Raw genomic sequence first — 230686 nt, 5'->3', positions numbered from 1 at the left:
AACAAGAATTAAATAACATTGATGTAGATGGAATTACGATGGCGGATAAAACAGTAGAAGAATTTGTTGTAAAGCAAAGCTATAACCCATTCCCGCTTATTCGATATACAGAAAGGCCAGATGTAGCAGCAAATCATCTACTAGAAGGACATGTGTTAGTACTTGTTGACACATCGCCAAGTGCTATGATTACACCGACAACATATTTTCACCATTTACAGCATGCAGAAGAGTTTAGACAAAATCCAGCTGTCGGTACATTTTTACGCTGGGTGCGCTTTTTAGGTGTTATATTCTCGTTATTTTTATTACCATTTTGGTTAGTGTTTGTATTTGATCCAACTCTTTTACCAGCAAATCTTGCTTTTATTGGACCGACTAAGATGACGCATTTACCAATCCTATTACAGGTGTTAATGGCAGAGGTCGGACTTGAGTTTTTAAGGATGGCTGCTATTCATACTCCAACCCCATTATCGTCTGCAGCAGGGTTGATTTCCGCCATATTAATTGGTCAAATTGCAATTGATGTAGGTTTGTTTGTACCAGAAGTAATTTTGTATGTAGCGGTTTCGATGATTGGTGCATATGCAACACCGAGTTATGAATTAGGATTAGGGAATAAGGTTGGGAAATTGTTTGTTATTATTTTAACAGGTCTCTTCCATGAGATGGGATTTGTAATTGGTATGACGATATTAATTTTATTTTTAACGTCTATAAAAAGTTTACAAACACCTTATTTATGGCCGTTTTTACCATTTGATTGGGGCGCGTTAACAAAAATTTTACTCCGTCCAACGATGTCTAGTTTAAAAGTACGACCAAGTATTGTAAGACCTCAAAATGTAAAAAGACAAAAATAAACGGGATTATACACCCGTTTATTTTTTTTAGTAAAAATTTATTGTTTTTTAACAAAAATCAAACATTTTTTGTGTACACTTAGAGTAGATATTGTGTATGGAAGGGGAAGAGGACATGATTAAATTATTTGTAAGTGATTTAGATGACACGCTCGTTTACGATGTGAATCATATGCAAAAAGAAGATGAACGTGCGCTGTGTTGGTTAGCTGAGAAAGGGACAAATATTTGTTTTGCCTCTGGCCGCTTTACACACAGAATTGATGAAGTTGTAAAAAGGTTTTCATTCCCATATTACACAACTGGCTTAAATGGAGCGACAATGTTACTTCCAGATGGGAATTTATTTCATGAATCGAGTTTTGAAAATACGGTTGCCCAGGAAATATATCGATATATACATAAAAAAGGACTAGCGGATATTGTTTGTGCAAATGAGCAACGATATACAAAAAGGAAAAATGAACATCACCATAATTTTGAAGCGTATATGGGCGTGCATATCGCTGAAATTGAAGCGTTAGAAGAAGAGTTTGGTAAGACTGTACACCCTGCAAAATTGTTTGTTTTTGGAGAAGAAGAGAAAATTGTGACGTTAGATCAAGAGCTACGAGATATGTTTCAAGGCGAAGCGGAAGTTTTTATATCAGGTAAACGCTATGTTGATATTATGCCAAGAGGCGTGAGTAAGGGGAGTGCTCTAAAGCGACTAATGGACCATTTGCAAATTGAAGCAAATGAAGTTGCTTGTATTGGAGATTCCTTCAATGATATTTCTATGTTTGAAGTAACCCCGCATTCATTTACTCTTCATCATGCCCATCCATATGTAAAGGAGAAAGCAAATCATATAGTGCGTTCGGTTGAAGAGGCTGTTATGAAATTACCGTTACTTGTATAAAAAAGAAGCCCGTCACTGGCGGGCTTCTTTTTTACTTGAATAAAGATTTAACAAAATCAATGATACTTGAGAAGAAATCTTTCACTTTATCTAGAAAACTTTGTCCTTCTTCAGATCCTAAAAAGGCAGAAACGTGTTCTTTTGCTTTGTTTAATTGACTACCAACTTGATTCCAATCGATATTAAGATTCTTCATTTTATCAAATAACGCTACTAGGTTATCTAACTGTTCATCTGTTAATGTAATGCCGAGTTGATCAGCAATTTTTTTAATTAATGAGCGTAAATCTTCTGTTGTTTTTGGCTGTTCTTTTGCAATTTCTTCTTTAATTTTTGCAACAAGTTGAACTGCTTTTTCTTCACCAATTTTATCACCAAGCTGGGCTGTTTGTACCATTTCTTCATTCGCTACTTTTTTAACTTCTTCCGGAATTGGTTTATTGGACGCAGTTTCATATGCTTTCATTAATCCAGTTAAAGCTGCAGTTCCTGAAACTTTAAAAGGTGCAGTAATTTGAATTTCTGCATCTTTTACACCTGCTGTAATCAAAGCGTTAGTGTACATTGCATCTGTTACCCAGTTAATGTTCTTTGATCGTACAATAAGACCAGATCCTGGTTTTGTGTATGTAATCATAGAAGAAGAAATTGCTCTCGTACCAATTTGTGCTTTTGGAACAATGCCTTCTAGAAATTTATGTTCTTCCGCATTAGATACAGTGATAATTGTAGCATCTTTCGGTGCTTTCATTTCTTTTAACAGATCTTGTTTTTGTTGTTCGGATAAGTTCTCTCCTAGTGTAACAATTGATTCTCCCTCGATGATGTCTGCAAATGAAGCTGTTGGCATCATAAATACCGTTACAGCTAATAGCAGAGCTAATAATTTCGTTTTCACGAAAAACCGCTCCCTTTCTCTTTCTAAAATTTTCGGGCAACAAAGTTATTATAGTATATATTTCTTATTTGTCACCTAGCTTTTTCCACATTTCAAAAAAGAAGTATCTAGATTGTCGGATTCTTTTTGTTTCTAGTCATGAATGTGGTAATATAGTGCTGAGATAGTTGAAAGGAGACATATACATATGAAAACTTTAGGATACATATTAATGGAAAACGGTGAAAAAATCGAATTGGAATTTTTCCCAGAAGAAGCGCCAAAAACAGTAGAAAACTTTAAAAAATTAGCAGAGCAAGGATTTTATGACGGTGTTACATTCCACCGTGTTATTCCTGGCTTCGTAAGCCAAGGTGGAGACCCAACAGGTACAGGTGCTGGTGGTCCAGGTTACTCTATTCCATGTGAAACTGATGGAAACCCTCATAGACACCTTGTAGGATCACTTTCTATGGCTCACGCTGGCCGTAACACAGGCGGTAGCCAATTCTTTGTTGTTCATGAGCCACAGCCACATTTAGATGGCGTTCATACTGTATTTGGTAAAGCAACAAGCGGTATTGAAACAGTATTAAAAATGCGTCAAGGCGATGTAATGAAAGAAGTTAAAGTTTGGGAAGAATAAGGTAAGGGAAAAGAGAGCTTTTGCTCTCTTTTTTATTTTTAATGAGATTGAGTACTTCTTCTACAGCATCATACAAGTAGTATTGTTGCTAAAATATATTGCTTGTGAGAACAAACCTTTAACAAATTACATAGAATACATTACATTATATGTTTCCACAAATACTTTTTGTTATATTAATTTTGCTAGAATTGTGCTGCTTTAGGGTAACTATGAATGAAGTGATGTTGAATGATATGTTTCTTTTCATTCTATATAAAATTTTCTTTTTTTCACTCTATTTATTAAAGGAATAGTGCTGAAACATAGATTTGACTTTCTTCTTTTCGCTTTGTATGATTATCAAGTTGTTTTAGACTCTTCTCACTCTGTTGAAAATATTGTAAAATGAATGTGATATGAAAAGAGTGATTGAGGGGATTACTAGTTTGTAACTTTTGTGAGAAGGGATAAGGGTTATGTTAATTCGTTTTAAAAAAAGTTATGAAAAAATCGCAATGGGGCTTCTTTCGTTTATGCCAACTGAAAAAGATTTGAAAACATTACAATTGACAATGAAAGAATATGAAGCAAAAGATGATTGGCAATTGTATTTGTGGAAAGAAAATGAAGATTTTGTTGGAATAATGGGGATTGTAAAAAAAGAGAATCAAGTATTAGAAATTCAGCATTTAAGTGTAAATCCGTCTCACCGTCATGTGGGGATTGGAACGAAGATGGTTCAAGAGTTAAAGAGTAAATTTCTTGAGTTTACAATTTGCGGAAATGAGCAAACAGCAAGTTTTTGCGAAAAATGTAAAGGGCTAGAACAAAATATACATTCGTGAAAGCAGGGATAAGTAGTTTATTATCTCTGCTTTCTTTTTTGTAATTGTTCGTTTCGTTCAGTAATGACCTCTGTGCGATCACGCAAAGTGTGCTTGTGTATAATATATTCACTTGGAATAGCATTCAAGTCTTTCCAAGAGAGGTTTTGTTTTTTGCATAACTCTATGCACTGCTTCTCTAACAATGGATCTGATAAGGGTAAAAATAAAGGTACAAAACGTTCTTTTTTATGGATAGATTGCAATCTTTCATTGAGCAAGGAAAGAAGTTGTACTTGATTAATTCCTAAACGTTGTAAAGACACACCGCTTTTTTCTAAAATTGTGATTGCGCTTTTCATCATTTTTGTGGAACCATTCCAGTTAGCACGTCTTTGGTGGTATAAAGAAACTGCAATTTGAATGAGACCAACTAAGTAATGATCACGATTTCCTCTTGGTTTTGTCTTCCAGTACTCTTCTAGTATTTCGTGGCATTCAAAATAGTCGTAATCTCCTTGGAAATGAATTAAAAATTGTATGTATTCGGTAGGATACATGTTTTCTCGCCCCTATCTAACGGTTATACATATAAGTGTATCATAGAAATATGAACAATAAACGACTAGGAGATTTCCCCCTAGCCGTTATTGTTCATATTAGCAGAAGCAAGCTGCTCCTACAATAATTAGCAAAATAAACAGTACAACAAGTAATGCGAACCCACCGCTAAAACCACAATCAACGTGACCCATAGTTTTTTGACCTCCTACATTGTTCTTACTACACTGTTATCATATGAAGTGGTGGGCATGATGACATAGGCATCGGTCTATTTTTAATTAAATTTCTTAAAAAGGTTGGATAGAACATGAGTATGCTCTATACTTATGTTGTTATAGAAAAAATGTGGTGGGATGCTTTGTGCAATATAATTTTAAAGTAGAGGCTTTTGAAGGGCCTTTAGATCTATTGTTACATTTAATACATCGTTATGAAATTGATATATATAATATTCCTGTAGCAGATATTACAGAGCAATATTTATCTTATGTGCATACGATGAAAGAACTGCAATTAGATGTTGCAAGTGAGTATTTAGTAATGGCCGCAACGTTATTACAAATTAAAAGTAAAATGTTGTTGCCGAAACATGAAGAAGATGTACTTGATAACGGTGATGATTTTATAGATGATCCTCGTCAAGAATTGATGGAGAGGTTAATTGAATATAAGAAATATAAGCAAGTTGCTACTGAGTTAAAAGAAAGAGAACAAGAAAGAGCACAGCTATATACACGTCCACCAATTGACTTTACATCGTTGCAACAAGAAGAAGAGACAAGCTTGCCTCTTGATGTTACGTTATATGATATGCTAGCGGCATTTCAAAAATTAATGCGCCGTAAAAAGGCAAAAAAACCTGTAACAACACGTATTACTCGTCAAGAAATACCAATTGAACAGCGAATGACTGATATTTTAAAGCAGTTAAAAATAAAGGGTGGTCGCCAAAGTTTTCATGATTTGTTTGTTGATGATGAACGTGAAATAATGGTTGTAACATTTTTAGCAGTTCTGGAACTTATGAAAAATCAACAAATCATAATTGAGCAAGAACATAATTTTGATGAAATTTTCGTATCAAGCTCTAATAAATCTGCATAGAGCAAGTATATGAAATTGGGATAGAAACACTTTATCTCATGCTATGTTTTAATGTATCGTTTGGAACAAGAGAAGAAATATTGAACCGAACGCATTGATTGTGATTCGGTTTTTTGATGTGTATTTTTATGGGAAAATAGAAGGAAGGAGCTCGTGAAATGGATAGGAAAGAACAAAAGTCAATTATTGAAGGCCTTTTATTTGTTTCTGGTGATGAAGGGATTTATCCAGAACAAATAGCGAAAGTTCTTGAAATTGAAATGAATGAAGTAATTAATATTTTAGAAGAAATGCAACAAGAATGTGAAGGTGCAAACCGTGGTTTGCAAATTGTACAGTATGCAAAAGTATATCGTTTTGCTACAAAGAAAGAACATGCTTCATATTATCAAAAATTAATAGATACACCAACAGCTGCTTCACTCTCACAAGCTGCCCTTGAAACGTTAGCGATTGTTGCATATCGTCAACCAATCACAAGGACTGAAATGGAAGAGATTAGAGGAGTTAAAACCGATAAGGCGTTACAAACGTTGGTTTCACATTTACTTATAAAAGAAATGGGAAGAGCAGAAGGACCAGGGCGTCCTATTTTATACGGAACAACAAAAGAATTTTTGGACACATTTGGATTGAAAACATTAGATGATTTACCGCCGCTTTCTGAAGAGAATGAACAAATGAATGAAGCGGATTTATTCTTCGGTTCCCTACAAGAGATATCGAAATAAAAGCTTAGCATTTTGCTAAGCTTTTTTTTGTATATCAATTATTTACAGTGCCATACTAAATGAAAAAAGGAGACGAGTTATGAGAGGTATGCGGATTATTCTATTATTAGTTTCTGTTTTATTATGTTTTTCTTTAAATAGCGCATCAGCTAAAAGGTATATGATGTCTATTCATACTACGTCTCCTTTACATATGCATCGGCAACATCTTAGTAAAATGAAAGTGAGCTTTTTAAAAGTGGGGCAAGGTGATGCAACACTTATCATAATGCCAAACGGACAAACAATGTTAATTGATGGAGGACCTTATGAAGCAGGAGAGGTTATTATTCAGAAATTAATTGAGAAAGGGATTAATCATTTAGATGTAATTGTCAGTACCCATCCTGATATGGATCATATAGGGGGGCTAATTCCAATTGTAGAGCAAATGCCGGTATCGCTTATATTAGATAGCGGAAAAACATATAGTTCTCTTACTTATCATACATATCGCAATAATATTAAAAAAAGAGGGATACCTTTCGTTTCAGTAAAGGAAGGACAATATATACCGCTGGATCCACATGTTTCTATACAAGTATTAAACAATGGGAAATCAAAAGATGAAAATAATGAATCCTCAATTGTTTTAAAGGTGCGATATGGAAAAGCGGATTTTTTATTAATGGGTGACGCGGATGTACGGACAGAACATGAAATATTAAAACAATTTGATGTACATGCAGATGTTTTAAAAGTGGGGCATCACGGCTCGTATACTTCAACAAGTGAAACGTTTATAAAAAAAGTGGAACCGCAGTTTGCTATTCTGTCTTACGGGAGTAGTAATCCGTATGGACATCCTCATCAAAGTGTAGTAAAACGCTTAAAAAGGCACGGTATAATGGTATATAGAACGAATAAACGTACAGTAGAAATAGAAACAGATGGTGAACATGTTATGTTAGAGTCTAGCGGGTTAATGCCATTGTTGAAGTGATTTCTATATTAGGGGTGGATACTGTCCCTTTTTGGAAAAATGAATAATATATATTATAATTATAAGGGACGTAAGAAATTTCCTTTTTTGTTGAATAAAAAGGAAATTTCATTAGAATGTATAGACAACTACTCGTGCATATATTAAGATGGAACTAGGCGAATAAGGTAATAATAACAAGTAGGTATTTCATGGGAAAGGATCGATGAAAATGAAAACGCAAATTGTCATCAATGCCAAAATTTACACAGGTCAAGAAATAGTGGAAAACGGATTTATCCGTTACGCAGAAACCATTAAAGAAATTGGTTTGATGGCTCAATATGTACCACAAGAAAATGAAACTGTTTTTGATGCTACAGGGAAGATTGTAATTCCAGGTATGATCGATGTTCATATTCATGGTGGATACGATATTGATGCGATGGATGCAAATAGCGATGGGTTAGTAACTCTAGGTAAAGAAATGTTAAAAGAAGGGGTTACAACTTACTTCCCGACAACAATGACACAAGCTCCAGAGGCAATTGAAGCAGCGCTAACTGCTGCGAAAGAAGCAAAAGAAAAAGGAGCGCATTTCGAATATATTCACTTAGAAGGACCTTATGTTTCAAAGAAACGTGCAGGTGCACAACCACTTGAACATATCGTTCCTGCAAATATTGAGCAATTTAAACAATGGCAAGAAGCAAGTGGGAATTTAATTAAATTAGTAACATATGCACCAGAAGAAGAGGGAGCATTAGAGTTTGAACAATATCTTGCTGAAACTGGTGTAGTGGGCACAATGGGGCATACAGATGCAATTGATGCGCAACTAAAAAATAGAAAGATTACACATGCGACACATTTATACAATCAAATGCGTGGATTACATCACCGTGAACCAGGAGTTGTTGGTCATGTGTTATTAAATCCAGATGTAATGGTTGAAGTAATTACAGATGGTATTCATATTCACCCTGATATGGTGAAATTAGCATATAAGTTAAAAGGACCGAAAAAAGTAAGTGTTATTACTGACGCAATGCGCGCAAAAGGTCTTGAAGATGGATTATATGAGCTTGGCGGACAGCCGGTACATGTAAAAGATGGTAGTGCTCGATTAGAAGATGGAACGTTAGCTGGTAGTATTCTAAAAATGGATCAAGCTTTCCGAAATGTAATTGAATTTACAGGTTGTTCAATCGAAGATGCAGTACTGATGACATCAGTTAACCAAGCAGAAGAGTTTGGATTAAATAATAAAGGTGCATTAGCAGTAGGAAAAGATGCAGACTTTGTTGTGATGAATGAAGATTTACATGTATATGATACGGTTCGTTTAGGAATTCATATGAAGGAAGGGAAGTAATTAAATGAATATTCTTGTTGTAAAAACTCCAGAAGAACTAGCCGAAGCAGGTTATAAATTAATTGAAGAAGTTGTAAAAACAAAAGAAAATCCAACATTAGGAATGGCTACAGGAAGCTCTCCATTAGGTATTTATGCAGAAATGCGAAAAAATAAACTTGATACAAGCCGTGTAACCACTGTAAACTTAGATGAGTACGTAAATTTACCACATGAAGATAAAAACAGCTATCACTATTTCATGCAAGAACAGTTGTTTGATCATCTTCCATTTAAACAAACTTATGTACCAAACGGGATGGCAAGTGATTTAGAGGAAGAGTGCAAACGTTACGAGGGCATTCTAACTGCTAACCCAGTTGACCTACAGATTCTTGGAATCGGTGAAAACGGTCACATCGGATTTAATGAGCCAGGAACACCGTTTAATTCTCCAACGAACATTGTTGAATTAACAGAATCTACACGCCAAGCAAACCTTCGCTTCTTCGAAAAAGAAGAAGATGTGCCAACTCATGCGATTACAATGGGAATTGGAAGCATTATGAAAGCGAAACAAGTTCTACTTGTTGCTATGGGTTCTAAAAAGGCAGAAGCTGTTAAAGAATTATTGCAAGGTGAATATAGTGAAGAGTGTCCGGCTACAGTTTTACAACGTCATCCGAATGTAACCGTAATCGCAGATCAAGAAGCTCTATCTTTATGCAGTGAGGCGATTGCTGATGAACATCGACAAGTATTCACCATTTCCGATCTATTATCAGATTCAAGAGTGGGTGAAACAGCTAATTGAGGACGGCGAATGGAAGCCGGGAGATAAAATCCCATCTGAGAATGAACTTTGTGATAAGTTCGAAGTGAGTCGTATGACAATCAGACAGGCGATTAATAATTTAGTGGAACAAGGCTATTTATATCGGAAGCGTGGAATTGGAACATTTGTCCAACTTCCGAAAGTGGAACAAAAATTGCAAGGAATGACGGGATTCACAGAAGATATGATTTCTCGTGGAATGAATCCAAGTAGTCAATTACTTAGTTTCCGCCTAGTTCCAGCTACTGCTAAAATAGCAGACCGGTTGAGAATACAGGAGGGGGAATCGGTTTATGAAGTGAGGCGTATTCGCTTAGCTGATGATGAACCGATTGCTTTTGAGACGACATATTTGTCGCCAGCTCTTGTAAAAGATATTAACGAAGAGATATTGCAACAATCTTTATATGAACATTTAGAGAAAAAACTGGGCTTTAAACTTGTTAGCGCTACTCAGTCAATTGAAGCTTCTGTTGCGACGGAAAATGAAGCTGAACATCTGCATATTCCTAAAAAGGCGCCTGTACTTGTAATGCGTCAATGGTCATATTCAGAAGGTGAGATACCGCTAGAGTACGTGAAATGTATTTATCGTGGAGATCGTTATAAATTTATTACGAATATCGCACGTAACAAATAGTATATTTCAGTTTGTGAAGTACAGTCGAAATGAAAATGGATAACATGTAAAGAAATAAAAATACGACTCATCCTTATAAGGAATGAGTCGTATTTTTATTATGAGCAATTACGTGGTTAACAGCATCTTTGACGTGATTTACTACATAGTGAGCGTGTTTTTTTACTGCATCATCTGCTTGCGACATAGCAAAACTGTGAGGAGTTAAAGAAAACATAGGAATATCATTGTAAGAATCCCCTATACAAGCAATTTCCTCAGGTTTTATTTGAAACTCATTTAATAAAACAGAAATGGCAGAGCCTTTACTAACATTCGGTGGCATTACATCTAAACATTGTTCTGCTGAGATGAAAGTACTAACTTTCCCGTGGAATTTTTCATCAATTTTTTTTTGAAGGAGTTGTAAGCTCTCCTTTGTTCCACCGACAGAAATTTTATTTGGGAAAATTGTATCATCAATCTTCTGTAGTAAGTTTGGTTCTTCAACAGAAGTCATTGTTACTTGTTGTTCAAGTTCTTGAATAAAAGGTGTTTTCTCTTCAATGTAATAATTATGCTCATCACTTACATAACGGAAATAAGGATTTTCATTCGTCATAGCTAACAAATCGGGAAGTATGCTGGAATCAAAAGTTGCAGATAATAGTTGTTTATTTTCATGTGTATATACAAAAACACCATTTACACTAATACGATGAAAATTTGTATTTACAGCTTTCATTAAGTCTGCAATTTCATTATCAAGTCTTCCAGAAGCGAAGCAAAGAATAACATTTTGCTCGGCGAGGCTGCGTAGTGCCGCAACATCTTGTTCATCAATAAGACCTCCGTGTTGCATCATTGTACCATCGATATCACTTACAAACATTTTAATCATGCTGTTATCTCCTTTCTATGTACAGTTGCTCTTACATTATACGCATCATATATAAACATGTCTAAAAAATGAATTTTTATTAAATGGCAGATGTTTTACATTGACGACAAAGAAGAATATTCTGTAACATAAAAGTAGGCTATTTAAGTACGAGGGTGGTGTTATATGAATAATTATCTAGAAATTAAAAAAGTTTTAAATAATAATGTCATCATTGCTAGCCATCCTGAACACGAGGAAGTAGTAGTGATTGGTAAAGGAATTGGATTTGGGAAAAAAGCGAAAGATGTATTGGAGCAAGAACAAATCGAAAAAATGTTTGTCTTAAAAAATGAACGTGATCGTGAACAATATAAATTATTAGTGCCGCATGTTAGTGAAAAATTAATTGAATTGATGAACGATATTATGCTGTACATTCAAGAAAAAGCGAAATCTCCACTAAATGAACATATTCATATTGCGTTAACAGATCATATTTCATTTGCAATTAAAAGGTTAAAACAAGGACTTACAATTGATAATCCTTTTTTAGTTGAAACAAAAATGCTCTATCCAGAGGAATATGAAATTGCGGAAGGTGTTGTAGAACTTTTAAATTCTCGTTTGCAAATTACATTGCCAGAAGGAGAAATTGGTTTTATTGCACTTCACATTTACAGTTCGCTTACAAATTCTGATTTATCTTCAGTTAATCAAAACTCCCGTCTCATTGCACAACTTGTATCTTTAATTGAGACAAACTTAGAAATTACATTAGATCAAGAGAGCATTCATTATTTACGCCTTATTCGTCATCTTCAATATGCTATTGAGAGGGTGAAAAAAGGAGAAAAAGTAGAAGAATCGCAAAGTTTTGCTGATTTATTAAAGGCGGAGTATCCAGTTTGCTATAACGTAGCTTGGAAGCTAGTTAAGGTCATGCAAAAAGAGTTGCAACTACCTGTATATGAAGCTGAAAGTATTTATTTAACGATGCACTTGCAACGCTTAGTCAAGGCAGAGCATGTGTAATAAGTCATATATTTTTGTCTAAAATGAAAACGTTAAAAAAAATGATTGAATCGCTTACAATAGTTATGTATAATAACTATTGCAAAGTTATACAAATTTCGACAAACACATTAAGGTGAGTAACGAAAACGTTTGCCTTAATTATAGTGAACTTATACGTAAACCTATTTTTGACACGTGTTACTGATTCGATCAGGCATGAGTGGAGAAAAGTAAGGAATGTAAGCTAGAGAAAGGGATATACTACCCTTTGTATAGCTATCGTTCTATCTTTTTTTCCTCATGTCTTTTTGGCGTTTGTCGGAAGGTATCAATATAGATAAGAGAGGAAGGGTTTCCATGTTTAAGAAGATCTTTGGTGTTCTTCAAAAAGTCGGAAAAGCGTTAATGCTTCCAGTAGCGATTTTACCGGCAGCAGGTATTTTACTTGGATTTGGTAATGCATTTCAAAATCCACAGTTAACAAATGTTATTCCTGCTTTAAAAGCAGATTGGTTCGTAATGGTTGCAAAAATTATGGAACAATCTGGTGATATTATTTTCGCTAACCTTGCATTATTATTCGCAGTTGGGGTAGCAATTGGTTTAGCTGGTGGAGACGGAGTAGCTGGTTTAGCAGCATTCGTCGGATACTTAATTATGAACAAAACGATGAGTGTGTTCTTAGAAGTAGATAAGCTAGTGAAAGTAACAAGTTCTGGAGCAGACCCAGTAAAAATTGGATTTGCAGATCCAGCGTATGCAAACGTATTAGGTATTCCAACGCTACAAACAGGGGTATTTGGTGGTATTATCGTCGGTATAGTAGCGGCATATTGCTATAATAAATACTTCAACATTGAATTACCATCATACTTAGGTTTCTTTGCAGGTAAGCGTTTCGTACCGATCGCAACTGCAACATTCTCTTTAATAGTAGGTATTATCATGTGCTTCGTTTGGCCATACATTCAAGGTGGCTTAAACACGTTCTCACATCAAATGATTGATGCAAATAGAACAATCGCAGCATTTATATTCGGTTTAATTGAACGTTCATTAATTCCATTTGGACTACATCACATTTTCTATTCACCGTTCTGGTTCGAATTCGGACAGTATACAAATGCAGCTGGCGAATTAATCCGTGGTGACCAAAAAATCTTTATGGCACAGTTAAAAGACGGTGTAGAATTAACAGCAGGTACATTTACAACTGGTAAGTATCCGTTCATGATGTTCGGTCTTCCAGCAGCAGCATTAGCAATGTACCATGAAGCACGTCCAGAAAATAAAAAATTAGCAGCAGGTATTTTAGGTTCTGCAGCATTAACATCTTTCTTAACAGGTATTACAGAGCCACTTGAATTTTCATTCTTATTCGTAGCGCCAGTATTATTCGGAATTCACGCTGTATTTGCTGGTCTATCATTTATGACAATGCAAATTTTAGGTGTTAAAATTGGTATGACATTCTCTGGTGGTTTAATTGACTTCCTATTATTCGGTGTATTACCAGGCCGTACAGCATGGTGGTGGGTAATTATTGTTGGTCTTGTACTAGCAGTTATTTACTACTTCGGATTCCGCTTTGCAATCCGTAAATGGAATCTAAAAACACCTGGTCGTGAAGAGGCAAATGCGAATGACGGTGCAGGAAAAACAGAAGCAGGCGAACTTCCTCGTGAAGTATTAGTAGCACTTGGTGGTAAAGAAAACATTGCTTCTTTAGATGCTTGTATTACTCGTTTACGTGTTCAAGTTAACGAACAAAAGAATGTAAACAAAGACCGCTTAAAAGAACTTGGAGCAGCTGGTGTACTTGAAGTTGGAAATAACATTCAAGCTATTTTCGGACCGAAATCTGACACATTAAAATCACAAATTCATGATATAATGTCAGGTCGTACACCTCATGTTGAAAAAGAAGAACCTGTAAAAGTGGAAGAAACTCCTCAAAAAGTTGATGAAAATGAAACAATTGTATCACCAATTGAAGGGAAAATCTTACCAATTACAGAAGTGCCTGACCAAGTATTCTCAGGAAAAATGATGGGAGACGGATTTGCAATTGAGCCAACTGAAGGAACAGTAGTTTCTCCAGTTAACGGTGAAATTGTCAATGTATTCCCTACAAAACATGCGATTGGTATTCAATCTGAAGGTGGAAAAGAAATTTTAATCCACTTTGGTATTGATACTGTAAAATTAAATGGTGAAGGATTCGAGGCACTTGTAGCACAAGGTGATAAAGTGAAGCAAGGCCAACCGTTATTAAAAGTAGATCTTGCATTTGTAAAAGGAAATGCACCATCTATCATTACACCAATTGTATTTACAAACTTACAACAAGGGCAACAAGTCGAATTGAAAAAAGATGGAAATGTTAAGAAGGGCGAAACCGCTATTATTGACATTCAGTAGGAATTTGACGCAAAATGTTTATAATTATAATAGGCGATGTGGTTGACCGAACATCGCCTATTATATACAATAGATGATGTAGTACTCACGTCTATACAACTAAAAAAAACTGTAATTTAAAGGAGATAAATTATCATGGAAAAAATCTTTAAAGTAACTAGCGACTCAGGAATTCATGCTCGTCCAGCAACTCTACTTGTAAACACTGCAAGCAAATTTGGTTCTGACATTAACTTAGAGTATAACGGAAAGAACGTTAACTTAAAATCAATCATGGGCGTTATGTCTTTAGGCATTCAACAAAACGCAGAAATTAAAATCACTGCAAATGGTGATGATGCAGCTCAAGCACTAGCAGCTATCGAAGAAACTATGAAAAACGAAGGATTAGGAGAATAATGACTCTTAACATTCAAGGGATCGCTGCATCAAGTGGGATTGCTATTGCAAAGGCTTTCAGACTTGAAAATCCTGAATTTAACATCGAAAAGAAATCAATTACAAACGAAGCTGCAGAAATTGCACGCTTAGACGCTGCGCTTGAGAAAGCAAAAACTGAATTAGAAGCTATTAAGGACCACGCATTTGCTGAGCTAGGTGCTGACAAAGCTGCGATCTTTGAAGCACATTTATTAGTGTTAAATGATCCAGAACTAGTAAACCCAGTAAAAGATAAAGTAAATAGCGAAAAAGTAAATGCTGAATTTGCAATGGATGAAGTTGCATCAATGTTTATTTCTATGTTTGAAAACATGGATAATGAATATATGAAAGAACGTGCTGCGGACATTCGTGACGTAACAAAACGCGTTCTTGCACATTTACTAGGAATTAACTTCTCAAATCCTGGTACAATTTCTGAAGAGGTAATCATTATTGCTGAAGATTTAACACCATCTGATACAGCTCAGTTAAACCGTAAGTATGCAAAAGGTTTCACTACTGATATCGGTGGACGTACATCTCACTCTGCAATTATGGCTCGCTCTATGGAAATTCCAGCTGTTGTTGGTACGAAAGTTGTTATGGAGAAAATCCAAAACGGCGATATCGTTATCATTGACGGTTTAGATGGAGAAGTAATTGTAAACCCATCAGAAGAAACTCTTCGTTCGTTTGAAGAAAAGAAAGCGAAATTTGAAGAGCAAAAAACTGAATGGGCAAAATTAAAAGACCAAGCTACTGTAACAAGTGATGGACATCATGTTGAGCTTGTTGCAAATATCGGAACACCAAATGATGTACAAGGTATTATCGATAATGGCGGAGAAGGCGTTGGCTTATACCGTACAGAATTCTTATACATGGGTCGTGACAATCTTCCAACAGAAGAAGAGCAGTTCGAAGCGTATAAAGCAGTTCTTGAAGGTGTAAAAGAAGGTCAACCAGTCGTTGTTCGTACACTTGACATCGGTGGAGATAAAGAGCTTCCATACTTACATTTACCAAAAGAAATGAACCCATTCTTAGGATACCGTGCAATTCGCTTATGTCTTGATGAGCAAGATGTGTTCCGTACACAACTTCGTGCATTACTTCGTGCTAGCGTATACGGTAACTTAAAAATTATGTTCCCAATGATTGCAACTCTTGATGAGTTCCGTCAAGCAAAAGCAATTTTATTAGAAGAGAAAGCGAAACTTGTAGAAGCGGGTACAACTGTTTCTGATTCTATTGAAGTTGGTATGATGGTTGAAATCCCAGCTTCAGCAGTATTAGCAGATCAATTCGCGAAAGAAGTTGACTTCTTCTCTATCGGAACAAATGATTTAATCCAATACACAATGGCTGCAGACCGTATGAACGAACAAGTATCATACTTATACCAACCATATAACCCATCTATTTTACGTCTTGTAAAAATGGTTATCGATGCTGCTCATAAAGAAGGCAAATGGGCTGGTATGTGTGGTGAGATGGCAGGCGATTCACTTGCTATCCCATTATTATTAGGATTAGGTTTAGATGAGTTCAGTATGAGTGCAACATCTATTCTTCCTGCAAGAACACAACTAAGCAAGTTGTCAAAAGCAGAAATGGAAACATTAGCAGAAAAAGCATTAATGATGTCAACTGCTGAAGAAGTTGTTGAACTAGTTAAAAGCATATAACCAATAAAAAAACCTGAATCGATTTGAAATCGGTCTCAGGTTTTTTCTATGAGAAAAGTAAATCTTATTTTCTTACTATAGAGGATAAGGAACAGAATTAGATAGCGATTGCAACGATATCAGTTGGGCATACACGTAAAATACCAGTAAAAGTATTTCGGTTTTGATTGTTCTTATCGTCTTTATTGTTATCTTTGTTGTCTTTGTTATTACGAGCCAAAGCAGAGAAAAGAGCAACACCGTTAGCGAAACCTTCAAAAATTACATTGTTGAAAGTGCCATTACCTCTAATGCTTAAAAGAGAAAGTTCTGTTCCAACTGAAATGCTAGCAAGTACGTTACATACAGCTGGTTGTTGTGGTCTAACTACTTCTCTCTCTTTCTCTTTCTCATGATGTCTGCACTCTCTTTCATGATGATGACAGTCTCTAAAGTTATCACAGCATCCAAATGATCCAAACATAATCCTCATCACCCCCTTCACACTTATAATCTATGTAAGTTCGGTAGTGAGTGACTGGACAGAGAGTGGAATTTTTTCTAGGGGATTTTCTCATTTTAAATGACTAGCTGGGTGTTTAGTATGGAATGATGTTTAAAATAGGGGAAATATAACAAAAAAATGTAAAAACCACCGAAATAAATGAAATAGGTAGCCTTTACACTTTTTTACTTTTATATAAAACGATGATATATACAGGAAGAGCTAGGAGTAGTGGTACAATGGATCGTGCAGTATGTTTTTCTGATTCTAATTGGAATGCTTCTTCTTTTGGGAATTGTAAAATGGAGATGTTTGCGGCATCACCAATAAAATATAGAAGCAGTACAGTTACTATGTAACATAAAAGTGCGATAAAGCTTCCGTATGAACTCAATGAAAATCCCTCTCTTGTTATCTATTTGTTATCATTGTATCACAATTGTAACAAAAATACACGGGTATATTTCAACACCTAAACAAAATTCGACACAAAACGTCAAGTTTATTTATGATAAGGGAATAGAATATACTTTTCCATAAGTATAAATGTCGAATGATTTGTAGTAATATTACAAAAGTATGACAGGGAATAAAAAAACGAAGGCAATGTAGTTACCTTCGTTTTTTATTATTTTGCCCACTCACTCACTTGCTCTACGCTCATACGAGGTGCAGGGTGTCCTTTTAAAGTTGATTCACCAATTGTAATAAGCATAATTGGAACGTAACGAGATGAAACGTTAAATTCGTCTGTCAGTGCTTGTGGATTGAAGCCACCAATAGCACAAGTATCCCAACCAGTTGCTTTAGCTGCAAGCATAAGTTGCATTGCTGCTAAAGATGCATTTGAAAAGGCAGCATCTCTTGGGAATTGTTCACGAGCATATGCAGATTCAATATTTTTAGCTAAGCGTTCTTTTGCTTCTTCTTTCATAAATCCTTGTTCTACAATTGGACCATATACTGGCTCAACATTTTTATAAGCTTCTAAATCACCTAAAATAGCAACTACTGCAGAAGCATCAAGAATTTGTTGTTGGTTATAAGCTATTGGGTGTAATCGTTTTTGTACATCTTCACCTTGAAAAACGAGGAATTTCCAGTGTTGCAAGTTCCAAGCGGAAGGTGCTTGTGCTGCGGCTTTTAAAATCTCATGTAATTCTGTAGATGAGATTTCTTTATTTGGGTTGAATGCACGTGTAGATGTGCGTTCATATAGAACGTTAAAAAAGTTGTCGTTTGTCATTGTATATCCTCCAAATTGTATATCGAATTATTTTCAAAAAAATAATATACACTACTTACATTTTGTAAGTTATCGAATTTAAGAATATAATATCTTTATTTTAATTGTCAAGTTTTAAAAATAAGCTAGGGCATTCATACAAACGATACAATTCCTACAATCATACACTAAAAAAGGAATTTATAGAGTGAAAAGCGAAGATAACATTCTCAATTAGCTTGTTAATATGTATCTCTCACAAATTAAAGTTTATTGGAGAACAGTCTTTTAAAAAAGTTTGTGAGGAATTCAGTAGAACAAGATATATGAAGTGAGTGAAGACTAGTGATGAACATACTACATTTTTTATTAGAGAATACGGTTTTCCAAAATGTGTTACAAGATCTGCAGTTAAATGTCCTTTATATAGAAAATGGATGTAAGCATCAACAAACGGTAGAAAATATCCATCCAAAATGTATGTTTATAGCAAATAGTTTTGAAGAGGGCGAACTATTATTTCAAAGAACGAAACCACACATTATCATTACGTATGTAACAGATTATTCTCAAATAAAATATATAAAGAATATGTATACTCCGTACAGTACATTCATTGTCATTTGGGATCAACAAATAACAAAAGAATTCACAGATGTACTTGCATTAGGAATACGTAATATTGTAATAGCTCCTGTAACTCCGCAAGCAGTGTTAGAGGAAGTGAATAAGAGTTTGTATCAACTTTCTTTAGTAAGGCAAGTCGGTTTGCAGCAGGAATTGCTTCAAACGATGTTTGATTTTCAAAATGATCTATTATTTATAGTAGAAGATGATGAGATTGTTGATTGTAATACAAATTTTTTAGCTTTTTTTGGATATGAAAATCTGTTTGCCTATCGTGAGCAACATTTAGTATTTGCTGAACATTTTATTAGAGAAAGTGGATACTATTCGACGACGCATGATATAACATGGTTAGACGATACTTTATCAAGTGGTAGAAGAATTAAGATGCTAAATTATGAAGGGGTAGTATCCACTTTTTTATTACGTGCGACACCATTGCCAGAAGATTTATCAAGATTTATTGTAAAGTGCACGGAAATTACAGAATTAGATGAAATCTATCAAGAGCAAGAAAGACTTGCTATGGTAGATTCATTGACAGAGATTTATAATCGTTTAAAGTTTCAACAAATACTAGAGGTAGAGTGGGAAAAGGTAATACGTAGTGATGAGAAAATAGCTATCATTTTATTTGATATAGATAATTTTAAAACGGTTAATGACACATATGGTCATGATTTTGGTGATTTGGCATTAATACAACTTGCAGAGCTTATGAAATCTAAAGTGGAGCAACAACATGTATTTGCAAGATGGGGAGGAGAAGAATTCATTATATTAGTGACAAATACAGTAGAAAAGGAAGCATTTCAAGTTGCGGAGTCATTACGATTCTTCATTGAAACAAAGCAATTCACTGGAATTTCGAAGCTAACAGCTAGCTTTGGAGTTGCGTTATATGAACAAGGAACTACAAGAGAAGAATTAATGCAACGAGCGGACATTGCATTATATGAAGCGAAAAAAAATGGGAAGAATCAAGTATGTGTGTATAGAAAAGAAAAAATGTAATTTTTCGCAACAAATTGTTGCGATTTTTTTTTATTGTTTGATAATAGAATAGGGGGACAATTTTTAGCGAAGGAATTATGGAGGATCAATATGATAAAAAAAGTAATGGTGATGGTTTCACTGTCTGCTATAGTTGGCGGCGGAGTATACTATTTTCTTGTTAGCCCCAATATAAAGGAAAACACTGTATTAACAACTAAAGTGAATCCTACTATTGAATCAGAAGTACAAGGGAATATAGAAGAAAAAGAAGAGCAACAAATTGATTATGCTAGCATATCTCAAAAATTAGATCAATATTTAGTCGGAAAGCAATTTAATGGAACAGTTTTGGTAACAGATAAAGAGCGTGTTATATTGAATAAAGGATATGGGTATGCTGATGTTCAAAATAAAATAGAAAATACGCCTCAAACAAAATATCGTATTGGTTCTATTACGAAAACAGTTGTTGCCACATCTATTTTACAGTTGCAAGAACAAGGTAAATTGAATATTCAAGATAATGTAAATAAATATATTCCTTCATTTCCGGAGAATAAAAATATTACACTATATCATTTATTAACCCATACCTCTGGTTTACCTGAACATGCGAAAGGAAATGTGAATGCTGCTTCCCGTTTACAGTTAATTAATTGGATTGGACGTCAAAATTTAGAATTTCCTGCAGGAACAGGTTGGAGATATACAGATTATAATTATATGGTTCTTGCTTATATAATAGAACATATCTCGAAAAAACCTTTAGGAGATTACATAAAAGAAAACATATTTGTAAAAGCAGATATGCATGAATCCGGTATGGGAAATATGGTACCTGGAGATAAAAATTTTACAAAGGGTTATGTGAAAAAAAATCAAGAGCTTGTACCAGCGCAGAAGTTAGGCATGGATTGGCTATATGGTTGTGGTGAGATGTATACGACAGTTGGAGATATGAAGAAGTTAGACGAAGCAATTATAAATGGAAAACTTCTTTCTGAACAAAGTATACAAGCAATGTTTTCGCCTTCAGCAGAACGGAAATATGCATTTAGTTTTTATATATATCCAGATTATTTTCATAATCATGGTGTATTATCTGGTTGGAACACTTTCAATAATTTTAATAAAGAAAAAGGAATTTTTGTTATGTTATTTTCAAATGTAAAAAATAGTATGGATGATGACTTTAATAAAGAGTTCCGAAAGATGGTAAATGATTTATTAGAACAAAGGGGATGAGAAAATGGAACATAAAACTTTATCAATAGGTTTCATTGGTATTGGCGTAATGGGAAAAAGTATGGTTTATCACTTAATGCAAGATGGTCATAAAGTATATGTATATAATAGAACGAAAGCAAAAACAGATTCTTTAGTGCAAGATGGTGCACAATGGTGTGATACGCCAAAAGAGTTAGTGAAGCAAGTTGATATTGTAATGACAATGGTTGGATATCCACATGATGTAGAAGAAGTGTATTTTGGTATAGAAGGAATTATAGAACATGCAAAAGAAGGTACGATAGCAATTGACTTTACGACATCTACACCTACTTTAGCAAAACGTATTAATGAAGTTGCAAAAAGCAAAAATATATATACGTTAGATGCACCTGTCTCAGGAGGAGATGTTGGTGCGAAAGAAGCAAAACTCGCAATTATGGTAGGTGGAGAGAAAGAAATATATGATAGATGCTTACCTTTACTTGAAAAGTTAGGAACAAACATTCAATTACAAGGACCAGCTGGGAGTGGACAACATACAAAAATGTGCAATCAAATTGCGATTGCTTCCAATATGATTGGAGTATGTGAGGCTGTTGCTTACGCGAAGAAGGCTGGATTGAATCCAGATAAAGTGTTAGAGAGTATTTCAACAGGGGCAGCAGGTAGTTGGTCATTAAGTAATTTAGCTCCTCGAATGTTAAAAGGAGACTTTGAGCCAGGATTTTATGTAAAGCATTTTATGAAAGATATGAAAATTGCTTTAGAGGAAGCAGAAAAATTACAATTACCAGTCCCAGGCTTAAGTTTGGCGAAAGAATTGTATGAAGAGTTAATTAAGGATGGCGAAGAAAATAGTGGAACACAAGTATTATATAAAAAATATATAAGGGGGTAAACGAGGTGGACCTTCAAAAGTTTGATGAGATGATTGATACTGTACAGCGAGCTACTTGTATGCAAATTAATGAAAAACAAAAAGAAGCTTTTAAACAAAAATATGATTTTGAACCAGACTTTGAATATGGAAGAGATGAGAAGGGGCATTATGTAATTCGAACCTCTAAAAAGATGTTAGAAGAAATGGAGTTTTATTTGGCATTGAAATATGATCGTGATGGAGTGGATCTTTATATGCAAGCTGAGATTGACGGTATATTTCATGTATCTGTTAGCTATGGTGAAGATGCCCTACATCTACAAGAATTGTTTCAATTTCTAGAAGAAAATAAATAAAAGTCCTCATTTGAGGACTTTTATTTATTTAGTCATTATAAGTTAGAAGCGCGGCGACATCGTTCAACCGGGAATGGGATAATTTGTGCGATGTGATTAGGACCAAATTGTTTTGTACGAGCATGGCGTATTATATAAAAAGCACACAGAATTGAAACAGGAATAGCGCCGAATAAACCAAATAATAAAGCGCTTACACAAGATGCGACAAATCCTAAAACACCAATTTCTAACTCTTCCATAATAGCTCCTAAAATAACAGGAAATGCTCCACATGTAACTCCAAGTATAAGTGCGATAAGTAAGTTCATGATTATCCCCCTCTGTTTGCGATATTATTTTCCTTCTTAGTTAATTGTAGTATATCACATGTAAAACAGAATTTTCAGAAAAATTTCAATAAATGTTCAATAAATGTTCAATAAATGTTCAAAAAATACACTTGAAAAATCAAGACGTTAAATTTGTGATGAAATGGTACTTTTGAGTAAATAAAAAATCAGGCTTATTTCAAAAGTGAAATAAGCCTGTTCCATAGGAGGATGTATATATGTAGAGTGAATAAAAGTTTGGAAAAGGGGATCCAAGTCCTTTTATTCAACTAACTACCTTAATAGATTGGAACCCAGCCTTCAGTTGTCACAAAAATACGAATAGCTACAACTTGACGATCATCTTGCAAGGTAAAATAATGTCTTGCATTTTCTGGAACAGATATTAGATCGCCTGGCTCAAGTTCAACATCAAAGAATTTCCCATCTTTGCCTTCAATAGCGAAAATGCCATGACCACTGACGATAAAGCGGACTTCGTCGTCTGTATGATGATGTTCTTTTTGGAAATTAATTAATAATTCGTCAAGGTTAGGTGTGCTATTTGAAAGTGAAATTACATCATGTGCTTTATAACCTCGACGTGCTGAAACATCAGCGATTTCTTTTGAAAAAACAGCTAATATTTCAGCTTTGTTTTCATCTGTTAAAGAATAATTTTCATTTAAATGAGTAGGAAGTTTAGAAATATTCCATTTCTCATATAAAACGCCTTCCTCTTGTAGAAATTTAGATACTTCCACTTCATTTTCAATACGAGTATTTACTTCATGAATACGAATTTGCGCCATTAGAAACGCCTCCTTGAATTGATAATAGTTTTATATGAAATTGGAATAAAAACTCATAAGCTTCTAATCTCTTCTTTGCATCAAAGCTATCTCGGCCCCATACGGTAATACCGTGGTTACGAATTAATACCGCTCCCGAATCACCTTGTATATGCTTTCGGAAGTTTTCTCCAAGCGTTGGGATATGGGCATGGTTTTCGATAATAGGAATGTGAATTGTTGCACCTTCTTCCCAAATATCGAGAGCTTTAATAATTTCTTGATTTTGAAGGGTAACTGCATCACTATATAAATTTGTGATGACATTATTATCAGTTGTATGAACATGAAGTACGCACCCGGCATTCGTATTGTTATAAATATGTGTATGCAATATTGTTTCTGCTGAAGGGCGTAATTCAGTCTCTAAAACGGGAACTCCTACATGATCTACTAATAGAAAATCATCTGGAGTGGTTTTTGTTTTATCTTTACCGCTTGCTGTAATGAGAAAAGTAAGTGGCTCATGACTAACTTTTATAGAAATATTACCACTTGTTGCTGGGAACCAATTTCGAGTTGTTAATTCTTTTTTTATCTCGCTTAAGTCATACCATTGACGAAAAAGTTGTTTCATGATTTCACCTCCAACAAATGTTTTAATTCATTTTGAATATCATGGAATGTTTCAAACGGTGTATAAGCAATATAATTCTCTTCACACTTTGTAATAAGGAAGTCACGAGCAAATACTTTATCTGCTTGTTTCGCAGCTTGTAAATCAGTAATTGAATCTCCAATCACAATATGGAAGTCATTCGTATCACTTAATTTTCGGATGAGTGATGATTTACATAATCCGCAATGATTTTGACAATGATGATCACAAGGATGAGGCCAATTCACCGTAATGTATTCATTTGAAAAATCTGTTTCATTACAGTAAATTTGCTCTTTTGGAATGAGTCCTTGTAAGAGTGGATAGACGAAGAAATCCATTCCACCTGATATAACGTAAAAAGAAATGTTATTTTCATTTACAAATTGTATAAATTCATGAAAACCATTACGAATTTCAGCAGTTTCTATTAAAAATTGAATAATTTCATCGTGCAGATGAGTAGGTATTAATCGAAATAATTGAGAAACACCTTCTTGAATAGATAGCTCTTGTGATAAAATTCTATTCTTTACTTCTTCAGCTTCTGGTGGTGCGAATTTTTCCATAATGGACATAATGTTATCATTATTTGTAATCGTGCCATCGAAATCACAAAATACTTGAATACTCATAATTTCACCTCATGAGAGGGATTTCCCCATATTTGTAGTGCACTATGCAAATTTATGTCATCTACTTCATGGAGTGGTTTATTTTGCAAAGTAGCATCAATTGCAGTACGGAAAGCTTTACCACCGCCTTGCGCTCCATTTGGATGTCCATGTATCCCGCCGCCAGCATTAATAACAACATCTTTACCGAAATCTCGTACAATAAAGGGAACGAAACCAGGGTGAATACCAGCAGATGGAACAGAAAAGCTCTTCTTGAAAAATGCATCGTCTTCAGTTAAATATTTTGAGATAGCAAGAGCTTCCTCTTTTTCTAGCGCAACACTTCCGTATGGAGATGGGAATAATGAAAAGTCAGCCCCAGCATAGCGTAGTAGCTTTCCGAGTAATAATGGAGATGAAATTCCATATAACTTAGATGCTGAATAAGCACCACTTACAGCAGGGTGTGCCATAATAGGAACTGGGATTTCATCATCTTCTGCAAGTGATTGTAGTACATCTAGTCCGTAAGCAAATACGTTAAATAATAGAATATCAGCTCCAGCTTGCACTGCACGTTTCGCATTTTCTTTTAAATCAAAAGTTCGTCCTGTTAAATTTACGGCATATAACGTTTTATGTCCGTATGTTTCATATACGGATTGTAAAACTTCTTTTCCAGATACAATGCGTTTCGTAAGTGGTGTTAATGCATTTTCAAATAATATTTCATCATCTTTTACTATATCTACACCACCACTTGCTTGATCACGTAATTGCGTTTTTAAATACCCAATATTTCGTCCAATCATTCCTTTAAAAATACTCATTAAAAGGGGACGATCATGCACTTGTAAAAGGTTTCGAATACCATCTATCCCGAATTTTGGACCAGGAAAATGTTTTTTTAACTCGTCTGAAAAAGTTAAGTCAATTAATTTTACTTCGCCATCAAGGGATAGCTTTCCAAATGTAGTCGTTAAAATTGCTGGTAAATCTGGACTGAAGTTTAATAACGGATATTCGATTTTAATAATTCCGCGTTTTACTTTTTTACGTAAATACGAATTCGTATGTTCATGTTCAGCTAATTCCTCAACATGAATGACATTGCCTTTATGCTGTTTTAATTGTTCTTGTAATAAGTGTGGCAAATGAGTCCAAGAGCCAATTGTTAAACCAAGTGCAATTTGCTCAGCTTTTTTTTCTAAGTTATGTGAACCGTCATGGATCAAATACGTCGCTATTATTCCGCTCATTGTTATAACCTCCTAGTTAAATAAAAAAACCTCTCAGCTAAGGAGAGGTTTTTTTACAACCAGCTCCTTATCTGTCAGCATAATGCTGCGAGAATTAGCACCGTGTCTACGATTGTAGATCGGTTGCCGGGTTTCGTCGGGCTCGTCCCTCCACCTGCTCTTGATAAGAAGTATTTAGAAATGTTTAAATTTTTAAGATAACTGAATTTTGTCAGATATTTTTCATGTTGTCAATTACTTTTTGAAAAAATTTAATTTATCAATTCGATTAATGGCTTCTCGTAATCTATCTTCTGTATGCAAGAGACCAACACGGACATACCCTTCGCCATGTTCACCAAATCCAACACCAGGAGCAACTGCAACATGTGCTTTTTCTAGTAAAATATCAGCAAATTGCTCAGAGGTATATCCTTTTGGAACAGGAAGCCATGCAAAGAATGATCCGGTTGGAATGTCTACATTCCAACCAATTGAGTGACAAGCTGAAATAAGAGCGTTTCTCCGAGATTCGTAACTATTTACAAGATCTACTACACAAGACTGTGAACTTAATAGTGCTTCGCGAGCAGCATCTTGAATTGCACCAAAAATACTAACATACATATGATCTTGCAATAGGTTAATGGTTTCGATGACACTTTCATTTCCAACTGCAAAAGCAATACGCCAGCCAGCCATATTGAAAGTTTTTGATAACGTGTAAATTTCAATTCCTATATCTTTCGCACCATCTGCTTGCAAGAAACTAACAGGTTTTTGACCATCAAATCCGATAGCACCGTAAGCGAAATCGTGAACAACTAATATATTATGTTTATTAGCAAAATGAATGGTTGTATCAAAAAAATCTTTTGATGCAGTAGCACCTGTAGGGTTATTTGGATAGTTTAAAAACATTAACTTTGCCCGTTCAGCGATAGAGTCGTCAATTTTTTTATAATCCGGTAAAAAATGATTTTCTGCAATAAGCGGCATGGTTTCAAAGTGTGCCTTTGCTAAGGCAACCCCAGATAAATAATCTGGATAGCCTGGATCCGGAACGAGAATTGTATCACCAGGATTTGTAAAACAAATTGGTAATTCTACTAGTCCAGCCTTCCCACCAAACAAAATAGCAACTTCAGTTTTTGGGTTTAATTCGACGCCGTACTCACGTTTATAGAATGTAGTCACGGCTTCCTTTAAGCTTTCATGTCCGCGAAATGGCGGATATTTATGATGAATGGTCTTTTCGGCAGCATCTTGTAAAGCTTTTACGATATGCTGCGGTGTTGGTTGATCTGGATTACCTTGACCTAGATTAATAACATCGTGACCAGCTGCAACGACTTTGTTAACTTTTGCAACAAGTGAAGCGAAAAATTGTGTTGGCAATGATGTTACTATCTCAGAAGGTTGAAATAATTTCATACTTTCCACCTCTTTTGAAAGTTGTTACAATTCTAGTGACAAATGATATAATCTTTCCAGTATTTTGTAAAGAAAAAAATAAGAATGGGGCTGAAAAAATGAAAGTCGCATGTATTCAAATGGATATTGTTTTTGGAGATGTAGAAAAAAATATTGAGAATGCTAAAAATAAAATAAGCGAAGCTATGAAGGAAAGGCCAGATGTTATCGTCTTACCAGAACTATGGACAACAGGATATGATTTAACGAGACTTTCTGAAATTGCAGATAGGGATGGAGTGGAAACGAAAGAAAAGTTAATAGAATGGGCGAAGCAATATGATGTACATATTGTTGGTGGTTCTATAGCAAAGCAAACAGAGCAAGGCGTTACAAATACGATGTATGTTGTAAATAATGAAGGACAGCTAGTCAACGAATATAGTAAAGTACATTTATTTCAGCTTATGGATGAACATAAATATTTAATAGCCGGTAATGGTACGGGCGAATTTAAGCTGGATGATGTTGAATGCGCTGGAACAATTTGTTATGATATTCGTTTTCCAGAGTGGATGCGTGTCCATACTGCTAAAGGGGCAAAAGTATTATTTGTTGTAGCTGAATGGCCATTAGTTCGTTTAGCACATTGGCGTTTGCTATTGCAAGCAAGAGCAGTTGAAAATCAGTGTTATGTTGTTGCATGTAATAGAGCAGGAAAGGATCCAAATAATGTATTTGCGGGTCATTCTTTAATTGTGGACCCTTGGGGTGAAGTTGTAGTAGAGGCGAATGAAGAGGAATCAATTTTATTTGGAGAGCTTGAATTCGAGAAAATTAAAGAAGTACGTAAAGGAATTCCAGTTTTTGCGGATCGCCGTCCAGAATTATACAAATAAAATGTTGACAAGTGATTTTTATTCTTGGTATAGTCTTCAACATAAAGTTAAAAATTCAAAAAATTATACAACTCTTATCAAGAGCAGGTGGAGGGATTTGGCCCGATGAAGCCCAGCAACCGACCGTAATACCATTGTGAAATGGGGCGTTTATTACGCCAAAAGGCACGGTGCTAATTCCAGCAGAAAGTAAAACTTTCTGGCAGATAAGAGGGGAGAAGATAAACTTCAAACCTCTTTCTTAGTGGAAAGAGGTTTTTCTATGTTAGAAAAACCTCTGAATTTAAAAAGGGGGAGAAGACGATGGGATATTATTCATTAACAGAAATAACAGCTGTACAATATGCGAAAGATCATGGCTATTTTGAAGCGAAGGCAAATGTCGTTTGTCATGAAATTGGAGACGGAAACTTAAATTACGTGTTCAAATTAGATGATGGAGAGAAATCAATTATAATAAAACAAGCACTGCCTTATGCGAAAGTAGTTGGTGAAAGCTGGCCATTGTCTATAAAAAGAGCAACGATTGAAAGCAAGGCATTACAAATTTTTGCGCAGTATGTACCGGATTATGTTCCAGTAGTGTACAGTCATGATGAAGAGTTAGCGATAACGGTAATAGAAGACTTATCAAGACTAACAATTACAAGAAAAGGATTAATAGACGGAGAAGAATATCCGCTTTTATCCCAGCATATCGGCCGTTTTCTAGCACATGTTTTATTTTACACTTCAGATTTTGGTTTACAGTCAGAAGAGAAGAGGGTACTAGAAGGTACCTTTGTAAATCCGGACCTTTGTAAAATTACAGAGGAATTAGTGTTTACAGATCCGTTTGGACATTATGATACAAATGATTATGAGCCAGATTTACAGCTCGTGGTTGATGAACTTTGGAGTGATAAAACTTTAAAACTAAAAGTAGCACAATATAAATATAAGTTCTTAACAAGAAAAGAAACTCTTATTCATGGTGATTTACATACTGGTAGTATTTTTTCGTCACCTTCTGAAACGAAAGTGATTGATCCAGAATTTGCGACATATGGCCCATTTGGATTTGACATAGGTCAATTTATTGCAAATCTATTATTAAATGCTTTATCTAGAGAAGAAGAGAAAAGAAGTGTACTATTTTTCCATATAGAAAAGACGTGGAGTTATTTTGTAGAAACTTTTACAAAGTTATGGATTGGAGAAGGTGTAGAAGCATATACGAAAGAAAAACAATGGTTACCAATTATTTTGCAAAATATCTTTACTGATGCAGTTGGATTTGCCGGATGTGAACTGATTCGTAGAACAATTGGTTTAGCTCATGTAGCAGATTTAGATGAAATAGAAAATAAAGAAACAAGAATTCAAGCTAAGAAACAAGCGCTATCCTTAGGTAAAGAACTAATAAAATATGAATCTAAAAGTGCTGATATTCAACTGTTTCGAACATTATTTCAACAGACAGTTTCAGGGGGCGTAAAAGCGTGAGTACAATTGTTACTGTTCCGAGATCTGTAAGCTGGAAAGGTGATGCAATTGCGGTATTAAATCAAACGAAATTGCCGCATAGCACAGAATACAAAACATTGACGACTATTGAAGAGGTTTGGAAAAGCATCGTAATGTTAGAAGTACGAGGAGCGCCTGCAATTGGAATTGTAGCTGCATTTGGCTTGGCGCTTGCATCAAAAAAATATAGCACTGTACATATTGAAGAATTTCAAAAGAAGTTTAATAGAGATTGTAATTATTTAGGAACGTCACGCCCGACAGCAGTAAATTTATTTTGGGCAATTGATCGTATGAGAGAATCTATTCGAGAGATTACTACAATAAAAGAAGCACAAAAAACATTAGAAGAAGAAGCGCTTCGCATTCAGCAGGAAGATGAAGAGGTCTGCCGAAATATTGGGGAATATGCGTTAACATGTTTTAAAGATGGCGATAATATTTTAACAATCTGTAACGCTGGAAGTATCGCAACTGCCAGATATGGAACTGCATTAGCTCCCTTTTATATTGGAAAAGAGAAAGGTGTGCGTTTACATGTATATGCGTGTGAAACGAGACCAGTTTTACAAGGTGGTCGCTTAACGACCTGGGAATTGAAGCAAGCAAATATTGATGTGACCCTTATTACAGATAATACTGCAGCTCATGCTATTCAAACGAAAGAAATAAATGCAATTATTGTAGGGGCGGATCGAATTGTCGCAAATGGAGATACGGCAAATAAAATAGGGACAATGAATTTAGCTATTTTAGCAAAGTACTTTGATATCCCATTTTATGTTGCTGCGCCACTGTCAACATTTGATGTTACGAAAGAAACTGGAGCCGAAATAATTATTGAAGAAAGAGATGAAACAGAAGTTACGAAAATCTTTGGAAAACAAGTAGCACCAATTGGAACGAATGTTTATAACCCTGCATTTGACGTAACACCGAACGAATTAATTACAGGAATTATTACTGAGAAAGGTATTATAAGCGGGGATTATAAACGAGAAATTGCATCATTATTTGAAAAACAGGCTAATACATAATAGCTTGTTTTTTTATGCCTAAATGCATTGTTTTCTCTTACTTATATAATGAAAGGAGGAGAAGAGGATGGAAGAGTGGATCAAGATGATAGGTAATGTAGGGTTTCCAATTGTTGTAACATTATATTTACTCCACCGTATTGAAAGTAAATTAGAGGGGGGAATTGTTGCAATTGAGAAGCTCCCGCGGCAATTACTAAAGTACGAAGATCCTCGCAATAAAAAATAAAGTTTGCTCTTCTTGAGCAAACTTTATTTTTTATTGAGCAGTATAGCCACCATCGATAACGACAGCTTGACCAGTAATACCTTTAGCTTTTTCACTCGCTAAAAACATAGCATAATCAGCGATTTCTTGTACTTGTAATAAGCGCTTTTGTGGGACGAGTGGATAAATAACATCTTCTAAAACATTTTCAAGTGGTACATTTCGTGTAGTAGCTAAGTCTTGTAGTTGATTACGTACAAGAGGGGTATCGACATAACCAGGGCAAAGGGCATTAACAGTAATACCATGCGTAGCACCTTCTAAAGCGGCAACTTTTGTTAATCCAATTACGCCATGTTTTGCACTATTGTAGGCAGCTTTTTCAGCAAACCCGACAAGGCCGTTAATAGAAGCGACATTAATAATACGACCATATTTTTGTTGTTTCATAATCGGAAAGGCATGCTTAATTGCGATAAACGGAGCAATTTGCATAATTTGAATTAGTAGCTCAAACTTTTCCGTTGGAAAGTCTTCAATGGGTGAAACGTGTTGCATTCCTGCGTTGTTAATTAATATATCTAATGAACCGAAATGACTAACTGTTTGAGAAATTGATGCTGTAATTTCCTCTTCAGATGTAACGTCACATTTTAAACCGATAGCTTGAAAACCCTCACTTTGCAATTGCTCAGCAGCTTCTTTCGCACGTTCTTCAAGACGATCAGTAATCACAACTTTTGCACCTTCTTTTGCAAAAGTATTTCCCATTTCATATCCAATACCACTCGCAGCACCTGTTAAAAAGACAACTCGATTTGTAACCATGATGAAAAACATCCCTTCATAATAAAGTTTTCATAGTGCTCTATTTAGAGAGGTTATAATGAAAATCCTGCAAACATTTGGAAAAAATATCGTTAGCTATCTTGTTTTGCAAAATAGTCTTTGCTATACTATTTTGTAAAGCAAGATACTTACACTTATCTATCTTGTAAAACAAGATAGTAGGAGGATTTGAATTATGTCGACAAGTCAAATGCTGAAAGGGATCTTAGAAGGATGCTTACTTGCTATTATTTCTGAAGGCGAAATATACGGTTATGAAATGAGTGAGAAGCTAGCAAAGTATGGTTTTACAATGGCGAGTGAGGGAAGTATTTATCCGTTATTAATACGAATGCAAAAAGAAGGACTAATAACAAGCGTAATGAAGGAATCTCCATCTGGTCCAAAGAGAAAATATTACACATTAACAGAAAAAGGCGAGGAAGCACTTGATGAATTTATGGATCGCTGGGAAGCGATGCAAAGTAGTGTAGAACGTCTACTTGAAGGGAAGGGAAGGAGAAAATAATGTTATCAAGTGAAGCACGAAAGTTTTTGTTAGATATGAGATTATTTTTGACGGCAAAGAGTGTGAAAGAAAGTGATATTGAAAACTTTTTAGAAGACGCAGAACTTCATTTAATAGAAGGTGAGAGTGAGGGGAAGAGTGTAGAAGATATTTTCGGAAGCTCACCGAAAGAATATGCAAATGAACTTGTAAAAGTGATGGAAAGAGATAGACAGGAAACGTGGAAGCAAATTGGTTTTACAGTAATGAATATCGTATCTTTTTGGATTATTGCTTCTATCTTAATAGTGAATAATGGAATGTTACAGATTTCACTTATTCAGTGTATCGGTTACAGTTTTTCATTGATTTTAGTTGTTATAGGTCCTAATTTTCTACTTCGCAAAATGACCTTCGTCACAAGCTTTACAAAAACATGGTTTTCCATGTGGTCTTTAGTTATGATTGCTCCATTGTTTTTATTAGGAGCTGTTACGATATTAGATGTGATATATCCTACAAAAATGCTCACATTCACCGAAGTCCAAAGTTATATATTAGCTGGTGGGATTTTTATCATAACAGTAGCGATAAATATATATTTTGAAGGATGGTTTAAAAACTTATATTTAATCATTCCACTTTCTATTATGTTACTGTTTAAAACATTTACATCTGAAGATCTCATGCCAATGCTATTTCAAATTATATGTTTATACGGAAGTTTGTTTATTTTAATTTTCCTTGAAATTATGATGAAGACGAATAGAAGAGAAATGGTTAAATAAGGGAGGGGTTATAATGAATGTTTCTAAAGAAGGAGAAAAGTTTTTAATCGATACGAAAGTATATTTAATAACAAAAGGGATTAAAGAAGAAGAGGTGGACGCCTTTCTAGAAGATGCAGAGTTTCATTTAATAGAAGGTGAAAAAAAGGGGAAGACGGTAAGGGACATATTTGGTGACTCACCAAAAGAGTATGCGGAAGAATTAGCGAAAGAGATGGAGAAGGATAAAAGCGGGAGTATAAAGACTATTTTAGGAATGATAATTGGAATAGGAGGATATTGGTTACTTACAAATATTTTATTTGGAAATCCGAATCAACAATTTACGTTAACGAATGTACAGTTAATCGGTTATCCTATCGTTTTAATCATTACGATTATTGGAACGATTGTTGCGTTTAGAATGTCTTCTTTTAAAAGTAAATTAGTAGAGTTTGGAATTATTTATGTAGTAGTGATGATACCTATTTTATTATTAGTGTTATTAATATTTATGAATAAATGGTATGGGACGCCAATTTTACAATTGTCGACAATACAGACATATATATTAGCAGTAACTATATTTTTATTACTTCTTATTGGTGAAGTATATGTTCTTGGTTGGATGGGTGTTGTGGTACTAATTGTTCCTCTTGCGATTATGTTCTTATTTAAAGACTTAGAAGAAAGAAATGTATTTTGGGGAATTGCAAAGATCTTACTTATGTATGGAAGTATATATGGATTAATGAGATGGTCTTTAAAAATTGAAGAAAGAAAAATTGGGAACTAGAAATTCAATAAAAAGCGGCTGCTCTGGATATACCAAAAATTATTTCCAAAGAAATATTATATAGGGATTTTTAGAGGGATTACATTTATATTTAGTTGTCTATTTTTATTTCTAGCAGCCGGGATTTGGTTTGTTGATTGGAATAAGTTGTTTTAAACAGTAACATGAGGGTTACTGTTTTTTTCTTTGTAATAAAGAGCTTTGTAAAGAGAGCGCTTTTTGTTCTGCTGTTAATAAGGAATGAATATGAACGTTTTCTGGACGAGGGACTATTGGATACATAAGATTTGTTGGAGAAGGGTGGTGCTCCGAACCGGTTGGAGAATGAGGATCTGCATGAGTAAGTTTTCCATGAATACGTCTTGTAAATAAAATATGACCGATTTCGTGAGCGAGCGTATATATATTTTTCATAGGGGCAGCCGAATTTGTTAAAACGATATAGCCAGTAAGTTGCTGTTGTTTTGCTAAAGAATAAGCGCAGGCAATTACTGCTGTTTCTTTGAAATAATCACTGCCAATATAACAAATATAAAGGTCGCATTCAGGAGCTTCATTTACACATGTTTGGAAAAAGGATGCCAACTTTTCTTGACTTTGAATGGAATTTTTATAACTGATTTCACGGTCAAAAAAACGGAAAAGTTCATTTAATACAATTACTTCTTGAATTTGAAATGTAATGGGGTGCCAAATTGATTCTGCAACAGCTAAATCTTTTGCGATGCGGTCATCAGAAATATCGGCGCCGGGAGTAATGCAAATACATATATTGACGTATGGATCCATAAGGAACACCTCAAATGAAAAAAAGTTCTTCCTATAATATATGTGGGAAAAAGATGTCATGTATGGATAAACGCCTTCTTTATTGAATATATAGATGACAAGTCGAAAAAATTTCATAGTTCTATAACATGGTATGGTCGTCTTTTTGATATAGTAAAGGAAAGGGGGAGAATATATGTATACATTAAAAATCGTTTCAGACAGAGAAGCACTTTATCAATTTGCGAGTTATGTAAGAGTTGTACAAGGGGTTGAAGATGTATATGTAGAGGTGGGAGAACCTTTATATGAACATCCTTTAATGAAGTTTTATGTACATATTAAGCTGAAAGAAACATATGAGCAGCATAAAGCGTTACAGGAAATAGCAAGATTAGTAGAATTGGGTCGTTTTACATATGTCCATTATCGTAATGATGAAATTGAGGAAGCTTTTGAAGCTGTAAAATATGAAAGTTTTAAGAAATAAAGATGAAAAAACGGAGGCGAAAGCTTCCTTTTTTTCTTTAAAATTACATGAACAAAAAGAGAGAAATTTTGTTATGATAAGGGAGGTTAGGGAAAGGGGAATTTACATATGGGGTATATTGAAGAGTTACGAAAAGTCGTTGGTACAAGACCGCTTATTCTCGTAGGATCAGCAATCATTATATTAAATGATAATCAAGAAGTATTGCTTCAATATCGTTCAGATACATATGATTGGGGTGTACCTGGCGGGGCGATGGAACTGGGTGAAACGACAGAAGAAACGGCACGTAGAGAGTTATTTGAGGAAACGGGATTAACTGCAAAAATAATGCAATTTCTTGGTGTTCTATCAGGAAAAGAAGTATATTTCCGTTATCCGAATGGCGATGAAATTTTCAATGTCATTCATCTGTATCAGGCACATCATGTGAGCGGGGAATTAAAGCTCGATCATGAAGGGTTGAAACTTCAATATTTTCCAGTAGATAAGTTGCCAAAATTGAATGAAACGACAGAGAAAATTTTGCAAAAGTTTTTATATGCACTGACAGAATAGAAGGTTAATTCCTTCTATTTTTATTATATGAAATATTTTGATTTTTTAGTATGTTTATAGTATGATAGTTATAGATATACATCTTATGGAATTTCACCTAAAAACTTACTAGGGTACATAAGAGAGGGGCAAGTACAAAATGCATAATGTTGTTATTACAGCTGCAGTTCGTTCGCCAATTGGAACTTTTGGAGGAGCGCTAAAAAATGTAACGCCAGTAGAATTAGCTGTTCCTGTACTTCAGGAAGCTGTAAAACGAGGCGGGGTAGAACCACATGAAGTTGATGAAGTAATTTTAGGTCATTGTATTCAAAGAACTGATGAAGCAAATACGGCGAGAACAGCTGCATTAGCGGCAGGATTTCCTGACACAGTTACGGGATATACAATCCAACGTCAATGTTCTTCAGGTATGCAAGCAATTATGTCAGCTGCAATGCAAATCCAATTAGGTGTAAGTGATGTTGTTGTTGCAGGTGGAGTAGAAGCGATGAGTTCGAGCCCTTATGCATTGAAACAGCACCGCTGGGGACAACGTCTACAGCACGGAGAAATTCGTGATACGGTGTGGGAAGTGTTAGAAGATCCGATTCACCATATTATGATGGGTGAAACAGCGGAAAATTTAGTTGAACAATATGAAATTACAAGAGAGGAACAAGATGAAGTTGCTCTTCGCAGTCATACATTGGCACTGAAGGCAATCGAGTCTGGACACTTTGACGATCAAATTGTTCCTATTACAATAAAAGAACGTAGAAAAGAAGTAGTATTTTCGAAGGATGAGCATCCACGTGCAGATATTACAGCGGAAAAATTAGCAGGGTTAAAACCAGCATTCCGTAAAGATGGGTCTGTAACTGCAGGTAATGCATCTGGCCTGAATGACGGAAGTGCAGTTCTAGTATTAATGAGCGAAGAAAAAGCAAAAGAAAAAGGCTTACAACCGTTAGCTAGAATTGTTGGATATTCAGTAGCTGGAGTAGACCCGAAAATTATGGGTATTGGACCAGCACCAGCAATTCGTAAAGGTTTAGAAAAAGTGGATTGGTCATTAGAAGATGCAGATTTACTTGAAATTAATGAAGCTTTCGCGGCTCAATATTTAGCTGTAGAGAAAGAGTTAGGTTTAGACCGTGAAAAAGTGAACGTAAACGGTAGTGGCGTAGGACTTGGGCATCCAATTGGTTGTACAGGGGCTCGTATTACGGTAAGTTTAATTCACGAATTAAAAAGACGTGGGTTAGAAAAAGGAATTGCCTCTTTATGCGTCGGTGGCGGTATCGGGGTTGCCTTATTTATAGAAGCACTATAAAAAAGAAGCAGCTATTGCTGCTTCTTTTTTTATGACTCAAATAGATGATGAAATAATCGATCACGATTTTCAAAGAAAAGTTTCGTTGTTTGGTAATGCTCGGTTTCTTCTAATGTGGATTCGTGAATCCCCTCTTGTGTTAAAGAGTATATAGTAGATTCAGGGTAAGCCATTAAAATAGGAGAATGCGTCGCAATAACAAATTGTGAACCTTGTTCCGCTAGTTCATGCATTCGAATGAGCATGGAAAGTTGTCTCATTGGTGATAGAGCGGCCTCAGGCTCATCTAAAATGTATAAACCTTGTCCTGAAAAACGATTCATAAATAAGGAAAAGAATGATTCACCGTGTGATTGTTTGTGAAGTGAGACACCACCATATGAATCAATAACTGGATTTCCGCGTGCTTCTGGATCAGCATCCATTTCATCAATATAAGAAGCAACGTTATAAAAAGATTCAGCGCGAAGAAAGAAACCGTCGTTTGGTGTATTGAAACTTTTTGAAATTCGAAGGTATTCATGTAAAGGTGAATGGGAATCGTTTGTGCTAAAACGGAAGTTCTTCGTTCCACCTTCTGCATTAAAACCTAACGCAATTGCAATTCCTTCAAGTAATGTTGATTTACCTGTTCCGTTTTCTCCAATAATGAATGTTACATTTGGATGGAAAGCTAGTGATTGTAATGTTCGAATAGCGGGTAAGCAGTAAGGATATGCGGAAAAACTAGGGATATTTTCTTTTTTTAATGTGACATTTTGTAAAAAGGGTACGTCAATCAATATATAAACCTCAATTCATAACGGATTTTAATTCTAAAAAAGCAGCAAATACAAGTGTTAATGACACCTGAATCCCTTCCTTATTTTCTGAATATTTTATGTGGATTATATCATTTAAACTATCATATTCCAATGTGAAAATAAATATTGCATGAAGATCCATTCTCTCGTTATGATATATGGTATTCTACTGAAAATGTGAGAAGGAGTTAAAGTATGCCGTTTACATTTGCACATCCAGCAGCAGTTCTTCCTTTTGCGAAAAAGCATTCTAAATATATGTCAGTAACGGCTCTTATATTAGGTAGTATGGCGCCTGACTTTGAATATTTTTTACACTTTAGACCGTATGGTGTTATTGGGCATACGTGGCTTGGGTTCTTATATTTAAATTTACCACTTGTCTTCTTATTAGCATGTATATATCATTACATTTTAAAAAAGCCTTTTATAACACATTTACCTAAAACATTTGCTGGGTATTATACATATGTAGTAGATAAGGGGTGGAGGATTCATACATGGAAGGATCTTTTTATATTTTGTTATTCAGCATTATTCGGTATGTTAACGCATGTTGTTTGGGATGCATTCACTCATAAGACAGGCTATTTTGTTATGAAAATACCATTATTGCAAAGAGAATGGTACGGTATCCCTGTTTATAAATATATGCAACATGGAAGTACATGTATTGGTTTTCTATTATTAGTATACGTTTTATGGAAATATAGAAATGAAATGGGTAAAGACCTTATTTTAGCTTCGGAAAAAAGAAAGTATTGGATTTCAGTAATTGTTGTGGCAACTATTATATTTATCGTGCATGCGTTCCTAGATCCCTATTTTCATATTTTCCAAATTGGAGGTATAATAGTATCTGGACTGACAAGTTCATTTTGTGGACTTTTCATTGTTTCTATAGTTTACAAAGCAAGGGACTAATTTTATATTCATGAATGATAGTGTTAGGAGAAATGAAATGATGAAAGCATTGAAAAGTATTTTTGTTTTATGTAGTTTTCTTCTTATGTTAAGTGGTTGCTTCCATCAAGAAGAAAAGAAAGCTGAACCGAAGAAAAAAGAATCTATTCCTGAAACGAAAGAATATGGTGGGCGTGAGCTGAAAAAAGTAGGACAAAAAGTGAAAGAAACAGGATGGGGTACTTTCAAGTTAGAGCAGATGCACTCTGTGAATCAAACATTTGAAGTAGCGCCAATGAAAATTCACGTACAAGATGTGAAAGTAATCTCTTTATCACAGATGAGTGAAAAAGCAAAAAATACATTGAAAGTATACACGGCACTAACTCCTGAAGAAGTAAAACGTAGACTAGGGGATAAAGTAAGCCAAGAAGATGCAGAATTATATGCATCGCTAAGTGGAACAGAGATTAGTAATACAATTCGTTACGTTGAGATTACATATAAAGTGGAGAATAGCGGGAATAAAAATATGCAATTTTTCTCTATGAATGATGTTATGATTAATGGTAAGCAACATTTTAAAGTAGCGACTCAAAACTTTTTATATGATGAAGATACGTTAGTTGGTACAAAAAATGTGTCAAGAGAAGACTATAAGCCTGGTGAAACAAGAGATGGTATTATTGGTTTAATACTTGACGATGGAAAAGACAAAGTAAAGGATATTCAGTTTACAACTGATGATTTACTTGCAGGAGATTCAGAAACACAAGATGTTGTAAAAGAGTCACAAACGTTTAATATCTCACTTTCGGAGTAAGGTGTTTTTAAAATAATGTAAGAAAAACAGTCAGCACTCAAATATTATGCTGACTGTTTTTTTATTTCTTTTATGTATGAATCTACATTTTGAAAAGGCACCTTAATTTTAAACGCATCTTTTTGTTCGTTAAATTGCTTTTCATTGTAGGGACCGAAACGTTTATTGTGCTTTACGTCAATAATCCAATAATGTTCACTTTTTTTATTTGCAATTGCTGCGTCAGGGTTATTTGGATCTGATTTTTCCTCAGTTTGTTTTGCAATAATGTATTTATCATCCCAAGCAATGTCTGTAATTTTTGCAGGGATGTATTGTGTGGCATATACAGCATCTTGCGAGGGGAAAAGTTCAAATGCATTTCCAGAAGTACGTATGAGTTCGTATTCATCGTTAACCGTATAAGTTAAGTGACTTGTGTTTCCTGCACAACCAGTTAATAGGAAGGCGACGAATAGGATTATCCATTTTTTCAATATGGGAACCTCCTTTATAATGCTATTGTAACAAATTGTACAAGAAAAGTAAGAGAAACGCTAGTTTACAATGTTTTTTAGAAGTGGTACGATGAGACGGGTAAAGAAGGATATGAAGGAGTCGACATAAAATGAAGTTAAAGATGCATCGTCCAGCGCTTGTAATGAATCGCATAGGTGCTTCCCTAATTGACATGTTTTTAATCTCGGTTATGTATGGTGCAGTAGTAGCTATTATGACCGGAAACTATAGTGCTATGTTTAAGCGCTTTAATATAAGCTTAGGTGATTTTAGATATGATTTCGCAGTAGTTTTCATATTAATGGCGATATATTTTATTGTATTACCCTTTATTTGGAACGGTGTTACACTTGGCAAAAAGGTAACGAGAATAAAATTAATTTCATTGAAGAGTGAAAAGCTAACGTTGCAAACATTAATTATAAGATTTTTTGTAGTGTTATTACCGAACGTATTGCTATTAGGAATTCCATTAATATGTAACGTATATATGATGTTGTTCCGCAAAGACAATTGCGGTTTTCAGGACTTAATTACAAAGACGAAAATAATAAGTCTTGTATAATAAAATAAAAAAAGACCCTTTTATATATAAAAGGGTCTTTTTTTATTTTATAAGTATATTGTGAATATTTACAGTAAGGAAAAGCTAAAATGTGTCATTTCTATTTATAATAGATTGAAAATTAAGATAATGGTATAATAATTAAAAATAATATCTTTATCTCACCATTTGGGGCTGATTAAAGTTTTACTTTATATAATAAGGGGGAAGTTGAGATGACAGGAGGTAGCATAATTTTTTGGGGCATTCTCATTTTTATCGGTCTAGTTCTTGATCAGCGTAAGAGTAAGAAAAAAGAAGGATAAAAAGTAAACGTTTACAAATTGAATAGCAATTTTTCTTGCTTGCAGAATAATCTCATAAAGGAGTATACTGAATGACGGTAAGACTTATAGAAGGGGTAATGAAAATGAAGCTTGCAGGAAAAGTTGCTATCGTAACTGGCGGTGGCATCGGTATTGGACGTAATACAGCTCTTTTGTTGGCTAAACAAGGCGCAAAAGTAATTGTGACGGACATTGATCAAGAAAGTGGACAAGCAACAGTGGAGGAAATTATGAATCTAGGCGGAGAAGCCCTTTTTGTATTCTATGATATGGAAAAGCAAGGAGATTGGCAACGCGTTATTAGCATTACTTTGAATGCATTCAGTCGCATTGACATGCTTTTTCAAAATGCTGGTTTATATAAAATAGATTCTATTTTTTCTCGTCAACAAGAGAACGATTCCAATGTACTTTGTATTAATGACGTTTGGATAGAGATAAAACAATTAACGTCATCTTTTATGAAACAGCAAGAAGAAGTGGTGCTTAGTGATTTACCGATTTTCGGTATTATTGGCACGAAAGGACAATCATTTCATACAGTAGAAGCCCTAGTATAATAATGAAAACCGCCCTCAATATATGTGGACGGTTTTTTTGTATGTTATATAGAAGGAAATTTTTTTAGCGAATACGTTGTTCTGTTTGGCTGTCAAAGAAATTCGCTTTATTTAAATCAAATGCCAATTTAATTTGGTCTCCAGGTGAGAATATATGTCTTGCATCAACACGTGCTGCAAAATCTTGATTTCCAAGTTTCATATATAAAATAGATTCAGCACCTAACAATTCAGCAACTTCAATTTTTGTTGTGAAAGTAGTAGATTGTGAAGCTTCTAAAAATAGTAGTTCATCATGAATGTCCTCCGGGCGAATACCTAAAACAATTTCTTTATTTACATAGCCTTGTTCACGTAGCATCTTCATTTTTCCTTCAGATACTTTGATTTTTATAGTATTGTCTATAACGAAATCGGTTTCAGTCAATTTACCACGGAAGAAGTTCATCGCTGGTGACCCGATAAATCCACCCACGAAAATGTTTTCTGGTGTTTCATATACTTCTTTTGGTGTTCCAATTTGTTGAATCTTTCCATCCTTCATAACGACAAGACGCGAAGCCATAGTCATTGCTTCTGTTTGGTCATGTGTTACATAAATTGTTGTTGTTCCAAGGCGATGATGTAGCTTAGAAATTTCTGAGCGCATTGCAACACGGAGTTTAGCATCTAAGTTTGATAATGGCTCGTCCATTAAGAAAACTTTTGCATCTCGAACGATTGCTCTACCTAACGCAACACGTTGGCGCTGTCCACCTGATAATGCTTTCGGTTTTCTATCTAAATATTGTTCAAGTCCCAAAATTTTTGCTGCATCTTTTACACGACGATCGATTTCATCTTTTGGTATTTTTCGAAGTTTTAATCCAAATGCCATATTATCATATACACTCATATGTGGATAAAGAGCGTAGTTTTGGAATACCATTGCGATATCTCGATCTTTTGGAGGAACATCATTCATTAGTTTACCATCAATTGAAAACTCGCCTTTTGAAATATCTTCGAGTCCAGCTACCATTCGTAACGTTGTAGATTTTCCGCATCCAGAAGGACCGACAAATACGATAAATTCTTTATCTTGAATGTGTAAATTAAAATCAGTTACAGCTGTTACGTTATTATCATATATCTTATAAATGTTTTCTAATTTAAGTTCTGCCATGGTATTTCCCCCTAGAAATAATTATGCAAACGTTTTCTTTGAGTTCATTATAAACGAATAGATTCAAAAAATAAATAAAAAAATAAAACGTTTTCATATATTGGAGAATTATTAGTGATTTTCGCGTTTTTTCTTAGAAAAAGAACAATAAAAATTGTAAGCGCTATTTTAAATTGAGATAGAATCTGTTATCATTCATTAATGAAAACGTTTGCGCCTTAAAAAAGAGAAAAATGAATGATGAATGAAATGGGGTAGCATAATGGAAAAACAATGGTGGAAAGAAAGCGTAGTATATCAAATTTATCCTCGTAGCTTTATGGATAGTAATGGTGATGGTATAGGAGATCTTCAAGGGATTATTTCAAAGCTAGATTACTTAAAAGAGTTAGGGATTGATGTGATTTGGTTATCACCAGTCTATGAATCTCCAAATGATGATAATGGTTACGATATAAGTGATTATTGTAAAATTATGAACGAGTTCGGAACAATGGAAGATTGGGATGAACTATTACATGAAATGCATGAACGTAATATGAAATTGATGATGGATTTAGTTGTTAATCATACATCTGATGAACATAATTGGTTTATTGAATCACGTAAATCAAAAGATAATAAATATAGAGATTACTATATATGGCGTCCTGGAAAAGAAGGGAAAGAACCAAACAACTGGGGAGCTGCTTTTAGTGGATCTGCATGGAAGTATGATGAAATGACGGATGAATATTATTTACATCTGTTTTCTAAAAAACAACCAGATTTAAACTGGGATAATGAAAAGGTAAGACAAGATGTTTATGAGATGATGAAGTTTTGGTTAGAAAAAGGAATTGATGGATTCCGCATGGATGTTATCAATTTTATTTCTAAAGAAGAAGGGTTACCAACAGTTGAAACAGATGAAGATGGTTATGTTTCAGGTCATAAACATTTTATGAACGGTCCAAACATTCATAAATATTTGCATGAAATGAATGAGGAAGTATTATCGAATTATGATATTATGACGGTTGGTGAAATGCCAGGTGTAACGACAGAAGAAGCCAAATTGTATACTGGAGAAGAACGAAAAGAGTTGCAAATGGTATTCCAATTTGAACATATGGATTTAGATTCAGGAGAAGGTGGAAAGTGGGATGTAAAACCATGCTCACTTCTTACTTTAAAAGAGAATTTAACAAAGTGGCAAAAAGCATTAGAGCATACCGGATGGAATAGCCTTTATTGGAATAACCATGATCAGCCTCGCGTTGTATCTCGTTTTGGTAACGATGGAGTGTATCGCATTGAATCTGCAAAAATGTTAGCGACAGTTCTTCATATGATGAAGGGAACGCCATATATTTATCAAGGTGAAGAAATCGGAATGACGAACGTTCGATTCCAATCAATTGATGAATATCGAGATATTGAAACGTTAAATATGTATAAAGAAAAAGTGATAGACCATGGTGAAGATATAGAAAAAGTAATGGAATCTATTTATATAAAGGGTCGTGATAATGCTAGAACTCCGATGCAGTGGGATGATCAGAATCACGCTGGATTTACAACAGGTGAACCTTGGATTACTGTAAATCCTAACTATAAAGAGATTAATGTGAAACAAGCAATCCAAGATGAAGGTTCAATTTTTTATTACTATAAGAAATTAATTGAGCTACGCAAAAATAATGAAATAGTTGTATATGGATCATATGATTTAATATTAGAGAATAATCCTTCTATTTTTGCTTATGTAAGAACATATGGAGACGAAAAATTACTTGTTATTGCAAACTTTACTGCGGATGAAAGTGCATTTGAAATGCCTGAGGATATTAGTTATAGTGAATCAGAATTATTCATACACAATTACGATGTAGAAATCGGATTGATAGATAACATTACATTACGTCCGTATGAAGCGATGGTATTCAAATTGAAATAAGAAAAATCCTTATGCCACCTTGGCATAAGGATTTTTTGGGTTACCATTTTAATATGGAGAATCCATATGGAGGAAGTGTAACTTGTAATACACTTGCTTCTGCTGAAAATTCTTCATTTGTATAAATGTTAATTATTTTCTTACCAGTAACATGAAGAGGGAGTGAAACTGTAACTTCACTATTAGTAGGGTTTAAAACGAAAAAGATAGTTTCATCCTCATATGTTTTCGTATAAGAAATATAATTATGTTCATCATTTGCTTCGATGAATTGAAAAGTACCATGTCCTCCAAAAGCTGCATGTTGTTTTCGTAATGAAATCAATGTTTGTATATGTGTAAATAATGCATGATCTTGTTCTTTAGTATCCCAAATCATACATTTACGGCAATCGGGGTCCATACCACCATCCATGCCGATTTCATCTCCGTAATAAATACATGGAGAGCCGATGAAAGAAAGATGGAATACATAGAGCAATTTCAACTTATTTTTATCTCCATTGCATGTTGTTAAAATTCTTGGAGTATCATGGCTATCTAATAAATGAAAGGCTGCTTCATTTACATTCATAGAGTAGGAATGTAGAGATTCTGTAATTTGCTTCATAAATTCACTTGCTTTAATGGAATCGTTAGCAAAGTAAGAAAGTAGAGCGTTTGTAACAGGGTAGCTCATGACAGCATCAAATTGATCGCCTTGTAGCCACGGAAGGGCATCGTGCCAAATTTCTCCCAAAATATATACTTCAGGATTTAATGTCTTTATTTCAGTTCGGAATTCTCTCCAAAAGTTGTGATCGACTTCATTTGCGACATCAAGGCGCCAGCCATCTATATTGAATTCTCGTACCCAATAACGTCCTACTTCAAGTAAGTATTCTTTTACATCTGGATGAGCTGTATTTAATTTAGGCATATACGGTGTAAAGGCGAAAGTATCATAATTGGGAAGTGGATCGGTTATAATTGGAAATTCATGAATGTGGAACCACTCTTTATATGCAGACTTCTCACCGTTCTCTAGAACGTCTTGAAATTTCTCGAAAAAGTATCCACTATGATTAAACACAGCATCGAGCATGACTTTTATACCGTGTTTATGACATTCTTCAATGAGCTCTTTAAAAGTTTCTTTCGTCCCAAATTGTGGATCAATTTCCATATAGTCAATTGTGTCATATTTATGGTTTGAATGAGCTTTGAAAATAGGTGTGAAATATATTCCGGAAATGCCAAGCTTAACAAGGTAATCAAGGTTTTGAATAACACCAGCAAAATCCCCGCCGAAAAAATTAGTTGGAGTTGGATTCGTACTTCCCCAAGGAAGGGTGTTTTCTGGATTCAGCGTACTATCGCCATTAGCGAATCGTTCAGGGAAAATCTGATACCAAATGGTGTCTTTAATCCACGATGGTGCTTTGAATACATCATCTGCATGAATAAATGGAAAACAAAAAAAGTTACCAACATCATCATTTGGAATGTTAGAAAAGAATCCTCGCTCTGTATAAATAAGAGTGTCTGTTTCAGATTTTAATTCAAACCCATAACGTAAGCGCTTAAATTTTGGTTCGATTGCAATGGACCAATAATCAAATAATGCAGTAGAACCCGTTTTTTTCATTGGTGTACTTGCTGATATCCATTTCCCGTCTTTCCATTCGTAAGGATCACCGTAAATAAGATCGGCGCTTTGAACATCATCTCTCTTAGTACGTATTCGGATGTGAATTGTTTGTTCATCGTAAGCGTATGCATAATTATCTTTCGGCCTATGATAAATGGCTTCTTTAAACATATAGAAAATCCCCCTTCAATATCTCTATACATAGTATTCCCTTAAGTGTAATAATAAAGCCTGTATTGCAAACGATTGCCTTTCTTACAGCTTTAATATTGCTTATAAGAGTAGTATTCATTTCATATAAAGTCAATGTATAAAGAGTATAATGACATAATTTTTAAATTAATATTTGCAAAATGAATAAAAGAATGTATAATGATAGACAAATAGCGCAAACGTTTTCATAGACTTGGGATATTGTTTGCGCTTCAATTAAACTATTAAATGCAAACGTTTTCAGTTACTGAGGCACATAGACAATTTAGGGAGGTTTTTGGGATGAAGAAAGCATTATCATTATTAACGGTTTCAGCATTATCTATTGGTATGTTATCTGCATGTGGACCGAAAGATTCAGGGAAAAAAGAGGAAAGTAAAGCGAAAAAAGACTATGATCTTCTTGTTTGGGAAGATGAGAAAAAAGGTGTGGGTCTAGAGCCAGCGGTGAAAAGTTTTGAAAAGAAATATAATGTGAAAGTAAAAGTTGAAGAGGTTCAGATGACGAAACAAATAGAAAAACTTCGTCTCGATGGTCCAGCTGGCACAGGGCCAGATGTTGTAACATTGCCACATGATCATATTGGTAATGCGGTAACAGAAGGGCTACTTTCAGAAGTGAAAGTAGATGATACAGTAAAAAGTAAATTTACAGATTTATCAATAGAAGCACAAACATATAACGGAAAAATATATGGTTTACCAAAAGCGATTGAAACACCAATCTTTATTTATAATAAAAAAATGATGCAAAAAGCGCCGGAAACGATGGATGAACTGTTTAACTTCTCAAAAGACTTTACGAAAGATGGAAAATACGGATTTTTAGCACTAGGAGATAACTTCTACTTTGCTAATGCATTTATGGCAGGTATGGGTGGTTATGTATTTGGTGAAAAAGATGGAAAGCCAAATGCAAATGATATTGGATTAAATAATAGCGGTGCGGTACAAGGTGCTGAATATATTCAAAAATGGTATAAAGAAAAGTTATTCCCGAAAGGTATTATCGGTGAATCTGGTGGTTCAGCTGCAGATGGATTATTTAATGAAGGAAAAGCAGCATCTATTATGAATGGTCCATGGGCATTCCAAGCGATGGAAAAGGCTGGAATAGACTATGGTGTTGCTCCAATGCCGAAATTACCAAATGGTCAACCGATGAAAACGTTCGTTGGCGTAAAAGGATGGCATGTAACAAGCTTTTCTAAACAAAATGATTTAGCTACAAAATTTACTGAGTGGGTTACAAATGAAGAAAATGCTAAAATTCGCTTTGAGAAAACGAAAGAAATTCCACCAGTAAAATCAGTAATGGAAGATCCAATCATTAAAGAAAATGAGGCTGCAAAAGCGGTTGCGACACAATCTGAAAATGGAATTCCAATGCCAAATATTCCAGAAATGCAAGAAGTTTGGAAACCAGCTGGAGATGCGCTTCAATTAGTTGTATCAGATAAAGAAGCACCAAAATCCGCACTTGATAGTGCAGTGAAACAAATTAAAGGTAATATTGAGGCAAATCATAGTAAGAAAAAATAAGGTGAAATTCGTGCCTCTAATATGAGGGGCACGAATTCTCTCCCTTCCATGTAGGAAGAAAAAAGGGGGAAGGAACATGCAAACATCTATGGAACCTGCAAAGGGGTTAAATGATTCAAAGCATAGGAAAGTGGCAACCATGTTATCAATCATTCCAGGCGTGGGCCAAATGTATAATAAACAATTTGTAAAAGGTCTTATTTTTCTAGTATTAACAGGTTCATTTATTGTAGCCTTTGCTGATTTATTAAATATGGGATTATGGGGCATTGTAACGCTCGGTACAGAAGTTCCACGTGACCATTCCGTCTTTCTATTAGTAGAAGGGATCTTGGCACTTATCGTTATCGCTTTTGGGCTTGGCATATATGCATTTAACTTATATGATGCATATCAAAATGGGAAGAAACGTGATATTGGAACACCGTTAAATTCTGTAAAAGAGCAATACCGTAATTTGTTAGATCAAGGCTTTCCTTATTTAATGGTTTCACCAGGTTTTCTATTACTTATCTTTGTTGTCGTATTTCCAATCATCTTCGTAATTTTAATTGGATTTACAAACTATGATTTATATCATTCTCCTCCAGCTAAATTAGTAGATTGGGTGGGCTTTAAAAACTTTATTGATATTTTCACATTACCGATGTGGAGAGATACATTTTTAAGTGTATTTTCTTGGACTGTCATTTGGACATTCGTTGCAACAACATTACAAGTTGCACTTGGTATTTTTTTAGCGATTATCGTAAATCAGCCTGGTATTAAAGGTAAGGCAATTATTCGAACAATCTTTATTTTACCGTGGGCTGTTCCAGCATTCGTATCTATTCTTGTATTTGCTGGTATGTTTAATGAAACATTTGGAGCAATTAATAACCAAGTATTAGCTTTATTCGGGATTGAAAAGATTGCTTGGATGACAGACCCGTTTTGGTCAAAGATTGCTTTAATTATGATTCAAACGTGGCTTGGTTTCCCGTTCGTCTTTGCGATGACAACAGGTATACTGCAATCGATTCCAGGAGAATTATATGAAGCGGCTACAGTAGACGGAGCAACTGCTTGGCAACAGTTCCGCAAAATTACATTGCCACTTGTGTTATATGCAACAGCGCCAATATTAATTACGCAATATACGTTTAACTTTAATAATTTTAGTATTATTTATCTATTTAATAACGGGGGACCTGCTGTGTCTGGACAAAATGCAGGTGGAACGGATATTTTAATTTCATGGATCTATAAGTTAACGATGACTTCGGCTCAATACGGCAAAGCAGCAGCTCTTACAATGATTTTATCGTTAATCGTTATTACAGTTGCGTTATGGCAATTTAAGAGAACAAAATCATTCCAAGAAGAGGATATGATGTAAATGAATATTAAACGACAAAAGATGCTACGTCTTTCATTAAGTTATTTAGTTATCTTCATAATGTGTGCGATTGTTTTCTATCCATTACTATGGATAATTGGCTCATCGTTTAATCCAGGAGATAGTTTATCTGGGTCAAGTATTATTCCAAAAAATGCCACATTAGATCATTATCGCAAGCTACTTGATCTCGATTCAAGTAATTACTTACTTTGGTATAAAAATACTTTGAAAGTTAGCGTAATGACGATGATTTTCTCTGTACTAGCCATTAGTTTTACTGCTTATGCATTTTCGAGATATCGTTTTGTTGGAAGAAAGAATGGTTTATTAACATTTTTAATTCTGCAAATGATCCCGAATTTTGCAGCGTTAATCGCACTATATATATTAGCTCAGTTAACAGGATTACTTGATACACATCTTGCATTAATTTTAATTTATGTGGGCGGAGCAATTCCGATGAATACATGGCTTATGAAAGGGTATTTTGATACGATTCCGAAAGAGTTGGATGAATCAGCTCGAATGGATGGAGCAGGGCATTTCCGTATTTTTTGGCAAATCATTATGCCACTTGCAAAGCCAATCGTAGCGGTTGTAGCATTATTTACTTTCATTGGTCCATTTACAGATTTCATTTTAGCGAGTATCATTTTACGAACACCAGAAAATTATACTTTAGCAGTTGGATTATATGAAATGGTTGCGAAAAAATTCGGTAATGAATTTACAACGTTTGCAGCGGGTTCTGTGTTAATTGCGATTCCAATTTCAATTTTATTCCTATCACTACAAAAATACTTTATTTCTGGTTTAACAGCTGGAGGTACAAAAGGATGAAAAATGGGACATTATGTCCCATTTTTCTTTTCATCTCCCTATAAATAACTTTATAGGGAGATGAAAAGAGATTTGACATCACATGTGAAAAGAAGTGAAATAAATAGTATATTATAGTATAGGAAAAAATAGCTATATCCCTTACAATACATGAAGAGGGAGAATAGGATTAGTTTTGCAAGATATAAGAAATGAAAGTTTATGACTTGCAATGAGTGCGAGATAAAATATATGAAAAATGGCAGAGAAATGAGAGGAGGGGGATTTTTATGACAGTTACAATTAAAGATGTGGCGAAGCAAGCGAATGTTGCACCATCAACAGTTTCTCGTGTAATTGCTGATAATCCAAGTATAAGTGAAAAAACAAAGCGCCGTGTTAGGAAAGTGATGAGTGAATTAGGGTATCATCCCAATTTAAATGCGAGAAATCTTGCGAACCAAACGACGAAAACACTTGGTCTTGTTATGCCAAGTTCTGCAAGTAAAGCTTTTCAAAATCCATTTTTCCCAGAAGTTATAAGAGGGATTAGTTCATTTGCACACGTAGAAGGTTATGCGCTTTACATGTCGACAGGTGAAACGGAAGAAGAAATTTTTAATGGTGTCGTAAAGATGGTACAGGGACGTCAAATTGGTGGTATTATTCTTTTATATTCAAGGGAGAATGATCGGATTATTCAATATTTACATGAACAAAATTTCCCGTTTGTTTTAATAGGAAAACCATATGATCGAAAAGATGAAATTACATATGTAGATAATGACAATTATACAGCTGCAAGAGAAGTGGCAGAATATTTAATTTCATTAGGGCATAAGCAAATCGCGTTCATTGGTGGTGGATCAGATTTACTTGTAACGAGAGATCGTTTAGCTGGTATGAGTGATGCCTTGAAATTAGCAGACATTGTATTACCAAAAGAATATATTTTACATTTTGATTTTTCGAGGGAAAGTGGTCAACAAGCCGTTGAGGAATTAATGGGACTGCAGCAACCGCCGACGGCAATTATGGCAACGGATGACTTAATTGGACTTGGTGTGTTAAGTGCTCTTTCTAAAAAAGGATTCGTTGTACCGAAGGATGTTTCTATTGTAAGCTTTAATAATGCTTTATTATCAGAAATTGCGAGCCCTCCACTTTCGACAGTTGATGTTAATATTTATCAGCTAGGATATGAGGCAGCAAAAGCTTTAGTTGATAAAGTAGAGAATGCAGAATCCACTGCAAAGTGTATTATTATTCCTCATAAATTACTAAAACGTCAAACTTGTGATCATTATGCAGAAAAAAGCTAAGAGTTTAACTCTTAGCTTTTTTCTTTAGAAAGGCTTCTAATCGATCGCAGCCTTCTTTTAAAGTTTCGATACTATATGCATAGGACAAGCGAAGGTAGCCTTCACCGTATTCAGAGAATGCTGTTCCAGGAACTACAGCTAGTCCAGCTTCTTTGACAAGATCAAGTGCAAAATCAAATGATGAAGATGTCAAATGACCAACATATGGGAATAAGTAAAATGCACCTGTTGGCTTTTCAACTGCTAATCCCATTTGAGTGAGTCTATTATATACGTAATCACGGCGTTTTTTATATTGGTGGCGCATCATTTTGGGTGCGTCTTTAGCAGCTGTTAATGCTTCAATCGCAGCGTATTGAGCGATTGAAGTAGCACACGTTACATTGTATTGATGAACTTTTAATATATGTCCTGCTAAATAGCTTGGTGCGAATAAAAGTCCAACACGCCAGCCAGTCATAGAATGTGATTTAGATAAACCGTTAATGACAATTGTCTTTTCACGCATTTCTGGGAAATGAGCGATAGATGTATGCTTTTGTTCATACACAAGCTCGCTATAAATTTCATCTGAAAGGACGAAAATATTTTTATCTTTTAAAACATCTACAATATCTTTTAATTCTTCTGTGGATAAAGTTACACCAGTTGGGTTGGAAGGATATGGTAGTACGATACATCTTGTTTTTTCTGTAATAGCATTTTTTAGCGCGTCAGCTGTTAAACGGAATCCAGTTTCACGAACATCTACAAAAATGGGCGTTGCACCGCATAATCGAATAATAGGTTCGTAACCTGGATAAATAGGAGCAGGTAAAATTACTTCTGTTCCTGGCTCTAAAATCGTTCGGAATGCAACATCAATTGCTTCGCTAGCACCAATTGTAACGATGGTTTCGTTTTCAGGTGAGTAATGTAAATCGTAGTTATCTTTTACGAAGTTACAAGCTGCCTTACGTAATTCTAGTAAACCAGCGTTATGTGTATAGCTTGTATAGTTTTCTGTAATAGCCCGTTTTGCCGCTTCTTTTACGAGAGAAGGTGTAGGGAAATCGGGTTGTCCGATTGTTAAAGAAATCAAATTATCATAGTTTTGAATCATGTTAGAGAATTGACGGATTCCAGAAATTTGGATATCCTTCACTCTAGGGTTAATGAATTGTTCCATTGTATCTCCCTTTCTTCCGTTTGAAAATTAAGTTCATTTTATCATATTTTCTATGATTGCGCTTTGTATATGTAATTTAGAAAGAGAGAGAAAAGAAAAAAAAGCCGCTATAAGCGACTTTTTAATATCCGTATTCCCAATCTATTTCATCTTCATTCCAGAGTACAGAGGATACCTTGCCAAGGTGAACAACTGATTCGTTCACAGCACATGTGCAATCTTCATCTCCTGCTTTATGCTGTAACTCTTCATATACTGATTTTTCAACATTTTCTAGAACAACCAAATTTTCTTCTTTTAAAACAAGCGTAGTACCCGCCATATTTATCTTCCTCCTACTAAAGTAATGATCACTTATTTGTAAACATAGATAGTATGGATTATATGCTGTATTTTGCTATAGTTGTCCGTCTAAAAAAGTATTTTTACATTTTCTTTGTAATCCGTATTCATTGTATACTGCACGAAGGAAATTTGGTACAGGGTTTACAATCATTTCGAAAATCTGTAACAATTATTATGAGTTGTTAACAAAGAATTAACAAATATGTTAAGAAAAATCAAAATTTTAAAACAAATAAACCTATAAAATGATATAATCATATCAAAATACATATAGGGGATGAGAGGTTATGGAGCTTATCCGTGATTTGTTGATTCAAATTGCCATCATAATTTTACCACTATTTTTATATGAAGCGATTCGTTTAAATCGCTATCAAGAAATGCCTCCGAAGCCAAATCGTTACTTTATTATGTTTTTATCTAGCGTTACGCTCGTTCTCTCCATGACATACTCTATTTGTTTTGGCAATGTGTGTGGGTATAACTTTCACCCAATTCCAATTGTCAGTGGTTTTTTATATGGTGGGATTGTTGGTTTAATCCCAGCGGTTATTTTTGTTGCATATGAATGGTTACTAAAGGGAATGAGCTTTCTTCCAGTTTTAGAAGTAACATTTCTATTGATAGTTCCGCTATTTTTATCAAAGAAATGGTCTCTTTTTTCAAGAGATAAGAAATTAATTTTAGCATTTATGATTTCATCATTTTATGTGCTTGTTTCTTTAGTATTAGGCATGATTAATGTTCTTTTGGAAACAGGATTTACACCGTATATTTCGCAAATATATAGCGGATTTATATTTGCCTCGCTTATCATGGTCATGACAATGGTATTTCAGGTGTATTTAACTGAATATTTAAATGAAAATGCATTGCTACGTACAGAGATGCAAAAATCAGAAAAGCTTAATATTGTAAGTGAGTTAGCAGCAAGTGTGGCACATGAAGTTCGAAATCCACTTACTGTTGTTCGTGGATTTATCCAATTGCTAGAAAGTACGGAAGATGTGAAGAATAAGGATTATATGCGTCTCGTATTAGCTGAATTGGATCGGGCGGAACAAATTATTTCAGATTACTTGAATTTAGCAAGGCCGCAAATTGAGAAAAAAGAACACATTTGTTTATCAGCCCAATTAATAGAAATGACCACTCTTATGTCGTCATTTGCAGCGATGCAAGGTGTATATTTACAAGTTGAAATTTCAGAAAGTCTTTATACGATTGGTGATAAGACAAAATTGAAGCAAGCTATTATGAATGTTGTTAAAAATGGTATTGAAGCAATTCAAGGAAATAAAGGATATTTAAAAGTAACAGCTATTCAAAAAGACGAAACAATCATAATAAGAGTTAAAGATAGTGGTGTTGGTATGACGAAAGAACAGTTAGCAAGGCTGGGACAACCATATTATTCTTTAAAAGAAAAAGGGACAGGATTAGGGCTTATGGTAACATTTAGTATTTTACAAGCGCATAATGGTACATTGGAATATAAGAGTGAAAGTGGAAAAGGCACTGAAGCAATTATTATATTACCAGCTGTACAAAATAAGGAATAAAAGTTACCGATGGAAGGTAACTTTTTATTTTATATTGTTTATTCATTTGTTTTTTCTTGTTTTGCTCGGCTAAATAAACTTTTAAATGATTGAAAGAAGCTTTGCTCTTTTGAGGCAGCGACCATTCTTTTTGTTTCTTGAATTTCTCGAATAACTTGCATAAGCTGTGCATCACGATTATTGTCCTTGTTATAAATTTGACTAACAAGTTTATTCATTTTTTCTTCTTGTTTGGATTCTCGTTTATACATATGATTCATTAATAAGTCCATTTTTTCTTTTTGCAATGCATCTGTTTGAGCGGCGTGCTCGACTAACTCTTGAAGCATTTTTTCTTGAGAGCCTTCTTTTACATACACTTGTTGCATCAATTCATCTAGTTTCTCATCCTTTAAACGATTTTGTGTAATTAGAGTAGAATTTTGATGAATAATTGCTTCATTTAATTGAGCTAGCATTTCAAGTTTCAACATGAACTCCTCAAAGTTACGCCCATCTTCTTTTTCTTTCGGTTGTATCTCTTGCTTATCTTGTATAACTGGTACAGGTGGGGCCTCTTTTTCTTTTAAAATAATCGGTATCGTTTCTGAAATATCTTCTTGTAATGTGGCAGCTCTTTCATGTATAGATTTCAATAGTTTTAAATCATCAAGTTTATAAATACGAGCATCAGCTGTTTTAGAAATCATATAACCATGTTCCTCTAACAGTTGACTATATTTGCGGACTATATGTTTTGGGATGCCTGTTTTATTCGTGACATCTTTCGTTTTATAGGTAGCTTCCATGATATTTCCTCCCCAAAAAGTATCGTATATATCATTTCAATCTTTTATGAGGACTTCCTTTGAAAAAGAATGTCGGAAGGCTATTAGTTTTCTACAGCATTAGTGAAAAAATGAAATTTTTTGGCGGAATGGCAAGGAATAACTAAAATAATGTCTGAAAACATATACAGGAGAAGTTTGTTATAATAACTGAGGAAAAGAAACTGGTAGAAACATGGAGGTATACATGAAGCAATTAAAAGGTATTATCATTTCAATTATTGCAATTCTGTCTATTTTAGTAGCAGTTTATGAAGTACTTGTGCCAGAGGAAACAAGTGTAAAGAAAACGAATACGTATGATCAAGTGTTAGAATTTCCGAAAGAACGTTATCCAGAGACAGGAAAACATATTACGGATGCTATAAAAGAAGGGCATTCAGAAGTTTGTACAATCGATCGTGGTGGTGCTGTAGATAGAAGGAAATTGTCGTTAGCACCGTATCCATCAAAAAAAGGGTATGATCGTGATGAATGGCCAATGGCGATGTGCAAGGAAGGCGGAAAAGGAGCACATATTGAATATATAAGTCCGGCGGATAACCGGGGAGCAGGCTCTTGGGTAGGGAATAAGTTAGATAAATATCCAGATGGTACGCGTGTGAAATTTGAAGTGAAGTAGTATTTGTACATTTCATAATGAAGGAGAAGGGGAACTATGGAGTTAACAATTTCTTATTCGCAATTAATGTTGATGAACTATGACGGTGAGCAGCCTTATGTAGACTGGACGGATGAAGATTTTGAAAGAGGTTATGCTGAGGCAGAGGGAACTGTTATTTTTGAAGCACTTTCTGATTATACTTGTGAAGTGAAAGTGACCCCAGGGAAACATATTGAAAAAGAAGAAGTGGTTAGAACGATTACGGTTCCTTTTACGGTTGAAAATGAAAGTATCGTTATAACGAGTATTCTTTCAAACAAATTTCAAATATCTATTCCAAATGGTGAGTATACAGTTGTCTTACAAGCAATTCCTCTTGAAGAGCCAACGGATGATGAATTATATAAAATACAATACGAATTCTTCTTTGAAAGTAAAGAATAAAAAATGGGTTATCCTGAGAAAAGGATAACCCATTTTTGTTATGCGTTTGTTTTTAAAAGGGAACGAGCATCTTTCGCTGCTTGAACCATATGTTCTAAAGCTGGAATAACTTCTTCTGTTCTTCTCGTTTTTAAACCACAATCAGGATTAATCCAGAAATATTTAGGATCGCATACTTCTAAAGATTGTTCTACGATTTTATACATTTCATCTTTACTCGGTACACGTGGGCTATGAATATCATATACACCTAGACCGATGCCTTTTTCATATGTTGTATGTTTTAACGTATCAATAAATTCTCCGTGACTTCTTGATGTTTCGATAGAAATTACATCTGCATCTAATGCGCGAATCGCGTCAACAATATCTTCGAAGTTACTGTAACACATATGAGTATGAATTTGTGTTTCATTTGCTACAGAAGAAGTTGCTAAAAGGAAGGATTGTACTGCCCATGTAATATAAGCATCCCAATCTTTTTCTTTTAGTGGCATTCCTTCACGAAGTGCTGGCTCATCGACTTGGATTACTCTAATTCCGGAAGATTCAAGTAGTTCAATTTCGTGACGAAGAGCTAGTGCAATTTGATACGAAACTTCTTTTCTTGGAATGTCATTTCGAACGAAGGACCAATTTAAAATCGTAACAGGTCCAGTTAACATTCCTTTTACAACTTTCTCCGTTAAGCTTTGTGCATAAACTGTTTCCTTAATAGTCATGCCGTTAATAAAGGCTACATCACCATAAATAACAGGTGGTTTTACGCAGCGGGAACCGTATGATTGTACCCAACCGTTTTTAGTGAATGAGAAACCAGCAAGGCGCTCACCAAAATATTCGACCATGTCAGTTCTTTCAAATTCACCATGTACAAGGACATCAAGCCCAATTTCTTCTTGGTAACGAATCCATTTTTCTGTCTCTTTTTCAATAAATTGTTCATATTGTTCATTTGAAATAACACCGTTACGCCATTCTTTTCGCGTTTGACGAACTTCAGTTGTTTGCGGGAAGCTACCAATGGTTGTTGTTGGTAATAGCGGTAACTCCAGGGCAACTTGTTGTAATTCGTATCGTTTTTCAAATGGAAGAGGGCGTGAAAAATCTTCTTCTTTTAGTGCTGTTCGTGCTGCTTTGACATCTTCTCGGTTACGTGCAGCAGATGAGCGAATTGTATGATGTACGTTTCGATATGTTTCCAGCTCAGTACTAATGCTTTCTGTACCTTGAGTGAGAGCGGAATGAATAAGAACTAACTCTTCTAATTTTTGATTTGCAAATGCTAATGCATCAAATAGCTCAGTCGATAAGTGAGTTTCTTCTGTTTTATCGATCGGTGTATGCAATAAGCTACAAGAAGGCTGAACGATGAAATCTTTCGTTTGGACTTGTTTTTGTAACGTTGTAAATAACTCAAGAACTTCATCAAGGTCAGCTCTCCAAATGTTACGGCCATCTATACAACCGACAGCTAAAGTTTTATCAGCTGGGAATCCATATTTTGAAATAGCATTTAAATTACCTTCTTTACCATGAATGAAATCTAATCCAATACCGGATACCGGGAATGTAATAATTTCTTCATAGTTTTCTTCCACGCTATCAAAATACGTTTGTAAAAGAAGAGTCGCATTTGGAACTTCTTTACGAATAGCTTCATAAATTTCTTTTGCTTGTTGAACTTCTTCTTTCGTTAAAGAAGCGAAAATTGGTTCATCAACTTGAATGGCTTGTGCACCAGCTGCATGTAGTTCTGAAAGCAGTTGTACGTAAGGTGTAACTAACTGTTTTAAAATGGAAGGGAATTGTTCTTTTGTATAGCCTTTAGCTAATTTTAAGAAAGTATATGGACCTAAAATAACAGGCTTTCCATCTACTCCTAATTCTTGTTTTGCCTCTTCGTATAAGCGAAGTGGACGATTATCTTTTAAAGAGATTTGTAATCCCTCTTCATATTCAGGAACGATATAGTGATAGTTTGTGTTAAACCATTTTGTCATTTCGGAAGCTACGTGATTTTTAGAGCCACGCGCCATTGCGAAATATACATCAAGGTAAGATGTAAACTCAGAAAAACGTGATGGGATAAATCCTAGCATATAGGCAGTATCCAAAACGTGATCATAATATGTAAAGTCGCCAATTGGAATGAGTTCAATCCCTTTTTCTTGCTGTACTTTTACGTGTTGAAGGCGAATTTCTTTCATTGTTGTTAAAAATTGTTCTTCATCAATTTTATTGGACCAAAAAGCTTCCAATGTTTTTTTCCACTCTCGTTGTAGTCCGATACGTGGATAACCTAAGTTACTTGTTTGAATTGCCATTTTAAATTCCTCCCTAATTGAAAGTAAGCATTTCCGTTTACTAGGAAATACTTATAACAAAAAGTGCAAAGACATAGAAAATAAGCCTTCCTTTTTGTTTTAACACCTCATCATCATCCGTGAATCTATCAGTGTTGTTAAAACAGGCAGGTCTCCTGACTTATGCTTCATATAATTTCTTTCACCTTCCCGTTTTCACAGTGGCACCAAAAAGAAATCTCAGCATTTACAGTGGCGGGACCGTGTTGGAGTTTCACCAAGCTTCCCTTTTAAACACGAAACGAAATGTTCGTGTACCTATTTTCCTTTTGAAAGGAATTTAACAAGCGATATGATATTGAAACAAATTCTAACACAATTTTTGGAATTTTGTCTACTGTTTTAAAATAAGAAAATTCCAAAGTTTTTATTTCTTATTATTCTGACTTTTTATTCTGAAGTAACTAATAATATTACAGTATAAAAAGAGAAATTGAGCTATGAAAGAAGTAGGGATGTCTTCTTTCATAGCTCAATTTTCATCTATAGCAACTTCTGAAAGTCGGCCTGCTATAGCATCTTTAAGGAGGGTGTTTAGCCATTGTAATTCAACTGTAATATGCTCAATTACACTTTGCAAGATATATAGTTGTGCACGTGGAACCTTTCCTTTATTACAATCATATATCGTTTGCATAGTATGTAAATATTGAAGAGTATCATTTTTCTTTTTTTCTAAAATAGGAACTAATTCATGATCATTGCTAAAGTGAGCGAAAGATAGGGCTGAATAAATAGGTTTATATATTTGGTTTTTTGCTTCGAATTGTTTTAATAGTAAAGTGTGGAATAGTTTTTTGCCTTCTTCTGTTATATGAAAAATCGTTTTGTCAGGTCGGTTTGTGTCTCTAATTACATTTGTAATGTGAATTGCGCCTTGCTTTTCTAATTGCTCGAAAGCGTAATAAAGTGATCCTTTAGCATATTTAATATAACAATCCATTTGTCGTTCTTTCATAATATGCTGCACTTCATATGGATGTTTATCTCCTTCGAGTAGCAAGCCGAGAATGACTAATTTCATGCTCATGCTGTCTCAACTCCTGTATATAAAAACTTTATACATATTATAAACGGCATATCCTTTTTCATAAAGGGATATGCCGCTTCTTTTTTATATTAACTGACTTGCTTTTGTTTTTCTTTCTTTTTAGGGCCTGTAAAGAGGCGTTCATTTCCCATTAGTAAAATACAAATAACACTTAGTACAGCCGGGATGAGTGCCCAGAAGAATGTGTTCGCAATAGATGTAGCGAGAGCTTCTTTAATACCCGCTAATATTTCAGCAGGAATTTTTGCGGTAGCGCCTGGTGATAATAAGAAACTTGTGTCTCCGCCTTTTGGAGCTAATTTTGCTAGTTCAGGGGGGAACACAGAGTTTAGTTTATCTGTAAAAATATGATTTTGAATTGTACCGAAAATCGTTACACCAAGAGTCATACCGAGTGATCGGAAGAATGAGTTTGTTGATGTCGCCGAACCGCGGTCTCGCATTTCTAACTTGTGAATAGAAGACATACTTAATACTGAGAATGAGAAGCCAACACCAAGCCCAGCGAGAATCATAAATAGTGTTACGAGTAAACGAGGTGTGTCCATTGTTAAAGTACTTAATGAATAAATACCAAGAACGAAGAAGACACCAGATACCATCATAATGTTACGATAGCTTGTTCGAGAAGCTAATTGTCCTCCTGTTTGACTTCCAATTACAGAACCAACCATCATTGGTGTTAAAATTAATCCAGCATTAGAGGCCGAACCTCCAAGAACGCCTTGAATGAAGATTGGAATATAAACTGTACAGATAATAAAAGCAGCACCATAGAAAAAGGCAACTCCTTGACTAGCTGCGAATAAAGGTTTTTTAAATAGATGGAACGAAATAATAGGCTCGGTTGCTTTTCTTTCTACAAAGAAGAAAATAATAAGCGCAATAACTACTGTTGTAAATAAGCCAATAATTACAGTGGAATTCCAGGCATATTCCTTACCACCAAGTTCTAATGCGAACATTAAGCAAACGATACTTATGACAAGTGTAATAGCACCAGCCCAATCAATTTTTTGTTTTCTAAATTCTAGAGACTCACTGTAGTATTTAGTAATTAAGAAAAAGGAGATAAGTCCTAATGGAATATTGATATAGAAGACCCAATGCCAACTTATATAGTCTGTAATATAAGCACCTAATAAAGGACCGAATACACTAGATGTCCCGAAAACAGCACCGAATAGCCCTGTCATCTTCCCGCGTTTTTCTGGTGGGAAGATATCATACATAATTGTAAAGGCGATAGGCATAAGGGCACCACCACCGATACCTTGAATAGCTCTATAAATACTTAATTGCTCAATACTTGAAGCTGTTCCGCAAAGCGCAGAACCGAATAAGAAAAGAATGAGGCCCCCAATATAAAAACGTTTCCGCCCGTACATATCAGAAAGTTTCCCAAAGATAGGCATCCCTGCCATTGTTGCTACCATATAAGCTGATGTGACCCACACAAACTTATCAAAGCCTCCTAGGTCTCCAACGATTGTTGCCATTGCGGTTGCAACGATTGTATTATCCATTGCGGCCATTAATATACCAAGCAGCAAACCAGCAACAACAAATTTTGTCTTGTTGGTGTCTTTTTTTAATGGTTGAGTTTCCAAATATAACCCTCCTTTAGAAATAAGTAAACTATGTTAAGTTTTGAGTGCAGTGGATAAAAAATTTAAATGTATAGTTGATTTTAATTTCTTTTCCATAAGTGCACTAATATGCCATAAAGAATATTATAGTCAAATTTGACTATAAGGCAAATTTTTTCTTCCGTCAAAATATTCTTTCATATGAGTAGAGAACGAGTGAGCGATACGAATATTGCTATAAAGGAAATGAAGTAAATTGTAAAAAAATTTCATAAAGAACACCTTCTGTTAATAGATGAAAAATGGTTTTTTCTTCATATTGTCGAATAGGATAAAAGGAAGAGAAATATTAAACATTACTTGTAGCAAGCTTTAGTAAGTTGGGGAATTCATTGTGTGTATGGTACATCTGAAATGAGGTGAATATATATTATGAAAATATGGGGACGAATTTCGGATACAGGAAAGTATTCAATACCGCTACAACCAGTATTGTGGATTGACGGATCGAAAAAGGAAAATGAATTTCCTCAAGTAGTCGTTACATTGCAAATTGGTAGTATGTATACAGAACAATTTTCGTATGAATTGACCTACGATGTAAACGACATACTTATTATGCGAATTCAAGTGGAAAATAAAGGGATAGAAATGATTTCGAGAGTTGTTGTAAGTCATATGATTCGAGATTACTTTGCTTATATTCCTAATTCTTTAAAAGTTGATAAGGGGATAAGTGAGTTTTTATTCCAGCTTGTAAGGTGGCGAATTGATGATTTGTTACCAAATGAAAAGGTGGAACTACGTTGCAAAATAAAAGCTAATAAAGATAAAGCTCTTAAACAAGCATTCTTTCAGGCTACATATACATTTCAAGATAAAGAGATATCATATGGTCCACTGCAAACAAATGAAGTTGTTGTGCGGCAATGATAAAAAGGAACCTGTACAAAAGGTTCCTTTTTTAGTGAAGGTTGTGTTTTTTGAGTATTTTCTTTTGCTCTATTCCTTTTTTTCCTACATAGTTATTTTTGTAGCCAAAGTATAGAATAAATAAAAATGAAACAACATTTACAATTGCGTCGATTTGATCGTTTGTAATAAAGTGTATGCCGAAAGAGGTAAATAATAATTTTAATGATAATAGAAAACCAGCTAGTAAACGCATAGCATCTGATAGATTCTCTTTTTGTAGCATATAGATTACTCCTTTCTATAAAAGTTATATATTATATATATGAAATAGAGTAGGAAAGGTATACAAGCTTAAGCAGAAATGTACATTGCATATGTACATTTTTTATTTTGTAGAAAAACATTATTGATATAGAAACATATATTGGTATAAAAGGGGGAGAAGTATGAAACATAAAGGGAAAATTAGTGGATTATTACTTGGAAATACAGTGGCAGTTACAGAATGGATTGCACTTCAGGATGTAATTACAAAACTGGATTCACGATCATTTTATACCGTCTTTATTATTTATATATTGCAAATGATACTAAGTTATTATTTTGGACATTGGTACGATAAAAGAGCGAACAAGCGTATGAATGTGGAAGTAGGAGGAATGGCAAGCAACGATTTTGTTGTTGATTTTTTTGGGAAAGTAGCCGCTTTATCTGAAAGAGATTCCCGTAATATTACAGTTTACATTCTTTCTGTAAAAGAATGGGAAGGATTAAAAGACACGTTGCAAGAAAAAAAATTGGGAGTGTTAGTACAAAAATTAGAGAGTACCATTGTAAAGACAATTCGGAAGGGAGATGTTGTTACAAAGTGGGATGAAAATAAGTATGTTATTGTAGCAATTGATAATGGTCATGAAACATCAACAATAACAAACAGATTAATGAAAAATATTGAAAGTGAAATAGAAGGTGATTTACTCAGTGTCACTCTTTTATTTGGAGCAGCTAGCTATCCAGTAGAAGGAAAAACGTTTGAAGAACTGTTGAGAAAGTCGCAAAATCAATTGTATCAGTATAGAAATTTGCAAGAAAATGAGTGAAGCTTCGATTTGAAGATATATGATAGGAAGAAGTTTTATTTGTAACATTTTTTTGACTTTTATTACAAAAAACGTTTCGTTTGTAATAAAAGTCTTTAAAAATATATGAAATAAGCATATAATTATGATGGTAGTGCCAATGCAATTTGCACAATGTGTTTTATTTTAAAAGTGTAGAGGAAAGCAAGCTCTACACTTTTCCTTTTTAGGAAATGAAAAGAATATTTGTAAGTTGTTGCGAGATATCGATTGTACTGTGTAAAATGAACAAAGAGATTATTTGATAGAAAGCTGGAAAGGGAATGATAGACGTGAGAGCGGAACGATCACCTTTTATCAGATGAACTATTATAGTCTTATTAAGACTGAGGTGAAATTCTGTGGCCATTAAGGTAATACATAGTGTGAATAGGTTTTAAAAAACACGAAGAACTATACTTAAAGATGGATATGGAACTGCTAAATACTTCAAAAAGAATAATGTAATATTAAGTAATAATTCGTACAAACAATATTAATGATCTTCGTAAAAAAGATGCGAGTGTATAGAACAATTACATATTTTATAACTTTTTTATATTACACGATGGTCGTTTATAAATAGGAGGAAGAGATGTTGAAATATAGTAAATTAGCAATTATAACCGCATTATCAATGACTTTATTAGCCGGTTGTTTTGGACCGAAACCAGAAGAAGAATTATATGTAGCGTTTGAAAACGCTGCTAAACAAGAAAAAACAATGTTTGAAGATGCAAAAAAACTTGAGGCTTTAGAGAAAGAAGGACAAGAATTATATAACCAGATTGTGCAAGAAGGAAAAGATAATAATCAAACTGTTAAAGAAAAATTGAATCAAGCAGCAAAGAATACAACTGAACGAGAAAAAGTACTTACAAAAGAAAAAGAGGCTTTAAATAAAGCGCAAGAAGAAGTGAAGTCAGCTGATAAGTATGTGAAGAAAATTGAAGATAATAAGTTGAAAGATCAAGCTGATAAAGTGAAAAGCACCTATGAGAAACGACACGATTCATTTAATAAAATGTATGACAGCTATAATAAATCTTTAAAACAAGAAAAAGAGTTATACACAATGTTACAAGATAAAGGTACTAAATTAAAAGATATTAGTGAAAAAGTAAAAGTAGTAAATCAATCTTATAAGGATATTGAGTCAGAAAAAGATAAATTTAATGAATTCACAAAGTCTTATAATACAGAAAAAGTAGCTTTTTATAAACAAGCAAATATTAAAATTAAAGAAGAGAAAAAATAAAACAGTTTGGCCTACACTTGGCCAAACTGTTTTATTTTTTTGTATAAGTACGACTATACCATGGAACAGGTTCACTTAATTTTTTTTCTTGTTTCAATGCTTCAGGACCAATATAATCTTGAAGTGTTTTTTTTGCTACTGTTAAAGATAAGGTTGTTTTCGGATTTCGATAGGAGGATTCAAGATGACCAAGATGCGGTAGAATTCGAAAATCTTCTTTCGTAGGAGGGATGTGGAAAAAATAATCGCCTAAACGTATAAGGACATCAGATTGTTGTTGGCTAAAACGTGGGTTTCTAGAAAAATGTAATCCTTCTTTAATTGCTTTTTTTTCAGCAATCAAACGTTCTAAAGCTGTCTTTTTTAACCAGTATAAATATTTAGGATTAGTAGCTGCTTTAGCATGACGATTCACAACGAAAATAGATTGAGCTAGTCGATTAATAGAATGTTGGTTTTGTAATTGAGATTGTGGTTGTGAAGGTTTCATATTGAATCTCCTTTCAATTTTTCATTATTATACCATAAATAAAAGAGGTTTTTATTATATGCAAAAAGTGATTGTATATATTTTCAATATTAAAGCAATATTGTTACAAAAAACAACTATTTTGTATAATAGTAATAGAATATGTTTTTGAAATTTGATAATGAAAGAGTGAGAAGTTTGAAAGAAATATTAAAACAACAGTATGCCATTATAGATATTGGATCTAATACAATGCGTTTAGTTATTTATGAAAAGCAAAATGGAGGTTTTTATAAAGAGATTGAAAATACGAAAGTGGTTGCTAGGTTAAGGAATTACTTAATTGATGGTGTGTTGAATGAAGAGGGAATAGAAGTATTATTACAGACATTATTTCAATTTCAAGAAAGTACAAGGTTCCATCAGTTGCATCATGTACTTTGTGTTGCAACAGCAACAATTAGACAGTCTGAGAATCAAGAGGAAATTAAAAAGCTTATTGAAGGACAAACGGACTTTACTCTTAGAGTATTATCAGAATATGAGGAAGCGCGTTACGGATACTTGGCGGTGATGAATTCTACATCGTTTCCAGAAGGAATAACGGTAGATATTGGTGGGGGAAGTACGGAAGTTACATACTTTAGAAATAGAGAGATTTTAGAGTACCATAGTTTTCCTTTTGGGGCACTTTCTTTAAAGCAACAATTTATTAAAGGTGATATTCCTACTAAAGATGAGTTAGAGGGAATGCGAAAGTATTTAGAGTTTCAATTTCGAACGTTACCATGGTTAATCAATAAGAAATTGCCTCTTATTGCAATTGGTGGTAGTGCTAGGAACTTAGTAAAAATCCATCAAAATTTAATATGTTATCCTATAGCAGGATTACATTTATACAAGATGAAAGAAGAAGATATTGAAACTGTACAAGATGAATTGGAAAAATTGTCGTTCATAGAACTTCAGAAATTGGAAGGATTAGCAAAAGATCGAGCAGATACGATTATTCCAGCGGTTGAAGTATTTCATACACTTGTTAATGTTATAGAGGCACCGGCATTTGTATTAAGTAGAAAAGGGTTAAGAGAAGGTGTTTTCTATGAAGAGTTGACAAAAGATTTGGGGATTTCATATTATCCGAACGTAGTTGAAGAAAGTTTGCATTTACTATCACATGAATACGAAATGGACATGGAATTTGTTATTCAACTTATTAAACATGGAAGACTAATTTGCAAACAACTTGAGGAAATAGGGCTTATTTCTATGTCAGTAAAAGACTGGGAAGTGTTCCATCAAGCAGCGAAAGTATTTAATATAGGCAAATATATAGACGAAGAAGCGAGCCGTTTACATACGTTTTATTTATTAGCGAATAAGACAATTGATGGCATGATGCATAAAGATCGAGTAAGGCTAGCACTTATTGCATCGTATAAATCAAAAATGTTATTTAAACAACATTTATCACCATTTGAAGGTTGGTTTGATAAAAGCGAACAAAAAAAAATCCGCCTGTTAGGAGCTGTTTTACAATTTTCAGCTACTTTAAATGTAAGGCAACGATCGCTTGTTGATACCATATCTATAACAGAAAACGAAGAAGGGTTAACGTTTAAAGTTTTATGCGAACAATCAGCATTAGCGGAAAAAGTGCAAGCTGAAAAACAAAAAAAACAGTTAGAAAGAGTATTAAAAACGAATATTAACTTGTTATTTGAACTAAAACATTAGGTTGTACGGATGTCTTTACAAAAAATTTACACTTTATAATATTGTAATTTGCTAAAATAAAAGTAACTAAATTATAGTAAAAAAGTTTCAAGGGGAAGTGTGAAGAGAATGGAATTATTGAAGGGGAATGCAGTAAATTTAAATGATACAGCTTATTACAATAATCGAGAGTTAAGTTGGTTAGCATTTAATGAACGTGTCTTACAAGAAGCGCAAGATGCAAATAATCCACTTTTGGAAAGATTGAAATTTATTAGTATTTTTAGTTCGAATTTAGATGAATTTTTTATGGTACGTGTAGCGGGATTAAAGGATCAAGTGAGTGCTGGATTTAATCAACCAGAAAATAAAGCTGGCTTAACACCAAAAAAGCAATTAAATAAAATTGCGATAAAAGCCCATGCACTAATGACAGTACAATATGATACATTTAAAAATTATGTATTACCAGCGCTTGAGTTAGAGGGAATTGAACGTTTAACATTCAATGATTTGACGAAAGAGCAGCGAGAATTTATAGAAGAGTATTTTGATGAGCAAATTTTTCCGGTGTTAACTCCTGTAGCTATTGATGCATATCGCCCATTTCCAATGTTATTAAACAAAAGTTTGAATTTGGCTACTCTTTTATATGATGAGAAGCAAGCGGAAGAAGAAAACAGGACGAAGTTAGGAATTGTGCAAGTTCCTTCATTACTTGAGCGCTTCATAATTTTACCGAGCGAAGGGCAAAAGCATAAATTTATTTTATTAGAAGACGTAATTAGTAGCTTTACTCATAAATTATTTACGGGATATACAGTATCATCTGTTACTCGTTTCCGTATTACACGCAATGCAGATTTAACGATTCATGAAGAAGGTGCGAGAGATTTATTAAAGGTAATTGAAAAAGAATTAAAAAAGCGTAAGTGGGGGGCTGCTGTACGTTTAGAAGTTGGGAAAGAACACATTGATGAAAGAGTATTAGCGTTATTATATGAGGTTCTGGAAGTAAAAGATGAAGATGTATATATAATGGATGGTCCATTAGATTTAACATGTTTGTTTTCTTTATATAAAAAACTAGCTCCTTTATATGAACATCTTGTATATCCAGCTCTTATTCCGCAACCGCCTCAAGATTTAGGTGATGAAGAAGATGTATTTGAAAAAGCAATTGAGCATGATATTTTATTACATCATCCTTTTGAATCATTTCAGCCGGTAGTTGATTTTGTCCGTGATGCGGCAGACGATCCGAATGTACTTGCGATTAAACAAACGTTATATCGTGTAAGTGGTGATTCACCGATTATTCAGGCGTTAAAGATAGCGGCTGAAAAGGGAAAACAAGTGACGGTATTAGTTGAATTAAAGGCAAGGTTTGATGAAGAAAACAATGTTCATTGGGCTAAAGAATTGGAACAGGCAGGCTGTCATGTTATTTACGGTGTAAGTCACTTGAAAACACATAGTAAAATTACGTTAGTTGTAAGAAGAAAAAACGGAAAAATTGAAAGGTTCGTACATCTTGGAACTGGAAACTATAATGATGCAACAGCGAAGTTATATACTGATTTTGGATATATTACATCAAGAAAAGACTTTGGGGTTGATGCAACCAATTTCTTTAATTATTTAAGTGGTTATACAACAAAGCCACATTTTCATCATTTATCGGTTGCTCCATTTGATATAAGAGAGCAATTTATGGATTTAATAGATGAAGAAATCCGTTATCATAGGCAATATGGAAATGGATATATTATCGCTAAGATGAATTCATTAACAGATAAACCATTAATTAAAAAAATGTACGAAGCATCACAAGCTGGAGTAAAGGTAGAGCTCATTGTTCGAGGAACATGCTGCCTACGGCCTGGTATTCCAAATGTAAGTGAAAATATTCGTGTAGTTAGTGTTGTTGGAAGATATTTAGAACATAGCCGTATTTATTATTTCCATCATAATGGGGAGGAGAAAATATATTTATCTTCAGCTGATTGGATGACGCGAAATATGGAGAAGCGAGTGGAAATATCTTTCCCGATATTAGATATTGAAATGAAGGCACGAATTAAGGCGATTTTACAGCTTACATTAGCTGATAATGTGAAAACACGTGAACAAAATAAAGATGGTGATTACTATTATGTTATTAATGGTAGTACAGAAGAAATTGATAGCCAAGTGAAGTTGTTTAAGATGGCATATCAAAATACAGACGCTGAATAATGAAAAAAGTAAAAACCTCTTATGTCCATAAGAGGTTTTTACTTTTTTCTACTCATATGCTCCCAAAATGGAAGGATGAGTAGAAACAATAGTTTTATTATAAGCGTGTAATAAGGTGGTTCGTTGAGAGAATAACATTTGAAAGAATCGTTATTTTAACTTAGTAATAGTATGGTTGCTGACATGGTCCACCGTAACAAGGATAAGGTGCTGGCGGCGGGAAAGGTGGTGGATAAGGTGGATAAAACGGTCGAGGGCCGAAAGCTAATGCTCCGCCGAGCAATCCACCAGCAATTCCAGCTAGAAAGGGAACGCCAAAAAACGGAAAGAAGCGTGAGTCGCCTACTGGACCAATAGGTGCTGAACGGACTGGGATTGGTTGATAATATGGATACATGAACATACCTCCTTTATTGGACTCACTTTCATCATATGGTAAATGAAACATGGATGAGCGCGTACAAGAAAGGATATGCAAGAAAATAGGCGAATTATTACGAATGTTGAAGTATAAAAAGTGTAATTTCAGGTTTTGACATAAAACGGAATGGGACACGTGTTCTTCCGAGGCCTCGATTGACATAGAGAGTTAAATCCTGAATTGTATAGAAGCCTTCAATATAGTCTTTGGCGAGTACTGGTGTAATAATAGGTCCTAAAAAAGGAATTTGTACTTGTCCGCCGTGACTATGACCAGAAAGTTGCAAGTTGATTGGATATTTAGAAACTTTGGGCGCGATATCTGGTTCGTGAACAAGAACAATGTTATAAGTACTTTGCCGTGCATGCTCTAATGTTTTCTCTATTTTTGGTCTGCCTAGTAGTATATCATCGAGACCGAAAATAGAAATTTCACTATTATCCATTAAACGAATTCTTTTTTCACTATTTAGCAATAGTTCAAATCCAGATTCACGCATGATGTGCTCATAGTATTCAGTTCCATATCCACCGTGATCATGGTTACCATAAATAGCGAATTTACCGAAGGGGGCTTGTATATTTTTTAAAATGGATGCAACGAAAGGAGTGTCAGTATACGTTTGATAATTATCAATGAGATCTCCGGTAAAAAGGACAATATCTGGATTTACAGCATTAATTTTAGAAACAACTTTAGATAAATGTTGAAGCGAGAAATAGTATCCGAGATGTAAATCGCTGAATTGAAGAATTTTTATACCATGAAAACTTTTTGGGATGAGTTGTGATTTTAATGTGTGCTGTGTAAAAGAAATGAAATGGGGCTCTATATATTTAGCATAGTAGTATCCGATGCTACTGGTTATAAATGAATAGAGACAAGTACGCATACCAATTTTTAAAAAATTTCTTCTTGTAATGTGCTTCATAAAAATATGAGTATACCTCAATGTTTTTATTCCATTTATAGGCTACTCAAATCTCCTTTCAGTTTATTTAAAATATACTTTACATAATAAAAAAGTAGTATAGATTACGAAAAAAAATGAATAAAAAGAAAGTTCTTTACGTTAAAATATCAGAAAAGTTTAAAAATATAAAGATTTCTATTAAATAAAGTGATAAAATGAATGTGTATTCATTTTTTGGAGGGGATGTATGTGAAAGAAAAGGTAGTTATTATAACAGGTGGATCGAGTGGAATGGGAAAAGGAATGGCGACTCGTTTTGCAAAAGAAGGGGCACGAGTTGTTATTACCGGACGTACAAAGGAAAAACTAGAGGAAACAAAGTTGGAAATTGAACAATTTCCAGGGCAAGTATTACCTGTACAAATGGATGTAAGAAATACGGATGACATTCAGAAAATGATTGAACAGATTGATGAGAAGTTTGGTAGAATTGATGTTTTAATAAATAATGCAGCTGGAAACTTTATTTGTCCAGCAGAAGATTTATCTGTGAATGGCTGGAATTCAGTCATTAATATTGTGTTAAACGGTACGTTTTATTGTAGTCATGCTGTCGGAAAATATTGGATTGAAAAAGGTATAAAAGGGAATATCATTAACATGGTAGCAACGTATGCATGGGATGCAGGTCCAGGAGTGATTCATTCGGCTGCAGCGAAGGCAGGGGTATTAGCGATGACGAAGACGCTCGCTGTTGAGTGGGGGCGTAAATATGGAATACGAGTTAACGCTATCGCGCCAGGACCAATTGAACGTACAGGCGGTGCTGATAAATTATGGATTTCAGAAGAAATGGCTAAGCGTACGATACAAAGTGTTCCGCTTGGAAGGCTGGGTACGCCAGAAGAAATCGCTGGTCTAGCTTATTATTTATGCTCAGATGAAGCGGCGTACATAAATGGAACTTGCATGACAATGGATGGAGGACAACATTTACATCAATATCCATTTTAAAAGGGATAAAAAATGAATGTTTGATTCATTTTTTATGGTTAAATGTGACGGAATTGTGACATATGAAAGAAAAGTGTTTACAAGAGGTCATATATACGTTATATTTAAGACCTCTTTTTTCTTCATAGTAGAATTGCTAATTCCCCTTAGCATTTTACCCCTCTAATCCCTTCAGGAAAACTGAAGGGATTTTTTATTATTTTTCCGTAAATATCATGTTATAATTTTTGAAAAGTAAAGGGAGGGAAGCACGTTGATAGATGCATTAGATGTAATGAGTAACTTGGATAAAGTCCTTCCTTATTATCAAGCTATTTTTAGTGCTGATGAGCATACTGTAATTGGATATGAAGTAGTAGGACGTATTCAAACAGAAGAGGGCATACAAAGTTTAGCTTCGTTCTTTCACGATGATTCGATTCCAAGTGAATTTCAACTGGAAGCGGATAATATTATAGTAGAAAAAGCTTTAAATCGTTATTTAGAAAGCGATCAAAAATTATTATTATTTATACATCGGAATGCTAATGTATTAATGAATGATGATGATGAAAGCTTGCTTCAACTTTTATTGAGGTATGAAGAACAAGGTTTAAATTTAAAACAAATTGTTTTAGAGATTACAGAGCATGAATGTAAAGAAGATATAGAGCAATTTAATCATTTGCTTATGTATTATCGTACATATGGTATTCAAATTTCGATTAATAAGGTCGGAACGGGCACAAGTAATTTAGAGCGTATTAGCGTGTTAGCACCTGATATTTTAAAAGTAGATTTAACGAACTTAAGGCAAACAGCACTTTTACAATCTTATCAAGATATTTTATATTCTTTATCATTACTTGCTAGAAGAATTGGTGCAACTTTGTTATATGAAGAAATAGATGCTTTTTATCAACTGCAATATGCTTGGAAGAACGGCGGAAGATATTATCAAGGTAATTATTTGAAAGAATGTTTACCTGATTTTATTGAAACGAATGTTTTGAAAGAGCGACTTGGTAATGAATGTCATCAGTTTATTCAACATGAAAAGAAGAAGTTACAAAAAATTTATAATTTAACAGAGATGTTACGCGATCGCATTGGCGATGTTTTATCAAAACAAAAAAAGAATGAAGATATCAATGATTGGTTATTACAATTTAGTCAAAGTGTATCACAGTATAGTTTTCGCATATTTATTTGTAATGAAGATGGTTTCCAACAATCAGGAAATGTTATGAAAAAAGATGGAGAATGGATTGTGATGCCGGATTATTATATGAAGAACTGGAGTTGGCGCCCGTATTTTCTCGAGAATATCATGAAAATGCGTTTTGAGAATAAGGCAAGGCTTTCAGATTTATATGCAGATATCGAAACGGGCGAAATGGTACGAACATTTTCTTTCCCAATAGATGATGACAACTTTTTATTTATAGATTTATCATATGAATATTTATATGAAGAAGATGTTTTATTTTAATGCACGAAGAGATTCGTGCATTTTTTGTTTGTTTTTATCATAAATTGGTAATAGTGAAAATGGTGATGAAAATGCTGTCTATCGTTGTAAAGATTTTACGAACGAAACCTGTCCTTTCTTTGCATAATCATTGTTACAATGAATACTACAAAGACAAGTTCTTTTAAAAGGAAGGTGAAAAAATGAGGAAATATGGAATATGGCTTGTTCTATTTGTATGTGTTGCCTTTCTAGTTGGTTATAGTGTTACGACTGTTTTAGGGAAAGAGGAAGTGGAAGTGGATCGGAAAGAAGTATTTACAACGATACAAAAAGGCTATGAAACCCAGTTTTCAATTCGTGGGAAGCATTTGCCGATGAATAAGATGATAGAGACGTTATCACCGTATTTTACAGATAATTTCCTTCAAGTATTTACAGATGAAAATAGCAGAAGTGATAAACAAAGTGGTGAATATTTACTTCCGGCAAAAGAAGCACCGTTTTCTTTTAATTCAGAAACGAAAATGTCGTATGATCAAGAGCATAAAAATTTATATGTATATGAGCGGACAAAAAGTGGACAATATCAAATTGTAACATTGAAAAGGGATCAAGATAAATGGAAGTTAGCAGGATATCATGAAAGTCAGGAACTTTTAACTGAAATAAAAAGGTTGCAACAATTGTAAAGTGAAACTTTTAATTAGTGGGAGTTTTACTACCTACAAACAGCGGGATAAGAATAGGAATAGGTATTTACCTATTCCTATTCTATATTGAGTAGTTGTTGTAACTTTTCAATTTGAAAACCTGCAACTACTTCGCCATCAATTACGACTGTTGGAGTTGAATAGGAATCATAGTCGTTTAAAAGACGGTTGCGAGCAGCAGCGTCTTTTTTTACGTCAAATTCTTCATATGCAACGTTATTATGCTTCAAAAATTCTTTCACAATAACACATGGCGGACAATCAGGTTGTGTATAAACCTCAATTTTTTTCATTGTAATTCCTCCCTTTTTCTGTTTTTTATTATATTCTTCCAGTATAAAAACCGCAATAAAGAAGGGGAAATATGTTCTTTCTGTTTTTTCCTTCGCATTTCGACAAATTTTAGTTGAGTTTCTGGCTAATAACCTTTATCCTAGAGTGTGGAACATTTTTTCTGTTATGACGGATAGAATGAGTATAGCTGTAAAACCTATTGGTAGGAAGATCAGAGAAAGGAGAGATTTCATGTCTCTACTCCAAGGAATTTTAACTCGACTTGTTAGTCTACAAGAACAAGCTGAAAGCGGTGAAGTAGCACAACGCTATTTTGAAGTGAACGGTGAGCGCAAATGTAGCGTGAAATTTTTCGATAAAAGTGAAATGTATGAGTTAGAAGTGTATCAACAAGGTGAAAAACCTCAAGTGTACCAATTCGATAATATCGACATGGTTGCAATTGAGATTTACGATATCATTTCTTGATACATATAAAAAAGGTACTGCCATATGGCAGTACCTTTTTTAGTTCTATTACTTTCCAGCGCAATGTATAGAAGTTTTTTATTTTTCCTACAATGGTATTAAAATGAAAATTTAATCCGTGCAAGTTTGCTTATCCATGTGGATAAGTAGTCCCGTCAACCCGGTGAATATGTGAAGCTAAACTTCTCACAATTGCTGGGTTCTGCAAATAGCGGGAGAAATATAACTAGGAGGTTATCGTATGGAACGTTTACCAGTTGTGATTTGTCCTAATTGTCAAAGTTCTGCTGAGATTATTCATGTATTAACGGCTCAATCTAATCAAAATGTAATTTATACGTGTCAAGTTTGTCACTTTGTAATTCGAAATATTGAAACGAATAAAGGATAGGAAGTTATAATTTTAGTTTTTGTCCCATACAATGAGAATACGAAAAGTCTGTCTAATTGAAAGGACGTGACTCTGTGGACGGTGCACATAAATTTTACAATGTTTCAGAGAGACATTTAAATTTTGATATGGTCTTTAACCGTATTTGTAGTTTCATTGAAAAGGATCCGCGAAATTTGTATCGATTATCCATTGGGACAGACTCGCAAGCGCATCAAAAGGATACGAGGTTTATTACAGCAATCCATATTCATCGTGTTGGAAAAGGTGCCTGGGGTTGTTTACACCATAGATCAGTAAAAGATAAGCCAGCGACCTTACGTGAGAAAATATATTTAGAAACGCAGTTTAGTCAAGAAATCGCATGTCTATTTACGCCTACTCATATACAAACAATATGGGAGTTATTGCATCCTTATGCTCAAGTTGGGGCTGGATTCATAATGGAAATTCATTTAGACATTGGGAATGATGGTTTAACAAGAGAATTTATTTTAGATATGACAGAAAAAATTCGAGCGATGGGATTAACTGCAAAAATTAAGCCGGATGCTTATGCGGCGTTTAGTTATGCAAATCGATATACGAAATGATTTTTTGTATGTTTATAATTGCTACATATCTTTTGGTAAAAACTGAATATTACATCTATTAAATAGGTTAAATTTTTTATATAATAAGAGTGAGTAACGATGCGAGTGTAAGGAGAGGGGTATATGCAAAGGGAAGTTGTTTTAACGAAGGAAGAAGAAAGTTTACTACTAGATATTTTATTTCAGCAAAATTATGCAAGTGAAATTTTAGCTGTGGAACTTACGGACATTGAGAATGGTTTGAAACAGACAGATGTGATGCAATATAAAAAAATCACAAGGTTATTTTACAGATTAAAAAATAAAGGGTATTAAGCGCTACCGGAATGGTAGTCTTTTTTTTGTGCTGTATGCTAAAATAGCTGTGTGATTGTATTTTTATTGAAATAAATTTAGGACAAAATAATAATATGAAAACGCTGTCATAAAATGTGAATAGAGTTATGAACATAAGCAGGAAAAAGGGAAAATGGGGGATGTAATATGATTAGTATTCCGAAAGACGAATTTCAACAAATTCTTGTGAAGGATTTAATGATTTCATCGGAAAAAGTAGCTCATGTCCAAATTGGAAATGGTTTAGAACATGCTTTACTCGTTCTTGTGAAATCTGGATATTCGGCGATACCTGTCTTAGATCCAATGTATAAATTACATGGTTTGATTAGTACGGCCATGATATTAGATGGTATGTTAGGATTAGAGCGTATTGAGTTTGAAAGACTTGATGATATGAAAGTAGAGCAGGTGATGAAGCAAGATATACCTTTTCTTAAATTAGAAGATTCATTTGCAAAAGCTTTAGAAATGACAATTGATCATCCTTTTATTTGCGCTGTTAATGAAGAAGGCTATTTTGAGGGGATTTTAACACGTCGGGCTATTTTAAAATTGTTGAATAAGAAAGTAAGGCAACATAATCGATAACGTGAGAAAAGTGACTTCATAGAAACGAGGAAGTCACTTTTTTTTCGTGCATATCACTTGTGTATGTATTATATTAAAAAAGACATAAAACATAAGGGAAGTTTGCGCTGAAAAATTGTATTTTCTGAATGAAAGCTTAATGGAATAAGGTGTATGGAAGCTAAGGAAAGAGGGAGAAAGTTGCAAATTGATGATTTTCAAATGATGGTTGTGTTAGCTCAGGAATCAAATATGAGAAAAGCGGCGGAACGTTTATTTGTTTCACAACCTGCGCTGAGTCAACGATTACAATCTATGGAGAAACAATGGGGAATGAAGTTTTTTATTCGCTCACAAAAAGGATTGACAATTACACCTGAAGGGGAAAAAGTTGCAAATTATGCCAAAGAAATGTTGCAAAAGGAAGAGGATATAAAAAGTGAGCTAGCTGTTTTTAGAACGGAAACTCATGGAACTTTAAAAATAGCTGTTGCATCAGTTATTGGTCAATATTGGCTCCCTCCTGTTTTGAAAAAGTTTGTGCATAAATATCCTTCTGTAAAGATATCGCTGTTTACTGGATGGAGTAGTGAAGTGCAAAAGCAGTTTTATGAAGGAGACGTTCATGTTGCTATACTGAGGGGAACACAAGAATATAAAGGTCAAAAGCAACAATTATTTGAAGATGAACTGTATTTAGTTGATAAAGAAATAAAAGATATTTCGATGCTAAAAGAAACAAATAGACCGTTCATTCAATTTAAAAGTGACTCAACTTATTATGGACAAATACAAAATTGGTGGTATGGTTTATTTTCTAATCCGCCTAAGCGAACGATTGTAGTTGACCAAATTGAAACATGCAAACAACTTGTTTTAAATGGTATAGGTTACGCCCTTTTACCTTCTACTGTTTTAAAGGAAGTACAGGAAAATATGTATAAAACACCTGTTCAACTGACGAGAGAAACATGGTTGTTAACAAGTGACTCGGCAAGGCAGTTGAAGCAAGTACAAGCATTTTTAGAAATTATAGAAGAAATTCAAAGGGAAAAATAAGATTATTATCTTGCTACTCGCTCTTTCGTTTGGTAGAGTAACATTATAAATGGATTTAGGAGGCAACAAGAATGAAAATGATGGACGCTAACGAAATTATTTCGTTTATTCAAAAAAGTGAGAAGAAAACTCCTGTAAAGGTATACATAAAAGGGGATTTAAAAGAAGTAACATTCCCTGAAACAGTACAAGCATTTGTGAATAAAAAATCAGGTGTATTATTCGGAGAATGGTCTGAAATTAAGACAATTCTTGATGAGAATAATAAGCACATCGTTGACTACGTTGTAGAAAACGATCGTCGTAATTCTGCAATTCCAATGCTTGATTTAAAAGGTATTAAAGCTCGCATCGAGCCAGGTGCTATTATTCGTGACCATGTTGAAATTGGTGACAACGCTGTAATTATGATGAATGCAACAATTAACATTGGTGCTGTAATTGGTGAAGGTTCTATGATCGACATGAACGCAGTACTTGGTGGACGTGCAACAGTCGGTAAAAACTGTCACGTAGGTGCAGGTGCTGTACTTGCAGGTGTTATTGAGCCACCTTCTGCAAAACCAGTTATCGTTGAAGATGATGTAGTAATCGGTGCAAACGTAGTTGTTTTAGAGGGTGTTACAGTTGGTAAAGGTGCAGTTGTAGCAGCAGGAGCTGTTGTAACAGAAGATGTGCCTCCATACACAGTTGTTGCAGGTACTCCAGCACGTGTAATTAAAGAAATTGATGAGAAGACAAAAGTAAAAACAGAAATTAAACAAGAGCTTCGTCAATTAAACCCAGAGAAATAAAAAGTAAAAAAAGCGTAAGAGCGTAAATGGGCTCTTACGCTTTTTATAGATAGAGGTGCAAAAATGACAGTAAGCAAATTTGTCCAAATTCGTAGAGATCTACATAGGATTCCAGAAATTGGATTTAAGGAATGGAAAACACAACAGTATATTTTAGATTATATAGGAACACTTTCTCTTGAATTTGTGGAAGTGAAGACATGGAAAACGGGTGTAATCGTTAAAGTAAATGGAAAAAATCCAGAAAAAATAATAGGTTATCGTGCAGATATAGATGGTCTGCCAATTACAGAGGAAACTGGATATGAGTTTGCTTCTATTCATGAAGGAATGATGCATGCATGTGGCCACGATGTACATACAACAATCGGTTTAGGCCTTCTAACGAAAGCTGTGAGCGAAAGAATAGATGATGACCTTGTATTTCTATTCCAGCCAGCAGAAGAAGGACCAGGCGGTGCTCTTCCTATGTTAGAAAGTGAAGAGTTAAAAGAATGGAAACCAAATATAATTCTTGGTCTTCATATTGCACCAGAATACGCTGTAGGGACAATTGCAACGAAAGAAGGACTGTTATTTGCTAATACTTCAGAATTATATATTGATTTAAAAGGGAAAGGTGGCCATGCTGCCTATCCGCATACTGCAAATGATATGATTGTTGCAGCGAGTCATCTTGTTACACAGCTTCAATCCGTTATTAGTCGCAATGTAAATCCTCTTGATAGTGCAGTAATTACAATCGGGAAAATTACAGGTGGTACGGTTCAAAATATTATTGCAGAAAAATCTCGTTTAGAAGGAACGATTCGAACATTATCAGTGGAATCAATGAAGCGTGTGAAAAGCAGAATTGAGGCAATTGTTGCAGGTATCGAAGCTTCTTTCCAGTGTGAGGCGATTATAGATTACGGAGCAATGTATCATCAAGTATATAACCATGAAGAGTTAACAAGAGAGTTTATGCAATTTGTACATAAACAAACAGATATGAATGTTATTACATGTACTGAGGCAATGACAGGTGAAGATTTTGGTTATATGCTTCGAGAAATCCCTGGATTTATGTTTTGGCTTGGAGTAAATTCAGAATATGGTTTACATCATGCAAAATTAAAACCAGACGAAGAAGTGATTGAAAAGGCAATTACATTTTTAAGCCAATATGTAAAGTGGAAAGGGAATAGAAAATAAAACTTCCGCTTTATTGAAGGTTCCAAAAAACTTTTTGTTATGAGGTGTAAGTAACGCTCGTATAGAGTGATTTTAGACATTTACATACAAATGAAAGAATAAAGTTAATTGGACTGTTTTAATAATGAGCAGGGGGTTTTTAGCCACTGCTCATTATTAATTATTTGACTAACTTATATATGTTTACTTTTAGTATGAAAAGTGTGTAAAATCAATGTGAAACATAGAAAAAAGGGTGGGGAATTACGTGCAAATTAGCAGTGCGATTTTATGTTTCGTCTTATATGCGTATGTTATTATTGCGGCGGTTTATTTTGGGATAAGTTTTTATGCCTATCGTTTAGTAGATAATAATGAATATGACGAAACATACAAATGGGTGAAGAGATATTTATCACCTGTACTAGAAATTATGAATGGGTTTTTGCTCTTTTTATTTATTGGATTAATTGCTTTCTCAACGAGTTTAGTAGGGAATAAAACTACGTTATTTGTATTGGGTATCATTATTTTTATGTTGTTAGGAATAAGGATTGGTAATACGGTCTTTTGGAATGAAAGAAAAGTAGATGGTTGGACGGGAATGTTAATTCCATGCATGTTAGCTGCAATCGTGACAAATATAGAACATGAATATTATCAATTACATTTTTGGCTTATTATCGTTTTAACAATTCTTTCTGTTTTGTATATAAGCACAGTAGTACTAACATATATTGCACATGAAAAAGGTGATGTTAAAGGCACTCGTTTCTTTAGAGGACGGGCATTATTTTGGAGTGTGCCGACGATGGCAGTTATCGCGCTTATTGCGATATTAGTAAATGGATATCAATTTTCTAGTTGGCAACTATTTTTAGAAAATTGGTGGATCTTTATCTTTTCGTTTATTGCTTTTTTAGGTGCAACGCATTATTTATTCCATCAACATCATTACATATGGGCGTTGTTATTTGCATTCATACAGCTTCTATTTGCCTTTTTTGGTCAAGAAACATTATTATTCGTTTTTGAAACATTTAGTTCGTTTGGAAATATATTTGTATTTGCTATGTTACTTGTTGGTATCGCTTTTTACTTGCAACAATATTTTTATATACAAAAACAAAAATAAGAGCTAATTACAGTTTTTGTGACGCATATAAAGTGTGTTACACTGAAAATAAATAGTACTTGAAGTTATTGGAGGAATTCCTGTGGGTGAGAAAGAAAAAGAATTTGCTGTCATTGGACTTGGTCGCTTTGGTGGAAGTATTTGCCGAGAACTAGCTCAATTAGGTATGGAAGTAATGGCAATCGACTCAGATGAGGATAAAATTAATGAATTTGCAAATATAGCTTCGCATGCTGTAATTGCAGATTCAACAGATGAGATGGTATTAAAAAGCCTTGGTATTCGAAATTTTGATCACGTAGTCGTTGCTATTGGAGATAATTTAAATTCAAGTATTCTAACTACTTTGATTTTGAAAGAATTGGGTGTAAAAAATATTACTGTAAAAGCTCAAAATGATTATCATGAAAAAGTGTTAAGTAAAATAGGTGCAGATCATATTGTGCATCCAGAACGTGATATGGGAAAAAGGATTGCTAATAATATTGCATCAAGCAATGTGTTAGACTACCTTGAGCTTTCAGATGAGCATAGTATTGTAGAGATTATTGCGAATAAAAAAATTGATGGGCACTCTTTAATTGAATTAGATATTCGTGCGAAGTTTGGATTGAATATTGTAGCAATTAAACGAGGTAAAGAAGTTATCGTATCCCCTCGGGCTACGGAGAATATTCAAGCAGGAGATATATTAATTGTCATTGGTCATGACGATGAAGTGGATCGATTTAAACACTTTTTAAGATAAGAGAAAAGAAAAGGACAATGCCTTCATAGCATTGTCCTTTTTCTTATATTTCCATAATGATTGGTAAAATCATTGGACGGCGTTTCGTTTTCTCATATAGGAATGGAGCTAATGTGTCTGTAATTTCATTTTTAATTTCAGACCATTGTGTTGTTTTACGCTCCATTACTTTTTCTAAATGAGTTGTAATTAATGTTTGTGCATCATTGATTAAATCGCTGCTTTCACGCATGTAAACGAAACCGCGTGAGATGATATCAGGTCCTGCTGCAACTTTAAATTCTTTCATATCAATGCTTACAACTACAATTACAAGTCCTTCTTCAGAAAGGATACGACGATCTCGTAATACGATATTGCCGATATCTCCAATACCGTTTCCATCAATGTAGACCGAACCAGATGGGATTTTTCCAGCTACGCTAGCTTCATCCGAACGTAAAGCAAGAACATCGCCATTATCCATAATGAAGCAATTTTCTTCAGGGATACCACAATCATTTGCTATGTTCATGTGCATACGCTGCATACGATATTCACCATGAATTGGCATGAAGTACTTCGGTTTAATTAGACGTAACATTAACTTTTGTTCTTCTTGTCCACCGTGTCCACTTGTATGGATATTTGAAAGTTTCCCGTGAATTACATCAGCGCCAGCGCGGTACAACATGTTAATTGTACGACTTACGCTAATTGTATTTCCTGGAATTGGTGAAGAAGAGAAAACAACTGTATCTCCAGGAATAATTTGAATTTGGCGGTGTGTACCGTTTGCAATACGTGAAAGTGCTGCCATCGGTTCACCTTGACTACCTGTACATAAAATAACAACTTTATTAGCTGGTAAACGGTTTAGTTGAGATGCATCTATGAATGTATCTTTCGGGCAACGAATATAACCAAGGTTTTGTCCGATTTCAATCGCTGCTTCCATACTTCGACCAAACACAGCTACTTTACGGTTGTTTTCAACAGCAGCTTCAATAACTTGTTGTAAGCGGTGAATATTTGATGCAAAGGTTGCGAATATAATCCGTCCGTCTACTTTACGGAAAATGTCTTGAATGCTATCACCAACGCGACGCTCAGACATAGTAAAGTTTGGAACTTCACTGTTCGTACTATCAGATAATAGACATAGCACGCCATCTTTACCGATTTCAGCCATTTTTGTTAAATCAGCTGGTTCACCAACTGGCGTGAAATCAAATTTGAAATCACCTGTATGAACAACTTGACCTTGAGGTGTTTTCACAACAACGCCGTACGAATCTGGAATACTGTGAGTTGTACGGAAGAAGGATACAGACGTTTTTTTGAATTTAATAACGTCATCTTCTTGAATTTCGTAAAGTTTTGCTTTACGAAGTAAGCCGTGTTCTTCTAATTTGTTTTTGATGAGTGCAATTGCTAATTTTCCGCCGTAAATCGGGATGTTCACTTGACGTAATAGGTAAGGGATTCCGCCGATATGATCTTCGTGACCATGTGTAATGAATAACCCTTTAATTTTATCTTCGTTTCGCACAAAATAAGTGTAGTCTGGTATTACATAATCGATTCCGAGAAGTTCGTCCTCTGGAAATTTAATTCCAGCATCAATTATAATAATTTCATCTTGAAATTGAACAGCGTATGTATTTTTACCGATTTCACCAAGCCCACCGAGAGCAAACACAGCAACTTGGTCGTTTTTTAGAAATTTCATATCGCTATACGATTTCCGCTAATGTTAAATCAGCGTTTTCTTTTTCATATTCAAGATGAGCGCCAGTAACAGACTGAACAAACTCGATATTATATGCGAACTTATTTAATTTTGTACGAACATCCTTTTCAGACGTAGCCTCTAAATATAAAACTTTTGTATTTTCACGTACTGGAACCTCAGTTAATTTTTCTTGATAAAATACTTTAAAAATCATTTGGAAAACCTCTCCTTGTCTATGTTTTGCATTATCTGTTACTTATTATAAAGCAAACAGTCACGATTTTCATGTTTTTTCGAATGAGAATGAAGAAAAAGCCCGAAATGGGCACAATTTAAGCGATTGTCTTTTTACGGACTAGACCGTTTAAATAACGCTTGAGCTTTTTCTTCAGCTTCTTCAGCATGATTACTCCTTCCTTTCCTTATTTTAAACATGCATATTACTAGTGAAAATTCTATCTCTGATATAAGAGATAGGACAAAAGTGAATGGTGAGTCTTGTCCTTTCCCATACAGTGAAAGTTATTCTATAGTAACGATTAGTAGCCGTTAGTTATAGGTATAGTATGAGGAAGAATGGAAAAGAAAATTCATCCGAACAAGTATCCACATGTTTTACTAATATATATATGCAAAGTTTACAAATAAGGTCAGAAAGGGAACGCTTTCTTCACAGATGTTTAATATGTTATACTTTTTTTTAGAATTTGAAAAGTGATATTCAAAATAGGAATATAGAGTGCCAGAAAGGATTTTGACAAATGAATGATAAAATTGTCTTTTTTGATATTGATGGAACATTATTAGATCATGATAAAAAAATTCCACAATCTACACGAGATGCAGTAAAACAGTTACAAGAAAAAGGTGTACATGTAGCAATTGCGACAGGGCGCGCGCCATTTATGTTCGAAGATATTCGTAAGGAACTTGATATACATAATTATGTTAGTTTTAATGGACAATACGTTGTCTTTGAAGATGAGGTAATATTTAATAATCCGTTACATCCAGATGCTTTACATAAGTTTACTCAGTTTGCAAAACAAGAAGGATATCCACTTGTATATCTTGACCATCAAGATATGAGAGCATCAGTGGAATATCATGATTATGTGAAAGAAGGCTTTGGAAGCTTAAACTTTGAGCATCCACCATATGAGCCTAATTTTTATGAGGAACGTAATATTTATCAAACACTACTTTTTTGTGAAGTAAATGAAGAGGAAAAGTTTATTAATCATTATCCAGATTTTCATTTTATTCGTTGGCATGCATATTCAATGGATATCATTCCGAATGGTGGTTCTAAGGCAAAAGGAATTGAGAAATACATTGAAAAGTTAGGTTTTAATCGTGATCAAGTGTATGCATTTGGAGATGGTTTAAATGATTTAGAAATGATCGAAGCCGTTGGCACAGGTATTGTGATGGGAAATGGCCATGAAGACTTGAAAAAACTTGCAAATCATGTGACAAAGGATGTTAGTGAAGACGGTATATATCATGGACTAAAGTGGGCTGGATTGCTATAAGTGAATATGGAACCCATTTCATAATAAAGAGGCGGAAGATTAACTTCCGCCTCTTTATTATTATCGCTCTAGAGGTTTGGAATCATCAGGAGCGGCAAAAGGATTTTCTTTATTGATATGGTCATAGAACATAACGCCATTTAAATGGTCAATCTCGTGTTGGAATACGATTGCTGGTAAACCTTTTAAACGCAATTTTACTTCTTCGCCGTTAATAGAAGTTGCTTTTACTGTAATTCTTGTATAACGAGGAACATAACCAGGTACTTCGCGGTCTACAGATAGACAGCCTTCACCACCCTGTAAATATGTACGTTCAACAGAATGGCTAATGATTTTTGGATTGAATAATGCATGGCTATATAATGTACCATCCGCATCGGTTACATGAACTGCAATCATTTTTTTTGAAACACCGATTTGCGGAGCCGCTAATCCGATTCCAGGGCGTAAACTATATTTTTCAGCCATTTCAGGATCTTGGCTATTTATTACGAATTCAATCATTTCTTTTAAGGTAGTTGTATCTTCTTCGCTTGCCGGTAATGACACCTCTTCTGCAACGTTGCGCAAAATAGGATCTCCTTCGCGAATAACATCTTTCATTGTAAGCATATGTAATCTCTCCTTTCCTCTTTAGTCTACCAAAGGAGATGGAAAAAGTCATCGGCAAGAAAGGGTAGGCATTTTGGAAATCGTTCTATTATAGAGTAGTTATGTATGTGATAAACAGAAAAAGACGGCAAAGCCGTCTTTTTCTTTCCATAGTTGTTTCGTTTTACATTAGCGAATGCAAGCAGCACCAACGATAATTAAAAGAATAAACAACACAACGATTAAGGCGAAGCCGCGTCCAGACCCGCCACAAGAACCGCCATAACCGTAGGAAGGATATGAACAAGTTGGATAGCAATATGAGTATCCGTACATGAGATGACCTCCTTTATCATTTCCCGCTAATACTGCGGTTACTATAATGTATGGAAGAGAGGGTGGAAATGTATAGGTATTTACCTAAAAAAGGAAGAGTAGTTTGTATATTTTTGTTACGAAGAGAGAAAAACTAAAGAGAATTAAATCGTTTACATATTATTCTAAGAGAAAAAATAAGTGAAAAAGGGAATAATATAACAGTAGGTCAATGCTTACTAATACAGATGTAAAAAATAAAAACACGTTTGTGTAGTAGAAACCTGCATATTATTTATAAAAAAACGTATTCAAAGTAATTGACATCGTAATTAGAATAGTTGTAAACTAAAAAACGTGATCAAGATTGTATTAATATGTTTCTGAAAAAACATTAGTACAGATTGTTAGGTACACAAAATTATTCTCAACCGACAGACAAACATGTTGGTTTACATCGTTGCGCTTTTTAAACTGGAAAATAGCCAGTGAAAGCGTTTCAGAATATGGTTCAAGAGAGGAAGAGGTGAACGGAATGGGTACTAAAACAAAAAAGACCCTATTTAATGTTGATGAGCAAATGAAAGCTATCGCAGCTCAATTTGAAACATTACAAATTTTAAATGAAAACGGTGAAGTTGTGAATGAAGCAGCTATGCCTGAATTATCTGATGATCAATTAAAAGAATTAATGCGTCGTATGGTGTATACACGCGTATTAGATCAACGTTCTATTTCTTTAAACCGTCAAGGACGTTTAGGTTTCTACGCACCTACAGCTGGACAAGAAGCTTCTCAATTAGCGAGTCATTTCGCACTTGAAGCAGAAGACTTCATCTTACCAGGATACCGTGATGTACCACAATTAGTATGGCACGGATTACCATTATACCAAGCATTCTTATTCTCTCGTGGACACTTCATGGGTAACCAAATGCCTGAGAATGTAAATGCATTAGCTCCACAAATCATTATCGGTGCGCAAATCATCCAAACTGCTGGTGTTGCGTTAGGTATGAAACTACGTGGTAAAAAATCTGTTGCAATTACTTACACTGGTGACGGTGGTGCTTCACAAGGTGACTTCTACGAAGGTATGAACTTTGCAGGTGCATTCAAAGCTCCAGCAATCTTCGTTGTTCAAAACAACCGTTATGCAATTTCTACTCCAGTAGAAAAGCAATCTGCAGCTAAAACTGTAGCACAAAAAGCAGTAGCAGCAGGTATTTACGGAATTCAAGTAGACGGTATGGATCCATTAGCTGTATACGCAGCAACTGCTTTCGCTCGTGAGCGCGCAGTAAATGGCGAAGGCCCTACTTTAATCGAGACTTTAACATTCCGTTACGGTCCACATACAATGGCTGGTGATGACCCAACTCGTTACCGTACAAAAGATATCGAAAACGAATGGGAACAAAAAGACCCAATCGTACGCTTCCGTAAGTTCTTAGAAGCTAAAGGCCTATGGTCTCAAGAAGTTGAAGAGACAGTAATCGAAGAAGCAAAAGAAGATATCAAACAAGCAATTGCTAAGGCTGACCAAGCTCCAAAACAAAAAGTAACTGATTTAATGGAAATCATGTACGAAAAAATGCCTTACAACTTAGCTGAACAATATGAAATTTACAAAGAAAAGGAGTCGAAGTAAGCCATGGCTCAAATGACAATGATTCAAGCAATCACTGATGCTTTACGCGTTGAAATGAAAAATGATCCTAACGTACTTGTATTTGGTGAAGACGTTGGTGTAAACGGTGGTGTATTCCGTGCTACTGAAGGTTTACAAGCTGAATTTGGTGAAGATCGTGTAATGGATACTCCACTTGCAGAGTCTGGTATTGGTGGACTTGCAGTTGGTCTTGCACTTGAAGGATTCCGTCCAGTTCCAGAAATCCAATTCTTCGGTTTCGTTTTTGAAGTAATGGATTCAATTTCTGGTCAATTGGCTCGTATGCGTTACCGTTCTGGTGGACGTTGGACTGCTCCAGTAACAGTTCGTTCTCCATTCGGTGGTGGTGTTCATACTCCTGAACTACATGCTGATAGCTTAGAAGGATTAGTGGCTCAACAACCTGGTCTAAAAGTTGTTATTCCATCTACTCCATACGATGCTAAAGGTCTTTTAATCTCTGCGATTCGTGACAACGATCCAGTTATCTACTTAGAGCATATGAAATTGTACCGTTCATTCCGTCAAGATGTACCAGAAGGCGAATACACAATTGATTTAGGTAAAGCTGATATCAAACGTGAAGGTACAGATGTATCTGTTATCGCTTACGGTGCTATGGTTCACGCTGCATTAAAAGCTGCTGAAGAACTTGAAAAAGAAGGTATCTCTTTAGAGGTTGTTGACTTACGTACAGTTCAACCATTAGATATCGAAACAATCATCGCTTCTGTTGAAAAAACAGGTCGCGTAGTTGTAGTTCAAGAAGCTCAAAAACAAGCTGGTATTGCAGCTAACGTTGTAGCGGAAATTAACGACCGTGCAATCTTAAACTTAGAAGCTCCAGTTGTACGTGTTGCAGCTGCTGATACAGTATTCCCATTCTCTCAAGCAGAGAGCGTATGGTTACCAAACCACAAGGATATTGTTGAAGCTGTAAACAAAGTAATGAACTTCTAATTTTTAGTTTTTCATGTGCAAAAGAAATCAGCACATGCTGGTTTCTTTTGTACATATTCCATAATAATGAAATGAATCAGGGGGCTGAATTCCGTGGCATTTGAATTTAAACTACCAGATATCGGTGAAGGTATCCACGAAGGTGAAATCGTAAAATGGTTTATTAAACCAGGCGATGAAGTAAATGAAGACGATGTACTTCTTGAAGTGCAAAATGATAAAGCAGTAGTAGAAATCCCTTCTCCTGTTAAAGGTAAAGTACTTGAAGTACTTGTAGAAGAAGGAACAGTTGCAATCGTAGGAGATACATTAATTAAATTTGATGCTCCTGGATACGAAAACCTTAAATTTAAAGGTGACGATCATGATGAAGCTCCAAAAGCTGAAGAAGCAGCAGTAGAAGCTCCGGCAGCGGAAGCTACTCCAGCAGCAACTGCAGAAGTAGTAAATGAGCGCGTAATCGCTATGCCATCTGTTCGTAAATACGCTCGTGAAAAAGGTGTAGACATTCATAAAGTAGCTGGTACTGGTAAGAACGGCCGTATCGTAAAAGCTGACATCGATGCATTTGCAAATGGTGGACAAACTGTAGCAGCAACTGAGGCTCCAGCAGCAGTAGAAGCTACTCCAGCAGCAGCGAAAGAAGAAGCACCAAAAGCACAACCAATTCCAGCTGGTGAATATCCAGAAACTCGTGAGAAAATGAGTGGTATCCGTAAAGCGATTGCGAAAGCAATGGTTAACTCTAAGCATACAGCTCCTCACGTAACATTAATGGATGAAGTTGATGTAACTGAGCTTGTTGCTCACCGTAAGAAGTTCAAAGCAGTAGCAGCTGACAAAGGTATTAAATTAACTTACCTTCCATACGTTGTTAAAGCTTTAACATCTGCATTACGTGAATACCCAATGTTAAACACTTCTTTAGACGATGCATCTCAAGAAGTAGTTCATAAACATTACTTCAACATCGGTATCGCAGCTGATACAGACAAAGGTCTATTAGTACCAGTTGTTAAAGATACAGATCGTAAGTCTATCTTCACTATTTCTAACGAGATCAATGATCTTGCTGGTAAAGCACGTGAAGGTCGTCTAGCTCCAACTGAAATGAAAGGTGCTTCTTGCACAATTACAAACATTGGTTCTGCAGGTGGACAATGGTTCACTCCAGTTATCAATCACCCAGAAGTAGCAATCCTTGGTATCGGCCGTATCGCTGAAAAACCAGTTGTGAAAAATGGTGAGATCGTTGCAGCTCCAGTATTAGCATTATCTCTAAGCTTTGACCATCGTTTAATTGACGGCGCAACTGCTCAAAAAGCGTTAAACCAAATTAAACGTCTATTGAATGACCCACAATTATTAGTAATGGAGGCGTAATAACAATGGTAGTAGGAGATTTCCCAATTGAATTAGATACAGTCGTTGTTGGTGCAGGTCCTGGTGGATACGTTGCGGCAATTCGTGCAGCACAATTAGGTCAAAAGGTAGCAATCATTGAAAAAGCTAACCTTGGTGGCGTATGCTTAAACGTTGGATGTATTCCTTCAAAAGCGTTAATCAATGCAGGTCATCGTTATGAGAATGCAATGCATTCTGATGACATGGGTATCACTGCAGAGAACGTAAAAGTTGACTTTACAAAAGTTCAAGAATGGAAAAACGGCGTAGTTAAGAAATTAACTGGCGGTGTTGAAGGCCTTCTTAAAGGTAACAAAGTTGAAATCATTCGCGGTGAAGCTTACTTCGTAGATGCTAATACATTACGCGTTATGACTGAAGATGCAGCTCAAACTTATACGTTTAAAAATGCTGTTCTTGCAACTGGTTCTACACCAATCGAAATTCCAGGATTCAAATACTCTAAACGTGTTATCAACTCTACAGGTGCTTTAAGCTTACCTGAAATTCCTAAAAAACTTGTTGTAATCGGCGGCGGTTACATCGGTATGGAATTAGGTACTGCATATGCTAACTTCGGTACAGAAGTTACTGTAGTAGAAGCTGGCGACGAAATCTTAGCTGGTTTCGAAAAAGCTATGAGCTCTGTTGTTAAACGTGCTCTACAGAAAAAAGGTAACGTAAATATCCATACAAAAGCTATGGCTAAAGGCGTTGAAGAAACAGAAACTGGCGTAAAAGTTAGCTTTGAAGTTAAAGGTGAAATCCAAACTGTAGAAGCAGATTACGTATTAGTAACTGTAGGTCGTCGTCCAAACACTCAAGAAATCGGTCTTGAGCAAGTTGGAGTTAAAATGACTGACCGCGGCATCATCGAAATCGATGAGCAATGTCGTACAAATGTACCAAACATCTATGCAATCGGTGATATCGTTCCTGGACCACCATTAGCTCACAAAGCTTCTTACGAAGGTAAAGTAGCTGTAGAAGCAATTAGTGGCCATGCATCAGCTATCGATTACATCGGAATTCCTGCAGTATGCTTCACTGATCCAGAATTAGCATCTGTTGGTTACACTAAAAAACAAGCTGAAGAAGCTGGAATGACTGTAACTGTATCTAAGTTCCCATTCGCTGCTAACGGTCGTGCATTATCATTAAACAGCACTGACGGTTTCCTACAACTTGTAACACGTAAAGAAGATGGTCTTCTTGTAGGTGCTCAAGTTGCAGGTGCAGGTGCTTCTGATATTATCTCTGAGATTGGTTTAGCTATCGAAGCTGGAATGACAGCTGAAGATATCGCTCAAACAATCCATGCTCACCCAACATTAGGTGAAATCACAATGGAAGCAGCTGAAGTTGCTCTTGGAATGCCAATTCACATTGTAAAATAATTTAAGTAATGTAAATAGCCCCTCTCTTATTGTAAGAGAGGGGCTATTTTTATTTTCATCAAATGACTTGCAAGGTCTTTAAACGTACTTGTCGAATGAATATATAATACTTTAACAAATGATTTAGGCGTAACTTACTTCAAAGGTAATATATATCATCCTATAATATGTAATTGATTCAAACTTAACCCCATATATTAATAAAATAGAGCATGTCAAAGGAGAAGGTTCCATGAAAATATTACATGTTATATTTTATCATTTACTACTATGGAGTGGCTTTTCCACTGTATTAACATTATCGAATGGTGATAAGTTTCATTATAAAGTTATTCTTTTTTTCGTATTCCTGTATTTAGCCTATGTAATAGCGTATTTTGTATTACACGTAAGAAAGCAAGCGTTATTTCTTACATGTTCGAATTGTATACTATTTTTAATCGTATTATTTATTTTTTAAATTAACGTTTATAAAAATACATTGTTCTTCCATTAAATAATTGTAACTCTCCTTCTAATTTCTTCGCTAAAAAACGGCAAAATTCATTTGCTTTCCCTTTGTCACCATATGTTGCATTAGGTGGTAAAGAAACTTGGATGAAAAATTGTTCATTTTCTATACCAACACCAATATAAATTGAGTCATACCGGTCGTGATTGGATTGAAGTTTTAATGTTGTTGTAGATGTATCTAAAATTTCATAAGGAAAAGCGGTATTTGTATACGTGTAATTAATTTGGGCACCAGTTTTAGAAGTAACTGTTTTATAATAATGAAAAAGTTGTTTTATATCATCTATTGAAACAGATTGTTGTTTGGATTTTGGTACAAGCGTAATAAAGGCGTGTTGCATATAAGTTCCCCCTAACTTAGTAGAATACTATCATTCTACATCCTACTGAATTTTTTGACAATTAAAAGGAGTATTACATGTTTTGTTTAATATACTATTAATGAAACGTGATGTAGAAAGGTGGAAACCAATGTTTGAAAAATTGTATGATGAGCATGAAAGTGTGAAGGTACGATTTTTAGGGTTTATGACACATGATACACGTTATGATTTTGGTGTTATTTATACAAATATGTTTTTTGGAAAACCGCTCATTGTTTGTATGCAAACAGGAAGGTCTACTTTACTCGGAAGAGATGATGTAGAGAATGTTCAATATATACAGGAGATTTTTAAATTAGGATCAGAAGAGGAAGCGAAGGAGTTAGCTCAGTTTTTCAAATTTCTAGTTCCGTCAACTTCTTTACATGCGGAATATGAAGAATAATTAATGTGAAACAGTCGTACTTATAAATATGGCTGTTTTTTACTTTAATATCGCATACTAATTAAAATTTAAAATATTTAATGTGTTATACTAAAAACCTATTGACGTAAAAAGTATAACATATTAAAATAAAGACAGAAAGTTAAGCGGTTACAAAAAAGTTTTTGGGATTATAAACTTAGGGGGAAATGAAAAATGGGAACAATCGTATGTCAAGATTGTGAAGGTACAATTGCACACTTCGAAGATGAGAAAGTAACGGTACTTTACGGGAAATGTGGATCTTGCGGATGTGATCACACAGAGCATACAAAAGCCCAATAATTGATAGGAAATGGACAGCTAAAAGTTTTTAGGACCATAAACTTAGGGGGAAATGAAAAATGGGAACAATCGTATGCCAAGTATGTGAAGGAACAATCGGACATTTTGAAGATGAGAAAACGACAGTACTTTACGGAAAATGTGGAACAAATTGTGACTGTGCTAGAAAAGATAATGCGAAAGCTTAATGATAGATAAATAGATTACTATTAAAACTCAGGGGGAAATGAAAATGGGAACAATCGTATGCCAAGTATGTGAAGGAACAATTGGACATTTTGAAGATGAAAAATCAACAGTACTATACGGGAAATGTGGATCTCATTGCGAATGTGACCATAAAGAACATACAAAAGCTTAATAATAAGAAAAAGCGCCTACATGTGTAGGCGCTTTTTTAATAAATTGTAGTTGTATGGCCAACTGTTGCAACGATTGCATCATCTCTAATTGGAATAAAGCTTATGGATGTCTGTGGTGTACTAGAAGAAGCGTATTGGCTCATTATACGGCTATCTATACGGGTAATAGTATCGGTCAAGAAAGCTGAAATAAAAGCGTAAGGGACTCGTCGTTCATTTAATGAATAAATAATTTCTTCTTTTGTTTTTACACCTACGCCATGTCCGTAAAAAAAGAAATTTCCTAAATAGATTGTGTTTTCTCCTTGCCACTCAATCGTAGCTGGATTCACTTGTGGATTTTTAAAGTAAACGAGGTCACCTGGAACAAGATCGCCACCGTTTTTTGTTATGAGCCTTAGATCTTGATCGTAGTCCCATGTATAAAGTAAAAGGTTTGCAAATAGACGATTGAAAGTTTCTTCCTCATACAATGATAATAAAGCTTTATAAAAAATAATGATCATAGCGGTTGCGCATTCAGTTCCATATAGTTTTCCGTTTTTGAAAATATCTTGTATGGCAATAGAAGGTGGTATGTTTGGAAGAAGCTCGAATCCTCCAAGGGATGTTCTTTTCCAATACTGGGGGTTGCAAAAGGATTGTTGAAATGTGCGAAACTGAAATCCACTTTGAAAAAGTTCTAGTGCAGAGATAATAATATTAACTCGTAAATTGAGATCAAAGCTGAGTTCATCAGCTGTTCGGAAGGAATAAACTTCTTGATTTCCTGCCATTATTGATAAAATTTGTTGTTTCTCTGCTGCAAATGGCTCATATTCATTTGTAATATAAGGATGTACAATAGAACGGCCTATTACAATCATAATAGTATCCCCACCTATACGTTACATTCTTTAGTATCGTATGAAGAAAAGGAAAAAAGGTGAAAAAAAAGCCTATCAACTGATAGGCTTGTACTCTTTAATAACACGTAATGTTTGTAATGTCATATCTTCAGGACCTTGTACAGGTAAACCTGCTTCTAAGTTTTTACGAATATACTCTAAGTTTTCTTGTGTAATAATTTCCCCCGGAGTAAAGATTGGAATCCCTGGCGGATAAACCATAACAAAATCAGCTATAATACGACCCGCTGCATTTTCAAATGGAATGACTTCTGTTTCCGAATAAAAAGCATCTCGAGGAGAAAGTGCTAGCACTGGAATTTCTGGAATCTCTACTTGTACTTGAACACCTTTATCTGCCCTATTTCTAAATGTTGCTGCTAAATCTTGTAATGCTGCAATAAGTGTATTTGTATCACTTTCTGTGTCTCCTAAAGTGATAAGACATAGTATGTTGTATAGATCTGAGAGTTCTACTTCAATGTTATATTGCTCTCTAAGCCATACTTCAGCTTGGTGGCCGGTAATACCTAAATCTTTTACAGATACAATTATCTTTGTAGGATCATAGTTAAAGGTAGCATCTGTACCTAACATTTCTTTTCCAGGACAGTAAAGATGCTCAATAGAATTTATAGCATCACGAACATGTTCAGCTAATTGTATTGTTTGTTCTATGAGTGCTGTTCCTTCTGTAGCAAGACGTTTTCTCGCAACATCAAGTGATGCTAACAAGATGTAAGAAGTTGATGTAGTTGTAAGCATGCTAATAATAGATTGGACATGTTTTACATTCACCAAGCCTTCTTTCACATTAAGAATAGAACTTTGAGTTAAAGAGCCTCCTAATTTGTGAACACTTGTTGCTGCCATGTCTGCACCAGCTTGCATCGCTGACATCGGCAATTCATCGTGAAAATGAATATGAACACCATGAGCCTCGTCGACTAGTACAGGGATGTCATAAGAATGTGCTAATTGTACAATCTGTTCTAAGTCTGCAGCAAATCCAAAGTACGTTGGATTAATAACAAGTAAGCCCTTTGCATCTGAGTGCTCTTCAAGTGCTTTTTTGACAGATTGAATTGTGATTCCATGAGAAATACCGAGTTTCGGATCGATTTCAGGATGCATGAAAATCGGTTTTGCACCTGAGAAAATAATAGCTGACATTACTGATTTATGCACGTTTCGTGGTACTAGGATTTTGTCACCAGGACCGCAAACGCTCATCACCATTGTCATAATAGCGCCACTTGTACCTTGAATAGAAAAGAAAGTATGATCTGCACCGAATGCAGCGGCTGCTAAATCCTGTGCTTCTTTAATCATACCTTTTGGATGATGTAAATCATCGAGTGGCGCAATATTAATTAAATCAATTGCTAATGCATTATGCCCAATAAATTCGCGAAATGTAGGATCCATGCCTTGCCCTTTTTTATGACCAGGAATATGGAATTGAATTGGATTTCGCTTACTGTGCTCAACTAAAGCGGTAAACAATGGTGTTTCGTATTGGGACAATCTATACACCCCTTCTTCTTCATAATATTTAATTTGTTTTATATAATCCTGCTCTAAAAAAGGTAAGTCCTTTTTTTAGAATGAGGCTTGTTTTTCTGCCATTCAAAAAATCGGTTTTGAGATGGTAGCTTCACTTTATTTTCTATAAAACAAAAGCATTATATCACCAATAATTATAGATGTATAGAAAAAAATATTTTTAAGGTGAGTATGTTTAATAGTTAGCCTCAACTAATGAATGGAGGAAGACAATTCCATTAAAATGAATAAATAGTGTATAATGCAGAGTGGCTATAATGAAGAATAAAACATTCTCTTTAAGATAGCATAATGAAACAAGAAGAAATGATAAATGAGGTGCGAAATGGAATATCAATATCCGTTAGATTATGATTGGTCAAATGAGGAAATGGTTATAATTGTGAAGTTTTATGAAGCAATTGAGAAAGCTTATGAAAAAGGAATTATAAGAGAAGAATTAATGGGTTTATATCGTCGTTTTAAAGAGATTGTTCCATCGAAAGCAGAAGAAAAGAAAATTGATAAAGAGTTTCAAGAAGTAAGTGGATACTCTATATATCGTGCTATTCAAAGAGCAAAGGAAGTCGAAGAACAAAAGCTTGTAAAAATGTAAAAAATATTTTGAAAAATAAAAACTGAAGTGATATAATGTGATAACAACTAAAAACGGACAATATAAATTGTCCGTTTTCTACTATCGATTACAAAGTGCATATAAAGGAAGGAGTGATTGCATCGTAGATTCAATCTTAGCAAGGAATTGTTCGTTGGTCATTGCTGAAAACTCCTCTGGTGATATATGAATACCAACTAATAATTCTGCTTTTTTTACAGTAGCTAGTCGTTCAATCATCTTTTGTAAGTCTTCGGTTTCAAGTGTTTTATGTAATTTCACACTTGGTTTAGTATGGTCAATGGACCAAACGAAGTCATTTGGAATATTTGTTTTTAAATCATTTAAATGTTCTAAGAAGGCATGAGCCGTCTCAACTTTTTGTGGACACTCATAGATTAAACCAAAGTATATGAAGGCATGAGTACCCCATAAGCCGATTTGGAAATGCGGTAGCATTTTATATCCTCGTTTATTTGTTGAAAAAGCAACCCAAGTATCGTTTGGTGGATTGACTTTGCGACGTGCGTGTTTTGCAACATGATAAAAAAAGTTCTCATCAGTGTGTTGGGATAAGTATTCTGCAAATTGTTCCCCTAAAGCTTCTAGCTTAGGATGAATGTTCGTTTTAATTGCACTCATTCGTTCTTCGAGACCATCAACTGTAAAGACATCAAAATCAGTTGACTTGAATGTTTGTATTGTCATGATTGTTCCTCCAACTCCTATTTTGCTTTTATTTTAGCATAGCTTGTACTATTCATAAAAAAAACAGCACAAAAAAATTTAAATAAAAAAATATAATTTTGTTGCATAGATGATTTATCCAACATAGTATAGTATAAAACAAAAAATCAGAAAATTTAATTAATTCTAGTCCGAGGGCAGACGAATATTGGGAGGAGGCAAATAATATGAGACAGGTGATTAATGCGTTAAAGAGAACAGATGCCGAAAAGAGAATACCGGTGCTACGTTTGGAGCTAGATTATGAATTAGCAACTTTATATGATGCGATGATGGAAGATGATAAACAGAAAAAAGAAGAGTGTGTACAAAAGTTAGAAGTGTTAAGACTTGAAATGATTCGTTTAGAAGCGTAATAATAGTATATGTATAAAAAATTAGTTGGTGCGAACCTTATAAAGGGTTCGTTTTTTCTGTGAACAGTAAAGATCGGAGTGTTTAAACATGCAAGAAGTATGGAAAGACATCGATGCACACGCCAAACGGTGGATTCGGGATGCAGGAGAGCATTTAATGGCATCCATGAAAAAAGCACTTATTATAGAAACAAAATCCAATGCAGCTGACTTAGTTACAAATATGGACCGAGAGATAGAACAGTTTTTAATTGGGAAAATTAAAGAAACATTCCCGAATCATAATATTTTAGGAGAAGAAGGTTATGGAGACGAGATAACGTCTTCTGACGGGGTTGTTTGGTTAATTGATCCAATTGACGGCACGATGAACTTTGTTCATCAAAAAAGAAATTTTGCAATTTCAATTGGGATTTATGAGAACGGTATCGGAAAGATTGGACTTATTTATGATCCAGTACATGATGAACTATATCATGCAGTCAAGGGATCTGGAGCTTTTTGTAATGATATATCAATTCCTCCATTGGAAAAAGGAACTGTAGAGCAAGGTATTGTAGCTTTAAATGCGATATGGCTTACAGATAATCCATTGCTTAATATGGAAAGTATGATGGCACTTGTTAAGAAAGCAAGGGGCACGAGATCGTATGGCTGTGCAGCGTTAGAGATGGTGTACGTTGCAACAGGAAGAATAGATGCATATGTAACGCCGAGATTATCACCATGGGATTTTGGCGGAGGACAGATAATTGTAGAAGAAGTTGGAGGGAAGGTAACGACATTCTCTGGAGCGTCACTTTCTATCATAGAGAAGAGCAGTGTGCTAGTTGCAAAACCAGGAGTGTATGAAGAAGTGTTATCTTTTATATCAGAGCCACAAAAAAAGTAAGAGGCTATGTATAAGCTTCTTACTTTTTAGCGTTATTGTGATTTGCGCATTTTTCTTTTTGTTACAAAACCGTATCCAACTGCAACAAATGTACCGATAATGCAAATAATAATACCGATTGGACTATTTTCAGCAATCATAATGCCGATACCGATTAAGAAAATAACACCGATAATTGCGGTTAATAAAAAGCGATATTGAATGTGTTCCATTTCTTCACCCTCCAATCTCATTTTACTTTCACAAAAGTAAGAATACAACTATATTTTCATTCTTGCTTTTATTTTAATTGCTATTGTATCCCCTTCGCTCTTATAATAGAGAAGGATTAAAAAGACATTAGGAGTTGGACATGTTGAAAAAACGACAAGATTTACGTAATATAGCAATTATTGCCCACGTTGACCATGGTAAAACAACACTTGTTGACCAGTTATTACGTCAAGCGGGGACATTCCGTGCGAATGAACATATTGAAGAACGCGCAATGGATTCAAATGATCTAGAAAGAGAACGCGGTATTACAATTTTAGCGAAGAATACAGCGATTCACTATGAAGATAAAAGAATTAACATTTTAGATACACCAGGTCACGCTGACTTCGGTGGAGAAGTAGAACGTATCATGAAAATGGTTGATGGTGTTCTACTTGTTGTTGATGCATATGAAGGTTGTATGCCACAAACACGATTTGTTTTAAAGAAAGCTCTTGAGCAAAACTTAACTCCAATCGTTGTAGTAAACAAAATTGACCGTGACTTCGCTCGCCCTGATGAAGTAGTTGATGAAGTAGTTGACTTATTCATCGAACTTGGTGCAAACGAAGATCAATTAGAGTTCCCAGTTGTATTTGCATCAGCAATGAACGGAACAGCAAGCTTGGATTCAAATCCGGCAAATCAAGAAGAGAATATGAAATCATTATTCGATACAATTATCGAACATATTCCAGCACCAGTTGATAACAGCGAAGAGCCACTTCAATTCCAAGTAGCACTTCTTGATTACAACGACTACGTTGGACGTATTGGAGTTGGACGCGTATTCCGCGGTACAATGAAGGTTGGACAACAAGTTGCTTTAATGAAAGTTGACGGAAGTGTAAAACAATTCCGCGTAACGAAATTATTCGGTTACATTGGATTAAAACGTCAAGAAATTGAAGAAGCAAAAGCTGGAGATTTAGTAGCTGTTTCAGGTATGGAAGACATCAACGTAGGTGAAACGGTATGTCCGGTTGAGCATGAAGAGGCTTTACCATTATTACGTATTGATGAGCCAACGCTACAAATGACATTCCTTGTAAATAACAGCCCATTTGCAGGTCGTGAAGGTAAATTTATTACATCTCGTAAAATTGAAGAGCGTCTTCGTTCACAATTAGAAACAGATGTAAGTTTACGTGTAGATAATACAGATTCTCCTGATGCATGGATCGTATCTGGACGCGGGGAATTGCATTTATCTATCTTAATTGAAAACATGCGTCGTGAAGGTTATGAACTACAAGTATCTAAGCCTGAAGTAATTATTAAAGATATCGATGGCGTAAGATGTGAACCTGTAGAGCGCGTACAAATCGATGTTCCTGAAGAATACACTGGTTCTATTATGGAATCAATGGGTGCACGTAAAGGTGAAATGTTAGATATGGTGAATAACGGAAACGGTCAAGTTCGCCTTACTTTCATGGTTCCGGCACGTGGTTTAATTGGTTACACAACAGAATTCCTAACATTAACTCGTGGTTACGGTATTTTAAACCATACATTCGATTGCTACCAACCAGTACATGCTGGACAAGTGGGTGGACGTCGCCAAGGTGTTCTAGTTTCACTTGAAACAGGAAAAGCATCACAATACGGCATTATGCAAGTTGAAGACCGTGGTGTAATCTTCGTTGAACCAGGTACAGAAGTATATGCTGGTATGATCGTAGGAGAACATACTCGTGAGAACGACTTAACAGTTAACGTTGTGAAAATGAAACAACAAACTAACATTCGTTCTGCAACGAAAGATCAAACTTCAACAATGAAAAAACCACGCTTAATGACTCTAGAAGAGTCATTAGAGTACTTAAACGATGACGAGTTCTGTGAAGTAACTCCAGAATCAATTCGTTTACGTAAAAAGATTCTTGATAAGAGCGAACGTGAAAGAGCTGCTAAGAAAAAGAAATCTGTAGAAGCATAAAAAATAAAACAGCTACCTTTAAGGTAGCTGTTTTATTTTTTATGTTTATTTTTTAGAATATTTACTCTTTTTAGTGGACAGTATTTTTTTCGCAGGTTACTCTTGTATTAAGTACATAAAGAAATTTTGTTTTTTATGAGAAGGGGGGATAAATAGTGTTAGAAAGAATGTCTTTTTTTGCGAAATTATGTAAAGTTGATGAAAATCCAGAGTTAGGAATGTGGTTACTTTATGGGACGATTATTATATTAAGTGCTCTCGTCTATAATTTAGGATTTGCTAGAAAGTTGTCTGTACTAAAAAATATAGTAATATACATATCATTAGCAATTGGATGTACAGTATTAACCTTTTTTGCTGTATTTTTACCTGTTGGAGAAGGGCTTGTTGTAGCGGCAATTGTACTTGGAATTTATAGATTGCGTTTGCGTCAAGCGAAACAACAAAAAGCAGGGTGAGGGGGCGAAGTTTTATGCGTTCAGTACAAGATGCACTATATAATTGGTTAACAATTAAAACAGTTGCGGAAGCACGTCCGGATGATAGTGCTGCAAAAGAAACGTATTTGTTATTTCAAAATATGATATATGAAGAACATAAATTAAAAGATGTGGAAGTTAAAAAGAACGAGGAAATGTATTTAATTACATATGAAATGAATGGGGAAAGGAAATCTGCAAGGTTTCCGCTAGAAGCCATTGATTGTTTCTTGGATCAGATGAACCGCGAGCCAGAAAAATATAAATAAGTCCTTATCTATATGAGTAAGGACTTATTTACATTTTACCAATCGTCTTCGACTTTTTTATCACGATATAATCGAAAATTACCACTTGCATGACGTTCCATTGTACGCTCTGCAATTCGTTCCGAACATTCCATGCACATATATGTATGAATAGGGCGATTACGCAGTTTTTTTGCCGTAGGATTTTCATCATCTAACATATCTTTTTTATCACAAATCATACATTTGACTCTCATTTCGTCACCTCAATACGAATTCTATCAGTATAAGTATATCATGGAAGTATAATGTTTTTGAATAATAGTGGGAAAAAATAATATTTTCGCAATTCGAAAAATAAGTTATGATAAGGATATACCAAGTATGTTTGGAGGTGAAAATATGGCGAATGTAGTAGAGCCTACTTTAACAGAGGGTTTAGTACAAACGTTGCGTAAAGAGTGTATTGTGATGATAGCAACGACAGATTTCGAAAAACAAGTTCCTAACGTAAGTGCTATTTCTTGGGTGTATGCAGTGAGCAAAACTAGTATTCGATTTGCAGTAGATCAACGTTCACGTATTGTGGAAAATATAAGGCATAATACAGGTGTAGTATTGACTATAATGGCGAATGAATCCGTATTTTCTATAAGTGGTGCAGGTGAAATTTTGACAGATAGAATGGAAGGTATTTCTTTGAAATTAACTGTAATAGAAGTTAATGTGCAAGAAGTACGTGATGTTATGTTTTATGGAGCGAAACTTGCAATTGAACCAACATATGAAAAAACATACGATCTTCGGGCGGCCAAAAAGCTGGATAACGAAGTGCTAGTAGGAATAAGAGAATTATAAATGTGCTAAATAAGAAATTCGTTTATTCACTTTTGTAATCGGTTATTGTGATTTAACGTTAATAATTATAATAAAAAGTAATATATTGAATAGAAATGAATAAAGAATAAATAAAAGGTTTAATGACTATGATTTTCGATTCTACCTCGTTTACACGGTACATATAATTATAACAATGGTTCGTCCATATTTTATGGATGAAACCCTTGTTCTACAAATTTAAAAGTGGAGTCAGGGGGTAACAGGTTGGATAAAATTTATGTGTTAGATACGAATGTACTTTTGCAGGATCCTTTATCTATTTTTTCATTTGAAACCAATGAAGTAGTGATTCCAGCAGTTGTATTAGAAGAGGTTGATTCGAAAAAACGTTATATGGATGAAGTAGGACGAAATGCTCGTTATGTATCTAAGTTAATAGATAAATTTCGTGAAATAGGAAAGCTGCATGAAAGTATCCCGCTAGAAAATGGCGGAACATTTCGTATTGAATTAAACCATCGTTCATTTGTGCAACTACAAGATATTTTTGTAGAAAAAACAAATGATAATCGAATTTTAGCTGTAGCAAAAAATCTATCTTTAGAAGAACAGGAAAAAGAGGACGGGAAGTCTGTTATTTTAGTAAGTAAAGATGTACTCGTAAGGGTAAAAGCTGATGCAATTGGTTTGAAGGCTGAAGATTATTTAAGTGATCGCGTAATTGAAGTAGAAAATATATATTCTGGCTTTTTAGAAGGATATATATCAAAAGAACAATTGGATTATTTTTATGAGAAAGGTGAATTGCCTCTATCTGAAATTGCGAATCACCCTTTTTACCCAAATCAATTTGTAGTAATGAAAGATGCATTAGGGGGCTCTAGTTCTGCGCTTGGCATTGTGGATCACTTAGGTAAGAAGGTAAAGAAACTTATTTTTCACAATGAACAAGTGTGGGGGATACGACCACGAAACGTGCAGCAAATTATGGGATTAGAATTGTTGCTTCGTGAAGATATTCCGCTTGTAACATTAACGGGGAAAGCCGGCACAGGAAAAACGTTACTTGCGTTAGCTTCGGGACTTATGCAAACAGAAGATTTAGGGTTATATAAAAAATTACTCGTTGCAAGACCAATTGTCCCAGTCGGAAAAGATATCGGTTATTTACCAGGAGAAAAGGAAGAAAAGTTAAGACCATGGATGCAACCAATTTTTGATAACCTAGAGTATTTATTTAATACGAAAAAGCCAGGAGAGTTAGATGCTATTTTAGCTGGAATGGGTTCGATTGAAGTAGAAGCCCTTACTTATATACGCGGGAGAAGTATTCCAGATCAGTTCATTATCATTGACGAAGCACAAAATTTAACAAAGCATGAAGTGAAAACGATACTAACTAGGGTAGGGGAAAAGAGTAAGATTGTATTGATGGGAGATCCTCAGCAAATTGATCACCCATATTTAGATGAATATAATAATGGCTTAACGTATGTTGTAGAGAAGTTTAAAGAACAGCGCATTAGTGGTCATGTGAAGTTTGTTAAAGGGGAGCGATCTAATTTAGCTCAACTAGCAGCAGATTTATTGTAAAAAGGAGTGAGCTTAAGCTCACTCCTTTTCTTTAAATAATTGTAAATTTACGGATGTTCCGGATTGGATTTTGTTGATTAGATCCATCATTGAAATAGAGATGAACAGGCCCGTCTTCTTTTAATGGTTTTCCTTCTTTTGAAAAGCCTAGTATAGCATTTTTGACAGTTTCTAATGGAAGTGTCATTGTATGATCTACCGTTTCAATTTCAACTTGCGTAGCGTCCTCTAAAATTTCAGCGTTAGCAAGGAATGGATGAAAGGGTATACCAAATGTTCCAGTAATTAGCTGTTCTTTTTTATATTTCTTTACACTTTGTTGTATAGGTGGGAAGGCAGCACCATCACGAATTTCACGATCCCAATGTTCTGAAGTGTTTTTTAAATAAGTTTCTAGTTCAGACGTGTTTTCTCTAGTTTCATCAAAGTAAGTTGTCAAATCTACTTTTCGATCATCAAAGATCCAAACAGTTGGATCAATAGTGATTGGAAAACGTACTTTTCCGTTAATAAATAAAATTTCGCTCATTGTTGTTCCCCCATTTGTGTTATACTCCCACTTTTCAGTATAATAGCATTAGACACTGTTGTCACAAAAAATGTTTCTATTGCAATTTATTAAAACTATCGCTAATATTAATAGATAGGATAGAGGAGAGTAGGACGGAAACGGAGGGAATCAATTTGGCGTCTGAGACAGTAGCAAATCATCAGGAAAAGGCACTAGCCCTTCTACAAGCGGATGCAGAGAAGATTTTAAGACTTATTAAGGTGCAAATGGACCATCTTACAATGCCGCAATGTCCATTATATGAAGAAGTGTTAGACACACAAATGTTTGGACTATCCCGCGAGGTCGATTTTGCAGTTCGCCTTGGTCTTATTGCAGAAGAACAAGGGAAAGCAATGTTAGGTGAGCTCGAACGTGAGTTATCTGCACTTCATGAAGCGTTTACAAACAAACAACAATAACGGGTTCAAATAAGGGGGCTCAAACTAAATTAGTTTGAGCTTTTTATTTGTATAATAAAGCAGGAAGAATCAATGTACATATGGAATACAACAATAATTAAATTGAAACAGAAAGAGGAAATGAAATGAAAAAAGTATGGAAATCAATGGATTATTCATTATTACTTCCTCTTGTTATCTTATGTGTGCTGGGAGTAATAATGGTATATAGTTCTAGTTCCATTGTTGCGATTTCGAGGCATAACTGGCCGGCAAATTACTTTTTTAAAAAACAATTAATAACTTTAGCTATTGGAACGGTATTGTTAGTAATTGTAGCCTCGTTACCTTATAAGTTTTGGAGGAAACGAATAATTTTATCGGCGATGGGGCTAGGGAGTATTGCTTTACTAGCAGCAGCCTTGATTTTTGGTAAGGAAATAAATGGTGCAAAAGGTTGGATATTAGGTATACAGCCCGCTGAATTTGTTAAACTATCGATTATTATAATATTAGCTCGCTTTTTTGCAAGAAGACAAGAGACAAATACACCTGTTTTTAAAGGGTCGGGACTTACACTTGGTTTTGTTGGAATGGCAATGTTTTTAATTTTAAAGCAAAATGATTTAGGTACCGATTTGTTAATTGCAGGAACAGTAGGAATTATGTTTCTTTGTTCAGGAGTACGGATTAATTTATGGATTAAACGAATTGTTTTAACTTCTATAGTATGGATTCCAGCGCTATATTTTCTGGCTAATTATAAATTAAGTGGGTACCAAAAGGCCCGTTTTTCAGTTTTTCTTGATCCATTCAATGATCCTCAGAATGATGGATTCCAATTGGTAAATTCTTTTATTGGAATTGCTTCAGGAGGGCTAAACGGTCGAGGATTAGGAAATAGTGTGCAAAAATATGGATATTTACCAGAACCGCAAACAGATTTTATTATGGCTATTATATCTGAAGAGTTAGGTTTTATTGGTGTAGCTATTATTTTAATTTGCTTGCTACTTATTATTATTCGTTCATTCAGGATTGCTCAAAAATGTAAAGATCCGTTTGGAAGTTTAATTGCAATCGGAATTGCAAGTTTAATGGGAGTACAAACTTTTGTTAATGTTGGTGGTATGTCTGGATTAATACCGCTTACGGGAGTACCTTTACCGTTTATTAGTTATGGCGGGAGTTCCTTAATAGCTAATCTACTTGCGATGGGAATACTACTTAATATTGCTAGTCATGTAAAACGAGAAGAGAAACAGCAGAATGAGGGAATAAAAGAAAGAGAACAAAATGGACCACATCTTGTAGTTGTAAAATAAAAACACATTGTGCTTTAGAGCATGATGTGTTTTTTATTTTCAAGTAGTTTTAAATATGATGTATTAATTTCTATTTCAGTTAAAAGATATATCACATTTGTTTAAATGTGATATACAATTAAGTTGTTAGAAAAGGAAGAGGTATGCTATACTATTTTTGTGAAACAAATTGCACAGAAAACTTATCATTTGTTAAAAAATAAGGTATGATGGATAAAAATAAAGTGAAGCTTTCTAAGTATAATATAATGTGGAAAGTGAAGAACTTCACGCTTTTTAAGGTGTGTATATATTTTATCTCTAGAGTGGTAGGAAAGTAGAGGGGGAAAATCATGACAAAGCTGCAACGTATTCAAAAAGTATTGGTAGCTAACCGTGGAGAGATTGCAATTCGTGTGTTTCGAGCTTGTTCGGAACTTGGATTAAAAACAGTTGCAATCTATTCTAAAGAGGATAGTGGTTCTTATCATCGCTATAAAGCCGATGAGTCCTATTTAGTTGGGGAAGGAAAAAAACCAATTGATGCTTATCTAGATATTGAAGGCATTATTGAGATTGCAAAAAGTAATCATGTAGATGCAATCCACCCTGGATATGGTTTCTTGTCAGAAAATATTCAATTCGCTAAACGTTGTGAAGAAGAAGGAATTATCTTTATCGGTCCGAAAAGTAAGCATTTAGATATGTTTGGAGATAAAGTGAAAGCAAGAACACAAGCGCAGCTAGCACAAATTCCAGTTATACCTGGTAGTGATGGTCCAGTAAATTCATTAGAAGAAGTCGAAAAATTTGCTGAAAAGTATGATTACCCAATTATTATTAAAGCATCCCTTGGGGGTGGCGGTCGTGGTATGCGTATTGTGCGTACTAGTGAGGAATTAGGAGAATCATATAATCGAGCGAAATCAGAAGCGAAAGCAGCCTTTGGTAATGATGAAGTTTACGTCGAAAAATTCGTTGAAAAACCTAAACATATAGAAGTACAAATTTTAGCAGATGAAGAAGGCAATGTTGTTCATTTATACGAGCGTGACTGTTCTGTACAACGTCGTCATCAAAAAGTTGTAGAAATTGCACCGAGTGTATCACTTTCAGATGATCTGCGTCAGCGTATTTGTGATGCTGCTGTGAAGTTAACGAAAAATGTAAACTATTTAAATGCAGGAACAGTAGAATTCCTTGTAAAAGATGATGAGTTTTACTTTATTGAAGTAAATCCACGTGTTCAAGTAGAACATACGATTACAGAAATGATTACGGGAGTAGATATTGTTCAATCACAAATTTTAATAGCTGATGGACATTCATTACATAGCAAAATGGTAGGTGTTCCGAAGCAAGAGGAAGTAGTTGTACATGGATTTGCAATTCAATCTCGTGTAACAACTGAAGATCCGCTAAATAATTTTATGCCGGATACAGGAAAAATTATGGCGTATCGATCAGGCGGTGGTTTTGGTGTGCGTCTTGATACAGGAAATAGCTTCCAAGGTGCAGTTATTACACCATACTACGATTCTTTACTTGTAAAAGTTACAACTTGGGCACTTACTTTTGAGCAAGCTGCTGCAAAAATGGAACGTAACTTAAAAGAATTCCGTATTCGTGGTATTAAAACAAATATTCCATTCCTAGAGAATGTAGTAAAACATAAAAACTTCTTATCAGGAGAATATGATACTTCGTTTATTGATGTGTCACCTGAACTATTCTTGTTCCCGAAACGTAAAGACCGCGGAACGAAAATGTTAAATTATATTGGTTCAGTAACAGTAAATGGCTTCCCAGGAGTAGGGAAAAAAGAAAAGCCAATATTCCCAGATGCTCGTATTCCATGTTTAAAACATTCAGAGCCAATCCAAAATGGAACGAAACAAATTTTGGACGAGCGTGGAGCAGATGGATTAGTAAAATGGGTACAGGATCAAAACCGTGTACTTTTAACGGATACAACATTCCGTGATGCACATCAGTCATTACTTGCAACTCGTATTCGTACAAAAGATTTACATCAAATTGCAGAGCCAACAGCAAGAATGTTACCAAACCTATTCTCAGCTGAAATGTGGGGCGGTGCAACGTTTGATGTCGCGTATCGTTTCTTAAAAGAAGATCCATGGGAACGATTACTAGATCTTCGTGAAAAAATGCCGAACGTTTTATTCCAAATGTTACTACGTTCGTCAAACGCAGTTGGCTACAAAAACTATCCAGATAATTTAATTCAAAAATTTGTGGAGTGTTCTGCTCAAGCAGGCATTGATGTGTTCCGTATTTTTGATAGTTTAAACTGGGTAGAAGGTATGAGAGTTGCAATTGATGCTGTACGAGATACTGGTAAAATTGCAGAAGCAACAATGTGCTATACAGGAGATATTCATGATCCATTACGTAGTAAATATGATTTGAATTATTATAAAAACTTAGCAAAAGAGTTGGAAGCATCGGGAGCTCACATTTTAGGTATTAAAGATATGGCTGGCTTACTAAAACCAAACGCAGCATATGATTTAGTTTCAGCATTAAAAGAGACGGTATCGATTCCGATTCACCTGCATACGCACGATACGAGTGGAAATGGTATATTAACGTATACGAAGGCAATTGAAGCAGGTGTTGATATTGTCGATGTAGCAGTGAGTTCTATGGCTGGTCAAACGTCACAACCGAGTGCGAACACATTATTCTATGCACTAGGTGGAAATGAAAGACAACCAGATGTTAATATCGATTCTTTAGAAAAGCTATCTCATTATTGGGAAGATGTACGCAAATACTATGCACCGTTTGAAAGTGGTATGAATGCACCTCACACAGAGGTATATATGCATGAAATGCCAGGTGGACAGTATAGTAATCTTCAGCAACAAGCGAAGGCGGTTGGTTTAGGAGATCGCTTTGATGAAGTGAAAGTAATGTACCGTCGTGTGAATGACATGTTTGGAGATATTGTAAAAGTAACACCGTCATCAAAAGTTGTTGGCGATATGGCGTTATTTATGGTTCAAAACCACCTGACAGAACAAGATGTTTTAGAGCGTGGACATGCTTTGGACTTCCCTGGATCTGTTGTTGAAATGTTCTCTGGTGATTTAGGTCAACCGTACGGTGGTTTCCCGAAAGAATTGCAAAAGATTATTTTAAAAGGGAAAGAGCCGTTAACAGTAAGACCAGGTGAACTACTAGAGCCAGTAGATTTCGACGCGTTAAAAGAAGAATTATTCCATAAACTTGGACGCGAAGTAACAATTTTTGATGTAGTTGCATATGCATTATATCCAAAAGTATTTATGGACTATGAAAAAGTTGCTGAGCTTTATGGAAATGTATCTGTACTTGATACACCGACATTCTTCTATGGTATGAGACTAGGTGAAGAAATTGATGTGGAAATTGAACAAGGTAAGACATTGATGGTTAAACTTGTATCAATTGGAGAACCACAGCCGGATGGAAATCGTGTCCTTTACTTGGAATTTAATGGTCAACCACGTGAAATTGTCGTGAAAGACGAGAGTGTGAAAGCAACAGTTGCACAACGTGTGAAAGGAAACCGTGAAAATCCAAATCACATTAGTGCAACAATGCCAGGAACGGTAATTAAAGTAGTTGTAAAAGAAGGCGATGAAGTAAAAAAAGGCGATTCTATGGCAATTACAGAAGCGATGAAAATGGAAACGACAGTTCAAGCGCCGTTCAATGGTAAAGTGAAAAAAGTATATGTTAACGATGGTGATGCAATTCAAACGGGTGATTTACTTATTGAATTAGATCACTAAAATAAAAAAAGAGCTGTGTAAATACAGCTCTTTTCTTTATTGCAAAAAATCCCTTGCCGAATTGGCAAGGGATTTTAGTTTTAAATTATTTTGTTTGTTTAGAAGTTGATCCGGCTTCTTTTGCATTCACTTTACTTCTTGTTCCTAACATAACTAAATAGCATAGTACGGCAAACAAGCAAGAAATGAATAGAGAATGTAACAATGCCATTGCTAAACTAGCGTTTGTAAATACAACTAAAATTCCTACTACAGCTTGAAGTGTAACAAGGATAAATGAAATGATCCATCCCCAATATACTACAGGTTGCTGTTTGTAATGACGAATAGCGAGAATCATCGCGTAAAGTATCCAAGCGAAAATTAACATTGCTGCAACTCTATGGCCCATTTGAACCCATTCATGTAGTTGAGTTGGCATAGGTCTGTTTTTGCTACATAAAGGAAAGTCTGGACAGGCTAAGCTAGCTCGTTCGTGACGTACTAAAGCACCTGTGTAGACGACGATATAACTGTAAATTGTTACACCATAAATATGAAATTTCATTTTTTTGTCCATAATAAGAGAACGTGCATCAAATTTTTGGTCAATTTCAAAGATAAGACACGTTAATAAAATGACAGAAGCAAATGAAATTAAGGAAATACCGAAATGGATAGCAAGTACAGCTGGCATTTGTCCCCAAACGACTGCTGCTGCTCCCATTAATGCTTGTGCAACTAAAAATACGAAGGATAAAATTGCTAACGTTTTTGTTTCACGCACATGTTTATAATATTTCCAGGACAAAATACAAAGGAGAGTGACAAGAATTCCAGCTGATCCTGATGTTAATCGGTGGCTAAGTTCAATAATAGTTTCCATTGATAAATTAGATGGAACAAATTCACCGTTACAAAGTGGCCATGATTTACCACAACCTTGACCAGAACCTGTTTTTGTAACTAAAGCGCCTCCTAATAAAACTATTAATAAATCAAGGCTTGTAATGACTGCTAACCATTTAATAAAGCGTTGCAATCTCTTTCACCATCTTTCTGCTATGAAGTTATTGCGAAATATTTTCATTCCATTATGTATAGAATAAAACGCGCTAGTTCCTATGATATATAAAAAATAATAAAATAGCAAAGAAATGGAGGGGAAAGGAAAGGGGGAGAAAATAGGTGTAAAAACAGGGTTCCTAAGGAAAAATTTAGGTGAAAAACAGGCTATTTTGAAAAGAAATGGGGAGAATACGTGTTAAATAGGATAAAATAGTTTATTATAGAAGGTAACATCATGTTATGATAAGGACAAGTCAGAATGAAGTTTTTTATATTCGACACAAAAAGTTCATGTTTTCTTCACAAAATGTTCGGGAAATATGATTTAATATATTGGAGTATGGGCGTAGATTAGTAGTAGAATGGGTTAACAATGTTTCTACTGTAATAATATTGCTATATAGAAGCGAATTATTTCATTTGAAATAGGCGCAAAAAGAAAGATGAAAGTTTTAAGAGGGGGTTAGAGTGATGAACCATGCAACAAGTGAGCTGCATGATGAGTCCGCTGTTACAAGTGTACCGGAAACAACCCGGATACAAGATTTAAAAGCACTCGTTAAAATGGGGATTGTAAACTCAAATACACTTACTGTATTTACAGGATTTTGGTTGGCATTACACTTTAATGGATTAAGTGTAATGGATAATCTGGATAAGTTATTCTTTACAATCGTTGGTTCTGGATTAGTTATGGCAGGGGTATGTTGTTTAAACAACTACATTGATCGAGACATCGATCCATTAATGGAAAGAACAAAGACCCGTCCAACGGTTACTGGAAAGTATAAACCAGGATTTGCACTTACATTTGGACTAGTCATATTACTTCTTGGTTTTGTATTTTTATTATTAACAACACCAATGGCAGTCTTAATGGGATTTATTGGTGCTTTCACATATGTTGTTCTATATAGTTTATGGACAAAGAGAAAGTATACACTAAATACTGTTGTAGGTAGTATATCTGGTGCAGTTCCACCTTTAATTGGATGGGCAGCAATCGATCCATCTTTAGGTCATCCAATTGCTTGGATGTTATTTTTAATTATGTTTATTTGGCAAATCCCACATTTCCTTGCATTAGCGATGAAACGTGTTGATGAATATCGAAATGCAGGAATTCCAATGCTTCCTGTAGTTCATGGATTTGAAATTACGAAACGCCAAATTATGATTTGGACAGTATGTTTATTACCACTACCATTTTATATGAGTGGACTAGGGATAACATTTATGGTAATTGCAACACTGCTTAACATCGGATGGATCGCTTTAGGATTTTATGGATTCCGTAAGAAAGATGACATAAAATGGTCCGTGCAAATGTTTGTTTATTCCCTAAATTATTTAACAATCTTATTTGTATCAATGATTGTAGTTACATTCTTCTAAGACAACGACATAATTGGATTTCTTTACGTTGAGATTTACTTTACTTAACTATAAAGTACAATCTAATTCACAAGGAAAGTGGGGGTTGTTTGTATGAAGAAACAGTGGCGACTGCTTTCGTTCGTTTCACTGCTGGCTTTACTGTTAGGGGGATGCGGTAAAGCCTTTCAATCTACTTTAATTCCGCAAGGAGAAGTAGCAAAAATGCAATATGATTTACTTCTACTTGCGAGTGCAATCATGGTAGGAGTAGTACTAGTAGTTACTATTATTTTCTTGTATGTAATTGTGCGTTTCCGACAAAAGAAAGGTCAGGAAGATTATATTCCAGAGCAAGTTGAAGGAAATCACAAGCTAGAAATTATATGGACAGTTATTCCGATTATTCTTTTACTAATCTTAGCTGTTCCAACGGTTACATATACATTCAAACTTGCTGATGTAAGTGCGATGGAGAAAAAGAATATTGATAAAGATACTATCGTTGTTGATGTAACAGCGAATCTTTATTGGTGGGAATTTTCTTATAAATCAGAAAAGATAGTAACTTCGCAAGATTTAGTCATCCCCACAGGTAAGAAAGTGTATTTAAATTTGAAGGGTGCCGATATTAAACACTCATTTTGGGTTCCATCTTTAGCTGGGAAAATGGATACAAATACAGACAATGTGAACAAAATGTGGTTAAAGGCAGATAAATCGGGCACTTATAATGGTTTTTGTACAGAATTTTGCGGCCCATCACATTCTTTAATGCAATTTAAAGTGAAAGCTTTAGATGAAAGCGAGTACAAAAATTGGCTTGCTGATATGAAGAAGATTGATGGGAAGAAAGAAGTAGCTTCAACAAAGGCGCAAGAGGGCCAAGAAATATTTAATAAAAGCTGTATTGGTTGTCACGCAGTTGGATCTAATGATAGTAGACCACCTTCCGCTCGTATCGCACCAAACTTAGCAAACTTTGCGGATCGCGATATGGTTGCCGGTATTGCCGAAAACAATGAAGAAAACTTAAAAAAATGGCTGAAAGATCCTGAAAATATGAAGCCAGGAAACAAAATGACTGGCAAATATGGCAACTTAACGGATGATCAAATTGATGCATTAAATGCATACTTACAAACGTTAAAAGTTGAAAAGTAAAGAGGGATTATTCGCGAAGGGGAGGTTGAAAACGTGAGTTCTGTAGCAAAAAAACAGGGGATGGGTGCTGTCATATGGGATTATTTAACGACAGTAGACCATAAAAAGATTGCCATTCTCTATTTAATTGCAGGTGGATTGTTTTTTGTAATAGGCGGAATAGAAGCTCTATTTATTCGCCTTCAATTAGCGATTCCTAACAACGCTTTTCTTGTTGGGGATGCTTATAATCAAGTATTGACGATGCACGGTACAACAATGATTTTCCTCGCAGCTATGCCACTCGTGTTTGCATTTATGAACGCCGCTGTACCACTTCAAATTGGTGCACGTGATGTAGCGTTCCCGTTTTTGAATTCACTCGGATTTTGGTTATTTTTCTTTGGTGGAGTATTTTTAAATTTAAGTTGGTTTTTAGGTGGAGCACCTGATGCAGGATGGACATCTTATGCATCTTTAGCTTTAGCTTCTAAAGGTCATGGTGTTGATTTCTATGTACTCGGTTTGCAAATCTCAGGTATTGGTACATTAATTGGAGGTATTAACTTCCTTGTCACCATTATTAATATGCGTGCGCCAGGAATGACGTATATGCGTATGCCGATGTTTACATGGACGACATTTGTAACATCTTCGCTTATATTATTCGCTTTTCCACCGTTAACTGTAGGATTAGGACTTTTAATGTTAGATCGTTTATTTGGAACAAGTTTCTTTAATCCAGCATTGGGTGGGAATACAATTATATGGGAGCATTTATTCTGGATTTTCGGTCATCCAGAAGTATACATTCTTATACTCCCAGCTTTCGGAATATTCTCAGAAATCTTCGCGACATTTTCGAAAAAACGATTGTTTGGTTATTCATCGATGGTGTTTGCGACTGTATTAATTGGATTTTTAGGATTTATGGTATGGGCGCATCATATGTTTACTGTTGGACTTGGTCCAGTTGCTAATGCTATTTTCTCAGTTGCAACAATGGCGATTGCGGTTCCGACTGGTATCAAAATATTCAACTGGCTCTTTACAATGTGGGGCGGAAATATTCGTTTTACGACACCAATGATGTGGGCAGTAGCTTTCATTCCATCATTCGTCATGGGTGGAGTTACAGGGGTTATGCTAGCATCTGCACCAGCTGATTATCAATTTCATGATAACTATTTCGTAGTAGCACATTTTCATTATGTAATCGTTGGCGGTGTTGTATTTGGTCTACTTGCAGGAGCTCATTATTATTGGCCACTGATGTTTAATAAAGTATTAAATGAAACATTAGGAAAGATAACGTTTTGGCTATTCTTTATCGGTTTCCATTTAACGTTCTTTATTCAGCATTTCCTTGGCTTGATTGGTATGCCACGCCGTTACTACACATATCTTGAAGGGCAAGGGTTGGAAATGGGGAATATGATTAGTTCTATCGGAGCGGTGTTTATGGCCCTTGGGACGATTGTTCTTCTATTCAATGTAATTAAAACGACAGTATCAAAAGAAAAAGCTGGTCGTGATCCGTGGGATGCACGTACATTAGAATGGACGATGCCAGCACCGACACCAGAATATAACTTTAAACAACTACCATTTGTTCGCGGATTAGATCCGTTTTGGATTGAAAAACGTGAAGGTAATAAAGAGATGACAGCAGCGGAACCAGTTGGTGATATTCATATGCCAAATCCTTCGTTTTCACCATTTGTCATTTCTTTCGGATTGTTTATAGCGGCATTTGGTGCAATGTATATGCAGGGCGGAAAAGATAAGTTCTGGTTATTAGTAGCAATTATTGGTTTAATCATTACATTTGGCACAATGTTCCTACGTTCAGTAATCGATGATCATGGATATCATATTCATAAGGAAGATTTAGAGGATAAGGGGGGCAAGGCATAATGCATGTAGATGAAAAATTAACGAATGAAACATTTCCAGCAGAGCCTGAAAAAGCAACCCTTGAGGGGAAAAATAAGTTTGTCGGCTTTTGGTTATTTCTTGGAGGCGAAACAGTGTTGTTCGCTTCCTTGTTTGGCACATATTTAGCGCTAAAGAATTCTACAAATGGTGGACCAACATCTCAAGAGATGTTCCAAATGCCGCTCGTTTTCATTATGACGATGCTTTTATTAACGAGTAGCTTAACGAGTGTATATGCGATGTACCATATGAAAAACTTTAACTTTAAGAAAATGCAACTTTGGTTACTAGTAACTGTATTGCTAGGTTTAGGGTTTTTAGGGTTTGAGATATATGAGTTTTATCATTATACACATGAATTTAAGCATACTATGAGAAGTAGTGCGTTTGGCTCTGCGTTTTATGCTCTTGTTGGTACACATGGACTCCACGTATTGTTTGGATTGTGTTGGATTTTAACATTAATCTTTAGAAATGCGAAGAGAGGTCTAAATTTATACAATGCACCGAAGTTTTATGTTGCATCGATTTATTGGCATTTTATTGACGTAGTTTGGGTGTTTATTTTCACTGTAGTATATTTAATGGGAATGGTGGGATAAACAATGGCGATAAAGCAAACGAATAATCCTAAAGTTGATCTTGTTTATCGGAAGAGAAAAAGTGCGGAGGAAATGAAGCATCAAGTTATTACGTTTGCATTAATGATTTTTTTAACATTAGTTGCATTTGTAGCAGTGGCGTATCCAAAAACTTTTAGTCCGACTTTCTCTGTGCCATTTATTTTACTATTAGCAGTGGTACAAGTAATTTTTCAATTGTATTATTTTATGCATATGAGCCATAAAGGACATGAAGCAGCAAGTTTCTTTCTTTACTCTGGCCTGCTAATAGGGTTAATTACAATTTTAGCTTTTATGACAATTGTGTGGATTTGAAAAGTGAAAAATAAGGGAGCTTGTGTTGTCACAGCTCCCTCTTCATATTATGGAATAACCTTAAGAAGGTAGGTGTGACAATGAGTAACTTATGGATATTTGGTTTTCAGGCTTTATGGAGTCCAATTTTTTTATTATTTATGCTTTCGATTCTTATTGGGTACTTCTTAATTATTGGGCCTTATAGAATGAGATTTGAAAATGCGACGAAGGTAAGTAAGAAGCAAATTATTTATTTTACGACTGGTATTGTTCTTTTGTATTTTGTAAAGGGAGGGCCTATTGATTTAATTGGCCATATTATATTTAGTGCTCATATGTTTGAAATGGCAGTCATGTATATTGCAGTTCCACCGTTACTGTTGCTTGGTATACCAATTTGGTTATATCGTTACATTACTTCTTTTAAGTTCGTTCAAATTATATTAAAGGTATTTGCTAAACCACTTATTGCATTGTTTGTATTTAACGGCCTGTTTTCTTTTTATCATTTACCAGTTGTTTTTGATACGGTAAAACAAAGTCAAATTGCTCATCCTATTTGTCTCACTATATTGTTTTTTACAGCAATCATGATGTGGTGGCCGATGCTAAATCCGTTACCAGAATATCAAACGTTAAGTGATATAAAGAAACTTGGTTACATGTTTGCTAACGGTATATTATTAACGCCAGCTTGTGCGTTAATAATTTTTGCGACAGCTCCGTTATTCGCAACGTATACGGATCCAGCCGCTTGGATGAAAGCAATGGAACTATGTGTACCGGCGGGCACTTTATCAGATTTAAATATAACTGGACCAGAATTTTTACACTGGATGCCAGTAGTACAAGACCAACAAACTGGTGGTATCATAATGAAAATTGTCCAGGAAATAGTGTACGGTACAATTATAGGCTATGTATTCTTTAGATGGGCACGTAGAGAGCGTGAAAAGGATAAGGAGCAGTTGCAGCAATTACCACCTTATTTGCAGACTAAGTAGAAGAAGTGTATGGGATTCCATACGCTTTTTCTTTTTTAGTTTTAGATTTTCGTTAAAGATTGAATTTTCTAATTATTTATGTTAAGTTAGTGTAGGCGTGTACTAAAAGTGGATATAAAATTTACTACTAGCTTTCATGCGTAATAATTCCATATGTAGTGCAAGTTTTTTAGAGAGTTACAAATATATATTGTTATCTTTAATAAACACGAACTATTTTAAGGGGGAATTTAAATGGGTAGTAGTGGAAGTATGGTAAAGCCGATTAGTGGTTTTTTGACAGCGCTAATTCAATATCCAGTACCAGTAGTAGAGTCACGTGCAGACATTGATAAACAAATTCAACAAATCATAAAAACAATTCATTCGACCAAATCAGGTTACCCTGGATTAGAATTGATAGTATTTCCTGAATATAGTACACAAGGGCTCAATACAAAAAAATGGACTACAGAAGAATTTTTATGTACAGTGCCTGGGCCAGAAACAGACTTATTTGCTGAGGCATGTAAGGAATCTAAAGTATATGGTGTTTTTTCAATAATGGAAAAAAACCCTGATGGTGGAGAGCCATATAATACAGCAGTTATTATTGATCCACAAGGTGAAATGATTTTGAAGTATCGTAAGCTAAATCCTTGGGTGCCAGTCGAGCCTTGGAAAGCTGGAGATTTAGGCTTACCTGTTTGTGATGGACCTGGAGGAAGTAAATTAGCTGTTTGTATTTGTCATGATGGCATGTTCCCTGAAGTAGCTCGTGAAGCGGCCTATAAAGGTGCAAATGTCTTGATTCGTATTTCTGGGTATAGCACACAAGTTAGTGAACAATGGATGCTAACCAATCGTTCAAATGCATGGCAGAATTTAATGTATACATTGTCGGTAAACTTAGCGGGTTATGATGGTGTATTTTATTACTTTGGTGAAGGACAAGTATGTAATTTTGATGGGACTACTTTAGTACAGGGGCATCGAAATCCTTGGGAGATTGTTACTGCTGAAGTATATCCAGAACTAGCAGATCAGGCTAGATTAGGATGGGGATTAGAAAATAATATATATAATCTAGGTTCAAGAGGATATGTAGCAACTCCTGGTGGGGTGAAAGAAAATCCATATACGTTTGTAAAAGATTTATCTGAAGGTAAATATAAGGTTCCTTGGGAAGATGAGATTAAAGTAAAGGATGGATCTATTTATGGATATCCAGTAAAAAAAACGATTCATTCTTAGGGGAGGGAAAAAACAAGCGCATCATATTGATGCGCTTGTTTTTGTTAATCAATAATTTGAAGTTCCTTTAACTCTTTTTCGACATTTTGTAGGAGTTGTTCACTTTTTTGAAGTACATTCGTTGGGAAAGTCTCATCATCGCCATATTCAACGCCGTGAGGATAATAATGTTTTCCTAATAAGGGAGGGAGTAGTTTTACTTCAGCGTGTCTACTGCCAATGTCACCTTCAACAGCAACGCCTTGCACCCGCAAATAATAAACATCCTTTAATATTTCAAATTTATAATCGTATGTAACCCGTTCATAATCCCACTGTCCAGCAAGTACGAAGTGGTTGTTTTCCATGATTTCAGTTAAAAGAGTTAATTCAACGACGGCTCCATTAAATTTCGTATTTGTAAATTGCATATAATACCTCCTTTTTTAATGTTACACCATTATTTTTATAATAGTATGAATAATAAGAAAGTGCAATTCATATTGAGAGAAAAGGGATAATCCAGACTTTTTTCACAAAAATATGATATAGTGAAAAGAGTACGGTACACACAAAAAGAAAGAAAAGGATTTGTGTATATCTCAATTTTATGTTTTGTTCAGGAGGTATATCGTTTGAAGAAATTATTGCGTATCGTAATGATTACAATTTTAATTTTAGCTGTTGATTTATACGGGAAATTACTCGTTTCACAATATATATTAACCCCATCTCAATCAAAGCAAGAAAATAAAATTGTGAAAAAGAAAAAGCAAATTAAGGAAGACTCCTCAGACACTGTTTTAAATATGATTGGTGAAGACTCTGAAAATTTATTAGCGAAGTGGGGAGAACCCTCTCGAATAGAGCCATCTGCATACGGATATGAATGGTGGGTATACAATCAGGATTTAACTCAGTATGTTCAATTCGGAGTTTCTGAACGTAAAGTTATAACGGCGTACGCTGCTGGTGAACAAGTTAAGGTTCCACCTTATTATATAAATGAAAAATATGAAGAAGTATATAAAAAAAGTCCGCTTTCGCATGAAATTTCATTAAAAAGAGGGAAAAATAGTTATCAATTTGAACTATCTGATACCGAAGTCATGGAACAACCGTTAATACCTGTAGAAGATGGATGGGCGCAATTGTATTTTGATCAATTTACACATGAGCTTGTGGGTGTTCGTTATATGGATGATGAAACTTTATTACGCCAAAGACCATATCAGCTCGTTTATTCAGGTGAATTAATAGCAGAACAACCATTGACTCCAGAAAAGATAAAACAAGTAGAAAATGGGAATATGCAACAAATTTTTGATTTAACAAATATCATTCGAAGTCGTCATAAATTACCATTATTAACATGGGATCAGGAAACGGCAGATGTTGCTGTTGGTCACAGTAAAGATATGAAAGACAATAATTATTTTTCTCATGACTCACCTACATTAGGTACGCTAGGAGATCGTTTGCAGCGCGGGAAAGTAGGATTTCAACTTGCTGGTGAGAACATAGCGGCGCAACATAGTGATGGAATTGCGGCAGTGCAAGGTTGGTTAAATAGTGAGGGGCATAGAAAGAATTTATTAAATGAACAATTTACAGGATTAGGTGTTGGTGTATACGATAAATTTTATACACAAAACTTTATTCGAAAATAAAGCGAAACTGTAAGCGGTGGGGTGTTACATCACCTAATTAGTTACTTCGTATTCACTGAATTGTAGGTGGGAATCTGACCGTATGCAAATAGCAGAAAAAAAGGTGCATGAATCGTCTAAAAATAGGCGAACCATGCGCCTTTTTTTTCTTACTATATAGTAGATATACATGGAGAGGTGAGGATTATGCCAACAACAAAAGGGCCGTTACATCCATCGGTTCAACAGTTTAAAGAATTTGTAAACCATCACCCTAAAATGGTTCATGAGGTTAGAAGTGGTCACAAAACTTGGCAACAATTTTATGAAGAATGGTACTTACTTGGTGAAGAAGATCCAATATGGGCAACTTATAGACCGGATGGAGCGCCTGCGTTTTCTTCGGTAAAAGAAAATAAAAAAGAAAAAGATAATCGAACTGAAGAGGAAAAAACTGCTGATGTGATGGGGCAAATGCTTTCTTTTTTTAAAAAGTTGGACGTGGAACAAATGCAGAACCATTTAGCTAATGTGACGAGTGCTATTGGGAGCGTGCAACAAGTTATTCAGCAATTTCAAGGTAACCGTACGCAACAAGAACAAAGTACTTCAGAAAATAACCCGTTTTTCTTTCAAAAGGATTAGGGGGGAAAGATGATGAGAGCAGAAATTATGGAGTTTATAAAGGCTGATGAGGATTTATCTCGCTATATTAGAGAGCAACCGTACTGGTATAGAAAATTAACACGAAATCCTGAAGAAAAAGAGGCTTTTGAGTTAGCGGCGATGCAACATTTCAAAAAAACAATACCAGATAAAGTGGAAAAATTTCAAAATCAATTGGCTGTTGCTTCGATCATGATTGATATGTTTCAGTATATGAAGCAACAAAATGCAACCTAATTGCAAGTGAAAAATATGTCCGTCATGCAGAACTTTTGTTACAATAGAGATTGATTATTTAAAAAGGAGTTGCAGCATGACGGAAATTTGTTTAGTACGACATGGACAAACTGATTGGAATTTTCAAGAAATTATTCAGGGGCGAGAAGATATTCCGCTTAATGAAGTTGGTAAGAAGCAAGCGAGTCAAAGTGCAGCTGCTTTACAAGAAGAAACGTGGGATATCATTATAAGTAGCCCGTTAATTAGAGCGCAAGAAACGGCTAATGAAATCGCAAAGGCGGCTGGATTACAATCGATTTTATTAGATGATCGATTTGTTGAACGGAATTTTGGAGAAGCTTCAGGGAAGCCAGTTGCGACTGTTAGAGAGTTGATTGCTGAGGGTAAAGTAGAAGGTATGGAGCAAGATGAAGAGATTGTAGCTCGTTGCTTTGCTGCTTTAGAAGATGTTGCAACAACTCATTTTGGCAAACGTATTATTATTGTTGCTCACTCACACGCGATAAAAGCAATTTTACATGCCATTGAACCAGATGAAATTACATTTAAGACACCATTAAAAAATGCGTGTATTAGTTATGTGAAACAAAATAGTGGGAAATGGGATGTTCTTAAATATAATATAGCGGAACATATTACTGTATAAGTGTGTACGGATATAGTGTGAAAATAGTTTCATTATATCTTTCTTTTGAGTAAGTCACTTCAATTAGTAGTTCTAATCTAAATGTGGTATGATGGATACTCGGAGGTGTCTCTCATGATTGTAGCGACGCTAGAAAGCGTATTAATATTAGATAAGGCAGAGCAGCTTGCAAAAGCGATTATCTGTTCAGATATAGCAGAAGATTATCGTAAGTATTATAGAGAATTACATGAAGATATGGAACTTCAGACGTTAATTCAGCAATTTACAGCGATGAAAGAACGGTATGAGGAAGTACAGCGTTTTGGAAAATACCATCCTGACTACACTACCGTATCGATGAAAATGAGAGAATTAAAGCGTTCTGTGGACTTACATGATAAGGTTGCAGCTTTTAAAAGAGCAGAAACTGCTTTGCAGAAGTTATTAGATGAAGTTAGTGTAGCGATCGGTTCGGAAGTGTCTTCTTCCATTAAAGTGCCAACAGGGAATCCATTCTTTGATGCTGGTGGCTGTGGTGGAGGTTGTGGTACTGGCGGAGGTTGTGGTTGTAAAAAAACGGGGTGATGTACCCCGTTTTTTAGAAGTTGGAAGGAAACGTATACAGAGTTTGTCCTGTAATGTTATAAATTTCTGATTGGTTTTCATAGAATATAAAATATATGTTTTTAAAAGGAGAAGATGGAGAAGATTATGTTCGGGCAACGACAAAGTATGATTGTTTATTTACATTCATTGAAACATGCCAAGATTTTAAGGAAATATGGTAACATACATTACATATCAAAACGATTAAAATATGCTGTAGTATATTGTGACATGGAACAAATTGAGCATATGATGCATAAATTGAACAAACTTCCTTTTGTGAAAAAGATAGAACAGTCGTATCGCCCGTATTTAAAAACGGAATTTGAAAATTCCCGTCCTGATCGAGCAAAAGAATACGATTATAGCTAATAGAAAAAATCCCCTGCTAAATTTAGCGGGGGATTTTTTAATTGAAATAAAGTGTTATTTCATCGGAGGAATGAAATTGTTCATTCGTAAAATACCAATTAAATGATTAAAAAATAGTTCTTTTTCTGGGAAAGTTGTAGATGGCTTTACAGTAAAAGTAGCCACTTTTTTTCCGAGTTGCTCTGCCGTTTCTTCAAATAAAATGACACGTTTACTTTTTTTATTTTCAAATACAGGAATGCCTTCACGACATATGTATAATGGTTGGAAATCACCAGTAGTAGTTGGTTTTAATATTACAACAAGCGAACACACTTTTTTATCGTTTTTTATCGTTTCAAATTGTAACATATGTGCTATACGTTCTTGATTTGTTTTGGCAATTTCAAGTAATTCATATAAATCAGAGTAGCCTTCTCCGAGTTCTATAAAGCGTTGAATCATATTTTTTCCTCCTCTTTCTTTTACTGTAACATTTCACTTTTTAAATGAAAAGCACACAAAGAAAAAAAACCCTGCATAGCAGGGCCCTTCTTATACTAGCATGTACTAGTAAGAAGGCAAAGGGAGAGGAGAAACCGGAGGAAGAACTTATGGGGAAACGTAAGTCTTCTCCGCGGTTGGCAACAACATCGAAGGTGATGTTGTTATAATTATTTATGTCCAATCTAAATGAAGATATACATAATGAAATTAAATTTTATGTCAGGCTTTTTATTTTTCTTTTTTTTATTTTGTGATAGGATAAAAAAGATAAAGTGGAACTAATATACATATTGGATTCATATTAGTGAATGATGAGATGAATACATAAAAATAATGAGTGGTTATTTGATGCTGAGTTTTCTAATATTTTGGTGAATGTAATTTGTTAACGGTTACCGAAGTGGGAATGGCTTTCTATAATCGCTCGATAGATTGAAATAAAGGTAGTGACAACAGATGAGAGTAGTTTCAGGAAAATGTAAAGGACACCCACTTAAAGCGGTTCCTGGTAATACAACACGTCCAACGACAGATAAAGTAAAAGAATCTATTTTTAATATGATAGGTCCTTATTTTGATGGTGGTATCGCCCTTGATTTATTTGGTGGTAGTGGTGGCCTTGGAATTGAGGCTTTGAGCAGAGGGATCGATAAAGCGATTTTTGTTGATAGGGATAGTAAAGCGATAAAAGTAATTCATCAAAATTTAGAAAGTTGTAGAATACAGGAACAAGCTGAAGTATATCGAAATGATGCGGAACGTGCAGTAAAGGCGCTTATAAAACGTGAAATGTCATTCGATCTTATATTAATAGACCCACCATATAAAGAGCAAAAAATTGTATCTTTAATTAGTGTAATGGATCAACATGGATTGCTACATAGTGATGGATTAATTATGGCAGAGCATGGTAATGATGTGGTTTTACCTGATTCAATAGGAAAGCTTGTAAAAGTACGAGCTGAGAATTATGGGATTACTGCAATATCGATTTATAAGTATGAAGGTGAGGGGACAGAATGACAAGTATAGCTATTTCTTCAGGAAGTTTTGATCCAATTACCCTTGGGCATCTGGATATTATTAAAAGGGGAGCAAAAGTATTTGATGAGGTGTACGTAGTCGTTTTAAACAATTCATCTAAAAAACCATTCTTTTCAGTTGAAGAGCGATTAGAACTAATTCGAGAAGCGACAAAGGATATCCCGAATGTAAAAGTAGATTCGCATAGTGGGCTGTTAGTAGAGTATGCAAAAATGCGTAATGCAAATGCAATATTACGTGGTTTACGAGCAGTTTCTGATTTTGAATATGAGATGCAAATTACTTCTATGAATCGAAAATTAGATGAAAATATTGAAACATTTTTTATTATGACAAACAACCAATATTCATTTTTAAGCTCGAGTATTGTGAAAGAAGTTGCGAGGTATGGAGGAAGTGTAGTGGATCTTGTGCCTCCTATTGTAGAGCGTGCTTTAAAAGAAAAGTTTCAAACCCCGTTAAAGTGAACGGGGTTTTTCTTTATACGTGCGAAAAAATAATAAAATAACATATAAATATAGACAAAATAATGTAAAAATTGGTCCGTAATGTATAAAAGATGTCCAAATTTCATGTAGTATAGAAGGATGCTTGGATAAAAATACAGGAATATCTTTTTGCATAGGTGAGAAAGAACTTACTTTCTCATAAAATGGTGTCCAAAATATAAATGTAAAAATAGGGGCAAGAATACTTTGAATAATTCGTGCGAAAAAATAGGGTTTAAATCGGATGTCTGTTTCAGCTAATATGCTAGCAACTTGTGCCTGAATAGAAAGACCGCTAAATGCTAAAATGAAGCTTGTTACCATAGCTTGTTGTAAGAGGGGTGTTTCATTTATTTGACTAATCATTTGGCTTCCGAGTGTCATTTCGAAAACACCTGATAATATAGGTATACTAAAATCTGTACTTAGTTGGAAGAATGATAAAATATGTTGCATAATAAAAGAAAGAGCTGCTGTAATGTGGAATACAGTAATCATTTTATTTAACACAGAGAATAAAATAATAAATCCGCCAATCATAAGTAATGTTTGAATAGAAGAAACGATAGCATCCCCAAGTAATTTACCGATTGGTCTTTTTTCTTGTAAGCGTGTCTCGTGAAGAATTAAAAAAGGGTTTTGAAAGCGGCGTTTTTTTGTAGTGTGTGTATTATTTTTGTAAACGGTATTATGGCCGTAAAAACGCATAATTAATCCGACAGCAAAGTTACTTAAATAATGGGCAGCCGCTAATATAATCCCTAATTTCGGATTATTAAAAAAACCGATAGACACAGCACCGAAAATAAAAAGTGGATTAGAAGAATTTGTGAAAGAAACGAGGCGCTCCGCTTCAATCTGAGTTAAAAGGTTGCTTTTTCGTAGTCTAGCGCTTAGTTTGGCGCCTGCAGGGAAACCTGAAGCCATTCCCATTGCCCAAACGAATCCACCTATCCCTGGAACGCGAAAAAGTGGGCGCATGAGTGGTTCTAATATAACGCCAATAAATTTTACAACACCGATACTAATTAGAAGTTCCGCAATGATGAAAAACGGTAGTAGTGAAGGGAATACAACTTCCCACCATATATTTAACCCGCGAATAGAAGCTTGTAAAGCGGCTTGGGGGTGGAGTACAAGAGAAAAGGTTAAAAAAAGCGTTGATATGGTAAGGAAAGCGGTTTTCCATTTTTCATACATGTAAGTAAATCCCCCTTTGTCCCAAAAAACGTTCATTTCAGTATACGTGGATACGTAGTGAATTTAGACCATAAGTATGAAAAAGGAATGAAAAAAATTAAAGGGTGAGAAAAATGAAAGAACCAAAGATTGGTTTAGCACTTGGGTCTGGAGGAGCGAAAGGGTTTGCTCATATTGGTGTAATAAAGGTTTTAAGGGAAGCTGGTATCCCTATTCATATGATTGCAGGAAGTAGTATGGGGGCGCTAATAGGTACGTTTTATGCGGCAAGTAGTAACGTTGAAAGATTGTATAAATTGGCATCTGTTTTCAAGCGGAAGTATTATTTAGATTTCACGGTACCGAAAATGGGATTTATTGCTGGAAAACGTGTCAAAGATATGATTAAAATGTTTACATATAATAAAAATTTAGAAGAGTTAGATATCCCGACGGCTGTTGTGGCTACTGACATATTGAAGGGGGAAAAAGTGGTTTTTACAAGTGGACCAGTTGCAGATGCGGTGAGGGCTAGCATATCTGTTCCTGGAGTGTTTGTACCAGAAAAAATAGATGGACGATTATTAGTGGATGGTGGGGTTATTGATCGTATCCCAGTATCGGTTGTGAAAGAATTAGGGGCCGATATTGTTATCGCTGTGGATGTGTCTCCAATTAAGGTGAATGGCGATGTTACGTCCATTTATGACGTAATCATGCAAAGTATAGAAATTATGCAGCATGAGCTTGTAATGAATCGGCAAATTGCATCGGATTTAATGATGCGACCAGCTGTAGAGCAATTTAGTTCACGTGCTTTTACAAACATTGAAGACATTATTCGAGTTGGAGAAGTAGAAGCGGAAAAACATGTTTCAAATATTTATTTATTAATTGAGCAGTGGAAGGAGAAACATAATGTTTAAGCGTTTTCGGTTTATATATGCAATCTTAATAGGGGTTATATTGGCGATGTTACTTGTTTACGTGCGTTTACCGTATTATGTAACAAAACCAGGAATGGCTGCCAAATTAGAGCCTTACGTTCAAGTTGAGGGTGGAACGAAAGAATCTGGTGATTTTATGCTTGTTACGGTTTCAATGGGACCAGCAAATGTGGTGAATTTAATAGCGGCACAGTTTAATAAATATACACATATTTCAAAAGCGGAAGAAATATTGCAAAAAGGTGAGAGTAATGAAGAATATCAATTTCGCCAAAATTATGCGATGAAAGATTCACAAAATGCAGCAATTTATAATGCATATAAACGTGCAAATCGCTCCGTTTCTTTTGAAAATAAAGGTGTATTAGTTGCTGGTGTGGCAAAAGGAATGCCGTCAGAAGGAAAGCTTAAGCTTGGTGATGTTATTATAGCTGTTGATGGAAAAACATTTGAAAAGACGGAGCAATTTATTGAATATATGACTGGGAAAAAAGAAAGCGATGCTGTAAGTATTGAGTACATGAGAAATGGAAAACAATTGAAAGAAAATTTAAATGTAAAGACGATTCCTAATGGGAATGGACGTGTCGGTATAGGTGTTTCTATCGTTACGGAAAGAGAATTAGTGGTCGATCCGAAAGTGAAAATTAATTCTCATGAAATTGGTGGACCATCCGCAGGTTTAATGTTCACATTAGAAATATATAATCAACTTGTGGAAGAAGACTTAACAAAAGGACATGAAATAGCTGGAACAGGTACAATTAATGAAAAAGGAGAAGTTGGCCCGATTGGTGGTATAAATCAAAAAGTGGTGGCTGCTAGCGATGCTGGGGCTGAGGTGTTCTTTGCGCCAAATGAAAAAGGAGCGGAGAAATCGAACTATAAAGATGCACTTGAGACTGCAAAGGACATTAAAACAAAAATGAAAATTGTACCAGTGGATACGCTGGATGATGCGTTAACATATTTAGAAAAGATGGATAAGGAAAAAACCTCTCTGAAATAGAGAGGTTTTTTTATAGGAATTTTGTAGTTGTTTCATCATAGCGAATAGGATGGTGTGTTATATCCTGTTTTAATAGTTGCGTGCGTAACGGTTCGTGCATGATGGAGAAATATACAGAGTTTGCTTTTTTCTCTATATCTAAAGCAGCATGGTCAAATGTTTTTGTATGAGTAAGGATTGGAAGTTCGATTTTTTTCTTGTTTTTTGAAAGATAAGTTTGTCCTTTTTGTGACATGCCTAGCAGGCGGATATATGGTGCATGTTGTTCTATATTTGCGCTACGTATTTCCTCTTTTGTTGTGTTTGTTAAAATGTGTGTACAAGCTCTTTGTAGTCTAGTCCATGTATAACGTTTTGTTTTTAATGCTTCCATGAATGAATAGAAGGAGGAACTGTTTTGTATTTTTGATAAAATACGATGCTCTAAACCTTCTTCTATTTCATATATATGTCGTAAGTCTCCTGAAGACATTGTCATGAGTTTATATTTAAAAAATGAAAAGTATTGTTCCCAATTATGTAATATCCCGTAGTTTTGTTTGTAATTTGCTAAAAGCGAAGTGGTTGCCTGTGGGAGAAAAGGTTCAATTGTTGTAAATGATCCTTCTTCGCTAAAGAGTTGTTTCCGAATGCTTGTCGCGCTTGCAATATGTTGGTCATTAAATGTTTCATCATGATAATGAGAGGCGAATCTTTTTATAGTTTGAGCTTGTATAGAGCTATTTTGTGACAGAATTGCTTTCATATATTGGAAGCCTAAAATATTATTTGGTTGTGACATATCTATGTTTTTTTCGGATGTTAAAATGTGTGAAAAAGCATCCGATGTTGCTTTTGCATAACTATTGCCAGCGTCCATGAATTGTTTTACAAGGCAGTTAAAAGTCTCTTCTTCGTTTTTTTGTACGGAGATGGTATTATAAAAATTTTCGATTTGTCCATCCTCACTACCGAAACAAATTTCAGAAACACGTAGGGCATTTAAAATGGAAATAGCACCATTTGCGAAGGTTTCAGCCTTTTGTGTCGCAAAGACGTATGGAAGCTCTACAACAAGGTCTACGCCGTTTGCTAAGGCCATTTTAGTGCGATACCATTTGGAAATGAGTGCGGGCTCACCACGCTGTAAAAAAGGACCACTCATAACGGCAATTATTATATCGGATTGTGTTAACTTTTTTGTCTCTTGCACATGATAAAGATGACCGTTATGAAAAGGGTTATATTCAACAACAATACCACCAGCTTTTATGGTAATCTCTCCTTTCGATGTAGCATCTTTTTGAAAAACGTGATACTCTATATATTATTTACTATGATGACTTCATTATAGTGTAAAGAAAAAACATTGACAAATATAAAATGGCTAGCTATAATTTTGTTTGTTGCCTTGAGGTGATATGATATGAAATGGTCCATCCATCAATTGAATAAATTGAGAAATAAAGGATTGACATTGGATGAGATGGTAGATGTAAGTGAGCTAAAAGAGGTCGAGAAAGATATTTGTGAAATTAATCCTGTTCATGTAACGGGAAGAGTTGATTTTGGCTCCGGTAAGTTTACGTTTCATCTACATATAACTGGAAGCATGGTTTTACCATGTTCTCGTTCTTTAGTAGATGTGACATTACCATTTGACATTAAAACAACTGAGGTGTTCCAAACTTCACAAGAAGAATTTGAAACTGAAGCTGAAATTCATTGTTTAGAAGGAGAAGTACTTGACTTACTGCCCGTAATCAAGGAAAATATACTTTTGGAGATTCCAATGCAAATTTTCAGTGATGATGTTTCTGGTGGAGCACCGACGCAAGGTCAAGACTGGCAAGTGATTTCGGAAGAAGACAAAGAAAAGACTGTTGATCCAAGATTGGCAGGACTTGCAAAGTTTTTTGACAAATAATCGGAAGACTGGTTCAGGCCTTCATATGAAAATAACTATTTCTTTTAAGGAGGTGGGAAGAATGGCTGTACCTTTTAGAAGAACTTCTAAAACAGTAAAAAGAAAGCGTCGTACGCATTTCAAATTATCAGTACCTGGTATGGTAGAGTGCCCAAGCTGTGGTGAAGCGAAATTAGCTCACCGTGTATGTAAAGCATGCGGTACTTACAAAGGTAAAGAAGTAATCAGCAAGTAATTGCAGGAAAATAAACGCAGAAGATATCTTCTGCGTTTATTTTTTTTGTCTTAATCTTTAGTTGTTGTATTCTATCTTTTCTAGTAACTGCATATGCTTAATAAAAAATGCATAGGGAGGACTAGAGAAATGGCGACAACAAGACAAGATGCTTGGACTGATGATGAAGATTTGCTTCTGGCAGAAGTAGTACTCCGGCATATTCGAGAAGGTGGAACACAACTTTCTGCCTTTAAGGAAGTGGGGAAAAATTTATCTCGTACACCAGCAGCATGTGGATTTAGATGGAATTCTTACGTAAGAAAGCAATATAAAGAACGTATTGAGGAAGCGAAGCAACTTCGTAAAGTAGAAAATTATGAAGTGAAAGAGACAAAAGTGTTAGAACCTACGTCAATTACGTTGAATGATGTTATTGATTTCTTGCAAAATTATAAAGATGAAAACTCTTTAACGGTGTTGCAACAACAAGTTGAATCATTACAAACAGAAAGAGAGCGTCTTCTGGAGCGATTATCAGTATATGAGGAAGAGTATAGAACATTGCTTGATTATATCGATCAAAAAAGAAGTGTAATGGTAGCGGAAAGAAACAATGCTCGCTCGACTGAGAAGTTAGAGAAGCTTAAGAAATAAAAAAACAGCTGTTATACAGCTGTTTTTTTTATTTCTTAAGCCGATTCTTCATTTGTAACCGCATTCAAATTTGTTTCTGGATGCCAAATATAAAAATCTCCATTAGTTACTGATACGGGGCTGAAATTTAATTTATCCCAAAAACCAGCTGAATGAATACGCGCTATCGTTTTAATAGGAAATTGCAGTTGTTTCGCATGATTTACAAGCATTTGTCCGAATCCTTGTTTTTGAAAAGTTGGTAATACTTCAAGTTTATAAAGTTCTAGGTAAGGACCTGTAATTTCGAATGGTTCTCCGCCGTTTCTTTTCATATATAGACTCATACGTGCGATTAGTGATCCGCCATAATAAATACCGTAAAATGGAGATTCACTGTCGTTTTCAATAATGTTTGCTTGCAATTCTTCCAGCATAGATAGTTCCTGGGCTCCGCACCCTTTAAATTTTTTGAATTCATCTAACGTTTTATAATTGATGAGCAAGCGCTCAACTTTTGGGAATCCCATTACATCACATCCTTTTCTTATCTCGTTGAATGCAGAAAAGTAAAAATATTTATAATAATAGTATAACTCATTTTTTTATTTTTATGAAGAAGATAGTATATTTCTTTTATTATTTTTTTGAGGATTTGCTAAACTAAGAGTATAAGTGTATTAATAGGCAGTATATACATAGTGAAAAATGAGAGTGTATTTGTTTGGCAGAGGACAACGAAATTATAGGGCGTGCTCATGTACTTTAAAAAGATATGAAAAAGGGGGGAGGCAAGGGCACTTAATGTGAATCCCTTGTGTGAAAATGAAAATTGGAATTGTCGGACCAGGTGCTATTGGTCTATTGTATACATTTTATTTACAAAAAAGTAACCAAGATGTTACGTTGTTTACAAGAACAGCTAAGCAGGCTGAAGAATTAAATGAAACAGGTGTAACTTGTATTAGAGATGGAAGATGGGAAACAGTATATCCGCCTGTTTTACCGATAGAAAGTATGGTAGCGCAAAATTTAGATTATATATTTATTGCTGTGAAGCAATATCATATAGATGACATACTACCGTTTGTGGAAGGTGCATCATCATTAATCTTTTTGCAAAACGGAATGTCGCATCTCCCAAAGATGCTGCAAATAGGGAGTGAAAATATAGCTGTTGGTATTGTAGAACATGGTGCGAAAAAAGAGGGAGGGCACATCGTTCATCATACTGGAGTAGGTGTAACGAGATTTGGAGTGGTTTGTGGCCAATCTATACATTTTAAAAAAATATTTCATTCTTTTCCTGTTGCTTATTTTCCAGTTCAAATAGAAACAGATTGGGAAGAGATTATGCGCAAAAAATTAGTAGTAAATGTATGTATCAATCCGTTGACGGCGTTATTGGGAGTAAAGAATGGTGAATTAATCACGAATCGTTTTTTTTATCAAATGATGGAGCAAGTGTTTCAGGAGGTCGCATTTCTTATTAGAGGAGAAAAAGAAATGGTATGGCAAATGGTACGAAATGTGTGTGAAGGAACGTCTCGTAATACATCCTCTATGTTAGCGGATGTAAGAGCGAATAGACAGACGGAAATTAATGCGATTGTTGGGTATGTATTAGAAGAGGCTAAGAAACAGCAACGACCAGTTCCGACACTTCAATTTTTGTTCGATGCAATAAAGGGGTTAGAAACAAGAGTATAAGTGTTATTCTTTGCTTTTAAGTGAAACATTGACTACAATGTGGATTGGTGAGAGAACTGGATACGAAAGGAAGAATTATATGGAGATAAAAGAAATCTCTGTTCCGCAACAAGGTGTTGTAGCGGACTATATGAACGGTAAAAAAGAGATACAGTCATGTTTTGATTATATGTTAACAGAAGATGCTTTTAAACAACGTTTACATGATTTGCGTGAAAGGGAGTTTTTCCGCCAAGATTTAGTAGCGCATTTATTAGAATATAATACAAAATTACAAGCGGGAGAATCTACACTTCAAAATGTAAAAGCGCTTGGAGATGAAAATACATATGTTGTTATAGCTGGACAACAAGCGGGGTTATTAACTGGACCGCTTTATACAATTCATAAAGTTATTTCAATTTTACAGCTTGCAAAGGAAAAGGAAGAAAGTTTAGGAGTTAAAGTTGTCCCTGTCTTCTGGATTGCGGGTGAAGATCATGATATGGATGAGATTAACCATACTTTTGTAGCGAAAAATAAAAAGATGAAAAAAACTATTTTTTATGATCGTAATCCGAAAAAGGCGAGTGCTTCTGAGTCTGAACTTTCTGTTGAAGATTGTAGAAGTTGGATTGAAGAGATTTTTAAAACATACCCAGAAACAAATTTTACAAAGGATGTATTAAAATTTGTTGATGATGCTTTGAAAAAATCGAATACGTATGTAGATTTCTTTGCTCATCTTATTACGAAAATCTTTGCTAATTCTGGTTTAATCCTTGTTGATTCACATCATCCTGAATTAAGAAAGTTAGAAATTCCATTTTTTAAGCGAATTATAGGTAAGTATAAAGAGGTGCAAGAGGGGCTTCGTAATCAGCAGGAAGTAATTAAAGAACTAGGATACAAACCGATTATTGAAACGAAGTCTCATGCAGTGCATATATTCATGGAAATAGATAATGAACGAGTATTGCTTGAAGAGCATCAAGGTAAGTTTGTTGGAAAGGATGGGGCGCATTCCTTTTCATATGAAGAGTTGATTGAAGAAATGGAGAGAAATCCGGCACGTTTTAGTAATAATGTTGTAACGCGTCCTCTTATGCAAGAGTATGTATTTCCTACGCTCGCATTTATTGGAGGTCCAGGGGAATTAGCTTATTGGAGTGAATTACAACAAGTATTCCATACTGTCGGTTTTCAAATGCCACCTGTCGTTCCTCGTCTTACAATTACTTATGTGGAGAGAGATATAGCGACAGATTTATTCGATCTGCAATTGAGAGAAAGTGATCCGTTTTTAAATGATGTCGATAAACTGCGTGAAAACTGGTTGTCTAATCGAGTAGAGGAACCGATTGATGATCATTTTGAAAAGGCGAAAAAAGAAATTGCCGATATTCATATATCTTTACAGCAATTTGTAAAGAAAATAGAGCCAGGATTAGGTGCGTTTGCAGGGAAAAACGAATTGAAAATTAATGAACAAATTGAACTGCTGGAAAGAATGTTGAAAAGAAATGTTGAGAAAAAGTATGAGGTTCAGCTAAATAAATTCCGCCGTATACAATTCGCACTTCGTCCATTAGGTGCGCCGCAAGAACGTGTGTGGAATGTATGTTATTATTTAAATCAGTTTGGTTTGGATTTCGTTGATCGTGTAATGGAAAACCCTTTTTCTTGGGACGGAAAACATCATGTTATAAAACTATAAAATCTTGCTCTTTGGAGCAGGATTTTATTTTTATTCCGTTGAATTTACTGTGAAGTGATTTTTTTCTGAATTATCAATCAAAAAGTGTTGGATATGGTAATTGTGTTGGATACTTAAATATATGACAAAATAGCACAAAATGTAAACGTATTATTCGCTTTTTCGACAGTTTTTTATTTAAATTCCCGCAAAAGATGATAAAATTTAGTATATAATAAAAGAAAATAGCGATTTGTATAGTATGTTGCCTTTGTTGGTAAGTTAAATGAGTCGTTCTTTCGTATTATTTCATTCTCTAAGCGTGAAATATGTGCTTAGAGGAAGGGATACATTCAACATAATTAATTGGAAAAAGAGTAGGTGCAACAATGTTTAAACATGTAACAGTGCTTTTAAAGGAAACAGTAGACGGCTTAGATATAAAGCCAGATGGTACATATGTAGATTGTACACTGGGGGGAGGAGGACATAGTTCTTATTTATTATCCCAATTAACTGAAGGTGGAAAATTAATAGCGTTTGATCAAGATGAGATAGCGATTCAAAACGCGAAAGAAAAGTTCTCTTCATACGGTGAACAGTTTATAACAGTAAAGAGTAACTTCCGTTATTTAGCTGAAAAACTGCAAGAAATAGGTATAACAGAAGTAGACGGTATTTTATTTGATTTAGGTGTTTCATCCCCACAATTAGATACACCAGAGCGAGGCTTTAGTTATCATCATGATGCACCGTTAGATATGCGGATGGATCAAGATGCCCCATTAACAGCATATGATGTTGTAAATAGCTGGTCATATGAACAACTTGTAAGGATTTTCTTCCAATACGGTGAAGAGAAATTTTCAAAACAAATTGCAAGAAAAATTGAAGCTTATCGTGAGAATAAAGCTATTGAAACGACAGGAGAATTAGTAGAGCTAATTAAAGAAGGTATTCCGGCTCCTGCTCGTAGAACTGGTGGGCATCCTGCTAAGCGAGTGTTTCAGGCAATTCGTATAGCTGTAAATGATGAATTAAAAGTATTTGAAGAAGCATTGGAATCTGCTATTGAGATGGTTAAGCCAGGTGGAAGGGTTAGTGTTATAACATTCCATTCATTAGAAGATCGTATTTGTAAAACAACGTTTAAGCGAAATAGTACAACGCCACAATTGCCGCCAGGATTACCGATTATTCCTGATGAATTTAAGCCGAAATTAAAGCTTATTACAAGAAAACCGATTTTACCTTCTGATATAGAGCTAGAAGAAAATAATCGTGCGCGTTCTGCGAAGTTGAGAATCGCTGAAAAACGATAAAAGGGAGAGAGAGGTATGACTAATTTAGCTGTAAAGTACAAACAACAAGCGCAAGAAGAGGTGCAAATTCAAACGCCCCCACAGCAGATGGCTAAGCCGAAGGTTAAAGCGAAAATTACAAGAATCGAAAAACTGTTGTATGTAGCGTTTATTGGCTTTTTATTGTATGCCTGTGTCGCGTTTATTGGAAATAAAGCAGGCCTTTATCAAGTTAATGTAGAAGCAGCGACGATAGAAGAAAAAATTGTACAGCAGCAAAAAGAAAATCAAGAATTACAAGCTGAAGTAGAGAAGTTAAGTCGCTATGAACGAATCGCTGAAGTTGCAAAAAAACACGGGCTAGAAATTAATGCGAATAATGTGAAAGGCCTCAAATAAGGCAATAGGTGTGAAGGAACGATGAAGAAGAATATGACTAAATTTCATACCAATAAGGGAGCAGGTTATTTTATGATATTTTTCCTCCTGCTCTTTTTGCTGTTATTAGCCCGATTTTTTTACATACAATCAACAGGAACAGTTCATAATCAGGATTTAGATGCGCTTGCTAAACAAAAGCATAGTAAAAAAGGAGTTCTTGAAGCGAACCGAGGAACCATTTATGATCAAAACGGTCATGTGTTAGCACAAGACGCAAACTCTTATAAAATAGTGGCTGCGCTAAAAGGCGCTAACTCTGTTGAGAATAAAGAAGATACTGCAAAGAAAATTGCAGGAGTACTTGGAAAAGGCGAAGAGGATATTTTAGCTTCTTTAAATAAGGAAGGTAGAAGTCAAGTCGAATTCGGAACGTTAGGCAAGGATTTGACGAAAGAAAAGAAGGAACAAATAGAGGCGTTGAAGTTGCCGGGAATATCTTTTATTACAGAAAATGCAAGGGTGTATCCAAATGGTGATTTTGCATCTTATGTTATAGGTCATGCAAAACCAGATGAGAATGGAACCTCGGTAGGTCAATTTGGCATAGAAAAAAGCTTAGATAAATACTTAAGTGCTTCTAATGGAGAAGTAGCATATACAGGTGATCGTAAAGGTGTATCCCTTGATGGTGGAAAAGTTAATGTAAAGGCACCGAAAAATGGAGATAACGTTTATTTAACAATTGATCAACGTGTCCAAAGTTATTTAGAAGACGCGATGAAAGCAGCAAGTAAGCAATATGAGCCAGAAAGTTTAATAGGGATTGTTGCAGATCCGAAAACCGGAAAAATATTAGCGATGTCTACTAAACCTAGTTATGACCCTAATGATCGTCAAATTAAATATTTCTTCAATGACGCAATTGCCAATGCATTTGAACCTGGATCAACAATGAAAATTTTCACGTTAGCGGCAGCTATTAATGAAGGTGTGTACAAAGGGCAAGATTATTATCAGTCAGGGACATATCAAGTCGGAGATAGGAAAATAAAAGACCATAACGGCGGTGCTGGTTGGGGCTCTATCACGTTTGATGAAGGGGTAGAGCGTTCTTCAAACGTAGCGTTTGCAATTTTAGGAGATCAAAAACTTGGTCCAGAACGTTTCCGAAAATATATTCATAGTTTTGGATTAGATGAAAAAACGAACATTGATTTATCAGGTGAAGGATCGAATACAATTTTATTTGATCAGCAAATACAACAAGTGACAACAGCTTTTGGACAAGGTTCCACTGTAACACCAATTCAGCTTGTACAAGCTGCAACGGCCATTGCAAATGATGGGAAAATGATGAAACCTTATGCAATTGATAAAATTGTAGATCCGATAACAGACAAAGTAAAATTAGAACATAAGCCAGAAGAAGTAGGAAAACCTGTTACAAAGGAAACAGCAGCGCAAGTAAGACAGTTATTAGAACGTGTTGTTACATCTCCGAAAGGTACAGGGACAGCTTATAAAATTGATGGATATTCAGTTGGTGGTAAAACAGGTACAGCGCAAATTCCGGATGGAAAAGGCGGCTATATGACAGGAAGACAGAATTATATATTCTCATTCTTAGGTATGGCACCAATGGACGATCCACAACTTGTTGTGTATGTAGCTGTTAAACAGCCGAAATTAAAAGATGATGAGAACGGCGCACAACCTTTAGCTGATATTTTTAAATATGTAACAAAAAATAGTTTAGAGTATTTAAAGATTAAGCCAAATGAAGTGAAAGATCCGAAAAAACATCTGAAAGAACAACAAACTACTGTTCCAGATGTAACTGGTAAAACGATGGCTGAAGCGGGGAAAGCGATTGATAAAGCAAAACTTCGTCCAATCGTACTAGGTGAAGGGAAAGTACAGCAACAAGTACCAAAAGCGACTGAACAAACATTGAAAGGCGACCGAGTCTTCTTGGTAGGAGATAAGCCTACAATGCCAAATATACAAGGATGGGCACTGCGTGATGTTATGAATTTAGCGAAGACATTACAGCTTAACTTGAAGCCTTCTGGTACAGGATACGTAACAGAGCAAAGTGTGGCGGAAGGAACATTATTACAACCTGGTACAGAATTAGGTGTCACACTCGTACCGCCACTCGAACCACAACAAGAAGCAGAAAAGCCGTAATGGTAAAAGAGAAGAAGTTCTAATTAAATAAGTACAAGCATATATTGGAACAAGCTAGGCGTAAGGGAGGCTTGTTCCGATATGCGTGTATCAAATGTAACAGTTAGAAAACGACTTATTTTTATACTTATATCAGGTATACTTATTTTCACTATTATCGATATTCGTCTTGGATATGTGCAATTTTTTCTTGGGAATATGTTAACGGATCGTGCGAAAGATTCATGGAGTCGTAATATTACTTTTGAACCCGAACGTGGGAAGATTTTAGACCGAAATGGTGTGGAACTTGCCACGAATAAAAGTGCTCCAACTGTCTTTGTTGTACCGAGGCAAATTGAAAAACCAGCAGAGACTGCAGAGAAGTTAGCTGCAGTATTAGGTGTGGAAAAAGATGAGATTTATAAAAGAATTACAAAAAAAGAATCGATTGTAAGGTTAGATAAAGGCGGAAGGAAAATATCACATGACAAAGCGAAAGAAGTACGAGGATTAAGTTTGAAGGGCGTGTATATCGCAGAGGATTCTATCCGGTACTATCCATTTGGAAACTTTTTATCACATGTATTAGGTTTTGCAGGTAGCGATAACCAAGGTCTTATGGGACTAGAAAAATATTATGATAAAGAGCTAAATGGGGACAAAGGTCATGTTCGTTTTTTTGCAGATGCGAAAGGACAAAGGATGCCTAATGTTGGTGATGATTTCAAAAAGCCAGAAGCCGGTTTAAATTTAGGATTAACAATCGATGCGCGTATTACAAGGATTATGGAAAGAGAAATGAATATTGCGGAGTCAACTTATAATCCAGACGGTATGATTGCAATTGCAATGAATCCTAAAAATGGTGAAATTTTAGGTATGTCTAGTCGGCCGAGTTTTGATCCAGCGGATTTTCAAAGTGTCTCTCCAGAAGTGTATAACAGAAATTTACCTGTGTGGAGTACGTATGAGCCTGGTTCAACATTTAAGATCATTACACTAGCTGCAGCATTGAATGAAAATTTAGTAGACTTAGAGAAGGATACGTTTTATGATGATGGAGCAGCTGAAGTCGGTGGAGCTAGATTGAAATGCTGGAAAGCAGGAGGTCATGGCAGTCAAACGTTTTTAGAAGTCGTTCAAAACTCATGTAACCCGGGATTTATTGAACTTGGTGATCGCCTTGGTAAAGACCGATTATTTAAATACATTCGTAATTTTGGTTTTGGGCAGAAGACTGGGATTGACTTGCAAGGTGAAGGCAGTGGGATTTTATTTAATTTAGATAAAGTTGGTCCAGTAGAGCAAGCGACAACTTCATTCGGCCAAGGGGTTTCTGTTACACCAATTCAACAAGTAGCAGCTGTAGCGGCGGCTGTAAATGGTGGAACATTGTATCAGCCGTATATAGCTAAGGAGTTTATTGATCCGAAAAATAATCAAGTTGTTAGTAAAAAGACACCTGTTGAGAAAAGAAAAGTTATTTCCAAGGAAACTTCAGAAAAAGTTCGTTATGCATTAGAGAATGTTGTAGCGAAAGGTTCTGGTAAAGGTGCTTATATTGATGGATATCGTGTAGGTGGAAAAACGGGTACTGCTCAAAAGGTGAAAGATGGTAAATATTTAGAGAATAATTATATTGTATCTTTTATCGGATTTGCTCCAGCGGATGATCCAGAGATTGTTGTGTATGTTGCTGTTGATAATCCAAAAGGGGTTACACAGTTTGGTGGAGTGGTAGCAGCTCCAATTGTCGGGAATATCCTTCGAGATGCGCTTCCTGTTATGGGAGTGAAACCGAGAAAAGAACAAGTTGAAAAAGAATATAAATGGGGCGATACACCAACTGTGGAAGTTCCGAATTTAATTGGAATGAAAAAGAAAGATTTACAAACACAACTCGTCGATTTGCAGCTTGATATAAGTGGAGATGGAGAGAAAGTAATTAAGCAATCACCAGAAGCGGGAGCTAAAGTAAAAGAAGGCTCAAAAATTAGAATTTACTTCGGGAATTAAAGGTAACATAGTACGTTTTATGGTACAATTGGTGGAAGTGAGTTCTTTATAGAACAGTTACTTAACTTGAGACAATAAGTGTCTCAGTCATAAATAGGCCAGTAGCACTTACCTCCTTATATAGGAGGTAATGTGTTGCTTACTGAAAAAAAGATAAATAAACAATGTAGAGAGGGTTTAGTGAAATGAAGTTGCATACACTTTTATCATGTTTGCATGATTTTCCAGTTGTTCCAAAAGAAAATCCAGAAATCACATCTATAGAAGCTGATTCACGTAAAGTGAAAGAAGGAAGCTTATTTGTATGTATGAAAGGATATACGGTTGATAGCCATGATTTTGCTAAGCAAGCAGCGGCACAAGGAGCGGCTGCTATTGTTGCGGAAAGACCAATTGATGTTGACGTTCCAGTTGTACTTGTGAAAAATACTTTTCGTTCGTTAGCGGTTTTAGCTGATTATTTTTATGGTCAACCGACACACAAGTTACATTTAATTGGAATTACAGGTACAAATGGAAAGACAACAACATCGCATATTATGGATGAGATTATGCGAGCACATGGTCATAAAACAGGGCTAATTGGAACGATTAATATGAAAATCGGTGATGAAACATTTGAGGTGAAAAATACAACACCAGATGCACTAACACTTCAACAGACGTTTTCAAAAATGGTTGAACAAGGTGTGGACAGCACGGTAATGGAAGTTTCGTCACATGCGTTAGATCTTGGTCGTGTACACGGATGTGATTACGATGTAGCGGTGTTTACGAACTTAACACAAGATCATTTAGACTATCATAAAACGATGGAAGAATATAAACATGCAAAAGGGTTACTATTTGCACAGCTTGGCAATAGTTATAATCATAATCGTGAAAAGTACGCTGTGCTGAATAGCGATGATAATGTAACAGAAGAGTATATGAGAAGTACTGCAGCAACTGTTGTAACATATGGTATTGATACAACAAGTGACATTATGGCAAAAAATATCGTTATGACGAGTGGCGGAACTACATTTACCCTTGTCACACCGTATGAAAGTGTAAATGTTACGATGAAATTAATAGGTAAATTTAATGTATATAACGTACTTGCAGCAACAGCAGCAGGACTTGTTTCGGGTGTGAAATTAGAAACAATCATTGCTGTTATAAAGGAACTAGCTGGGGTTCCAGGGCGTTTTGAAGTTGTTGATGGAGGACAAAATTATACAGTTATTGTTGATTACGCACATACGCCGGATAGTTTAGAGAATGTATTAAAAACTGCAAAACAATTTGCAAAAGGTGATGTGTATTGTATCGTTGGTTGTGGTGGCGATAGGGACCGAACGAAGAGACCGATAATGGCAAGTGTTGCAACAAAATATGCAACTCATGCAATTTACACATCAGATAATCCAAGAAGTGAAGATCCAGCGGCTATTTTAGATGATATGGTACATGGTGCAAGTGGAAATAATTATGAAGTGATTATTGATAGAAAAGAAGCGATACACCATGCAATCACTAAAGTAAAAGCAGATGATATCATTATTATTGCTGGTAAGGGTCATGAAACGTATCAAATTATTGGTAAAGAAGTTTATCATTTTGATGATCGAGAAGTTGCGAAAGAAGCAATTACAGGGCGTTTAAACAACGAAGAGTAACAACGTGAGAGGAGGACTACATGTGCTTGAGCAAGGTTTATTAGTAACGGCTGGGGTAGCATTCTTAATTTCTGTTGCCCTTTCGCCATTGTTTATTCCATTTTTAAGAAAATTAAAGTTCGGACAGAGTATTCGTGATGAGGGACCAAAGTCACATCAAAAAAAATCAGGGACACCGACAATGGGTGGTATCGTCATATACGTATCTATGATGGTAACTTCACTTATTATGGCGATTAAGTTTAATTATTTAGGTGCAGAGGTTTCGTTATTACTATTAGTGACGTTTGGTTACGGATTAATCGGATTTTTAGATGACTACATAAAGGTAGTTAAGAAGAGAAATCTTGGTTTAACATCAAAACAAAAATTAGTAGGGCAGCTTGTTATTGCTATTGCATTCTTTTTAATTGGAAAAGGGCAAGCGTTCCACACATACATCATGATTCCGGGAACGGATGTTAAGTTTGAATTAGGTTGGGCGTATTTTGTACTTGTACTATTTATGCTTATTGGTGGATCAAATGCAGTTAACTTAACTGACGGTTTAGATGGTTTATTATCAGGAACAGCTGCTATTGCATTTGGAGCATTTAGTATTATTGCTGTGGCACAAGAGCAATTTGGAGTAGCGATATTCTGTATGGCAGTGGTAGGAGCTGTACTTGGATTTTTAGTATTCAATGCGAATCCAGCAAAAGTGTTTATGGGAGATACAGGTTCATTAGCTTTAGGTGGAGCCATTGCAGCTGTAGCGATTTTATTAAAACAAGAATTGCTACTTGTAATTATTGGCGGAGTATTCGTCATGGAAACTTTATCGGTTATTATTCAGGTCATTTCATTTAAAACAACAGGAAAACGTGTCTTTAAAATGAGTCCATTACACCATCATTATGAATTATGTGGTTGGTCAGAGTGGCGTGTTGTTGTGACGTTTTGGTCTGCAGGATTTTTATTAGCTGTGTTAGGAATTTATATCGGGGTGTGGATGTAATTGAAAACTGTAACTGAATTTCAAAATAAGAATATTCTTGTATTAGGCATTGCAAAAAGTGGTTATGCAGCAGCTACATTGTTACAAAAGTTAGGGGCGAATGTCATTGTAAATGACGGAAAGCCTTTAGCAGACAATGTACTTGCTGCAGAATTACAAGCAAAAGGAATGGACGTTGTATGCGGTGGCCATCCTTTAGAATTATTAGAGAGAAATATTTCTCTTGTCGTTAAAAATCCAGGAATCCCGTATTCTAATCCAATATTAGTTGCTGCGAAAGAAAAGCAAATTCCAATTGTTACGGAAGTTGAATTAGCATATCGTATTTCAAAAGCGCCATTTGTTGGAATTACAGGATCTAATGGTAAAACGACGACAACAATGCTGACATTTGAAATGTTAAAAGAAGGACAAAAGCATCCTGTTATTGCAGGGAATATAGGAACTGTAGCTTGTGAAGTAGCACAGGATGCAAAAGAAAATGAAGTTGTAGTTACAGAACTTTCATCGTTCCAATTGATGGGAGTAGAATCGTTCCAGCCTAAAATTGCAGCGTTCTTAAACTTATTTGAAGCCCACTTAGATTATCATGGGACGAAGAAGGAATATGGTTTAGCAAAAGCAAATGTTTTTAAAAACCAAACGGAAAACGATTATAGTGTAATAAACGCGGATGATGCAGATGTGATGGCTTTATCTGTGGATACTAAAGGTCAAAAAATCTTGTTTTCGACAACGAAAGAAATTGAAGATGGCGCGTGTATAAAAGATAACGCTCTTTATTTCAAAGGTGAAAAAGTTGTTGAAGTAAGCGATATCGTTTTACCTGGTCAACATAATCTAGAAAATATTTTAGCTGCGATGAGTATTGCGAAATTATTAGGTACTTCTAATGAAGCAATTACGGTCGTGTTAAAACGTTTTACGGGTGTAAAACATCGTTTAGAATATGTAACAACGATTAACAACCGTAAGTTTTATAATGACTCAAAAGCAACGAATATGTTAGCGACTGAGAAAGCACTATCTGCGTTTACACAACCGATTGTGTTACTAGCAGGTGGGCTTGACCGCGGAAATGAATTCGATGATTTAATTCCGTATTTCAAAAATGTAAAAGCGATTGTAACATTTGGACAAACAGCTCCCAAACTAGTAAGAGCGGCAGAAAAAGCGGGATTAGATATAATTGAAAGTGTCGATACTTTAGATGAAGCAGTGGTGAAAGCTTATGCTCATTCTAAAGAAGGTGATGTTGTTCTTCTTTCTCCAGCGTGTGCAAGCTGGGATCAATTTAAAACATTTGAAGAAAGAGGAGACATTTTTATACAAGCTGTGCATAAACTTATATAAAGTAAATCAAAACATCAGTAGGCTAACACCTACTGATGTTTTGTTACATAGGGCAAAAGGTTCTGCCTAAAGAGGTGGTGTTTGTGGGTAATGAAGAAAACGCCTGATTTTATGCTCATCATCGTAACACTTTCATTGTTGACAATCGGAATGATTATGGTTTATAGTGCGAGTGCAGTTTGGGCCTCTTATAAAATGGGGGACTCATTCTTTTTTGCAAAAAGACAATTACTGTTTGCGGGTCTTGGTGTAGTAGCTATGTTTTTTATTATGAAAATTGATTATTGGGTGTGGCGTACGTATTCAAAAGTAATTTTGCTAGTTTGCTTCATTCTTCTTATTCTCGTTCTTATTCCTGGAGTAGGTCTTGTTCGAGGAGGAGCACGAAGTTGGATTGGGATCGGAGCATTTTCGATTCAACCATCAGAATTTATGAAGTTTGCGATGATTATTTTCTTGGCAAAGTTTTTAGCGGAACGGCAAAAATTGATTACATCTTTTAAACGTGGTTTATTACCGGCTCTTAGTTTTGTGTTTCTTGCTTTTGGGATGATTATGTTACAGCCAGACCTTGGGACAGGAACGGTAATGGTTGGGACATGTATCATTATGATATTTATTTCGGGAGCGAGGGTCTTTCACTTTGCAATGTTTGGTTTGATTGGTGTAGCGGGATTTGTAGGATTAATTGCATCAGCACCGTATCGAATGAAACGCATTACATCATATTTAGATCCGTGGTCAGATCCGCTTGGAAGTGGATTTCAAATTATCCAATCATTACTCGCAATTGGACCTGGTGGATTATTTGGGCTTGGACTTGGACAAAGTAGACAAAAATTTCTTTATTTACCTGAACCACAAACTGACTTTATATTTGCGATCTTATCCGAGGAATTAGGTTTTATTGGTGGTTCATTTGTGTTATTATTATTTAGTCTATTATTATGGCGCGGGATTCGTATCGCATTAGGAGCGCCAGATTTATATGGTACGTTTTTAGCAGTAGGTATTGTGGCGATGATTGCGATTCAAGTAATGATTAATGTTGGTGTTGTAACAGGACTGATGCCTGTTACGGGTATTACCTTGCCGTTTTTAAGTTATGGTGGATCAAGTTTGACATTAATGTTAATGGCAGTAGGTGTATTATTAAATATAAGTCGCCATTCTCGCTACTAAACCCTGTTTATAAGACAGGGTTTTTCGTATGTGTGTAAAAATGCAATATGTATATAGAAATAAATATAATGGAAATAAGAAAAGAGAAGCGGAGGAGTTAGTAGTGCGTGTATTAGTTAGTGGTGGGGGTACTGGTGGTCATATTTATCCAGCTCTTGCTTTAATTAGAGAAATAAAAAAGTTAAATCCAGAAGCAAGATTTTTATATATTGGTACGGAAAATGGACTAGAGAGTACAATCGTTCCAAAAGCAGGTATACCATTTCAGTCTATTGTTATAAGTGGATTTAAACGAAAAATATCATTAGATAATGTGAAAACAGTAATGCGTTTTCTAAAAGGTGTACAGGATAGTAAACGATATATTCGTCGTTTTAATCCGGATATAGTAATTGGAACGGGTGGATATGTATGTGGACCAGTTGTATACGCTGCAGCCAAATTAGGTATTCCAACTATTGTACATGAACAAAATAGTGTACCAGGTGTAACGAACAAATTTTTAAGTCGTTATGTTAATAAAGTTGCTGTTTGTTTTGAAGCAGCTACAGAGCATTTTCCAGAGTCAAAAGTGGTAATGACAGGTAATCCGCGAGCATCAGAGGTAATGGATCAAAATGGAATGAAAGGGAAACGTTCAGTTGGGCTTTCTCTTCCTAAAAAGTCTGTACTTATATTTGGTGGAAGTCGTGGAGCTAGACCGATTAACGATGCCTTCGTTGAAGCAATTGAACAGTTTGGGAACAAAAGCTACGAAATACTATATGTAACAGGTGAAGTACATTATGACAAAGTGATGGAAGCCGTGAAGCAAAAAGGGAATCCGAACAATGTTATTATTAAGCCGTTCATTCATAATATGCCAGAGGTACTAACTGGTGTAGACCTTGTTGTTTCAAGGGCTGGGGCAACAACACTTGCAGAATTAACAGCGTTAGGAAAACCAAGTGTGTTAATACCGAGTCCGTACGTAACAAATAATCATCAGGAAAAGAATGCACGTTCAGTTGTTGATAAAGGAGCGGCAAAAATGTTACTTGAAAAAGATTTAACAGCTGAAACGCTTATTCGTGATATTGATGAGATTTTATTGGATGCACAAACATTACAAAATATGAAGCTAGCTGCTAAGCAACTAGGTATTCCAGATGCAGCAAATAAGCTGTATGAAGTAATGAATAAGCTTGTAAAAAAATAAAGTGAGGCTTTAATCGGTGGGGAGTGATTCTTTCTCGTTGATTATTACCTTTCACTAATCGGATGTTTACTGGCATCCCGATTCTCGCCTAACTTCTTTGTTACCGCCGAATTTTGATTTAGGAGCTGTACTGCCCGTAAATAGAGGGATAACGTTAGGTGAACGCCCTGCATATTATTGTCATAAGGAGACTTAATATGGGGGAGATTGTCTATGGAACAATTAGTAAATGAGCTTATAGAAGCAGACGTTGGTCGTATTTTAGTTAACGAGTCGTTAGCACGTTATACAACTATGAAAATAGGTGGACCAGCGGATATTTTAATTGTGCCAAAGCATGTAGCCGGTATTGAAAAAACATTACAGTTAGTAAAGCAATACAAAACGAAGTGGACTGTAATTGGGCGCGGTTCAAACCTTCTTGTATCTGATCAAGGCATAGAAGGTGTTGTTATTCGTTTAGGAGAAGGATTAGATCACTTAGAGGTCGAAAAACATAAGGTAAGAGTTGGTAGTGGATATCCTCTTATTAAATTGTCAACTTTACTTAGTCGTCAAGGGTTAGCTGGATTGGAGTTTGCAAGCGGTATTCCAGGAAGTGTCGGTGGTGCAGTATATATGAATGCAGGTGCACATAAATCGGATATATCGAGTGTATTATCGAAGGCTCTCATTCTGTTTGAAGACGGTACAATTGACTGGTTAATGAATAAAGAACTGGAGTTTTCTTATCGGGCATCTGTATTGCAAACGAAACGTCCTGGTATTGTTTTAGAGGCGGAGTTTCAATTACAGGCGGGAAAACGTGAAGAAATTGTACGTAGCATGCAAAATAATAAAGATTACCGCCGTGAAACGCAACCATGGAATCACCCGTGTGCAGGAAGTGTATTTCGGAATCCAATCCCACATTTTGCAGGAGATTTAGTAGAAAAAGCAGGGCTTCGTGGTTATAGGATTGGTGGAGCTCAAATTTCTGAAATGCATGGCAATTTTATTGTTAATACCGGGGGAGCTTCAGCGCAAGATGTATTGTCCTTAATTGAATTAATAAAACATACAATTAAGGATAAATTTGATGTAGATATGCATACAGAAGTAGAAATCATTGGAAGATAACGGTTATTCGTTCCGCTCATTATCATTTATGTTATAATAAGAAGATAAGAACGGCATGAGGAACATGCCGTTCTTTATGTTACATAGGGGGATCGTACATGAATAATAGTAAAGTGATTAAACTACAAGATCGTGTACCAAAATTGAAAAATCAAAAGAAAAAAAACAAAAAAAATGTTAATCATCGATTGATTTTATACATATCAATTTTATTTTTATTAGTGCTCTTTTTAATTTATTTTCGGTCTCCGCTTAGTAATATAAAAAAGATTAGTGTGTTTGGAAATCACTATATGACGGATGAGCAAGTAATGAAGGATTCAGGCGTGACATATGATACAAGTTATTTCCGAGTGACAGCACATAAAGCTGAAGAAAACTTAACGAAGCGAAAAGAAATTAAAGCAGTAAATGTAAAAAAACGTTTTCCAAACAAGATTGATATTCATATCGAAGAATATTTAACGATTGGTTATATAAATAAAGAGGGAAAATTACAACCGTTATTAGAAAATGGAAAAACGCTTGATGTACTACCTAATGGAAAACTTCCTGTTGCAGCACCGATTTTCGAACCTTTTAAAGAAGAGAAAATGAAGGAGTTAATCGCTGAACTAGAAAAATTAACACCAGCTATTTTAAAATCTATTTCGGAGATTCGCTATTCACCAACGAATGCAAATGAAGATCATCTTACTTTATATATGAATGAAGGTTATGAAGTGAGCACTACGATTCAAAATTTTGCAAAACGTATGGAAGCCTATCCGCTTATTTTAAAAACAATTGAGCCAGGTAAGAAGGTATTAATTGACTTAGAAGTAGGTGCATATACGAAAGAATTAGGTGCGGAAGAAAAAAAAGAATAGAATGGTAGTTTTCGTTGATTATAGCAGAAAAAACGAAACGAATGTTCTATTATATGTATACGAATTTAGAAGAATGGTTCATTTGATGAAAAATATGTAAAAATTCTTAGATTCATACTAGTATTGGTACAAGTTTCACTTTTCTATGAGTACATCTTAGTGTAGACTTATACTTGGCGGTAAACTTTACACTCGAAATAGAATTATTTCAAGATAAGCAGTTATTTATAGTTTACTGCGATATTCTTAATTGAATGCTAAATAAAAATAAGAAAAATATAGGGTTAAAAAAGGGAAACGTATAAAGACGTTGAATATTTTTCTTATAAATAGTAAAGTTGCGATTGTTGTTCCATATATTGAGTTGTATGGTATAAATAAAGAAGGAGGTGCCAAAGAATGAACAGCAATGAAATATATGTTAGTCTTGACATCGGTACATCCAATGTTAAAGTCATCATTGGTGAAATGGTTAATGACAGCTTAAACATTATTGGTGTTGGAAATGTAAAATCAAATGGTTTAAAGAAGGGATCGATAGTTGATATAGACGAGACTGTTCGATCAATTAAAAAAGCAATTGAACAAGCTGAGCGCATGGTGGGAATCCACATTGAGCAAGTTGTAGTAGGTGTCAATGCAAACCAGGTACAGCTACTTCCTTGTCACGGAGTAGTCGCTGTTTCAAATGAAGATCGTGAAATCGGGAATGAAGATGTCTTACGCGTTCTAGATGCAGCACAAGTTGTGTCAATTGCTCCAGAACGTGAGTTTATTGATGTGGTACCTCGACAGTTCATCGTAGACGGTCTTGACGAGATTAACGATCCACGCGGGATGATCGGTGTAAGATTAGAAATGGAAGGTACACTTATTACAGGCTCGAGAACTTTACTACATAACCTACTTCGTTGTGTAGAAAAAGCAGGTCTTGAAATTGTTGATATTTGTCTTCAACCTTTAGCGGCTGCAACAGTTGCTATATCTTCAGATGAAAAAAATAGAGGAGTAGCCCTTGTTGATATGGGGGGAGGATCTACAACTTTATCTATTTTTAAAGATGGAGAGTTACAAGCGACGAGCGTATTACCATTAGGTGGAGACCATATAACGAAGGATATTGCGATTGGGTTGAAAACTTCAACAGAAAATGCAGATCAAATTAAGTTGAAATATGGACATGCTTTTTATGATACAGCATCTGAAGAAGAGATGTTTACGGTTCCTATTATGGGAAGTGATCAAACAGAACAATATTCTCAGTTGGAATTATCGGATATAATAGAGGCTCGTGTAGAGGAAATTTTAATGTTTGTTCAAGATGAAGTGCGTAAGTTAGGAGTAAAGCAAGTGGCTTCTGGTTATGTACTAACTGGTGGAATTGCTTCTATGCCAGGTGTTCTTGATCTTGCATATGATATTTTACATGAAAATGTTCGTGTAGCAACTCCTGATTATATTGGTGTGCGTGAGCCCCAATATACAAGTGGAGTTGGATTAATTAAACATTCTTATCAAAAAGCTAAATTACGTGGGAAAAATGTGCAGGAAAAGCAAGAGCATTTTGAACCAGTACCAGCACCAGCACCAACGCCGGTACAACAGCAACCTGCAAAACAAAAAACTCGTAATCAAAACAATAATAATCAAAATGATGACCGCATGATGTCAAAAGTAAAACGTGTATTCCGTTATTTATGGGATTAAAATTGGACACGAAAAATGAGGTTCTAGGGGGATTTCGACATGTTAGAGTTTGATACTACTCAAGATCAATTAGCGAATATAAAAGTTATCGGTGTCGGCGGTGGCGGAAACAATGCTGTAAACCGTATGATTGAACACGGTGTACAAGGTGTAGACTTTATCGCTGTGAACACTGATGCACAAGCATTAAATCTATCAAAAGCTGAAACGAAAATGCAAATTGGTGGAAAATTAACGCGTGGACTTGGTGCAGGCGCAAACCCTGAAGTAGGGAAAAAAGCTGCAGAAGAAAGTAAAGAACAGATCCAAGAAGCACTTCGTGGTGCGGATATGGTCTTCGTAACTGCCGGTATGGGCGGTGGAACTGGAACTGGTGCAGCTCCAGTTGTTGCTCAAGTTGCAAAAGAATTAGGTGCTTTAACAGTTGGTGTTGTAACACGTCCATTTACTTTTGAAGGACGTAAGCGTGCGACGCAAGCAGCATCTGGTATTGCAGCATTTAAAGAAAATGTAGATACTCTTATTGTAATTCCAAACGATCGCTTATTAGAGATTGTTGATAAAAATACGCCAATGTTAGAAGCATTCCGTGAAGCTGATAACGTATTACGTCAAGGTGTTCAAGGTATTTCGGATTTAATTGCAACGCCAGGTTTAATTAACTTAGACTTTGCAGACGTAAAGACAATTATGTCTAATAGAGGTTCTGCTTTAATGGGTATTGGTTCTGGTAACGGGGAAAATCGTGCTGCAGAAGCTGCGAAAAAAGCGATTTCTAGTCCATTACTAGAAACATCTATTGATGGAGCTCAAGGTGTTATCATGAACATTACGGGTGGCGCTAACTTAAGCTTATATGAAGTACAAGAAGCGGCAGATATCGTAGCTTCAGCTTCAGATCCAGAAGTAAATATGATCTTCGGTTCTGTTATTAACGAAGGATTAAAAGATGATATCGTTGTAACTGTAATTGCAACTGGTTTTGATGATAGCATTGCAACTCAACCACCAAAACCAATTATTCGTCCGAATGCGAACCACACGCAACAACAGCAACAACCAGTAGCTCAACCTTCAAAACAACGTGAAGTAAAACGTGAAATGAAGCGTGAAGAGCCAGTTGTACATGAGCGTCATTCAGATTCAGATGATATCGATATTCCAGCATTTTTACGTAACCGTCGTAGACGATAAAAAAAGGAGCTTTCATGCTCCTTTTTTGTTTTTTAAATGGAAAAGACCTGCTAAGCAGGTCTTTTTTTATTTCGTATATTTCAATATATTTTGTTGGTGAAAATAAGAGTATATCATTCTATGAATTTGTACTTTTATTTTTTACCGACAGATTATGTCTAGAAATCACAAAATAACAAAAAAACACCTCCGCAAATTGACACACTTTCCTATTGGATATGCATTATACTAGTCTCAACTTGAAAAAAGAGGTGAATTGTTTGGTTGTTTACGCCGACGTTGTTTGGTTGTTAAACGCCTGCATTGATTTTCTTTTGCTTTTATTAACAGCTACCGTGTTAAAAAAGAAGATCAAAAGATGGAGGCTTGTGTTAGGGGCATTTATAGGTTCAACTATTGTTATTTTTGCCTTTACTCCTTTTGCTTCTATGATGACACATCCAATTATGAAACTACTGTACTCGTTACTTATTGTGTATACAGCATTTGGGTTTACAACATTTAGAAATTATGCACAAACTGTTTTTACTTTTTACTTTGTAACCTTTATGGTTGGCGGAGGATTAATTGGAACTCATTTCTTTTTGCAAACGAATGAAATGGTAAATGGATTGGTTCAATCTCAGTCAATTTCTTACGGCGATCCAATTAGTTGGTTATTTGTTATTTTTGGTTTTCCGGTAATTTATTATTTTTCTAAAAAGCGTATTGAAAGCGTAGAGGTCACGAAAATACACTATGACCAAATTGTGAAAGTAAAAATTCAATTAGCGGAAGAAGAACTAGAACTGGCAGGTCTTATTGACAGTGGGAACCAACTTTACGACCCATTAACAAAAACACCCGTTATGATTATGCATGTTTCATCATTAGAACATTGCTTACCATCTTGGTTAACAGAACAAATTTATTCCAAAACAGAAATTCCTCAAATACCAGAAAATGATTCTGGTTGGGCGACAAAATTACGTTTAATTCCTTTCCGTGCAGTAGGAGTAGAAAGTCAATTTTTGTGGGCAATTAAGCCTGACAGTGTGCAAGTTGATCATGAAGGTAGTTCTATTGTTGTAAACAAAGTATTAATTGGATTAAATACACAACAACTGTCTACTAATGGGGAGTATCAATGTATTGTGCATCCAAAAATGTTGATTTCACAAAAAATGGTGATCGCTTAATAATGAGAGGCGGGATAATATGATGAAATTAAAATTTTATTTAGTATACCTTTGGTATAAAGTATTGCTGAAATTAGGAATTAAGACCGATGAAATTTATTATATTGGTGGAAGTGAAGCGTTGCCACCACCGTTAACGAAAGAAGAAGAGGAAGTTCTTTTGAATAAATTGCCAAAAGGAGATCAGGCAGCAAGGTCATTACTTATTGAACGCAACTTAAGGCTCGTTGTATATATAGCAAGAAAGTTTGAAAATACAGGGATAAATATTGAAGATTTAATTAGTATAGGAACAATCGGCCTTATTAAAGCGGTAAATACATTTAATCCAGAAAAGAAAATAAAATTAGCAACATATGCATCGCGTTGTATAGAAAATGAAATTTTAATGCATTTACGTCGGAATAACAAAAATCGTTCGGAAGTTTCTTTTGATGAACCGCTAAACATTGATTGGGATGGGAATGAACTATTGTTGTCTGACGTGTTAGGTACAGATGATGATATTATTACAAAAGATTTAGAAGCTACTGTAGATCGTCACCTTTTAATGAAAGCATTACACCAATTAAATGATCGTGAAAAACAAATTATGGAACTTCGGTTTGGGCTTGCTGGAGGAGAGGAAAAGACGCAAAAAGATGTGGCGGATATGCTTGGGATTTCACAGTCATACATTTCGCGTTTAGAAAAAAGAATTATAAAAAGATTACGAAAAGAATTTAATAAAATGGTGTGAAGAATAGGACCAGCCGTTATGTAGGCTGGTCTTATTCTATTTAGTTGTATTAGGAAAGATAATTTAAATGAAAAATCGTGAAAAAACCATATGCATAAAATCCCCTTCAAAGGAAATACTTTACACTGTACAGCAACTCCCGATAGGAGGGAACACTTTGACGAGAAACAAAGTAGAAATTTGCGGTGTTGATACAGCTAAACTTCCAGTATTAAAAAATGAAGAGATGCGTAAATTATTTCGTGAAATGCAAAGTGGAGAGATAAGCGCAAGAGAAAAATTAGTGAATGGAAACTTACGTCTTGTACTGAGCGTCATCCAAAGATTTAATAACAGAGGAGAATATGTTGACGATTTATTCCAAGTTGGTTGCATCGGACTTATGAAATCAATTGATAATTTTGATTTAGGCCAAAATGTAAAATTTTCAACGTATGCTGTGCCGATGATTATTGGGGAAATACGCAGATATTTGCGTGATAATAATCCGATTCGCGTATCGCGCTCATTGCGAGATATTGCGTATAAAGCTTTGCAAGTAAGAGAGAAGTTAATTGCAGAAAATTCAAAAGAACCAACAGCAATGGATATTGCAAAAGTGCTAGAAGTAACTCATGAAGAGATAGTATTTGCTTTAGATGCAATTCAAGATCCAGTTTCATTATTTGAACCGATTTATAATGATGGAGGAGATCCTATCTTTGTTATGGATCAGTTAAGTGATGAAAAACAAAAGGACGAGCAGTGGGTTGAAGAACTAGCATTGAAAGAAGGAATGAAGCGTTTAAATGATCGAGAGAAAATGATTATTAGAAAACGTTTCTTCCAAGGAAAGACACAGATGGAAGTTGCAGAAGAAATTGGGATTTCCCAAGCTCAAGTATCACGTTTAGAGAAGTCAGCCATTAAACAAATGAATAAAACGATTCAAGGATAAGGTCTCACCAATTATGGTGAGACCTTTTTATATGTAATATGGTTTGTGCTCATAGTAGGGGATTATTGTTCATATAATGAAACTAGCATGGTGTTTCGTATAGGTGGCTTCCTGTAAATATGAGAAACAGCTTCCAATTCGTCATATAAGGGAGAGGGTAAAAATGGTGATACGAATTTCAGAGTTACAGATGAAGGATGTTATAAATATTTCAGATGGAAAAAGGATTGGGAATATTGGAGATATTGAAATTGATATGAACACAGGGCAAGTTTGTTCTGTTATTATTTCCAAACAGACACGTATGCTAGGTATTTTTGGAAAAGATGTTGAGATTGTAATTCCTTGGAAGGAAATTGTGAAAATTGGGGAGGATGTCATACTTGTAAGAGTAGATCCTGTTAATACTGTAACAGAATCAATACAAACACCGACAATTTCATAAAGAATATTACAAATTCCTCTTTTTTTTCTGTTAGGATTATGAAAAAATAAAAGTATGGTAAAATAGACAGGAAGTACCATGCTTTTTTCTGTTATTTTAATTAAAAGGAGCCGCTTTATTATGAGAGAACCATTTAAATATGTGGACGGTATACTGTATTTACAAGCGTGGAAAGAACTTGGAAACATTACTGCTGGATTTACGACAAAAGATGGTGGGATAAGTACGGGCTCCTTTCATGCGATGAATTTAGGATTACATGTGAATGATATCGTGGAGAACGTTCATGAAAACAGACGCATTTTAGCAAATAAGTTACAAAAACCATTAGAAAACTGGATTTGCTCTGAACAAGTTCATGATCATCATGTTGAAAAAGTAGGGCAACAGGAAAAAGGAAGTGGCGTTTATTCATATGAGGACGGCATTTCAAAAACAGATGGCATTTATACGAGTAATGAAGATGTTCTGTTAACGTCTTGTTACGCGGATTGTGTTCCGCTCTATTTTTATGCACCATCACATGGTATGATAGGACTTGCGCATGCTGGATGGAAAGGTACTGTACAAGAGATTGCAAAGGAAATGATTCAAAAGTGGAATGCGGAAGGTATTTCAAGTGATGAAATTCATGTTGCAATTGGACCGTCGATTGGATCTTGTTGTTATGTTGTGGATGATCGTGTATTAACAGCAGCACAGAAAGTAATTAACGGTGCTGTTCCTCATCAAAAAATTTCTGACGGGCAGTACGCAATTAATTTAAAAGAAATTAATCGTATATTATGTGTACAAGCAGGCATAAAAGAAGAGCATATTGTAATGTCATCTCTTTGTACAAGCTGTGAAGAGCAACTATTTTTCTCTCATCGTCGTGATCAAGGTAAGACAGGAAGAATGTTGAGTTTCATAGGTTTTAAGGAGGAAGGAAGCAAGTGACAGTACAAGAAAATTTAGTAATTGTAAACGAAGCTATTAAAGAATCTTGCGTTCGAGCTGGACGTTCGTTGCAAGATATTAAACTTGTTGCAGTGACAAAAACTGTAGGGATTGAAAAAACAAACGAAGTAATTGAAACTGGAATTATCGATTTAGGTGAAAATAGAAATGAAGGTTTCTTACAGAAATATGAGCATTTCGGTTCAAAAGTTAATTGGCACTTTATTGGCTCATTACAAACGAGAAAAGTAAAAGAAATCATTAATGAAATTGATTATTTACATTCGTTAGATCGTCTTTCCCTGGCGAAAGAAATTCAGAAACGTGCTGATAAGAAAGTGAAATGTTTTATTCAAGTGAAAACCTCATCTGAAGAATCGAAGCAAGGATTAGCAATAGAAGAGGTTGTTTCTTTTATTCAAAGTTTGCAAGAATTCGATAAAATTGAAGTGGTTGGACTAATGACGATGGCTCCATTTACAGAAGAAGAGGAAGAAATCAGACGCTGTTTTAAGGAATTACGTATGTTGCAAACAAAGGTGCAGGAGCTAGAGTTATTACATGCGCCATGTAAAGAATTATCAATGGGAATGTCCAACGATTACACGATTGCAATTGAAGAAGGGGCTACATATATTCGTTTGGGAACGATTTTAGTAGGAAAAGCGTAAAAGGAAGGAGAATCTTATTATGAGTTGGTCAAAAGTAAAATACTTCTTTTTTGATACACCGGAAGAAAAAGAAGCAGCTCAATATGGTTATGAAAAGGAGCAAACAGACATGAAAAAGCAGCAAGATCCACCAGAACAACAAGATGTTACGTTTCCAAAAGCGCAACCGAAGCAAAATGTTGTGAGTATTGAAACAGCAAAACAATCTTCAAAAGTTGTTTTATTAGAACCACGCACATATTCGGAAGCACAAGGGATTGCGGACCACTTAAAAGGTAGACGAGCTGTTGTAATTAATTTGCAGAGAATGTCTACTGATCAAGCGGTACGTATCGTTGACTTTTTAAGTGGTACTGTATACGCTATAGGCGGGGACATTCAAAAAATAGGACCGAAAACATTTATGTGTACACCTGAAAATGTTGATATTGTTGGTGCAATTTCAGAGTTATTCGGTGAAGAAGAAGAAACAAATATAAAGAGGTGGTAATACGCCATGACAACAGTTTTAATGGTGTTAAGTTCTGCTATCGAGATTTACTCGTGGGCACTGATTATTTACATTCTCCTATCATGGTTTCCTGGTGCAAAGGAATCATCTTTTGGAGAGTTCTTGGCGCGAATTTGTGAACCGTATTTAGAACCATTCCGCAGATTTATTCCGCCGCTTGGTATGATTGATATTTCTCCACTCGTTGCGATTTTTGCGTTAAAACTTGCTAAAAGTGGTTTGTTCAGTTTGTTCAGCTATTTCTTATAGTAAGAGGTTAAATACATGAGCATTTACGAACATTTTAGGCCTGATGAAGAGGTCTTTGTAGATAAAGTGCTGGAGTGGAAGCGAACAGCGGAGTACCATCAAGTGAAATTAACAGATTTCCTTGATCCAAGACAGCAACAAATTGTTTCTATGGTAATTGGACAAGGAGATGTCGCTGTACAATTTGGTGGTGCAACGCCTAATGCAGAGCGTAAAAGAGCACTCATTTATCCAGACTATCTAGAATTAAATGAAGAAGAATTTCAAGTAGAAGTATTAGAAATTGACTATCCTTCCAAGTTTTATACGCTAGAACATAGGCAAATATTAGGTACATTTATGTCTCTTGGTTTAACGAGAGAAAAATGTGGTGATATTTTGCTGCAAGAAAATCGTGCCCAAATTGTAGTTGCGAAAGAAATCGTATCGTACATTGAGATGAACTTACAAGCAATAGGAAAAGTAAAAGTCTCCTTATCAGCAGTACAAGGAGAACAAATTCTACAAATACATGAAACGTGGGGGGAGAAATCTGGAACGGTTTCTTCACTTCGTTTAGATGTTATGTTAGCTGAAATGTTACATTTATCTAGACAGAAAGTACAACCTTTCATAAAAAATGGTTTAGTAAAAGTCAATTGGAAAACAGTGGAGCAAACTTCTTATGAATGTTATCCAGGAGACGTTTTTTCTGTTAGAGGATATGGCCGAAGTAAATTATTTTCTGTAGAAGGTAGAACAAAACGCGACAAATGGAGAATTTTGTATGGTATACTAAAATGATTGGTTTTTTAGAAGGAAATCCTCCTATTTTGTCGAAGAAAAGATATAATTGAAAGAGGAAATTTAGATAACTACTTGGAGGTGGCGTTGTGCCGTTAACACCATTAGATATTCATAACAAAGAATTTGGTCGCGGATTCCGTGGCTATGATGAAGATCAAGTAAATGAGTTTCTTGATCAAATTATCAAAGATTATGAATTGGTCATTCGTGAGAAAAAAGCTTTAGAAGAAAAAGTTGCGCAGTTAGAAGGGAAGTTAGATCATTTCTCTAATATTGAAGATACGTTAAACAAATCTATCGTTGTTGCGCAAGAAGCAGCGGAAGAAGTAAAACGTAATGCGCAAAAAGAAGCGAAATTAATTGTGCGTGAAGCTGAAAAGAATGCTGATCGTATTATTAACGAAGCATTAGTAAAATCAAGAAAAGTTGCTTTTGATATTGAAGAGCTAAAGAAACAAGCGAAAGTATTCCGAACTCGTTTCCGTATGTTATTAGAAACACAGCTTGAAATGTTAAACAACGATGATTGGGATAAACTAATTGAGTTAGAAGACGAAGTAGATGAACTGTTGAAAAAAGAAGAAACAGTGTAAGCTTGACGTTTTTCTCATTATTACATATAATTTTAAACAACATATTTATTAAGAAAAACGAAGATAGGGATAAGTACCTTTTCAAACCTTATATAGCGAACTGAGGATGGTGTAAGCTCAGGATAAGGAGATAGTGGGAATATCACCCTGGAGTTCCGCGCTGAACAAATAGAGTAAGCGTAGGCGTGTATTCGCGTTAAGAATATAAAGAGGATTCTATACATATGTATATGATCTACTAGGGTGGTACCGCGGGAGACTTTCTCGTCCCTTTTTGGGATGAGAAAGTCTCTTTTTTATTCCGTTTTTTAAGTATTTCTTTTATACATGTAAGGAGGAATTGAGCATGGAGTACAAAAATACATTACTGATGCCGAAAACAGAGTTCCCAATGCGTGGGAACTTACCAAAACGTGAGCCTGCAATGCAAGAAAAATGGGCTGAAATGAATATTTACGAAAAAGTACAAGAACATACAAAAGGTCGTCCTTTATTTGTATTGCATGATGGACCTCCATATGCGAATGGTGACATTCATATGGGACATGCATTAAATAAAGTATTAAAAGACTTTATTGTTCGTTATAAATCAATGACTGGTTTTAGTGCGCCATATGTTCCAGGATGGGATACGCACGGTTTACCAATTGAACAAGCTTTAACAAATAAAGGCGTAAAACGTAAAGAAATGACAGTTGCTGAGTTCCGTAAGTTATGTGCAGAGTATGCATATGAACAAGTAGAACGTCAACGTGAACAATTTAAGCGTTTAGGTGTACGTGCAGATTGGGATAATCCATATATTACTTTAGAGCCAGCTTATGAAGCACAACAAATTAAAGTGTTTGGTGACATGGCGAAAAAAGGTTATATCTATAAAGGTCAAAAACCAGTTTACTGGTCTCCAACGAGTGAATCTGCTTTAGCAGAAGCTGAAATTGAATATCAAGATAAAAAATCAGCATCTATTTACGTAGCATTCCCTGTAAAAGATGGAAAGAATGTATTAGAAGGTGATGAAAAGTACATCATTTGGACAACAACACCTTGGACATTACCTGCAAACTTAGGTATTTCTGTTCACCCAGAGCTTGAATATAGTATTGTAAAAGTAAATGATGAGAAATATATCATTGCTTCTGAGCTGTTTGAGACAGTTGCAAAAACGTTAGAGTGGGAAAATGCTGAAGTTGTGAAAACAGTAAAAGGTAGCGAACTTGAGTACACAGTTGCAAAACATCCATTCTACGATCGTGATTCATTAGTTATGCTAGGAGATCACGTAACAACAGATGCAGGTACAGGTTGTGTTCATACAGCACCAGGACACGGGGAAGATGACTTCGTTGTTGGTAAAAAGTATGGATTAGAAGTACTTTGCCCAGTCGATGATAAAGGTGTATTAACAAATGAAGCACCTGGATTTGAAGGCTTATTCTATGATAAAGCTAACAAGCCGATTACAGAAAAATTAGAAGAAGTAGGCGCGTTACTGAAACTAACATTCATTACGCATTCATACCCACATGATTGGAGAACGAAAAAACCAATTATTTTCCGTGCGACAGCGCAGTGGTTTGCATCTATTGAAGCATTCCGTAAAGAATTAATAGAAGCTGTAGCGGAAACGAAATGGGTACCAGCATGGGGAGAAACTCGTCTTCATAATATGGTTCGTGACCGTGGTGACTGGTGTATTTCTCGTCAGCGTGCATGGGGTGTGCCAATTCCGGTATTCTATGCTGAGAATGGTGATCCAATTATTACGGATGAAACAATTAACCATGTAGCAGATTTATTCCGTGAACACGGTTCTAACGTATGGTTCGAGCGTGAAGCGAAAGATCTATTACCAGAAGGATTTACACATCCGGGTAGCCCAAATGGCGAATTCCGTAAAGAAACAGACATCATGGATGTATGGTTCGATTCAGGTTCTTCTCACCAAGCGGTATTAGAAGAGCGCGAAGATTTACAGCGTCCAGCTGATTTATATTTAGAAGGATCTGACCAGTATCGTGGTTGGTTTAACTCTTCATTATCAACAGCAGTTGCTGTAACAGGTAAAGCTCCATATAAAGGCGTATTAAGTCACGGTTTCGTACTAGATGGTGAAGGACGTAAAATGAGTAAGTCGATTGGAAACATCGTCGTACCGAAGAAAATTATGGATCAATTAGGCGGAGACATTTTACGCTTATGGGTATCTTCTGTTGACTATCAATCTGACGTACGTATTTCAGATGATATTTTAAAACAAGTAGCAGAAGTGTATCGTAAAATCCGTAACACATTCCGTTTCTTATTAGGAAACTTAGACGACTTTAAGCCAAGTGAAAATGCAGTAGCTGTAGCTGAACTTCGTGAAGTAGATCGTTACATGTTAGTGAAATTAAATGACTTAATTACAAAAGTTAAAGAAGCATATGAGACATACGACTTCGCTGCTGTGTATCATGCAATTCATAACTTCTGTACAATTGATTTAAGTTCATTCTACTTAGACTTTGCAAAAGACATTTTATACATTGAAGGTGCAAATCACGAAGATCGTCGTGCAATTCAAACTGTATTATATGATGTTCTTGTTGCGTTAACGAAACTTGTAACACCAATCTTACCGCATACAGCTGATGAAGTATGGCCATACATTCCAGGCGTAACAGAAGAAAGTGTACAATTAACTGATATGCCAGAAGCTGTACAATTAGATGACGCGGAAGCGTTAAAAACAAAATGGGATGCATTTATGACATTACGTGATGACGTGTTAAAAGCACTAGAAGTAGCTCGTAATGAAAAAGTAATCGGTAAGTCATTAAATGCAAGCATTACGCTATATCCAACTGCAGAAATGAAAGCTATGTTAGAGTCTATTAGCGAAGACTTAAAGCAATTATTCATCGTTTCTGAGTATAAACTTGGTGGTATGATGGATGAAGCGCCAGCAGATGCACCGAAGTATGAACATACAGCGGTTGTTGTTGCTCAAGCAACTGGTGAAACATGTGAACGTTGTTGGGTAGTTTCAGAAACAATTGGTAAAGATGCTGAACATGAAACATTATGTGAGCGTTGTGCAACAGTTGTTAAAGAAAACTATGTAAAATAATAAAAAACTGACTGCTATTCATGCAGTCAGTTTTTTTGTTGATGGCATATCAAAAAAAACTTTTCAGACTCTTTCCTGTGAAGGAAAAATGTGTGTGAGGTAAGCAAATAAATTTCGGACACACTAACTGTACATTACAGCTAGGAGGAATGTACACGTGAATGAGATTTACATGGAAATAAAAGAAGAATTGCAATTGATGAGAAAAGAGTTGCAAGAGAGACTAGCTAAAGAAGTAATGCACAAATATGATGTCGAGTTCAGCCAAGAGCTTGGATATGAAATTAAGGAAGAGATAAAGAAAAAATTGCTATTACATGATATAAAAGAGGATTTAAAGGATGTAGAACGCGCATTATTTAAAATGGAAATAGACATGTACGGTATTTGTGAAGAGACGGGGAGATTAATTTCGACAAAGCAAATGAAGACAATGCCGACTGCTCGTACGATTCATGAATTCTTCTATGAAAAGGTAAATGTATGAATACGCACAACGATATTATATTACCTTTTTTTAATTTATTTTATTCTTCTATAAAGGTTCATTGTGAAAAGGTAGCAGCTATGCTAAAATTTTGAGGTACACTGTCTTTGTGGGGGAAATGAAAATGATATATTATGTAATAGCGTTATTTGTCATTGCTATCGATCAAATATCGAAGTGGTTAATTGTAAAGAACATGGAATTGGGTACGAGTATTCCGATTATCGACAATGTATTATACATAACATCACATCGAAATAGAGGCGCTGCTTGGGGTATTTTAGAAAATAAAATGTGGTTCTTCTACATTATTACAGTTGTTTTTGTAGTGTTTATCGTATTTTATATGAAAAAGTATGCGAAAACAGACAAGCTTCTAGGTATTTCGTTAGGTCTAATTTTGGGCGGGGCAATTGGTAACTTTATTGATCGTGTATTTAGACAAGAAGTAGTGGATTTCATTCACGTGTATATTTTCTCGTACAACTATCCAGTATTCAATATAGCTGATTCAGCATTATGTATTGGTGTTGTATTAATTATTATTCAAACATTATTAGAAGGCAAGAAAGCGAAGGAGTAATTGAATGAGTGAAGTAGTACAAGTAACAGTTGCAGTAGAGCAAAAAAACGAGCGAATTGATAAATTCGTTACAGGGATAAATAACGAATGGTCACGTTCACAAGTACAGCAATGGATTAAAGATGATGTTGTGACAGTGAACGGGAAAGCAGTAAAAGTGAATTATAAAGTAAAAGAAGAAGATGAAATTACAGTAACGATTCCTGAGCCAGAAGCGCTAGATATTCAACCAGAGGATTTAAATTTAGAAATTTATTATGAAGATGCAGATGTGCTTGTTGTAAATAAGCCACGTGGCATGGTTGTACATCCAGCACCAGGGCATACAAGTGGTACACTTGTAAACGGCCTTATGCACCATTGTACAGACTTATCAGGCATTAACGGTGTAATGCGTCCAGGTATCGTGCATCGTATTGATAAAGATACATCTGGACTATTAATGGTTGCTAAAAATGATATGGCACATGAATCGCTTGTAAATCAGCTTGTAGCCAAAACAGTAACGAGACGTTACAAAGCGATTGTACACGGTGTGATTCCGCATGATAAGGGAACTATCGATGCACCAATTGGTCGTGATAAGAAAGAGCGTCAAAGTATGACAGTTGATGAAAATGGTAAGAACGCTGTTACGCACTTCCAAGTGTTAGAACGTTTTAAAGACTTTACACTTGTAGAATGTCGCTTAGAAACGGGACGTACGCACCAAATTCGTGTTCATATGAAATATATTGGCTATCCACTTGCAGGAGATCCGAAGTATGGTCCGAAGAAAACGTTAGATATGAATGGACAAGCACTTCATGCGGGTATTTTAGGCTTTGATCATCCTCGTACTGGTGAATATATTCAGTTTGAGGCACCGATTCCAGAAGTGTTTGAAGACGCATTAAATATTTTACGAAAATAGTATTGACAAATCATAAGAAAACTGAGATACTGACAACAGTTAAATAATGATCCTTTAACACAGCCCCGTGAGGTTGAGAAGGTAACGGTTTGAAATACTTAGGGTATGTTGTACCCTTTTTCAAAAGTCCTCTCGCACACGCTGAGAGGACTTTTTTTATACCATTACTCTCACGCAAGAAAAAAAGCTTGGAGGTGTAGAGCATGCAAGAGAAAGCTGTCGTTTTAGATGACCAAATGATTCGCCGCGCTTTAACACGAATTAGTCATGAAATCGTGGAACGAAATAAAGGTGTCGATAATTGTGTTCTTGTCGGAATTAAAACTCGTGGAATTTTTATTGCACAACGTTTGGCAGAACGAATTGGTCAAATTGAAGGAAAAGAAATGGAAGTTGGAGAGTTAGACATTACGTTATATCGTGATGATTTAACACTACAATCCAAAAATAAAGAACCACTTGTAAAAGGTTCTGATATCCCTGTAGATATTACGAGGAAAAAAGTTATCCTCGTTGATGACGTATTATATACAGGAAGAACAGTTCGAGCAGCAATGGATGCTCTTATGGATTTAGGTAGACCATCTCAAATTCAATTGGCGGTTCTTGTTGATAGAGGTCATCGTGAATTACCAATTCGCGCTGATTATGTAGGAAAGAACATTCCAACATCAAGTGAAGAGCGTATCGAAGTTGATTTGCAAGAGACAGATCAACAAGATCGAGTAAGCATATACGATAAGTAAAGCCCTTTTAAATGTAGTCCTGTGAGGCTGCCAAAGGGTCTTGGCTTTCATATGTCAAATTTGGCATACGAAAGTATAGGACTCTTTGTGCACAGGCACAAAGAGTTTTTTTATTGCAAAGATTTAAACTGAAGGAGGATGTAACAATGGAACAAAAGCCAGTGTTAGACGTTAATGAAGTACCGAAACCGGGAAAATGGTTATTTTTAAGTATACAACATTTGTTCGCGATGTTTGGATCAACAGTGCTTGTTCCGTTTTTAACAGGATTGAATCCATCAGTAGCATTAATATCAAGTGGATTAGGAACGCTAGCGTTTCTTCTTATAACGAAAGGTCAAGTACCAGCATATTTAGGATCATCATTCGCCTTTATCGCACCGATTATAACAGCGAAAACGGCAGGTGGGCCGGGAGCAGCAATGCTTGGTGGTTTACTAGCAGGGCTTGTGTACATCTTAATCTCACTCGGAATTAAGAAATCAGGATCAGAGTGGATTATGAAACTACTACCACCAATCGTAGTTGGTCCAGTAGTAATGGTAATCGGTCTAGCTTTAGCACATACAGCGGTTAACATGGCGATGAACGGTGCGGATGGCAAATACAGCTTTACACATTTTTCAGTAGCATTAGTAACATTAGCAATTACAATCATTTGCTCGATATTCGGAAGAGGATTTTTCAGTATCATACCAGTGTTACTTGGCATTATCGGCGGATATATCTTCGCTTACTTCCAAGGGCTAGTAGACTTAAAGCCGGTAGCTGAGGCAAAATGGTTTGTTGTACCAGATTTCACAGTACCATTTGTAACATACACACCAGAGTTTACATGGAAGATTGTACTCTTGATGGTACCAGTTGCACTAGTAACAATATCAGAACATATCGGACATCAAATTGTACTTGGAAATGTTATTAAAAGAGATTTAATTGAAAAACCAGGTTTACACCGTTCGATCTTCGGTGACGGAGTAGCAACATTAATTGCATCACTAATCGGTGGGCCACCGAATACAACGTATGGTGAAAACATCGGTGTGCTAGCAATTACGAGAGCATACAGTGTATACTTATTCATCGGTTCAGCAGTATTCGCAATCATGTTCGGATTTATCGGTAAGATTTCTGCACTGATTCATTCGATCCCAACACCAGTTATGGGCGGGGTATCAATCTTACTATTCGGTGTAATCGCATCAAGCGGATTACGCATGATGGTAGATGATAAAACAGATTTAAGTGACAAACGAAACTTAATGATTGCATCAGTAATACTAGTAATCGGTATTGGTGGAGCGGTACTTCACGTAGGGGATTCATTCCAAGTCGAAGGAATGGCGCTTGCAGCAATTGTAGGTGTACTGTTAAATCTACTACTACCAGAAACAAAACAAGAAAAACATACAAAACAATCTAAGCAGATTGCTTCATAAAAATAACCTTTTAATTCAGTCCTGTGAGACAGAAAAGGGTGGCTTCTTCCTTGCACCCTAGTCTTACATGACTAGGGTATTTTTATGCAAAGGTTGTTATAAAAATACAAAAGTGGTAACATAAAAATCAGAAAGATGAGGGATGACGATGAGCCATTTGTTAACGATGAGTGAATTATCGGAAGTAGAAATTTCAGAAATCCTAAAAGACGCAGAAGATTTTGCGAATGGAAAAGAGAGCAAAACGACAGAGCAAACTTTTGTTGCAAACTTGTTCTTTGAGAATAGTACGAGAACGAGATTTAGCTTTGAAGTTGCTGAGAAGAGATTAGGACTAGATGTTTTAAACTTTTCAGCTGATGCATCTAGCGTACAAAAAGGAGAAACTTTATACGATACGATAAGAACACTAGAATCAATCGGAACAAAAGCAGTGGTCATCCGCCATGAGCAAGATCGCTACTTCGATGAACTAAAAGATCAGGTGAATATCCCGATCTTAAACGCTGGAGATGGATGTGGAAACCACCCAACGCAGTGCCTACTCGACCTTCTTACAATTAAACAAGAGTTTGGAAGATTTGAAGGTTTGAAGATTGCAATAGTAGGAGATGTTCGTCATAGCCGAGTAGCACGTTCTAATGCAGAAGCATTAACGAAGCTTGGTGCAACAATTTACTTTGCAAGTCCAGAAGAGTGGAAAGGTGAAGACAACACATTTGGAACATACAAACCATTAGATGAACTTGTTCCAGAAGTGGATGTAATGATGTTACTCCGTGTACAACATGAGCGTCATGATCATTATGAAACAGACATTATGAAAGAATATCATGAGAAACACGGATTAACAGTAGAAAGAGAAAAGCGTATGAAAGAAGGAAGCATTATTATGCATCCAGCTCCTGTAAACCGTGATGTTGAAATTGCAAGTGAACTTGTTGAGTGTGAGCGTTCACGCATATTTAAACAAATGGAAAATGGAGTTTACGTAAGAATGGCTGTACTAAAACGCGCCTTACCAAATGTATTAGGAGGAATGAAACATGAATTACTTGTTTAAAAATGGTCGTTATATGAATGAAGAAGGAAAAATTGTAGCAACAGATCTTCTCGTACAAGACGGTAAAATCGCTAAGGTAGCAGAAAATATTACGGCAGATAATGCTGAAGTAATCGATGTGAACGGAAAGTTAATCGCACCTGGATTAGTAGATGTACACGTACATCTTCGTGAACCAGGTGGTGAACATAAAGAAACAATTGAAACAGGTACACTAGCAGCGGCAAAAGGTGGATTCACTACAATTTGTGCAATGCCAAATACACGTCCAGTACCAGATTGCAGAGAACATATGGAAGACTTGCAAAATCGTATTAAAGAAAAAGCCCATGTCAACGTACTACCATACGGAGCAATTACAGTACGTCAAGCTGGTTCTGAAATGACAGATTTCGAAACATTAAAAGAACTTGGAGCATTTGCTTTCACAGATGACGGCGTAGGCGTACAAGATGCGAGCATGATGTTAGCGGCTATGAAACGTGCAGCAAAATTAGATATGGCAGTAGTTGCGCACTGTGAAGAGAATACGCTTATTAATAAAGGTTGTGTACATGAAGGGAAGTTTTCTGAGAAACACGGATTAAACGGTATCCCATCAGTATGTGAATCTGTACATATTGCAAGGGATATATTGCTTGCGGAAGCAGCAGATTGTCACTATCACGTATGTCACGTAAGTACGAAAGGTTCAGTACGTGTAATCCGTGATGCGAAACGCGCTGGAATTAAAGTAACAGCAGAAGTAACACCACATCACCTAGTGTTATGTGAAGATGATATCCCATCAGCTGATCCTAATTTTAAAATGAACCCACCGCTTCGTGGAAAAGAAGACCATGCAGCATTAATTGAAGGTTTATTAGATGGAACGATCGATATGATCGCAACTGACCATGCACCGCATACAGCGGAAGAGAAAGCACAAGGAATTGAAAGAGCACCATTCGGAATTACTGGTTTTGAAACAGCATTCCCGCTTCTATACACAAACCTTGTGAAAAAAGGAGTTATTACGCTAGAACAATTAATTCAATATTTAACAGAAAAGCCAGCTGATACATTCGGCTTAGAAGCAGGTCGCCTGAAAGAAGGTAGAACAGCTGATATTACAATCATTGATTTAGAACAAGAAGAAGAGATTGATCCAACAACATTCTTATCAAAAGGAAAAAATACACCATTCGCAGGTTGGAAATGCCAAGGATGGCCGGTAATGACAATCGTTGGTGGTAAGATCGCATGGCAAAAGGAGAGTGCATTAGTATGAAAAGACAACTTATCTTAGAAGATGGAACAGTATTAATTGGAAAAGGTTTCGGAGGAGAAATCGAAAAGTCAGGTGAGGTTGTATTTACAACAGGAATGACTGGATATCAAGAAACATTATCTGATCCATCATATTGCGGTCAAATCGTAACATTCACGTACCCATTAATCGGAAACTACGGCATTAACCGTGACGATTTCGAATCGATTCACCCATCTGTAAATGGTTTAATCGTAAACGAAATTTGTGATCATCCATCAAACTTCCGTAATGAAATTTCGTTAAATGATTACTTAAAAGAAAGAAACATCCCGGGATTAGCAGGAATTGATACGAGAAAATTAACGAGAAAAATTCGTCAATACGGTACATTACGCGGACGCCTTTGTAACATGGATGCAGATGTAGAATACATCGTGAGCCAATTAAAAGCGACAGTATTTACAGATCACGTGAAACGCGTATCAACGAAAGATCCATACCCAAGTCCAGGACGCGGACACCGAGTTGTACTTGTAGACTTCGGAATGAAACATGGTATTTTACGAGAATTAAATAAGCGTGACTGTGATGTAATTGTAGTTCCTTACAACACAACAGCAGAAGAAATTTTACGCCTTAGCCCAGATGGAATTATGTTAAGTAACGGACCTGGGGATCCAAAAGATGTACCAGAAGCAATTGAAATGTTAAAAGACATTATCGGTAAAGTTCCTTTATTCGGAATTTGCCTAGGACATCAATTGTTCGCTCTAGCATCTGGTGCAAATACAAGTAAGTTGAAATTCGGTCACCGTGGTTTAAACCATCCAGTAAAAAATCTTGCAACTGGAAAAGTAGCAATTACATCTCAAAACCATGGTTACGCAGTAGAAGAAGAATCAGTTGAAAATACAGAGCTTGAAATTACACATGTTGCTTTAAATGATGGAACAGTAGAAGGTCTTCGTCATAAGAAGTTCCCAGCATTTACAGTACAATACCATCCAGAAGCTTCAGCAGGACCTGAAGATGCAAATGATTTATTCGAAGATTTCTTAGCAATGATTGAAAACTTCAAGAAAGAAGGGGAAGAGTTATGCCAAAACGCCTAGACATTAACACAATTTTAGTAATCGGATCAGGACCAATTGTAATTGGGCAAGCAGCGGAGTTTGACTACTCTGGTACACAAGCTTGTCAATCTCTAAGAGAAGAAGGTTACAAAGTAATCCTTGTTAACTCTAACCCAGCAACAATTATGACAGATACTGCAACAGCAGATAAAGTATATATCGAACCATTAACATTAGAATTCGTAAGCCGTATTATTCGTAAAGAACGTCCAGATGCAATCTTACCAACATTAGGTGGTCAAACAGGGTTAAATATGGCTGTTGAACTTGCGAAATCAGGCATACTTGAAGAATGCGGAGTTGAAATTTTAGGAACGAAATTATCAGCCATCGAGCAAGCGGAGGATCGCGATTTATTCCGTACATTAATGCAGGATTTAAATGAACCAATTCCATCTAGTACGATCATTCATACGCTGGAAGAAGCACATGAATTTGTAAAAGAAATTGGTTATCCAGTTATTGTTCGCCCAGCATTTACAATGGGAGGAACAGGTGGCGGAATTTGTAGTAATGAAGAAGAACTAATTGAAATCGTATCCGGTGGATTAAAACATAGTCCAGTAACACAATGTTTATTAGAAAAGAGCATTGCTGGTTGTAAGGAAATTGAATATGAAGTAATGCGTGATTCGAATGATAACGCGATTGTAGTATGTAACATGGAAAACATCGATCCAGTTGGGGTTCACACAGGTGATTCTATCGTAGTAGCACCAAGCCAAACATTAAGCGACCGTGAATATCAAATGTTACGAAACACTTCATTACGAATTATTCGTGCATTAGGAATTGAAGGTGGATGTAACGTTCAGCTTGCACTAGATCCACATAGCTTCCAATACTATGTAATCGAAGTAAACCCACGTGTAAGTCGTTCATCTGCACTAGCATCTAAAGCGACTGGATATCCAATTGCAAAATTAGCAGCGAAAATTGCAGTCGGCTTAACATTAGATGAAATCATAAACCCAGTAACACAAAAAACTTACGCTTGCTTCGAGCCAGCATTAGACTATGTTGTTTCAAAAATTCCACGCTGGCCATTTGATAAGTTTGAATCAGCAAACAGAACACTTGGTACACAAATGAAGGCAACTGGTGAAGTTATGTCAATCGGACGTAACTTAGAGCAATCATTATTAAAAGCGGTTCGTTCTTTAGAGCTTGGCATTTATCACTTAGAATTAGACCACTTAAAAGAACTTGATAAAGAAACAATGAAAAAACGCATTATTAAAGCAGACGATGAACGACTGTTTATTGTAGCAGAAGCAATTCGTCAAGGTGTAACGAAAGAAGAAATCAACGAATGGTGTGAAATGGACTTCTTCTTCTTACAAAAAATTGAAAACATCGTAAATATGGAACGCGAAGTAAAAGCGAATGTAGGAAATATGGAAGTACTACAAGCTGCGAAAGAAATGGGCTTCAGTGATCACTACATTGCAGCTGCTTGGAACAAAACGGAGCGTGAAATTTACGATATGCGTAAAGAAAGCAATATAACTCCTGTTTATAAAATGGTAGATACTTGTGCGGCAGAGTTTGAATCTGCAACACCATACTACTACAGCACATATGGTGATGAGAATGAATCGGTGATAACAGATCGTAAGAGTGTTGTTGTACTAGGGTCTGGTCCAATCCGTATCGGTCAAGGGGTTGAGTTTGACTATGCAACAGTTCACTCTGTATGGGCAATTAAAGAAGCTGGATATGAGGCAATCATTGTTAATAACAATCCAGAAACAGTTTCAACAGACTTCAGTATTTCTGACAAATTATACTTTGAACCATTAACAATTGAAGATGTAATGCACATCATTGATTTAGAAAAACCAGAAGGCGTTATTGTTCAGTTCGGTGGACAAACGGCAATTAACTTAGCGGCGAAATTAGAGGCTCACGGTGTGAAAATCTTAGGAACATCACTTGAAGACTTAGACCGTGCAGAAGATCGTGATAAATTTGAAGCTGCTTTAACAAAACTTGGTATCCCGCAACCAGTTGGTAAAACAGCAACGACTGTAGAACAAGCGGTAGCAATCGCAGAAGAAATTGGTTATCCAGTATTAGTAAGACCATCTTACGTACTAGGTGGACGTGCGATGGAAATCGTATATCGTCAAGAAGAACTGCTGCACTACATGAAAAATGCAGTTAAAGTTCATGCAGATCACCCAGTATTAATCGACCGTTACATGGTTGGTAAAGAAATTGAAGTAGATGCAATTTCAGATGGTGAGAATGTATTCATTCCAGGTATTATGGAACATATTGAACGCGCTGGAGTTCACTCTGGTGACTCAATTGGAGTATATCCACCACAAAGTTTATCTGAAAAACTAAAAGAACAAATCATTGAACATACAATTGCACTTGGAAAAGGATTAAACATTGTTGGATTACTAAATATCCAGTTTGTAGTATTCAAAGATCAAGTGTACGTAATTGAAGTAAACCCACGTGCAAGCCGTACAGTACCGTTCTTAAGTAAAATTACAGGCGTACCGATGGCGAATGTTGCAACGAAAGTTATTTTAGGGCAAGACCTAGTAGAGCAAGGATACGGAACGGGCTATCACCCAGAAGAGAAAGAAGTATATGTAAAAGCTCCGGTATTCTCATTCGCGAAACTACGTTCAGTTGATACAACATTAGGACCTGAAATGAAATCAACAGGGGAAGTAATGGGTAAAGACTTAACGCTTGAAAAAGCATTATATAAAGGATTAGTTGCTTCAGGAATTAACATCCCAACGCACGGATCAGTAATCATTACTGTAGCGGATAAAGATAAAGAAGAGGCGATGGAAATTGCAAAACGTTTCCACGAAATCGGCTATAACTTATTAGCAACAGCTGGAACAGCACAATCATTAGAAGAGCAAAATATCCCAGTACAAGTTGTAAACAAAATTGATTCTGAAGACTACAACTTACTAGATATTATCCGTCAAGGAAAAGCACAGTTTGTAATTAACACATTAACGAAAGGTAAACAACCAGCGCGTGATGGTTTCCGCATTCGCCGTGAATCAGTAGAAAATGGCGTGGCTTGCTTAACATCACTTGATACAACAAGAGCAATCTTACGAGTATTAGAATCTATGACATTCTCAGCTCATTCAATGAAAGAAATTACGCAAACAAAGCGTCACGAGGTGGTACATGCATGATGCAAAAGCAAAATATGATCGTCGTTAATCAAAAAGAAATCGCAAAAAACATTTACGAGTTAGTGCTTCAAGGAACTTTAGTACAGCAAATGAACGAACCAGGGCAGTTTGTACACATTAAGGTAGCAGAGGGCATTGCGCCCCTTCTGCGCCGCCCGATTAGTATTTGTAATGTAGATCAAGAGAAGAACGAATTTACAATGCTATATCGTGCGGAAGGACAAGGGACAAAAACATTAGCAACTAGAAAACAAGGTGAAATGGTAGACGTACTAGGACCACTAGGACACGGTTTTCCTGTAGAAGAAGCAGAAGCTGGTCAAACAGCTTTACTAGTAGGCGGGGGGATTGGTGTACCACCACTTTATGAACTATCACAGCGCCTCGTTGCAAAAGGTGTACGTGTAATTCACATCTTAGGTTTTCAAACGAAAGATGTAGTTTTCTATGAAGAAAAATTTGCAGAACTTGGTGATACGTACGTTGCGACAGTAGATGGTACACACGGTACAAAAGGATTTGTCACAGATGTAATTGATAATTACGGAATTGACTTTGATATTCTTTATTCATGTGGTCCGTTAGCGATGCTTCGTGCATTAGAAGGACGTTACAAAGAGAAAAAAGCCTATATTTCATTAGAAGAACGTATGGGCTGCGGTATTGGAGCTTGTTTCGCATGTGTATGCCACTTACAAGAAGATCCAAGTGGACATTCTTACAAGAAGGTGTGTAGCGACGGACCAGTATTTCCAATCGGGGAGGTTGTACTATGAACAGATTGCAAGTTGAATTACCAGGATTATCATTAAAAAATCCAATTATACCGGCATCTGGATGCTTTGGATTTGGTCGTGAATATGCACAGTTTTACGATTTAAGTGTACTAGGATCAATCATGATTAAAGCGACGACAGAACAACCACGCTATGGAAATCCAACACCTCGTGTTGCTGAAACACCGGGCGGCATGTTAAATGCAATCGGACTTCAAAACCCAGGGTTAGAAAAAGTAATGAATTCTGAATTACCATGGTTAGAACAATTTGACCTTCCAATCATTGCTAACGTTGCAGGCTCACAAGCTGAGGATTATGTAGCGGTTGCAAAGGAAATTTCTAAAGCGCCTAATGTCCATGCACTAGAATTAAATATTTCTTGTCCGAACGTAAAAACAGGTGGTATCGCCTTTGGTACAAATCCTGAAATTGCTGCTGATTTAACGAAGCGAGTAAAAGAGGTTTCTGAAGTACCTGTATACGTGAAGTTGTCACCAAACGTGGCAAACATAGTGGAAATTGCAAAAGCGATTGAAAATGCAGGTGCAGATGGTTTAACGATGATTAATACATTGCTTGGTATGCGTTTAGATTTAAAAACAGCTAAACCAATTTTAGCAAACCGTACAGGCGGATTATCAGGTCCTGCGATTAAGCCAGTAGCAATTCGTATGGTACATGAAGTAAGCCAAGCGGTTAACATTCCAATTATCGGAATGGGTGGTATTGAAACAGCGGAAGATGTAATTGAATTCTTCTACGCTGGCGCAAGCGCAGTTGCAGTAGGTACAGCGAACTTTATCGATCCGTTCGTATGTCCGACAATTATTGAAGAGTTACCAGCATTACTAGATGAATTAGGATTTGATCACATTTCGGAATGTCAAGGAAGGAGCTGGAAGCAAACATGTCACAGTCGTTAATCGTTGCACTAGATTTTCCAGGGAAACAAGATGTAGAACAATTCTTGCGCCACTTTGAAGGGGAAGAGTTATTTGTCAAAGTTGGTATGGAGTTATTTTACAAAGAAGGCCCTGCAATTATTACGTACTTAAAAGAAAAAGGACATAAGATTTTTCTAGATTTAAAACTTCATGATATTCCGAATACAGTAAAAAGCGCTATGCGTAGCCTAGCTAGTCTAGATGTTGATATGGTAAATGTTCATGCTGCTGGGGGAAGCAGCATGATGAAAGCTGCGATTGAGGGATTAGAGGAAGGTAAGCAAGAAGGAAAAGAGAGACCGATTTGTATTGCAGTTACACAACTAACAAGCACTTCGGAAGCTATGATGAAAAAAGAGATTGGCATTGAGAAGACGTTAGAAGAAGCGGTTGCTCATTATGCAAAACTAACGAAAGAAAGTGGACTTGATGGCGTTGTTTGCTCAACGCTTGAAGTTCCAAAATTACGTGAAGTATGCGGGAATGAATTTGTAACAGTAACACCGGGGATTCGTCTTGCAAGCGATGATGTAAATGACCAGGTGCGCGTAGCAACACCGAAACGTGCGAGGGAACTTGGCTCAAGCTACATCGTAGTTGGACGTAGTATTACAAAAGCAGAAAATCCGCTTGAAGCGTATAAAACAGTAAAACAACAGTGGGAAGGTGTAACAGTATGAAAAAAGAAATCGCATCGCATTTATTAGAAATTGGAGCAGTATTTTTACAACCGAATGATCCATTCACATGGTCTTCAGGTATGAAATCACCAATTTATTGTGATAACCGTTTAACTTTATCTTATCCAAAAGTACGTCAAGCGATTGCAGCTGGATTAGAAGAGTTAATTAAAGAGAACTTCCCAACTGTAGAAGTTATTGCAGGAACAGCAACTGCTGGTATTGCGCACGCTGCATGGGTAAGCGATCGTATGGATTTACCAATGTGCTACGTACGTAGTAAAGCAAAAGGCCACGGTAAAGGGAATCAAATTGAAGGAAAAGCTGAAAAAGGTCAAAAAGTTGTAGTAGTAGAAGACTTAATTTCAACTGGCGGAAGTGCAATTACATGTGTAGAAGCACTTCGCGAAGCTGGCTGTGAAGTATTAGGAATCGTATCAATCTTCACATACGAGCTAGAAGCAGGAAAAGAAAAGCTAGAAGCAGCTAACGTAGCATCATATTCTTTAAGTGATTACAGTGCATTAACTGAAGTTGCAGCAGAAAAAGGTATGATCGGACAAGCTGAAACGAAAAAATTACAAGAGTGGCGTAAAAATCCAGCTAACGAAGCTTGGATCACAGCGTAACATGAAAAAAACGACCGCGGGGGAACGCGGTCGTTTTTTATATTATTGTTAAAACTTCATGTAAAGAACAGATAGTAGGAATATCGTACTTGAGTTGTGAGTTATCTTGATTTAACCATATCCCTTGCATCCCAGCTGCTGTACTACTAATCGCATCAGTCTCTAATCGATCGCCAATATAATAGCAATCTTTCATTTCAAGGTTCGATTGTAATACGGTTCTGTGAAAAATTTCAGGATCTGGTTTCGATATACCAAGTTCACTAGAAGTAAATATATATTTGAAAAAAATCTATAATACCATTTCTTTCAGCAACCTCATAATCAAGTAAAGTTCCATCAATATCAAAGAAAATCATATTGCTGTCTCCTTGTTAACAACTAGTTAGCGTTTTCAGCAACCTCATATCCTTTCACAAACAATAGCGTCATATAAGAAACGATAAACGAGAAGATGCTGTACATGCCAACCCAAAAGAAAAATTTTGGAGTAAAGGCGATAACACCTATTATTAAAAAACTAGCAAACGTTACAATCGGCATTACGTAATACGTTTTCGTTTTGCGTGTTCCAATAACAGATACGATAAAGATAAATAATGGACAAATTAATAAGACGAAAATCAATTCATTCATAGGTATGTCCCCTTTTCTAATTGCAGTAATCTGTTTCTCGTAAACGTTTTGAAATAATTACTCTCCTAATATAATTTCGCTAAGTAATAACGAATCCCTCTTGAAAACTGATAATTCATGATGAATTTTACAAGCAAAAAACGTAAGCAAGAGAACACTTGCTTACGTTATAGGATAAACATCGCAACGATCGTGGTGACAATTAAACCGATAACAACCGGTAAAAAGTTTCGGCGTGCAAGTTCAAATGGATCGACTTTACAAATCGCAGCAGCAGGAATAAGTGCCCAAGGAATTAACGTCCCGCCCCCGGTCCATATAGCTGCAATTTGCCCGAGTGCTGTTAATGTAGCTGTTCCATGGCCAAGTGCTGTTCCAAAAAGATTGGCAATGGAACCAGCAAGTGATATACCTGAAAAACCTGATCCATCTAAGCCGGTAATGACACCCACGATGGTTAATGTCCCTGCCGATACATATTGATTTAAAGGAACAGTTTGAGATAAAGCGATGCCTAAGTCGTTAATGATTCCGTGTGAACCTTTCGGTAAATAGTCTCCGATAATTTTCACAAAGCCACTATCTCCTAAATAAAAGAGTGCAGCGATAGGAATAACTGGTCCGAAAATTTTAAAGCCAAATTGGAGCCCTTCTATGAAATAATCGGTCGTTTTATTCAGTCCATTACCTTTGTAGGCGATGAGAGAAATGATGATAATCATAATAACAGTTGTTCCGCCGATAAGTGCAGTTGCGTCGCTTCCTTGTAGTTGAAATTGAATCATGCAAAGGATATCAATGATATATACGATAGGGATACAAATAGCGAGCCATTTCTTTGTGCGAGGAGATAATGAAGTGAGCGTTTTAGAAGACTCAGTTGATAGAATAGATTCTTGTATAGCTAAGCCTGTATGAAACTCTTTTCGTAAGAAGAAAAAAGCGACGGAAGTTGTCACAACGCCCATAACGATAACGAGTGGAACACTTGCAGATACGACGCTGGAAACAGGGAGACCAGCAGCGTCTGCGGTTAATTTTGGTGCGCCTTGTATAACGAAGTCGCCGGATAAAGCAATCCCATGACCGAATAAGTTCATAGCAATTGCTACTCCAATTGGGGGGAGACCGACGCGTACAGCAACCGGTAATAAAATAGCTCCCATTAAGGCGACAGCGGGAGAAGGCCAAAAGAAGAAAGAAATTGTCATCATCAAAAGGCCAATAATCCAGTAGGCGAGGGTAGGGGTACGGATCATCTTTGTAAATGGCGAAATCATTGTATCATTTATACCGGTATGAACGAGTAAATTGCTCATGGATACAATAATAGAAATGATTAATATAGTTGGTAATAGCTCAGTAATGGCGTAAATAAAACTTTGAAAAATGCCGCTAACGGCAAGAGGGATAGAACTTGTAGCAGTTAATGCTAATAAAAAGATAAAAACGATACAAATAATTGTAGTATCTTTCCGGAGAATAAAAAAGGTAATAATAGTGAGTAAACAAATAACATAGAGAGCGTGTAATAGCGTTAATTCAACTCCCATAACATTCACATCCTTAGGCAATCGTGTAGTTTATTGTATGAAAGTAGGGAAAGTATGTGAGTATAAGAAACAGAAAAAAAGGTAAAATTTCATGTACTGCAATGGTAAGGATAAAAATGGATGTTACAATACAATTAATCCTAAAAATGGAATTCGAGGAGGGCTTATGCACAAAAAAATTGGATTTTTGGGATTTATCATATCTTGTAGTCTATTAATCATTTTAAAGCTATTTACAAACAATGAATGGATAAGTATTATACCTGTTTTCGGGTTTGTATTTATACTTTTATATAACTGGGATGGTATGAAACAATACAGTAAAAAGTATCGGAATTATGATAGGTATCATCGTTGTTTGCTCATTGTTCGCAGGGGTTATTTTAATAGAGGGTCAGAAACAAATGGAGAAAATGTCTATTTTTCAAGAATGGATGTCTTCTGCAAACGGCCTTTATCTTGTAATTATAGTTGTTATTTTTCTAAGAATTGTTATAAGTATAGCAAGTTACATATTAAAGGAGAAGTAGAATGGGGGAGTACGAATGAGAGAAAAAATAGGATATTATGGTGTGCTAGTTTGTTTACTATTATCAATTATTTCAGGACAATTTCTTAACAGTGAATGGGTACCAGTTATATTATGTATAGGAGTATTGATTTTTGCTCCTATGTATCGCTGGAATGAATGGAAAGCATATAGTCGAAAAAAGAAAATGGTTTTCAGCATCGAATTTGTCATTATAATCAGTACAATTCCGTTTTTGTTATGGAAAGGAAATGAGATAATAGATGGAATTGTAATGTTTCAAGGGTGGTTGTTTATTGCGAAAATGCTATATTTAATATGCATTTTAATGTTGGTAGTGGTAGTCACTAAAATAGTAAACGAAAAGCTATTCGTTAATGAATAAAAGAAAATGCCACCTTATTCGGTGGCATTTCCTCATTTTACTGCATGAGCTTTTTGCATCTTTTTAATTAAACGAATTTGTCCACGATGATTGATTTCATCTTCAAAAACGTGAAACCACTTAAAATAGTTATTTGCTGGTTTGTCATACCAAAAGTCTGTCGTTTTAAATAACCATTCATCAGGTAACGATTGAAAAGTCTCGATTGTTTTGGAACGTACTTCTTGTAATGTATTTATGTAAAATTCTATAGCGTTTCCTTTTATTTTCTCACGCCCAAGATCGCCTAATTCAATGCCAGGTAACCAGCGTTCTAATTCAGCCTCCGTTGGTTCACGGTCTTCAAAAGTATGAATCTGGTAGTAAAATTCAATAGCAGCCATATGATACAATAACATGCCAATTGAATTTGCTTCCTTATCATATAAATAATCAAGTTCTTCAATTGTTAAACTTTCCACTGCTTGCATTGTTGTATAGCGAGCGTAATTCATCATGGAAACAAGCTTTGAAAATTCTACATGTAAACCCTCCAATTTATCAATTACAAAATTCAATTAAAATTCCCCCTCTTTAAATGAATACTCCAGAGAAGGAATTCTATGTGCAAAAAAAGTTTTGTTTAAACCTTCATAATATTAACAAGGGATTATAATTAGTTCTCTATTTGATTTTGTAATAACGTCATAACCATCTTTGGTGATGACAATATCATCTTCGATTCTACAACCGCCCCAGTTCGGTATGTAAATGCCCGGCTCAACTGTAACAACCATACCTTCTTGTAAAGTTGCCTTGCTTTCTTGGGATAGGCGAAGTGGTTCATGTATTTCTAACCCAAGACCGTGCCCGGTAGAGTGGCCAAAGTATTGACCGTATCCATGTTCTGTAATGTAATTCCTCGTTATATCATCGATACTTTTCGCAGTTTCTCCAGGCTTAATTGCTTCAGTCCCACGCTTTAACGCTTCTCGTACAACATTGTATATTTTTTGGAATTCTTCCGATGGTTCCCCGATTGCTACGGTACGTGTTATATCGGAACAATATCCGTCGTAAAGTGCACCGAAGTCTAATGTAACGATATCGCCTCGTTCGATTATTTTATTTGATGCAACTCCATGGGGAAGTGAAGAACGAACGCCTGAGGCTACAATGATTTGGAATGAAGAAGATGTAGCCCCTTTTTTTCGCATGAAAAATTCTAACTCATCTCGAACGTCAGTCTCGCTTATTCCAGGCTTTAGAAATGTAACAATATGGTGAAATGCTTCGTCAGCGATTGTAGCTGCGATTTTCATTGTTTCTATTTCAGATGTGTCTTTAATAAGTCGAATATCTTCAATAATCTCACACACTGGAACCATTTCTGTATGTATATATTTTTGTAGTTTCTTAAATTGTTGCAAAGTCATATTATTGTCTTCTATACCAAGTTTTTGAATGTTTAATTTTGATACTTGATTTGCAACTTCTTCTTCTAAATTTCCTTTATGCATAATAATTTCTGCTGCTTTTATTTCCGTTTTTGCTTGATCTACGTAACGGAAATCAGTAATGAAAATAGCTTTATGCGCAGCGATTAAGACAACGCCTGCGCTACCTGTAAAGTTTGTTGCGTATTGACGGTTTTCTTTTTTTGTAATAAGTAACCCGTCGATTCCGTAATTATGTAGTTGTTTTTGGATGTTAGTTATTCTTACATTCATTTTAATTCCTCCTTTTTACATTAATAAAGCAAGAATTGTGCCAGTATATTTATTTAGAATAAAAGAGAAGAGGGTAGCTGTGTGTCAAAAAAACTAGACGAATGTAAAATAAATATATATAAAATTTTTACAGTAAGTTTTTATGTGACTGAACAATAATATAAACTCGCAAACGAAAATCTTTTTAATTTAAATATTATATTTTTTGTATAAATGAATTAAGTTAATTGGTATAATAAGGGATTGTTACGTTTTTTATAGGTAAAGAGATGTAACGAAAAAAACTGGGTTAAGGAATGTGAGTGTATGAAGAAATTAAGTAAAGTAATGTCATTTTGTTTGGCCGCTAGTATGCTTGTTATAACGGGGTGTGAAACAAGTGAACACAAAGTTCAAGTAAATGAAACGATTGAACAGCTTGATGAAGCGCCAGAAGTGACAGAAAAAGAAGCGAAAAAGATTGTAAGAAAGAGTGTAGATGGAATAGCAAATGCGTTTAGTGAGATGGAAAAAGAAAATGGATGGAGCCGAAATAATCCTGGGGATTTAGAGACAGCTAAAAAAGGAGTTAAAGGATTGGTTTCAGAAAAGTTTGTAGAGAATCAGCTTCCTGAATTGCTTGCTAACTTTAATAGATCGAGAGAGACTGATATGTTACCATTCCCAAATTATTTTCAAACTGAAATAAGATTTTCTTCTTCACAAGATAAAGAAAATTTAACGGTACATACATTAAGTTTAGAAGATGAAATAGGTCATGCGGCCCAAGATTGGGAATTTCATTTGGTGTATAAAGAAGGGGAATGGTTAATGGATAAATGGTCATTCGTTTTTCCTGAAGATTTAAAACTTACAAAAGAAGAAGCAAGTAGAATTTTAAAAATGCCAGACGATAAGAATGTGTCATTTGTAAGTGAAGAAAATAGTGGCGATAAGAAATACATATTCAAAGATAGTAACGGATTAATTACTGTAAATGCGAAAACATCTCTTATTTCATACAATGTAGATAAAAATAGGTATGAAAAGGTAACGAAAGAAAGAAATATTCAAGAAACAGAACAAGTACAGAGAAAGGATTCGAGTGCGTATACAGGCTCAAAAGAAGAGAAACAATCGCAAAAAGAATCTTCTTCAAAGATAGATAGAGCAAATGTTTTAAGTGAATTAGCTGCTATAGATAAACAAGAAAAACATACGAATGCTATGTCAACCAATGATATAGTAAATGAAATAGAAGGAAATTATGAACTGTGGGATAATAAACTAAATGAAATTTACAGTACATTAAAAAGTACGATGTCACCTGATACGTTTCAGTCGTTAAAAACGAAACAAATTGCGTGGGTTAAAGAAAAAGAAAGTAAAGTTAAAGCAATTGGTACTGATACAAATAACGGAACGATGAGGCGTATAGAAGCTTCAGAAGAGAAATATAAGATGACAAAAGCAAGATGTTATGAATTAGTAAATGGGTATATGAACTAGTGTGAACGAATATAAAAAATGCGTTGCTTATAAGCAACGCATTTTTGTATTTACGCTTTTAATTTCATTACAATATCAGCATCTGGTGTTACATATACGGTTTGCTGATTGTCGTACGTAACAAAACCAAGTTTTGCACCACTCGGTTTTTTCACATGGCGTATTTTAGTGAAATCAACAGGTACAGAGCTAGACTCTTTCGCTTTACTGTAATAAGCGGCAATTTTGGCAGCTTCTAGTAAAGTTTCTTCAGCAGGATCTAAAGAACGAATGACAACGTGAGAGCCAGGTATGTCTTTCGTATGTAACCAAATTTCATCACGGCGGGCAAACTTCGTTGTTAAATAATCATTTTGTTTATTGTTTTTACCAACGAAAATCTCTGTGCCATCACTTGCTAAATATTTATCTAATACTGGCTTAGTAGGCTTTTTCTTTGCGTTTTTCGTTTTGCGATTGCGCACATAACCTTCTTCAGCTAATTCCTCACGAATTTCTTCAATATCTTTTGAAGAAGCAGCTTCCATTTGTTGAAGTAAGCTATCAAAATAAAGAATTTCTTCATTGGTTTTTTCGATTTGTTCTTCTACAACAACAACTGAATTTTTTGCTTTTTGATACTTTTGGAAATAGCGTTGTGCATTTTCAGATGGTGTTTTTAAAGGATCTAATGTGATTTTTACAGTTCCGCCATTTTCATCGTAATAATTAACGACCTCAATATCTTTATCGCCTTTTTTCAAAGCGTACATATTAGCTGTAAGTAGCTCTCCAAATAGTTGATATTTATCTGCTTTTCCAGCATCTTGCAGTGTTTTTTCGAGTTTAATGAGTTTTTTCTCGTTTTTATTTTTTTCATTTTGCATAAAGCGTTCTAAATCATGAGCTTGTTGTTTTACACGATCGCGCTCTGCTTTTCCGAAAAAGAAACGATCAAGCAATTCACTAACAGATGAGAACGTCTTATCTTCTCCTTGCAAGTGTGCAAGAGGGAAAAGATAAAAGAATTCTTTCCCATTTGAAGTAGTCATCGCTGGTGAATATGTATGAGTTAATAATGGTTTTTGTATGGAGAAAAATGCATCCGCTAATGCTTTTTCATTTACCATACCAGCTTTTTTCACTACTTCTTTTGCGAATAACGGGGATATTCCCGTAAAGGTGCCGACAAGCTGTTTATCCATGTTTCCAGATAGAAAGTCTAGTGGTCTAATAAATTCATCATTTGTTTCAATCTGAAGTGGGTTAATTTTATGTTGTGCTGGTGGTGCAATATATTCAGCTCCAGCGTATACAGTACGATGGCGGTTTACCGCTAAAGATATGTGTTTTAAGCTATCTAAAATAACGTTTGTTTTCGTATCTACTAAGATAATGTTACTATGTCGGCCCATTATTTCGATTACTAATGTTTTTAATGATTCGTCTCCAATTTCATTCCGACTGCGAACTGTAATTTGAATAATACGTTCTAAGTCAATTTGTTCAATTTTTTCAATAAACCCACCTTCTAAATGTTTACGAAGAAGCATACAAAACATTGGCGGTATTGCTGGTGAATCGTAGTTTTGATTCGTTAAGTGCAGACGCGCATATGTAGGGTGAGACGAAAGAATTAGTTTTTGGTTCTTTCCGTTTGCTCGAATATGTAATAAAATCTCATACTTTGAAGGTTGATATATTTTGGAAATTCTTCCTGTGTAAAGAGAATTTGCAATTTCATGTGTAATTGCTCTTGTAAATAATCCATCGAATGCCATAAATGAACACTCCTTTCTAACTAAAAGTTAATTATAGCATTTTTTTGGACGAGGCTGAATAAGCTTTCAATAGAGTATGTCTGGAATCAGGAGGTCGATGGCAGGATGAACTGGTATGGAATGCGGGCACATGAAGTGGAAGAAAGAACGAATACGAATGTAAAGGTTGGACTTACAGAGAAAGAAGCAGAAGGGCGCGTAAAGAAATTTGGTACTAATGAATTAGAAGAAGCAAAAAGGCCTTCTGCACTAATGGTATTTTTAGCACAGTTTAAAGATTTCATGGTACTCGTTTTGTTTGGAGCAACAATTGTTTCTGCGTTTTTAGGTGAATACATTGATTCTATTGCTATTGTTGCCATTGTTATTATCAATGGTATTCTCGGATTTTTTCAAGAAAGAAAAGCTGAAAAATCATTGGAAGCTTTAAAGGAACTAGCCGCTCCACAAGTTACTGTAATGCGGAATGGAAAGTGGGTAAAAGCACCATCTAAAGCACTTGTTTTAGGTGATATTATTAAGTTTTCCAGTGGTGATCGTATTGGGGCTGATGTGCGTCTTGTTGAAGCATCAAGTTTATATATTGAAGAGTCTGCTTTGACAGGGGAGTCCGTACCTGTACAAAAGAAGGTAGAAGCATTGCAAGGGCAAGATGTTGCAATTGGTGATCAAAAAAATATGGCTTTTATGGGGACAATGATTACGCGAGGATCTGGTACAGGAGTCGTTGTAGCAACTGGTATGAATACAGCGATGGGGCAAATTGCAAATATGTTACAAAATGCAGAGCAAATGGAAACACCACTGCAAAGAAGGTTAGAACAGCTCGGAAAAATATTAATTATTGTGGCTCTTATTTTGACAGCACTCGTTGTATTAGCTGGTGTGTATCAAGGGAATGAAGTATATCATATGTTTTTAGCTGGTGTGTCTCTGGCTGTTGCGGCTATTCCAGAAGGGTTGCCGGCAATTGTTACAGTAGCTTTATCACTTGGTGTACAGCGTATGATAAAAAAGAGAGCAATTGTACGAAAGTTACCAGCCGTAGAAACGTTAGGTTGTGCTTCCGTTATATGTTCTGATAAAACGGGAACAATGACGCAAAACAAAATGATGGTAACACATATGTGGTCAGGCGGAGAATTGTGGAAAGTGACAGGGCAAGGATATGAACCTAATGGCTCTTTTATGAAAGGTGAAAAAGAAGTGAATCCAGCTAAGACAAAAGCACTTTATCAGCTACTTACATTTGGTTCACTATGTAACAATGCAAATATTATTCAAAAGAAAAAGGCGTACGTATTAGATGGAGATCCAACAGAGGGAGCGCTTGTAGCTGCAGCAATGAAAGCTGGGATAACACGTGAGGCATTGAAAGGGAAATTTGAAGTTATTCGTGAATTTCCATTTGATTCAACTCGAAAAATGATGAGTGTTATTGTACGAGATCGAGAGGGGAAAAAGTTTATTGTTACGAAGGGAGCACCGGATGTTCTTTTACAAATGAGTCAAACGATTTTATGGGGGGATAAGCAACAGCCGTTAAGTGAGCTATATAGAAAAGAAGTACAGGCGGCTATTCATAGTTTAGGTAGTCAAGCGCTTCGAACAATTGCAGTTGCGTTTAAACCTTTAAAAATAACGGATTCTATTGAACATGAAAGAGACGTTGAAAAAGATTTTATGTTAGTTGGGATACAAGGTATGATTGACCCACCAAGACCAGAAGTGGCGCAGGCGGTAAAAGAGTGTAAAGAAGCTGGTATTCGAACAGTAATGATTACAGGTGATCATAAAGTGACAGCAATGGCGATTGCTGAACAATTAGGAGTTTTGCCACCAGATGGACGCGTTGTTGAAGGAGTAGAACTCGCGAATATGGATGTGGAGGAATTAGAAAATGTTGTAGAAGATACGTATGTATTCGCTCGTGTATCACCTGAACATAAATTAAAAATTGTTAAGGCACTGCAAAATCAAGGGCATATAGTAGCGATGACAGGTGATGGAGTGAACGATGCTCCAGCTATAAAAACAGCGGATATTGGGATAGCGATGGGGATTACAGGGACAGATGTTGCAAAAGAAGCCTCTTCACTTGTTTTACTAGACGATAATTTTGCTACAATTAAGTCAGCGATTAAAGAAGGAAGAAATATATACGAGAACATACGTAAGTTCATCCGATATTTATTAGCATCAAATGTTGGAGAAATTTTAGTTATGTTATTTGCGATGTTACTTGCATTACCCCTGCCGATGGTTCCTATTCAAATTTTATGGGTGAACTTAGTTACTGATGGTTTACCAGCGATGGCATTAGGTTTGGATAAGGCTGAAGGAGATGTGATGAAGAGAACGCCGCGCCACCCGAAAGAAGGGGTATTCGCTAGAGGGCTTGCGTGGAAAATAATAAGTCGAGGTTTTTTAATTGGGGCAGTGACGTTAGTAGCGTTTATTATTGCGTATAACCAACATCCAAATGAACTGAAATATGCACAAACTGTAGCGTTCGCGACGTTGGTACTTGCTCAGCTTATTCATGTATTTGATTGTCGTAGTGAGCATTCTGTCTTTCATCGTAATCCATTTGGGAACGTGTATTTAGTAGGGGCGGTTATCATTTCATTACTACTCATGCTAGTGGTGATATATTATCCACCGTTACAACCGATTTTTAGCACAATGCCGATACAAGCAAGAGATTGGTTATTAATTGGAGGTTTGTCATCAATTCCGACTTTCTTACTAGTAGGTTCTTTATTAACAGGGAAAAAGGCGAAAAAGAAAAAGCCAATGTTATATAAGAAGGGATTAAACTTGAAATAGTCAATGTTATGAAAATGTGATATAATTTACAGAAGGTAGTAGAGCCTTGTCTCTATTACCTTTTTCATTGAGTTATTTTATGGCTTGGATGTGATAAAAATGATTTCTAGTATGACAGGGTTTGGAAGATCGAAAGTAGAAAGTGATACTTTTCAAATTACAGTAGAAATGAAATCGGTGAACCACCGTTTTTTAGAGATGAGTATTCGACTTCCTAAGCAAATGATGGTATTTGAGGACAAAATTCGTAAAATAATTGCACAGCAAGTTCGACGTGGACGCATTGAAGTGTCTATTAGTATAGCAGGTGAAGGACTTGTTGAAAGAAAATTAAGTGTGAATTGGTCACTTCTTGAGCAGTACCAATCGATGATGGAAGATATAAAAGGAAAGTTTCAATTACAAGATTCTATTACACTCGAGCAATTAATGGCAATGCCAGAAGTAACAGCAATTGAAGAAATAGAAAATGTAAATGAACATTTTGAGAACAGTTTATATGAGGCTGTTCGTCAAGCTGCTCATATGTTGAAAACGATGAGAGATGACGAAGGAGAACGATTACATAAAGATATAGCGTATCGTTTACAAGAGATTAGCAATTGTGTAAATGCAATTATTCCACATGCACCAATTGTTACACAAAAATATCGTGAACGATTAGAAAATCGCTTAAAAGAATTACATAATCAAGAGTTAGATGAACAAAGATTGCTAACAGAAGTCGCAATCTTTGCAGAGCGTTGTGATATTCATGAAGAGTTAGTTCGTTTGCAAAGTCATTTAGAGCAATTTCGTGAAACATTGCAGATTGAAGAGCCTGTTGGAAGGAAAATGGATTTCATCGTGCAAGAGATGCATAGAGAAATTAATACGATTGGTTCTAAGGCAAATGACTTAACAATTTCAAAATATGTTGTAGAAATGAAAAATAACCTTGAAAAAATTCGTGAACAAGTACAAAATATTGAGTAGCTTTCAAAAAATATATAAAGTTATACGTGGTGGAGAAATCGGATAGACTTACTAGGAGGCGCAAACTATGGCCATGCGGTTTTTAAATATTGGATACGGAAATATTGTATCTGCTCATCGAATTATTGCTATTGTAAGTCCGGAGTCAGCTCCTATTAAACGAACAGTACAAGAAGCACGCGAACATAATGCTTTGCTTGATGCTACGTATGGGAGAAAAACAAGGGCGGTTATTGTTATGGATGATGGGCATGTTGTATTAAGTCCAATTCAACCAGAGACGATTGCACATCGTTTGAATAATAAAGAAGATTTAAGTGAGGAAGGGTAGGTTTTACATATTTATGAGAAGTAGAAGAGGATTGCTCATCGTTCTTTCAGGGCCTTCTGGGGTTGGAAAAGGAACGGTTCGTAAAGAGCTGTTTAGCCATGAGGATACACGTTTTCAGTACTCTATTTCAGTAACGACACGTAAGCCGCGTGAAGGTGAAGTAGATGGTGTGGATTATTTCTTTAAAGAAAGAGAAGAATTTGAGGAAATGATTCGTAATGAAAGATTACTTGAGTGGGCTGAGTTCGTAGGTAATTATTACGGAACACCAATTGACTATGTTGAAAAAACATTACAAGAAGGAAAAGATGTATTCTTAGAAATTGAAGTGCAAGGAGCAATTCAAGTTAAGAAAGCTTTCCCAGAAGGTGTATTTATTTTCTTAGCACCTCCAAGTTTATCTGAACTAAAGAGCCGTATTGTCGGGCGTGGTACAGAGACTGAAGATGTTATTGAAAATCGTTTAACTGTAGCGAAAGAAGAAATCGAGATGATGGACGCTTACGACTATGTAGTAGAAAACGATCAAGTTGAATTAGCTTGTGATAGAATTAAAGCAATTGTGGTTGGCGAACATTGCCGCCGCGAAAGGGTAGCAAAATATTATAAAGAAATGACGGAGGGTCTATAATTATGTTAAATCCATCAATTGACTCATTACTACAAAAAATCGATTCTAAGTACACATTAGTAACAGTGGCTGCAAAACGCGCACGTGAAATGCAACTTGCTAATAACTGTGTTGTAGAGCAACCTGTTTCTCATAAATGTGTAGGTAAAGCATTAGAAGAAATCGATGCAGAAGCATTAAGCTACGTACCAAGTGAAGATAAAGTAGCTGAATAAGCCTTTGCCTTCGACAAAATAAAACATAGACTTTATAATTTTCTATGTAACGGTAACAACCTATTTACAAGTAGGTTGTTATTTTTTTACGAAAGGAATGAAATATTGGTACTGACGAGCTGGGAATTCTATTTCAGTATTATAAGTTTGAAAAAGAAAGAGGACGAGTCATATGCTAAAAGGGAAAAAGATACTTCTATGTGTAACAGGAGGCATTGCGGTTTTTAAAGCAGCTGCGTTAACGAGTAAATTGACACAATCTGGCGCGATTGTAAAAGTAATGATGAGTGAGTCGGCAATGAAGTTTGTTACGCCTCTTACATTCCAAGCGCTTTCTCGCCATGATGTATATACGGATACGTTTGATGAGAAAGACTCGGCTGTTATTGCTCATATTGATTTAGCAGATTGGGCGGATGTTGTACTTGTCGCACCTGCTACTGCCAATTGTATTGGAAAGTTAGCTGGTGGTATTGCAGATGATATGATTACAACTACTCTGTTAGCTACTACAGCCCCGGTATGGATTGCGCCTGCTATGAATGTGCATATGTATGAAAATAAAATTGTTCAAAAAAATATGATGACATTGAAAACGCTAGGATATACATTTATTGAGCCTGGGGAAGGCTTTTTAGCATGTGGATATGTAGCGAAGGGACGACTAGAAGAACCTGAAGCGATTATTGCACGGTTAGAGGAAGCTTTCTCAGAACACAAACCATTGCAGGGAAAAAGAATATTAATAACTGCTGGCCCAACACGTGAAAAAGTTGATCCAGTTCGTTTTATGACGAATTTTTCTTCTGGAAAAATGGGGTATGCGATTGCAGAAGTGGCGGCGAATTTAGGCGCTGATGTTATACTCGTTTCAGGACCGACAGCATTAAATCCACCGTTACATGTAACGACAGTGCAAGTGGAATCTGCACAAGATATGTTAGAAGCAGTTCTTCAACATTATCAAAACGTAGACGTTGTCATTAAAACAGCAGCAGTTGCAGATTATCGTCCGAAATATGTTCATGATAATAAAATGAAAAAGCAAAATGGTGATGCTGTCATTGAACTCGAAAGAACGGTGGATATTTTAAAAACGTTAGGTCAGAAAAAGGATAAACAGTTACTTATCGGTTTTGCTGCTGAAACGACAAATGTAGAGGAATATGCAACGAAAAAACTACGTGAGAAAAATGCAGATATGATTGTCGCGAATGATGTAAAAGCGCAAGGAGCTGGATTTGGCACGGATACGAATATTGTAACAATGTATAGAAAAGATGGAAAAGTTATTGAGTTACCACTTTTACTGAAAAAAGAGGTAGCTCGTGAAATATTAAAGCAAATTGAAATGATGTTAGAAGATGATCGTTTATGAAATTTGCAAGTGTAATTGTTGATGTACCTGCCCGTCAGACAGATCGACCATTTGATTACATTATCCCTGAAAAATGGGAAGATATTGTACAGACAGGAATGCGTGTAGTAGTTCCGTTTGGGCCAAGGAAATTACAAGGTTTTATTATTGGGATTAAAGATTCGGTGGATGTAGAAAGTAAGAAGTTAAAGACAATCCATGAAATATTAGATGTAACACCGGTTTTAAATGATGAATTATTAAAGCTTGGATATTGGCTTACAAGTGAAACGTTATGCTACATGATTTCAGCTTTTCAAGTGATGCTTCCAACTGCGATAAAAGCAACGTATAAAAAACGTCTACAAATTTGTAAGCAGGAAGAAATAGCATCTGAAATACTATATTTATTTCAGGATAAAGAAGCAATTGATTTTGAAGTAATCGAGCAGCAGCCACATTTATACCGGACTATTCAACAAGAAATTAAAAATGGTACGGTTGAAGTCGTTTATCAAGTGAAAGATAAAGTACAAAAGAAGAAGCAAAGAGTTGTTCAGCCGGAGTTGCCAGAAGATAAATTGGAATTAGCGGCATTTGAACTGAAAAGTAAAAAACAACAAGATGTACTTTATTATTTTGTGGAAAATTATAAAAGTGTACCATTGAAAATAATTACAGAAGAGTTACAAATAACAGATGCTCCAATAAAAGCACTTGTTAAAAAGGGCTTCATTTCAGAAAAGTATGTGGAAGTATACCGAAATCCGTATGACGATGATGATTTTGAACAAACGAAACCATTTCCACTTACGGAGGAACAAAATCAAGTTATTACACCGATTTTATCATCAATTACAAATGAAACTTATAATCCATTTTTACTATATGGTGTTACAGGAAGTGGAAAGACAGAAGTATATTTACAATCTATAGCAGCAGTGCTCGAGAAAGGAAAAGAAGCTATCGTTCTTGTTCCTGAAATTGCACTAACGCCCCAAATGGTGGATCGTTTTAAAGGTAGGTTTGGCTCGCAAGTTGCAGTTCTTCATAGTGCGTTGTCTGTTGGAGAAAAGTATGACGAGTGGCGTAAGATTTTAAGAAAAGAAGTGAAAGTTGTAGTTGGTGCGCGTTCAGCCGTTTTTGCGCCTTTTGAGAATTTAGGGATTATTATTATTGATGAAGAGCATGAATCAAGTTACAAACAAGAAGATAATCCGAGGTATCATGCAAGAGATGTAGCTATCTGGAGAGGGCAATATCATAAATGTCCTATCGTTCTTGGTAGTGCGACACCAACACTTGAATCGTTTGCAAGGGCGAAAAAAGGTGTTTATGAACTACTAACAATGGAAAAACGTATGAATGAACAAGCTTTACCAACGGTAGAGATTGTTGACATGCGAGAAGAACTTCGTGACGGGAATAGATCAATGTTTTCTAAGGCGCTGCATGAAAAAATAGCAGATCGATTAGAAAAGAAAGAACAGATGGTACTATTTTTAAATAGAAGAGGTCATTCTACATTTGTTATGTGCCGTGATTGTGGATATGTTGTACAATGTCCGCATTGTGATATTTCATTGACATATCATAAAATGAATCATCGTTTAAAATGTCATTATTGTAGTTATGAAGAAAATATGCCAACTGAGTGTCCTGCTTGTCAAAGTACATACATTCGTTTCTTTGGTACAGGTACACAAAAGGTAGAAGAAGAAATTACAAAACTATTTCCAGAGGCGCGAGTCATTCGAATGGATGTAGATACGACAAGTCGAAAAGGAATGCATGAAAAATTATTAAAGGCGTTTGGGGAAGAAAAAGCAGATATACTACTTGGAACACAAATGATTGCTAAAGGATTAGATTTTCCGAAAGTAACTCTTGTTGGGGTTTTAACTGCAGATACGATGCTTCACTTACCTGATTTTCGGGCAAGTGAAAAGACATATCAGTTATTGACGCAAGTAAGTGGACGAGCGGGTAGACATGAATTGCCAGGGGAAGTTGTGATTCAAACATATACGCCAGAACATTACAGTATAGAGTTAGCGAAGAACCAACAATATGATGTGTTTTTTGACCAAGAAATGCAAATGAGGCGAACAAGACAATATCCCCCATATTACTATGTTGTACTCATAACCGTATCTCATCCAGAATTATTAAAAGCGGTGCAAGTGACGGAAAAAATTGCCTCGTATTTGCGAACGCATTGCTCACAGCAAACAATGGTGTTAGGACCAGTTGCTTCAGCAATTCCAAGGATAAAAGATAGATATCGTTATCAATGCATGATAAAATACAAACGGGAACCAAACTTAAAGAACGTGCTCAAAATGGTAAATGAACATTATCAAGCAGAAATGCAAAAAGAGCTACAAATCTCAATTGATTTTAATCCAACAATGTTAATGTAGCGGAGGGAAATATGGCAGTTTTAGAAATAATAAAGCATCCAAATGAAGTGTTAGAAACACCATGCGAAAGAGTAATTAACTTTGATAAAAAGTTAGTGAAATTGTTGAAAGATATGCATGAAACAATGTTAATTGCGGACGGAGTCGGTTTAGCTGCGCCTCAAGTAGGTGTAAGCTTGCAAGTAGCGGTTGTTGATGTCGATGATGATACTGGGAAAATCGAGTTAATCAATCCATCAATATTAGAAAAACGTGGTGAACAAGTAGGTCCCGAAGGCTGTTTAAGCTTCCCGGGACTTTATGGTGAAGTAGAACGTGCCGATTATATTAAAGTAAGAGCGCAAAATCGCCGTGGGAAAGTATTTTTATTAGAAGCGGAAGGATTTTTAGCGCGTGCAATTCAACATGAAATCGATCATTTACACGGTGTTTTATTTACATCGAAAGTGACAAGATATTATGAAGAAAACGAACTAGAATAGGTGTTAAAAGGAGCGGTTTTTAAATGATAAAAGTAGTGTTTATGGGAACACCGGACTTTTCAGTGCCGGTGCTTCGTCGTCTTATTGAAGATGGCTATGAGGTAGTAGGTGTTGTGACGCAACCTGATCGTCCAGTAGGTAGAAAAAAAGTATTAACACCTACACCTGTTAAAGTTGAAGCGCAAAAACATGGTATCCCTGTGTTACAGCCGTTAAAAATTCGTGAAAAAGATGAATATGAAAAAGTATTGGCATTAGAGCCAGATTTAATTGTAACAGCTGCATTTGGTCAGATTGTACCAAATGAAATTTTAGAAGCACCGAAGTATGGATGTATTAATGTCCACGCTTCTTTACTTCCTGAACTTCGTGGTGGTGCACCAATTCATTATGCAATTATGGAAGGTAAAGAAAAAACTGGTATTACAATTATGTATATGGTAGAAAAATTGGATGCTGGTGATATCTTAACGCAAGTGGAAGTGGAAATTGAAGAGCGTGAAACGACAGGCTCATTATTTGATAAATTAAGTGAAGCTGGAGCACACCTTCTATCTAAAACAGTACCTTTATTAATTCAAGGTAAGTTAGAACCGATTAAACAAAACGAAGAAGAAGTAACGTTTGCTTACAATATAAAACGTGAACAAGAGAAAATTGATTGGACAAAAACAGGTGAGGAAGTATACAATCACATTCGCGGATTGAATCCATGGCCAGTTGCTTATACAACTTTAGCAGGACAAGTTGTTAAAGTATGGTGGGGAGAAAAAGTGTCTGTAACTGAACCGGCTGAAGCAGGTACGATTGTTGCAATCGAAGAAGATGGTTTTGTTGTAGCAACTAGTAATGAAACAGGTGTTAAAATTACTGAATTGCAACCTTCTGGTAAAAAACGTATGAGTTGTTCACAATTTTTACGTGGAACAAAACCTGAAATTGGAACGAAGTTAGGAGAAAATGCATGAGACAAAATGTTCGTGAATTAGCTCTTGATGGTTTAATTCAAGTGGAAAAAAGTGGTGCATATAGCAACTTACTTTTAAATAATCTAATTGAAAAAAGTGCAATTGATAGAAAAGATATTGGTTTATTAACTGAAATTGTATATGGAACGATTCAACGTCGTCACACATTAGATTATTATTTACAGCCTTTTTTAAAAAAGAAGGTTGAGGCGTGGGTAAGGGTATTGCTTCGCTTATCTTTATATCAAATGATTTATTTAGACCGAGTGCCAGAAAGAGCGGCTATTCATGAAGCGGTTGAGATTGCAAAGCGTCGCGGGCATAAAGGAATTGCTGGTATGGTGAACGGTGTATTACGTTCGATTCAGAGAGAAGGTGTACCTTCTGTAGATGAAATCAAGGATCCAGTAGAACGTCTTGCAATTGCGACGAGTCATCCAGTTTGGCTTGTACAAGAGTGGACTTCTGCATATGGCTTAGAAACTGCAGAGAAAATGTGCGAAGTAAACATGTTACCACCTGTACCAACAGCACGTGTGAATGTTGATAAGGTAACGGTAGAAGAAGCGATTGAGTTGTTGGCAAGTGAAGGTATAGAAGCAAAACGTGGTGACTTGTCAGATGATGCAATTCAGATTGAAAGAGGAAATGTAGCGCATACAGAAGCGTTTAAAAAAGGATTTCTTTCTATTCAAGATGAAAGTTCTATGCTTGTAGCACGCGCTTTAGAACCGAATACGGGAGATGCAGTTCTTGATAGTTGTGCTGCTCCAGGCGGAAAAACAACGCATATCGCGGAACGATTAAAGGGAACTGGTAAGGTCATGTCCCTTGATTTACATGCACACAAAGTACGTTTAATTAAACAGCAAGCAGAGCGACTTGGTCTAGAAAATGTCGAAACAAAAGCGCTAGATGCTAGAAAAGTGCAAGAGCACTTTGCAAATGAAACGTTTGATAAAATATTGGTAGATGCACCGTGTTCTGGATTTGGTGTAATTAGACGTAAGCCTGATATTAAGTTAGGAAAAGATAAAGGCGATAGTGAAAGATTATCGACGATTCAACTTGCGATACTAGAAAAAATAGCACCATTATTAAAACAAGGCGGTCGTCTTGTTTATAGTACGTGCACAATTGAGAAAATAGAAAATGAACAAGTAATAGATAAATTTTTAAAAGAACATCCTGAATTTGAATGGGATACTACGATAAAAGAACGTATGCCAGAAAAATTAAGTCCGTATATTAATGAAGGTCAAGTACAAATTTTACCGCATTATTTTGCAACGGATGGCTTTTATATTGCTTGTTTAAGGAAGAAGGTGTAGCATCATGGAAACAACTGTAAGAAAACAAAAGAAAAATGTAGAAACGAAGAAACCATCAATTTACTCTTTACAACTTCATGAAATGCAAGATTGGTTAAAGGAACAAGGAGAACCGAAGTTCCGCGCTGGACAAATTTTTGACTGGCTATATAAAAAACGTGTAAAAAATTATGAGGATATGTCAAACCTTTCTAAAGGATTGCGTGATAAATTGTCGAATTCCTTTGATATTACTACTTTAAACACGTTAGTAAAACAAACGTCTTCAGATGGAACGATTAAATTCTTATTCCAATTATATGACGGATATTCTATTGAAACGGTATTAATGCGACATGAATATGGAAATTCCATTTGTGTAACAACGCAAGTTGGTTGTCGTATTGGATGTACGTTCTGTGCTTCGACACTTGGTGGACTAAAACGAAACCTAGAAGCTGGAGAAATCGTAGCGCAAGTAGTAGAAGTTCAGCGTGCGCTTGATGAAACAGAAGAACGTGTAAGTTCTCTTGTTGTTATGGGAATTGGAGAACCATTTGATAACTACGATAATTTAATGGGATTCTTACGAATCACTAACCATGAAAAAGGACTTCATATTGGTGCTAGACATATGACTGTTTCGACGAGTGGAATTATCCCGAAAATTTATAAGTTTGCTGAAGAAGAACTACAAATTAATTTTGCGATTTCATTGCATGCTCCAAACTCAGAATTACGTTCAAAATTAATGCCGATTAACCGTGCTTATAAATTACCGGATTTAATGGAAGCTATTAAATACTATGTAAATAGAACAGGGCGCCGTATTACTTTTGAATATGGATTATTTGGAGGAGAAAATGACCAAGTTGAGCACGCTGAAGAGCTTGCTGCGCTCTTAAAAGGTGTAAAATGTCATGTAAACTTAATCCCGGTAAACTACGTACCTGAACGTGATTATGTACGTACACCACGTGAGCAAATTTTCTTGTTCGAGAAAACGTTAAAAGATCGTGGAGTGAATGTAACGATTCGCCGTGAACAAGGTCATGATATTGACGCAGCCTGCGGTCAGTTGCGTGCGAAGGAGCGCAAAGAAGAGACGAGGTGACGAGATGAAAGCCGTATTTCTATCGGATAAAGGAAAAGTTCGTCAACATAATGAAGATAGTGCAGGAGTTTTTCACAATTTAGATGGAAATGTTTTAGCGGTAGTAGCAGATGGAATGGGAGGTCATCGAGCTGGTGATGTAGCTAGCTCGATGGCCATTCAATTATTCCATGATTATTGGAAGCAAACGCATAATATGAATGAACCGAAAAAAGTAGAACAATGGTTACATACTAGTGTTGGGATTATTAATGAGCGCATATATGAATACGCTCAGCAAAATGTAGAATGTAATGGTATGGGAACAACGCTTATAATAGCTGTTTGTACACCAAGTTTTGTGACGATAGGGCATATAGGAGATAGTCGTTGCTATATGGTATCAGAAGGAGAAATGACGCTTGTAACGGAAGATCATTCGCTTGTAAATGAGCTTGTGAGACATGGTGAAATTTCAAAGGAAGATGCAGAGTATCATCCGAAAAAGAATGTGTTATTAAGAGCGCTAGGAACAGAAGAAAAAGTTGGATTAGATGTTAAAACGTTGGTGCTTGAGGAAGATGATCAATTACTTCTTTGCTCTGATGGGTTATCAAACAAAGTTTCTATTGATGATATGCAACAAATTTTACAGTTAAATGAACAGCTTGAAGGTAAAGGGCAGCGTCTCATTCAATTGGCGAATGATCGCGGTGGAGAAGATAATATCACACTTGTTCTTATTGATTATGCGGGTTCGACAAACGAAAGTAGGTGAAGTGCAACGTGCTGATTGGAAAACGCTTAAATGACCGTTATAAGCTGCTGAAAATGATTGGTGGTGGCGGAATGGCCAATGTATATTTAGCTCATGATGATATACTTGGCCGAGATGTAGCGGTAAAAATATTAAGACTCGACTACTCAAATAACGAAGAGTTTATTAAACGTTTCCATCGAGAAGCGCAGTCTGTTACAACGTTGTCGCATCCAAATATTGTGAATATGTATGATGTCGGAGAAGAAGATGGTATATATTATCTTGTCATGGAATATGTACCCGGGCAAACATTGAAGCAATACATAATTGAGCGAGGTATGTTACCTATAGGAGAAGCTCTTGATATTATGGAGCAGTTAACATCCGCCATGGCACACGCCCATCATTTTGAAATTGTGCATCGTGATATAAAGCCGCACAATATTTTAATTCGAGCTGATGGAATAATAAAAGTAACAGATTTTGGAATTGCGACAGCTACAAGTGCAACAACAATTACACATACAAATTCAGTACTGGGTTCAGTCCATTATTTATCACCAGAACAGGCACGTGGCGGGATAGCAAATAAACAATCGGATATTTATTCTCTTGGAATAGTTATGTTTGAATTGTTAACAGGAAGACAACCGTTTTCTGGCGAATCTGCTGTTGCTATAGCTTTAAAACATTTACAAAGTGAAATCCCATCACCAAAAAGATGGAATGAAAATATTCCGCAAAGTGTTGAAAATATTATATTAAAGGCAACTGCAAAAGATCCTTTCCATCGATATCAATCTGCCAATGCTATGAAGCGAGATATTGAAACTGCGCTATATCCAGAGAGGATAAATGAGCAACCATTTTACATACCAGAAGATATGGAAGCGACGAAAGCGATTCCGATTATTCAACAAGAACAATTATTTGAAAATGTAAGTGATGAAACGATTGTTTTAAAAGGGAGTAAAGTGGAAGAACCGATAAGAGCAGAAGCAGCTGAGTTAGATAAGAAGAAAAAACGGAGTAACAAGTGGCTTAAAGTTTTAATTTCAACATTTTTATTTTTAGCAATAGGAATAACATTAGCGCTTACGGTTATTCCAGGATTATTTATTCCGAAAGATGTGAAAGTTCCTGATGTGGCTGGTATGAAATACACGACAGCTGTAAATACGTTAGTAGAAAAGGGCTTTGAGGTGACGGAGCCTAATATTGTATATACAGATGATATTGAAGTTGGGGATGTAATAAAAACGGAACCTGTAGCAGGAAGAGTCGTAAAAGAAAACGCTAAAATTACTATCTATCAATCAGGTGGAAAAAAGAAAAGTAAGATGGCGAATTTCACAGGGCAAAACTTTGAGAGTGTAAAAGCTGAGTTAGAAGAAAAATATAAACAAGTTACAGTAAATTATATTGAAAATGATAAGCCGAAAGGTGAAATTGTAGAGCAAATTCCGACGCCTGATCAAATGGTTATAGAAGCGGAGCAAGAACTGAAAATCTGGGTAAGTAAAGGTCCTTATCAAATTAGACCAGGTGACTTTTCGGGATGGACTGAAAATAGTGTAACTGGTTATTTGAATGAGAGAAAACTAACGTCAGATATAAAACGAGAGTATTCAGATTCAGTCGAAAAAGGACTTGTAATTTCGCAATTTCCAAAACCAGGTACACCATTAAAAGAGGGAGATAAAGTAACTATTATTATCTCTGATGGTCAAAAGCCTAAAGTGACTAAAACGGTAAAAGTGGACAATATCTCTATCCCATATGAGCCTGCTGTAACAGGTGAAAAAAAGCCGCAAACAATAGAAATTTATAAAGAAGACATGCAGCAAAAAATGGATAGACCGGTTGAAACGAGAACAATTACTGAATCAGCGACTATTTCTTTAGAATTTGTAATTCAAGAAGGTTCAAAGGGACACTATAAAATTGTACGAGATGGAGTAACGATTATTGATAAAGAAGTACCATATCCAACTCAATAATAGTGAAAGTCTACTTATTATTATTGCCTGTTATGCTGTCTACAAAGTGGACGGTATAGCAGGCAAAAATATATGATTCAAAAAGCTAGTAAAGTGATGCAGCTGTAAATATTTTTTTGCATTTAATGGGAAATTTAATGTATATTAGCGAAAGTATATATGGTAGGTTTTGAAATCGTTATTTGGAAAATTTAAATCCATTCATTTTTAAATTCAGCATCACCTTATACAAAAAAAGGAGAATTCTATGCCAGAAGGAAAAATTATAAAAGCTTTAAGTGGGTTTTATTACGTGCAGCATGAAGAAGGGGTTACGCAATGTCGTGGGCGAGGTGTATTTAGAAAAAATAAAATTACACCACTTGTAGGAGACCAAGTTGTTTTTCAGGCAGATAATCCAACTGAAGGTTATGTGCTTGAAGTGTTTGATCGAAAAAATGAACTTGTTAGACCTCCTATTGCTAATGTCGATCAAGCGATCCTTGTGTTCTCTGCAGTAGAACCAGATTTTAATCCTGGACTGTTAGATCGATTTTTAGTGCTGATTGAATATCATAACATTAAGCCAATTATTTGTATTAGCAAGATGGATTTAGTAGATGAAAAGATGAAAGCAACTGTTGAAGCTTATGCGAATGATTATCGTGAGATGGGTTATGATGTTTTATTTACTTCTATTAATACGTCAGAAAGTATTGATATATTAAAACCATACTTAGAAAATTGTGTTTCTGTCGTTGCGGGTCAATCTGGTGTTGGGAAATCTTCAATGCTTAATGTGCTACGTCCAGAATTAGAGCTGAAAACAAATGATATTTCCTCCCATTTAGGACGCGGGAAGCATACGACAAGACACGTAGAATTAATTGCAATTGGGAGTGGACTAGTAGCAGATACACCGGGTTTTAGTTCACTAGATTTCATTGATATAGAAGTAGAAGATCTTACATATTGTTTTCCAGAGTTGAAAGAAGCGAGCCAATACTGTAAATTTAGAGGGTGTACACATCTTTCTGAACCGAAATGTGCTGTGAAAGCTGCGGTTGAAGAAGGGAAGATTACAGAATATCGCTATAAGAACTATAAACAATTCGTAGAAGAAATTAGAGAGAGAAAGCCGAGGTATTAGTTATGATTAAAATTGCACCATCGATTTTATCAGCAGATTTTTCAAAATTAGGGGAAGAGATTAAAGATGTAGAAAAGGGCGGAGCGGATTACATTCACGTTGACGTAATGGATGGACATTTCGTACCAAATATTACGATTGGACCATTAATTGTAGAAGCTATCCGTCCAATTACATCATTACCATTAGATGTACATTTAATGATTGAAAATCCTGATAACTATATCCCGACTTTCGCACAAGCGGGAGCGGATATTATTACTGTTCACGTAGAGGCGTGTCCGCATCTGCATCGTACAATTCAGTTAATTAAATCTCACGGTATTAAAGCGGGCGTTGTATTAAATCCACATACGCCAGTTTCAGTGATTGAGCATGTATTAGAAGATATAGATATGGTATTACTTATGACAGTAAACCCTGGATTTGGTGGACAGAAGTTTATCCATTCTGTATTACCGAAAATTAAACAAGTTGCAGACATGGTGAAAGAGCGCAATCTAGAAGTAGAAATTGAAGTTGATGGTGGTTTAAATGCTGAAACAGCAAGACTTTGTGTGGAAGCAGGAGCAAATGTACTTGTAGCTGGATCAGCAGTATACAATCAAAAAGACCGCGGTGAAGCAATTCGCGTAATTCGTGGGTAGTGATGAACTTTTATCCTAGTAAGGTATTCATAGGATAGGGTAAAAATATGTAAAAAGGCAATCTACCGAATGGCAGATTGCCTTTTTACAATGGAAGGGGAAGAAAAAATGATTATTCATATTTTGGCAGGAGGACCTTCGGAATATTGCGCAGATTTTGCTCGATATGAGAATGAGGAAGTAGTGTGGGCTGCGGTTGATAGGGGAGTATACCGTCTATTAAAGAAAGGGATTACCCCGGCTGTTGCGTTTGGAGATTACGATTCAGTTACTGAAGAAGAATTAGTATGGATGGGACAGCAAACAAACGAATTACATATTGTTCCGCGGGAAAAAGATCAAACGGATTTAGAAATTGCAATCAACTGGGCATTAGGACAGAAGCCGGCACTAATTCGTATTTTTGGTGCTACCGGTGGAAGACTTGATCACGGTTTGGCAAATATACAAATGCTTTTAAAAGGGTTAGAAGTAGAGATAGAAATGTGTATTGTGGACAATAAAAATGAAATAACAGTTAAAAAAGTGGGTACACATATAATTGAAGAAAATAAAAATTTTCCTTATGTATCTTTTGTACCAGTTACTGAAATAGTGGAAGGGATTACATTGTTTGGTTTTAAGTACCCTCTTACTAATAAAACAATAGAGTGGGGATCAACACTTTGTATTAGTAACGAACTCGTTGAGGAAAAAGGTACTTTTTCATTTACTTCTGGCATATTAATGTTGATAAGAAGCACTGATTGAAGAAACAATTTTGCTCCTTACATCATATAGTGACCAAGTGGAGTAATGGGGATTAGGAGGGAAACCATGAGATTTTATACAATTAAGTTACCTAAATTTCTTGGTGGAATTGTTCGTGCAATGTTAAATACCTTCAAAAAAGATTAAAAAAAGCACCTATCACCGGTGCTTTTTCCATTGTTATAGTAAAAAAAGAGCCTATCGGCTCTTTTTTTTATTATTAAACACGTTCGATTTTGCCAGATTTTAATGCTCTAGCAGAAACGTAAACACGTTGAACTTTTCCGTCGATGCGTACGCGAACTTTTTGAAGGTTAGCGCCCCACTTACGTTTTGTAGCGTTCATTGCGTGAGAACGAGAGTTACCAGAACGAGCTTTTCTTCCAGTAATAGCACAAACACGAGCCATTTATATTTCCCTCCCTTGATACCTTACCATACGTAATTTTTCAATGTTAGTCTTTTATGCGATGCTAAAAACACTACTATAATTTAACACAACTAAAAAGAGAATGCAACACCGTAGAAAAAAGAAATCAAGAAAATTTACTTGACACTATATGTCAATGAAGAAAAGTTAAAATCCATAAAAATTGCTTGACATATTATAGTGGTACATGTTGTATAATAACAATGGACTATTTTGCTCATCATAAAAAAGTGTAATTTAAAACATAAAATATGAGAGTGAAAAGAAAGAACGATGGAATTTTCTTTAAAAAGATTATATGATAGTAACTAAAGTAGTCTAGCTCACTTTCACCATTTATGAAGGGGGAAACGAGATGTCAATTGAAATTAAAACGAAGTACGGTCAAATTGATATTAGTACAGATGTAATTGCAACAATTGCTGGAGGTGCCGCGGTAGATTGCTACGGTATCGTAGGTATGGCATCAAAAAATCAGTTAAAAGATGGATTAACAGACATTTTACGAAAAGAAAACTTCACTAGAGGTGTTATTGTTCGTAAAGATGAAGATGAAGTACATATTGATATGTATATTATTGTGAGCTATGGTACGAAAATTTCAGAAGTGGCACATAATGTGCAGACGAAAGTGAAATATACATTAGATCAAACTGTAGGACTAGCAGTAGATTCTGTAAACATCTACGTACAAGGAGTTAAAGTAATAAACTTGTAATGTGCATTAAGGAGGAAAATCTGTGTCAATTCAAAAAATTGATGGAAAACGTTTATCACAAATGATCATGCAAGGAGCGAATAATTTAACAAATAATGTTCAGCTTGTTGATGCATTAAACGTATTTCCAGTTCCAGATGGCGATACCGGTACAAACATGAACTTATCTATGACTTCAGGTGCGCGTGAAGTGAAAGCAAATCCTTCACAGCATGCTGGTAAAGTCGGCGTAAGTTTAGCCAAAGGATTATTAATGGGAGCTCGTGGTAACTCTGGAGTTATTCTATCTCAGTTGTTCCGTGGTTTCTCTAAATCCATTGAACAAAAAGAAGAATTAACAACAGTTGATTTTGCTGCAGCACTAGAAGCTGGAGTAGAGGCGGCTTATAAAGCGGTTATGAAACCGATTGAAGGAACGATTTTAACGGTTGCAAGAGAAACGGGTAAATATGCAGTAACAGTTGCGAAAAAACAGCGCGACTTTGTTTTGTTTATGGAAGACGTTGTGAAAGAAGCAAACGCATCGTTAAATCGTACGCCAGATTTATTACCTGTATTAAAACAAGTTGGCGTTGTAGATAGCGGTGGTAAAGGTCTTGTAGTAGTATACGAAGGATTTTTAGCTGACTTAAAAGGAGAAACGATTTCTTCTGATGCACCGACGCAAACATCTATGAATGAGATGGTACGCGCAGAACATCACCGTAGTGTACAAAGCCAATTGAGTACAGAAGATATTAAGTATGGATATTGTACGGAGTTCATGGTGAAATTAGAGGCTGAAAAGGTGAAAGAGCATAATTTCTCTGAACAAAAATTCCGTGAAGATATTAGTGTATATGGTGATTCTCTACTAGTTGTGTCTGATGATGAAATTGTAAAAGTTCATATCCACGCAGAACATCCTGGAGACGCTATGAACTACGGGCAAAAATACGGTAGTTTAATTAAGATTAAAGTAGAAAATATGCGTGAACAGCATACTGCTTTATTAGATGAACCTGCTATGGTTCCTGAACAACCAGCTCAATCGAAAGAAAAACAACCATATGGTATCGTAACTGTGGCAATGGGGTCTGGTATTAAAACTTTATTTGAGAGCATCGGCGCAACGAAAGTTATCGAAGGTGGTCAAACGATGAATCCAAGTACGGAGGATATCGTGAAGGCAATTGAAGAAGCAAATGCTGAAAAAATCATTATTTTACCGAATAACGGAAATATTGTAATGGCAGCAGAACAAGCGGCATCAGTTGTAGATCAAGAAGTTATTGTTGTTCGTTCGAAAACAGTTCCTCAAGGTATGGCAGCGATGTTAGCATTTAACCCAGTTGGAACGTTAGAAGAGAATGAAGAAAACATGCAAGAAGCTTTATCTCATGTGAAAACAGGTCAAATTACGTATGCTGTACGTGATACGGAAATTGATGGTGTAGCAATTCAAAAAGATGACTTCATGTGTATTGCAGATGGAAAAATTGTATCTACAAATGCTGAAAAAGTAGGAGCTGCGAAGCAATTACTAGAAGCGCTTATTGATGAAGATTCTGAAATCGTAACGATTCTACAAGGTGAAGATGCAACTGACGAAGAAGTAGCGGAGTTAGTTGAATTTGTAGAAGAGAAATTTGAAGATGCAGAAGTAGAAGTGCATGCTGGAAACCAACCAGTGTATTCTTTCATCTTCTCTGTAGAATAAGATAAGATTCGTTTTGAAAATAAATGGATTACTTACTTGCTAATGGATAAGAAGTAGTAATATGAAGTTTATTACTAGTTTTTATTCAAAAGGCTAGCATATTGAAGAGAAAAAAGAGCCTTGCTGCTAATAGTGAGGCTCTTTTTTACTTGTTTTATATAAGGGATTTGAGTAGTTTCTCTTAGAATGCCTATGATAGAATATATAAGGTGAAAGAGAGCGATTACAGATGCTAATTGGTACTCAAATAAAATGCAATAAAGAAAATAATGTGACGGGGTGTGAGAATCTTGAATGATGTTGTACAAGTTCCTGTTACGGATGTAAAGGGGATCGGAGGAGAAACATCTGAGTTACTACATGAGATGGGGATTTATACAGTTTCTCATCTATTAGAACATTTTCCGTACCGTTATGAAGATTATGCGATGAAAGATCTTGCTGAAGTAAAGCATGATGAACGTGTAACGGTTGAAGGGAAGGTTCATAGTGCTCCTTTGCTGCAATATTATGGTAAGAAGAAATCGCGTCTAACAGTTCGTGTTCTCGTCGGTCGTTATTTAATTACGGCGGTATGTTTTAATAGGCCTTACTATAAGCAAAAATTAACGTTAGATGAAACGGTAACGATTACTGGTAAATGGGATCAACATCGTCAAACAATTGCTGTATCAGAACTTCATTTTGGGCCAGTTGTACGTCAACAAGAAGTGGAGCCTGTTTACTCAGTAAAGGGGAAACTTACAGTAAAACAGATGCGTCGTTTTATTGCTCAAGCGTTAAAGGAATATGGAGATTCTATAGTCGAAGTGTTACCGGATGGTTTGTTAGGCCGGTATAAATTATTACCAAGATATGAAGCACTTAAGGCTTTGCATTTTCCGGTAGGACAGGAGGATTTAAAGCAAGCGCGTCGCCGTTTTGTATATGAGGAATTTTTCTTATTTCAGCTGAAAATGCAAACACTGAGGAAAATGGAGAGGGAAAATTCAAAAGGGACTAAGAAAGAGATTCCGTCAGTAGAATTACAAGAATTTATCGATGCATTGCCGTTCCCGTTAACTGGTGCGCAGCGCCGAGTTGTAGATGAAATTTTAAAAGATATGACATCTCCTTATCGGATGAACCGACTATTACAAGGTGACGTTGGTTCTGGGAAAACAGTTGTTGCTGCGATTGGTCTTTATGCATCGAAATTAGCTCATTATCAAGGTGCTTTAATGGTTCCTACAGAAATTTTAGCTGAGCAACATTATCAGTCGCTTGCTGAAACGTTTTCGCATTTTGGTATGAAGGTGGAACTGCTAACAAGTTCTGTTAAAGGTGCAAGACGCCGAGAAATTTTAGCGAAGTTAGAACAAGGTGAAATAGATATTCTTGTTGGAACGCACGCTTTAATTCAAGATGAAGTTATATTTCATAGGTTGGGTCTCGTTATTACAGATGAACAGCATCGATTTGGTGTAGCGCAGCGCCGAGTTTTACGGGAGAAAGGTGAAAGTCCAGATGTATTATTTATGACAGCGACACCAATTCCGCGTACGCTTGCAATTACTGCATTTGGAGAGATGGATGTTTCGATAATCGATGAGATGCCAGCAGGTAGAAAGGTGATTGAAACATACTGGGCAAAACATGATATGTTAGATCGCGTCCTCGGTTTTGTTGAGAAGGAAATAAAAAAAGGAAGACAGGCATACGTTATTTGTCCTCTAATTGAAGAATCTGAGAAACTTGATGTGCAAAATGCTATCGACTTACATAGTATGCTGACGCATCATTACCAAGGGAAATGCAAAGTTGGATTGATGCATGGGAGATTATCGTCTCAGGAAAAAGAAGAGATAATGGGCCAGTTTAGTGAAAATAAAGTGCAAATTCTTGTATCGACAACAGTTGTTGAGGTGGGTGTGAACGTACCGAATGCGACTGTGATGGTTATTTATGATGCAGAACGTTTCGGTTTATCGCAGCTTCATCAGCTTAGAGGGCGTGTCGGGCGTGGTAGTGAACAATCATATTGTTTATTAATAGCAGACCCTAAATCAGAAACAGGAAAAGAAAGAATGCGCATAATGACTGAAACAAATGATGGATTTGTATTGTCAGAAAAAGATTTAGAATTACGAGGTCCTGGAGATTTCTTTGGGAGTAAGCAAAGTGGCTTACCAGAATTTAAGGTTGCTGACATGGTACACGATTATCGAGCGTTAGAAACAGCAAGGCAAGATGCGGCGATACTAGTAGATTCAGAAGCATTTTGGCACAATGATCAGTACGCTGCCTTGCGTACGTATCTTGATGGGACAGGTGTGTTCCAAGGAGAGAAGCTCGATTAAAGGGAGTCAACAAAAATTTTTGTTGCATTCTACTTTTAATGATTATATACTACTGTTAGTACCTAGTCATAAAAATGGATGGTGCGGTATGAAGAAAAGAAGAAGTAAAAAAGAAAGACAAGAATTATTACAACAAACAATCGAATCAAATCCTTTTATTACGGATGAAGATTTAGCGGAAAAATTTCAAGTGAGTATACAAACAGTACGACTGGATCGTATGGAATTGTCTATTCCTGAATTAAGAGAGAGAATTAAACATGTAGCGACAAAGCAACATGAAGAAGATGTGAAATCTTTACCGTTAGAAGAGGTTGTCGGAGAAATTATTGATATTGAATTAGATAGACATGCAATCTCTATCTTTGAAGTAAAGGTAGAACATGTATTTAAAAGAAATCAAATTGCCCGTGGGCATCATCTGTTTGCGCAAGCAAACTCACTAGCTGTTGCGGTTATTGATGAAGAATTAGCTTTAACTGCAAAGTCTACCATTCGATACATTCGCCCTGTAAAATTAGGAGAGCGTGTTGTTGCAAAAGCGCGTGTTGAAGACGTAGAGAATGATAAGGGACGGACGGTTGTCAAAGTGCGTAGCTTCGTTGGAGAAGAACTTGTTTTTACAGGCACTTTTGAAATGTATCGATCTAGTAATTATAGTGAGGAAGGTAACAACTTATGAAAATCGCAATAGATGCAATGGGCGGAGATCACGCTCCAAAGGCTGTAGTATTAGGGGCAATGAAAGCTATTAAGGAATATTCTGATCTACATATTACGTTAGTAGGGAAAGAAGAGGAAATTCGTCAATATTTAACGAGTGATGAACGAATTACTATTCTTCATACAGACGAAAAAATAGAATCGACGGAGGAACCAGTAAGAGCGGTTCGTCGAAAAAAACAAGCTTCAATGGTACTTGCGGCACAGCAAGTAAAGGATGGAGAAGCAGACGCTTGTATATCCGCAGGTAGTACAGGAGCTTTAATGGCAGCTGGATTATTTGTTGTCGGTCGTATGGAAGGAATTGAGCGACCAGCTTTATCGCCTACAATGCCAACTGTAGATGGAAAAGGTTTTGTTATGTTAGATGTTGGAGCAAATGTTGATGCAAAACCAATTCATTTATATCAATATGCAGTAATGGGATCTGTTTATGCTGAGAAGGTAAGAGGAATTGAAAATCCTCGTGTTGGACTATTAAACGTTGGAACAGAGGATGGAAAAGGAAACGAGCTTTCAAAGCAAGTATTTGCAATGCTTAAGGATGCGCCAATTAATTTCGTTGGGAACGTTGAATCGAGAGATTTATTGCAAGGTGTAGCAGATGTTGTTGTATGTGATGGTTTTACAGGGAATGTAGCGTTGAAATCATTAGAAGGAACAGCACTTGCGCTATTCTCTATGTTGAAAGAACAACTAATGAGTTCGTTTACGAGCAAATTAGCAGCGGCGGTATTAAAGCCAAAACTTATGGTATTAAAAGATAAAATGGATTATTCGGAGTATGGGGGAGCTGCATTATTTGGATTGAAAGCACCTGTCATTAAGGCTCACGGTTCTTCTAATGACCAGTCGATATTTAGTGCGATTCGTCAAACGAGAGAAATGGTAGCGAAAGAAGTAATTCCTACAATTTCAAGCGTAATGGAGAAAGAGTCACTCCAATAAGAGGAGGATTTGAAATGGGAAAAATAGCATTTCTTTTTCCGGGCCAAGGTTCACAGGCAGTTGGAATGGGTAAACAATTAGCAGAGAATAATAAAGAGGTTGCAAAAGTGTTTGTAAAAGCAGATGAGGTGTTACAAGATTCACTTTCAGAAGTGATTTTTGAAGGACCGCAGGAAAAGCTTACATTAACAACAAATGCTCAGCCTGCATTATTAACAACAAGCTTTGCTATTTTGACAGCTTTGAAAGAGTATGACATTACACCTGACTTTGTCGCTGGTCATAGTTTAGGTGAATATAGCGCTCTTGTAGCAGCTGGTGCATTAACTTTTGAAGATGCGGTATATGCTGTAAGGAAACGCGGGGAATATATGGAAGAAGCTGTTCCGGGCGGGGAAGGTGCAATGGCAGCTATATTAGGTGCTGACCCACATATGCTGAAACAAGTTACAGAAGAAGTAACAAGTGAAGGGTATGCAGTGCAAATCGCTAATATGAATAGTACGAAGCAAATTGTAATTTCTGGAACGAAGCAAGGCGTAGAGCTTGCTTCTCAAAGAGCGAAAGAAAATGGTGCAAAGAGAGCAATTCCACTAAAAGTAAGTGGGCCATTCCATTCTTCACTTATGAAGCCGGCAGCTGAGAAGTTCCAAAGTGTTTTGAATGAAATTACAATTCATGATACGAATATTCCTGTTATTGCAAATGTTACGGCGGATGTTATTACACGTGGTGCCGACATTCAAGAAAAGTTAATCGAACAGCTTTATTCGCCTGTATTATGGTACCCGTCTATTGAATGTATGGTGAAGCAGGGAGTAGATACATTTATTGAAATTGGACCTGGAAAAGTACTTGCTGGACTTATGAAGTCAATTGATTCATCAGTGAAAGCATATGCGATATATGATGAAGAGACATTAAAAGATACCATTTCAAATTTGAGAGGAGAAAACTGATGTTAAAAGGGAAGGTAGCATTAGTAACTGGCGCTTCACGTGGAATTGGTCGCGCGATTGCGATTGATTTAGCGAAACAAGGGGCAAATGTAGTAGTAAATTATGCAGGTAATGAACAAAAAGCAAATGAAGTAGTAGATGAAATTAAGAAATTAGGTTCTGATGCAATTGCGGTAAAAGCAGATGTTGCAAATGCTGATGATGTTACAAATATGGTGAAACAAACAGTAGATACATTTGGACAAGTTGATATTCTTGTAAATAATGCTGGTGTAACAAAAGATAATTTATTAATGCGTATGAAAGAAGAAGAATGGGATACAGTTATTAATACAAACTTAAAAGGTGTATTCTTATGTACAAAAGCAGTATCTCGTTATATGATGCGTCAACGTCACGGTAGAATTATAAATATCGCTTCTGTTGTGGGTGTTATAGGAAACCCAGGGCAAGCTAATTATGTTGCTGCTAAAGCGGGTGTTATTGGATTAACAAAAACATCTGCAAAAGAGTTAGCAAGTCGAAATATTACTGTGAATGCAATTGCGCCAGGCTTTATTGCGACTGATATGACTGATGTACTAGATGAGAATATTAAAGCCGAAATGTTAAAAGTTATTCCAGCTGCTCAATTTGGTGAAGCGCAAGATATCGCGAATGCTGTAACGTTTTTTGCTTCTGATCAAAGCAAATATGTTACAGGTCAAACGTTAAATGTTGATGGCGGTATGGTAATGTAATAAAAGAATCGATTTCACCTAGTTTTTTTGGTCAATATTTAATATAATATTTGAGGGGAGGTGAATGGAATGGCAGATGTTTTAGAGCGCGTAACAAAAATCATCGTTGATCGTTTAGGAGTAGAAGAGACTGAGGTAGTACCAGCTGCAAGCTTCAAGGAAGATTTAGGAGCAGACTCCCTAGATGTAGTAGAACTTGTAATGCAATTAGAAGATGAATTCGAAATGGAAATTTCTGATGAAGATGCTGAAAAGATTGCTACTGTTGGCGATGCTGTGACTTACATAGAGAGTCATCTATAATGCTTAAGTGAAGTCCCGTTTTTTAGCGGGGCTTTCTGGCTTATATCTGGAGGGACCTATGCCGTACCGAAAATATAGAGAAAAAAAATACGAAACAAAATATCGTGAAGCATTTAAAGTGTTTCAAGAAAAGATAGGTATTACGTTTACAGATGAAAAATTATTGATTCAAGCATTTACGCATTCATCGTATGTGAATGAGCATCGAAAAAAACCGCATGAAGATAATGAGCGTCTTGAATTTCTTGGAGATGCAGTATTGGAACTTACTGTATCGCAGTATCTGTTTCAAAAATATCCGACAATGAGCGAAGGAGAGTTAACAAAACTACGTGCAGCTATTGTATGTGAGCCATCTCTTGTTCGTTTTGCGAACGAATTGTCATTTGGTAGCCTTGTTTTATTAGGAAAAGGTGAAGAAATGACAGGTGGACGTGAACGACCAGCTTTATTAGCGGATGTCTTTGAAGCGTTTATTGGTGCCCTTTATCTTGATCAAGGGTTAGAAACAGTTTGGGAATTCTTAAAAGAAATTGTATATCCGAAAATTAATGAGGGTGCTTTTTCTCATGTGATGGATTATAAGAGTCAGTTACAAGAATTGATTCAGCGTGATGGTAGTGGCAATGTTGAGTATCAAATTTTGCAAGAAAAAGGACCAGCTCACAATCGAGAATTTGTGTCACGTGTTACGTTAAATAACGTAGCTTTAGGTCTTGGTAGTGGTAAGTCGAAAAAAGAAGCAGAGCAACAAGCTGCTGCAGAAGCATTGAAAAAATTAAAAGAACAACTATAAGGAATCCCCCTTTGAATGAGGGGGATTCCTTGTGCATAGAATGAAACTTTCTTTTTGTTTGTAAATAAAAAGAAGGTAAATCCGTATAATAGCTTGTTGTTGTATAGAGAACATTTATAACGACGGAAAATAGGAGGAAGGCCTTTCGTGTTTTTAAAAAGATTAGAAATAGCAGGGTTTAAGTCTTTTGCTGAGCGTGTATCTGTTGATTTTGTCCCGGGTGTAACTTCTGTAGTAGGACCTAATGGAAGCGGGAAAAGTAATATTACTGATGCAATTCGCTGGGTACTTGGTGAACAATCTGCAAAATCATTACGTGGTGCAAAGATGGAGGATATTATTTTTGCAGGCAGTGATACGAGGAGAGCGGTTAATGTTGCTGAAGTAACAATAACTTTAAATAATGAAGATCAACGTTTACCAATTGAATACAATGAGGTGTGTGTAACACGTCGTGTATCTCGTTCAGGTGAAAGTGATTTTTATATTAATAAACAATCATGTAGATTGAAAGATATTATTGATTTATTTATGGACTCTGGTATGGGAAGAGAAGCTTTTTCAATTATTAGCCAGGGGAAAGTGGAAGAGATTTTAAGTAGTAAGTCAGAAGAGCGTCGAGGTGTATTTGAAGAAGCGGCAGGCGTACTAAAATACAAACTTCGCAAAAAGAAAGCTGAAGGAAAATTAGAAGAAACACAAGAAAACTTAAATCGTGTACAAGATATAATTCATGAATTAAGTAGTCAAGTAGAACCTTTAGAAAGACAAGCTTCTATTGCGAAAGATTATCTTGAGAATAAAGAAGAATTAGAGAAAGTAGAAGCTGCGCTTATTGTCCATGAAATTGAAGAATTGCATGAGAAATGGGAAGCACTTCGAAATCAGTTTGGGCATAATAAAAACGAAGAAGCTAAAATGTCAACGAATTTACAAAAAAGTGAAGAAGAACTTGAGGAATTACGAGGACAATTACAAGCGGTAGATGAGTCTGTAGACTCGTTGCAAGAGGTACTTCTTCTTTCTAGTAAAGAGCTAGAAAAACTAGAAGGGCAGCGCGAGTTGTTAAAAGAGAGAAAGCAAAATGCTACGACGCATTGTGCGCAACTTGAGCAGTTAATTGTTGAATTAACAGAGAAAGCTAAAATTTACGATGGTGAGATTGAGTCAAGTACAGAAGCTTTAATGCAATTTGTGAATGAAGTAAAAGAGTTGGAGCAAAAATTGCATGATAATGAGCAATTGCTTGCTACTTTTGCTGACAATTTAGAGGAACAGATTGAGAATTTAAAAGGTGACTATATTGAACTTTTAAATCAACAAGCTAGTCATCGCAATGAATTATCTATGATTGAAGAACAATCTAAACAGCAAACGTCTAAAAACGAGCGTCTAGATGAAGAGAATGCGAAATATGTAGAAATGCGTATGGAAATTACAGCGAAAAAGACGAAACTTGTAGAAAGTTACGAACAAGCGAAAGAAAAAGTAGCGGGCATTCTCTCAAACATACAGAAGACAGAGGCGGCACTTGGGAAATGTAAGACGCAGTATAGTGAAAATGAAACAAAACTATACCAAGCATACCAATTTGTGCAACAGGCACGTTCTCGAAAAGAAATGCTTGAAGAGATGCAAGAAGATTATTCTGGCTTCTATCAAGGTGTACGTGAAGTATTGAAAGCTAGAGAAAATAGGTTGCAAGGTATCGAGGGTGCTGTTGCGGAACTGTTAACGGTTCCGAAAGAATACGAAGTTGCAATGGAAATCGCTCTAGGTGCAGCGATGCAGCATATTGTTGTACAAACAGAGGAGCATGCTCGTAATGCGATTGCATTTTTAAAGCAAAATAAACATGGACGTGCAACGTTTTTACCGCAAGCTGTTATTAAAAGCAGATCGTTATCATTTGAGCAATTACGCATTGCAAATCAACACCCATCGTTTGTAGGTGTGGCGGCAGAACTTGTGCAGTACAACAATAAATATGAAAGTGTAGTTTCAAATTTATTAGGTACTGTTATTGTTGCGAAAGATTTACGCGGAGCAAATGAGTTGGCGAAACAACTGCAATACCGTTATCGCATTGTAACAATTGAAGGTGACGTAGTGAATCCTGGCGGTTCTATGACTGGTGGGGCGGTAAAACAAGCGAAATCTTCTTTATTAGGACGCCAACGTGAACTGGAAGAGTGGACTCGCAAGTTAACTGATATGGAAGAAAAAACAACAAAGTTAGAAAACTTTGTTAAAGCAGTAAAACAAGAGATTCAAGAAAAAGAAGTGAAAATACGCGAACTAAGGCAAACTGTAGAAGTGGATCGTGTAGAAGAGCAGAAATTAAGAGAAGAGATTAATCGTTTAGAATTAGAAGAACATCGTATTAATGACCGCTTGTCTATTTATGATTTAGAGATTGAAGGGTTTTTACAAGATCGAGTAAAAATGCAAGGGCGTAAAGAGGAGTTAGAAGGGATTTTAGCGAATCTTCAAGCTGATATCACTGAGTTAGATAGTAAAATTGTAGCTTTAACAAAACAAAAAAGTGAGCAACATTCTTCGAAAGAAAAAGTTCAAAAAGAAATGACTGAATTAAAAGTGCTGGCAGCTGAAAAGCAACAACGCTTATCTAATCAAAAAGAAAAAGTTGAACGATTGACGAAGGAAAAAGAAGAAACGGATGCGACACTTGTAAAAACGAAAGAGGATTTAGCATTCTTAAAACAAGAAATGACATCTAATTCAAGTGGTGAAGAGCAAATTACGAATATGATTGAGAAGAAAGCGTATGATCGTAATCAAACTTCAGAATTAATTCGCTCTCGTCGTGAACAACGTGTATCGTTGCAAGAGAGAGTAGAACATTTAGAACGCAATTTGAAAGAAACGACAGGTAAACATAAATATATTCTTGAAATGTTGAAAGATCAAGAAGTGAGAATAAACCGACTTGATGTAGAGTTGGAAAATAGATTACAACATTTACGTGAAACATATACGATTTCATTTGAAGCGGCGAAACTAAAATATACAATGACAATGCCTGCAGAAGATGCGCGTAAGAAAGTAAAATTAATCAAATTATCCATAGAAGAGTTAGGTACAGTGAACCTAGGGGCAATTGATGAATATGAACGTGTAGCGGAGCGTCATACATTCTTACTAGAGCAGAGAGACGATCTAGAAGAAGCGAAAACGACATTGCACCAGCTTATTACCGAAATGGATGAAGAAATGAAAAAACGCTTTTCTACTACGTTTGAAGGCATTAGAATGGAATTTCAATCGGTATTCTCTGAATTATTTGGAGGCGGTAGAGCGGATTTAGTAATGACTAATCCAGAGGATTTACTAAATACGGGTATTGATATTGTAGCACAACCGCCAGGGAAGAAATTGCAGAACTTAGGTTTACTTTCAGGTGGAGAGCGTGCTTTAACAGCAATTGCGCTTTTATTTGGTATTTTAAAAGTGCGCCCAGTACCGTTCTGTGTACTAGATGAGGTAGAGGCCGCCCTTGATGAAGCGAATGTAGCTCGTTTTGCACAGTATTTAAAGAAATTTAGTGATGAGACGCAGTTTATTGTAATTACACATAGAAAAGGTACAATGGAAGAGTCTGATGTGTTGTACGGTGTAACAATGCAAGAATCAGGGGTATCTAAACTTGTTTCGGTTCGTTTAGATGCCGGAGAAGAACTTATTGCAAGTGAATAGGAAGGATGGGAAAGTATGAGTTTTTTTAAAAAACTAAAAGAAAAAATTTCAAAACAAACGGATACAGTTACAGAGAAATTTAAACACGGATTAGAAAAAACTAGAAATTCATTTGCGGATAAAGTGAATGATTTAGTGTATCGTTACCGTAAAGTGGACGAAGATTTCTTCGAAGAGTTAGAAGAAATCTTAATTGGTGCAGACGTTGGCGTTGCGACGGTAATGGAATTAATTGATCAATTGAAAGAAGAAGTACAACGTCGTAACATTCAAGATCCAAAAGAAGTACAAGCTGTTATTTCAGAAAAACTAGTGGGAATTTACAAAGGTGACAGCGATTTTAGTAACGAAATTAATATGCAAGAGGACCAATTAACGGTTGTTTTATTTGTTGGTGTTAACGGTGTAGGAAAAACGACAACAATTGGTAAACTGGCGCATAAGTTTAAATCAGAAGGTAAGTCAGTCCTATTGGCAGCAGGAGACACATTCCGTGCTGGGGCGATTGAACAATTAGAAGTATGGGGCGATCGTGTTGGTGTAGAAGTGATTAAACAAGGATCTGGATCTGATCCAGCGGCGGTTATGTATGACGCTGTACAAGCTGCGAAAGCACGTAAGGTAGATGTATTACTATGTGACACAGCAGGGCGCTTGCAAAATAAAGTAAACTTAATGAAAGAGTTAGAGAAGGTGAAGCGTGTAATTGAGCGTGAAGTACCAGGTGCTCCTCATGAAGTATTGCTTGTTATTGATGCAACAACAGGACAAAACGGTTTAAGCCAAGCGAAAACATTCCGGGAGGCAACGAATGTAACTGGTATTGTTTTAACGAAGTTAGATGGAACTGCTAAAGGTGGTATTGTATTAGCGATTCGTAACGAAATGGATGTACCGGTGAAGTTTGTTGGATTAGGAGAGCAAATGGATGACTTGCAGCAGTTTGATCCAGAACAATATGTGTATGGTTTATTTGCGAACTTAGTAGAAACAGAAGAAGTATAAGCGAAAGAAGCGGTATTTCCGCTTCTTTTTCTATAAAAATATATGATGTTAAGAAAAAAACTTGACACTCTTTTGGACTCCATGTAAACTAATTCATGTAAAGGGAAATCACTTAACAAAGGATGATCCAACATGCTCGAAAAAACAACGAGAATGAACTATTTATTTGATTTTTATCAATCGTTGTTAACGCAAAAACAAAGAAGTTATATGTCGCTTTATTATCTAGATGATTTATCTCTTGGTGAAATTGCGGAAGAATTTGATGTAAGTCGCCAAGCCGTGTATGATAACATTAAACGGACTGAAGCGATGCTTGAAGAATATGAAGAAAAATTAGTATTACTTCAAAAGTTTCAAGAGCGACAGCGACTTGTTGCAAAGCTAAAACAGCTAATCAGCGAAGAAGAGCATGTGAATGAAGAAATGAAACAAGTTGTTGAAGCTATCGAAAAATTAGATTAGGAGGGCGGCAATATGGCATTTGAAGGATTAGCCGACCGACTTCAACAGACAATGCAAAAAATCCGCGGCAAAGGAAAAGTTTCTGAAGCCGATGTGAAAGAAATGATGAGAGAAGTTCGTCTAGCTCTTTTAGAAGCAGATGTTAACTTTAAAGTAGTAAAAGATTTTGTGAAGCGTGTGTCTGAACGTGCTGTCGGACAAGATGTAATGAAAAGTTTGACACCTGGACAACAAGTAATTAAAGTTGTACAGGAAGAACTTACAGAACTTATGGGCGGAGAGCAAAGCAAAATTGCTGTTGCTAATAAGCCACCGACTGTTATTATGATGGTTGGTCTGCAAGGTGCGGGTAAAACAACGACGACAGGTAAGCTTGCGAATTTGCTTCGTAAAAAGCATAATCGTAAACCGATGCTTGTTGCAGCTGATATTTACCGTCCAGCAGCAATTAAACAGCTTGAAACATTAGGGAAGCAATTGGACATGCCTGTATTTTCTTTAGGAGATCAAGTAAGTCCTGTTGAAATTGCGAAACAAGCGATTGCAAAAGCAAAAGAAGATCATCATGATTATGTTTTAATCGATACAGCGGGTCGCCTGCATATTGATGAAGAACTAATGGATGAATTAGCGAAAGTTAAAGAAGTTGCGAAACCGGATGAAATTTTCCTTGTTGTCGATGCGATGACGGGACAAGACGCGGTAAATGTTGCACAAAGTTTCCATGAACAGTTAGGTTTAACAGGTGTTGTATTAACGAAATTAGATGGTGATACGCGCGGTGGTGCTGCATTATCTATTAAGGCTGTAACAAACACACCAATTAAATTTGCAGGTATGGGTGAAAAACTAGATGCAATTGAAGCGTTCCATCCAGAGCGTATGGCATCCCGTATTTTAGGGATGGGCGACGTCTTAACATTGATTGAAAAAGCGCAAGCTACAGTTGATGAAGAGAAAGCAAAAGAACTTGAGCAAAAAATGCGTACGCTTTCGTTTACGCTTGACGATTTCCTAGAACAACTTGGACAAGTGCGTCAACTTGGGCCGCTTGATGAATTGTTAGGAATGCTTCCTGGTGCAAATAAAATTAAAGGGCTGAAAAATGCGCAAGTTGATGAAAAACAAATTGGGCATATTGAGGCAATTATTCGTTCTATGACTAAATTAGAACGAGAACAACCGGAAATAATCAATGCTAGTCGCAAAAAGCGCATTGCCAAAGGTAGCGGTACAACTGTACAAGAAATCAATCGTCTAATCAAACAATTCGATGACATGAAAAAAATGATGAAGACGATGACTGGAATGCAAAAAGGCAAGAAAAAAGGACTAGGTGGATTGAAGTTTCCATTCATGTAAGGAAAAAAAGATGGCTCTGTTAAGAAAAAATACTTTACAAAGCAATAGTCTTTTTGCTAATATAATTATCTGTGTGAAATAAATTCGGAGGTGCTTTATAAATGGCAGTTAAAATTCGTTTAAAACGTATGGGAGCTAAAAAAACTCCTTTCTATCGTGTAGTTGTTGCAGATTCTCGTTCTCCTCGTGACGGACGTTTCATTGAGGAAATCGGAACTTACAATCCAGTTGCTCAACCAGCTGAAGTTAAGATCAACGAAGAAGCAGCATTAAAATGGTTAGGAAATGGTGCTAAACCATCTGATACAGTTCGTAACTTATTCTCTAACCAAGGTATCATGGAGAAATTCCACTTATCTAAACAAGGTAAGTAATTGAGGCAATGACTATGAAGAAGTTAGTCGAGACGATTGTCAAGCCTCTTGTCGATCATCCTGAAGATGTAAAAGTTACACAGGAACTTTACAACGGAGAGATAAAGTATCGATTAACTGTACATCCTGAGGATGTTGGAAAAGTCATTGGAAAGCAAGGGAGAGTTGCGAAAGCGATTCGGATGCTCTTGTATTCAGTGGGACATCATAATGATGAAAAAGTAACACTGGAAATTCAATAAACGTAAAAAGGGCGAGGAGTTATTCCTCTCCCTTTTTTAACATTTAAATAGAGATTGCATGTTCCATCTATGAAATGGAGATGCTTAATTTATATAGAAACCAGGGGTGACATACTATTTATGACAAAGTGGTTTAACGTAGGGAAAATTGTAAATACTCATGGCGTAAGAGGAGAAATCCGTGTTATTTCTCGTACTGATTTTCCAGAAGAGCGATATAAAGTAGGAAACACACTATACATATCGAATGAGAAAGACACAGACTACCTTCCGGTGAAGGTAACTTCTCATCGCCAACATAAGACATTCGATTTATTAACATTTGAAGGATATAACAATGTAGATGAAGTAGAGAAGTTTAAAGGTTCTTTAATAAAAGTACCAGAAGAGCAGTTAGGCGAACTTGCTGAAGGTGAATACTACTATCACGAAATTATTGGTTGCAGCGTTGTAACGGAAGAAGGAGAAGCGCTAGGGACAATCAAAGAAATTCTCTCTCCTGGTGCGAATGATGTTTGGGTGATTAAACGTCCGAAGGGTCAAGATCTTTTAATTCCTTATATTGATGACGTTGTACTTCAAGTTAATATTGAAAATAAATTAGTAACCATTCATGTAATGGAAGGGTTGCTATAATGAAAATTGATATTTTAACGTTGTTCCCAGACATGTTTACCGGTGTATTTGGATCTTCTATATTAAAGAAGGCGCAAGAAAAAGAAGCGGTAAACCTTCGTGTTGTTAACTTTCGTGATTATACAACAAGTAAGCATAATAGCGTAGACGATTATCCTTACGGCGGAGGAGCTGGTATGGTGCTTACTCCTCAGCCTATTTTTGATGCTGTAGAAGATTTGACGAAAGAGACAGAGCGTAAGCCGAGAGTTGTCTTAATGTGTCCGCAGGGCGAAAGATTTACGCAGAAGAAAGCGGAAGAGCTTGCAGAGGAAGAACATTTGATCTTTGTATGTGGGCATTATGAAGGGTATGACGAACGAATTCGTGAGCATCTCGTAACGGATGAGATTTCTATTGGTGACTATGTATTAACGGGCGGAGAATTAGCTTCTATGGTTATTACTGATAGTGTTGTACGTCTCTTGCCAGGCGTGCTAGGAAATCATGCTTCACAAGTGGAGGATTCGTTTAGTACAGGTTTATTAGAGCATCCTCATTATACACGTCCGGCTGATTTTCGTGGTATGAAGGTACCGGATGTATTAATGTCAGGGAATCATAAAAATATTGACGAATGGCGACATAAGGAATCTTTGCGCCGTACGTATACGCGTAGACCTGATTTGTTAGATGATAGAGATCTATCTAAACAAGAGAAAAAATGGCTTGAGGAAATAAAGCGAGAGCAGTAATAACTTCATATATTTGCTATTGCAACAGGCCTAGTAATATGCTATTATAACATTTGTGCTACTGAAATCAGTAGCCGTATTAACGATGTTCCGCTGTAATTTATTAAGACTTTATAAGAGCATCTGTTTAAAGGAGAGAATTTAATATGCAACAATTAATCGCAGAAATTACAAAAGGCCAATTAAAAACTGACCTTCCTTCATTCCGTCCTGGTGACACTTTACGTGTACACGTAAAAGTTGTTGAGGGAACTCGTGAAAGAATTCAGCTTTTCGAAGGTGTTGTAATTAAACGTCGTGGTGGCGGAATTAGTGAAACATTCACAGTTCGTAAGATTTCTTACGGTGTAGGTGTTGAGCGTACATTCCCAGTTCACACGCCAAGAATCGCGAAAATCGAAGTACTTCGCCGTGGTAAAGTACGTCGTGCTAAGTTATACTACTTACGTAACCTTCGCGGTAAAAAAGCACGTATTAAAGAAATTCGATAAGACATGTATGGGAGCTTGTAAATGCACAAGCTCCCTTTTTCCAATCTATATGAAATTTTGGTATAATACGAACAGCTTACATAACCGTGGAGGGGAAATGCATGAAAAAAGAGAAGAGTTCACTTTGGGAATGGATTAAAGCAATTTTGATTGCTGTTGTATTAGCTGGTGTTATTAGACAGTTTTTCTTTGCTCCAATTCTCGTAGACGGGGTATCGATGGCACCTACTTTACATGATCGTGATCGAATGATTGTGAATAAAATTGGTTATCACATTGGAGATCCAAAACGCTTTGATATTATCGTATTTCGAGCAACAGAAGATAAAGATTACATTAAGCGCATTATAGGCCTGCCAGGCGATGAAATAGAGTATCGTAATGATAAACTGTATGTTAACGGAAAGGCTTATGAGGAGCCGTATTTAGACAAGCAGAAAAAGCAAATTGCTGACGGACCGCTTACATATGATTTTAATCTTGAAGAAATGACAGGCAAGAAAACTGTTCCAAAAGATCAATTATTTGTTTTAGGTGATAATCGTCGTTTTAGTAAAGATAGCCGTTCAATCGGTACGATTTCAAAGGATCAAGTAATTGGTAAAGCCAATATGTTATATTGGCCGTTAGAAGACGCACGTATTGTGAAATAAATGAAAAAGAAGGTGGCAACATGGTAATTCAATGGTTTCCAGGGCATATGGCGAAGGCTAGACGCCAAGTAACGGAGAAATTAAAATTAATTGATGTTGTAATTGAGCTTGTAGATGCTCGATTACCGTTATCATCTCGAAACCCAATGATTGATGAAATCATTACACATAAGCCGAGGCTTGTTGTTTTAAATAAAGCGGATATGGCAGATGATCGTTTAACAAAACAATGGATCGCATATTTTAAAGAAAAAGGCCATATGGCAATTTCGATTAATGCGCAAGCTGGACAAGGTATGAAAGAAATTGCAGCAGCTTGTAAAGTGCTTGTTAAAGAAAAATTTGATAAAATGGTTGCAAAAGGTATTAGACCGAGAGCGATTCGCGCATTAATTGTAGGTATACCAAATGTTGGTAAATCTACATTAATTAATAAATTGGCAAAGAAAAATATTGCTAAAACAGGAGATCGTCCAGGTGTGACAACAGCTCAACAATGGATTAAAGTTGGGAAGGAAATGGAATTGTTAGATACGCCAGGTATTCTGTGGCCTAAATTTGAAGATCAATTAGTGGGTCTTCGCTTAGCGACGACGGGTGCAATTAAAGATTCAATTTTAAATTTACAAGATGTAGCTGTTTACGCATTACGTTTTATGGAGAAACATTATCCAGAACGCTTGAAAGAACGCTACAATTTAAATGAGATTCCAGAAGATATTGTGGAATTATTCGATGCAATTGGAAAAAATAGAGGCTGCTTAATGGGCGGCGGAATGATTGATTATGATAAGACATCTGAGCTTGTACTTCGTGAGCTTCGTGGTGGCAAACTTGGAAAAATGACGTTTGAGACACCCGAAGAGTTTGCAGAGCAAGTAGAAGATGTGGAAAAAATAGAAGAAGTATAAGACGTGCGTTTGTGCGTCTTTTCTTTTTGGATACGTTTAAAAAGGAGCTTGTATAAATGCAAACAATGACGATAAAAGAAGCGGAAAATGTATTGAAAGAAATTATGAATGAAGAAGATGATCGCTTTCAACTGTTAATGAAAGATGAGCGAAAAGGCGTTCAAAAGCTCGTTTTGAAGTGGTATAAACAAAAAGAGTTAGAACAGAAAGAAAAAGAGAAGTTTTTTGAAATGTCCAAGTATGAAAATACTTTGCGTGAAAAAGGGGTCACATATATCGCAGGTATTGATGAAGTAGGGCGCGGGCCATTGGCTGGGCCTGTTGTGACGGCAGCTGTCGTTCTTCCTGAGGATTTTTATATTCCAGGGTTAAATGACTCAAAAAAGCTGAGTGAAGCGAAACGTGAGCGTTTTTATGATGAAATAAAAGTACAAGCGATTGCAATTGGAGTTGGAATTGTATCACCGCAAGTTATTGATGAAATTAATATTTACCAAGCAACGAAACAAGCGATGTTAGATGCTGTTGCAAATTTATCTTATACACCCCAACATTTATTAATTGATGCGATGAAGCTTCCCACACCAATTCCGCAAACTTCAATTATTAAAGGTGATGCGAAAAGTGTTTCGATTTCAGCTGCATCCATTATCGCAAAAGTAACGAGAGATCGTATGATGAAAGAACTGGGAGAGAAGTATCCTGAATACGGATTTGAGCAACATATGGGATATGGCACAAAGCAACATTTAGAGGCAATTGAAGTGCATGGAGTATTAGAGGAACACCGAAAGTCATTCGCGCCAATTAAAGATATGATTCAAAAATAAGCTGTAAATATACAGCTTATTTTTTATTTTGGCATATAAACATTACTATTTCCGAAAAAGAATAAAGCGATTTCAGTTTTCTGACACTTTATTGTAGACAGCGTGCCAATCATCTTATACAATGGCAATGTAATGTTTTTTAAACATTAAAAAAATTTTCGAGTAAAACAGGAAAACAGGGGAGGATGGGACCATGAATATCCATGAGTACCAAGGTAAGGCAGTCCTTAGAAGCTATGGGGTTAGCGTTCCGAACGGGAAGGTTGCATTTACAGTAGAAGAAGCTGTAGAAGCAGCGAAAGAATTAGGAACAGATGTATGTGTAGTGAAAGCACAAATTCACGCTGGTGGACGCGGCAAAGCTGGCGGAGTAAAAGTTGCAAAAAATTTAGATGAAGTTCGTACATATGCAGAAAGCATTTTAGGAACTACACTTGTGACACATCAAACAGGTCCTGAAGGTAAGGAAGTAAAACGCTTACTTATCGAAGAAGGTTGCGATATTAAAAAAGAATATTATGTAGGTCTAGTTTTAGATCGTGCAACTTCTCAAGTTGTTTTAATGGCTTCTGAAGAAGGCGGAACAGAAATTGAAGAAGTAGCAGAAAAAACACCTGAAAAAATCTTTAAAGAATATATTGATCCGGCAGTAGGCTTACAAGGTTTCCAAGCGCGCCGAATTGCATTTAACATCAATATTCCAAAAGAGCTTGTAGGACAAGCTGTGAAGTTTATGATGGGCTTATACCGTGCGTTTATCGAAAAAGATTGCTCTATCGCTGAGATTAACCCACTTGTTACAACAGGTGAAGGTAAAGTTATGGCACTAGATGCAAAATTAAACTTTGATTCTAATGCGTTATATCGCCATAAAGACATTTTAGAGCTTCGTGATCTTGATGAAGAAGATGCAAAAGAAATTGAAGCTTCAAAATACGACTTAAACTACATTCCTTTAGATGGAAATATCGGTTGTATGGTTAATGGTGCAGGTTTAGCGATGGCTACAATGGATATCATTAAACATTACCACGGTGACCCAGCTAACTTCTTAGATGTTGGTGGCGGTGCAACTGCTGAAAAAGTTACAGAAGCATTCAAAATTATCCTTTCTGACAAAAATGTAAAAGGTATCTTCGTTAACATTTTTGGTGGCATTATGAAGTGTGATGTTATTGCAGAAGGTGTTATTGAAGCAACGAAACAGGTAGGTCTTGAGTTACCTTTAGTTGTACGTCTTGAAGGTACAAACGTAGAACTAGGTAAGAAAATTTTAAATGAGTCTGGCTTAAATATTGTTGCAGCAGAATCTATGGCAGACGGTGCACAAAAAATTGTTTCACTAGTGGGCTAATAGAAAGCGGGGGAGAAAAATGAGCGTATTAGTTAATAAAGATACAAAAGTTATTGTTCAAGGTATTACAGGTTCTCAAGGTTTATTCCATACAAAACAAATGATTGAATACGGTACGAAAATTGTCGGTGGTGTAACGCCAGGTAAAGGTGGCACTGATATTGAAGGTGTACCAGTATTTGATACTGTAGAAGATGCAGTGAAAGCAACAGGCGCAAACGCTTCAGTTGTATACGTTCCACCCGCTTTTGCGGCTGATGCAATTATGGAAGCAGTTGATGCAGAAATTGATTTAGTAGTATGTATTACTGAAGGAATTCCTGTATTAGATATGGTAAACGTAAAGAGATATATGGCTGGTAAACATACACGTTTACTTGGACCAAACTGCCCAGGTGTTATCACGCCTGATGAATGTAAAATCGGTATTATGCCAGGATACATTCATAAAAAAGGTCATGTAGGTATCGTATCGCGCTCTGGTACTTTAACGTATGAAGCTGTACATCAGTTAACACAAGAAGGTATTGGACAATCTACTGCTGTAGGTATCGGCGGGGACCCTGTTAACGGTACAGACTTTATTGATGCGTTAAAAGCATTTAATGAAGATGAAGAAACACATGCTGTAATTATGATTGGTGAAATCGGCGGTACAGCAGAAGAAGAGGCAGCTGAATGGGTAAAAGCTAATATGACAAAACCTGTTGTAGGCTTCATTGGTGGTCAAACAGCGCCTGCTGGCAAACGTATGGGCCATGCTGGTGCAATCATTTCTGGCGGTAAAGGAACTGCTGCTGAAAAGATTAAAACAATGGAAGCTTGTGGCATTAAAGTAGCTGAAACTCCAGCAGTTATGGGAGAAACGCTAATCTCTGTTTTAAAAGAAAAAGGTTTATTTGAGACTTGCAAAAACTATTAATCTGTTGAAAGACACCTTCTTACTTGAGGGTGTCTTTTTACACTTTTTCTGTTTACATAATAAAAATTATGGGTAAGGAGAATTGAGATGAAAAGAGAGCGATTATTACATCTTCATTACTTGCTAGCAGATTATTGGAAAGCGGTGGAGAGGCTACTATATGTCGATCCAGAATTAAAGAACATATATACTTTTAACGAAAAACAAATGGAATACTACACTGGAATATCCTCGAAAAAATCTTCAGAACTAGTGAAATTTCTTCAAAGTTCAAATCTTCCGCAATATATATCTTATTTAGAGAAAAATCGTATTTTTTATATAACGATATGGGATGAAAATTATCCGCAATTATTACGTGAAATACAAGACCCTCCCTTCGTTTTATATGGAAAAGGAGAGAAAGATTTTCTCAATAAAGTAAATAAATTAGCAGTTGTTGGAACGAGAGAACCATCATTATATGGTCATGAGAGTTTGAAGTTTATTTTACACCCTTTATTAGAAAGAGAGTGGCTTATTGTCAGTGGGTTTGCAAAAGGGATAGATACAATGTCTCATGAGATTACAGTAAGGCATCATTGCCCGACTATTGCGATATTAGGGCACGGATTGTCGTTTATGTATCCGAAAGAAAATAGACATTTATATGAAATGTGGAAGGAATATATATTGTTATTGACAGAGTATCCTCCGCACTATGCACCGAAAAAATGGTATTTTCCAAAAAGGAACCGGATTGTTAGTGGTATAAGTAAAGGTGTTTTAGTTGTAGAAGCCAAATCGAGAAGTGGAACACTTATTACTGCAGACCTTGCGTTAGAGCAAAATAGAGAGGTGTTTGCGCTTCCTGGACCTATATTTATAGAGGGGGCATCGGGAACGAATCATCTTATTCAACAAGGAGCAAAATTAGTAAGAAATGCAGAAGATATCTTGGAGGAGATTTTAAATTAACCTTATATTTTTAAATTTTTATTAAACAATTATTGACAAATGGTAGATTGGCACTGTATGGTATATTCATTCTTGATTGACAAAAACAAGAGAAATCAATAAGATTAATGAAGACTTGAATCCACCTCTTAAGGAGGCACTAGCATGTCAGATTACCTCGTAATCGTGGAGTCGCCTTCTAAGGCGAAGACCATTGAGAAATATTTAGGGAAAAAATACAAAGTTGTCGCGTCTATGGGACATGTTCGCGATTTGCCAAAAAGTCAAATGGGGATAGAAGTAAAGAACAACTTCACCCCGAAGTATATTACCATTCGTGGTAAAGGTCCCGTCTTAAAGGATTTAAAATCAGCGGCGAAAAAAGCAAAGAAAGTTTATCTCGCGGCCGATCCAGACCGCGAAGGGGAAGCGATTGCTTGGCATTTAGCGAATACGTTAAATGTGGACGTTGAATCAGATTGTCGGGTTGTGTTTAATGAGATTACGAAAGATGCAATCAAAGAATCATTTAAACATCCTCGCGCAATTAATATGGATTTAGTAGATGCACAACAAGCAAGACGCATACTTGATCGTCTTGTTGGTTACAATATTAGTCCTTTATTATGGAAGAAAGTAAAAAAAGGATTAAGTGCAGGGCGTGTACAATCTGTAGCAGTTCGTTTAATCATCGAACGTGAAAAGGAAATTCAAAGCTTTGAACCTGAAGAATTCTGGACAATTAAAACAGAATTTGTAAAAGGAAAAGACACATTTGAAGCAAGTTTTTACGGTGTAGATGGTGAAAAAGTTCAATTAACGAATGAAACGCAAGTGAATGAAATAATTGAACAGATGAAAGACAATGCGTTTTCAGTTGAAAATGTAACGCGCAAAGAGCGAAAACGTAATCCTGCATTACCGTTTACAACATCTTCCTTGCAACAAGAAGCAGCACGTAAGTTAAATATGCGAGCAAAGAAAACGATGATGCTTGCACAGCAATTGTATGAAGGGATAGATCTTGGAAAACAAGGAACTGTAGGTCTTATTACGTATATGAGAACTGATTCGACACGTATCTCAGAAACAGCTCAAACAGAGGCACGTACTTACATCACTGAAGCGTATGGTACGGAATACATAGGAACAGAAAAGAAGAAAGAATCGAAAAAGTCAAATGCACAAGATGCACATGAGGCAATTCGTCCTACTTCGGTAATGAGAAAGCCAGAGGAACTGAAAAGTTTCTTAAGTCGTGATCAACTTCGATTATATAAATTGATTTGGGAGCGATTTGTTGCAAGTCAAATGGCGTCTGCTATAATGGATACTGTGACAGCGAGACTCATTAATAACAATGTTCAGTTCCGTGCAAGTGGATCGGTTGTAAAGTTCCCAGGATTTATGAAAGTGTATGTAGAGTCGAAAGATGATGGTGCGGAAGAAAAGGATAAGATGTTGCCGCCTTTAGAAGTAGGGGAAACTGTATTTTCAAAGGATTTAGAACCGAAGCAACATTTTACACAACCTCCTCCGCGCTATACAGAGGCCCGTCTAGTAAGAACACTTGAAGAACTTGGAATTGGAAGACCGTCGACTTATGTACCTACACTTGAAACGATTCAAAAACGTGGATATGTAGGTTTGGATAATAAACGCTTCGTTCCGACTGAACTTGGTGAAATAGTAATTGAACTTATTTTAGAGTTTTTCCCAGAAATTATTAACATTGAATTTACTGCCAATATGGAGCAAAGCCTTGATGAAGTAGAAGAAGGAAATGCCAATTGGGTGAAAATTGTTGATGATTTCTACGTAGGATTTGAACCGCGCTTAGAAAAAGCGGAAAAAGAAATGCGTGAAGTGGAAATTAAAGATGAGCCAGCTGGGGAAGACTGTGAATTATGCGGACATCCAATGGTCTTTAAAATGGGTAAATACGGGAAGTTTATGGCTTGTTCGAATTTCCCTGATTGTCGTAATACAAAAGCGATTGTGAAAGAAATCGGTGTAACTTGTCCGAAATGTGAAGAAGGACAAATTATTGAGCGTCGCAGTAACAAAAAGAAACGTCTTTTCTATGGATGCGGTACGTATCCAGAGTGTGATTTTGTATCTTGGGATAAGCCAATTGGTCGTAAATGTCCGAAGTGTGAAGGCATGCTTGTAGAGAAAAAGTTAAAAAAAGGCGTGCAAGTACAATGTATTTCGTGCGATTATGAAGAAGAACAACAAATGTGAGCGTAACTGCTCACATTTTTTTCGGGAAGAAAAGGAAAGGTGATATAAATGACAACACAAGTAGTAAACGTCATTGGCGCAGGTCTTGCAGGAAGTGAAGCAGCTTACCAAATTGCAAAACGTGGTGTCCAAGTTAGATTATATGAAATGAGGCCGGTAAGGCAAACACCAGCTCATCACACAGATAAATTTGCTGAATTAGTATGTAGTAACTCACTTCGTGCAAACACTTTAACAAATGCAGTTGGAGTTATTAAAGAGGAAATGCGTTTAATGGATTCTGTAATTATTCGTGCGGCAGACGAGTGCTCTGTACCAGCTGGAGGTGCTTTAGCTGTAGACCGTCATGAGTTCGCAGCTAAAGTAACAGAATACGTAAAAAACCATCCGAATGTAACTGTAGTGAACGAAGAGCTTACTGAAATTCCAGAAGGACCAACAATTATTGCAACAGGTCCACTTACATCTCCTGATCTTGCTGCACAATTAAAAGAACTAACAGGTGAAGATTATTTCTATTTCTACGATGCGGCAGCACCAATCGTAGAAAAAGACAGCATTGACATGAATAAAGTATATTTAAAATCGCGTTATGACAAAGGTGAAGCTGCATATTTAAATTGCCCAATGACAGAAGAAGAGTTTGACCGTTTTTATGAGGCTTTAATTGCTGCTGAGACAGTGCCTTTAAAAGAGTTTGAAAAAGAAATTTTCTTTGAAGGTTGTATGCCAGTAGAAGTTATGGCAAGTAGAGGGAGACAGACGCTAGTATTTGGACCTATGAAACCTGTTGGATTGGAAGATCCAAAAACAGGAAAAACGCCATATGCTGTTGTTCAGTTGCGTCAAGATGATGCAGCGGGAACTTTATACAATATCGTAGGTTTCCAAACGCATTTAAAATGGGGACCACAAAAAGAAGTGCTACAGTTAATTCCGGGACTGGAAAATGCAGAGATTGTACGTTATGGTGTAATGCATCGTAATACGTTTATTAATTCACCTAATTTGCTTCGTCCAACATATCAATATAAACAACGTGATGATTTATTCTTCGCTGGTCAAATGACTGGAGTAGAGGGATATGTTGAATCAGCAGCATCAGGATTATTAGCGGGAATTAATGCTGCACGTCTTGTGCAAGGTGAAGAGCCAGTTGTATTACCGTCAGTAACTGCAATGGGTAGCATGGCAAATTACATTACGGCAACGAATGCTAAAAACTTCCAACCGATGAATGCGAACTTCGGTCTATTTGCACCGTTAGAGAAAAAGATCAAAAAGAAAGCGGAACGAAATGAAGCATACGCAACACGCGCTTTAGAAACAATTCAAAATTTTGTAAATATTTAGTTAAATTTCTTGCAAAGGCTACTAAGTTGTGATACGATTTAGTAGCCTTTATTGAGGTGAGTTGTGTGAATGTGAAGAAATTGTTACAATTATTCGTTGGATATTTACAAATTGAAAGAAATTATTCAAAATATACAATTGCAAGTTATCAAAATGATTTAGAACATTTTGTGCAATTTATGGAGCGAGAAGGCATATCCTCTTTTTTAGACGTTACATACGCGGATGTTCGTTTGTACTTAACGACGTTGCACGATGAAAAGTTAGCCCGTAAATCTGTCGCAAGAAAAGTATCAAGCTTACGAAGTTTATATCGTTTTTTGATGCGTGAAGGTTATCGAAAAGATAATCCGTTTGCACTTGCGTCACTCCCCAAAAAAGAATTGTCAATCCCAAAGTTTTTATATGCTGAAGAGTTAGAGGAATTATTTGAAGTTTCTGACACGGGCACACCATTAGGTCAAAGGAATCAAGCTTTATTAGAGTTGATGTATGCGACTGGAATCCGTGTGAGTGAATGTGTCAATTTACAACTTACCGATATTGACTTTGCGGTGGGAACAATTTTAGTAATGGGAAAAGGAAAAAAACAAAGGTATATTCCGTTCGGAAGCTATGCGCAAGATTCTTTAATTACTTATATAGAGAATGGGAGAAAACAGTTAGTTAATAAGACTGACGAAGATTCTCGTATGGTATTTTTAAATGCGAAAGGTACACCGCTAACAAGTCGTGGAGTACGTTATGTTTTAAATGAACTCATTAAAAAGGCGTCACTGACAATGCGGATAAGTCCCCATATGTTAAGGCATACATTTGCTACACACATGTTAGATGAAGGGGCAGATTTACGTACTGTACAGGAGCTATTAGGTCATGAGAATTTGTCGACTACACAAATTTATACGCATGTCTCTAAAGAAAGATTGCGTTCTGTTTACATGAAGCATCACCCGCGGGCATAAATTGCTTTAAAAGCTATAAAAACAAATAAAGGAGTTTTTTCTATGGGGAATTTCCACGCTACAACGATATTTGCAGTTCATCATAATGGAGAATGTGCAATGGCTGGAGATGGTCAGGTGACAATGGGAAATGCTGTTGTAATGAAACATACAGCTCGTAAAGTTCGCAGACTTTTCCAAGGTAAAGTTTTAGCTGGTTTTGCAGGTTCAGTTGCTGATGCATTTACTCTTTTTGAAATGTTTGAAGGGAAATTAGAAGAGTATAATGGCAACTTGCAGCGTGCTGCTGTTGAAATGGCAAAACAATGGCGTGGCGATAAAATGTTACGTCAACTAGAAGCGATGCTCATTGTCATGGATAAAACAACTATGCTTCTTGTTTCAGGTACAGGAGAAGTGATTGAACCGGATGATGGTATTTTAGCAATTGGATCTGGTGGAAATTATGCGCTTTCTGCAGGTCGTGCTTTAAAGCAATATGCAAGTGAACACTTAACAGCGAAACAAATTGCGAAAGCGAGTTTAGAGATTGCTGGTGATATTTGTGTTTATACGAATCACAACATAATTGTTGAAGAATTGTAGAATCGTAAGGGAGGCATTTTATATGCATTTACATTTTACTCCGCGCCAAATTGTGGAAAAATTAGATCAATATATCATCGGTCAAAAAGACGCAAAGAAAGCGGTTGCTGTAGCGTTGAGAAATCGATACCGTCGTAGTAAATTAGCTGAAAATTTACGTGATGAAATAGCACCTAAAAACATTTTGATGATTGGACCGACAGGTGTTGGGAAAACAGAGGTAGCACGACGAATGGCGAAACTCGTTGGAGCACCTTTTATTAAGGTTGAGGCTACAAAATTCACAGAAGTTGGATATGTGGGTAGAGATGTAGAGTCGATGGTACGTGACCTTGTGGAAACATCGGTTCGTATCGTAAAAGAAGAAATGGTAGTGAAAGTTCAAGATAAAGCAGAAGAGCAAGCGAATCAACGTCTTGTTGAAATTTTAGTACCGAGTCCGGAGAAGCAATCTGGATTTAAAAATCCATTAGAGATGCTTTTTGGGGGCGCTCAAAATTCGAGTCAAACGTCTGATACACAAGAAGATGGTGAAATCGAAAAGAAACGTCAAGATGTGGAGAGAAAGCTTGCTGCAGGGCTTCTTGAAGAAGAGATTGTATCGATTGAAGTTACT

At 35.8% G+C, this 230686-nt stretch carries 240 protein-coding genes, 3 pseudogenes, 3 riboswitches and 1 other annotated feature (2 of these 247 cut by a window edge); of the genes and pseudogenes, 189 read left to right on the top strand and 54 right to left on the bottom strand.

What is annotated here, in order from left to right; translation table 11 throughout:
* Together spoVAF and ACW0JX_RS19755 are read left to right on the top strand one after the other, a co-directional pair.
* Window positions 1-866: the 3' portion of a spore germination protein SpoVAF gene (gene spoVAF / locus ACW0JX_RS19760; RefSeq protein ID WP_000165595.1), read on the top strand. Its footprint begins 607 nt before the window's first position; 866 of the gene's 1473 nt are visible here — the last part of the coding sequence; its start codon lies off the left edge, out of view; it ends in the stop codon at window positions 864-866.
* A gap of 97 nt (window positions 867-963) precedes the next feature.
* Window positions 964-1767 carry a Cof-type HAD-IIB family hydrolase gene (locus ACW0JX_RS19755; protein WP_003271593.1) on the top strand — a complete coding sequence of 268 codons (804 nt, stop codon included), beginning with the start codon at window positions 964-966 and terminating at the stop codon, window positions 1765-1767.
* A 31-nt stretch (window positions 1768-1798) separates the two neighbouring features.
* Here ACW0JX_RS19755 and ACW0JX_RS19750 read toward each other — a convergent pair whose 3' ends face one another.
* Window positions 1799-2665: a DUF1002 domain-containing protein gene (locus tag ACW0JX_RS19750; RefSeq protein ID WP_000850513.1), complete on the bottom strand. Its 867-nt coding sequence runs from the start codon at window positions 2663-2665 to the stop codon at window positions 1799-1801.
* Between the two features lie 187 nt (window positions 2666-2852).
* Here ACW0JX_RS19750 and ACW0JX_RS19745 point away from each other — a divergent pair, with 187 nt between their 5' ends.
* Together ACW0JX_RS19745 and ribT are read left to right on the top strand one after the other, a co-directional pair.
* Entirely contained in the window at window positions 2853-3290 is a 438-nt protein-coding gene (locus ACW0JX_RS19745; RefSeq protein WP_016080395.1) for a peptidylprolyl isomerase, read from the top strand.
* Between the two features lie 458 nt (window positions 3291-3748).
* Window positions 3749-4117, top strand: coding sequence for a GNAT family N-acetyltransferase RibT (gene ribT / locus ACW0JX_RS19740; protein WP_025118450.1), 369 nt, complete (start codon window positions 3749-3751; stop codon window positions 4115-4117).
* A 20-nt stretch (window positions 4118-4137) separates the two neighbouring features.
* Here ribT and ACW0JX_RS19735 read toward each other — a convergent pair whose 3' ends face one another.
* Entirely contained in the window at window positions 4138-4656 is a 519-nt protein-coding gene (locus ACW0JX_RS19735; RefSeq protein WP_000283610.1) for a DUF309 domain-containing protein, read from the bottom strand.
* A 99-nt stretch (window positions 4657-4755) separates the two neighbouring features.
* On the bottom strand, window positions 4756-4851 hold the full coding sequence (locus ACW0JX_RS19730) for a YjcZ family sporulation protein (protein ID WP_000510194.1): 96 nt from the start codon (window positions 4849-4851) through the stop codon (window positions 4756-4758).
* 169 nt (window positions 4852-5020) lie between these two features.
* Here ACW0JX_RS19730 and scpA point away from each other — a divergent pair, with 169 nt between their 5' ends.
* The 6 genes from scpA to ACW0JX_RS19700 all read left to right on the top strand — a co-directional run bounded on the left by scpA (window position 5021) and on the right by ACW0JX_RS19700 (window position 10285).
* Window positions 5021-5764 (top strand): segregation/condensation protein A, encoded by a 744-nt coding sequence (scpA, locus tag ACW0JX_RS19725; RefSeq protein ID WP_001199751.1) that lies wholly within the window; start codon window positions 5021-5023, stop codon window positions 5762-5764.
* A gap of 158 nt (window positions 5765-5922) precedes the next feature.
* Window positions 5923-6495, top strand: a complete 573-nt coding sequence (scpB, locus tag ACW0JX_RS19720; RefSeq protein ID WP_000375171.1) for a segregation/condensation protein ScpB — start codon at window positions 5923-5925, stop codon at window positions 6493-6495.
* Between the two features lie 79 nt (window positions 6496-6574).
* Window positions 6575-7477 carry a ComEC/Rec2 family competence protein gene (locus ACW0JX_RS19715; RefSeq protein ID WP_001214828.1) on the top strand — a complete coding sequence of 301 codons (903 nt, stop codon included), beginning with the start codon at window positions 6575-6577 and terminating at the stop codon, window positions 7475-7477.
* Between the two features lie 211 nt (window positions 7478-7688).
* Window positions 7689-8831, top strand: a complete 1143-nt coding sequence (gene nagA / locus ACW0JX_RS19710; RefSeq protein ID WP_001987227.1) for an N-acetylglucosamine-6-phosphate deacetylase — start codon at window positions 7689-7691, stop codon at window positions 8829-8831.
* 4 nt (window positions 8832-8835) lie between these two features.
* The gene (gene nagB, locus ACW0JX_RS19705; RefSeq protein ID WP_001024208.1) at window positions 8836-9624 is read left to right on the top strand and encodes a glucosamine-6-phosphate deaminase; all 789 of its coding nucleotides are present in this window, start codon (window positions 8836-8838) and stop codon (window positions 9622-9624) included.
* The gene (locus ACW0JX_RS19700) at window positions 9554-10285 is read left to right on the top strand and encodes a GntR family transcriptional regulator (protein ID WP_014894892.1); all 732 of its coding nucleotides are present in this window, start codon (window positions 9554-9556) and stop codon (window positions 10283-10285) included. The genes nagB and ACW0JX_RS19700 overlap by 71 nt, the downstream gene beginning before the upstream one ends.
* Window positions 10286-10358: 73 nt before the next feature.
* Here the strand turns inward: ACW0JX_RS19700 and ACW0JX_RS19695 are convergent, their stop codons facing one another.
* Complete coding sequence (locus tag ACW0JX_RS19695; RefSeq protein WP_000594250.1) at window positions 10359-11165, bottom strand: Cof-type HAD-IIB family hydrolase; 807 nt, start codon at window positions 11163-11165, stop codon at window positions 10359-10361.
* Between the two features lie 165 nt (window positions 11166-11330).
* Between ACW0JX_RS19695 and glcT the strand changes: the two genes are divergently transcribed.
* The 4 genes from glcT to ptsP all read left to right on the top strand — a co-directional run bounded on the left by glcT (window position 11331) and on the right by ptsP (window position 16693).
* Window positions 11331-12179, top strand: coding sequence for a glucose PTS transporter transcription antiterminator GlcT (gene glcT, locus ACW0JX_RS19690; RefSeq protein WP_001067322.1), 849 nt, complete (start codon window positions 11331-11333; stop codon window positions 12177-12179).
* Window positions 12180-12518: 339 nt separating this feature from the next.
* Entirely contained in the window at window positions 12519-14582 is a 2064-nt protein-coding gene (ptsG, locus tag ACW0JX_RS19685; RefSeq protein ID WP_016080402.1) for a PTS glucose transporter subunit IIABC, read from the top strand.
* Window positions 14583-14717: 135 nt separating this feature from the next.
* On the top strand, window positions 14718-14981 hold the full coding sequence (gene ptsH, locus ACW0JX_RS19680; protein WP_000411080.1) for a phosphocarrier protein HPr: 264 nt from the start codon (window positions 14718-14720) through the stop codon (window positions 14979-14981).
* Window positions 14981-16693: a phosphoenolpyruvate--protein phosphotransferase gene (gene ptsP / locus ACW0JX_RS19675; RefSeq protein WP_000174216.1), complete on the top strand. Its 1713-nt coding sequence runs from the start codon at window positions 14981-14983 to the stop codon at window positions 16691-16693. The genes ptsH and ptsP overlap by 1 nt, the downstream gene beginning before the upstream one ends.
* Before the next feature lie 97 nt (window positions 16694-16790).
* Here the strand turns inward: ptsP and ACW0JX_RS19670 are convergent, their stop codons facing one another.
* The 3 genes from ACW0JX_RS19670 to ACW0JX_RS19660 all read right to left on the bottom strand — a co-directional run bounded on the left by ACW0JX_RS19670 (window position 16791) and on the right by ACW0JX_RS19660 (window position 18423).
* Entirely contained in the window at window positions 16791-17156 is a 366-nt protein-coding gene (locus tag ACW0JX_RS19670; RefSeq protein WP_023522951.1) for a DUF3915 domain-containing protein, read from the bottom strand.
* Window positions 17157-17352: 196 nt separating this feature from the next.
* Window positions 17353-17571 (bottom strand): hypothetical protein, encoded by a 219-nt coding sequence (locus ACW0JX_RS19665; protein WP_000100485.1) that lies wholly within the window; start codon window positions 17569-17571, stop codon window positions 17353-17355.
* 234 nt (window positions 17572-17805) lie between these two features.
* Complete coding sequence (locus ACW0JX_RS19660; RefSeq protein WP_000180387.1) at window positions 17806-18423, bottom strand: nitroreductase family protein; 618 nt, start codon at window positions 18421-18423, stop codon at window positions 17806-17808.
* Between the two features lie 327 nt (window positions 18424-18750).
* Here ACW0JX_RS19660 and ACW0JX_RS19655 point away from each other — a divergent pair, with 327 nt between their 5' ends.
* From ACW0JX_RS19655 to ACW0JX_RS19640, 4 genes are all read left to right on the top strand, one after another.
* Window positions 18751-20043 (top strand): GGDEF domain-containing protein, encoded by a 1293-nt coding sequence (locus ACW0JX_RS19655; protein ID WP_016512346.1) that lies wholly within the window; start codon window positions 18751-18753, stop codon window positions 20041-20043.
* A gap of 90 nt (window positions 20044-20133) precedes the next feature.
* The gene (locus tag ACW0JX_RS19650) at window positions 20134-21270 is read left to right on the top strand and encodes a serine hydrolase (RefSeq protein ID WP_141240990.1); all 1137 of its coding nucleotides are present in this window, start codon (window positions 20134-20136) and stop codon (window positions 21268-21270) included.
* Window positions 21271-21274: 4 nt separating this feature from the next.
* Window positions 21275-22153: an NAD(P)-dependent oxidoreductase gene (locus ACW0JX_RS19645; RefSeq protein ID WP_000400437.1), complete on the top strand. Its 879-nt coding sequence runs from the start codon at window positions 21275-21277 to the stop codon at window positions 22151-22153.
* Between the two features lie 5 nt (window positions 22154-22158).
* Window positions 22159-22491 (top strand): DUF3909 family protein, encoded by a 333-nt coding sequence (locus ACW0JX_RS19640; RefSeq protein ID WP_000365617.1) that lies wholly within the window; start codon window positions 22159-22161, stop codon window positions 22489-22491.
* Window positions 22492-22526: 35 nt separating this feature from the next.
* On the opposite strand, the gene ACW0JX_RS19635 is transcribed toward ACW0JX_RS19640, so the two are convergent.
* The 6 genes from ACW0JX_RS19635 to ACW0JX_RS19610 form a co-directional block, all read right to left on the bottom strand.
* Window positions 22527-22802, bottom strand: coding sequence for a hypothetical protein (locus ACW0JX_RS19635; protein WP_459245018.1), 276 nt, complete (start codon window positions 22800-22802; stop codon window positions 22527-22529).
* 299 nt (window positions 22803-23101) lie between these two features.
* Entirely contained in the window at window positions 23102-23614 is a 513-nt protein-coding gene (locus ACW0JX_RS19630; RefSeq protein WP_000057317.1) for a 1,2-dihydroxy-3-keto-5-methylthiopentene dioxygenase, read from the bottom strand.
* Window positions 23592-24230, bottom strand: a complete 639-nt coding sequence (locus ACW0JX_RS19625; RefSeq protein ID WP_000811341.1) for a methylthioribulose 1-phosphate dehydratase — start codon at window positions 24228-24230, stop codon at window positions 23592-23594. The genes ACW0JX_RS19630 and ACW0JX_RS19625 overlap by 23 nt, the downstream gene beginning before the upstream one ends.
* Complete coding sequence (gene mtnX / locus ACW0JX_RS19620) at window positions 24227-24886, bottom strand: 2-hydroxy-3-keto-5-methylthiopentenyl-1-phosphate phosphatase (protein WP_000027487.1); 660 nt, start codon at window positions 24884-24886, stop codon at window positions 24227-24229. The genes ACW0JX_RS19625 and mtnX overlap by 4 nt, the downstream gene beginning before the upstream one ends.
* On the bottom strand, window positions 24883-26127 hold the full coding sequence (gene mtnW, locus ACW0JX_RS19615) for a 2,3-diketo-5-methylthiopentyl-1-phosphate enolase (RefSeq protein WP_071729747.1): 1245 nt from the start codon (window positions 26125-26127) through the stop codon (window positions 24883-24885). The genes mtnX and mtnW overlap by 4 nt, the downstream gene beginning before the upstream one ends.
* Window positions 26128-26191: 64 nt before the next feature.
* Window positions 26192-26297, bottom strand: a riboswitch (SAM riboswitch).
* 64 nt (window positions 26298-26361) lie between these two features.
* Window positions 26362-27540: a pyridoxal phosphate-dependent aminotransferase gene (locus ACW0JX_RS19610; protein WP_095690255.1), complete on the bottom strand. Its 1179-nt coding sequence runs from the start codon at window positions 27538-27540 to the stop codon at window positions 26362-26364.
* A gap of 14 nt (window positions 27541-27554) precedes the next feature.
* Between ACW0JX_RS19610 and ACW0JX_RS19605 the strand changes: the two genes are divergently transcribed.
* From ACW0JX_RS19605 to ACW0JX_RS19590, 4 genes are all read left to right on the top strand, one after another.
* Window positions 27555-28418, top strand: a complete 864-nt coding sequence (locus ACW0JX_RS19605) for a carbon-nitrogen family hydrolase (RefSeq protein WP_016512349.1) — start codon at window positions 27555-27557, stop codon at window positions 28416-28418.
* A 71-nt stretch (window positions 28419-28489) separates the two neighbouring features.
* Window positions 28490-28631: riboswitch (SAM riboswitch) on the top strand.
* 90 nt (window positions 28632-28721) lie between these two features.
* Window positions 28722-29903, top strand: a complete 1182-nt coding sequence (gene mtnK / locus ACW0JX_RS19600; RefSeq protein WP_053563714.1) for an S-methyl-5-thioribose kinase — start codon at window positions 28722-28724, stop codon at window positions 29901-29903.
* On the top strand, window positions 29900-30961 hold the full coding sequence (gene mtnA, locus ACW0JX_RS19595) for an S-methyl-5-thioribose-1-phosphate isomerase (RefSeq protein WP_071729751.1): 1062 nt from the start codon (window positions 29900-29902) through the stop codon (window positions 30959-30961). The genes mtnK and mtnA overlap by 4 nt, the downstream gene beginning before the upstream one ends.
* Window positions 30962-31028: 67 nt before the next feature.
* Complete coding sequence (locus ACW0JX_RS19590; RefSeq protein WP_133963727.1) at window positions 31029-31190, top strand: YvrJ family protein; 162 nt, start codon at window positions 31029-31031, stop codon at window positions 31188-31190.
* A 30-nt stretch (window positions 31191-31220) separates the two neighbouring features.
* Here ACW0JX_RS19590 and ACW0JX_RS19585 read toward each other — a convergent pair whose 3' ends face one another.
* Window positions 31221-31997: a 3-hydroxybutyrate dehydrogenase gene (locus ACW0JX_RS19585; RefSeq protein ID WP_459245017.1), complete on the bottom strand. Its 777-nt coding sequence runs from the start codon at window positions 31995-31997 to the stop codon at window positions 31221-31223.
* Between the two features lie 196 nt (window positions 31998-32193).
* On the opposite strand from ACW0JX_RS19585, the gene ACW0JX_RS19580 reads away from it, so the two are divergent.
* The 4 genes and pseudogenes from ACW0JX_RS19580 to ACW0JX_RS19565 form a co-directional block, all read left to right on the top strand.
* Window positions 32194-32526, top strand: coding sequence for a PadR family transcriptional regulator (locus ACW0JX_RS19580; protein WP_000107977.1), 333 nt, complete (start codon window positions 32194-32196; stop codon window positions 32524-32526).
* Window positions 32526-33293: a DUF1129 domain-containing protein gene (locus ACW0JX_RS19575; protein ID WP_071729755.1), complete on the top strand. Its 768-nt coding sequence runs from the start codon at window positions 32526-32528 to the stop codon at window positions 33291-33293. The genes ACW0JX_RS19580 and ACW0JX_RS19575 overlap by 1 nt, the downstream gene beginning before the upstream one ends.
* Before the next feature lie 13 nt (window positions 33294-33306).
* A complete protein-coding gene (locus tag ACW0JX_RS19570; protein WP_157417633.1) occupies window positions 33307-34068 on the top strand; it encodes a DUF1129 domain-containing protein in 762 nt (253 codons plus the stop codon).
* Window positions 34069-34080: 12 nt separating this feature from the next.
* A pseudogene (locus ACW0JX_RS19565) lies at window positions 34081-34224 on the top strand (DNA-binding protein); the annotation flags it as partial.
* Between the two features lie 15 nt (window positions 34225-34239).
* On the opposite strand, the gene ACW0JX_RS19560 reads toward ACW0JX_RS19565, so the two are convergent.
* Window positions 34240-34857: an ImmA/IrrE family metallo-endopeptidase gene (locus ACW0JX_RS19560; protein WP_000371605.1), complete on the bottom strand. Its 618-nt coding sequence runs from the start codon at window positions 34855-34857 to the stop codon at window positions 34240-34242.
* Window positions 34858-35032: 175 nt separating this feature from the next.
* On the opposite strand from ACW0JX_RS19560, the gene ACW0JX_RS19555 reads away from it, so the two are divergent.
* From ACW0JX_RS19555 to ACW0JX_RS19545, 3 genes are all read left to right on the top strand, one after another.
* Window positions 35033-35326 (top strand): DUF3928 family protein, encoded by a 294-nt coding sequence (locus ACW0JX_RS19555; RefSeq protein ID WP_000288330.1) that lies wholly within the window; start codon window positions 35033-35035, stop codon window positions 35324-35326.
* Window positions 35327-35434: 108 nt separating this feature from the next.
* A complete protein-coding gene (locus ACW0JX_RS19550; protein WP_000540529.1) occupies window positions 35435-35884 on the top strand; it encodes an NUDIX hydrolase in 450 nt (149 codons plus the stop codon).
* Window positions 35885-36023: 139 nt separating this feature from the next.
* Entirely contained in the window at window positions 36024-37199 is a 1176-nt protein-coding gene (locus tag ACW0JX_RS19545) for an acetyl-CoA C-acetyltransferase (protein WP_000552075.1), read from the top strand.
* A gap of 29 nt (window positions 37200-37228) precedes the next feature.
* Here the strand turns inward: ACW0JX_RS19545 and ACW0JX_RS19540 are convergent, their stop codons facing one another.
* Window positions 37229-37981 (bottom strand): AAA family ATPase, encoded by a 753-nt coding sequence (locus ACW0JX_RS19540; RefSeq protein ID WP_053563718.1) that lies wholly within the window; start codon window positions 37979-37981, stop codon window positions 37229-37231.
* A 216-nt stretch (window positions 37982-38197) separates the two neighbouring features.
* Between ACW0JX_RS19540 and ACW0JX_RS19535 the strand changes: the two genes are divergently transcribed.
* On the top strand, window positions 38198-38926 hold the full coding sequence (locus ACW0JX_RS19535) for a DUF4184 family protein (RefSeq protein WP_340782777.1): 729 nt from the start codon (window positions 38198-38200) through the stop codon (window positions 38924-38926).
* Between the two features lie 37 nt (window positions 38927-38963).
* Window positions 38964-39728 carry a hypothetical protein gene (locus tag ACW0JX_RS19530; protein ID WP_446025830.1) on the top strand — a complete coding sequence of 255 codons (765 nt, stop codon included), beginning with the start codon at window positions 38964-38966 and terminating at the stop codon, window positions 39726-39728.
* Between the two features lie 44 nt (window positions 39729-39772).
* Here ACW0JX_RS19530 and ACW0JX_RS19525 read toward each other — a convergent pair whose 3' ends face one another.
* The gene (locus ACW0JX_RS19525; protein WP_000758789.1) at window positions 39773-40204 is read right to left on the bottom strand and encodes a DUF3997 domain-containing protein; all 432 of its coding nucleotides are present in this window, start codon (window positions 40202-40204) and stop codon (window positions 39773-39775) included.
* A gap of 131 nt (window positions 40205-40335) precedes the next feature.
* Between ACW0JX_RS19525 and ACW0JX_RS19520 the strand changes: the two genes are divergently transcribed.
* The 3 genes from ACW0JX_RS19520 (at window position 40336) to ACW0JX_RS19510 (ending at window position 41677) form a co-directional block, all read left to right on the top strand.
* Window positions 40336-40791 (top strand): RDD family protein, encoded by a 456-nt coding sequence (locus ACW0JX_RS19520; RefSeq protein ID WP_000769080.1) that lies wholly within the window; start codon window positions 40336-40338, stop codon window positions 40789-40791.
* 215 nt (window positions 40792-41006) lie between these two features.
* Window positions 41007-41096: a hypothetical protein gene (locus ACW0JX_RS19515; RefSeq protein WP_000145638.1), complete on the top strand. Its 90-nt coding sequence runs from the start codon at window positions 41007-41009 to the stop codon at window positions 41094-41096.
* Window positions 41097-41167: 71 nt separating this feature from the next.
* Entirely contained in the window at window positions 41168-41677 is a 510-nt protein-coding gene (locus ACW0JX_RS19510; protein WP_227899625.1) for an SDR family NAD(P)-dependent oxidoreductase, read from the top strand.
* 64 nt (window positions 41678-41741) lie between these two features.
* On the opposite strand, the gene ACW0JX_RS19505 is transcribed toward ACW0JX_RS19510, so the two are convergent.
* Window positions 41742-42842 carry an ABC transporter ATP-binding protein gene (locus ACW0JX_RS19505; RefSeq protein WP_459245016.1) on the bottom strand — a complete coding sequence of 367 codons (1101 nt, stop codon included), beginning with the start codon at window positions 42840-42842 and terminating at the stop codon, window positions 41742-41744.
* A gap of 262 nt (window positions 42843-43104) precedes the next feature.
* On the opposite strand from ACW0JX_RS19505, the gene malL reads away from it, so the two are divergent.
* A complete protein-coding gene (gene malL, locus ACW0JX_RS19500; RefSeq protein ID WP_459245015.1) occupies window positions 43105-44781 on the top strand; it encodes an oligo-1,6-glucosidase in 1677 nt (558 codons plus the stop codon).
* A 40-nt stretch (window positions 44782-44821) separates the two neighbouring features.
* Here malL and ACW0JX_RS19495 read toward each other — a convergent pair whose 3' ends face one another.
* The gene (locus ACW0JX_RS19495; protein ID WP_000471774.1) at window positions 44822-46582 is read right to left on the bottom strand and encodes an alpha-glycosidase; all 1761 of its coding nucleotides are present in this window, start codon (window positions 46580-46582) and stop codon (window positions 44822-44824) included.
* Window positions 46583-46906: 324 nt separating this feature from the next.
* On the opposite strand from ACW0JX_RS19495, the gene ACW0JX_RS19490 reads away from it, so the two are divergent.
* The 4 genes from ACW0JX_RS19490 to malR all read left to right on the top strand — a co-directional run bounded on the left by ACW0JX_RS19490 (window position 46907) and on the right by malR (window position 51688).
* Window positions 46907-48166 (top strand): extracellular solute-binding protein, encoded by a 1260-nt coding sequence (locus ACW0JX_RS19490; RefSeq protein WP_000709931.1) that lies wholly within the window; start codon window positions 46907-46909, stop codon window positions 48164-48166.
* A 76-nt stretch (window positions 48167-48242) separates the two neighbouring features.
* Entirely contained in the window at window positions 48243-49544 is a 1302-nt protein-coding gene (malC, locus tag ACW0JX_RS19485) for a maltosaccharide ABC transporter permease MalC (protein ID WP_001194982.1), read from the top strand.
* The gene (malD, locus tag ACW0JX_RS19480) at window positions 49545-50387 is read left to right on the top strand and encodes a maltosaccharide ABC transporter permease MalD (RefSeq protein ID WP_097987623.1); all 843 of its coding nucleotides are present in this window, start codon (window positions 49545-49547) and stop codon (window positions 50385-50387) included. It begins immediately after the preceding gene.
* 269 nt (window positions 50388-50656) lie between these two features.
* A complete protein-coding gene (gene malR / locus ACW0JX_RS19475) occupies window positions 50657-51688 on the top strand; it encodes a maltose operon transcriptional repressor MalR (protein WP_016512354.1) in 1032 nt (343 codons plus the stop codon).
* 4 nt (window positions 51689-51692) lie between these two features.
* On the opposite strand, the gene ACW0JX_RS19470 is transcribed toward malR, so the two are convergent.
* On the bottom strand, window positions 51693-52856 hold the full coding sequence (locus ACW0JX_RS19470) for an aminotransferase A (protein WP_023522939.1): 1164 nt from the start codon (window positions 52854-52856) through the stop codon (window positions 51693-51695).
* 121 nt (window positions 52857-52977) lie between these two features.
* Window positions 52978-53178, bottom strand: a complete 201-nt coding sequence (locus tag ACW0JX_RS19465) for a hypothetical protein (RefSeq protein ID WP_000929276.1) — start codon at window positions 53176-53178, stop codon at window positions 52978-52980.
* A gap of 310 nt (window positions 53179-53488) precedes the next feature.
* Between ACW0JX_RS19465 and kinB the strand changes: the two genes are divergently transcribed.
* Window positions 53489-54763 carry a sporulation sensor histidine kinase KinB gene (gene kinB / locus ACW0JX_RS19460; RefSeq protein ID WP_000420372.1) on the top strand — a complete coding sequence of 425 codons (1275 nt, stop codon included), beginning with the start codon at window positions 53489-53491 and terminating at the stop codon, window positions 54761-54763.
* Window positions 54764-54801: 38 nt separating this feature from the next.
* Here kinB and ACW0JX_RS19455 read toward each other — a convergent pair whose 3' ends face one another.
* Window positions 54802-55551, bottom strand: coding sequence for a DUF3967 domain-containing protein (locus tag ACW0JX_RS19455; RefSeq protein WP_459245014.1), 750 nt, complete (start codon window positions 55549-55551; stop codon window positions 54802-54804).
* Window positions 55552-55777: 226 nt separating this feature from the next.
* On the opposite strand from ACW0JX_RS19455, the gene nucA reads away from it, so the two are divergent.
* On the top strand, window positions 55778-56212 hold the full coding sequence (gene nucA / locus ACW0JX_RS19450) for a DNA-entry nuclease (RefSeq protein WP_044782997.1): 435 nt from the start codon (window positions 55778-55780) through the stop codon (window positions 56210-56212).
* Between the two features lie 36 nt (window positions 56213-56248).
* The gene (locus tag ACW0JX_RS19445; protein WP_000424024.1) at window positions 56249-56638 is read left to right on the top strand and encodes a competence protein ComJ; all 390 of its coding nucleotides are present in this window, start codon (window positions 56249-56251) and stop codon (window positions 56636-56638) included.
* Window positions 56639-56676: 38 nt separating this feature from the next.
* Here ACW0JX_RS19445 and metE read toward each other — a convergent pair whose 3' ends face one another.
* The 3 genes from metE to ACW0JX_RS19430 all read right to left on the bottom strand — a co-directional run bounded on the left by metE (window position 56677) and on the right by ACW0JX_RS19430 (window position 61665).
* A complete protein-coding gene (metE, locus tag ACW0JX_RS19440; protein WP_098127567.1) occupies window positions 56677-58965 on the bottom strand; it encodes a 5-methyltetrahydropteroyltriglutamate--homocysteine S-methyltransferase in 2289 nt (762 codons plus the stop codon).
* 128 nt (window positions 58966-59093) lie between these two features.
* Window positions 59094-59281: riboswitch (cobalamin riboswitch) on the bottom strand.
* 195 nt (window positions 59282-59476) lie between these two features.
* On the bottom strand, window positions 59477-60034 hold the full coding sequence (locus ACW0JX_RS19435; protein WP_000062063.1) for a PadR family transcriptional regulator: 558 nt from the start codon (window positions 60032-60034) through the stop codon (window positions 59477-59479).
* Window positions 60035-60123: 89 nt separating this feature from the next.
* On the bottom strand, window positions 60124-61665 hold the full coding sequence (locus tag ACW0JX_RS19430) for an MDR family MFS transporter (protein ID WP_459245013.1): 1542 nt from the start codon (window positions 61663-61665) through the stop codon (window positions 60124-60126).
* Between the two features lie 411 nt (window positions 61666-62076).
* Between ACW0JX_RS19430 and ACW0JX_RS19425 the strand changes: the two genes are divergently transcribed.
* Window positions 62077-62577, top strand: a complete 501-nt coding sequence (locus tag ACW0JX_RS19425; RefSeq protein ID WP_098127568.1) for a hypothetical protein — start codon at window positions 62077-62079, stop codon at window positions 62575-62577.
* Between the two features lie 31 nt (window positions 62578-62608).
* On the opposite strand, the gene ACW0JX_RS19420 is transcribed toward ACW0JX_RS19425, so the two are convergent.
* Window positions 62609-62842, bottom strand: a complete 234-nt coding sequence (locus tag ACW0JX_RS19420; protein ID WP_000939446.1) for an SPP1 phage holin family protein — start codon at window positions 62840-62842, stop codon at window positions 62609-62611.
* A 163-nt stretch (window positions 62843-63005) separates the two neighbouring features.
* On the opposite strand from ACW0JX_RS19420, the gene ACW0JX_RS19415 reads away from it, so the two are divergent.
* Complete coding sequence (locus ACW0JX_RS19415) at window positions 63006-63659, top strand: diguanylate cyclase domain-containing protein (RefSeq protein ID WP_459245012.1); 654 nt, start codon at window positions 63006-63008, stop codon at window positions 63657-63659.
* A gap of 613 nt (window positions 63660-64272) precedes the next feature.
* Window positions 64273-64935 carry a YkyA family protein gene (locus ACW0JX_RS19410; RefSeq protein ID WP_000922465.1) on the top strand — a complete coding sequence of 221 codons (663 nt, stop codon included), beginning with the start codon at window positions 64273-64275 and terminating at the stop codon, window positions 64933-64935.
* Window positions 64936-64966: 31 nt separating this feature from the next.
* On the opposite strand, the gene ACW0JX_RS19405 is transcribed toward ACW0JX_RS19410, so the two are convergent.
* Window positions 64967-65425 (bottom strand): YkyB family protein, encoded by a 459-nt coding sequence (locus ACW0JX_RS19405; RefSeq protein WP_000804864.1) that lies wholly within the window; start codon window positions 65423-65425, stop codon window positions 64967-64969.
* A gap of 141 nt (window positions 65426-65566) precedes the next feature.
* Here ACW0JX_RS19405 and ACW0JX_RS19400 point away from each other — a divergent pair, with 141 nt between their 5' ends.
* Both ACW0JX_RS19400 and ACW0JX_RS19395 read left to right on the top strand, forming a co-directional pair.
* Window positions 65567-67141 (top strand): Ppx/GppA phosphatase family protein, encoded by a 1575-nt coding sequence (locus tag ACW0JX_RS19400; protein ID WP_459245011.1) that lies wholly within the window; start codon window positions 65567-65569, stop codon window positions 67139-67141.
* A gap of 108 nt (window positions 67142-67249) precedes the next feature.
* The gene (locus tag ACW0JX_RS19395; RefSeq protein WP_053563730.1) at window positions 67250-69358 is read left to right on the top strand and encodes a polyphosphate kinase; all 2109 of its coding nucleotides are present in this window, start codon (window positions 67250-67252) and stop codon (window positions 69356-69358) included.
* A gap of 160 nt (window positions 69359-69518) precedes the next feature.
* Here ACW0JX_RS19395 and ACW0JX_RS19390 read toward each other — a convergent pair whose 3' ends face one another.
* Together ACW0JX_RS19390 and ACW0JX_RS19385 are read right to left on the bottom strand one after the other, a co-directional pair.
* Window positions 69519-69755, bottom strand: a complete 237-nt coding sequence (locus ACW0JX_RS19390; protein ID WP_000283738.1) for a hypothetical protein — start codon at window positions 69753-69755, stop codon at window positions 69519-69521.
* Window positions 69756-69852: 97 nt separating this feature from the next.
* The gene (locus ACW0JX_RS19385; protein WP_098126313.1) at window positions 69853-70710 is read right to left on the bottom strand and encodes a metallophosphoesterase; all 858 of its coding nucleotides are present in this window, start codon (window positions 70708-70710) and stop codon (window positions 69853-69855) included.
* Window positions 70711-70941: 231 nt separating this feature from the next.
* Here ACW0JX_RS19385 and fadH point away from each other — a divergent pair, with 231 nt between their 5' ends.
* The 3 genes from fadH (at window position 70942) to ACW0JX_RS19370 (ending at window position 73848) form a co-directional block, all read left to right on the top strand.
* Window positions 70942-71706, top strand: a complete 765-nt coding sequence (fadH, locus tag ACW0JX_RS19380) for a 2,4-dienoyl-CoA reductase (protein WP_000660913.1) — start codon at window positions 70942-70944, stop codon at window positions 71704-71706.
* A gap of 253 nt (window positions 71707-71959) precedes the next feature.
* Window positions 71960-73177: an EAL domain-containing protein gene (locus tag ACW0JX_RS19375; RefSeq protein WP_000564307.1), complete on the top strand. Its 1218-nt coding sequence runs from the start codon at window positions 71960-71962 to the stop codon at window positions 73175-73177.
* Between the two features lie 182 nt (window positions 73178-73359).
* Window positions 73360-73848, top strand: a complete 489-nt coding sequence (locus ACW0JX_RS19370; protein WP_001233805.1) for a DUF3993 domain-containing protein — start codon at window positions 73360-73362, stop codon at window positions 73846-73848.
* A 77-nt stretch (window positions 73849-73925) separates the two neighbouring features.
* On the opposite strand, the gene ACW0JX_RS19365 is transcribed toward ACW0JX_RS19370, so the two are convergent.
* Window positions 73926-74162 (bottom strand): glutaredoxin family protein, encoded by a 237-nt coding sequence (locus ACW0JX_RS19365; RefSeq protein WP_000717873.1) that lies wholly within the window; start codon window positions 74160-74162, stop codon window positions 73926-73928.
* A gap of 232 nt (window positions 74163-74394) precedes the next feature.
* Between ACW0JX_RS19365 and ACW0JX_RS19360 the strand changes: the two genes are divergently transcribed.
* The 10 genes from ACW0JX_RS19360 to ACW0JX_RS19315 all read left to right on the top strand — a co-directional run bounded on the left by ACW0JX_RS19360 (window position 74395) and on the right by ACW0JX_RS19315 (window position 81430).
* Window positions 74395-74631 carry a YkuJ family protein gene (locus ACW0JX_RS19360; protein ID WP_000055151.1) on the top strand — a complete coding sequence of 79 codons (237 nt, stop codon included), beginning with the start codon at window positions 74395-74397 and terminating at the stop codon, window positions 74629-74631.
* Between the two features lie 241 nt (window positions 74632-74872).
* A complete protein-coding gene (locus ACW0JX_RS19355) occupies window positions 74873-75022 on the top strand; it encodes a hypothetical protein (RefSeq protein ID WP_000440540.1) in 150 nt (49 codons plus the stop codon).
* Between the two features lie 74 nt (window positions 75023-75096).
* The gene (locus ACW0JX_RS19350; protein ID WP_459245010.1) at window positions 75097-75615 is read left to right on the top strand and encodes a ribonuclease H-like YkuK family protein; all 519 of its coding nucleotides are present in this window, start codon (window positions 75097-75099) and stop codon (window positions 75613-75615) included.
* 123 nt (window positions 75616-75738) lie between these two features.
* A complete protein-coding gene (abbA, locus tag ACW0JX_RS19345) occupies window positions 75739-75930 on the top strand; it encodes an antirepressor AbbA (RefSeq protein ID WP_001188692.1) in 192 nt (63 codons plus the stop codon).
* A 168-nt stretch (window positions 75931-76098) separates the two neighbouring features.
* Window positions 76099-76542, top strand: a complete 444-nt coding sequence (cbpB, locus tag ACW0JX_RS19340; RefSeq protein WP_459245009.1) for a cyclic-di-AMP-binding protein CbpB — start codon at window positions 76099-76101, stop codon at window positions 76540-76542.
* Window positions 76543-76695: 153 nt separating this feature from the next.
* On the top strand, window positions 76696-77580 hold the full coding sequence (locus ACW0JX_RS19335; protein WP_002094125.1) for a LysR family transcriptional regulator: 885 nt from the start codon (window positions 76696-76698) through the stop codon (window positions 77578-77580).
* Window positions 77581-77651: 71 nt separating this feature from the next.
* Window positions 77652-78374, top strand: a complete 723-nt coding sequence (gene dapD / locus ACW0JX_RS19330) for a 2,3,4,5-tetrahydropyridine-2,6-dicarboxylate N-acetyltransferase (protein ID WP_459245008.1) — start codon at window positions 77652-77654, stop codon at window positions 78372-78374.
* Window positions 78375-78437: 63 nt separating this feature from the next.
* Window positions 78438-79568 carry an N-acetyldiaminopimelate deacetylase gene (locus ACW0JX_RS19325; protein ID WP_000218677.1) on the top strand — a complete coding sequence of 377 codons (1131 nt, stop codon included), beginning with the start codon at window positions 78438-78440 and terminating at the stop codon, window positions 79566-79568.
* Window positions 79569-79815: 247 nt separating this feature from the next.
* A complete protein-coding gene (locus tag ACW0JX_RS19320) occupies window positions 79816-80682 on the top strand; it encodes a cytochrome C oxidase assembly protein (protein ID WP_459245007.1) in 867 nt (288 codons plus the stop codon).
* An 82-nt stretch (window positions 80683-80764) separates the two neighbouring features.
* Entirely contained in the window at window positions 80765-81430 is a 666-nt protein-coding gene (locus ACW0JX_RS19315; protein ID WP_000504032.1) for a potassium channel family protein, read from the top strand.
* 43 nt (window positions 81431-81473) lie between these two features.
* Here the strand turns inward: ACW0JX_RS19315 and rnjA are convergent, their stop codons facing one another.
* Window positions 81474-83141 (bottom strand): ribonuclease J1, encoded by a 1668-nt coding sequence (gene rnjA / locus ACW0JX_RS19310; protein WP_000670375.1) that lies wholly within the window; start codon window positions 83139-83141, stop codon window positions 81474-81476.
* Between the two features lie 4 nt (window positions 83142-83145).
* Window positions 83146-83358 (bottom strand): DNA-dependent RNA polymerase subunit epsilon, encoded by a 213-nt coding sequence (locus ACW0JX_RS19305; protein ID WP_000576435.1) that lies wholly within the window; start codon window positions 83356-83358, stop codon window positions 83146-83148.
* Between the two features lie 547 nt (window positions 83359-83905).
* Here ACW0JX_RS19305 and ACW0JX_RS19300 point away from each other — a divergent pair.
* Window positions 83906-84679, top strand: a complete 774-nt coding sequence (locus tag ACW0JX_RS19300; protein ID WP_090977163.1) for a Cof-type HAD-IIB family hydrolase — start codon at window positions 83906-83908, stop codon at window positions 84677-84679.
* A gap of 60 nt (window positions 84680-84739) precedes the next feature.
* On the opposite strand, the gene def (ACW0JX_RS19295) is transcribed toward ACW0JX_RS19300, so the two are convergent.
* Window positions 84740-85294, bottom strand: a complete 555-nt coding sequence (def, locus tag ACW0JX_RS19295) for a peptide deformylase (protein ID WP_000957048.1) — start codon at window positions 85292-85294, stop codon at window positions 84740-84742.
* A gap of 168 nt (window positions 85295-85462) precedes the next feature.
* Window positions 85463-85609 (bottom strand): YjcZ family sporulation protein, encoded by a 147-nt coding sequence (locus ACW0JX_RS19290; RefSeq protein WP_000274562.1) that lies wholly within the window; start codon window positions 85607-85609, stop codon window positions 85463-85465.
* Window positions 85610-86123: 514 nt separating this feature from the next.
* Here ACW0JX_RS19290 and pdhA point away from each other — a divergent pair.
* The 5 genes from pdhA (at window position 86124) to ACW0JX_RS19265 (ending at window position 91481) form a co-directional block, all read left to right on the top strand.
* Window positions 86124-87239, top strand: coding sequence for a pyruvate dehydrogenase E1 component subunit alpha (gene pdhA / locus ACW0JX_RS19285; protein ID WP_000536895.1), 1116 nt, complete (start codon window positions 86124-86126; stop codon window positions 87237-87239).
* Between the two features lie 3 nt (window positions 87240-87242).
* Window positions 87243-88220, top strand: coding sequence for a pyruvate dehydrogenase complex E1 component subunit beta (gene pdhB, locus ACW0JX_RS19280; protein ID WP_000068163.1), 978 nt, complete (start codon window positions 87243-87245; stop codon window positions 88218-88220).
* Window positions 88221-88313: 93 nt separating this feature from the next.
* Window positions 88314-89603, top strand: coding sequence for a pyruvate dehydrogenase complex dihydrolipoyllysine-residue acetyltransferase (gene pdhC, locus ACW0JX_RS19275; protein ID WP_000863420.1), 1290 nt, complete (start codon window positions 88314-88316; stop codon window positions 89601-89603).
* Between the two features lie 5 nt (window positions 89604-89608).
* Window positions 89609-91021 (top strand): dihydrolipoyl dehydrogenase, encoded by a 1413-nt coding sequence (gene lpdA, locus ACW0JX_RS19270; RefSeq protein WP_000260104.1) that lies wholly within the window; start codon window positions 89609-89611, stop codon window positions 91019-91021.
* Window positions 91022-91253: 232 nt separating this feature from the next.
* Window positions 91254-91481, top strand: coding sequence for a hypothetical protein (locus tag ACW0JX_RS19265; protein WP_000697470.1), 228 nt, complete (start codon window positions 91254-91256; stop codon window positions 91479-91481).
* Window position 91482: 1 nt separating this feature from the next.
* Here the strand turns inward: ACW0JX_RS19265 and ACW0JX_RS19260 are convergent, their stop codons facing one another.
* Window positions 91483-91875 carry a DUF1885 family protein gene (locus ACW0JX_RS19260; RefSeq protein ID WP_023522926.1) on the bottom strand — a complete coding sequence of 131 codons (393 nt, stop codon included), beginning with the start codon at window positions 91873-91875 and terminating at the stop codon, window positions 91483-91485.
* A 130-nt stretch (window positions 91876-92005) separates the two neighbouring features.
* Here ACW0JX_RS19260 and ACW0JX_RS19255 point away from each other — a divergent pair, with 130 nt between their 5' ends.
* The 4 genes from ACW0JX_RS19255 (at window position 92006) to ACW0JX_RS19240 (ending at window position 92987) form a co-directional block, all read left to right on the top strand.
* Entirely contained in the window at window positions 92006-92302 is a 297-nt protein-coding gene (locus ACW0JX_RS19255; protein ID WP_000462038.1) for a DUF3055 domain-containing protein, read from the top strand.
* A gap of 195 nt (window positions 92303-92497) precedes the next feature.
* A complete protein-coding gene (locus ACW0JX_RS19250) occupies window positions 92498-92626 on the top strand; it encodes a GapA-binding peptide SR1P (RefSeq protein ID WP_000536778.1) in 129 nt (42 codons plus the stop codon).
* A gap of 59 nt (window positions 92627-92685) precedes the next feature.
* Window positions 92686-92814 carry a GapA-binding peptide SR1P gene (locus ACW0JX_RS19245; RefSeq protein WP_000536803.1) on the top strand — a complete coding sequence of 43 codons (129 nt, stop codon included), beginning with the start codon at window positions 92686-92688 and terminating at the stop codon, window positions 92812-92814.
* A gap of 44 nt (window positions 92815-92858) precedes the next feature.
* Window positions 92859-92987, top strand: a complete 129-nt coding sequence (locus ACW0JX_RS19240) for a GapA-binding peptide SR1P (protein ID WP_000536796.1) — start codon at window positions 92859-92861, stop codon at window positions 92985-92987.
* A 36-nt stretch (window positions 92988-93023) separates the two neighbouring features.
* Here the strand turns inward: ACW0JX_RS19240 and ACW0JX_RS19235 are convergent, their stop codons facing one another.
* Entirely contained in the window at window positions 93024-93854 is an 831-nt protein-coding gene (locus ACW0JX_RS19235) for a protein-glutamine gamma-glutamyltransferase (protein WP_000635337.1), read from the bottom strand.
* Window positions 93855-93929: 75 nt separating this feature from the next.
* Entirely contained in the window at window positions 93930-95402 is a 1473-nt protein-coding gene (gene speA / locus ACW0JX_RS19230; RefSeq protein ID WP_000084899.1) for an arginine decarboxylase, read from the bottom strand.
* A 364-nt stretch (window positions 95403-95766) separates the two neighbouring features.
* Between speA and ACW0JX_RS19225 the strand changes: the two genes are divergently transcribed.
* Window positions 95767-96036 carry a UPF0223 family protein gene (locus ACW0JX_RS19225; protein WP_000456546.1) on the top strand — a complete coding sequence of 90 codons (270 nt, stop codon included), beginning with the start codon at window positions 95767-95769 and terminating at the stop codon, window positions 96034-96036.
* Between the two features lie 81 nt (window positions 96037-96117).
* On the opposite strand, the gene ACW0JX_RS19220 is transcribed toward ACW0JX_RS19225, so the two are convergent.
* Window positions 96118-96744, bottom strand: coding sequence for a YktB family protein (locus tag ACW0JX_RS19220; RefSeq protein ID WP_000155318.1), 627 nt, complete (start codon window positions 96742-96744; stop codon window positions 96118-96120).
* 206 nt (window positions 96745-96950) lie between these two features.
* Here ACW0JX_RS19220 and ACW0JX_RS19215 point away from each other — a divergent pair, with 206 nt between their 5' ends.
* The gene (locus ACW0JX_RS19215) at window positions 96951-97139 is read left to right on the top strand and encodes a hypothetical protein (RefSeq protein WP_001250164.1); all 189 of its coding nucleotides are present in this window, start codon (window positions 96951-96953) and stop codon (window positions 97137-97139) included.
* An 88-nt stretch (window positions 97140-97227) separates the two neighbouring features.
* Complete coding sequence (locus tag ACW0JX_RS19210; RefSeq protein WP_098835933.1) at window positions 97228-98031, top strand: inositol monophosphatase family protein; 804 nt, start codon at window positions 97228-97230, stop codon at window positions 98029-98031.
* Window positions 98032-98063: 32 nt separating this feature from the next.
* On the opposite strand, the gene ACW0JX_RS19205 is transcribed toward ACW0JX_RS19210, so the two are convergent.
* The gene (locus ACW0JX_RS19205) at window positions 98064-98243 is read right to left on the bottom strand and encodes a DUF5325 family protein (RefSeq protein ID WP_000400123.1); all 180 of its coding nucleotides are present in this window, start codon (window positions 98241-98243) and stop codon (window positions 98064-98066) included.
* A 140-nt stretch (window positions 98244-98383) separates the two neighbouring features.
* On the opposite strand from ACW0JX_RS19205, the gene typA reads away from it, so the two are divergent.
* The 3 genes from typA to ACW0JX_RS19190 all read left to right on the top strand — a co-directional run bounded on the left by typA (window position 98384) and on the right by ACW0JX_RS19190 (window position 100976).
* Complete coding sequence (typA, locus tag ACW0JX_RS19200) at window positions 98384-100228, top strand: translational GTPase TypA (RefSeq protein ID WP_000914752.1); 1845 nt, start codon at window positions 98384-98386, stop codon at window positions 100226-100228.
* A 155-nt stretch (window positions 100229-100383) separates the two neighbouring features.
* On the top strand, window positions 100384-100686 hold the full coding sequence (locus tag ACW0JX_RS19195) for a YlaH-like family protein (protein ID WP_000893662.1): 303 nt from the start codon (window positions 100384-100386) through the stop codon (window positions 100684-100686).
* A gap of 14 nt (window positions 100687-100700) precedes the next feature.
* The gene (locus tag ACW0JX_RS19190) at window positions 100701-100976 is read left to right on the top strand and encodes a hypothetical protein (protein ID WP_001258136.1); all 276 of its coding nucleotides are present in this window, start codon (window positions 100701-100703) and stop codon (window positions 100974-100976) included.
* Window positions 100977-101011: 35 nt separating this feature from the next.
* Here the strand turns inward: ACW0JX_RS19190 and ACW0JX_RS19185 are convergent, their stop codons facing one another.
* On the bottom strand, window positions 101012-101212 hold the full coding sequence (locus ACW0JX_RS19185; RefSeq protein WP_002093346.1) for a YlaI family protein: 201 nt from the start codon (window positions 101210-101212) through the stop codon (window positions 101012-101014).
* Window positions 101213-101357: 145 nt separating this feature from the next.
* Here ACW0JX_RS19185 and ACW0JX_RS19180 point away from each other — a divergent pair, with 145 nt between their 5' ends.
* Together ACW0JX_RS19180 and ACW0JX_RS19175 are read left to right on the top strand one after the other, a co-directional pair.
* Entirely contained in the window at window positions 101358-101813 is a 456-nt protein-coding gene (locus tag ACW0JX_RS19180) for a pyridoxamine 5'-phosphate oxidase family protein (RefSeq protein ID WP_000024600.1), read from the top strand.
* A gap of 246 nt (window positions 101814-102059) precedes the next feature.
* Window positions 102060-103388, top strand: coding sequence for a PhoH family protein (locus ACW0JX_RS19175; RefSeq protein WP_000358083.1), 1329 nt, complete (start codon window positions 102060-102062; stop codon window positions 103386-103388).
* Window positions 103389-103419: 31 nt separating this feature from the next.
* Here the strand turns inward: ACW0JX_RS19175 and ACW0JX_RS19170 are convergent, their stop codons facing one another.
* The gene (locus ACW0JX_RS19170; RefSeq protein WP_001289809.1) at window positions 103420-103917 is read right to left on the bottom strand and encodes a molybdopterin-binding protein; all 498 of its coding nucleotides are present in this window, start codon (window positions 103915-103917) and stop codon (window positions 103420-103422) included.
* Between the two features lie 155 nt (window positions 103918-104072).
* Between ACW0JX_RS19170 and ACW0JX_RS19165 the strand changes: the two genes are divergently transcribed.
* The 3 genes from ACW0JX_RS19165 (at window position 104073) to pyc (ending at window position 109443) form a co-directional block, all read left to right on the top strand.
* A complete protein-coding gene (locus ACW0JX_RS19165; protein WP_000135694.1) occupies window positions 104073-104360 on the top strand; it encodes a YlaN family protein in 288 nt (95 codons plus the stop codon).
* A 125-nt stretch (window positions 104361-104485) separates the two neighbouring features.
* A complete protein-coding gene (locus tag ACW0JX_RS19160; RefSeq protein ID WP_088020433.1) occupies window positions 104486-105664 on the top strand; it encodes an FtsW/RodA/SpoVE family cell cycle protein in 1179 nt (392 codons plus the stop codon).
* A gap of 332 nt (window positions 105665-105996) precedes the next feature.
* Window positions 105997-109443, top strand: coding sequence for a pyruvate carboxylase (pyc, locus tag ACW0JX_RS19155; RefSeq protein ID WP_459245006.1), 3447 nt, complete (start codon window positions 105997-105999; stop codon window positions 109441-109443).
* An 85-nt stretch (window positions 109444-109528) separates the two neighbouring features.
* Here pyc and ctaA read toward each other — a convergent pair whose 3' ends face one another.
* Window positions 109529-110464, bottom strand: a complete 936-nt coding sequence (gene ctaA / locus ACW0JX_RS19150) for a heme A synthase (protein WP_001188740.1) — start codon at window positions 110462-110464, stop codon at window positions 109529-109531.
* 497 nt (window positions 110465-110961) lie between these two features.
* On the opposite strand from ctaA, the gene ctaB reads away from it, so the two are divergent.
* The 7 genes from ctaB (at window position 110962) to ACW0JX_RS19115 (ending at window position 118102) form a co-directional block, all read left to right on the top strand.
* A complete protein-coding gene (gene ctaB, locus ACW0JX_RS19145; RefSeq protein ID WP_001015053.1) occupies window positions 110962-111885 on the top strand; it encodes a protoheme IX farnesyltransferase in 924 nt (307 codons plus the stop codon).
* 93 nt (window positions 111886-111978) lie between these two features.
* Complete coding sequence (gene coxB / locus ACW0JX_RS19140) at window positions 111979-113028, top strand: cytochrome c oxidase subunit II (protein WP_000745273.1); 1050 nt, start codon at window positions 111979-111981, stop codon at window positions 113026-113028.
* A gap of 60 nt (window positions 113029-113088) precedes the next feature.
* Window positions 113089-114924, top strand: a complete 1836-nt coding sequence (ctaD, locus tag ACW0JX_RS19135) for a cytochrome c oxidase subunit I (RefSeq protein WP_172452085.1) — start codon at window positions 113089-113091, stop codon at window positions 114922-114924.
* Window positions 114924-115547: a cytochrome c oxidase subunit III gene (gene ctaE / locus ACW0JX_RS19130; RefSeq protein WP_000557861.1), complete on the top strand. Its 624-nt coding sequence runs from the start codon at window positions 114924-114926 to the stop codon at window positions 115545-115547. Before ctaD ends, ctaE begins: the two co-directional genes overlap by 1 nt.
* Before the next feature lie 3 nt (window positions 115548-115550).
* Window positions 115551-115883, top strand: a complete 333-nt coding sequence (ctaF, locus tag ACW0JX_RS19125; RefSeq protein WP_000985703.1) for a cytochrome c oxidase subunit IVB — start codon at window positions 115551-115553, stop codon at window positions 115881-115883.
* 80 nt (window positions 115884-115963) lie between these two features.
* Entirely contained in the window at window positions 115964-116869 is a 906-nt protein-coding gene (ctaG, locus tag ACW0JX_RS19120; protein WP_016080459.1) for a cytochrome c oxidase assembly factor CtaG, read from the top strand.
* 234 nt (window positions 116870-117103) lie between these two features.
* Complete coding sequence (locus tag ACW0JX_RS19115) at window positions 117104-118102, top strand: formamidase (RefSeq protein WP_459245005.1); 999 nt, start codon at window positions 117104-117106, stop codon at window positions 118100-118102.
* Window positions 118103-118146: 44 nt separating this feature from the next.
* On the opposite strand, the gene ACW0JX_RS19110 is transcribed toward ACW0JX_RS19115, so the two are convergent.
* Entirely contained in the window at window positions 118147-118512 is a 366-nt protein-coding gene (locus ACW0JX_RS19110) for a YugN family protein (RefSeq protein ID WP_001160948.1), read from the bottom strand.
* 204 nt (window positions 118513-118716) lie between these two features.
* On the opposite strand from ACW0JX_RS19110, the gene ACW0JX_RS19105 reads away from it, so the two are divergent.
* The 6 genes from ACW0JX_RS19105 to ACW0JX_RS19080 all read left to right on the top strand — a co-directional run bounded on the left by ACW0JX_RS19105 (window position 118717) and on the right by ACW0JX_RS19080 (window position 122242).
* Entirely contained in the window at window positions 118717-119751 is a 1035-nt protein-coding gene (locus ACW0JX_RS19105) for a CAP domain-containing protein (RefSeq protein ID WP_000735387.1), read from the top strand.
* Window positions 119752-119937: 186 nt separating this feature from the next.
* Window positions 119938-120375: a YlbD family protein gene (locus ACW0JX_RS19100; protein ID WP_001143346.1), complete on the top strand. Its 438-nt coding sequence runs from the start codon at window positions 119938-119940 to the stop codon at window positions 120373-120375.
* 12 nt (window positions 120376-120387) lie between these two features.
* Window positions 120388-120633, top strand: a complete 246-nt coding sequence (locus ACW0JX_RS19095) for a YlbE-like family protein (protein WP_001200990.1) — start codon at window positions 120388-120390, stop codon at window positions 120631-120633.
* A 76-nt stretch (window positions 120634-120709) separates the two neighbouring features.
* Window positions 120710-121282 carry a histidine phosphatase family protein gene (locus ACW0JX_RS19090; RefSeq protein WP_053563739.1) on the top strand — a complete coding sequence of 191 codons (573 nt, stop codon included), beginning with the start codon at window positions 120710-120712 and terminating at the stop codon, window positions 121280-121282.
* Window positions 121283-121396: 114 nt separating this feature from the next.
* Window positions 121397-121849 carry a YlbF/YmcA family competence regulator gene (locus tag ACW0JX_RS19085; protein ID WP_000634366.1) on the top strand — a complete coding sequence of 151 codons (453 nt, stop codon included), beginning with the start codon at window positions 121397-121399 and terminating at the stop codon, window positions 121847-121849.
* Between the two features lie 126 nt (window positions 121850-121975).
* Window positions 121976-122242, top strand: a complete 267-nt coding sequence (locus ACW0JX_RS19080; RefSeq protein ID WP_002082261.1) for a YlbG family protein — start codon at window positions 121976-121978, stop codon at window positions 122240-122242.
* A gap of 54 nt (window positions 122243-122296) precedes the next feature.
* Here the strand turns inward: ACW0JX_RS19080 and ACW0JX_RS19075 are convergent, their stop codons facing one another.
* The gene (locus ACW0JX_RS19075) at window positions 122297-122686 is read right to left on the bottom strand and encodes a DUF7147 family protein (RefSeq protein ID WP_000616017.1); all 390 of its coding nucleotides are present in this window, start codon (window positions 122684-122686) and stop codon (window positions 122297-122299) included.
* A 498-nt stretch (window positions 122687-123184) separates the two neighbouring features.
* On the opposite strand from ACW0JX_RS19075, the gene rsmD reads away from it, so the two are divergent.
* The gene (gene rsmD / locus ACW0JX_RS19070; protein WP_001266976.1) at window positions 123185-123751 is read left to right on the top strand and encodes a 16S rRNA (guanine(966)-N(2))-methyltransferase RsmD; all 567 of its coding nucleotides are present in this window, start codon (window positions 123185-123187) and stop codon (window positions 123749-123751) included.
* A complete protein-coding gene (gene coaD / locus ACW0JX_RS19065; protein WP_000200601.1) occupies window positions 123748-124239 on the top strand; it encodes a pantetheine-phosphate adenylyltransferase in 492 nt (163 codons plus the stop codon). The genes rsmD and coaD overlap by 4 nt, the downstream gene beginning before the upstream one ends.
* On the opposite strand, the gene ylbJ is transcribed toward coaD, so the two are convergent.
* Entirely contained in the window at window positions 124231-125460 is a 1230-nt protein-coding gene (ylbJ, locus tag ACW0JX_RS19060; protein ID WP_095690272.1) for a sporulation integral membrane protein YlbJ, read from the bottom strand. The two genes, coaD and ylbJ, sit on opposite strands and share 9 nt — an antisense overlap.
* Window positions 125461-125573: 113 nt before the next feature.
* Here ylbJ and ACW0JX_RS19055 point away from each other — a divergent pair, with 113 nt between their 5' ends.
* Entirely contained in the window at window positions 125574-126365 is a 792-nt protein-coding gene (locus tag ACW0JX_RS19055) for a patatin-like phospholipase family protein (protein ID WP_000662590.1), read from the top strand.
* Window positions 126358-127395, top strand: coding sequence for a SepM family pheromone-processing serine protease (locus tag ACW0JX_RS19050; RefSeq protein ID WP_053563741.1), 1038 nt, complete (start codon window positions 126358-126360; stop codon window positions 127393-127395). The genes ACW0JX_RS19055 and ACW0JX_RS19050 overlap by 8 nt, the downstream gene beginning before the upstream one ends.
* Before the next feature lie 10 nt (window positions 127396-127405).
* Here ACW0JX_RS19050 and ACW0JX_RS19045 read toward each other — a convergent pair whose 3' ends face one another.
* On the bottom strand, window positions 127406-128587 hold the full coding sequence (locus ACW0JX_RS19045) for a nucleotidyltransferase (RefSeq protein WP_069356137.1): 1182 nt from the start codon (window positions 128585-128587) through the stop codon (window positions 127406-127408).
* Window positions 128588-128800: 213 nt separating this feature from the next.
* Here ACW0JX_RS19045 and ACW0JX_RS19040 point away from each other — a divergent pair, with 213 nt between their 5' ends.
* The 3 genes from ACW0JX_RS19040 (at window position 128801) to ACW0JX_RS19030 (ending at window position 130172) form a co-directional block, all read left to right on the top strand.
* Window positions 128801-129301 (top strand): YceD family protein, encoded by a 501-nt coding sequence (locus tag ACW0JX_RS19040; protein ID WP_078994000.1) that lies wholly within the window; start codon window positions 128801-128803, stop codon window positions 129299-129301.
* A gap of 61 nt (window positions 129302-129362) precedes the next feature.
* Window positions 129363-129536 carry a 50S ribosomal protein L32 gene (gene rpmF / locus ACW0JX_RS19035; RefSeq protein WP_001984764.1) on the top strand — a complete coding sequence of 58 codons (174 nt, stop codon included), beginning with the start codon at window positions 129363-129365 and terminating at the stop codon, window positions 129534-129536.
* Between the two features lie 129 nt (window positions 129537-129665).
* On the top strand, window positions 129666-130172 hold the full coding sequence (locus ACW0JX_RS19030) for an RsfA family transcriptional regulator (RefSeq protein ID WP_000246469.1): 507 nt from the start codon (window positions 129666-129668) through the stop codon (window positions 130170-130172).
* 35 nt (window positions 130173-130207) lie between these two features.
* On the opposite strand, the gene ACW0JX_RS19025 is transcribed toward ACW0JX_RS19030, so the two are convergent.
* Window positions 130208-130681, bottom strand: a complete 474-nt coding sequence (locus ACW0JX_RS19025) for an N-acetyltransferase (RefSeq protein ID WP_459245004.1) — start codon at window positions 130679-130681, stop codon at window positions 130208-130210.
* Window positions 130682-130976: 295 nt separating this feature from the next.
* Between ACW0JX_RS19025 and panE the strand changes: the two genes are divergently transcribed.
* The 39 genes from panE (at window position 130977) to pyrE (ending at window position 174676) form a co-directional block, all read left to right on the top strand.
* On the top strand, window positions 130977-131861 hold the full coding sequence (panE, locus tag ACW0JX_RS19020) for a 2-dehydropantoate 2-reductase (protein WP_014482115.1): 885 nt from the start codon (window positions 130977-130979) through the stop codon (window positions 131859-131861).
* Between the two features lie 79 nt (window positions 131862-131940).
* Window positions 131941-133557 (top strand): bacillithiol biosynthesis cysteine-adding enzyme BshC, encoded by a 1617-nt coding sequence (gene bshC / locus ACW0JX_RS19015; protein ID WP_069356136.1) that lies wholly within the window; start codon window positions 131941-131943, stop codon window positions 133555-133557.
* Window positions 133558-133925: 368 nt separating this feature from the next.
* Entirely contained in the window at window positions 133926-134858 is a 933-nt protein-coding gene (rsmH, locus tag ACW0JX_RS19010; RefSeq protein WP_000472508.1) for a 16S rRNA (cytosine(1402)-N(4))-methyltransferase RsmH, read from the top strand.
* A 15-nt stretch (window positions 134859-134873) separates the two neighbouring features.
* A complete protein-coding gene (gene ftsL / locus ACW0JX_RS19005; RefSeq protein WP_000182804.1) occupies window positions 134874-135236 on the top strand; it encodes a cell division protein FtsL in 363 nt (120 codons plus the stop codon).
* 21 nt (window positions 135237-135257) lie between these two features.
* Window positions 135258-137408, top strand: coding sequence for a penicillin-binding protein (locus ACW0JX_RS19000; protein WP_095690274.1), 2151 nt, complete (start codon window positions 135258-135260; stop codon window positions 137406-137408).
* A gap of 81 nt (window positions 137409-137489) precedes the next feature.
* Window positions 137490-139406 carry a stage V sporulation protein D gene (locus tag ACW0JX_RS18995; RefSeq protein WP_001266235.1) on the top strand — a complete coding sequence of 639 codons (1917 nt, stop codon included), beginning with the start codon at window positions 137490-137492 and terminating at the stop codon, window positions 139404-139406.
* A 185-nt stretch (window positions 139407-139591) separates the two neighbouring features.
* Entirely contained in the window at window positions 139592-141067 is a 1476-nt protein-coding gene (murE, locus tag ACW0JX_RS18990) for a UDP-N-acetylmuramoyl-L-alanyl-D-glutamate--2,6-diaminopimelate ligase (RefSeq protein WP_089171690.1), read from the top strand.
* Between the two features lie 22 nt (window positions 141068-141089).
* A complete protein-coding gene (mraY, locus tag ACW0JX_RS18985; protein ID WP_000893060.1) occupies window positions 141090-142064 on the top strand; it encodes a phospho-N-acetylmuramoyl-pentapeptide-transferase in 975 nt (324 codons plus the stop codon).
* The gene (gene murD / locus ACW0JX_RS18980) at window positions 142065-143417 is read left to right on the top strand and encodes a UDP-N-acetylmuramoyl-L-alanine--D-glutamate ligase (RefSeq protein ID WP_459245003.1); all 1353 of its coding nucleotides are present in this window, start codon (window positions 142065-142067) and stop codon (window positions 143415-143417) included.
* 90 nt (window positions 143418-143507) lie between these two features.
* Window positions 143508-144599 (top strand): stage V sporulation protein E, encoded by a 1092-nt coding sequence (spoVE, locus tag ACW0JX_RS18975; protein WP_000753524.1) that lies wholly within the window; start codon window positions 143508-143510, stop codon window positions 144597-144599.
* Window positions 144600-144702: 103 nt separating this feature from the next.
* A complete protein-coding gene (gene murG / locus ACW0JX_RS18970; protein ID WP_459245790.1) occupies window positions 144703-145797 on the top strand; it encodes an undecaprenyldiphospho-muramoylpentapeptide beta-N-acetylglucosaminyltransferase in 1095 nt (364 codons plus the stop codon).
* Between the two features lie 213 nt (window positions 145798-146010).
* Window positions 146011-146916 carry a UDP-N-acetylmuramate dehydrogenase gene (gene murB / locus ACW0JX_RS18965; RefSeq protein WP_459245002.1) on the top strand — a complete coding sequence of 302 codons (906 nt, stop codon included), beginning with the start codon at window positions 146011-146013 and terminating at the stop codon, window positions 146914-146916.
* A 98-nt stretch (window positions 146917-147014) separates the two neighbouring features.
* Window positions 147015-147785: a cell division protein DivIB gene (gene divIB, locus ACW0JX_RS18960; RefSeq protein WP_001065789.1), complete on the top strand. Its 771-nt coding sequence runs from the start codon at window positions 147015-147017 to the stop codon at window positions 147783-147785.
* 399 nt (window positions 147786-148184) lie between these two features.
* Window positions 148185-149492: a cell division protein FtsA gene (ftsA, locus tag ACW0JX_RS18955; RefSeq protein WP_001087557.1), complete on the top strand. Its 1308-nt coding sequence runs from the start codon at window positions 148185-148187 to the stop codon at window positions 149490-149492.
* Window positions 149493-149531: 39 nt separating this feature from the next.
* Window positions 149532-150686: a cell division protein FtsZ gene (gene ftsZ, locus ACW0JX_RS18950; protein ID WP_000888984.1), complete on the top strand. Its 1155-nt coding sequence runs from the start codon at window positions 149532-149534 to the stop codon at window positions 150684-150686.
* A 260-nt stretch (window positions 150687-150946) separates the two neighbouring features.
* Entirely contained in the window at window positions 150947-151864 is a 918-nt protein-coding gene (gene spoIIGA / locus ACW0JX_RS18945) for a sigma-E processing peptidase SpoIIGA (RefSeq protein WP_000261975.1), read from the top strand.
* Between the two features lie 19 nt (window positions 151865-151883).
* Complete coding sequence (gene sigE / locus ACW0JX_RS18940; RefSeq protein WP_000976948.1) at window positions 151884-152603, top strand: RNA polymerase sporulation sigma factor SigE; 720 nt, start codon at window positions 151884-151886, stop codon at window positions 152601-152603.
* Window positions 152604-152760: 157 nt separating this feature from the next.
* Window positions 152761-153540, top strand: a complete 780-nt coding sequence (sigG, locus tag ACW0JX_RS18935) for an RNA polymerase sporulation sigma factor SigG (RefSeq protein ID WP_000197755.1) — start codon at window positions 152761-152763, stop codon at window positions 153538-153540.
* Window positions 153541-153703: 163 nt separating this feature from the next.
* Window positions 153704-153985, top strand: a complete 282-nt coding sequence (locus ACW0JX_RS18930; protein WP_000236749.1) for a YlmC/YmxH family sporulation protein — start codon at window positions 153704-153706, stop codon at window positions 153983-153985.
* A gap of 120 nt (window positions 153986-154105) precedes the next feature.
* Window positions 154106-154924: a peptidoglycan editing factor PgeF gene (gene pgeF / locus ACW0JX_RS18925; RefSeq protein WP_001209012.1), complete on the top strand. Its 819-nt coding sequence runs from the start codon at window positions 154106-154108 to the stop codon at window positions 154922-154924.
* On the top strand, window positions 154921-155595 hold the full coding sequence (locus tag ACW0JX_RS18920; protein WP_000218011.1) for a YggS family pyridoxal phosphate-dependent enzyme: 675 nt from the start codon (window positions 154921-154923) through the stop codon (window positions 155593-155595). The genes pgeF and ACW0JX_RS18920 overlap by 4 nt, the downstream gene beginning before the upstream one ends.
* Window positions 155596-155614: 19 nt before the next feature.
* Window positions 155615-156085: a cell division protein SepF gene (locus ACW0JX_RS18915; RefSeq protein ID WP_000119129.1), complete on the top strand. Its 471-nt coding sequence runs from the start codon at window positions 155615-155617 to the stop codon at window positions 156083-156085.
* Between the two features lie 6 nt (window positions 156086-156091).
* Window positions 156092-156355 carry a YggT family protein gene (locus ACW0JX_RS18910; protein WP_000214324.1) on the top strand — a complete coding sequence of 88 codons (264 nt, stop codon included), beginning with the start codon at window positions 156092-156094 and terminating at the stop codon, window positions 156353-156355.
* A gap of 15 nt (window positions 156356-156370) precedes the next feature.
* Window positions 156371-157138, top strand: coding sequence for a YlmH family RNA-binding protein (locus tag ACW0JX_RS18905; protein WP_000029713.1), 768 nt, complete (start codon window positions 156371-156373; stop codon window positions 157136-157138).
* An 89-nt stretch (window positions 157139-157227) separates the two neighbouring features.
* Window positions 157228-157734 (top strand): septum site-determining protein DivIVA, encoded by a 507-nt coding sequence (gene divIVA / locus ACW0JX_RS18900; protein WP_001131611.1) that lies wholly within the window; start codon window positions 157228-157230, stop codon window positions 157732-157734.
* Window positions 157735-157785: 51 nt separating this feature from the next.
* Window positions 157786-158009: a binding site (T-box leader), on the top strand.
* Between the two features lie 71 nt (window positions 158010-158080).
* Entirely contained in the window at window positions 158081-160846 is a 2766-nt protein-coding gene (gene ileS2, locus ACW0JX_RS18895) for an isoleucine--tRNA ligase (RefSeq protein ID WP_000455951.1), read from the top strand.
* A 157-nt stretch (window positions 160847-161003) separates the two neighbouring features.
* Window positions 161004-161333, top strand: a complete 330-nt coding sequence (locus ACW0JX_RS18890) for a TraR/DksA C4-type zinc finger protein (protein ID WP_001002956.1) — start codon at window positions 161004-161006, stop codon at window positions 161331-161333.
* Window positions 161334-161457: 124 nt separating this feature from the next.
* Window positions 161458-161916, top strand: a complete 459-nt coding sequence (lspA, locus tag ACW0JX_RS18885) for a lipoprotein signal peptidase LspA (protein ID WP_000642180.1) — start codon at window positions 161458-161460, stop codon at window positions 161914-161916.
* A gap of 4 nt (window positions 161917-161920) precedes the next feature.
* On the top strand, window positions 161921-162829 hold the full coding sequence (locus ACW0JX_RS18880; RefSeq protein ID WP_459245001.1) for an RluA family pseudouridine synthase: 909 nt from the start codon (window positions 161921-161923) through the stop codon (window positions 162827-162829).
* Window positions 162830-163032: 203 nt separating this feature from the next.
* Window positions 163033-163575 carry a bifunctional pyrimidine operon transcriptional regulator/uracil phosphoribosyltransferase gene (pyrR, locus tag ACW0JX_RS18875; RefSeq protein WP_459245000.1) on the top strand — a complete coding sequence of 181 codons (543 nt, stop codon included), beginning with the start codon at window positions 163033-163035 and terminating at the stop codon, window positions 163573-163575.
* A gap of 146 nt (window positions 163576-163721) precedes the next feature.
* Window positions 163722-165014 carry a uracil permease gene (gene uraA, locus ACW0JX_RS18870; protein ID WP_139213262.1) on the top strand — a complete coding sequence of 431 codons (1293 nt, stop codon included), beginning with the start codon at window positions 163722-163724 and terminating at the stop codon, window positions 165012-165014.
* Window positions 165015-165162: 148 nt separating this feature from the next.
* A complete protein-coding gene (gene pyrB / locus ACW0JX_RS18865; protein ID WP_000018860.1) occupies window positions 165163-166077 on the top strand; it encodes an aspartate carbamoyltransferase in 915 nt (304 codons plus the stop codon).
* Window positions 166061-167347: a dihydroorotase gene (gene pyrC, locus ACW0JX_RS18860; RefSeq protein WP_001108371.1), complete on the top strand. Its 1287-nt coding sequence runs from the start codon at window positions 166061-166063 to the stop codon at window positions 167345-167347. Before pyrB ends, pyrC begins: the two co-directional genes overlap by 17 nt.
* The gene (locus tag ACW0JX_RS18855) at window positions 167344-168441 is read left to right on the top strand and encodes a carbamoyl phosphate synthase small subunit (protein ID WP_000828670.1); all 1098 of its coding nucleotides are present in this window, start codon (window positions 167344-167346) and stop codon (window positions 168439-168441) included. The genes pyrC and ACW0JX_RS18855 overlap by 4 nt, the downstream gene beginning before the upstream one ends.
* Window positions 168426-171644: a carbamoyl-phosphate synthase large subunit gene (gene carB, locus ACW0JX_RS18850; RefSeq protein ID WP_001126128.1), complete on the top strand. Its 3219-nt coding sequence runs from the start codon at window positions 168426-168428 to the stop codon at window positions 171642-171644. The genes ACW0JX_RS18855 and carB overlap by 16 nt, the downstream gene beginning before the upstream one ends.
* Window positions 171641-172420, top strand: coding sequence for a dihydroorotate oxidase B electron transfer subunit (gene pyrK, locus ACW0JX_RS18845; protein WP_000983359.1), 780 nt, complete (start codon window positions 171641-171643; stop codon window positions 172418-172420). The genes carB and pyrK overlap by 4 nt, the downstream gene beginning before the upstream one ends.
* Window positions 172417-173346, top strand: coding sequence for a dihydroorotate oxidase B catalytic subunit (gene pyrD, locus ACW0JX_RS18840; protein WP_001081057.1), 930 nt, complete (start codon window positions 172417-172419; stop codon window positions 173344-173346). Before pyrK ends, pyrD begins: the two co-directional genes overlap by 4 nt.
* Window positions 173331-174047: an orotidine-5'-phosphate decarboxylase gene (gene pyrF, locus ACW0JX_RS18835; protein ID WP_000083496.1), complete on the top strand. Its 717-nt coding sequence runs from the start codon at window positions 173331-173333 to the stop codon at window positions 174045-174047. The genes pyrD and pyrF overlap by 16 nt, the downstream gene beginning before the upstream one ends.
* Window positions 174044-174676: an orotate phosphoribosyltransferase gene (pyrE, locus tag ACW0JX_RS18830; RefSeq protein ID WP_053563751.1), complete on the top strand. Its 633-nt coding sequence runs from the start codon at window positions 174044-174046 to the stop codon at window positions 174674-174676. Before pyrF ends, pyrE begins: the two co-directional genes overlap by 4 nt.
* Before the next feature lie 37 nt (window positions 174677-174713).
* Here pyrE and ACW0JX_RS18825 read toward each other — a convergent pair.
* The 3 genes and pseudogenes from ACW0JX_RS18825 to ACW0JX_RS18815 form a co-directional block, all read right to left on the bottom strand.
* Window positions 174714-174965: pseudogene (locus tag ACW0JX_RS18825) on the bottom strand (HAD family hydrolase); the annotation flags it as partial.
* Window positions 174966-175057: 92 nt separating this feature from the next.
* Entirely contained in the window at window positions 175058-175312 is a 255-nt protein-coding gene (locus ACW0JX_RS18820; protein ID WP_459244999.1) for a YbeF family protein, read from the bottom strand.
* 167 nt (window positions 175313-175479) lie between these two features.
* The gene (locus ACW0JX_RS18815; RefSeq protein ID WP_000537906.1) at window positions 175480-176865 is read right to left on the bottom strand and encodes a membrane protein; all 1386 of its coding nucleotides are present in this window, start codon (window positions 176863-176865) and stop codon (window positions 175480-175482) included.
* A gap of 166 nt (window positions 176866-177031) precedes the next feature.
* On the opposite strand from ACW0JX_RS18815, the pseudogene ACW0JX_RS18810 reads away from it, so the two are divergent.
* Window positions 177032-177395: pseudogene (locus tag ACW0JX_RS18810) on the top strand (YoqO family protein).
* 15 nt (window positions 177396-177410) lie between these two features.
* Window positions 177411-177779, top strand: coding sequence for a YoqO family protein (locus ACW0JX_RS18805; RefSeq protein ID WP_001208250.1), 369 nt, complete (start codon window positions 177411-177413; stop codon window positions 177777-177779).
* A 32-nt stretch (window positions 177780-177811) separates the two neighbouring features.
* On the opposite strand, the gene ACW0JX_RS18800 is transcribed toward ACW0JX_RS18805, so the two are convergent.
* Together ACW0JX_RS18800 and ACW0JX_RS18795 are read right to left on the bottom strand one after the other, a co-directional pair.
* Window positions 177812-178336 carry a DinB family protein gene (locus ACW0JX_RS18800; protein WP_001012056.1) on the bottom strand — a complete coding sequence of 175 codons (525 nt, stop codon included), beginning with the start codon at window positions 178334-178336 and terminating at the stop codon, window positions 177812-177814.
* A gap of 81 nt (window positions 178337-178417) precedes the next feature.
* Window positions 178418-179488 (bottom strand): M24 family metallopeptidase, encoded by a 1071-nt coding sequence (locus tag ACW0JX_RS18795; protein ID WP_001102865.1) that lies wholly within the window; start codon window positions 179486-179488, stop codon window positions 178418-178420.
* Window positions 179489-179794: 306 nt separating this feature from the next.
* Between ACW0JX_RS18795 and ACW0JX_RS18790 the strand changes: the two genes are divergently transcribed.
* Window positions 179795-180976: a lysozyme inhibitor LprI family protein gene (locus ACW0JX_RS18790; RefSeq protein ID WP_459244998.1), complete on the top strand. Its 1182-nt coding sequence runs from the start codon at window positions 179795-179797 to the stop codon at window positions 180974-180976.
* Window positions 180977-181026: 50 nt separating this feature from the next.
* On the opposite strand, the gene ACW0JX_RS18785 is transcribed toward ACW0JX_RS18790, so the two are convergent.
* A complete protein-coding gene (locus ACW0JX_RS18785; RefSeq protein WP_098125834.1) occupies window positions 181027-182736 on the bottom strand; it encodes an Rqc2 family fibronectin-binding protein in 1710 nt (569 codons plus the stop codon).
* Between the two features lie 105 nt (window positions 182737-182841).
* Here ACW0JX_RS18785 and ACW0JX_RS18780 point away from each other — a divergent pair, with 105 nt between their 5' ends.
* The 17 genes from ACW0JX_RS18780 (at window position 182842) to spoVM (ending at window position 200783) form a co-directional block, all read left to right on the top strand.
* The gene (locus ACW0JX_RS18780) at window positions 182842-185565 is read left to right on the top strand and encodes a calcium-translocating P-type ATPase, SERCA-type (protein WP_001104774.1); all 2724 of its coding nucleotides are present in this window, start codon (window positions 182842-182844) and stop codon (window positions 185563-185565) included.
* Between the two features lie 99 nt (window positions 185566-185664).
* Window positions 185665-186540 (top strand): YicC/YloC family endoribonuclease, encoded by an 876-nt coding sequence (locus ACW0JX_RS18775; protein ID WP_000625865.1) that lies wholly within the window; start codon window positions 185665-185667, stop codon window positions 186538-186540.
* Window positions 186541-186607: 67 nt separating this feature from the next.
* A complete protein-coding gene (remA, locus tag ACW0JX_RS18770; RefSeq protein WP_001251456.1) occupies window positions 186608-186871 on the top strand; it encodes an extracellular matrix/biofilm regulator RemA in 264 nt (87 codons plus the stop codon).
* Window positions 186872-186884: 13 nt separating this feature from the next.
* On the top strand, window positions 186885-187502 hold the full coding sequence (gene gmk, locus ACW0JX_RS18765) for a guanylate kinase (protein ID WP_001257742.1): 618 nt from the start codon (window positions 186885-186887) through the stop codon (window positions 187500-187502).
* Between the two features lie 2 nt (window positions 187503-187504).
* On the top strand, window positions 187505-187717 hold the full coding sequence (gene rpoZ / locus ACW0JX_RS18760) for a DNA-directed RNA polymerase subunit omega (RefSeq protein WP_000933961.1): 213 nt from the start codon (window positions 187505-187507) through the stop codon (window positions 187715-187717).
* A 172-nt stretch (window positions 187718-187889) separates the two neighbouring features.
* On the top strand, window positions 187890-189095 hold the full coding sequence (coaBC, locus tag ACW0JX_RS18755) for a bifunctional phosphopantothenoylcysteine decarboxylase/phosphopantothenate--cysteine ligase CoaBC (RefSeq protein ID WP_000911748.1): 1206 nt from the start codon (window positions 187890-187892) through the stop codon (window positions 189093-189095).
* Window positions 189092-191497 (top strand): primosomal protein N', encoded by a 2406-nt coding sequence (gene priA, locus ACW0JX_RS18750; RefSeq protein WP_016512383.1) that lies wholly within the window; start codon window positions 189092-189094, stop codon window positions 191495-191497. The genes coaBC and priA overlap by 4 nt, the downstream gene beginning before the upstream one ends.
* A gap of 11 nt (window positions 191498-191508) precedes the next feature.
* The gene (gene def / locus ACW0JX_RS18745; protein ID WP_000279455.1) at window positions 191509-191979 is read left to right on the top strand and encodes a peptide deformylase; all 471 of its coding nucleotides are present in this window, start codon (window positions 191509-191511) and stop codon (window positions 191977-191979) included.
* A gap of 23 nt (window positions 191980-192002) precedes the next feature.
* Window positions 192003-192947: a methionyl-tRNA formyltransferase gene (fmt, locus tag ACW0JX_RS18740; protein ID WP_029443122.1), complete on the top strand. Its 945-nt coding sequence runs from the start codon at window positions 192003-192005 to the stop codon at window positions 192945-192947.
* Complete coding sequence (gene rsmB / locus ACW0JX_RS18735) at window positions 192944-194278, top strand: 16S rRNA (cytosine(967)-C(5))-methyltransferase RsmB (RefSeq protein ID WP_459244997.1); 1335 nt, start codon at window positions 192944-192946, stop codon at window positions 194276-194278. Before fmt ends, rsmB begins: the two co-directional genes overlap by 4 nt.
* A gap of 4 nt (window positions 194279-194282) precedes the next feature.
* Window positions 194283-195371 (top strand): dual-specificity RNA methyltransferase RlmN, encoded by a 1089-nt coding sequence (rlmN, locus tag ACW0JX_RS18730; RefSeq protein ID WP_000450550.1) that lies wholly within the window; start codon window positions 194283-194285, stop codon window positions 195369-195371.
* Window positions 195372-195375: 4 nt separating this feature from the next.
* Complete coding sequence (locus ACW0JX_RS18725) at window positions 195376-196128, top strand: Stp1/IreP family PP2C-type Ser/Thr phosphatase (protein WP_000648708.1); 753 nt, start codon at window positions 195376-195378, stop codon at window positions 196126-196128.
* Between the two features lie 8 nt (window positions 196129-196136).
* A complete protein-coding gene (gene pknB / locus ACW0JX_RS18720) occupies window positions 196137-198110 on the top strand; it encodes a Stk1 family PASTA domain-containing Ser/Thr kinase (protein ID WP_000904746.1) in 1974 nt (657 codons plus the stop codon).
* Window positions 198111-198357: 247 nt separating this feature from the next.
* A complete protein-coding gene (rsgA, locus tag ACW0JX_RS18715) occupies window positions 198358-199239 on the top strand; it encodes a ribosome small subunit-dependent GTPase A (RefSeq protein ID WP_001113932.1) in 882 nt (293 codons plus the stop codon).
* 2 nt (window positions 199240-199241) lie between these two features.
* Complete coding sequence (gene rpe, locus ACW0JX_RS18710; protein WP_459244996.1) at window positions 199242-199886, top strand: ribulose-phosphate 3-epimerase; 645 nt, start codon at window positions 199242-199244, stop codon at window positions 199884-199886.
* 69 nt (window positions 199887-199955) lie between these two features.
* A complete protein-coding gene (locus ACW0JX_RS18705) occupies window positions 199956-200636 on the top strand; it encodes a thiamine diphosphokinase (protein ID WP_000752665.1) in 681 nt (226 codons plus the stop codon).
* A 66-nt stretch (window positions 200637-200702) separates the two neighbouring features.
* Window positions 200703-200783: a stage V sporulation protein SpoVM gene (gene spoVM, locus ACW0JX_RS18700; RefSeq protein WP_001213599.1), complete on the top strand. Its 81-nt coding sequence runs from the start codon at window positions 200703-200705 to the stop codon at window positions 200781-200783.
* A 73-nt stretch (window positions 200784-200856) separates the two neighbouring features.
* On the opposite strand, the gene rpmB is transcribed toward spoVM, so the two are convergent.
* Window positions 200857-201045, bottom strand: a complete 189-nt coding sequence (rpmB, locus tag ACW0JX_RS18695) for a 50S ribosomal protein L28 (protein ID WP_000124776.1) — start codon at window positions 201043-201045, stop codon at window positions 200857-200859.
* Window positions 201046-201421: 376 nt separating this feature from the next.
* Between rpmB and ACW0JX_RS18690 the strand changes: the two genes are divergently transcribed.
* From ACW0JX_RS18690 to hslU, 29 genes are all read left to right on the top strand, one after another.
* Window positions 201422-201784 carry an Asp23/Gls24 family envelope stress response protein gene (locus tag ACW0JX_RS18690; protein ID WP_000021109.1) on the top strand — a complete coding sequence of 121 codons (363 nt, stop codon included), beginning with the start codon at window positions 201422-201424 and terminating at the stop codon, window positions 201782-201784.
* Window positions 201785-201806: 22 nt separating this feature from the next.
* Complete coding sequence (locus ACW0JX_RS18685) at window positions 201807-203483, top strand: DAK2 domain-containing protein (protein ID WP_000027131.1); 1677 nt, start codon at window positions 201807-201809, stop codon at window positions 203481-203483.
* A gap of 290 nt (window positions 203484-203773) precedes the next feature.
* Window positions 203774-205822 (top strand): ATP-dependent DNA helicase RecG, encoded by a 2049-nt coding sequence (recG, locus tag ACW0JX_RS18680; RefSeq protein ID WP_053563756.1) that lies wholly within the window; start codon window positions 203774-203776, stop codon window positions 205820-205822.
* 88 nt (window positions 205823-205910) lie between these two features.
* On the top strand, window positions 205911-206504 hold the full coding sequence (fapR, locus tag ACW0JX_RS18675; protein ID WP_000747349.1) for a transcription factor FapR: 594 nt from the start codon (window positions 205911-205913) through the stop codon (window positions 206502-206504).
* Entirely contained in the window at window positions 206501-207493 is a 993-nt protein-coding gene (gene plsX / locus ACW0JX_RS18670; RefSeq protein WP_000684100.1) for a phosphate acyltransferase PlsX, read from the top strand. Before fapR ends, plsX begins: the two co-directional genes overlap by 4 nt.
* 14 nt (window positions 207494-207507) lie before the next feature.
* On the top strand, window positions 207508-208452 hold the full coding sequence (gene fabD, locus ACW0JX_RS18665) for an ACP S-malonyltransferase (protein ID WP_053563757.1): 945 nt from the start codon (window positions 207508-207510) through the stop codon (window positions 208450-208452).
* The gene (fabG, locus tag ACW0JX_RS18660; protein ID WP_000911769.1) at window positions 208452-209192 is read left to right on the top strand and encodes a 3-oxoacyl-[acyl-carrier-protein] reductase; all 741 of its coding nucleotides are present in this window, start codon (window positions 208452-208454) and stop codon (window positions 209190-209192) included. Before fabD ends, fabG begins: the two co-directional genes overlap by 1 nt.
* Before the next feature lie 69 nt (window positions 209193-209261).
* Window positions 209262-209495, top strand: a complete 234-nt coding sequence (gene acpP, locus ACW0JX_RS18655; protein ID WP_000786062.1) for an acyl carrier protein — start codon at window positions 209262-209264, stop codon at window positions 209493-209495.
* A 58-nt stretch (window positions 209496-209553) separates the two neighbouring features.
* Window positions 209554-210291 (top strand): ribonuclease III, encoded by a 738-nt coding sequence (gene rncS / locus ACW0JX_RS18650; protein ID WP_001146875.1) that lies wholly within the window; start codon window positions 209554-209556, stop codon window positions 210289-210291.
* 147 nt (window positions 210292-210438) lie between these two features.
* Entirely contained in the window at window positions 210439-214008 is a 3570-nt protein-coding gene (smc, locus tag ACW0JX_RS18645; RefSeq protein WP_095690284.1) for a chromosome segregation protein SMC, read from the top strand.
* 15 nt (window positions 214009-214023) lie between these two features.
* A complete protein-coding gene (ftsY, locus tag ACW0JX_RS18640) occupies window positions 214024-215013 on the top strand; it encodes a signal recognition particle-docking protein FtsY (RefSeq protein ID WP_000007642.1) in 990 nt (329 codons plus the stop codon).
* Between the two features lie 132 nt (window positions 215014-215145).
* Window positions 215146-215478: a putative DNA-binding protein gene (locus ACW0JX_RS18635; protein ID WP_000891062.1), complete on the top strand. Its 333-nt coding sequence runs from the start codon at window positions 215146-215148 to the stop codon at window positions 215476-215478.
* A 12-nt stretch (window positions 215479-215490) separates the two neighbouring features.
* The gene (gene ffh, locus ACW0JX_RS18630; RefSeq protein ID WP_000863460.1) at window positions 215491-216840 is read left to right on the top strand and encodes a signal recognition particle protein; all 1350 of its coding nucleotides are present in this window, start codon (window positions 215491-215493) and stop codon (window positions 216838-216840) included.
* A 101-nt stretch (window positions 216841-216941) separates the two neighbouring features.
* Entirely contained in the window at window positions 216942-217214 is a 273-nt protein-coding gene (gene rpsP, locus ACW0JX_RS18625) for a 30S ribosomal protein S16 (RefSeq protein ID WP_000268750.1), read from the top strand.
* Window positions 217215-217228: 14 nt separating this feature from the next.
* Window positions 217229-217456, top strand: a complete 228-nt coding sequence (locus ACW0JX_RS18620; protein WP_000737399.1) for a KH domain-containing protein — start codon at window positions 217229-217231, stop codon at window positions 217454-217456.
* 120 nt (window positions 217457-217576) lie between these two features.
* Window positions 217577-218092: a ribosome maturation factor RimM gene (gene rimM, locus ACW0JX_RS18615; protein WP_000170272.1), complete on the top strand. Its 516-nt coding sequence runs from the start codon at window positions 217577-217579 to the stop codon at window positions 218090-218092.
* A complete protein-coding gene (gene trmD, locus ACW0JX_RS18610) occupies window positions 218092-218826 on the top strand; it encodes a tRNA (guanosine(37)-N1)-methyltransferase TrmD (RefSeq protein ID WP_000686899.1) in 735 nt (244 codons plus the stop codon). The genes rimM and trmD overlap by 1 nt, the downstream gene beginning before the upstream one ends.
* Before the next feature lie 146 nt (window positions 218827-218972).
* Window positions 218973-219317, top strand: a complete 345-nt coding sequence (rplS, locus tag ACW0JX_RS18605) for a 50S ribosomal protein L19 (RefSeq protein ID WP_001186516.1) — start codon at window positions 218973-218975, stop codon at window positions 219315-219317.
* 101 nt (window positions 219318-219418) lie between these two features.
* Complete coding sequence (gene lepB, locus ACW0JX_RS18600; RefSeq protein WP_000711852.1) at window positions 219419-219970, top strand: signal peptidase I; 552 nt, start codon at window positions 219419-219421, stop codon at window positions 219968-219970.
* 20 nt (window positions 219971-219990) lie between these two features.
* Complete coding sequence (gene ylqF / locus ACW0JX_RS18595; RefSeq protein WP_000236702.1) at window positions 219991-220881, top strand: ribosome biogenesis GTPase YlqF; 891 nt, start codon at window positions 219991-219993, stop codon at window positions 220879-220881.
* A 56-nt stretch (window positions 220882-220937) separates the two neighbouring features.
* Entirely contained in the window at window positions 220938-221711 is a 774-nt protein-coding gene (locus ACW0JX_RS18590; protein ID WP_459244995.1) for a ribonuclease HII, read from the top strand.
* A gap of 193 nt (window positions 221712-221904) precedes the next feature.
* Window positions 221905-223065: an ADP-forming succinate--CoA ligase subunit beta gene (sucC, locus tag ACW0JX_RS18585; protein WP_001020790.1), complete on the top strand. Its 1161-nt coding sequence runs from the start codon at window positions 221905-221907 to the stop codon at window positions 223063-223065.
* A 19-nt stretch (window positions 223066-223084) separates the two neighbouring features.
* Entirely contained in the window at window positions 223085-223987 is a 903-nt protein-coding gene (gene sucD / locus ACW0JX_RS18580; protein ID WP_000115178.1) for a succinate--CoA ligase subunit alpha, read from the top strand.
* A gap of 87 nt (window positions 223988-224074) precedes the next feature.
* Window positions 224075-224944: a DNA-processing protein DprA gene (gene dprA, locus ACW0JX_RS18575; protein ID WP_098125830.1), complete on the top strand. Its 870-nt coding sequence runs from the start codon at window positions 224075-224077 to the stop codon at window positions 224942-224944.
* A 144-nt stretch (window positions 224945-225088) separates the two neighbouring features.
* The gene (topA, locus tag ACW0JX_RS18570; protein ID WP_001286955.1) at window positions 225089-227167 is read left to right on the top strand and encodes a type I DNA topoisomerase; all 2079 of its coding nucleotides are present in this window, start codon (window positions 225089-225091) and stop codon (window positions 227165-227167) included.
* Between the two features lie 48 nt (window positions 227168-227215).
* Window positions 227216-228520, top strand: coding sequence for an FADH(2)-oxidizing methylenetetrahydrofolate--tRNA-(uracil(54)-C(5))-methyltransferase TrmFO (gene trmFO, locus ACW0JX_RS18565; RefSeq protein ID WP_000213006.1), 1305 nt, complete (start codon window positions 227216-227218; stop codon window positions 228518-228520).
* A gap of 65 nt (window positions 228521-228585) precedes the next feature.
* Window positions 228586-229485: a tyrosine recombinase XerC gene (gene xerC / locus ACW0JX_RS18560; protein ID WP_001101245.1), complete on the top strand. Its 900-nt coding sequence runs from the start codon at window positions 228586-228588 to the stop codon at window positions 229483-229485.
* A 42-nt stretch (window positions 229486-229527) separates the two neighbouring features.
* Entirely contained in the window at window positions 229528-230070 is a 543-nt protein-coding gene (gene hslV / locus ACW0JX_RS18555; RefSeq protein WP_000526274.1) for an ATP-dependent protease proteolytic subunit HslV, read from the top strand.
* Window positions 230071-230092: 22 nt separating this feature from the next.
* A protein-coding gene (gene hslU / locus ACW0JX_RS18550) for an ATP-dependent protease ATPase subunit HslU (protein ID WP_000550085.1) crosses the window boundary here: on the top strand, window positions 230093-230686 show its 5' portion. Its footprint extends 798 nt past the window's final position; only the first 594 of its 1392 coding nucleotides appear in the window; the start codon lies at window positions 230093-230095; the stop codon falls past the right edge of the window.

It is taken from the genome of Bacillus sp. C-3-6 (genome assembly GCF_054509685.1).
Note: the sequence above shows the minus strand (reverse complement) of the source record. Positions and strands in the feature narration are given on the sequence as shown.

Excerpts from the sequence above, each read along its gene's own strand:
- ACW0JX_RS19610 (WP_095690255.1), bottom strand. The coding sequence starts at position 27,540 with ATGAAATTATTTCAACCTTCTGAGATAGTAACATCATTGCCAACACAA.
- metE (WP_098127567.1), bottom strand. The coding sequence starts at position 58,965 with ATGGCAATTCAAACAAGTAACTTAGGTTATCCACGTATCGGACTACAA.
- ACW0JX_RS19355 (WP_000440540.1), top strand. The coding sequence starts at position 74,873 with ATGGAACGTTTACCAGTTGTGATTTGTCCTAATTGTCAAAGTTCTGCT.
- ACW0JX_RS19100 (WP_001143346.1), top strand. The coding sequence starts at position 119,938 with ATGCCAACAACAAAAGGGCCGTTACATCCATCGGTTCAACAGTTTAAA.
- ACW0JX_RS18915 (WP_000119129.1), top strand. The coding sequence starts at position 155,615 with ATGAGTTGGTCAAAAGTAAAATACTTCTTTTTTGATACACCGGAAGAA.
- fabD (WP_053563757.1), top strand. The coding sequence starts at position 207,508 with ATGGGAAAAATAGCATTTCTTTTTCCGGGCCAAGGTTCACAGGCAGTT.
- def (WP_000957048.1), bottom strand. The coding sequence starts at position 85,294 with ATGCTTACAATGAAAGATGTTATTCGCGAAGGAGATCCTATTTTGCGC.
- ACW0JX_RS19670 (WP_023522951.1), bottom strand. The coding sequence starts at position 17,156 with ATGTTTGGATCATTTGGATGCTGTGATAACTTTAGAGACTGTCATCAT.
- carB (WP_001126128.1), top strand. The coding sequence starts at position 168,426 with ATGCCAAAACGCCTAGACATTAACACAATTTTAGTAATCGGATCAGGA.
- ACW0JX_RS19305 (WP_000576435.1), bottom strand. The coding sequence starts at position 83,358 with ATGATTTTTAAAGTATTTTATCAAGAAAAATTAACTGAGGTTCCAGTA.
- ACW0JX_RS19390 (WP_000283738.1), bottom strand. The coding sequence starts at position 69,755 with ATGTATCCATATTATCAACCAATCCCAGTCCGTTCAGCACCTATTGGT.
- ACW0JX_RS19585 (WP_459245017.1), bottom strand. The coding sequence starts at position 31,997 with ATGGTTACAAATCGAGTTGTCTTTTTAACAGGTGCTGCGAGTGGTATT.
- ACW0JX_RS19515 (WP_000145638.1), top strand. The coding sequence starts at position 41,007 with ATGACAGGAGGTAGCATAATTTTTTGGGGCATTCTCATTTTTATCGGT.
- ACW0JX_RS19730 (WP_000510194.1), bottom strand. The coding sequence starts at position 4,851 with ATGGGTCACGTTGATTGTGGTTTTAGCGGTGGGTTCGCATTACTTGTT.
- ACW0JX_RS19300 (WP_090977163.1), top strand. The coding sequence starts at position 83,906 with ATGAATGATAAAATTGTCTTTTTTGATATTGATGGAACATTATTAGAT.
- ACW0JX_RS18855 (WP_000828670.1), top strand. The coding sequence starts at position 167,344 with ATGAAAAGACAACTTATCTTAGAAGATGGAACAGTATTAATTGGAAAA.
- ACW0JX_RS19425 (WP_098127568.1), top strand. The coding sequence starts at position 62,077 with ATGAAAATATGGGGACGAATTTCGGATACAGGAAAGTATTCAATACCG.
- pyrK (WP_000983359.1), top strand. The coding sequence starts at position 171,641 with ATGATGCAAAAGCAAAATATGATCGTCGTTAATCAAAAAGAAATCGCA.
- ffh (WP_000863460.1), top strand. The coding sequence starts at position 215,491 with ATGGCATTTGAAGGATTAGCCGACCGACTTCAACAGACAATGCAAAAA.
- ACW0JX_RS19590 (WP_133963727.1), top strand. The coding sequence starts at position 31,029 with ATGGAAGAGTGGATCAAGATGATAGGTAATGTAGGGTTTCCAATTGTT.
- ACW0JX_RS18705 (WP_000752665.1), top strand. The coding sequence starts at position 199,956 with ATGGCAGATTGCCTTTTTACAATGGAAGGGGAAGAAAAAATGATTATT.
- fapR (WP_000747349.1), top strand. The coding sequence starts at position 205,911 with ATGAAGAAAAGAAGAAGTAAAAAAGAAAGACAAGAATTATTACAACAA.
- malD (WP_097987623.1), top strand. The coding sequence starts at position 49,545 with ATGAATATTAAACGACAAAAGATGCTACGTCTTTCATTAAGTTATTTA.
- pyrB (WP_000018860.1), top strand. The coding sequence starts at position 165,163 with ATGAGCCATTTGTTAACGATGAGTGAATTATCGGAAGTAGAAATTTCA.
- malL (WP_459245015.1), top strand. The coding sequence starts at position 43,105 with ATGGAAAAACAATGGTGGAAAGAAAGCGTAGTATATCAAATTTATCCT.
- rplS (WP_001186516.1), top strand. The coding sequence starts at position 218,973 with ATGCAACAATTAATCGCAGAAATTACAAAAGGCCAATTAAAAACTGAC.
- divIB (WP_001065789.1), top strand. The coding sequence starts at position 147,015 with ATGAATAATAGTAAAGTGATTAAACTACAAGATCGTGTACCAAAATTG.
- ACW0JX_RS18620 (WP_000737399.1), top strand. The coding sequence starts at position 217,229 with ATGAAGAAGTTAGTCGAGACGATTGTCAAGCCTCTTGTCGATCATCCT.
- pyc (WP_459245006.1), top strand. The coding sequence starts at position 105,997 with ATGACAAAGCTGCAACGTATTCAAAAAGTATTGGTAGCTAACCGTGGA.
- ACW0JX_RS19505 (WP_459245016.1), bottom strand. The coding sequence starts at position 42,842 with ATGGCAGAACTTAAATTAGAAAACATTTATAAGATATATGATAATAAC.
- abbA (WP_001188692.1), top strand. The coding sequence starts at position 75,739 with ATGCAAAGGGAAGTTGTTTTAACGAAGGAAGAAGAAAGTTTACTACTA.
- ACW0JX_RS19755 (WP_003271593.1), top strand. The coding sequence starts at position 964 with ATGGAAGGGGAAGAGGACATGATTAAATTATTTGTAAGTGATTTAGAT.
- lpdA (WP_000260104.1), top strand. The coding sequence starts at position 89,609 with ATGGTAGTAGGAGATTTCCCAATTGAATTAGATACAGTCGTTGTTGGT.
- panE (WP_014482115.1), top strand. The coding sequence starts at position 130,977 with ATGAAAATTGGAATTGTCGGACCAGGTGCTATTGGTCTATTGTATACA.
- ACW0JX_RS19645 (WP_000400437.1), top strand. The coding sequence starts at position 21,275 with ATGGAACATAAAACTTTATCAATAGGTTTCATTGGTATTGGCGTAATG.
- cbpB (WP_459245009.1), top strand. The coding sequence starts at position 76,099 with ATGATTAGTATTCCGAAAGACGAATTTCAACAAATTCTTGTGAAGGAT.
- ACW0JX_RS18775 (WP_000625865.1), top strand. The coding sequence starts at position 185,665 with ATGATTTCTAGTATGACAGGGTTTGGAAGATCGAAAGTAGAAAGTGAT.
- topA (WP_001286955.1), top strand. The coding sequence starts at position 225,089 with ATGTCAGATTACCTCGTAATCGTGGAGTCGCCTTCTAAGGCGAAGACC.
- ACW0JX_RS18930 (WP_000236749.1), top strand. The coding sequence starts at position 153,704 with ATGGTGATACGAATTTCAGAGTTACAGATGAAGGATGTTATAAATATT.
- ACW0JX_RS19250 (WP_000536778.1), top strand. The coding sequence starts at position 92,498 with ATGGGAACAATCGTATGTCAAGATTGTGAAGGTACAATTGCACACTTC.
- ACW0JX_RS19090 (WP_053563739.1), top strand. The coding sequence starts at position 120,710 with ATGACGGAAATTTGTTTAGTACGACATGGACAAACTGATTGGAATTTT.
- ACW0JX_RS18815 (WP_000537906.1), bottom strand. The coding sequence starts at position 176,865 with ATGGGAGTTGAATTAACGCTATTACACGCTCTCTATGTTATTTGTTTA.
- ACW0JX_RS19030 (WP_000246469.1), top strand. The coding sequence starts at position 129,666 with ATGGCGACAACAAGACAAGATGCTTGGACTGATGATGAAGATTTGCTT.
- mtnX (WP_000027487.1), bottom strand. The coding sequence starts at position 24,886 with ATGAGTATTCAAGTATTTTGTGATTTCGATGGCACGATTACAAATAAT.
- ACW0JX_RS19095 (WP_001200990.1), top strand. The coding sequence starts at position 120,388 with ATGAGAGCAGAAATTATGGAGTTTATAAAGGCTGATGAGGATTTATCT.
- ACW0JX_RS19395 (WP_053563730.1), top strand. The coding sequence starts at position 67,250 with ATGGAATTATTGAAGGGGAATGCAGTAAATTTAAATGATACAGCTTAT.
- ptsG (WP_016080402.1), top strand. The coding sequence starts at position 12,519 with ATGTTTAAGAAGATCTTTGGTGTTCTTCAAAAAGTCGGAAAAGCGTTA.
- ylqF (WP_000236702.1), top strand. The coding sequence starts at position 219,991 with ATGGTAATTCAATGGTTTCCAGGGCATATGGCGAAGGCTAGACGCCAA.
- ftsZ (WP_000888984.1), top strand. The coding sequence starts at position 149,532 with ATGTTAGAGTTTGATACTACTCAAGATCAATTAGCGAATATAAAAGTT.
- ACW0JX_RS19000 (WP_095690274.1), top strand. The coding sequence starts at position 135,258 with ATGAAGAAGAATATGACTAAATTTCATACCAATAAGGGAGCAGGTTAT.
- ACW0JX_RS19225 (WP_000456546.1), top strand. The coding sequence starts at position 95,767 with ATGGAATATCAATATCCGTTAGATTATGATTGGTCAAATGAGGAAATG.
- ACW0JX_RS19170 (WP_001289809.1), bottom strand. The coding sequence starts at position 103,917 with ATGAGCGAAATTTTATTTATTAACGGAAAAGTACGTTTTCCAATCACT.
- dprA (WP_098125830.1), top strand. The coding sequence starts at position 224,075 with ATGAAAAGAGAGCGATTATTACATCTTCATTACTTGCTAGCAGATTAT.
- ACW0JX_RS18690 (WP_000021109.1), top strand. The coding sequence starts at position 201,422 with ATGTCAATTGAAATTAAAACGAAGTACGGTCAAATTGATATTAGTACA.
- ACW0JX_RS19085 (WP_000634366.1), top strand. The coding sequence starts at position 121,397 with ATGATTGTAGCGACGCTAGAAAGCGTATTAATATTAGATAAGGCAGAG.
- ACW0JX_RS19385 (WP_098126313.1), bottom strand. The coding sequence starts at position 70,710 with ATGAAGCACATTACAAGAAGAAATTTTTTAAAAATTGGTATGCGTACT.
- ACW0JX_RS19465 (WP_000929276.1), bottom strand. The coding sequence starts at position 53,178 with ATGGCGGGTACTACGCTTGTTTTAAAAGAAGAAAATTTGGTTGTTCTA.
- ACW0JX_RS19470 (WP_023522939.1), bottom strand. The coding sequence starts at position 52,856 with ATGGAACAATTCATTAACCCTAGAGTGAAGGATATCCAAATTTCTGGA.
- pgeF (WP_001209012.1), top strand. The coding sequence starts at position 154,106 with ATGAGAGAACCATTTAAATATGTGGACGGTATACTGTATTTACAAGCG.
- ACW0JX_RS19555 (WP_000288330.1), top strand. The coding sequence starts at position 35,033 with ATGTATACATTAAAAATCGTTTCAGACAGAGAAGCACTTTATCAATTT.
- typA (WP_000914752.1), top strand. The coding sequence starts at position 98,384 with ATGTTGAAAAAACGACAAGATTTACGTAATATAGCAATTATTGCCCAC.
- ACW0JX_RS19025 (WP_459245004.1), bottom strand. The coding sequence starts at position 130,681 with ATGGGATTCCCAAAAGTTGAGCGCTTGCTCATCAATTATAAAACGTTA.
- trmD (WP_000686899.1), top strand. The coding sequence starts at position 218,092 with ATGAAAATTGATATTTTAACGTTGTTCCCAGACATGTTTACCGGTGTA.
- pdhA (WP_000536895.1), top strand. The coding sequence starts at position 86,124 with ATGGGTACTAAAACAAAAAAGACCCTATTTAATGTTGATGAGCAAATG.
- scpB (WP_000375171.1), top strand. The coding sequence starts at position 5,923 with ATGGATAGGAAAGAACAAAAGTCAATTATTGAAGGCCTTTTATTTGTT.
- mtnK (WP_053563714.1), top strand. The coding sequence starts at position 28,722 with ATGGGATATTATTCATTAACAGAAATAACAGCTGTACAATATGCGAAA.
- pyrR (WP_459245000.1), top strand. The coding sequence starts at position 163,033 with ATGCAAGAGAAAGCTGTCGTTTTAGATGACCAAATGATTCGCCGCGCT.
- ACW0JX_RS19560 (WP_000371605.1), bottom strand. The coding sequence starts at position 34,857 with ATGGATCCATACGTCAATATATGTATTTGCATTACTCCCGGCGCCGAT.
- kinB (WP_000420372.1), top strand. The coding sequence starts at position 53,489 with ATGGAGCTTATCCGTGATTTGTTGATTCAAATTGCCATCATAATTTTA.
- ACW0JX_RS19570 (WP_157417633.1), top strand. The coding sequence starts at position 33,307 with ATGAATGTTTCTAAAGAAGGAGAAAAGTTTTTAATCGATACGAAAGTA.
- ACW0JX_RS19360 (WP_000055151.1), top strand. The coding sequence starts at position 74,395 with ATGTCTCTACTCCAAGGAATTTTAACTCGACTTGTTAGTCTACAAGAA.
- ACW0JX_RS19445 (WP_000424024.1), top strand. The coding sequence starts at position 56,249 with ATGGAGTTAACAATTTCTTATTCGCAATTAATGTTGATGAACTATGAC.
- ACW0JX_RS19630 (WP_000057317.1), bottom strand. The coding sequence starts at position 23,614 with ATGGCGCAAATTCGTATTCATGAAGTAAATACTCGTATTGAAAATGAA.
- priA (WP_016512383.1), top strand. The coding sequence starts at position 189,092 with ATGAAATTTGCAAGTGTAATTGTTGATGTACCTGCCCGTCAGACAGAT.
- murE (WP_089171690.1), top strand. The coding sequence starts at position 139,592 with ATGAAGTTGCATACACTTTTATCATGTTTGCATGATTTTCCAGTTGTT.
- ACW0JX_RS19535 (WP_340782777.1), top strand. The coding sequence starts at position 38,198 with ATGCCGTTTACATTTGCACATCCAGCAGCAGTTCTTCCTTTTGCGAAA.
- ctaF (WP_000985703.1), top strand. The coding sequence starts at position 115,551 with ATGGCGATAAAGCAAACGAATAATCCTAAAGTTGATCTTGTTTATCGG.
- ftsL (WP_000182804.1), top strand. The coding sequence starts at position 134,874 with ATGACTAATTTAGCTGTAAAGTACAAACAACAAGCGCAAGAAGAGGTG.
- ACW0JX_RS18590 (WP_459244995.1), top strand. The coding sequence starts at position 220,938 with ATGCAAACAATGACGATAAAAGAAGCGGAAAATGTATTGAAAGAAATT.
- ACW0JX_RS19745 (WP_016080395.1), top strand. The coding sequence starts at position 2,853 with ATGAAAACTTTAGGATACATATTAATGGAAAACGGTGAAAAAATCGAA.
- ACW0JX_RS18725 (WP_000648708.1), top strand. The coding sequence starts at position 195,376 with ATGAAAGCCGTATTTCTATCGGATAAAGGAAAAGTTCGTCAACATAAT.
- rsgA (WP_001113932.1), top strand. The coding sequence starts at position 198,358 with ATGCCAGAAGGAAAAATTATAAAAGCTTTAAGTGGGTTTTATTACGTG.
- rpe (WP_459244996.1), top strand. The coding sequence starts at position 199,242 with ATGATTAAAATTGCACCATCGATTTTATCAGCAGATTTTTCAAAATTA.
- pyrC (WP_001108371.1), top strand. The coding sequence starts at position 166,061 with ATGAATTACTTGTTTAAAAATGGTCGTTATATGAATGAAGAAGGAAAA.
- pyrE (WP_053563751.1), top strand. The coding sequence starts at position 174,044 with ATGAAAAAAGAAATCGCATCGCATTTATTAGAAATTGGAGCAGTATTT.
- rncS (WP_001146875.1), top strand. The coding sequence starts at position 209,554 with ATGCCGTACCGAAAATATAGAGAAAAAAAATACGAAACAAAATATCGT.
- ACW0JX_RS19205 (WP_000400123.1), bottom strand. The coding sequence starts at position 98,243 with ATGGAACACATTCAATATCGCTTTTTATTAACCGCAATTATCGGTGTT.
- ACW0JX_RS19435 (WP_000062063.1), bottom strand. The coding sequence starts at position 60,034 with ATGAGCATGAAATTAGTCATTCTCGGCTTGCTACTCGAAGGAGATAAA.
- ACW0JX_RS18790 (WP_459244998.1), top strand. The coding sequence starts at position 179,795 with ATGAAGAAATTAAGTAAAGTAATGTCATTTTGTTTGGCCGCTAGTATG.
- coaD (WP_000200601.1), top strand. The coding sequence starts at position 123,748 with ATGACAAGTATAGCTATTTCTTCAGGAAGTTTTGATCCAATTACCCTT.
- ACW0JX_RS19235 (WP_000635337.1), bottom strand. The coding sequence starts at position 93,854 with ATGATTGTAATAGGCCGTTCTATTGTACATCCTTATATTACAAATGAA.
- rlmN (WP_000450550.1), top strand. The coding sequence starts at position 194,283 with ATGGAAACAACTGTAAGAAAACAAAAGAAAAATGTAGAAACGAAGAAA.
- fmt (WP_029443122.1), top strand. The coding sequence starts at position 192,003 with ATGATAAAAGTAGTGTTTATGGGAACACCGGACTTTTCAGTGCCGGTG.
- ACW0JX_RS19160 (WP_088020433.1), top strand. The coding sequence starts at position 104,486 with ATGAAAAAAGTATGGAAATCAATGGATTATTCATTATTACTTCCTCTT.
- remA (WP_001251456.1), top strand. The coding sequence starts at position 186,608 with ATGGCCATGCGGTTTTTAAATATTGGATACGGAAATATTGTATCTGCT.
- ACW0JX_RS19660 (WP_000180387.1), bottom strand. The coding sequence starts at position 18,423 with ATGACAAACGACAACTTTTTTAACGTTCTATATGAACGCACATCTACA.
- ACW0JX_RS19075 (WP_000616017.1), bottom strand. The coding sequence starts at position 122,686 with ATGATTCAACGCTTTATAGAACTCGGAGAAGGCTACTCTGATTTATAT.
- nucA (WP_044782997.1), top strand. The coding sequence starts at position 55,778 with ATGAAGCAATTAAAAGGTATTATCATTTCAATTATTGCAATTCTGTCT.
- ileS2 (WP_000455951.1), top strand. The coding sequence starts at position 158,081 with ATGGAGTACAAAAATACATTACTGATGCCGAAAACAGAGTTCCCAATG.
- ACW0JX_RS19290 (WP_000274562.1), bottom strand. The coding sequence starts at position 85,609 with ATGTACGGATACTCATATTGCTATCCAACTTGTTCATATCCTTCCTAC.
- pyrD (WP_001081057.1), top strand. The coding sequence starts at position 172,417 with ATGAACAGATTGCAAGTTGAATTACCAGGATTATCATTAAAAAATCCA.
- plsX (WP_000684100.1), top strand. The coding sequence starts at position 206,501 with ATGAAAATCGCAATAGATGCAATGGGCGGAGATCACGCTCCAAAGGCT.
- ACW0JX_RS19265 (WP_000697470.1), top strand. The coding sequence starts at position 91,254 with ATGAAAATATTACATGTTATATTTTATCATTTACTACTATGGAGTGGC.
- ACW0JX_RS19255 (WP_000462038.1), top strand. The coding sequence starts at position 92,006 with ATGTTTGAAAAATTGTATGATGAGCATGAAAGTGTGAAGGTACGATTT.
- ACW0JX_RS19655 (WP_016512346.1), top strand. The coding sequence starts at position 18,751 with ATGAACATACTACATTTTTTATTAGAGAATACGGTTTTCCAAAATGTG.
- bshC (WP_069356136.1), top strand. The coding sequence starts at position 131,941 with ATGGAGATAAAAGAAATCTCTGTTCCGCAACAAGGTGTTGTAGCGGAC.
- ftsY (WP_000007642.1), top strand. The coding sequence starts at position 214,024 with ATGAGTTTTTTTAAAAAACTAAAAGAAAAAATTTCAAAACAAACGGAT.
- ACW0JX_RS18785 (WP_098125834.1), bottom strand. The coding sequence starts at position 182,736 with ATGGCATTCGATGGATTATTTACAAGAGCAATTACACATGAAATTGCA.
- coaBC (WP_000911748.1), top strand. The coding sequence starts at position 187,890 with ATGCTAAAAGGGAAAAAGATACTTCTATGTGTAACAGGAGGCATTGCG.
- ACW0JX_RS19575 (WP_071729755.1), top strand. The coding sequence starts at position 32,526 with ATGTTATCAAGTGAAGCACGAAAGTTTTTGTTAGATATGAGATTATTT.
- ACW0JX_RS18635 (WP_000891062.1), top strand. The coding sequence starts at position 215,146 with ATGCTCGAAAAAACAACGAGAATGAACTATTTATTTGATTTTTATCAA.
- ACW0JX_RS19080 (WP_002082261.1), top strand. The coding sequence starts at position 121,976 with ATGTTCGGGCAACGACAAAGTATGATTGTTTATTTACATTCATTGAAA.
- ACW0JX_RS18905 (WP_000029713.1), top strand. The coding sequence starts at position 156,371 with ATGAGCATTTACGAACATTTTAGGCCTGATGAAGAGGTCTTTGTAGAT.
- rsmB (WP_459244997.1), top strand. The coding sequence starts at position 192,944 with ATGAGACAAAATGTTCGTGAATTAGCTCTTGATGGTTTAATTCAAGTG.
- ACW0JX_RS19110 (WP_001160948.1), bottom strand. The coding sequence starts at position 118,512 with ATGCAATTTACAAATACGAAATTTAATGGAGCCGTCGTTGAATTAACT.
- trmFO (WP_000213006.1), top strand. The coding sequence starts at position 227,216 with ATGACAACACAAGTAGTAAACGTCATTGGCGCAGGTCTTGCAGGAAGT.
- pyrF (WP_000083496.1), top strand. The coding sequence starts at position 173,331 with ATGTCACAGTCGTTAATCGTTGCACTAGATTTTCCAGGGAAACAAGAT.
- ACW0JX_RS19400 (WP_459245011.1), top strand. The coding sequence starts at position 65,567 with ATGTTTTTGAAATTTGATAATGAAAGAGTGAGAAGTTTGAAAGAAATA.
- rpoZ (WP_000933961.1), top strand. The coding sequence starts at position 187,505 with ATGTTAAATCCATCAATTGACTCATTACTACAAAAAATCGATTCTAAG.
- ACW0JX_RS18880 (WP_459245001.1), top strand. The coding sequence starts at position 161,921 with ATGAGTGAAGTAGTACAAGTAACAGTTGCAGTAGAGCAAAAAAACGAG.
- ACW0JX_RS19050 (WP_053563741.1), top strand. The coding sequence starts at position 126,358 with ATGTTTAAGCGTTTTCGGTTTATATATGCAATCTTAATAGGGGTTATA.
- ctaB (WP_001015053.1), top strand. The coding sequence starts at position 110,962 with ATGAACCATGCAACAAGTGAGCTGCATGATGAGTCCGCTGTTACAAGT.
- rimM (WP_000170272.1), top strand. The coding sequence starts at position 217,577 with ATGACAAAGTGGTTTAACGTAGGGAAAATTGTAAATACTCATGGCGTA.
- ACW0JX_RS19695 (WP_000594250.1), bottom strand. The coding sequence starts at position 11,165 with ATGATTAAAATGTTTGTAAGTGATATCGATGGTACAATGATGCAACAC.
- ACW0JX_RS19520 (WP_000769080.1), top strand. The coding sequence starts at position 40,336 with ATGAAGTTAAAGATGCATCGTCCAGCGCTTGTAATGAATCGCATAGGT.
- ctaD (WP_172452085.1), top strand. The coding sequence starts at position 113,089 with ATGGGTGCTGTCATATGGGATTATTTAACGACAGTAGACCATAAAAAG.
- ACW0JX_RS19550 (WP_000540529.1), top strand. The coding sequence starts at position 35,435 with ATGGGGTATATTGAAGAGTTACGAAAAGTCGTTGGTACAAGACCGCTT.
- ACW0JX_RS19240 (WP_000536796.1), top strand. The coding sequence starts at position 92,859 with ATGGGAACAATCGTATGCCAAGTATGTGAAGGAACAATTGGACATTTT.
- rpmB (WP_000124776.1), bottom strand. The coding sequence starts at position 201,045 with ATGGCTCGTGTTTGTGCTATTACTGGAAGAAAAGCTCGTTCTGGTAAC.
- ACW0JX_RS19580 (WP_000107977.1), top strand. The coding sequence starts at position 32,194 with ATGTCGACAAGTCAAATGCTGAAAGGGATCTTAGAAGGATGCTTACTT.
- sigE (WP_000976948.1), top strand. The coding sequence starts at position 151,884 with ATGATGAAATTAAAATTTTATTTAGTATACCTTTGGTATAAAGTATTG.
- lspA (WP_000642180.1), top strand. The coding sequence starts at position 161,458 with ATGATATATTATGTAATAGCGTTATTTGTCATTGCTATCGATCAAATA.
- ACW0JX_RS19635 (WP_459245018.1), bottom strand. The coding sequence starts at position 22,802 with ATGAACTTACTTATCGCACTTATACTTGGAGTTACATGTGGAGCATTT.
- dapD (WP_459245008.1), top strand. The coding sequence starts at position 77,652 with ATGAAAATGATGGACGCTAACGAAATTATTTCGTTTATTCAAAAAAGT.
- ctaE (WP_000557861.1), top strand. The coding sequence starts at position 114,924 with ATGCATGTAGATGAAAAATTAACGAATGAAACATTTCCAGCAGAGCCT.
- spoVM (WP_001213599.1), top strand. The coding sequence starts at position 200,703 with ATGAGATTTTATACAATTAAGTTACCTAAATTTCTTGGTGGAATTGTT.
- ACW0JX_RS19625 (WP_000811341.1), bottom strand. The coding sequence starts at position 24,230 with ATGAAACAACTTTTTCGTCAATGGTATGACTTAAGCGAGATAAAAAAA.
- rpmF (WP_001984764.1), top strand. The coding sequence starts at position 129,363 with ATGGCTGTACCTTTTAGAAGAACTTCTAAAACAGTAAAAAGAAAGCGT.
- ACW0JX_RS19335 (WP_002094125.1), top strand. The coding sequence starts at position 76,696 with ATGGAAGCTAAGGAAAGAGGGAGAAAGTTGCAAATTGATGATTTTCAA.
- ptsH (WP_000411080.1), top strand. The coding sequence starts at position 14,718 with ATGGAAAAAATCTTTAAAGTAACTAGCGACTCAGGAATTCATGCTCGT.
- acpP (WP_000786062.1), top strand. The coding sequence starts at position 209,262 with ATGGCAGATGTTTTAGAGCGCGTAACAAAAATCATCGTTGATCGTTTA.
- spoVE (WP_000753524.1), top strand. The coding sequence starts at position 143,508 with ATGAAGAAAACGCCTGATTTTATGCTCATCATCGTAACACTTTCATTG.
- ACW0JX_RS19055 (WP_000662590.1), top strand. The coding sequence starts at position 125,574 with ATGAAAGAACCAAAGATTGGTTTAGCACTTGGGTCTGGAGGAGCGAAA.
- malC (WP_001194982.1), top strand. The coding sequence starts at position 48,243 with ATGCAAACATCTATGGAACCTGCAAAGGGGTTAAATGATTCAAAGCAT.
- ACW0JX_RS19365 (WP_000717873.1), bottom strand. The coding sequence starts at position 74,162 with ATGAAAAAAATTGAGGTTTATACACAACCTGATTGTCCGCCATGTGTT.
- rpsP (WP_000268750.1), top strand. The coding sequence starts at position 216,942 with ATGGCAGTTAAAATTCGTTTAAAACGTATGGGAGCTAAAAAAACTCCT.
- nagA (WP_001987227.1), top strand. The coding sequence starts at position 7,689 with ATGAAAACGCAAATTGTCATCAATGCCAAAATTTACACAGGTCAAGAA.
- nagB (WP_001024208.1), top strand. The coding sequence starts at position 8,836 with ATGAATATTCTTGTTGTAAAAACTCCAGAAGAACTAGCCGAAGCAGGT.
- ribT (WP_025118450.1), top strand. The coding sequence starts at position 3,749 with ATGTTAATTCGTTTTAAAAAAAGTTATGAAAAAATCGCAATGGGGCTT.
- ACW0JX_RS19115 (WP_459245005.1), top strand. The coding sequence starts at position 117,104 with ATGGGTAGTAGTGGAAGTATGGTAAAGCCGATTAGTGGTTTTTTGACA.
- ACW0JX_RS18820 (WP_459244999.1), bottom strand. The coding sequence starts at position 175,312 with ATGAATGAATTGATTTTCGTCTTATTAATTTGTCCATTATTTATCTTT.
- ACW0JX_RS19220 (WP_000155318.1), bottom strand. The coding sequence starts at position 96,744 with ATGACAATACAAACATTCAAGTCAACTGATTTTGATGTCTTTACAGTT.
- malR (WP_016512354.1), top strand. The coding sequence starts at position 50,657 with ATGACAGTTACAATTAAAGATGTGGCGAAGCAAGCGAATGTTGCACCA.
- ACW0JX_RS19370 (WP_001233805.1), top strand. The coding sequence starts at position 73,360 with ATGAGGAAATATGGAATATGGCTTGTTCTATTTGTATGTGTTGCCTTT.
- ACW0JX_RS19245 (WP_000536803.1), top strand. The coding sequence starts at position 92,686 with ATGGGAACAATCGTATGCCAAGTATGTGAAGGAACAATCGGACATTTT.
- coxB (WP_000745273.1), top strand. The coding sequence starts at position 111,979 with ATGAAGAAACAGTGGCGACTGCTTTCGTTCGTTTCACTGCTGGCTTTA.
- gmk (WP_001257742.1), top strand. The coding sequence starts at position 186,885 with ATGAGAAGTAGAAGAGGATTGCTCATCGTTCTTTCAGGGCCTTCTGGG.
- rsmD (WP_001266976.1), top strand. The coding sequence starts at position 123,185 with ATGAGAGTAGTTTCAGGAAAATGTAAAGGACACCCACTTAAAGCGGTT.
- ACW0JX_RS18910 (WP_000214324.1), top strand. The coding sequence starts at position 156,092 with ATGACAACAGTTTTAATGGTGTTAAGTTCTGCTATCGAGATTTACTCG.
- ftsA (WP_001087557.1), top strand. The coding sequence starts at position 148,185 with ATGAACAGCAATGAAATATATGTTAGTCTTGACATCGGTACATCCAAT.
- uraA (WP_139213262.1), top strand. The coding sequence starts at position 163,722 with ATGGAACAAAAGCCAGTGTTAGACGTTAATGAAGTACCGAAACCGGGA.
- murB (WP_459245002.1), top strand. The coding sequence starts at position 146,011 with ATGGAACAATTAGTAAATGAGCTTATAGAAGCAGACGTTGGTCGTATT.
- pdhB (WP_000068163.1), top strand. The coding sequence starts at position 87,243 with ATGGCTCAAATGACAATGATTCAAGCAATCACTGATGCTTTACGCGTT.
- ACW0JX_RS19510 (WP_227899625.1), top strand. The coding sequence starts at position 41,168 with ATGACGGTAAGACTTATAGAAGGGGTAATGAAAATGAAGCTTGCAGGA.
- glcT (WP_001067322.1), top strand. The coding sequence starts at position 11,331 with ATGAATAATTATCTAGAAATTAAAAAAGTTTTAAATAATAATGTCATC.
- ctaG (WP_016080459.1), top strand. The coding sequence starts at position 115,964 with ATGAGTAACTTATGGATATTTGGTTTTCAGGCTTTATGGAGTCCAATT.
- ACW0JX_RS19495 (WP_000471774.1), bottom strand. The coding sequence starts at position 46,582 with ATGTTTAAAGAAGCCATTTATCATAGGCCGAAAGATAATTATGCATAC.
- ACW0JX_RS19545 (WP_000552075.1), top strand. The coding sequence starts at position 36,024 with ATGCATAATGTTGTTATTACAGCTGCAGTTCGTTCGCCAATTGGAACT.
- ACW0JX_RS19530 (WP_446025830.1), top strand. The coding sequence starts at position 38,964 with ATGATGAAAGCATTGAAAAGTATTTTTGTTTTATGTAGTTTTCTTCTT.
- hslV (WP_000526274.1), top strand. The coding sequence starts at position 229,528 with ATGGGGAATTTCCACGCTACAACGATATTTGCAGTTCATCATAATGGA.
- ACW0JX_RS19325 (WP_000218677.1), top strand. The coding sequence starts at position 78,438 with ATGACAGTAAGCAAATTTGTCCAAATTCGTAGAGATCTACATAGGATT.
- def (WP_000279455.1), top strand. The coding sequence starts at position 191,509 with ATGGCAGTTTTAGAAATAATAAAGCATCCAAATGAAGTGTTAGAAACA.
- ACW0JX_RS19715 (WP_001214828.1), top strand. The coding sequence starts at position 6,575 with ATGAGAGGTATGCGGATTATTCTATTATTAGTTTCTGTTTTATTATGT.
- rsmH (WP_000472508.1), top strand. The coding sequence starts at position 133,926 with ATGTTTAAACATGTAACAGTGCTTTTAAAGGAAACAGTAGACGGCTTA.
- ylbJ (WP_095690272.1), bottom strand. The coding sequence starts at position 125,460 with ATGTATGAAAAATGGAAAACCGCTTTCCTTACCATATCAACGCTTTTT.
- ACW0JX_RS19405 (WP_000804864.1), bottom strand. The coding sequence starts at position 65,425 with ATGAAACCTTCACAACCACAATCTCAATTACAAAACCAACATTCTATT.
- ACW0JX_RS18805 (WP_001208250.1), top strand. The coding sequence starts at position 177,411 with ATGAGAGAAAAAATAGGATATTATGGTGTGCTAGTTTGTTTACTATTA.
- sucD (WP_000115178.1), top strand. The coding sequence starts at position 223,085 with ATGAGCGTATTAGTTAATAAAGATACAAAAGTTATTGTTCAAGGTATT.
- ACW0JX_RS19735 (WP_000283610.1), bottom strand. The coding sequence starts at position 4,656 with ATGTATCCTACCGAATACATACAATTTTTAATTCATTTCCAAGGAGAT.
- ACW0JX_RS19700 (WP_014894892.1), top strand. The coding sequence starts at position 9,554 with ATGAACATCGACAAGTATTCACCATTTCCGATCTATTATCAGATTCAA.
- ACW0JX_RS18995 (WP_001266235.1), top strand. The coding sequence starts at position 137,490 with ATGCGTGTATCAAATGTAACAGTTAGAAAACGACTTATTTTTATACTT.
- ACW0JX_RS19260 (WP_023522926.1), bottom strand. The coding sequence starts at position 91,875 with ATGCAACACGCCTTTATTACGCTTGTACCAAAATCCAAACAACAATCT.
- rnjA (WP_000670375.1), bottom strand. The coding sequence starts at position 83,141 with ATGAAATTTCTAAAAAACGACCAAGTTGCTGTGTTTGCTCTCGGTGGG.
- ACW0JX_RS19215 (WP_001250164.1), top strand. The coding sequence starts at position 96,951 with ATGAGACAGGTGATTAATGCGTTAAAGAGAACAGATGCCGAAAAGAGA.
- ACW0JX_RS18780 (WP_001104774.1), top strand. The coding sequence starts at position 182,842 with ATGAACTGGTATGGAATGCGGGCACATGAAGTGGAAGAAAGAACGAAT.
- fabG (WP_000911769.1), top strand. The coding sequence starts at position 208,452 with ATGTTAAAAGGGAAGGTAGCATTAGTAACTGGCGCTTCACGTGGAATT.
- mtnW (WP_071729747.1), bottom strand. The coding sequence starts at position 26,127 with ATGAGCGGAATAATAGCGACGTATTTGATCCATGACGGTTCACATAAC.
- ACW0JX_RS19210 (WP_098835933.1), top strand. The coding sequence starts at position 97,228 with ATGCAAGAAGTATGGAAAGACATCGATGCACACGCCAAACGGTGGATT.
- ACW0JX_RS19650 (WP_141240990.1), top strand. The coding sequence starts at position 20,134 with ATGATAAAAAAAGTAATGGTGATGGTTTCACTGTCTGCTATAGTTGGC.
- ACW0JX_RS19420 (WP_000939446.1), bottom strand. The coding sequence starts at position 62,842 with ATGCTACAAAAAGAGAATCTATCAGATGCTATGCGTTTACTAGCTGGT.
- ACW0JX_RS19455 (WP_459245014.1), bottom strand. The coding sequence starts at position 55,551 with ATGGAAGCTACCTATAAAACGAAAGATGTCACGAATAAAACAGGCATC.
- sucC (WP_001020790.1), top strand. The coding sequence starts at position 221,905 with ATGAATATCCATGAGTACCAAGGTAAGGCAGTCCTTAGAAGCTATGGG.
- ACW0JX_RS19410 (WP_000922465.1), top strand. The coding sequence starts at position 64,273 with ATGTTGAAATATAGTAAATTAGCAATTATAACCGCATTATCAATGACT.
- ACW0JX_RS19415 (WP_459245012.1), top strand. The coding sequence starts at position 63,006 with ATGAAACATAAAGGGAAAATTAGTGGATTATTACTTGGAAATACAGTG.
- ACW0JX_RS19040 (WP_078994000.1), top strand. The coding sequence starts at position 128,801 with ATGAAATGGTCCATCCATCAATTGAATAAATTGAGAAATAAAGGATTG.
- ACW0JX_RS19490 (WP_000709931.1), top strand. The coding sequence starts at position 46,907 with ATGAAGAAAGCATTATCATTATTAACGGTTTCAGCATTATCTATTGGT.
- ACW0JX_RS19185 (WP_002093346.1), bottom strand. The coding sequence starts at position 101,212 with ATGAGAGTCAAATGTATGATTTGTGATAAAAAAGATATGTTAGATGAT.
- ACW0JX_RS19190 (WP_001258136.1), top strand. The coding sequence starts at position 100,701 with ATGCGTTCAGTACAAGATGCACTATATAATTGGTTAACAATTAAAACA.
- ACW0JX_RS18795 (WP_001102865.1), bottom strand. The coding sequence starts at position 179,488 with ATGAATGTAAGAATAACTAACATCCAAAAACAACTACATAATTACGGA.
- ptsP (WP_000174216.1), top strand. The coding sequence starts at position 14,981 with ATGACTCTTAACATTCAAGGGATCGCTGCATCAAGTGGGATTGCTATT.
- ACW0JX_RS19180 (WP_000024600.1), top strand. The coding sequence starts at position 101,358 with ATGGCGAATGTAGTAGAGCCTACTTTAACAGAGGGTTTAGTACAAACG.
- lepB (WP_000711852.1), top strand. The coding sequence starts at position 219,419 with ATGAAAAAAGAGAAGAGTTCACTTTGGGAATGGATTAAAGCAATTTTG.